We start from the raw sequence: 230,686 nt of genomic DNA on the forward strand, positions 1-230,686 counted from the left end.
GTTGACCAGATGATCCAGAGGTAACTCATCCTTATTCGCTATCTTCCAAATATGTGCGATATCTTCAAAGCACAGGTGTAATCGATAACAAGCCCCGTAAATAAATGGCTCCAGCCATCCACGGCGGCCATTCAAAGGAGTATGCAATGGATCATTTTCCTAGCTGGATGCTTCAACGCGCTCACAATTACCTGAAAGCCGCTGAGGTTCTGAATGCGCAAAACCTACCGCACGTTGTCCAGGTCAATGCGGCGATTGGCATGGAAATCCTGCTCAAGAGCTTTATTTCCGTACCAGCATCAAGGTACATCCGGCGAGACCTACAAACTCGACGCCGTAGCGTTGGCCGAAGCTCACCAGCATCTGCAAAGCGCCGACAAAGCCAGCCGTAAAACTCCTGATAAGCACGATCTGTTGACGTTGTTCCATGCGATGCTCGAAGCGATTCGGAGCAGCTTGGCCCTGGACAGCCAGGAAGGTTCCTTTGAGAGATTCCGCGACGTGTTCACCAACAGCCGGTATCGGTATGAGTCGAGCAGCGGAAATTTTCCGACCCGGTAGTGATCGAGGCCTGGGCGTGCTTCAAATCTGGCCACCAGATGCTCCCACATCCGTATTGGACGTTACGCATAATGTATATTATGTTAAATCGTGTATTGAGGCAGATCCCCGCTTCACGTTCAGAGGTCCACATTTGTCAGCGTCCGAAATTAACCGGAATGCCCTGCTATTTTTTTTGTGACTGATTTTCAAGAAGAAAATCTGCATGGCTTGCTAGGTGTCACCGCAGTGATCGTTAATTCACCGGAATCGGGACTAGAATTTTATGCTGCATACGATGCTGTCGACTCGATTCCGGTGAATTAACTGCTTTTTTCCGGTTAATTACTGGTGTCTTTCCGGTGATTTAGATGTGCGTTTTTTATCGCTGATTTCCTTCGAACCCTTGTATGGCCGGCTTTACGAGCAGTTTCATAGGTGGAATATTCGGTAAAAAATTAGACGATGGTACGCGCATTTTCCGCTTAATTACGGCAATCGAGGACGAGGTTCAATGGACGCCTGCTGCCGATGAAATCCTGGACGACCTCACTTGAAACTTGACGTCACTTGCCCTATCAAGGTTACGGCGCAGCTTCGTGCCTATAACTGAGGGAAGCCGAATGTCTCTTGAAAACTTACTTCCGTCGCAGGTCGTGGATCTGCTCGACAAGGTTCACACCCCTGGTTCGCGCGCGGGTAATACCGTTGAACGAGTGGCCGCTTTGATCGAGGCAGGTGTAACGCCGGCAACGGTAGCAACCCAGATGACCAGCACGAGTTCGAGTGGTCAGATCTACAACGCTCAGTCGGTGGAGGTGCTGGTCAGCTTGTATGAGGACTGTAAAACTCGTGCCCCACTCACCAAAAAGGTTACTGAAGCCTTGATTCAGGATCAGCAGGAGTATGGGGGAAATCCGGCCGGCGCCCCGGCTTGACTTCATGGCTGCGGCAACGTCCATCGGACCTGCCGTAGCCTTCACCCGTTAACTGATCTATGTAATAACCGATAACGCGCAGACCCGGTTGTTGCAGATGGCTAGGGCGTTGCTTAACATCACATCAGCCGTTCCATTCTCTAACCTGGTTATCACATGCCTGCGTCTCCGATTCCTTTGTTTGACACCTACAAGCGTTTTAGAGACCTGAATTTCAGTCGTGTGTCTGATGAGCTACCTGTTGTAACTCAGTACCTTTTCTCCTTTCCGTCAGAACTAAAGGCTCAAGATGGTTACCTCGGGGTTCGCGGATTCCTAAAGTCCTATTCAAATAACGAAGCCACGTTCAATTCATATCGTACCCATGTTGAGCGCCTTCTGCTGTGGTCTCTCCTGATAGCCAAAAAGCCGCTTCTGGAGCTCAAACGCCACGATTGTGAGAGTTTCCTCGAGTTTTGCTTACAGCCCCGACCTGGGTGGATCGGTCCTGTCGTCAAATCAAGATTTATCCGGGTTGGTGGTCGTAAAGCTGCTGAAACTGACACCTACATCATCAACGACAAATGGCGCCCTTTTAACGTCAAGATCGATAAACAGATCCGCAAGGTTGCTGCGGAGAATAGTAAAGATGTAGATGACGTAGCGTACAAAATGTCTGCCGGCTCGATGGGCCAGGTGTTTGCCGTTTGTGGCAGTTTTTTCCAGTACACCATTGACGAAGGGCTGACCACTGAAGCCAATCCAATTCGAGCCGTCAAACAAAAATCCAATTTTAAACAGCGCAACACGGTGATGAACTCTGGAAAAGCACTCACTCCGCTCCAGTGGAATTATGTAATTGAAACCGCAGAAGTCATGGCTCAGGAGGAACCTCAACATGAACGGACGCTATTTATTGTGGCCACCCTCTTTTCTCTCTACCTCCGAGTGTCTGATCTCGTCGGTCGGGACAACTGGAAGCCTACAATGGGTTCGTTCGAGTACGACGGTGAAAACTGGTGGTTCAACGTTGTTGGTAAGGGCAACAAGGCCGCGAAAATTAGTGTGCGGGACGAATACATTGAAGCCTACTTGAAGCGATATCGGACCACCCTCTCCCTTCCACCGCTGCCGTCTCACAAGGAGAGTACTCCACTAGTCACAACGGTCGGAGGTCGAGCTGGCCTGTCAGATCGTTACATTCGTGCCCTTATTCAGATGGTGTTCGATAAATCACTTCAGCGCATGAAGGACGAGGGACAAACTGACTTAGAGATGGACAAGCTTCGATCGGCATCCCTACATTGGCTACGTCACACGGCGGCTACATTTGACGCACCATTTCGCGATATCAAAGATCTCCAGGCTGACCTACGCCACGAAAGTATGTCGACGACTCAGAACACCTATTACAATTCGCTGGATCAGAATCGTGCTAAGTCAGTGAAAGGGCTCGGAATTAAAGACAGAGGTTAGGATTTAGCTAAAAAAGCAAGCCGGGCTCTGCTGTTCATTACGTTCAGGACTAACCGCGGTTCGGGGACGATTTACACCAAACCGCCTCAGCGCGTCCATGCGGTGCGTCTAGGAGCATGAATGAATTGGTCAAGTAATTCTGTTCACCGGCTACGGTTTTCACGCTACCAATTTCTCCAAAACTATCGGCGAGCAGTAGCCGTTGTACCTATGGAACCCGATGTTGTTGCAACGCATCATGTAGCGTTGTACATCTACGCGGGCTTCATGCTCCGAGTTGCAGCCGTCTTCTAGCACCCACTCTTATTTAAGGCTCCCAATGAAATGCTCCATCGGGGCGTTGTCCCGCCACTCACCTTTGCGACTCAGGCTTTGCAAGAGTCCCTGCTTGCGCATCTCATTTCTGAATTTATGGTTGGTGTATTGGCAGTCTTGATCAGAGTGAAACAGTACTTCTTTTGGTCTTCCCCGCAGCTCGACTGCCATTCGTAACGCTTCGCAGGTCAGCTTGGCATTGGAAATCATCGACAGCAACCACCCCACAATCCGGCGAGCGAACAGATCCAGAACCGCCGCGGAATACAGGTATCGCTGAACAACTTTGATGTACGTCACAGCGTACAGTGACCCGAAAATAAGCTCCCTCGCGATTAAAATCACCCTCAGGGTATAAACGAATTATTCATAATTGATCATAAACCAGTAAAGCGGATTGCGATGATCAGGCAAGCTGACTATATGACCAAAGATGCTGCAGAGTGTACGGAAAATGTAGTTCGCAAATCACCGCTGGGATCAAGCATATCCTCCAATGCCACTGGCAAAGGTTGGCTTAATACCTTCACCGCTTTCTTCCATTTTCCATTAGCAATACTTGGCAAACCATCCCGAATCCTAAAGAACAAACTATCAGCGTCAACTGGACGAGGAGAAGACATGTGATGTGTATATGCAAAAAGATTCCGCCACGAATTCAGTTTAACGAAATCATTCATCATGCCATTAAGGGTTAGTCCGCCATTAGCGAACGCGGTGAGTAAAGCGTCAAAACTGATCCTATCTTTGTTCCCCGAAGCCATTCGCGCTCCGCTACGCGAAGTAAAATCCAGCATGTTTTGATCTGCACACTTAGCAGCAAGGAGCCATTCAGTAGCCCTATGTAAACAGAGAAGCGCAAGCACATGGTTTTTATTGGCATGGTGAATATCTGCAGAAATGGTCATGAAAGCGGATGCCTGTCGGAAAACGTCAGATTCTTTCTGCGTGGAAGTAGACTCCAAATGCAAACCGGCGGCTTCTTCTTCAATTGTTCTTATCCAGGTCTTGACCTTCTGCAAGCTGGGGGGAATTCCACCTGTCAGGATGGCGGCGAAGCGTTGGTTGGTCCTTTCAAACGAGCCAGCCAGCGACGAGGGTTCCTTCCACCAATTTCGATGTTTAGGCAACGCATCGTCATGGACGAAGAAGGCTGGCAGAGTCCACTCATGTAATGATGTCCGCCCAAACTCTGTAGCAAACTGTGCCAGCTTGACCAATAGACGCTGCGAGCTCGCAGGTAGAGCATTCGATGCACCGCCGAAAATCTCTAGACGCTCGCCCGAGGTGCATACTGCATTAACATCGAAACGCCTCAATCCGATTAACAATTCGCAGGCAGACTGGACTATATCTCGAACCGACGCTTGTAAAGTCGCGATGGCGGTAACGAAAGCTGGCGTATCGATCTGTTGCCGAACACAGTCATTAATGCTCTGCAAACGCACCAGAGCATCAATAACAGCGACATGTGTGCAACCCGCAGGGAGTACTCGGACCACCTGCTCCACGTCGGGCCAGTTGCCACAACTAATATTGAGTATCGCCTCGTCCATGTCACTATGCTTCACATAAACGATGCGGGTATCTTCTACTGAAGCTCCTTCTGTCCACAACACAACCTTACTCCACAGGCCAGAGGTCAGCCGGCACTTGTTCGAGTTGATTGGCGAAGCGGCTGAGTGCCTCTTCAAATTTCTCCATGGCCATTTTTCCAGTAATCTCTTCAAAGGCAACGGGATCGCTTTTGCGCATATCCCTAAGAGCGCCGGCTTCGGTTTCGCCAAAAAAATCAGCCAGGTTACGCTTAACATCGCGCAATATCTGATCAAGCAACGTTGAGGAGTAACGAAGCGCGGCCTCCGTACCCAAAGCGTACAAACGTCGATCAAAATTCCTGAGCTGATCTTCAGTCATCGCGGTTTTGAGCTGCTCCATTAAGGTTTCGCGGACATCGGTACGGAGTAGCGCAGCGACTTGTACATCGGTCCACGCGTCTCTAGCCCAATTCGCACTGAAGTTGATGGTGTCGTTCTTCCAAAGCACGCGACGCGTATATAATTGATGCTCACTCAAATAGTCGAAGTTGTGAGACGCCACGAACACATTAGACGCGGCTACTGCAGCATGCGCAATATGCATGTTGTCAACTCCCTGATGTATCAACTCGCGAGCTAGTGTCAACCAGAAACGCATGTAACCTTGCTGGAAGGCTTGCCGCATATAGATGATGTCGTTATCGGGGATTTGGGTATCTGCTTTGAATACTCCCCAGGCGCCCTGAGCCAGTTCGTCGAACATTTCGCGTTCGTTATACACAAACCGACCGAGATAAGTAGTCAGGCTTGCACTCGCAGGATTACCACGCTCCGCCTGTTGTTTAACCTTAGCAAATGCCTTGTCTAACCGAGTTTCAAGCTCTTGATAGGGGCGTAACTGACGCAATATAACATCTAGAGCGGGAGTCAGATGTAATTCGATTTGTCTACGAATGATAGGATCTACACGCAAACCTGGCACTTGGTTCCGCATTCCCGAAGGGTCAAATTCGGGATCGATCCCTTCAAGCTCTGCCTCACACTCTCCGAGCTTCAGCATCGCTGCGCCTAAACGCGGAACTCCAAACAAATGATTCTCAAGTATAGAAGCCACAATCGACACAGTGGTAATAGAGAAAGGTCGTAGTCTTGCGTCTGTGCTTTGATTTTCTCGGGTGTTCCACTCCAATAGATGGAGACGGCTCCAATCATTTGGCGCCACATCATATTTCCATTTGTTGGCCAAGGAGCGCACCGCAGAGGCCGCATTACTTGAGTCATCTAGGAGTAAGATAAAATGCCCACTGACCCGTTGTGGTTCTGAGTTGACGGTTACGAATATGTCGCGCAAGTCTTTGACAATCTGCTCATCGCCCTCCGCTGTAGCCAAAGGCATCCAGACAATACAAACAGGCTGTTCAATGTTAGCGACGACCTTTCTGGTTTCCGGCTGGCTATTGAGCAGCCTTAGCGCTTGAAGCCGGTGCTGCCCGTCCAGAGTGACCAGCTTCGTACGCTCTGGATTAACTCCGAGCATGGCCGCGTAGTCATAAAATTCTACCGACTCTCCCAGCCACTCTATGACCCGCCCACCCTGCCCTTGTTCGGCTTGGTATAAATCAAGCTGAAAACCATCGCGATCATAGACCGTACGCAGTGTTCCTTCCGAAATCGGTTGTTGAGTGACTGAGTCGTAATTTGGTTTGAGACCGTTATCACCGTCCATGACCGCCAGACACACCAGCAAAGGCGGGAAGAATACGGCCCTCTGGGCACCCATTTTCAGGTAACCCTCCGCTATCCGGACGACTCGAGAATGATCAATATCCCGTTGGATAAGTTCCTCGAAGGCAACACGGCGAATATTGAAAACATCTGCTGCCACCTGCAGCTTGTCGAGCTGGCCGATGCGAAATGTCGTTGACAGATAATTTAGCGTATGGCTCGAGTCGGTTTGAAACCGGCCAAACGACCCCCGCAATTTCAAGCTAAAAATGTCAACACTTCTAGGGCCCGGCGGCATTGCCATATGCTGTCATCCTTAAGATCAGTTAATGGCGTTATCTTGCCTGATCATCTGACTCTAAGCCAGACGGTAAAACCTGCAGCCTCACATCATGGCAGGCTGCTGCCCGTCTGCGCTCGCCGGCGCCTTGCCCCAAAGAAATCAACTCTGCCATCACTGAAGAAACCGGGATGAAGCCTTCCGCCTAGGGCCTGCCACATCCCAGACGCAGACACCCGCTCGCCTCCAGCTTCGTCCACTTGCTGTCGAATATCTAGCAAGCAGGGCAAGTTAACCAACTCACTTTCCGACGGCATCCGCTAGGTAACTATCACCCCGACCTGCGAGATAAGAAAGCCCCCTGTGTAAATGACCGGCGCACAGTTTTTTAATACTTTCCGAGCTTGCCGCAACACCATCTTGCTTAAGACGCTGCAATAACAAATTGATGTACAGCTCATCAAATCCGCCCGTAAACGTTTTCCAATCTATCTCAACTCCGCCGTTATAGCTAAACTCCTCCTCTGGCGGCATTGATGGCTCAGCCAGTGAAAGGCAAAGCGCATGCCGACAAATAGAATTGTAATGTTCTATACCTGTCTTACGTTTTAATGTAGATAGCTGAATTTTTGCGGCAGCGGTTAGACGAATTCGGTCAATCATTGGACGCTTTCCAAATGGAACTGATGAGCCCTTACTTTAGCAATACTCCGGCGACTGTCATCATCGAAGGTTAGCTCATACTCTCGGTTCATATGTTGCTCTAGAGCAGTATGGACACTACCTTCAACCTCTTCGTCCGTAGAAAGCACCAAAACCTGGTGTGAAACTTTGGCAAAGAAATTGTGGATCAAGGCCTCGCGATGTTTGCGATCCAAACGTGCCAGAGGGGTATCCACCACAACCGGGAAGCGACCTTTACGCTCTCGAATCAATGCACTTAATACTGCGATAGCCAGAAGTTGCCGCTCGCCGGCTGATAAACGCTCCATTGGCAACGTATGGCCGTTGATATCTTCAATGGACACCGAGTAAGTATGCGGCTCGACCAGCACTTGAGCGATAAAATTACGTTTGCGCAATAATTGTTTAAATTCGGAAGTTATCATTTCCGATAACCATTGTGCTTTGGACGCAAGCAGGCGCGCCCGGAAGACGTTAAGTGCATCTTTGGCGCGATCAGCGGCCTCCATAGCAATAAACTGGAAAGCGCCTTCCTTGAGTTCGGCGCGAACACGCGCCATTGCGGCGTTATAACGCAAGTTAAAGTGGACCTGCTTACCTCGTAGCTCTTCCAGTTCGCGACTTAATTCCTGCACTTTCCACTCAGCAGTCGCCACCGCTTGAGTATGGTTCTGCATCGCCTCGAAGACTGTACCGAGTTGCTCATACGCGGGTATCTGATCCACCGCGGACTGGGCTTCCTCCATGGCATGCTGAGTGACCACAACAGTTTCTTGCACGGCCTTCAAACGCTGCTTGGCTTGCTGTAGCCGTGGTTCTAATTCTGCTGGATCACCTCCCGGAAGGAACGTCGGCACATATTGATCGACAGCTTGTAACGCCTGCAGATCAGTCGCCAGTAATTCTGCAACCGTAGATTGAGCCTGTGGCGATTTCTGGTCCAGCAACGCCAAGATTCGCTGGTCACGACTAGCAAACTCCTTGAGCAGCAACTGCGCATGCCTGGCGTGCTGATCGCTCTGCCACTGCAGTTCGTAGCCAGACCAGAGAGGCCCCAGCCATGCAAGCGGTAGCAGCGGATCTTCCAGAGCTTCAACTAAAGCAGCACGTGCTTGTCTGTGCTGCAGCTCGCAAAGCTCGACACGTGCGCGCAACTCTGCAGCCTGCTGGTAGGCCTGCAGACCACTGCGCTGAGCTTCGATAGAGAAGCCCTCCAGCTTTCTTTGAGCATCATCCAACTCTGTTCTTGCCTGCGCCTGGCGCTGCAAGATTATTTCGATACGATATTCCAGCTCTTTGAGCTGCAGTTCGTATTCGTCGACCTGTTGCTGATCACCACCAGCGACTGCCGAGCCTCTTTTACTAGCGCGGCGCTCTAGAGCCTTAAGGTCTGCAGCCAGAGCATCAATTCCCCCAACTCCTAGGAAGACTTCGGTTGCCCGACGTAGCAGATCCGGTAGGCGTTCAGGGTTAGCCAATGCCTCGATCTTTTCACCATCGAATAGAAACAGGTGTACTAGCTCAGCCGGCATGATGCCGTTGATAAAATCATCCCAATCTTCAGCTAGCGCCAAGTCTTCCACATGCCCGGCAAAAACACGAAACTGCTCTCGGCAGCCCTTTTCCTTGGGCAACCATTCGCGACGAATCGTCAGTACTTGAGTGTAATCACCCACTTCAATGCCGAGTTGCATCTCAATTCGCGCAGGCCCGGTAGCATCCTTACGCTGCAGCCCATTGATTAATTGTTCATACTCGGACCGTCGTGCCAGGTTTATTGCTTTGTATCCATACAAACCAATTTGAAGCGCGGTAAGCAATGTTGTTTTCCCGCTTCCGTTTAGAGCCTTGATCAGAATAACGGGGCGTTTGGCTTGAACGGTCAAGTCGAAAGTCTGCTGCTCGCGAAATGGACCGAAATTCTCAATAGAAATGTGGTTGATCGTTAACTTTGCCATGATTAGTTTTCCTCTACCTCAACCGCTGCCAGAGGAATTAATTCCAGCTCATCATTTGCGCTCGGCTCATCCTGAGAGTCGTCACGATTATTCTTTGCAAACACTAAAGCCTCAAGCTCGGTTCGGAATGCGTTGGCTTTCAGTACTTCCTCCAATCGATCCAAATGGCGGGAACGCTTTTGAGTCTGCATCGATTGGAACTGCACAGCCAATAGATTACGCGTGAGCTGATAAAGACATTCACCTGCGTCCGGATCGAGCTCCGCCGCGACCTCATTAAGCAAGGCTAAATCCTCCGCCTCTAATGGAACCGGCTCCATCGCTCGACCAGGGTATTTCTCATGGAAAACGAGTTCGTAGATTTTAGGCAGCAAATCCTCAATCTCGCCTTTTTCTTCAACCCAGATACGCCGGATGACATCTAGCTCGTCGATTGAGATCAGCTCAATCTGGCCGTGTCCAGGAATACTGGCATCACGCACGGCACGCTGGGTACGTAGCAACTCCTCCAACAACTTAGCCCGGTAAGCCTGGAGATAAGGACCATGGATAAGTTCGGCAGTGTCCCCCTTCCCCATCAGCTTGACACGGCCATTCATGCGTTTGAAGTCGCGTACGCCCCAGTCCTGTACGCTAAGGTAATTATTGCGAAAATCTAGAATCGGCTGCATCCAAGATTTCTGATCATCATTCTGAATCATGGCTTGCATGGATTTGTCCTGCGAGACCATGGTGCAGACATAGCAGCCGAAGCGGCTATCACCACAACTTGGAGTGGACTTGTCAACAACTACCGGGCACTCGGCGTCCGGTGTAGCCCCCTTATAGATGTTGAACAGATCCTGATTATCCATGCCCCAAGGGTTCTCATCGGTGAGAACGTACATCCAGACATCATCACTGGTCCACGTTTCTATAGGCAGATAAACCCAGACACGCGAAAGTTTTGGGTCACTATTACGACTCAATCGATCCCGCGTACTGCCGCTGTAATTATCCATCACTTTGTCCCGCGCATGGCTCTCGCCACGGCGCTGGCCAAGCACCAAAATCGCCTCGCTGTTAGCCTCAGAAAGCTCTTGGATAAATTTAGTCGAAGCACTGATCTTTAAACGATCCGTACACCACCGAAAACGGTTGCGCGGAGCGGGATAGCCTTTACCTATTAAGTTGACCCAGAAACGATGCTCAAGACTGGGAGTGAGCCGATGCGGATGAATCGGCAATTGCTGACGCTCCGCTTCAGCCTTCATGTGCCGGAGCGAGGACTCAACCCAGGCGGCAATGACCGGATTCTCCACCAAAGTATCAGTACTGATGACGTGAATATCCTTGGTACGCTGCTCAGAGGGCAATGCTGCAACCGCTTTCCAAATCAATTGCAGGGAAGCCGTTGAGTCCTTACCACCGCTATACCCCACGATCCACGGTAGGGAGTCGGAGCGGTACAGCGATTGGATTTCTTCGATGATCGTTTCGGGAGGCGTCATAATTTTTTCCAGTGTGTAGCTTGTAGCTTTACTGGCGGGCAGCAGCAAAGGCGCTTTCGATAACTTGCTCTTGAGGAGTCAGAGAAAGCCCGAGCGTGTGTTTGATTTGATTGCAAGTTAGCGTGATATTTTGACTGGTTTTGGCCATTCGACCGCCAATCATTGCGCGACCCTCCCATGTAGCGATATTGGTGCGCGACCAGTCAATCTCACGGAGATTTCTGAGGACATGTTTTAGATTGGGTTTCCCTGCATCAGCGTCATAAATGAATTTCCCTACACGCCCTAAAGCATGCAGGACGATGGCGTGCGAGTGAATGAAGTCCTGCCGTACCTCCCCCGCTGTCATACGCCCCTCGCGCACATATATCCACTCGGGAATCTGATCGCCGACCACCTCCCAAAACTCATGGCACTTCTTCGATGCCGCGGAGAAATCTTCCAGCTCCCGATCGCTAAGCATTTCTAGAATGGCGAAGTGAAGAGCGCTGAGGGTAAACAGCTTGCGCGAGCGCTTAGACAGTGAGGAACGTTCTGACTCAATCAGATTTCTGAACACTCGCGAAGTCAGCCCGAGATGCTTAGCCACGCTAGCGGCCGCATTGCGGTGATCATAAAGAACGCTTAATGATGGCGAGGGCTTGACAGCGTGACGGTTGAGATCAGCAAACATTTGCTGACAACGCTCAAGCCCGCGGTCGTGGAAAAAGACTACCGCAATTGTCTCATCACCAAGCTCTGGGCGCTCCTCAATCGCCAGCTCAATTGCCGCGCGCCTATGCTGTCCATCATTGACGATAAACTTGGCATCCATATCGACCGTCAACGTGCCCATGCGAAAATGATTGGTATCGTTATCGCCTACTGGGTCGAAGCTGACTTTACCGTCGATAGACGCGGTGATGGCGGAGAACGTATAGCTATTCGAATTGGAGAGGATGTATCGCGCTAGCTCAGGAATGCGCGACCGATTGATTGACCGTTGCGCCCTCAACTCAGGCATCAGCTCCTCATTGTCAAAAACGAAAAGCTTAGCCAGCAACCGAAGCGGGCACATAGACACGTAATACTCCCGCCCCGCTTGAACACCGCGGATTGCAGGAAATGTATAGGAAAAAGGGCTAGTCATAGGGATAAAGCTTATCATGTTTGTCTCTCCACAGACAAACATGACGCCTATCACAGACATACAGCTGCATATTTCCACGATCTGTCGTACACACAGGAGAGCTTAACGAAAGCGATCAATGAAATCGACCTCACTCTTCCAGCAATTGGAAACTTCGCAGCCCGTACCACTGGTTTCTCGCCCTCGGTCATCACAAAAAATCCAGCCAATTGAGGCGACAGGCGGACAGCCCTCCGAAGCGATGAATTTCGATTAGGTCTCTCGAATGCTTCCGTGAAGCCCAATCGCATATTTTTCATTACGCGTTTTGACGGACGCCCGCTTATGCGACAGTTATGAAATCTAGCGCCCTCCGCCCCTCCATATTCAGGACAGACTGCCGACATAAGCTACACGGGGGTATCGGTGATTAGTTTCTGGAGCAATGCCCTGCCCCGCTGCTGCCGGTACCGATTGCGATCATGCCGCACGCACTCAGTTACGCTGCGGGCCTGGCGGGCATTCATGGGGAGCCGTTTAATCTCGACCAATGCCTGTTCAAGAAACCCTAATTCATCTCCCACCCTTAGAATCAGCTCGGTTTGCCCGGGCGGGCAGCACTTCAGGAAGAAGCTTACGATGCGCATGTTTAAGGATATCCACCCACGCTGGAAGCAACAGGCAAAGCGTTCTACCCAGCCACTGATCATCCTCTCACCCTATATCACCAAGGACGTTGCATTTACCTTGGTTAAGGGCAAGAGGGGCGCGCGGATCTACACGTTGTTTGACACCACAGTCTTTGCTACCGGCGGTTCGGATCTGGAGGACATCGTCGGGTTGATGAAAAACCATGAGGTCTACCAGCTCGATGGGCTTCACGCCAAGCTGGTGACTGACAACGCCACCTTTGTCACGGTAGGCAGCCAGAACCTGACTGAGGGTGGAAAGCACAACCTCGAGCTCAGTGTTCACCTCAAAGAAGAACCGGCTCGCCGGCAGACCATGGACATCGTTGAGCCCTGGCTGGATGATGCCGAGCGCATCACGCCAGAAATGGTCGCGGATATGAGGGTGGACATTGAGCGCTTGAAGGCCTTGTACAAAGAGTTCCAGAAACAATGTGCGGAGCACCAAAAGGATGTCGTTGACAAAGCCCGGCGACGCGCCCGCCGCGATCGCTTCGAAGCGCATGCAAAAAACCGGGCGGCGATCGCCAGCAAGCTCCAAAAAGCCTTGAGAGCGAGCATCATAAAAACCGCCCAGGTGAAGCGCATAGACCAGTCTTCAGTTCTCAAGACCGACGATAAAGCCAATTTACTGGTCTGGGAACGGCCGAACGGGAAGGTTGAGGCTACGTTAGATAAAGGCGACCGCTATTTGTGCTTCCTGGAATCGAATGACTTTGGCTGGGCAAGGGTCGCGGGCCAACAAATCAGCCTGATTGGCCGAGGGATCACTTTCGGTCCAGGGACATTTAACGCTTTCCCGAAGCTGTCTCTCCGGGTGACCTCGGCTGCCAGGAGCCTAATCGGCCATCCAGACGGCACTAACCTCGTTGTGAGTTTGTGGTGGGGGAAATCGCACGTATGCACAGTGCCTGGCTCTTTCCAGCTTGACGACATCACTTTGTTTGAAGCCAAACGACCGAAGCCAGCAAGGCCAAAAATCAAAGGGCGACCCGAACCAGTTCAACCCGCACCTGCCACGCTTACAAGGGAAGTGATGACGTGGATCGCGGAGAACTCTCGCAGTTTTGAACTGCTCGTTCGCCGGTGCGTGACCGAGAGTTTCAACTACACGGAGGGGCACAAGCTGACGGGTGTAAGGGCCGCGATGTTCTTTGGCAAGCCTGGTAGTCGAGTCAAGATCCGACTGGCCAAGGTCCGGAACAACCCGGTCCTGCATGTGAGTCCGTTACGCGGCTAAACTCTGATCGGAGAGCTGCATGCACCGCGGTTTAGCGTGAAATGTCATTCAAACCTTTACTGTTATCCCTTGCCTACTGTCCTTTATCACAACTCACCCCCCTTCCAAAGAAATCGCACTTCAGGTCATAGAGGTGGCGCGCCTGTTTGTATCTGAGCTGAACACAGAGGCGGTGCCGCCGAGTAATCCACACAACGAGGCGTACAACCTTGCTCTGCCATACGAGGTCGGTATGTACCTATAACGAATTGGTCAGAACCCAGACGCCCCCGTCGAGGCCATTCTGGCTCTTAACGATTCAACGCCAGATGAGGTGGCAGGGTTTCTGGTCTATCTGCCGATCCCGACGAATCCAAGAGGTGATACGACGACCGTACCCTTATGTTTGAGGCTTCAATTGACACGAACCATACAGCGACTTACTCCTTCGCGCTTCTTGTGATTGCAGTTCAAAGAACACTGATGTGATGAGAGCGTTTCGCTGCTACCAAGACCGAGAAACCTACTGCCTAGATGCTTTATTATCTGACTGGTCTACGCTTCTTATCCAATGCTAGGACTTGTCACGTGCCGCCGGCGCGTGATCGGCAAACGCAGCGGAAACGTCGATCGATATCAATAGGTGCTGGACGTATCTGCCAATTTGATGTGTGCTCAGTCTCGCTTTCGCGGAAAGCTCAACTCCAGTCCAGCCGTGACCCGATCACTGGCTAGCTAGACTCGACCTTCCCGGTTACAACTGTATGTAGATTAGCTTCCTAAACACAGTTCGTTCAGCCCCACACATGGGAGCGCGATAACGAGTCCGCACAATAGCTTCGTGCCATTATGCACTTTTTCGGTAATACTCTAGGGATGCTCAGGAAGCGTTTGGTATGGTTCGGCGAAGAGGGTCACCACTTCCTCGAATTTTCTAGAGACGCCGACGTAAAGCAGCAGTATTGCCTTACGCGCCCCTTTGCAAAGACTTTGAACGTAAAATTTGGAATGGTAAAATGAGCAAAACGATTTCATACGCTGCAATAAAAATACAACAGAGTGAAAATTCCAAACCGCTCGTTTTATTTGCCGCACCTGCTACAGATATAAATGACTGGGCTGGAGTGCCTCAAAAAGCAAGAATCTCAAAGGATGAATCTTTGGATGCAGAGCTATTAGGATTTCAGCGAGATGACGATGAGGAAAGGATAGTAAAAATATCTAAATTCTATTCCGATCCGCGAAACGTAATTCAAAACCCTCTTTTGTGTGCTATTCGAAATAAACTAGGCGTTAATATAACTTTCACCCCAGGCACGACAGGAGATGACAAGCCTGTAGTCGACGGAACAGTCACCATCACCTGTCCAGACCTCTCCAAACTCTCCTTGCTTGAGCTTTTCAATGGAGCAAAAGAACATCTAGAACAAAGAGTTCCTGATTTAACAGCGCAAGATCCACCTAAGCAATTAGCCGCGAAGCTAAGTAAACTTATAGGCCATAATTTCTTTCGTGATGACGAAGAACTAGATAACGACGAAGACGAACACGTCAACACGGACGATGAAGAACCTCTAGAAGAGGCTGTCTTAACGCAATCCCATGTTGTCGACTTCTGGAAGGAGCTATCAGCAAGAGTACTAATTCTGGAGAAGCTAGGAACTGAGTATGACGACGATGAGTTTCTGGGCTTTTCAAGAGAGGCCATGGAGGTATATCTAAAGCCTGTAATCTTAGTGGATGGTCAGCACCGCCTCAAAGGCGCAATCAAAGCCGCTGAAATAGCCTTGGAGTCAGATGAGGGTAGATGGGAAAAAATAAAAAATATGACCGGCGACGGTTTACCCGCTGATGACGTTAGTAATCTTTTACTGTCAGAGAAATCTCGCAATCTTCCTATTTCATTACTTTTAGACGAAAAAGCAGACGAACATGTATTTCAATTCGTTGTTGTAAATCAGAAAGCAACCCCTGTGAGGGCAGCTCTTCTTGGAACAATTATTTCCACTAGCTTAGCGGACAATGAACTTCAAAGAATTGCAGATCGTTTAGAGAGTGCAGGAATCCCACTGCAAAGCTCAGTAGCGGCCACCTATCTTGCAAAAAATCCAGAAAGTCCTTTTGCCGGTCTAGTAGCAAGGGGGCTTAGCGGTGACGGAGCAGATCTACTTCCATGGTCCGTGTTGAGTCAACTTGTATCAATTTTCCGAAATCTTCGTGGAGCTAGGTACTTTCATGACTCAAAGATTGATTACGCTGATCTATGGAAGAGAAAGTATCTGGAGCAATCTGTCATATGCGACAACTGGAACGCAGCAGACTTTAAAAGTAGAGAAGAATATTGGTCAAGTCCCGAGGGGCCATGGCGTGAGATATTTATTGAATTTTGGAAGGCAGTAAAAGAAAGACTTGCTAAAGTCGACTACTCTAAAGCCCCTAATTACTGGGGGAATCCGAGAACATCAAATATATTTAACAAGCCAACGCTATTTACCCTTTCCACAGACTTTTTTGCTTATTTGGTTGAGTCCAGACAGACTATTGACTCCTCATCTCAAATTAAAACAATAGTTGACGAGTGGCTGCAAGATATAAAAGTAGAATATTTCTCTCGTGATTGGAAACTCGATGGTGTAAAGAAAGACTCCACTGGAACTCGCAAGCAGTGGTCAAGTCTTTGGTTCGGCTATCGCAGAGACCCCAAAGCACTTCCTAACATCAAAAATTACTCAGTGCTATACAAAGGAAATTAATATGGCGCTTGAGAATATCAATCAATTTATAAGAGAAACCACAGAACTGTCGCTCAAGAATATGTGGAGCAGTGACACAGCCAAGGAATTATGCGGAAAGAAAGTTCCAGACGGAATTTTTCATGAAAACCAAAGCATCTTGCAAGCTGACGCAACCACCCTCTGGCTAAGGTGGTTTGTCGAAAGTGTATGCTCGCCAACTCACTATATCGAAGACACGTCAAAGAGCGAAGCCCACATATACCAAGATGCGCTAATAAATATCAATAGCGCGTTCCCATCCAGCCCTAAGGCCTACAGGGAGGAACTGGCCGCACTGATATCAAAAAAAATCTACAGCGATGTTAAAGTTGAAAGAGACATCGGGAGAACATTTGCAACAAACGAGCAGAAACTCAAACTCATCGCTTCCACCAGCGAACCGCGCTGCTGGATCTGCGGATATAAATTCACTGAAGAAGCCTTAGATCAATTCACTAAGAAAAAAGGCAGGAACCCTATAGAGTTGCCGAAGTTAGTTGATATTTTTAGGCCTAGAGGCATCCACACTAATGACGTCAGAATCGACATTGAACACGTAATACCAGTGAGTCAGGGGGGACAGGGGGATGAAAATCTAGCCTTGGGCTGCGGATGGTGCAACCGTTATAAAAGCTCAAGAACATCCATTTATGATGTCACATCAAAACCCTACCGAGTTAAATTTAAGCTGGGAGAAAACACTCGCTACGAACTTCCAAATCCTTTCTGGATTGTTCGGATGTCTGCTACGCACCAAAAATGCCAGCATATCGACGGCTGTGATAAAACCGTAAAAAATTCCGAACTTTTTATATCTCCAGCCAATAATAGCGGGTCACCAAACCCAACTAACTTGAAAGTTTTTTGCTCAGATCATGACCCGTTGGCTTTTGAACGTTCTGTGTCACGGGAATCAGCGAAAGAAATTTGGGCAAATAGACGCAGAAAAATAATATTTGATTTCAACGAGGAGGGCTAAATGCCATATTTTGGAAGAGCTTGTATACTCTGACGTAGTCGCATTAGCCTTAGGATTAAAGAGTTTTTTCTCAATCAGATTGGTCGCCCCCCCCCAAAAAAAAAATCTGCCGCTAAAAAAGCTCCACCTTGCTCGGTAGTAGGGTGCTGCCGCTGCAAGCACCCAACGACACCGGTCAAAGGAAGCGAGGGCTGCGCACCATATGCCTGACAAGCCAGCACTTTGGCGGAAAATCGCTGAGCGCCACAATTTTGTCCCGCCTGATCTGGCCAAGCTGGTCGGCTGGGGAGCGGGGATGCCATCTTTCACGTTGAGACGGACATCATTTCGGATCTGAACAAGATCCACCGATACAGTTTCATCGAAAGGGTCGACTCAAAAGCTTCGCTGTTCGAGGCAGTGGACAGCTTGAAGAGACAGCGCGTGCAGTCGCCTGGATTGCCGCTGGAGGACTGATTTCACCAGCGACCTTCTCGAAGGCACGCTTCAGAAGATTGGCGGTTCCCAACCTTCAAAATGTTTCAGCGCATTCAACTCACCAATCAAGTCTTTCGCCTGGGACAATCGCCCCAAGACAGCGTTTCGTTCCACATCACTGAGACTCTGTGCAGATTGCTCGATGTCGTCAAAGAACGCGCGAATACTGTTCACTTTCGCCCAAGTCTGAATCACAGACTCAAGCCGATCACGGCTATCCTGAATCACCTTGAGTCGGCGCTTTTCCTCGTCTTGTCTGCGCCTCTCCTCACACGCTAATAGAAACTGCTGATGCTCGCGCTCGCTCCGCTCACGCTCGATTTCGACTTTATTGGCCAGCACCGGGGCCTCGGTAATCAGCAGCTTAATGATGCCGGCAATTTTACTGAGCAAGTCGCCAGGCTTATCCTCGCTCCAACGCCGTATCCATTCTGCGCGATAGTAGGGAGAGTAAGCTTGTAGGCAAAGGCGTCCGGTGGGCATGTCATCGCTCATTACCCAGCCATCATGAAACTGAGATCGTCGTTGACTGGCAGGAAGTGAGTTGAGTCGAACGTATTGCTTGCCAACACTCTTCACCGGCACATACTCACTGATCTCGTAGACTGTTAATCCGAGTTTGACGCTTCCCATGTAAACCACGGTGGGGCGCTGCGGATGCCAGAGTGCAGGATGAAAGTACCTCTTGGACTCCTTTTCACGGTGATCCACAGGCGCACGACTCATGTGCGTGGTGGAATCAGCGAGCGTTACGGAAAAGCCTTTTTTCATCAGTGCCAAGTACAACTGATTGGCAAAATCCACGGCGTGGGCGAGTCCGGTGCGGCTCACGATGAGATCTGCCATGGCGCGTTTTGTCGGTCGCATATAACCGTTTTCGCCTTCCCGAGCTTTTCCAAAATGCTCTTCGATACCTAGCAACAATGGGTGTCTTCGAGGCAATGTTGCATTGGTGTTTGCTGGTTGGCGACCCAATTTCTGTGGCGCCTTAGGCAATGTCTGTGAAACCTTGATAGGGGCACCATTACGACTCCAGGCGATCAGGGCGTCTGGTAGCGCTACTGGCAGAGCCGGGCGAACTTTTGCTTTTCCCGCCGCAACTTGAGCCCAGTACCCCACTGGCGGTCGAGGGATATTCAAGCTTGTATAGACCCGAGCCAAATAACTGGAGGAGACACCATAGCGTTCTCCGATTTTGGTCATTGGCGTCGACCAAGCTTGTTCGTACAGTGACTCTCTTGTCACGACGTCTTCGGACGAGTCGTCGGCTGAATTGGGAGCGTCCGGCGTGTCTGCCATGAATAATCGCTTCGATGAAAGTGATCGTTGAAATCAGCTACAGCTACATCATCCTAGCCTAAGCGTCATGAGGATCCGAGGCGATTGCAGACTAAGTCGTCATCGCAGCGGCCCTACCCCTTGATTCAAGCAAAAAAGTTACCATTGCGCTCAGAATTAATTGACCACCACCTACAGCACCGAACATGTTCACCCCAAAACCTACAAAAACCTCTGCCACGCAGGTATAACCGTATGATTCAATACTTCTAGCGCCCACTCACCTCTTTCGCCTTCCAGATCAATTAGGGCTGACAACGCAATCATGGTTCTCATAAGCAAATGCACAGAGGCTTCGTTTTTTAACTCGTCGATCCAAAGTTGGGCAAGACCAGGCTTAGTTTTTAATATCCGGAATATTGCATAGGTGATAGGTTCAACCATTCCAGCCTCAAGCGCTGCAACAAAGCTTCCATCTGGCAATTGGAATGTGAATAGCTCCTTTGAGGACTCTGTACTTCCCGGCCTGCGCAGCACGACATTTGATTGACCAACAATCGTCAAAATTAGCTTATGTAGGAAGAACCCCGTTTCTTTACGGATGATATTTTTACCCGCCAGTAGATGCGAAAGAATAAGCCATGCACTAAAATTATCACTAAAATACACTCCTTCAGTGTACTTAATGTCTAACTCCAATGATAGCCGACCCCCAAAAGTTATATTGGCGTTGTTAGCAGTTGACGGTAAAATATCTTCCGTACGGATGGCAAATTTTGTTTTGGGTGCATCCAGTCCATTTATAGGTTTCTCAGCTATCAGCTCAGCCAATAACGAGGTGAAATCCTCGTTATCCACCATCCAGGTCGATATCGCGTGAGCGACAATTACTTCTCCGAGCGGTAGGTTTTCGGCCACAGTTAAAAGCCACAGGACTGCATCCTTCACGCCAACCATCATCAGCCGCTGAAGTTGATCAGAAACAACATATGCCAACTCACTGACCAGAAGCTCTGGAAGTCTCACGTACATAATAGGATCTTTGTCGGCATGCATTCCTGGTCTCAAATATCCATTCCTCTTCAAAGAGCCCATTGTGGCTGCCGCCAACCCGACGAATAGAGCCTCTTTGCGTACGATAAAGTTCGTTGCTGCATCAACTTCGAGCTCATCACTTCGATCTTTACTTAGATAATCACTCAGCAGTGCATGAGCCAGCTCACGAAATGCATGCCGAAGCTCTTCAGCACAAAAACGGTTACGCACTTGATTGATGAAGTCGAGCCCTAACATCGAAGGCACCAGAAACACCATACCAGAATCTGGTGAAATATTGTCCACTGCAATACGTGTAAGCGCCCGTAGAATCCATGGATGGCGATACTCAGATGAGCATTGTGCCCCTTTGATCATCACCGCACCATGGGTACTCATCAACGCCATTGCATCGAAAAATTCAGTGTCATTCAAAACGTCGACTTTTATGCGCTTTGCGCCTCGTCCCAACCTTGAAGGATAGCGCGAGTTATTCGATCTGGTCAGACGCTCAGCTATGGCATCATCCATTGCAATTACAATAGATATTCCGCCTCTTTGAGCTAATTCAACCAAGTCTTCAAGCTCTCGCCTACTCTCATCGTCCTCACCATTAAATTGATCAATCAATACAACAAGTTTCATATTTTTCGTTGTTGAAACTTTATCCATCCATGTCCGGGCTTCTTGTTTGGAAATACTCCACCCAAGCGCTCGAGATAAAGCATCTGCGACGCACTGAAAACAGCCGCCAGCTCCACTTTCGACTAAGAGGACTGCGATGTCTTGGCTCTCTGCAGTGCGCTGGACCATTTCGCGAAATATGTTACTTTTACCGGAAAACGGCTCACCATCCAGTATAATGTACTGGTGCCCTTCGCCTAGTTGACTTAACACCTCCATTGTCACGCTTCGGGGTATTAGAAAATCATTTGAGAACGGGAAATCGCTATCACCTAAAGAACCGGTCAACCCCTCGATATACTCTGTAGATATTTGTCGAACAACAGTCGCCCAAACAGCTGAGGAGGTACCCATCAAGGTGTCCACCGCATTACGCATGTCTTCACCGGCAAGCTTTGCCGCATTGTTCAACAACGTTTTCAAACTTGCTTCCACATCACCATCGACGCACCACTCCTCTCCTGAGTAGGTAACATAGAAGTTAGTTTCGTCTCCGTTTGTGACTATGACTAAGGGAGCTAAAGGGTCAAGCATGCGAGCGTAAGAAATCCCCTGACGCATATCAGCAGGTTGAAGTGGTATCCCCTTTCGCTTTAACTCCAGAACTGCAAAAGGACGATCATCTTTTCGCAGTATAATATCAGCACGCCCTTCCGCCACCCAGTCACTGGCACCGTCAAAAGAGACCTTCGCCCTACCGACGTGAAATTTGAACTGGGTTTGGTGTTCTATAGCAAGACCGCCAACAAAAGGAAACGTCCTATTTAGTACAGCATGAATAGCGGCTTCGAGATCTGCCTCAGTGGGTGCTCGCTTCACTTCATTTTCCAAAACCACGGTTGAGCTCCATTAATCGATTAATACAACGGGCGGCCCCGCCTTGCTTACACCACATGCCCTTGGCAAATTTACCCTCTTAAATTAAGTTTAAGCCACCATCCATCGATTTTCCAAAGCTGGTATTTCTGAAGGTAAGCCGAATCGCATTCTGCCTGGCAGTACCTAGCGAGAGCTGCGTACCAGTCGAAAAGAGGGGGTTATAGGCATGTGTGTAACTCAAATCGTCCCCTTCGGTGGGTCAAGTCTGCCAGAGTGAGCTATGGATCGCTCCGACGGACAACCCTGAGCACCTGCATTAGCAGTACACCAGTTGCTAGCCGCTTACCCTGCGCGATTTCGGTCAGCAGGGTGACAATTGTGAGCAGCAGATTGAATGGGCTGAAGCCTTGCAATAGGGCTCTCGCGACATGCGCCGCACTCCTCCCGGAGTGCCCCAACCAGTAGCGGACCAGCACCGATCATTGCTACGCATACCACTTTCGAATATTGCATGGAGGTGATCACCCGTGCATCGGCACCGAACTCATCGGATATCGAGACCATCGCAGAGGCTGTTCCGGGGCTGTATCAGAGGAGGCACTGGCCAGGAGCTAAGGCGGACCAGCACATGTTGTGTAATCGTAAAAGACGAGCACAGCCCTCCTCTCATGATTTAGCCCAACACGGCTATGGCTTTTGTTGAGCCGACGATGCACAACAACGACTTCGCTCTTGTCGTTCCGACGTAAAGGAACTCCCGCTGCTCCTCGGCTTCGATTTCGTCTCCGAGCCACATGATAACGATCGGCGCTTCAAGGCCTTTGAAACGACCGACTGTGTCCGCGAAAATAGCTTTGTTTTTGCCAGGGCTCTCAACTGCCCATTCCACACCTCCCGATAGGCGCTGAGCCTCGAGAAGTGCATAGAGGCGGCTTTTCGGACGCTTAGCTAGTAGGACGATAATGTCCTTTGGACTGACACCTTCCGCAAGAAACCCCTTGATCACACCAGCAATGGCTACAGCTTGTGCTTCGTCACCCTCAACTGCAAAGCGTCGGATCTCCTCTCCAGGTAGATCCGGCTCATCTATGGGTTCTCCTTTATAAAACGCGTATCCCAATTGGTGGATCGGAATTGTGTTTCTGCAGTTCGCAGTCAAGTGGTAAGGCTCGCCGTCCACCGGTAAGCAAGTATGTTTACGATACAGGGCCTGGTTCTCGTCGATAAAGATGTAGAAGGCGCCTTGTTTGGTGTCTCGAAGTAACTCTTCAACAGCGAACCAGTAGTCATCACTGAAGTCTTGTGCCTCGTCAACGACCAAGGCGTCGTACTTTGCTTCGAGCACTTCGTTCGACCGCGCGAGCGCGTACGGCATCTGCACTTCGAATACATGCTTAGAGTGACTGCCCGGATAAGCTGCCTGAGCTTCGGCAAGGAGATCCACCCTTGCGATCTGCAGGGCTTCACTAATTCGTCTGTCGCACAGCTGGTGGAAACTCATAACAGTAATGCGAGCCTGGTCAGCAACGCTTGCTGCCAAAGCGTTAGCCAGCGGGCGGTTGTAACACAAAAGCAGTACCAACTGATTACTCTCGGCCAACTGACGCGCTTTCTCGACAGCAATTAAAGTCTTGCCAGTACCAGCGCCACCCGCGATCACGGCTCGCTTGCGGCTGCCAATTATTCGAAGAATTTTAGCTTGGTTTGTGGTCAACCGAGTTCGGACCTGCTCGGCCACATCCAAAACTGAATTGAGTGCCGGCCGAATCTCAACGGAGCTGCACAAGATTTCCTCTACCAGTTGGACACCTTGGGCGCCAAGTACGTCGTCGTTCTCTCGAGTCCAAAAGGTTTGAAGTTTTACCAGCCATGCTGATAGCGCCGCCATATCCGTGTCGACACCAATGAAGTCGCGCTGTCGTTCTGGTGAGAGAAGCGGTTTTACGTCGTGAATGTCAGGTAGCATCACCGCGTGTCCAAGCGTCAAATACTTACCTCTCCAATAACACCATTTCGGATGGCCAAATAGTTGATCCTTGATAGCGTGTCGCTCATTGCTGGCTTGCCGGAAAGGATCCTTGATCTCGTGAGTGGCACCCTTACGGTCAATGGACTGCCATTTCCCGCTCGCAGCGTCGAAGGAAACACCTCCCCCTTTGACTTCAACCGTGAAGACTCCACTTTTTGGCACCACGATGGTGAAGTCGGCTTCACCTTCAAGCAATCGATCGCGGCCATCACGGTAAATCCAGTTAGCGGAATAAATGACCACAATGTCGTCCGGCAGTTGTCGGCGGCATTCGGCATAGAAGCGCGCTTCGGCCTGAGATTTCAAAGTAAGAAGCTGATCATTGGACAATTCAGGAAGCATGCGTGCCATGGCTATTTGTAACTCAACGTCATTGTTGTCGGATTGAAGACCTTACTGAACACTTGCTTACCGTGTTCAAATTCGATATGAAGCTTGGTGAATAGACCAGTGCCCTTCACCTTCACTATATGTCCTTTGCCCTCTCCGTTGACAGTGATGAACATACCCTGCTCAGGCTTCTGCGGCTGAGTGACAATGGCACTGGCGACCGCCTTCCAGCCTTTATCGAATCGAAATTGGGAGGTTAGTCCGAAGGGGTCATTTACCAAAAATAATTGATGTCGATTCTCATCTTGCGCATATTCAACGACGCATAGCCAATAACGGTGCCGAGCACTATGGGCCTTAATCAGCTCGGTAGGTGTGAGCGCAATACCTTCCTCCGTCCATGCGCCACCCTGCCCCTTGATTTCAATAAACTCCTCCTGTCCATCGAGGGATACAGCTTTGATATCAAATCCAGGATTATTCGGCGGCATTACTAGTACGTCCCGCCATAGACCAGCGGCGACCTTCAAGAAATGTTTGATCGCTGCCTGCTCTACCGCAGCCCGATGTTTGGCCAGTTCGGAGCTTTCCTCGGGTGAGACGACTGGGGCATTGGAGCCAGAAGGCTCCGCATAGCTCAAGAGCCTCCCTTTTGAGGATCGCGCAGTTTTGTGCTTTCCGAGCCGCCGAACATTGCGTCCAATGTGTGTGCCAGTCCCCATACCTATACGGAACGGTGCGAGCGTACCGTGCGTTTTATTTTCCAAAGTGCGGTGTGTTTCGTCGTTCTCGAACGGCACATTGCTAGCCAATAAATCCACCAATGACGCTGTTGGAGAGTCTTGGGACGTTCTCGGATTAGAGACCCCATCTCCGTTCGTCAGAGCAGCGCCGGGATTCGCGGGGTGGTGCGATGCGGCATCAGCACTCGACAATCCGCTAAACATGGGCGTAGCACTGGCAAGGGGCTCTGTTGGTGTTGGCAGCGACGTGCTTGGCGTGGCAAATTCCGACAGCGAAGTACTCGGTGCAGTCCCAGTGGATATACTTTTAGGATTCCACCCCAAAGGTTTTACCCAAGGATTGTCCCCAGCAGTAGCTGGCTGATCAGAATGGGGTCTTGGTGCTGTCTCGGCCTTCGCTGCGACATCTAACGTCGCCTCACGCGATTCGGTTTCAGGCAATGTTGGCGTCAGCACTTTTGCGAGTGCAGCAGCTTCCTCAGGCGGCAGCTGGCTGAAATTGCGAAGCAGCAGATATGCCTCTGCGTCCTGGATGGTGGGGGAAATCAATATGCGACTGATGATGTCCGACAGTATCGTCGGAAGCCGTAAAAGTTTTCGCACTTCCAGCGCAACGTAATCAAGATGGGATGGGGCGTTAGCGCAAAGCAATAGTTGATGGTTTCTTAGTGCAACTGGCCCAGTTGTTTGACGAACCGATCCACCAAGCGAGACATTTAGAGCCAGGCGGGGCACTGTGAGAACCTCTAAGTCACGTAGCGCGCCGAAGAGATTCTCTTTGAGGGCAACCTCGAAGCGATCATGGCTTTGACCATAAACTACACGTGCGATGCAAAGAACCATGTCCTTTATTTTTCGGGTGAGCACTTCATTGCGCTCACCTTCGACACCCGTCGCAACCACTACCTTCATGGCGGCCGAAAGCAGAGGTACACCCGTATTTTGAATGAGATTCACGACAGCCGGAAGTTGCTCCTGGGGAACAGCCAGAAACGAGATGCCGGGAACGCCGTCGAACAACTGAGCGTACTCTGGGGCGTCGTTAAAAAAGACAGCAGGCGAGCTCGTAACCGATAGCCCGTCACGCACGAGAAAAAGGGATTCTGTCTTGAATCTGGATAGCCAAGGGGCGACTGGCACGGTGCCCTTGCTGGCGGCAAGTGAGCCAAGCTCACGACTGAGTCGTCTGTAGATAGCAAGGGCTACGCTCTCTCGCTCGCTTGCCGGTTCGACCAATGAAAGTTCAGATAGACCGTCGATCCATCGGTCGAGCGCTAATTCGAAAGGAATATGCAACAGCTTCGTGAAGAAAGTTGAATGGTCGACATACTGGGTGCTCAGCGCTGGGTAACGCGCATCTAAATAGCGAACGCCAGTCGCACGCCAACACGCGTTTTGTGTCGTCACCCACGTTATTGTCTCACCCCGACCTAATGCTATGAGAGGCTCACCTCTAAATGCCGCCTCGATAGTCTGGTGTTCTGCGCTCCAAAGCGCTTCGAGATGACGATAGATTTTTCGAATTTGATCTTTGGTGCTCCCGCCAGCGGAACGGATCTGACGCAGTCGTTTAAGACACGCCGCCGCGTCGACTTTATAGGTAATACCACAGGCCTTTAAAAACCGTTCGTCACCTATCGCGGCGTTCACAAGCACAATATTTCCACCGAGGAGCTCTCTTACCTCCGCGCGGTCATGGTAGGCATGCTCTAACGGTGCCGAGATGCGCCTTTTGGAGGGGGCTACTGTTGCTCGGAGGCGCTCTATAAACCGAGTTGGCTGTAATTTGTTGCTGTACCGACTAACTTTCACCAAATACGTCGTCAAGTCGGCATATGACGACCAATGCCGATCTAGACATTCGAGCGTTGAACGCCTTATCGATTGGTCCTCTGCTCCCAACAGTGCCACTAGCTCCTCACTGCAATCCACATTCCCAGAACCAAGAAGCATGACCTTGGGCGCTTCGTGAACTCCAATCTTTACGAAAAATTCTCGCCATAGCATAAGTTCGATCGCCGCAAGGGGCTTGTCGACATGGGCAAATGTCTGGACGATGTACTTCTCAGATAGCAGCTTCCCTTGAGGAATTTTTTCGCCAAGTAATCCTTCGATACTGAATTCAGGTTGGTATTCCTTGCTGAGATAGAGGGTTTCAGGCCGTTCAAAATACCAGGGGCCATCGCCTTCACGTTTAGACCCTAGGTAGAGGCCATCACGGAGCATCTTCAACGCAGACTCTTCTGTTTGAGTCTCCCTGGCCTTCTGCAGGTACGAGTCAAGATTGTCACGGACGTAGCGGACATGACCAATCAGCGCAAGGTTCTTGGCTGCGGCAATCCCTTCCGGCGTATGCCGCTTCAGTATGTGAGACTGTATGAGTTCGAAAGGGTCGTCTCGCCGAACCCCCAATTCATCGAAAAGGTCTTTGATTTCAGGCGCTAGATCGATAGCACACCCGTAAAGCTCATCATCTAATATGGTGAGCTCGTCCTCAAAACCATACTTCTGCTTGGCGCTAAGCGGAAAAAACACAACTTGCTCTTCGGGAACCAGCATTTTCCCGCAGGTCGTTGGTAGACAAGGAAGCGCTACCATCGTCTTGATGTAGTTGGAACGGCTGGGAGACTTGGCAATGTATTCGAAAAATCTGGACCTCCATTCAATGTCCTTCAACTCAAACCATGCCCGATGCTTCCCGAAAACCTCCAGTACATCGGAGACCTGGAGGATGCGGCAGGAAAGACGTTTCAACGTACCATCGGTGCCTAAGAGCCCAGGTGCCGGGTAATCCGCTCCAAACAGGGCAATAGCGTCTATAGAAGGAAAAAGCTCGCGGATTGCAGTCGGGGCCAGGAGCACATCGGAAGGCTTGCGCCAACTACCCCCTTCTACAGGGATGCACTCAGAGTGCTTCAGTGCCTCGATGATTTGGTTGACCACGGGCTTGAAAAACGGATCCACGATTTCATGATCTGAGGGCAGAAATTTCAAGAAACTCTTACCTAAGGCCGGCTCCGTTTTGAACCGCTCGACTGCAGCGACAAAAGCCGGGGCTATCGCATCCCGCAGCCTCAAATTCCAAGCAAGGTCTTCATGGATGCCTTCGCGGCTTGAGATGAGAACAAAGTCGGCTTGAATGCAGAAGCTGAAACCGAACTCGCGAATAGGAAGAAAAGCGTAGGTCGGAGAGGTGAGGTTGGGGTCGGCAGCACCTTCGGTCGTGAGTGGAAACGCTACGACGATACTTCTCGTGAGAACCCCTTCCCGCTTGGGCTCCTCTATCATCGACATGTCGACAACAAACTCGGTACGAAGGTACGTGCGACTGGTCCTCGACTGCGCTTCGTTAATCGATGTTTGGATCGTTATCAGCTCAGTTTTAGAGCCCATGTCGTCACGTAAGTATTGGACTTGGGTGCCATCGGCCATGATCTCGATTCGACGCAGCTGAGCGAGAAACAGCAGCAAGGTAGCATCTAGATCGCAGAGCAATGCGCTCTGGAACTCTTGCCCGGGTTTCGATGGAAGTACAACCGTGGTGGCGTCGATGGTCGTTGGGGCGCACGGTTCGATCCAATTGGGTACGACATACCCAAGTAAGTCATTCGGATCGCTCCGATTAAACTGAAAGTGGTATCCATTGGAGTGAATTTCAGGGGCATCTGTGACTTTGAACACCGACTTGAAGCCAATCCCCTTCTCGCCAATATATCCTGACTTATTCTTCTTAGAGCTCTCGCCTGCGCTGCACAGGGCTTTCACATTTTCGGCGGTAAATCCGACCTCGTTGTTGGTCACGATCAGTTGAGCGGGTTCCAAACAAAAGGAAAGGCTGGGGGCAACGCCAATTGAATAGCGGTTGTCGTCAGCGTTCTGTACGAGTTCGAGTATGAAATGAGACGCCTTCGAGTTCAGATCTTCTGCCACTGTGGCCAACAGGTTTCGATATTTACGAACCATATTTTCCACGACAACACGTCCGTCGCCCTCAAGTAAGGCTCCAATGCCAAACTCGTAGCGCCGAATGTGTTCTATGACTGCTCTGGGAAGAAGGGGGGGCTGCAATTCCGTCTGTGCCATGATCTACGCTCCGCCACCTAATGGACGATCTGACTTACCTGCGTTGAACAGCCCAAGCTGTTCGTCTTTTATAGCGAAGCTCTGATCCTTCGTATTCATCGATCCGACCCGAGAAATTCCAGGCGGTTGCCTCTGGCCAAGCGCGCCAGTGAATCAAGACAGAAGGCTTGATCCTGATGCCGCTCAACCGCACTTACCCTTGAAGCATTCCCGCCAGCGTAGAAAGATGAATGCGTCTGGCGTCGTCATCGAGTTCTTCTGCTGCGCTCCAGATGTCTTCAATCTTGGGCTTCAACACCATCGCCACCCTCTGGCAGTCTGCAGCTATCAGGCGCCGCCCAAGCAATGTGGATGCAGGTTTCGCGAGATCAACCCAGCCGTTAATGCTGTTCTTCTTATAGACAAAATGGAGCTTGGTGTCCGTCATGCGACACGCACCATCGACTCTCACACTTCCGCGTTCAGTCCAGATAATGCACAGGTACTCATTTTTTTCAGTGGTATCGAGTGAATCTGGCCAAGTCTCGAACGCCCATCGCGCCACCCCCTCGCTCTTGACAGATTCGCCCGCATGGAGTCGCCGCTCTTGCTCTTCATGTTGCTGAGTGACGGCATCTGCTTCCGGTCCAGGCCTTGTCCTGTACAGAAGAGCATAGGCGTGACGCCCCTCAAGATCGGCCACTGAATAATTTTCAAAAGAGAATGGCCCTTTTCTGCTGTAATCAGGACGCCCTTCACGATTCTTTTCGTAGGCCGCGACGGCATCAGCCAGATCCTCAGTGCTTATTGCCCGAGTGTCAGTCGAAGACCAAAGATGATCGAACCATTGCTGAGCCGACTTGAGCTCCTGTTCGTCGACGGTGTGAATTGCCGCTTCCAGCCAGTGCGCCACCTCGCTGCCCTCAAGGCCCAACCCGTTCGCGGAAACATTTGCCGAGCCAATAATTGCCTGACTAGGGCCGATAACCAATTTCGCGTGTAACCGGTCGCACTGTCTTATTTCAACGTGAGCCAACCTACCTGCCCGGGCGACCAGTCTTTTGATGACCGCCGGATTGGACCCTCCACTTCTGAGGTTGCAGATGACTCGCAACGGTTTTCCATCTTCAGGATGAATAAACGCCTCAGCCCCTTCCCCCCAGAACGCGACAGCCACGTCCAGCGCCTCCTCCTTTGCTACCATCGCACGTAGACATTTCTGGTACTGCTCGGGACCAATAAACATTGCGTAGGCATCCTTGTCTGCTCGAAAGCACATTCACTTCATAGGTGAGGGAGGCAGCGGTATCGACGCCCTGCGGTTCAGCTTCTAATCCGACGGCATTTGTCGGTGGGAGACAGCATGTTATTACACGATTACTGCTTCTCGGTCCGCAGGTCCTGCGGAATGCCCAAGCAATGTACTACGGGCAAAGAGCGCCGTGTGAAGTGTGAAGTGTGAAGTGTGAAGTGTGAAGAACATGAGGCAGTATCTCCCCCCTCGACACGCCTTAGAAATTCCCGGCAACTTTTCTTTGGCCCTCTACGTATCGAACCCCTCCCTGCTCATTTTGGGCCTCAACTTCTTTGTACTTGATGCGATTCGCCCAATACGCTTCAGTGGCCCCGAACAATCGTTCGAAGAAATCATCTGGTTCAGACGCTCATGCGCATATTTCAGGTCAAGAGTACTTGCATCAGAACCGCTGCACACCGCGTTAAATTTGTTCAATCTAACTCTCCCTTGGTCTTATTTTGCGATGCTTTCGTTGTCAGTTTCAGGATGATTCGTGGTGTGTCGAAGCTGAGTGAGCTCCACAGAATATTGCTCCGACAACCTCGTGGCTTCCGCCAGTTGCGAGCTCGCCTGCGCCAAAACCTCCTCTAGCCGCTTGGATTCGGCACGCGACATGCCTAGCTGCTCCTGAAGCGCTTCTTTCGCCCCGTCTGCCTTGGCAACTGCTGTCTTCATGGCGGCAATCTCACCGCTCAAACGAAGCGCCGCGTCTTCATGCGTCGCCGCCGCCTTGGCCTGCTGTCGCGCCTCACTTAATAAGCGCTCGTTATCTCTGTTGAGTCGAGTCAATTCATCTTGCTTGAGCATCAACGTTTGCTGCAGCTGTCGCAGCTCAACCTGAACTTGTTGCACCTGCCCTTCATGTCGCTGTTGCTCCTGCTCCCGTTGTTCCTTGACCGCGTTACGGTAATGTTCCAGCGCATCGCGTGAATGCAGGTGCTTTTCCTCCAGGGAGCGGATCTGCTCGTCCTTTTCTTGAACACGGAGTTCCAAGTCACTGCAGTTTTGGCTAAGGCGTGCATTGCGGGTGAGTTCGGCCTGCAGGCTTGCCTGACAAATCTGTAACTCATCCGCTTGAAGCCCCAACGCCCCTTTCTGACTATCAAATTCCCGCTGCAAAGAGGTGAGTTCGGCACTCAAGCCGTCGAGCTTTTGCTCCAGCTCGATGCGCTGCTCGTCGAAACGCGCCTGGGCATGCGCGAGAGCTTCGCCGCCCTCCTCCGTCATTCGCTCTAAGAGGCCGGCCACAAGCTCGGTCAGTTCATCGCTCAATCGCTCTCTAGAAGCCCGCGGCCTCGGGTCAAAATCTTCGATTTCCTTCAAATATCGGTGAATAGTCGTCTTCGAGCCAGTATTGCCAAGCTCGATGCGCACGGCGTCGATGCTTGGGTTCTCGCCGCGGGCGAGCAGTGCTCTCCTAGCCTCCAGAACTATCGCCTTGTTGATTCCGCCGCGCGCCATTTTCCTCTCCTACGATTCCGTACTGTTTTACATACTATGTATATACATAGCACTACTGCGATCAAAAAAGAATAATTTACGCAGCTTTCTTTGATAAAATAATAGAGCGTTATCGCATCATAGGCATGATTTCCGCCTTTTCCACCACTCGGAAAGGTACGTTTCGCGAAGAAGGGTCGAGATGAACAAGGTTGATCGTTATCTGCAGGCCGGTACCCGGGAAAACACTCGGCGCAGCTACCGTGCTGCGGTGGAGCACTTCGAGGTGACCTGGGGTGGTTTTTTGCCGGCGACAGGGGATGGCATCGTGCGCTACCTCGCCGAGTACGCCGACAAACACACCATCAACACACTGAAGCAACGCCTGGCCGCGCTGGCGCAGTGGCACGTCACGCAGGGATTTCCGGATCCGACGAAGACGCCCACCATTAAGCAAATGATCAAGGGCATTCGGACATTGCATCCGACCCAAGAAAAACAGGCTGCCCCGCTCCTTCTACTTCACCTGGAGCAAGCAGTAGGCTGGCTTGAGGGACAGGCGGCTCTCGCGGCCGCGCGAGGAGAATCTGGAAATGTGATCAGACATAGACGAGACATCGCGTTGGTGCTGATTGGATTCTGGCGTGGCTTTCGGGGGGATGAACTGGCTCGTCTGCAGGTCGAGCACACCCAGGCGGAGTCCGGGATCGGCATCACCTTCTATCTGCCCCACACAAAGGGCGATCGACAGCACCTGGGAACGACATTCCACACCCCTTCCCTTAGGAAGCTGTGTCCCGTCCAGGCCTACATCAACTGGATCACTGTCGCCGGCATTACGCGCGGGCCGGTGTTCAGGAAAGTGGATCGCTGGGGCAATCTCGCTGATGGCGGAATTAACCCGAATAGCCTGATCCCGCTGCTCCGCCGCATTTTTAAGCAAGCTGGTGTCCCGGCGGAGATGTACAGCAGTCACTCAATGCGTCGTGGGTTTGCGACCTGGGCATCTGCTAATGGCTGGGATATCAAATCACTGATGAGTTACGTCGGCTGGAAGGACATCAAGTCAGCCCTGCGGTACGTAGATGCGAGCTCTTCGTTTGGAGGGTTTGCGATTCGAGCGCCAGCACCAAAAATGGATCTTCTTTAGGATGCTCCATCAACGGCCTGAAAACACTTCAGGACGTCTTTCGGTTGGTGGCTGATCCCAGCGATACGAATGCTGCCATCAAGGCATTAAAGCAGGACTTAAAGCTTATTCACTTCATTGAGAGGTATGAGCACGCTGGTCCTGCTGTCCGGCCCCCCTGGAGGGTCAGACTTTCACCTGAGCCAACCAAAACCCCACAAGCCAATCGAACATATCTCGCTATGTTTCTTTGATAGCAGTGACCTCCACCGCAGTCGTGTGCTTTTCAAATCACCTGTTTACCTAGGCAGAATGCTCGATATCTGTGCGATCTACCAAGAGCAGCGGGATGTCACGCCCCCCTTCCTCGACGCAAAGTTGCCAAGAGATGCGCGTGGCAGCCTCCGGCAGAACTTTACCGCCTAATTGAGATGCCCCGGATTCTGTAGGCACAAATGGCTGACAGCTAAGGATTGTCTGCTGCCTTTCGCGACTGGCAGCAACAGGCCGATTCTGTTGAAAAGGTCGGATGTCCAACTGGCCTGAACTCAGACATGGCTACCACCGGAGAACCTATGCTCCACATTGAGTGGTTTGTCGGGTCTTCGTTGACCTTTGCTGCTCTGTTATTGGGTTGGTTTGAGGTGTTTTGCTTCGTGCAGGCGCACCTATCCCATAGCAGTTGGCCTTGAGAGGTAAGTTTAGCCAGTCGACGCAGGTTCTGTACCGCAGCCGCCAACGTGGACTCGTCGGTCGCAGCACTCAGGCCCCGTAGTCACAGGCGATCAAGTTTCAGGATGCGATTGAGGTGGGCGAACAACATTTCGACCTTCTTACCACATCACGCGCGGCTTCATGGATGCTGCGAGCAATCTTGCGGAACGTAGTGTTCGGGCAACATTGGGCTTTCATTGGACACGCTACGCAGTCGGTCTGCCGGGACCGGAAGATGATGGTGTTGGCTTTGGTGACGTGCGAACGCTCGCTCTTGAAGGCTCGCCATTCGCTGCGTAATGCATTGCCGGCCGGACAGAGGTATTCCTCAGTCTCTTGATTCCAGTGGAAATCGTTACTCGAAAAACTGTCGTTCTTGCGCTCAGTTTTGCGCCCACACCGGTACGTGTGGTTCGATGTCTTTTTCCGGCGCGGTTCCGTAAGCGGTGTCGCCAATAAGGCGTTCCGGCTTGATGTCGAACTGCGCCTCGACCCGGTCGATCATGATCTTCGTGCTCTCTACCTCGGCCGTGCGATAAGCCGGCGTGGGTTCCACATCCACGATGACACCGTGCTCGGTATCGATCAGATAATTCGTGGAGTAAGCGTAGAACGCTGGGCCACCTGGAGCTGCCGTCCAGCGGGCTTGAGGATCAGTCGGCGACAAGCGCTTCGGCAGCGTTTCAGCCAGAGCCTCATCATCAAGTGCCTCAAAGTACTCGCGCACGGCGCGGGTGCTCAGGGACAGATCGCTCCATTTGACCTACTCATCACCCGCTACGCCGCGCTGCCGACTCGCATCCGCTTTGATTTTGCTGGCGTCCACGGCAGAGCCTTCACCTTTGACCAAGCCTGCGTCCATGCAACGACGCAGCGCTTCATTGAACAGCCAGCGAAACAGATCGCTGTCCCGAAAACGCCGTGACGATTTTTGGAAAAGGTCGAGAGGTTCGGACGTCATCTTCAAGGCTCAACCGGTAGAACCAGCGATACGCCGGGTTCAAATGGGCCTTTCGCACAACCGACGCTCTGAGCGAATGCCGTAGCAATAGCCCACGATCAGCATGCGAATCATCAGTTCAGGATCAATCGACGGACGCCCAATCGGGCTATAAAATTCGGCGAGGTAATGGCGCAGGTCGCTCAGATCGAGACACTGATCAATGCTGCGCAGAAGGTGATTGGCTGGGATGTGATCTTCAGGGCTGAACGAGTAAAACAGCCATTCCTACCCACTCGATAACTGTCCCATCATGTTGCGTGCTTCCCTGCTGGCCAATACAGATATTTTGCCGCAAGCCAGACAGGGGAGCTACTTTTTCAACAGAATCGGCCAGAAACTGCCGTTGACGAAATGTCCCCTTCTGGCCGACTTCTGCCTGTCACGGCCACCCAGTTTGCCGGTCAAATTCAGTGCAAACGACTGGTCAATTCGAATGCAAATAGAGTGGGCAAGTGCATTGCAAGAGGGGGGCAAGTGGAGTGCAATTACCCAGCTAGCGCCTAGTCGGTTCAATGCTTCCCCTTGCCTTGGTGCTACCTCTAAAAAACCAAACACATTCCGATACCGTTGGCCTTACTGCCGATCCATACGCCAGTAGGAGAAACCCAGTCGAGGCGGACTCCTACTTGGGGCAAGAACTAAACGTCAAGCGCAGCATTCAGCCGTGGTCGATTGCCAGCTCGCTTCGTACCTCAGAGATGAAACCCTCGTATTCTCTAGACCGACATACAATCTTTGGTGCCGATTTTGTTTGCGACTTTCACGATGCGGTGAGGCTGTTTAAGCAAATCTCCCGCTGAAACTGCGTCTTCCTCCGAAGCATGAACGCTAAAAGGTTCGCTCTCATTTTCTAGAAAAACCCCCCAACACAACTGCCAACCCGGCGAATCCAAGCTCGGCGCAAATGGTTGGATGTCGTATGCCCGACCCAGGTCCACCGCATAACCTCTGCCGGGAAGATCCCCTTCGGCTCGAATCGAACGGCTAACGATACCAACAACGTCTCCTGCCCGATTAAACACTGGACCTCCGCTCATGCCCGGTGGCCAGTCAGTCTCCACCTCAATAACCGGACTAGGGTTGGCCGTGCCAACCCCATTCAGGTGTACATCGACAATGCGTCCATATGCGCCGTACATCCCTTCCGACAAAAGCATTTTTTGAGATTCGGCCGAGAGCTTAGAAAGGTCCAATTCTGGGTACCCGATGGCAAGCAAGATATCCCCGACTTGAGGCCGCCATCCGTTAATACACACGCTCACCGTCTGGGGAGGGCGCACTCGTGGACCAAGTGGAGAGGCCTGCATAACTTTACGCTCCTGCCTCCCTCGCAAAGCCCCCATGGGGTCATCAGAATCCATCATGGCTATTTGATACCCGTTTACAGGTACGAAACAGTCACTGGGAATGGTGACTAAGCCAAACACTATCGCATGTATGCTCAGAAACAGGACCGGTCGGCTCGTTCCGCTTTCTCCAGAGAAGTCGATGACGTGATGGGCTGTAAGGAAGGTGCCAAACTGATTAATGTTGAATGCAGTACCAAACCCAAAAAGCTGTCCCTCTGTGTCTTGCCGGAATACGGGTACTACGGCATTCCTCAGCCCGAAGGGATCCTGAATTCTGAACGGATGAAAAGGTTTTTCGGGGGCGGGGTCAAGGGGGTAGGCCCTTTGTGACGACTCAGTCATTTCGCAGGTGGCAATCTCAAACGGTACGAAGTGTTCCATGGCCGCTCCTAAATATGATCCTGCCCGTACCTCCGCTGCTCTACGCAAGGTTCTCGGTCAGCTGAATGAAGCGTAAGCGGCGGCGCAGATGTGAAGCAAGTGGCTAGTTGTGGCCGATTTCTGTCGCTTCTAACCTGCAGCTACGTCGATTTCAGTCAATCGCGACAGGCAGCAATCGGCCAAGGGCAGGCTTTATTAGGGGAGCGACCTATACGGGGCCCCACTTCAGGAGGAAAGTCGAGGTTAGTCGGTGAACATCGGCAATGGTCTTTGGAAGACCTGAAAACGCTGGTTGACAACACGAAACCAACAGGCCTTTACGTCCGCGATACCCGAAAAATCAGACCAGGGTCAGCTTTGAGCACAGACAATGTCCAGCCATGGGCCAAGGCTATCTCTTGGCAAATGGGCAGGCCCAGCCCTGCACCATGATCTCGCCTGTGGGCGGCGCGCCAGAATCGCTCGAACAACAAAGGCAGTTGCGTACTATCGATGCCTGGTCCCCTGTCCCGTACGACCACTGTGTCGTTTTGAATGTCCATGCTTACAACTGTCTTGGCGGGAGCATGCTGGATAGCGTTCTCCAGCAGATTCTTCAGCAAGGTGAATAAGGCTCCGCGGTCGGCTCTCCACGTCACATCGTCTGCAGCGGATACTCTCAAGTACACGTCAGCGGCTTCAGCCATGCGCTGCAAGTAGCAGATGACTTCCTCGGCAATCTCTTGCACCCGAACGACGGTGAAAATGTAGTTGTGCGCCTCGCTTGCTTCCGCCAGGAGCAGGAGCTGCTGCACCTGGCGGGACATGTATGCGACGTCGCTCAACAGAGCGTCACGATGGTTCCCGACATCCTCCCTCAATTCGATCTGCGCACGGATCAGTGCCAGGGGCGTCTTCAATTCGTGCGCGGCGTTGCCGAGAAACTCCTGCTGCACGCGATAGCCTCGTTCGAGACGATCCAGCACTTGATTGAAACTGTCGACCAGTGGCGCGATCTCCGACGGTACGGCTTCGGTGTTCAGACGGGAATTCAGGGAGCGCGGAGAGATGGCTGTCGCGGACTTCGACACGTCTTGCAGGGGTTTGAGGGTGTAACGCAAAGTGATGTAGGTGCACACACCGAAAGCAACGAGCAGCACAAGGCTGAACACGATGATGCCAGCGCCTACCAGCGGCAAGGCAACGCGATGGAGCAGCCCCATGAACCTTGTGCTGACGGCGACCTGGAGATACCACGTCCTGCCATCATGCACAGCGGGTTCGGTGGCGCCGTACAGCGTCGCCCCCTTGTGCTCGAAGTCGAAGCGACCACGCTCCAGGCGAAGCAGGTCTCCGTCAGTTGGCCAGAATTGCTCTCCGGCACTCGATAGCAACGCCACGCGTCCAGCTTCGTCCAGAATTCGATAAGCGACTTCACGCTGCAGGCTGACGTAGACCCACCCCAGCTCATCAGCGTCCTCGTAGAATCCAACGGGCCTGCCATCGCCGTCGAAGCGGATATCCTCCGCCATTTCCTCCGCGAGGTTGGCGAAGTCCATTCGTGCCAGAACACTGCTCTGCAGCGCTACAGTAGCAGCGATCACCAGCAACGTGATGCTGAATAACATGCCGGCCACATAGGCCAGCAGGATTTTCAGTCTCAGGCTATTGGGCTGAATCATCTTCACGAAGCGCATAACCAAGACCTCTTACATTGGCTATTCGCTGGCGTGAACCAATGGCGAGCAGCTTGCGACGAATACGATGAAGGGCCACATCCAGAGCGTTCGGTGTGACCGCGTCACTTAGCCCCCATGCGGCAGCCTCCAGTGTGCTGCGACGCACGACCTCCTGATGCTTGCGCAAAAGCACCAGCATGATGTGCATTTCCGCCGGTGCGAGTGTGATGCTCTGCCCTGCGCAACACAGAGCACCGGTCTCGGGACGCAGGGTCAAATCACCGTGACTGAGATCGAGTGCGCGGAACACCACGGGGCGGCGCAGCAATGCCTTGACGCGCGCCACCAGCTCGTCCATGGCGAATGGCTTTGGAAGGTAATCGTCTGCCCCGGCGTCGAGGCCCTCTACGCGGTCATGCAGCGCATCGCGCGCGGTCAATACCAGGCAAGGAATACCTAGCCCGGCTTTGCGCAACTTCGGCAGCAAGACGAGACCGTCACCGTCCGGCAACCCCCGATCGAGGATCACCGCCTGATAGGGCATCTGCTGGACAGCAGCCCATGCGGCATCGATACGGCCGACCACATCGACAGCTATTCCAGCAGCCGCCAGCCCCTTGCACATCAAGTGGGCGAGTCGGTCATGATCCTCAACCAGCAATATCCGGCTCATCAAAAACGGTACGCATAACCGAAGGTGAGATTGTTTTGGGTGGATCGATCTACCAGCGGGCTGTCCTTGATTTCGGATGACAATTGGGTGACCTCAGCATCGACAAACACGGAATTATGATTATCGAACTTATAGATTCCTCGCAGGCCCACTTCGGTGTTTACCCCGGACTTGCCCTCATAGAAATCACGATTGGCGAGCACTTCGCTTTCGCGGACTCCGAAATAGTAGTCAACATACTTGCTGTCCTGCCATGTCGCGCCAACACGTGGTGTGAGCATGACGTGCTCGTTGATGTGCCATGTCCTTTCCAGGCCGAGGCTGACACTTTGCCCCTTGCTATGACCCGAGATGTCATGCACCCATTCCAGGCTAACGTCTGCCAGATCGTTCTGCCATTCGGCCTTCGCGCCAGCCCAAAAGCTGCTCTCGCGGTCGCTCATCCCTTCCAGGATGTCTGCATCGTCGTCTTCATAACCGCTTGAATCATATTTTCCGATGAGGCTGAAGTCGATTTTATTGGCCTCGTTTACCTCGAAACCGGGCAGTTTCAACGCCACGTTGGGGCCAAACAACCGAATGTATTGATTCTCGAACTGGATCAACGGCAGCGCCTCATTTTCACGATCGATTCCGGTGTAAGCCTTCTGGCTGCTCTTGGCGCCGATGCCCACGCCCCAGGACGACGAAGATTTTTCCGGATCTTCTTCAGCCTTCACTGTCGCAGGTAAAACCAGCGTTACGGCAAACATCGCGGCGAACGCTTTGCAAATGTACGGAACCTTGATAATCGAGACCGGCGACAAGAGCATACGCATAACCGTTTCCTGTAATTGCGTTGGGGAATCGCATCATCAAGGTGCTCTTCTTACGCATTACTTACAGGAGCCGTTTTTTTCGATTTGTCTGCCGGTAAGTATCTGGAAAGTCGCATTGCCGGAAAGTCTCTCCTGTCGCTGACACAGATGAGAGCACCGCATGCCATCGCTTACAACATCTATCATGGATTCACCCGGATCGCGTGTCGGGTTCGCGGTTATCGGACACGCATTGCCCGCCGCTACCCTGGCAAGTGTGGCGATAGTGCTGCTTTTGGGTTGCTCGTCTGGTATGTCCAAGCCGATTCCGGGTGGGATCAATCCTGTCGCGACACAATGGCACGCGCCTCTGCCCCATGAAGGGCAGCTTGAAGCGCTGGGCCAATGGTGGGCGCAGTTCGATGACAGCCTGCTGCTTCGCCTGCTGGAGGATGGTCAGCGCGCCAGCCCGACACTCGCCCAGGCAACCAGCAACATCGCCGATGCACGTGCAGCGCATATTGCCGGCAGAGCTGCCCTCCTGCCTTCCATTGAGACGAGCGCCAGCACAAGTCGAGGCCGAACCGAACTCGGCACCTCAACGGGCAATGCGTACGCGGCGGGCCTGCAGGCCAGTTGGGAGTTGGACATTTTCGGGGCGAATCGCGCCGCCACCGACGCCGCCTCTGCCAGGCTGGAGTCCCGCCAGGCTGGATGGCACGATGCGAGGGTTTCGCTGGCCGCCGAGATTGCGACGACTTATGTCGACTATCGAGCGTGCGAGGCACAGACCCGGGAGGCGGAGATCGATGCCCGGTCTCGGGCGCAGACCTCCCGCCTGACCAGACTGGCGGTCAATGCAGGCTTTCAGCCGCCGTCTGCAGCCGACCTGACCGACGCCAGCGCAGCCCAGGGTCGGGTTAACGTGGTGCAGCAAAAGGCGCAATGCGACCTGCTCGTCAAGACACTGGTTGCCCTCACTGCACAAGACGAAATGGCGCTGAGACGCGATCTTGTCAACGCTGGCGCACGCCTGCCGCGACCGGCTGAACTCAGCATCGCCAGCCTACCGGCTTCGGTGGTTTCACAACGCCCCGACGTCCACGCCGCCGCGCTGGATTTAATGGCCGCGAGCGCCGATTCGGATCAGGCACAGGCCCGGCGTTGGCCGCGCATTACCCTGAGCGGCAACATCACGCCAACCCGCCTTCACCGCGCTGGCGTCAGCACGGATGGCACTGTCTGGGGCGTCGGTCCTATCACGATCACCATGCCGCTGTTCGATGGTGGAGTGCGCAAAGCCGACGTGCAGGCAGCCCTCATCCGCTACGAAGCGGCAGCGACGATCTTCACCGCCCGCGTACGTGAAGCGGTACGGGAAGTCGAAAACGCGCTCGTCACCTTGCAAAGCACGGCGGCACGCAGCGCGGATACCGGTATCTCCGTTGAAGGATTTGAACGCTCATACCAGGCCACGGAATCTGCCTACCGGTCCGGGGTGTCCAGCGTGTTCGAACTGGAGGACGCCCGCCGTAGCCTGGTGGCTGCGCGCAGTGCGGCTATCGGACTGGATCGCGAGCGCGTCAACGCCTGGATCGCCCTCTACCGCGCTACAGGTGGCGGCTGGGCCGCCACGGACTTGCACAAGGCCGGCCTTCCTGCGACGTCAAACAGCCAAAAGTCACCCTAAAAGTCCCCACACGTGTTGGCGACTGCGCTGTATCGGGGCGGGCCGCCCTCAGGAAAGAGATGATGAACAGCAAATATTTTTACGTAGTGGTTATCGCGGGCATCGCTTTGCCTGTCACCAGCATGGTGATCACCGCCACCCTCCAGCCGGAGGACAGTGAACCCGTCGCCGTCAGACCCGCGCTCACCGTTACCCTGACCAAACCACAGTTCGACCTGATGCCCGTCAAGGTCTCGGCGAATGGCAACATCATGGCCTGGCAGGAAGCCAGCATCGGAACCGAGGCGAGTGGGCTCAGGCTGGCCGAGGTGAAGGTCAATGTGGGTGACGTGGTTCGGCGCGGCCAGGTCCTCGCCATCTTCGCCGCACAAATGGTAAACGCCGAACTGGCACAGAGTCGTGCGGCTACCGCCGAGGCCTCGGCTGCACTGAGCGAGGCGACCGCCAACGCCGGTCGTGCGCGTGAGCTACGGGAAACCGGGGCGATGTCCGGTCAGCAGATCCAACAATACTTCACCCAGGAACGTGCCGCCCAGGCGCGTCTGGAGGGTGTGCGCGCGGTCGAGAAGACACAGCAACTGCGCCTCGTCCAGACCCAGGTGCTGGCGCCAGACGATGGCGTGATTTCCGCGCGCAGTGCCACGGTCGGTGCCGTCCTCCCCTCCGGACAGGAACTGTTTCGAATGATCCGCGGTAATCGCCTGGAATGGCGCGCCGAAGTGGCGGCTGCGGACTTGGCGAAGCTGAAAGCCGGGCAAACGGTTCAGATCAAACCGGAGGGCGGTGGGCCGATTACCGGCACGTTACGCATGATTGCCCCGCTCATAGACATTCAGACCCGCAATGCAATGGTCTACGTAGACTTGCCGCAGCCTGGAGCTGCGCGTGCCGGAATGTTCGCCCGCGGGGAGTTCGAGATCGGAGCGGAGCGGCTGCTGACCCTGCCGCAGACCTCAGTGGTGCTGCGCGACGGATTCAGCCATGTGTTTCGCCTCGGCGCGCAGTCGAGAGTCGTACAAACCAAAGTCACGACGGGCCGACGCACAGCAGATCGCGTGGAGATCGTCAGCGGTCTCGACCTGTCCGCCCAGGTGGTTGCTGCGGGCGGAAGTTTTCTGGGTGACGCAGACCTGGTGCGCGTCGTTGCCGAAGGTCCCTTTTCTGAAGACCACAGGGCAGCCAACCCTGGCGTTGCTCCCCTCTTCTTGAAATGACGTCTTGCAACGAATAGGTGCCTACGATGAGCCTGAATATTTCCTCTTGGTCGATCCGCAATCCGACACCGTCGGTGCTGCTCTTCATCTTGCTCACGGTTGTGGGTCTGATGGGATTCGTGGCGATGAAGATACAGAACTTTCCCGATATCGACCTGCCGACAGTCAGCATAACCGCGACCCTGCCAGGTGCGTCCCCCGTGCAACTGGAAAATGACGTAGCACGCAAGATCGAGGACTCGCTCGCGACGATCCAGGGCCTGAAACATATCCAGAGCACGCTGACTGACGGCGAGGTCAACATCACGGTCGAGTTCAAACTTGAGAAACCTACGCAAGAGGCAGTCGACGACGTCCGCGACGCTGTTTCCCGAGTACGCGCCGACCTGCCTGGAGACCTGCGTGATCCGGTGATCCGCAAGGTTGAACTCGCCGGTTCGCCGATCCTGACCTATACGGTGGCTTCCACGGGCCTGGATGACGAGGCACTGTCCTGGTTTGTCGATAACGAACTCAGCAAAGCGCTACTCGCAGTTCCCGGCGTAGGCCAAGTGACCCGTGTCGGTGGCGTCACCCGGGAAATACGTGTGGATCTCGACCCGGCGCGGTTGCTTGCGCTTAACGCGAGTGCGGCAGACATCTCCCGCCAGTTGGGTCTGGTTCAGCAGGAAGCGTCCGGGGGGCGTGTCGATTTTGGCGCCACCGAGCAGTCGGTGCGCACCATCGCAACGGTAGACTCGGCGCAGGAGATGGCCACACTGGAGATCGCACTGAGCGACGGCCGACACGTCCGGCTCGGCCAGGTGGCGAATATTTACGATACGACGGCTGAATCACGCTCCGCTGCATTTTGGAACGGTGAGCCAGTGGTGGGTTTTGAAGTCGTCCGCGCAAGAGGCGCGGGCGAGATCGAGGTCGCTGAGGGCGTGCGTGCGGCAGTCGAAAAACTGAAGAGCAAGCGCGAGGATATCTCGATCGTCGAAGCATTCAACTTCGTCGATCCGGTGGTTGAGACTTACGATGGCTCGATGCAACTGATCTACGAGGGTGCGGTCCTCGCGGTGCTGGTGGTGTTCCTGTTCTTGCGGGACTGGCGAGCGACTTTGATTGCTGCAGTGGCGTTGCCGCTGTCGGTCATTCCGACCTTCGCGATGATGCATCTGATGGGCTTCACCCTCAATATCGTGACCCTGCTTTCGCTATCGCTCGTGATTGGCATCCTGGTTGACGATGCGATCGTCGAGATCGAGAACATCGAGCGACATCTGCGAATGGGCAAGGCGCCTTATCAGGCAGCCATGGAGGCCGCCGACGAGATCGGACTGGCCGTCGTCGCGACGACCTTCACCCTGATTGCCGTGTTTCTGCCGACGGCCTTCATGAGCGGCACGGTCGGCAAGTTTTTCGTCCAGTTTGGCTGGACGGCAGCTACTGCAGTCTTCGTCTCGCTGGTCGTTGCTCGCATGCTGACGCCAATGATGTGCGCCTACCTGATGCGTGCCCCCGAAAAACTGACCAAGCCAGAGCCCTGGTGGATGGGTGACTATCTGTCATGGGCACGCTGGTGCCTGCGCCACCGAGTTCTGACCATTACGGGCGCATCGGCATTCTTCTTCGGCGGCCTGATGCTCACATTGGCACTCCCTGGCACCTTTATCCCTCCGGATGACGACTCACAGACCCAGGTGACGTTAACCCTGCCGCCCGGTAGCAAGTTAAGCGACAGCATTGCCTTGGCGGAGCGAGCGCGACGGATCGTCAAGCAGAACGCCCATGTAAGGACGGTCTACACCGCGATTGGCGCTGGTACCGCGGGTGCCGATCCCTCGGAACCGGCAAGCGTCTCGGCCGCAAGCGTTCGCAAAGTGGTGTTGACGCTCAACATGACACACCGCAGCGAGCGTTCAGGATTGCGCAAGCAAGCACTTGAGCAACAACTGCGCGATGCGCTGGCGGTCCTGCCTGCGGTACGGGTCGCAGTCGGGATGGGAGGCTCCAGCGAGAACTATGTACTGGTGCTCGCAGGCGAGAACAGCCGTGAGCTTGAACAGCATGCGCAACACGTCGAGCGTGAGTTGCGCACCATTCCTGGCCTCGGTGCGATCACCTCGACGGCGAGTTTGGTGCGTCCGGAACTGATCGTCAGGCCCGACTTCGCTCGTGCTGCCGATCTGGGTGTCACTTCGGCGGCGATCGCCGAAACGCTGCGTGTCGCGACTCTGGGTGACTATGATCATGCATTGGCGAAACTTAACCTCAGTGAGCGTCAAGTGCCTGTACTCGTACGGCTCAACGATGCGGCCCGCAGGGACTACGAACTGCTGAAGCGATTGCCAGTGCCCGGCGCACGCGGCCCTGTGCCGTTGGACAATGTGGCGACGCTGATGATGGGCGGCGGGCCCACCGATATAACGCGCTACGACCGATTGCGTAACGTCAACTTTGAGATCGAGTTGAACGGTCGCCCTCTTGGCGAGGTGGAACGCGCCGTGCTTGCACTGCCCAGCGTGAAAACGCTGCCGTCCGGCATCACGCAAACTGCGAAGGGGGATGCTGAAGAAATGGGCGACCTGGCCACTGGCTTCGCTGTCGCCATGCTGACTGGCATCCTGTGCATTTACATGGTTTTGGTCATGCTGCTCAAGAATTTCGTACAACCCATGACCATTCTGGCTGCGCTCGTATTGGCAATACCCGGCGCGGTTCTCGCGCTCTACCTTACCGGTTCTGCACTGTCGATGCCTTCGATGATCGGGCTAATCATGCTGATGGGGATTGCGACGAAAAACTCCATTCTGCTGGTCGACTACATCATCATCGCACGGCATGAAGACGGCCTGGAGCGCGGTGATGCGATCCTCGACGCCTGCCACAAGCGGGCTCGTCCCATTGTGATGACAACAATCGCCATGGGCGCAGGCATGCTGCCGATCGCGCTCGGTTGGGGCGGCGATCCGAGTTTTCGTGCGCCAATGGCGATCGTTGTGATCGGCGGATTGATCTCTTCGACCTTTCTGAGCCTGCTGGTGATTCCAGTGATTTACAGCTTTGTCGATGATGCAGCGCAGGGGATAAGGCGCCGCCTTTGGGTGTCTCCACGCACAAGCGAATTCAATTAACCCGCAAAACTGTCGCGGTCAAGTTGATGGTGCCAGAGTGAGCCATTTACAGAATGGGACAGAGACGCTGCTCGACAGCGCCGATGATGGATTGGGCTACTAACGGCCCCTCCCTGTGGCCATTGGTTCTCAGTCCCATTCAATTCCCTTGTATCACTTTCGTACTATGACCGATCCAGACGCCCGTTCCATGATGACGCGTGGCACGGGAATCGTCGGCTAAAACGTGCAGAAAGCGGTCGATACTCAGCACCATTTGATCGTTACGCACGAGGTGACTAACGTCGGTTCAGACCGCGATCGAATCAGCTCGATGGCCAAGCAGGTCCGCGAGGCGATGGCGTCAGATACGTTGTCGGTGGTGGCGGACCGAGGTTATTTCAAAAGCGAACAAATCCTAGCTTGTCACGATGCCGGTATCTCCGCCTATGTGCACAAGTCGATGGCCTCTGGAGCCAAGGCTGACGGGCGTTTCAATAACGATGCCTTCGTCTATGATGCGGTAAAAAACGAATACATTTGCCCGGCTGGAGAGGCGCTGATCTGGCACTATTCCGATGTTGAAAAAGGCCTTAAATTGTATCGTTACTGGAGTTCTAGATGCCAGGCTAGGCGTTGAAATTGCGGTGCACACCGAGCACGGAACGACGAGACCGACGCGGGGAGCATGAAGACGTATTGGAGGAGATGCAGCTTCGGCTGAGCAAAGCTCCAGAGATGATGCGAGTCCGAAAACGGACGGTTGAGCATCCCTTCGGGACGCTCAAACAATGGATTGGTGCGACGCAGTTCCTGACGCGAAGCTGGCCAGGGTGAGTGCGGAGATGAGCTTGGATGTGCTCGCCTACAACTTGAAACGGGTCATGAAAATCATCGGTACCCATCACTTAATGAAGGCGCTAGCGGCCTATCGGCGGGAATGCCAGATACATCGGGTGCCAGTCTTCAAACAGCGGCGGCAACTCGCAGCTGACCAGGTGCGGTTTGGCCATGTACTGCGGTAGCCAGAGCATGCCCAGACCAGCCAAGCCGACGGGGAGGTACGCATTGCCATCGTCGACCGTCCGTTGCGGGCGGCCCTGGGCCTCGATGCGCTCCTCACCCCGCGGCATCGCGTAGGGCAAGGTTTTGCCTGTACGAAACCAGAGGAAGCCGACGGTATTGTGCCTAACCTCCTCCAGCTCACGGGGAGGCGCCGGCGTACCGAAGCGTTGCAGATAGCCGGGCGCGGCATAGAAGCCGAGTTCCAAGGCTAAAGCAGAGATCTGCGCGGACCGTACCGGGAGCCGCCTGTCTCCCGTTTCGACGGTATGGGATTGAGCCATGGCGACGAAGGTCCCGAGCTATATTGATTCTTGGTCAGCGAACAATTGTTCACTACGGGGAATGATGCGTTGCTGGATGAGCTACACACACGCTGGCATTGGGTTTTGATCCTGAGTCAGCCTGACAGACCACGGGACGACTTTGCGATAGACATCGCCACTGGACTGGTGGACCAGAGTCGTACGGGCAAATGACGCTGGCAAACTCGGACGCTCAATCTTTAGTGCGAAGACACGAAGACGGAGGGCGTGTTCGATTCAGGCAATGCGTAGGTCGCCTTCATCCATGCAATCTCGGCGTGGGGCGTGCGTCCGAAGAAGCGCTTGAACTCCCGGCTGAATTGCGACGGACTTTCATAGCCTACATCGAACGCAGCCGCGGCGGCCGACATATCGTTGCGCAACATTAGCAAACGCGCTTGGTGCAGCCGCGTCGACTTGAGATACTGCATGGGCGAGGAGTCGGTGACATTTCTGAAGTGCAGATGAAAATTGGGCACACTCATGCTGGCCTCCTGCGCCAAGGCCTCGACGTTCAATTGCTCCTGATAGCAACTGTGGATCTTGCGGATGGCGCGGGTGACCTTACCGAAGTGTCCCAGCCGGCTCAATGCCGCGCGCATGGAACCACCCTGCTCGCCAGCAATGATGCGATAGTAGATTTCACGCACCAGCGACGGGCCGAGAATCTTTGCTTCGATCGGATGGCTCATGGCTTCCAGAAAACGCAGGGTCGATTCGCGCAACCCTTCGTCTATCGGTGAGGAATACATACCTCTAGGCTGCGCATAAGTCGGACCGAACGTCTCGTCGATCTCCAGCATCAGTTCACCCGCCAGCTTGAAATCCAGCCGCATGTACATCGCGAACATCGGTTCCTCTTCGCTGGCGTCGGTTTCCATCGTGAACGGCAACGGCACCGGCACTACAAGACAGTGCTGAGCGTCGTATATGTAAACGTCGTCCCCCAGATAACCCCGTTTGCTTCCCTGGCACAAGATCACGATGCCAGGTTCATAAAGCACTGGCGTGCGGGTCAACGGCCGATTCGAACGCAGAAAACGTATGTCGTCAAGCGGGCTCAGATTGTAGCCCTCGAGCGGGGCCAGTTGGTCCATCAGCCGTACCATGCGTTGAGTGAGCGCTGCACAGTAAATCATAATCAATCCCCTTCTTCGCTACGCTCACAATCCGTCGAGCGGGTCAGCGTTTCCCATTGTTCGATATCTTTCAGAGACTGCTCGAGTTTGCCACGCACCAGACTCAAGGCGTCACTGCCAAGCAACAGATGGGCTGGGGGGCCGCTGCTGGCGATCAGTGTCAGCATGGCCTGCGCGGCTTTGAGCGGATCTCCCAGTTGCTTGCCGTTCTTCTCTTCGCGCGCTTGTCGCACCGGATCAAAGCTGGCGTCGTAATCAGCGATGCTGCGTGGTGTGCGCTGCATTGAGCGACCTGCCCAATCGGTACGGAACGAGCCAGGCGCCACCGCCGTGACGAAGATGTTGAAGGGTTTGAGCTCCTTGCTAAGCGTGTCCGAGATACCTTCCAGCGCGAACTTGCTGCCGCAGTAGTAGGCGATACCCGGCATGGTGATTGTGCCGCCCATAGACGTGATGTTGATGATATGACCACGGCGGCGCCGACGAAAATACGGGACGAAAGCTTTGGTGACCGCGACAGCACCGAATACGTTCACGTCGAACTGCCGGCGCATTTCTTCCAGCGGTGACTCTTCAAAAATACCTTCGTGACCGTATCCCGCGTTATTCACCAGAACATCCACCGGGCCATGGCGGTTTTCAACATCGGCTATGACGCTATCGATACGCTCAAAGTCAGTGACATCCAGAATGACCCCGTGTGCACGGTCAGCCGACAGCGATTCGAACACCTGTAAGGCTTCCTGATTGCGTACCGTGCCAATCACGCGATGTCCTGCCTTCAGCGCCTCGGTGGCGAGTGCCTTGCCAAAGCCGCTGCTGATGCCGGTGATAAACAGGGTGTTAGAGTCGCTCATGACTGAATCCTATTGATGGGTTGACGTCCATGATAGTGAGACAACGGCAGCCGACCTATGCCGGGTCATCTGCAAGCCTTGCCTATTTCTATCAGGACCGATAGAAATCCGTCGTTCGCTAGCGTGCTTTGGCGAAGGCTGCACTGCACAGTCCCCCTGCAATTGCCAACAGCGCCCCCGCCACTGCCATGCCTGGCCAGCCGTAATGCTGCGCAGCCGCCGCCCCGAACGATGAGCCCAAAGCGCCACCAACGAAATACACCATCATGAACACGGTGTTCAGACGACTGACGGCATCCGGCTGCAACGCGAGCACGCGGGTCTGATGGGCAAGCTGATTGGCACGATTACCCACATCGATGAATGTAGCGGCCAGAAGTACCAGCGGCATCAACGCCACCTGCCCGGAAAACCCCAGCGCGACGAATGCAGCCAACGCCAACCCAGCCCCAAGACAGGACAGCGACAGGCTGTATCGCCTCGTCAAGCGCCCAAGCGTTGAGGCGCAGGCGATACCGACCATTGCCGAAAGCCCGATCAAACCCGATTGCAATGTGCTGAACCCGTAAGGCGGTTGCGCCAGCAGGCCTGCCATCGAACCCCAGAACACATTCAGCGCGCCGAACAGCAGGCCGCCACAGAGCGACGAGCTCCATAGGGGCGGATACCGGCGGATCAGTTGCCACAACGAACGCAGCAGCGCCCCGTAGTGCAACGTGCTGGACACCTCGCTGCGAGGCATGCGCGTAGCAATGGCCAGCAACACCAATACATCCAGGGCTGCAGCGACGGTGAACATGCCGCGCCAGCCCAACCAGTGCCCAATCGCGCCACTGATCGTGCGGGCCAACAGGCCACCGGCGGACAGTCCGCTGACCATCTGACCCAACACCCGCCCACGATGCTCGGCATCGACCCATTTCATGGTGCCGGGAATGATGATCTGCGCGCTGATCGCCGATACCCCTATCGCCACGCTGCTGAACAGCACGGCACCGAAGCTGCAAGTGCTGGCACACCACAGCAGGCTGGCGATGTTACCGGCCAGCAATGCCATGATCACGTGCCGTCGCTGAACGCGATCACCCAAAGGCACGAACAGCAACAAGCCCAGCGCATATCCTAGTTGCGTTGCAGTGGCCACTTGGCCGGTGTGTGCACTGGAGACCGCAAAGCTTTCGCCTATCAGCGGCAGCATGGCTTGGTTGTAATACGCCGTGGCCACCGACAGGCCGCAGCAGATGGATAAAACGACACAATCAAGCGCGGTCAGCGCCTTCCTGGCTGGTGTCATGGCGTACTCCCCGATGAGATACCCGCCACGTTAGGCAAGGAACCGGCGGATTCCTACGCCTAAAAGCATCAGGCTCTTGCTCAATGCTATCGCGGCCCCATGAACGTCCAGCCATCGTGGATAAGCCTTCAATCGGTGCGCTGGTCAAGCCACTGTCGAAATGTAGCCAGCGCCGTCGATTCCGGTTTGTTCAGGGGCCATGCGAAGTAATAGGAAAAACTGTGCCGATCCACCACCCGTTCGAACGGCATGCGCAGCAACCCGGCCTCCAGATCCTTGCTCACCAGTGATTTCTGCGCGACAGCAACACCATGGCCTTCAATCGCTGCCTGATAGGACAGCAATGACGTTTCGTAGCGCATGCCACGATAGGGATTGACCTGAGTCACTCCGGCTTCGCGCAGCCACAGTGCCCAATCGTCCAGCCGTGCCAAAGAATGCAGCAGCACCTGATCCGCCAACTGCTCCGGCGAACGCAAGTCAGCGCTGAAGGCAGCCCCCACGACCGGCACCAACTCGTTGCGCGTTAGCATCTGGGTACCGATACCGGGCCAGTCGCCGCCGCCCAACTGAATACCGCCGTCGAGGTCTTCATGCTCGAAATCCAGAGCAGCCGGTGAGGTGGTCAACTGCACGTCGATGGCCGGGTGTGCGATGTGAAACCCTGCCAGCCGCGGAATCAGCCAACGCACGGCGAAGGTCGCGGGCGCCCGGATCTTCAGGAGTTGGCGCCGCGACGAGCCGCCCACGATGGCGTTGGTCGATTCGCGCAGGGCGTTGAACAACGGCACGATGTCGGTCAGGTACCGCTGGCCCGCTGGCGTTAGTTCCAGGCCGGTGGGCATGCGCCTGAACAGCTGCACAGACAGATAATCCTCCAACGCCTTGATCTGCCGACTCACCGCAGCCGGGGTGACCGAAAGCTCGTCCGCCGCGCGCGTCACGCTGAGGGATCGCCCGGTGGCCTCAAACGCCTTGAGCGGATTGAGCGGCGGCAAAGGCCGAGAATTCGCACCGTTGTTGCTCACGGAAAACCTCCATGCCGAAGCCGTGAATGGCTGGGCCTATTGAGTCTCGGAACTGCGCTTACGGTCAAGCCGTATACCCCAGACTGCCGCCACCAGAATACAGGGCAGCAGGGAGGCCACCGAATACACTATGCCCGCCAGCGGATCGCCACTCCAGTTGACCAGCGCCAAGCTGATCATCGGCAAGAACCCACCGAACAGGATATTGCCGATCTGCTGCGATAACCCGAACCCGGTAGTTCGGCTTTGTGGCGGAAAGCTGTCAGCAATGAACGCTGGCAGGGGCGCCATCACCATCGCCGTCAACGCCGCGAGCAACGTGACACAGGCGATCACCGTGGGCCATGACTGGACTTTCGCCGAATCGACGATCTGCGAAAAGCACGGATAGGCCACGACCGCCCAGAGCACCATGCCAATCAGCATGACCCAGGCGCGGCCATAGCGATCACTGACTGCACCGAACAGCGGATACAGCGGCGCGGCGATGAGGATGGCGACGCCAACGCACAGGTTGGCCTCGAACACCGGCACAGCCAGCACGTTCTGCAGGAAATACAGCATGTAGATGATCGAGGTGTACAGGGTCACCGAGGTACCGCCCTGTGCACCGAACACCGCCACCAGCAGATTTTTCCACGAAGCACGGCTAGTCAACGTGTCGGCCAGCGGTGAGCGCGACACCCTGCCCTCCTCCTTGAGTGCCTGGAAAACGGGTGTTTCTTCCATCCCGAGGCGGATGTACGTGGCGACGAGGACGATCGGTGCCGAGATAAGAAATGGCACCCGCCAGCCCCAAGCTGAGAAGTCGGCGGGTGTGAGGGAAACATTGAGCAGGGACACCACCAGCAGTGCCAGTAGCAGGCCGAGGCTGGCTGTACTCTGCAGGAAGCTGGTGAACAGGCCGCGCCGCTCACGCGGCGCGTGTTCCATGACGTAGACCGCCGCAGAGCCATACTCACCGCCCAGCGCAATGCCCTGGACAATGCGCAGAAGGACCAGGCACACCGGAGCGAACAACCCCGCCGACGCATAAGTGGGCAGGCACCCCATCAGCACGGTCGATGCCCCCATTAGCACGAGGGTGATAACGAACGCCCGTTTGCGCCCAATGCGATCTGACATCGGACTGAAAATCAGCGTGCCCAGTGGACGCGCGAGGTAAGCCACGCCGAAAGTGCCCGCCGTGAGAATCGACGAAACGAAGGGGTCGAATTCAGGCAGAAACAGAGCCTTCAGGGTGCTGCCCAAAGCGACGTACACGAGAAAGTCGTAGTACTCGAGCATGGTGCCAAAGCTGGCGGTGCCCACCACGCGCGACATGCTGGGCCGGTAAGATGAAGCGATTGCGGCGATGTTCATTGATTGAATCCTCTTATTGTTATGGGTCTACAGCGAACGGTCAGTGCGCGCAGGCGCTACTAGACGATGCTAGAAACGCGGATACGGCGGCTTTGTGTTCAGCGCCGCATAGCAGGATTGCCTGCATGCCGCCTGCAGTTTCCAAAGCCTGAGGCAGGTCACTGCTGGCCGCCTGACGGACCAGGCGTTTGGCCAGACGCAAGGCCTTGGGAGGAGCGTCGGCAATGGTTCGGGCCAATTCGTCAACTGTGCTGTCGAGCTCCTCCACTTCTACTGCGTGATTGATTAGCCCCATCTGCATGGCCTCTTCGGCGCTGTGGAACTGACTAGTCAGCGTCATCTCCATCGCCTTTGCCAATCCAACAGCACGGGTCAGAAACCAGGCACCGCCGATGCCCGAGATCAACCCCAGACGCAGGAAACTCTCGGCCAGACGGGCATTTTTGACCGCTACGCGCAGGTCACACATCATTGCCAGATCCAGCCCTGCGCCGACGGCTGAGCCATTGATCGCAGCGATGACAGGGACCTCGACGGCCTGCATGGCTAGGGTGATGCGATGCAGGTAACGGCGGAGGCTTTCGAGCACATCTTCGGTGGCGCCTTGCATCAGGTCTTCGCCTTTCTGCATGTCCTTGACGTTGCCGCCGGTACAGAAGTGCCGACCACTGCCCCGCAGGATTACGCAATGGATATCGGTACGATCGTTGATACTTTCCAGTGCTTCGGCCAGTGCAACGCACATGGGCGTTGACAGGGCATTACCGGTCTCTCTGCTGTTGAGGGTCAGGTGCAGCACTGCACCACGTTGTTCGATCAAGACTAAATCAGGCTTTACTGAGTTCATGGAACACACTCTCTCGTTGAACGTTGTTGTTATCGATGGCTGAAGAACGGCGCGCGGCGCTCCAGAAATGCCTCGCAGCCTTCGCGCTGATCCTCAAGCGCGAAGCTGCCGTGGAACGCGCTGCGTTCGTAGGTCAGCCCTTCTTCCAGAGACGTTTCATAAGCTCGCGCTGTGGCAGCCTTGATTGCCAGCAACACGGGCAGCGAATGTCGTGCAATGGACTGAGCGACCGATAGCGCCACATCCACCACCTCTGCGTCCGCCACGACTCTCGATACCAGCCCCGAGGCGAGCGCCTGGACTGCCGTGATGGGCTCTCCGGTCAGGTTCATTTCCATCGCCAGGGACTTTCCTACCGCACGGGGCAGACGCTGGGTTCCCCCCGCTCCAGGGACCAGCCCGAGTTTGATTTCCGGCTGTCCGAACAGCGCACTTTCACCGGCCACGACGACGTCGCAAATCATCGCCAGTTCGCAGCCTCCACCAAACGCATAGCCACGCACGGCAGCGACAACTGGTTTACGCAGCGCGCTGACGGCCTGCCATTCGGCCGCCAAATAATTTTCGAGCACTGCACGGGCGTAGGTCATTTCGGCCATGGCCTGAATATCTGCGCCAGCGGCGAAGGCACGTGATGACCCAGTCAGTACGATCGCGCGGGTTTCGGTATCGGCGTCCAGGGCTTGCAGCAACCTGCCCAATTCCGTCATCAGTTCACTGGTCAACGGATTGAGGGTGTTGTGACTGGTCAGCGTGACTAGTGCAACGGCCCCCTGCCGTTGCACCGTAACGATCGAGTCGCTCATGCCATTGACTCCTGAGGCAAACGAAGACCTATGGCGCCCGCAGCCTCGAACGCCTCTATCTGTTGTGCGCTGTAGCCGAGCGCGATGAGAATTTCGGTGGTGTGTTCACCCACTGCCGGAGGTGGCTTAAGGGGGGCGTCGGAATGACTGTTGATGGCGAAACCCGGCATGCGCAACACCCCAGCTTCGTCATGCAACAGCTCGACTTCCACACCGCTCTGAAGGTACTGGTCTGTGTCGATCAATTCGTCATAACGGGCGACTGGAGCGCACAGAATGTCCTGAGCCTCCAACCGCTGCAGCCAGCCTGCGGAATCTCGGCTGCTGAATCGTTGTTCGAGCAACGCATGCAACTGCGCCCGGTTTTTGACCCGTGACGGGTTATCGATAAAACGCTGGTCCTGCACAAGCTCGGGCACTTCCAGCAACGTGCACAGTGCGACCCAACGAGCCGGGTGATAGGCAGCCACCATGATCCAGCCGTCAGCGGTCTTGAACGCTTCGTTCGGAGCTGCATACGGCGCCGCGCTGCCTGTCTTTTCAGGCGTCTGCCCCGTCGCCAGGAAGCTGCTTATCGACAGGTGCTGCAACATCAACGTGCAGTTGTACAAACTCACGTCCAAATGCTCGCCTTGCCCCTGATGCTTAAGGCCATTCAATGAAGCAAGAATCGAGATCGCCGCCAAGTAAGCAGTCACCATGTCGGCGATTGGAATCGGCACTTTGGAGGGGTTGGATTGAGGATCGCCCAGCATGCTCATCAGCCCGGTTACAGCCTGGATAATGCCGTCAACGCCGGGACGATTGTGCCAGGGGCCTGTTTGCCCATAGGCCGACACCGAGCAATACACCACGTCAGGGTTAAGAGACTTGACCGTGTCGTAACCCAGACTCAGCTTAGCCATGACACCAGGCCGAAAGCTTTCGATCACGACATCTGCGCCACTCATCAACTCCAGCGCGATCATGCGGCCCTGTTCAGTTTTCAGGTCCAGGGCAATGCCGCGCTTGTTGCGGTTTACGCTGAGCGAAGTAACACTCTGGCGCTCTTGCCAAGGCGGCCCGATGGCGCGCCCCAGTTCACCGCCCAGCGGCTCCACCTTGATCACGTCCGCGCCCATATCGCCGAGTAACATGCCGCAGACCGGCCCCGCCACAATGTGCGAGAAATCCACGACCCTTATGTTTTTCAAGCTGTCGGTCAACATCGTCAACACCCTATGTGCACTCGTACGTGCCGTTTTTGTAATGGGTCGAGCATAGGGACGGGGGGGGCGAGGCGGCTATCGATTTTATAGTTGGGACCAGTTGAGTTTTTGTTAAGTGCGATGTCTCAATAAGCTTGCTCTCGAAGATGATTAGAATCTCCACCTAAACTAAGGTCGTAAGTTTTGGAAAGGCCTACTTGCTACAACTTACCCAACACGGTTTTGTACCGGCGACCGTGTTTCAAAAGCGTCAATGCCTCCACAATAGAAGGAGACCCCGTCATTCGGTCTTCGCGAGATAAGTCCTCAACGACCGGGAGGCACTTAACAAAACAGGACATCGCCGACGCTGTCAGAAAAGCGCCAGCGTATAGGTCAGGATCAAGCGGTTCTCGTCGACGTCGCGGGAAAAATCATTGCGTGCAATCCCGTTGCGCCAACGCACACTAAAATTTTTCAACGGCCCGCTTTGCACCACATACTGCACTTCGATGTCGCGCTCCCACTCATTGCCCTCCTCTCCATTCTTCAGACCGATGTTGTCACCGCTGACATACAACGTACGAAACGTTAGTCCGGGAATGTCAAGGCTGGCGAAGTCGAAGTCATAACGCAGTTGCCATGATCGCTCTTGGGGCTCGTCGAAGTCATTGATCAACACGAAGTTGGGCAGATAGATATCGGTGCCATTGACGTAGGGTACGGCGGTATCGCCACCGTTGTGCACGTATCCGAACGTGATCGCGTGGCTCAAGAGGCTGTAGGTGAACGCGCCGCTTAAAGAACGACTGTCCACCTTCCCGCCCTTACCCGATCCTGCTTCGTCACTGACGAAATAGCGGATATCACTCTTGAACTTGCTCTCACCAAATTGTGACGTATGCACCAGCCCGAAGTATTGCTGGCGGTAGATGCCTTCAAGTTCAGCGCTTTGGTAGGTCAGTGCGAGATTGGGCGCCACTTTGTAGGTGCCGCCACCCATGGTGAAGTGGTCAGATCCAACGGTGCCGCGAAAGCGTCCGTTTTTGTTGAATAGCGCCAAGTCCTCGGAGGCAACCTTTGCGCGGTCGGTTTCACGATCAAAACGCACACCGGTTAATGCTAAAGACCTGATATCGCCAGAGTCGAACGTGATTCCCTGGAAGACCTGAGGCAGCATCCGACCGTTATTGCCGATCAGAGTAGGCTGCACGGGCTGGAATCCGTTGCCCAACTTGACTTCCGTATTCGATATCTTGACCTTGCCTATCACTCCGCCCTTGGAAAATTCGCTGGGCGCGCGGCCGTTGCCATGTACCGGAAGCAGACCCGAGTTGGTGCGGTCCGGACTGGAATCCAGTTTCAGGCCCAACATGCCTACCGCATCAATGCCGAAACCGACCACCCCCCGAGTGTAGCCCGAGCGGTAATCGATCAAAAAACTTTGTCCCCACTCATCCCGCTTGCTCTGCCCAGAGCCATCGCGGAAATCGCGATTGAAGTAAAAGTTTTTGGTAATAAACGTCGATCTACTGTCCTCAATAAACCCTTCAGCCGACACAATCGTGGTTAATATCGACAAAGCCAAAACACCACCAGCAGTCCGGAAAATTTTGTTCTTGTTGTTCATGACGTCTCCAATGCGGTTTGCAGGCACGACGATAGCCGTCGCCGCCAAGCCAGCTGCTTTTTATAATTATGGAAAAGAGTTTTATTGCCTTAGAGAGATGGGCGATCGCGGCCTTGCTTTAAGGCAGTGAAATCGCAACTCGGCAACGAGCATCGGTGACCTCGAGAACAGGACCAATGCGCGATCAGCATGGAAGAAAGGAATTAGCGTCGCTATCGACTTTCTTTAATGTGGGGGTTGAGTTTTTATCAACGCGACAGGGCGATATTCGTGAATATTGGATTAGGCAAGGAACGAAGATGAAACGGCATTCGCAGCTATACGGGTTAACCCTAACGTGGGCACTCAGCTTTCGCGCTGAATTAATATTCAACGATTGGAGATCAGCCCATGTTAGTCGTTTACAACCCTGCCGATGGCAGCGAAGTTGGCCGTGTTCCGAAGAGCGATGCAGCCTCCGTCAGCGCAGCCATCGATCGCACCTGTGCAGCCTTTCCCGAATGGTCCGGGAAACTGGCGAAGGAACGCAGCGATATCCTTCGCCGCTGGTTTGAAAGCGTCAGGGCAGACAAGGAAGCTTTCGCCGAATTGATGTCGAAAGAAAACGGCAAGTGTCTGTCGGATGCCCGTGGCGAGATCGATTATGGCCTGGGGTTTATCGAATGGTACGCCGAAGAAGCCAAGCGCGTTTATGGCGATACCATTCCAACTCATGACAAGAACGCTTCGGTCGTAGTGACCAAAGAGCCGGTCGGGACCGGTCGCCGCTATCACGCCGTGGAACTTCCCGTTCATGATGATCACCCGCAAGGTCGCCACCGCCTTGGCAGCGGGATGCACGATGATCATCAAGCCCGCCGAAGACACACCGCTGACCGCTTTCAAACTGCTGGAACACGCCCGCAAAGCCGGCATCCCGGAAGGCGTTCTGGAGATGGTGGTCGGTGATCCGAAGCAGATTGGCGAACTCATCACGTCCGATCCGCGTATCCACAAAGTGTCGTTCACGGGCTCCACCAACGTGGGTAAGTTGCTGGCGGCGCAGTGCGCACAAACCATCAAAAAAATGACCATGGAGCTGGGCGGCAACGCGCCGTTCATCGTCTTTGACGACGCCAACATCGAAGAGGCTGTCAAGGGGCTGGTGGGCGCCAAGCTGCGTAACTCCGGTCAGGTGTGCATCTCTCCGAACCGGATTTTCGTTCAGGACACCATCGTCGATGCGTTTCTGGAGAAGGTGAAGGCAGCGGTCATCGCGATCGATGTTGACCAAGGCCTGCGCGAAGATTTTGTCGTTGGCCCGATGATCAATCAGACAGGCTTCGAAAAAGTCGCCTCGCTGGTCGAACAGGCCAAAGCTGCGGGCGCGAACGTAGTGCTGGGCGGTAAACCTCACACCAAAGGCGGACTGTTCTACGAGCCAACGATTCTGACGGGGCTCACCGACGTTTCCCCGCTTGCGAAAAATGAGATCTTCGGGCCGGTGTTCGCCGTCTACCCATTCTCCACCGAGGAGGAAGTCATCAAACGCGCCAACCAGACCGAGTTCGGTCTGGTTGCCTATGCCTACACCAGCGCGCTAGGCCGTTCGCTGCGCTTGTCCCGTCAGCTTGAGGCCGGCATGGTCATACTCAACTCGGGCTCTGTAGGTACCGTTTCGATTCCGTTCGGCGGGATCAAGCAGTCGGGCTATGGCCGCGAAGGGAGCTATTACGGCATTGAGGAATACGTGCACATCAAGTACGTATTGATGGCGGGCGCCCAATTGTAATATTCGCTCGAAACGCGGGGAGGCCACGCCCTCCCCGTTTTTCATTTTCCGTTTCCATATTACAAAGGCTCCGCGCCCGATCTTCCTCATGCTCGTCTTCATGCTCCAGAAGGTTTGCATCCAAGACATGAGCACCCAACGTTGCACTCTTCAGCGCATGACCTATACGATCGTCGCCACTCTGCGATATGAAATCGACTGGCGGTTGAGCATCCCTCAGGGACGCTCAAACAATGGATGGGGGGACGCGGAAGCTGGCCCGGGTGAGTACGAAGATGAGTTTTAATGTGCTCGCCTACAACACGAAACGGGTCATGAAAATCATCGTTGCTCACGGTATGATGAAGGTGCTGTTGGCATAAAAAGGCTAGTTTTGGCCCATCCCTGAGGCTGTAAAAACAGCGTTGACGTGTTCTAGGTCGCGACCTTTCTGATCCGCGGCATTGACCGCGCGATCGCTCAGCCAACGAATGTCGATAATCCAAAAAAATGCGCCCGTGAGCGTTTTACACACTCTGGCTAAAAGAGGTCACTCCAACTAATTGCCTATGTCTGGTGGCATAACACTGCCACTACCGGAAGGGCGAGCACAGAGGGCTGAGAACCAGGTCTCCCGCGCTTGGCCATCACAAAGCATATGCCAAATGACGCGATAGACGGATAGCCATCCTAACCGATTAATTTAAGTCAGGTTTTCTCGCAAGTTTCATGCAAAGCGTCATAGTTGTGATCTAGATATTGACATATCTCAATATCTAAAATAGCCTTTAGCTGCACCACCAATCCTATTATTTGGGAGAATCAAAATGCATAACCTTCGAGAAATCCCTCCAAGCTACCTTCCGGATCAGAGCTACGGCCTGTTCATCGACAACCAGTGGGTTGACGGTGAAAGTGGAGAAACTATCGATAGCCACAATCCGGCCAACGGCAAGTTTCTCACCCGTATTCCGAACGCGAATGCCGCAGATGTCGACCGAGCTGTACAAGCCGCCAATCGTGCTTTTCTGAGCTGGCGTACCACGACCGCTATAGAACGATCCAACGCCCTGCTGAAAATTGCCGACCTGCTGGAAATTGAATTTGAACGCTTTGCCATCTTGGAGTCGCTTGATGTTGGCAAGCCTATTCGCGAAAGTCGATCAATTGACGTGCCTTTGGCCATCGACCACTTTCGATATTTCGCCGGTGTGATTCGTGCCCATTCTGATGAAGCCGTGATGCTCGACGAGCAGACTCTCAGTATCACACTGAGTGAGCCTCTTGGTGTCGTTGGCCAGGTAATCCCGTGGAATTTCCCGTTGCTCATGGCAGCCTGGAAAATCGCCCCTGCCATTGCTATGGGGAACACCGTTGTCATTAAACCTTCAGAGATGACCCCAGTCACCATCCTGGAACTCGCAAAAATCTTCGCAAAAGTACTCCCGGCTGGCGTTGTAAATATCGTTACGGGTACAGGTGTTACCACCGGCCAACCCTTGCTGGATCACCCGCTAATTCGCAAATTGGCGTTCACCGGATCTACCGGTATTGGCGGGGTCGTAGCTGCCGCTGCAGCCAAGAAAATCATTCCAGCAACACTGGAGTTAGGCGGTAAATCAGCAAATATAGTTTTCCCCGATGCCAATTGGGAGAAGGCGGTTGAAGGAGCGGCCCTAGCCATTCTTTGGAATCAAGGCCAAGTTTGTGAATCCGGTGCACGCTTGTTCGTTCATGAGTCAATCTACGAGCGCTTCCTCGGCGAGCTGAAGAAAAAATTCGAAGACGTGCGGGTTGGAGATCCGCTGTCACCGGAAACCATGATGGGGGCCCAAGTTAGCGAAACACAGATGAATCGAATTCTGGGCTATATCGATATTGCTCAGACAGAGGGCGCAAACGTCCTAGTTGGTGGAGGTCGCCTGACGGGTGGTGAATACGACGCAGGATTTTTTATCGAACCAACAATTTTGGTCGACGTACGCAATGACATGCGTGTGGCGTACGAAGAAATCTTTGGTCCGGTTCTTTGTGTGATCCCGTTTACAGATGAAGCGGAAGTTATCGCCTTCGCAAACGATTCGGAATATGGGTTGGCGGGTGCCGTTTGGACCCAAGACATTAACCGAGCTCTGCGGGTAGCACGCGCCGTTGAGACCGGACGGATGTGGGTGAACACCTACCATGAAATCCCTGCCCACGCACCGTTTGGCGGGTATAAAAAATCCGGTATTGGGAGGGAGACGCATAAATCGATGCTAGAGGCGTACAGCCAGAAAAAGAACATCTATGTGAGTCTTAATGAGGCGCCGCTGGGGCTGTTTTGAGGCGAATTTACTCTTGGACATTTACTCAGTTAAATCGAATTATTTAGATATTTAGGTGAACGAAATGAAAAGCTCCGTATTGTTCAAAAAAGCTCATCTGGGTCCGTACACTCTGAAGAATCGAATTGTTCTCCCACCGTTGACACGCTCCCGCAGCTCCCAGCCGGGTAACATTCCTAACGATCTAATGGCTACTTATTACGGTCAACGTACTGGTGCTGGGTTCATGGTGACAGAGGGTACTCAAATCGAACCTCGAGGACAGGGATATGCCTGGACGCCAGGTATTTATAGCGCGGAGCAGGTATTGGGTTGGCGTAAAGTCACGGACGCCGTTCATGCAGAAGGGGGGGTGATCTTCGCACAGCTGTGGCACGTGGGTCGCGTTTCGCATAACTCTCTTCAGCCTGGTGGTGATGCGCCAGTGGCGCCCTCGGCGATCGTGGCTGATAACGTAAAGGTCTTTATCGAAACCGGGCCTGGCGAAGGTGCGCTAGCCCTGCCGTCGACACCGCGCGCACTATCTACTGCAGAAGTAAAGGAGTTGGTTCAGCTGTATGCCGAAGCCGCTCGCAATGCTCTTGACGCTGGTTTCGACGGGGTCGAAATTCACTGCGCCAATGGCTATTTGGTTAACCAATTTATATCGGCCCATACCAACCGGCGTGACGATGAATACGGTGGTTCACTGCAGAACCGGCTGCGCTTTTTGAAAGAAATCACGCAGGCGGTGGCGGAGGTCGTTGGCAATGACCGCCTGGGCATACGCTTTGCTCCTCTGTTTGCAACCACTGATGAAGATCGTGTCTACCTTGGTTTGGTTGAGGAGAATCCGCACGAGACCTATATAGAGGCGATCAAGGTACTCGAGAATATTGGTATCGCCTATTTGTCACTAGCCGAAGCTGATTGGGAGAACGCCCCCGAGTTGCCGGAGACTTTCCGAACGGCTGTACGGAAAAATTTCAGTGGCGCAATTCTCTATGCAGGCAAGTACACCGCCGAGCGTGGCATCCGCGTAATCGAAGAGGGCTGGGCCGACCTGATTGCCTTCGGACGCCCTTTTATAGCGAATCCAGATCTGCCCGAACGCATCGCTAACAACTGGCCGCTAAACCAAGTGGATCCGACCAGCATGTATGGCGGTACTCACAAAGGCTACACCGACTATTCCACTTATCAGGAATAGTCGCTGTGAGCCGCGCCCCCCAAGGCGCGGCTCAAGCTTCGAACTGGAGATGCGGATGGATGGCAATGGCCAAACGCATCAGTCGAAATCGATAAAAGGCTGGTCCACGGTTTTACAGACTGACCTTGCCAATATTAGAGACATGATTATGTATCAACCAAGTGCAGTGCCCTATGAACAGCATCGAGGTTTTCAACGTACGTTCAAAGCCGGACGCCTCAGTCTGGGCATTTTTTTCCCCCTTGAAGCCTTTGAGGGTGATACCCCAACCATGCTAAACCAGGTTGCATTGGCGAAGCGTGCAGAGAAACTCGGGTTCTCGGCACTCTGGTTTCGAGATGTGCCGCTCAGGGATCCAAGTTTCGGTGACGTAGGACAGGTTTTTGATCCATGGGTCTACATGGGGTTTATTGCCGCGCACACATCAGAAATTTCACTCGGCACGGCGTCCATTGCGCTACCTCTGCGCAATCCTTTGCATACCGCTAAGGCAGCCACAAGCGTTGATCAGCTAAGCGATGGTCGTCTTTTGCTGGGAGTTGCTTCAGGGGATCGTCCAGTTGAATTCCCAGCATTCGGCATTGATCCGGACAGTCGTGACAAGATTTTTCGAGAACACCTGACTGTGATAAGGCAAACACAACGCAGCAGTTTCGAGCCCCTTCAGTGGAGCGGTGGCGCTCTGGTTGGCGCAGATTTGGTCCCAAAGCCGACAACAACTGAAATCCCATTTTTTGTGACAGGACACAGCCGTCAGTCCCTGGACTGGATTGCCCGTAACAGCTGCGGATGGATTAGCTACCCCCGGCCTCCTACCGCACAGAAATTGACCGTCGAAAAATGGCGAGAAGAAGTCGAAAAGCAATGCGGAAGCGTTTACAAACCTTTTTTACAGTCGCTTTACATTGATTTGGACGCTTCCCCCCAATGGCCTCCCTCCCCTATCCACTTGGGCTATAGACTGGGTAGAGACCATTTGGTGACGCTTTTGCAGCTACTCCAAGATGCAGGTGTTGATCACGTCATTCTGAATATCAAGTATGGCCGTCGGCCTGCAGCTGAGGTAATCGAAGAAATTGGCACTTACGTAATGCCTCACTTCGGCTCAAATTGACCGGGCGCGCAGGATGGCAGTGTGAGATTGCTTAGAATTAGCCATTCGTCATGAAGGAACCGTATGAGCTCGTTCGATCTGATGGAACTGATGTGCGAATAGAAGCAAATTGTCGTAATATCGAGAAAAAGAGATACCGAGAAATTTATGAGCATCGATATTAGTGAAGCACTCAAGGCGCTCGATAACCCGACCCGTCTAGCGATCCTCGGTTGGTTAAAAGAGCCCCGAAAGAGTTTTCCCGAACAGGAAGTCGATCCAGACAAAGTTGGCGTGTGCGTAAGCATCATCCAGGAGCGCACGGGACTGTCTCAATCGACCGTGTCGCTTTATTTGGCGTCGCTGCAACGTGCGCAATTGATCACGTCCCAACGAATTGGTCCGTGGACGTACTACAAGCGGCACGAGGGGAATATTTCTGCTTTCTTTGAAAAGCTGCAAGCCCTGATCTAAAGCAGCGATAAAAGCCCTCCCTCTCTCTGCAGCGTCTGGCTTGATGGCTAGTTTCGCCGCTGCTCTACAAGCAATCAGCCATCAATGTTCAGCCGCCCCATGCGGATTCGCTCCAATTCCTCATCCATATACCAAGCTCCAGCGGTGCGTAATCAGCGCGTCGCATCGGCGATTGCCCGAGCCGGCATCGGCGCTACGAAACAATCTTGGTCGACCGGCAAGAACGCGTGGGTTTGCCCGCGATACCTTCACTCCAGTCGGCGGCGACTATGCCACTGAGCCAAGCTACCCCGTTATGAACTACGGCTCGATTCAGTTTCGATACTTTCAATACGGATGATGGTGTTCATCATTACCTCACTAATACTTGATGCCGTGCGGCAATTCAAAGGTGACCGCCAGCCAGCGAGTGGGCTGTCTGGCTGCTAGCTGGAAGCGCTCTCGTTGAACCGGCGGACAAACTGATCGAACCTGTCGCTGACGCCGCCCGCGAACAGTTTTTGCGGTTCACCCTGCGCACCTATCCGGCCTTCTTCAAGGAAAAGAATTCGGTTAGACACATCACGGGCGAAGGCCATTTCGTGGGTCACAATCAGCATCGTTCTGCCTTCGGCGGCGAGAATGCGCATGACCTTGAGTACTTCGCCGACCAATTCGGGATCGAGGGCTGAAGTCGGCTCGTCGAACAGCAGTACACGAGGCTTCATCACCAGGGCGCGGGCGATGGCTGCGCGCTGTTGTTGACCACCCGACAACTGCGCCGGATAGGCGTTGACGCGATGAGTCAGCCCTACACGCTCGAGTACTGACAGTGCCTCTTCGCGGACTTGCGCGCGATTGCGTCCTTGAACGTGTACAGGTGCCTCCATCAGGTTCTCCAGAACTGTCATGTGGCTCCACAAACAGAAGTTCTGGAAGACCATGGCCACTTCGGTTCGCAAGCGATCCCCCTGCTTGCGGTCGGCAATACGAGGCTCGGACGTTCCCAACTTCAGCTTGACTTGCTCGCCAAAGATATCCAGCGAGCCAGCTGACGGAAGTTCCAACAGGTTGAGGCAACGGAGGAACGTGGACTTTCCTGACCCCGAGGCACCGAGGATCGAGACAACCTCACCTTCACGTGCAGTGAAATCGATGCCTTTCAATACCTCGATTTCACCGTAGCTTTTACGCAGACCCAGCGTCGCAATCGCAGATGCGCGGGTGTTCAACTCATGGACGACAACAGACATGACATGCTCCTTGGCAGTGCATTGGCAGGATTAGGTACGGCGATGAGCGAGATGCCGCTGCAGCCGTCGCTCAATGAGTGAAAACGCCAGACTGATAAGGAACGTCAAAGTCAGATAAAGCGCCCCGGTGACTGCAAAAACTTCCATGACCCGGTACGTGGAAGAAATCAGTCTGTAGGCGATTCCCGTCACCTCGGTCAGCGTGATGATGCTCGCCAGAGACGTGGCCTTCAGCATGAGGATGACTTCACTGCCATACACTGGCAGGCCCTGACGAATCGCGATGGGCCACGTCACCCTCCGGCGCAGCAACAAGCCGGACATCCCGCAAGCTCGGCCAGCTTCGATTTCACTGGCCGGTACGGCCTGGATCGCACCTCTTATGATTTCCGCCGTGTACGCCGAAGTATTCAAGGCGAGTGCAAGGATCGCGCACCAATAGGGCTCGCGCAGATATGGCCATAGAAACGACTCTCGCAATCCCGGAATCTGCCCCAGCCCGTAGTAGATTAGAAATACCTGTACGAGAAGCGGTGTTCCGCGAAAAATCTCTACATGCGCGTTGGCTATCCAGCGAAGCAACCGATAACGGCTGCTGACAGCGGACGTAATCACGACAGCGAGAATAAAACCCGCAACAAGTGCCGTCAGCGCAAGTTGGAGAGTGAGCGGTATGCCCCCCAGCAATTGCAGGAAGACATCAGTCAAAAAATCCCAATCCATCATCAACGACTCCACGGTCCGGCAAGGCGCTTTTCCGTGCGGCACAACAGAGATCCAGTTAAACGACCGATAATGAAGAACACCGCCGCTGCCACGCCGTAGAACAACAACGGCTCTCGTGTCGATCCGGCTGCCGTGATGGATTGACGAAGGAGCTCAGTCAGACCGATGACAGACAGCAATGCGGTTTCCTTCAATACCGATTGCCAGATGTTGCCCAAGGCGGGCAATGCGAAACGCAACGTCTGAGGCGCAATGATGCGCCGGAGTAGAAGAAAATCGGACATACCGCATGACAGCCCGGCTTCGATCTGTCCGCGATCCAGCCGCAGAAAACCCGCGCGGTAGGCTTCGGTCTGATACGCCCCGGAAACAATACCAATCGCCAATACACCGATGAAAAATGCTGGGAGCGAGAAGAACCCTGGGAGTCCACTCAGGTTCATGATCTTGGTGAATGCGACGCTTCCACCAAAGTAAAACAGGTAGATGATTAGAATCTCGGGGATACCACGGAATACCGTGGTATAGAACATGCCTGCGGCTCGTAGCATGGGTTGCCGAGACAACTTCAGTGCAGCGCCGCCCACTCCGAGAACGCTTCCAAGTAGAAAGCCACTGATTGCAGCGGCGACGGTAATACCGGCGGCATGTATCAAGGGCATGCCCCATCCCTGAGGGCCGAAGCCGACGAGTTCGTAGATACCCAGCGTCATTGTTTTTAACCTTATAGTTGGGCTGAATGGAGACGGGAAAATCTTGTTGTATTGAATGGCTCGATCAATGGATGAACCGAGCCACTCACCAATGAATGAGCTACGGCTTCTCCCACTGCAGGCGCTAGCTGGAAGCCATGCCCGCAGAAGCCGAACACATGCCACAGACCTTTATGTTTTGCGCTCGGCCCGATGTAAGGCACGCCATCCGGTGTCGCCCCTTCGAGCCCTGTCCAGGTACGCAGCACGGGCACCCCGGCCAGGAAGGGAAACGCTTCAAGCGTCGCGGCAGCACTGGCCGCCATCCGATCCATGATGGTGAACGAAGTCCCCTCCTCCAGGCACGGCTTGCCGGAGATGCCACCGCCGATCACCAGAGAACCGACGGCGCTCTGTTTGAACGACAGCGGCCTGTCGATACCGATCACAACCGGTTCGATAAACGGCTTGACCTTGGCGGTCACCATCATGCTCAACGCCAACACCCTGATCGGCAGGTCTTCGCCAAGTTGCGCCGCTACTTGCGAGCCCCAGGCTCCCGCGCAGTTGACCACCCAATTGGCCTCGATCGCACCAACATCGGTGTCGGCTGACCAGCGCCCATTGGCGTCTTGATCCAGGCCGTTGAGTGCACATCGTTCATGAATGACTGCACCTGCCGCCTCCGCCGCCTGCCGGAACGCCAACGCCACATTCGCCGGATTCGCATGGCCATCGCCCCGGGAAATGAGCCCGCCCAGAGCCGAATCAGCAAGGCCTGGAAGCATCAGCCGCAACTCGTGGGAGTCGATGAACTCCTCGCAGTGGTAGCCTCGGCGCAGCATTTCCTGATGACGTGCACGAACCCACGCCATTTCGGCTTCATCCAGGGCGACGGCAATTTGCGACGCCCCCAAACGAACCTCGCAAGACTGCACAGCGGACGGTTCAACAAATCTCTCCAGGTTGTGCCACATTTCCATCGCGCGGATCGACAACGGATACTCGCGTACATCGCGCATGAGCAGTCGCAAGCCACCTGCGTTGACACCGGAAGCGTGTCGTCCCGGCACACCTTTATCGACGAGGGTCACTTTCCAGCCGGATCGAGCGAGGAACAGGCCGATCGCACAGCCCTGTAAACCGGCACCGATGATCAGTACATCGTCTGCAAACTTATTCATGGGGCTGCTCCATGGCTTCGGCTGCCGGTTTATCGCCCAGTGAAACGACCTGTGACAACTCCGGATCCAGCCCACTCAGGTTCGCCAGTGCAATGAGCGGCAAGGGGCGCAGCGGAGGCCGCGCGCGGAACGGTGCCGGTGTGTTTGCACCTGACGATTCCGCCAGCAAGCGAGCCACCGTCACCGCACAACTGCGCCCCTGACACGGCCCCATTCCACAACGCAGGATGCCTCGCAGGTGATTCATCTCGGTGGCGCCATTGCCGATGGCAGCACGGATGTCTCCCGCCGTGAGTTCCTCGCAGCGGCAAACAATCGTGTCGTCCTCCAGCACTTGCGTTGCGAGGCCGAGAGGAAAAGCCTTGTCTATAAACGGTCGGCCCGCGAGCGTGCGCACGACGTCATCGCCACCCACGATCACCTCGCCCGATAAGGCGGTCTGGTGCAGGTCAGCCACGATGCAAGCCGCGACGTACCGCCCGTGGGCAATGGCAGCATCGGCACCACCAATTCGTCTCGCATCGCCGGATACCCGGATCTTGCACGGGCCACCGGTCAAACCCGGGCCGGGTGCCAATTCTGCACGACCGTCTTCGGTTGTCCTGGGTTTCCAGCTCGATTCATCGCTCTGCCATTCCATTGCCAGGCCGGCGCAGTGCGTAATGTCGATCGCCGGCACGATCCCGTCGTGCACCACAAGCAGATCGCAACCGAGTTCGACGTTACGGCCGTCAATCGACAGACTCACGGACTCGACCTTGTCGTGCCCAAGCGCCCGTAAATCCGAAACGCCCGTGCGCATCGTGATACCGGCCAATTTCAGCTTGGTGAGCCATCCCAGCCCTTTGGCAAGGGGCGCCAATGCAGCGATCTTCAGTGATCCCAAGGCTGCAATCTTGTCGTTGAGCGTGTCAGTCCGCCCAATCAGACTCGGACGAATACCCAGACGACGCAACTGATCAGCCAAGAGCAGGATTAACGGGCCAGTACCCACCAATACCACGCGCCCGTCAGGCTGCAGTCGGCCGGCCTTCAGCAGCGTTTGCACCGCGCCTGCGGTCATGACGCCGGGCAATGTCCATCCCGGGAAGGGAACCGGTCGTTCCATAGCGCCGCTCGCAACGACCACCTGACGTGCCCGCAGATAGCCGGCGGCATTACCCTGCAGCCAGCCCACCGTGGCATCCGCGCGCAAATCCCAGACGGTGGTTTCTGGCCGGTAGTCGATGCCGGGGGTAGAGCGAAATTGTTCGATCAATGCCTGCCCGGCAAGATAAGTGGGCCCGAGCGCATCCAGCAGTTTGTTGGTTGCCGGGCGCGCTTGGAGATTGGACTCGAGCGAGCGAAAAATCTGGCCGCCTGGCGTGGGCTGCAGGTCGAGCACGATGACCTTGAATCCTGCCCGGGTGATCCCGATTGCCGCAGACATACCGGCCGGCCCTGCGCCGATCACGATGACATCGGCATCAAACTTGATGTCGCTGTTGTATCCCAGTGTCGGCAAACCGGTCATTGGTGCTCTCCAATGACGGTAGCGGCACCCGCCTGAGTGCAGACTTTCATACCTTCGCTAACGATCAGAAGGCAGGCCTGCCGGTTGCCGATTCCGTTGATTTCCACCAGGCATTCGAAACAATGGCCAATCATGCAATACGGCAATCGAGGAGCACCTGTAACAGGCGTCGTGCGAAAGGCTGGTGTATGTGCGCGCAATAGACAGGCTGCGACTGTCTCGCCGGAACGGGCCGGTATCGGCCGACCATTGAAATAAATAGTGATTGTTGCCTCGACGGCCCCCACTGGGATGAACATACCCTTACCTGCCAGAAATAAAGTTGCGGAGATGGCTGCTGTGTTCAACGACTGGAGAGCCTCTCCCAGTAGCCGGAAGAGGACTTCGTCCATTGATCAATCTCGTGTCGAGATATCCAGGCCGAACCACTTTTCCGTCAGCGCCTTGTTGGTGCCGTCGTTGTTCACCGATGTGATCGCAGCATCAAATGCCTGGCGCAAAGTATCGTCACCCTGCCGAAGCGCAATGTTGGTGGTCCCCTGTCCCAGTACGCCCCCTGCAAAGGTAGGCCCAGTGGACACCAGCACACCTTTGTTCGCTTCGATCACAGGCTTGAAGGTGGTGACGTTCGCCACGCCGATGTCCAGTCGACCGTTCGCCAGATCCAGTGCGAGCTGCTCAAAGGTTGGGTAATCACGAATCTCCATCCCTTTGAAGTACTCTCGAACGAAGTTCGATGCAGTCGATCCGGTCTGCACGCCGATAACCTTGCCTTTAAATTTCAACTTCAATTCGTCAATCGCAGCCTGTGCATCCGCTGGCGAATCAGTCAAATCAAATGCATGTCCGGCGTCAGCGAGACCCTTGAGATCATTGTCTGAAGTCGTGAGAAATCCGTTGGGGGCTTTGGCATACGACTTGGAAAAGGCTATGACTTTTTTGCGCTCCGGGGTGACGCCCATGGAGGCAATGATCGCGTCATACTTCCCGACGGTCAGGCCTGGAATAATGCCGTTCCACTCCTGACTGACGATGGTGCACTTGACCTTCATACGCTCACACAGCGCATGGGTCAGATCAATCTCGTACCCCGTCAGTGAACCATCGGCATTCGTGTAGTTCCACGGAGGATAAGCACCCTCGGTGGCTATCTTGATTTCTCCCGGCAATGTCTGGGCGCTGGCAATACCTGCAAACAAAGGCATAAAAGCCATAGCAAGCAACACACGTTTTTTTAACATCTCCATCTCCCAGCTTGTTCAAATTATTAAGGGCAGATAGCAAAAGCTTAAAAGCGGCTAGCGATCGTTGTGGGGTCACTATAACGACGGGCTGAGAAGTGGCACAGACACTATCTAGTTGACCTCAGCACAAGCTCTACTTATGCTGAATTCATGAGCAGATCACTAATTCCATCTCTGAATTGGCTTCGTGTCTTTGAGGCAGCGGCCCGCCACAAAAGCTTCTCAAAAGCCGGCCAAGAGCTTCACATGACTGGCGCGGCCGTCAGTCAACAAGTCCAGTCGCTAGAAGCCAGTCTCGGGCGTCCCTTATTCGAGCGGTTGGCGAATCGCATTCAGTTGACGCCGGAGGGCAGCGACTTCCTTCCGGCTGTACAGCTTTCCATTGGCGCTATAGAGAGCAAGGCCGCCGCACTTTTTTCGCCTCAGCGGATACAGCGCGTGTCGCTGCAGGCCAGCCATCTAATGTCCATGAGCTGGCTACCCATGGTTCTGGCGGACTTTGAGCGCGACAACCCTTCCATTCGGGTCGAGCTCTGGATGGAGGGCGCTCAGCAGCGAAGTATCGAACCTGATCTGGCAATACGTTTCGGCGAAGATCCGGATCTGGTACGCCACCCTGGCCGCCTCATGGGACTTTCCTACGTAATCATGTGCCGCAAGGTTGACCTGCCCAAGCTGACGTCAGTGGACGAACTGCTAAAACACCGTCTTCTGGAGATGATTCCGCATTCGATGGGCTGGATGGGGTTGCTAAGTCACAATTTTGGGCCCACCCGAAGTCGTAATCTGAAGTTGGAGCCTGTCGACACCACGCCGTTGGCGTTCATGATGGTCAGCCAGGGATTGGGGCTCGCGATCGGGCCTGTTCCAGCGTGCTTGCCGCTGGCAGACTCGCTGGGGCTGGTCGTCTGCCCACTTGTCCCACATACCCCGGGTCCTGGAAATTACTACCTTGAACATCCGGTGAACCGCCCGCAAAGCGCTGCGGTACTGAAGCTGGAGCAAGCGCTTCATATTGCAGCGCAAAGCTCAATGAAAGCTTCCGCAACGCATGTTCAGAGAGAGACTCGAAGTTAGTACATCATCACGATCCAGCTGTCGACTCCAATTGGAAAGGCTCTTGATATCTGAGGCGACACTAGAGTGTCTAAGGGCAGCGGGTGGGTGAGTGCTGAAGAGCTCCACTACCTCTCTTCTCTCTACGGCGGTGCGTTTAGCGGATGCCGGGAAAGACAGTGAAACTATGCTTGTAATCGACCTCGCGGAACGCATCCAAAACGCAGAAGAAAAGAAACGGAGGCACACGTAAGGCGCAGCACTGCGGAAACCTGTTGTTAAGTTCAGGTGCACACATCGTTCATCGGCCTGCCGGCAAAGCCTTAAATGGGCGCTGCGTTTTTATGCGCCTACCCTGGTATACAGGGGGAGATCCGACACGAGGACTACATCGACTCCTGGCTCGGCCTGCTCAAGGAAGACAAACGCTCGATCTTCCGCGCCGGTGGTCACGCCCGGAGCGCCTAGGAATATGTAATCAACCTGGAGCTGCAACTGAAGCAGACGGTAATGGCTGACTCGCGATGCATGAACGATGGCGCTTAATCGTTACCTCTCCTGTAAACGCGTCACAGGGCCCAACGCGAGTTGAGCCCTTTTTTCTGCGCCCAGAAAAATCCCCAAGCCGCGGGGGCTCTGACGCAAAGAATCAGAGATGGGTACACACCCGCAGCATGTCATTCCGCATCCAGGTTCTGCGCCAGAAAATCCACCAGCTCGAGCGGACTTCGGCTGTCGATCACGTTGTAGATCAGATCGCGTTTACTACGCGGCAACTTCTTGACCACGCTCTTCGCCGAGGTCCGGACCGCTTCGTCGGTCCCGTGGATACGTGCCGCAAGCAGCAGCACGAGCGTGGCGTCAGTGAGGTTCATGGCAAGACCCAAAAAATAGCACTGCAAAAAGGCCGGATCGCATTGGTGCGATATCTGCTAGACCGGACTGCGCCCATTGACAGGTGAGGCTGACCCGCCGTTTTTCAGAATGGAAAGCAGCCAGGAGTCGATGATGCATTTATCAGATCCGCTCTTCAAGGACAGCCTAAGTATTATCCTCACGCGGCGACCGGCCGAAAAAAGCTTTATAGGCACGACTAAATGCAGCTTCGGACTCATAGCCGATCGCGAAACCAACCTCTCCAATGCGACTGCTACCCTTCGAGAGCATGGCTTTCGCTAGCGTCAACCGCCATTCATTCTGGTAGCGCAGAGGGGGACGTCCCACTAGTGTATTGAACCGCTCGCAGAAATTTGATCGTGACATTCCAGCAATCGTCGCCAATGCATTAATGCTCCACTGTTTACCGGGCGCTTCGTGGATTGCTTTCAAAGTACGAGCGACACGCGCGTCAGACAATGCTCTCAGCCATCCTGACGCGGCATCCTGTTGAACCCATGTTCTCAGTATGCGAATGACCACGAGATCGATAAGGCGCGACACCATTAATGCTCCCCCTGGTTGTGTATCCCGGGCTTCGAGCAACATGAAATGCAGGATGCCTTCCGACCAGGCTGCGGCATCGGTTTGTCTGATATGAATCAACTTGGGCAGAGCGAATACCATCGCTTCGAAACTGCTGGCGTCGAACCAGAGTCGGCAGATGACAACCTCAACTGGTCCACCGCAAGCCGTGATCTTCAGCCCCGATGGATTGTGCGCAAGCAGAATGATGTCGCCTTGGCTTATTGTCACTACCGGCTGATCACCGGCCTCAATGTGTAGCTCCCCTTTGCGCAGCATACAGACGTGGGAGCTTTTTTCATCCAGCTTAAGCACGTCGGCATTCCCAAGAGCGGAGGAGTAGACCCCCCCGCCCCTCAGACAAATTTTCGCCAACACCTGGGACAACAGGTCGGCTGCAGCAAACCCTTCCAGCTGCATTTCCGGAAGAATGATCAAATTTTCAGGGGAATCCATCATGTTTGATTGACCTATCCTTCGCTAACCTCAGTCCGTCAGCATAACGCGCCGCACTACTTGAAACACAAGCTTCTGGCAGGTTTGCTGCGCCGGCGCTTATGCATATCATCCAATCAGACGGAAAAATTGTATGTTCGGAATATCTCCTCTTGGCTGGATACACACCCTCGGCAGTCTGCCAGCGATTCCGCTGGCAGCTTATATGTTCGTGCGCTACGGGCGAATCGTTCCTCGCTCAATGCCTGGTCTGTTCTACCTGATCACGATGTTGATCGGTGCGTGCACCGTGTTCCTGGTGGCGCACCAGCCGGCCAGCAAAATCATTGGTGCTCTGACTATTGCCATCCTGCTTGCCGGCTACGGGATAGGATTTTTGCGTTGGGCGGGACGAGTCGGCGTTTATCTGGAAACCATTCTCTTGAGCCTCACGGCATTCCTGCTGATGGTGCCCACAGTTTCCGAGACACTGCGTCGAGTACCGGATGGCCACCCTATTGTCACGGACCTGCAATCGCCATTGCTGCTTGGTGCGCAGGGCGCCATCTTCGTAGCACTCATCATTGGCGTCACCGCGCAAATCCTCTACTTACGGAAAAAAGGCACCCAGGTATTCCAGGCGAGGTCTGGCCACCTGACGCGGCATTCGGCACCGGCAAAATTCTAGACAAACCATCGAATAATCCCCCTGCTAAATGCACCAGTCCTACAAGGAGCCATGATGTTACGTAGTCTGATGTTTTCCATGTTTTTTCTGGCGCTGTCTGCTAACGCGAACGCCGGCCAACGATGGGAGGCACTTCCCGCGACACCAGCCGTCATTACGGGGGCCAACACGGGATACGCAACAGTTAATGGCGTCAAGATTTACTATGCGATAACCGGGCAGGGCTCACCGGTGGTGTTATTACACGGGGGGTTGTCGAATTCGGATTACTGGGGAAATCAGGTCAAGACGTTATCCGCTAAACACACGGTCATCACCCTGGACAGTCGAGGGCATGGTCGAAGTTCCAGAGATGCGAAGCCATTCGGTTACGACCTCATGGCTGACGATGTGGTTGCGGTCATCAATACGCTGAAGATTCAACGCTGCGATATCGTCGGCTGGAGCGATGGCGCGATCATCGGTTTGGACCTCGCGATGCGCTATCCCCAACGTATTGACAAAGTCTTCGCTTTTGCCCCGAATACGATGACCTCGGGAGTAAAGGATCACGTCGACAAGAATCCGACATTTGCCGCGTTCATCGAGCGAGCCGGCAAGGAATATGCGCATCTTTCACCGACACCCAAAGACTTTGATGGGTTCGTTGAGCAGATCAGCCACATGTGGGCAAGTCAGCCCAACTGGACAGATGGTGACCTCAAGAAAATCAAGTCGCCAGTCCTGATCGTGGACGGCGATCATGATGAGGCCATCAAGCGCGAGCACCTTGAATACATCGCAGCGACTATTCCTAATGCAGGTCTGCTGATTCTGCCCAATACCAGCCATTTCGCCTTCATCCAAGATCCAGCCTTTTTCAGTGCGGCGGTGTTGCATTTTCTGGGTGATCAATGATTTTTCCACTTGTTACGATGCCGGGCCGAACACTTTCAGTGGCGAACGAGTCGAGCTGACTCAAGCGTACCTGTGGCGCCAACCCCGTCAACGATCAGGGATGAATTTTCTTTTGCTTTCATGAATGATCGAAACCCTGGCAACTCCATCGCAGGCCCTTTCACAGACAAATAGATTGCCTACCAGGAGATCCGCAGATGAGTCTTTCCCGATATCGCACACTTGGCCAATCGGGGCTGATTGTCAGCCCCCTCGCCCTTGGCACCATGACGTTCGGGACTGGTCGATGGGGAACGGGTGAAAAGGACTCGCGTGCGATATTCAATGCCTATATCCAGGCAGGTGGCAACTTTGTGGACACCGCGGATATTTACTCCGGGGGGGAAAGCGAGGCGATGCTGGGTCGTTTTCTGGCTGAAGACGGCAACCGAGAGCGAGTCGTGATTTCAACCAAATCCGGTTTTCCGCGTCGTCAGGATACGCCGCTGGCGGGAGGCAATTCCGCCCGAAACATCCGGGACGGTATTCAAGGATCGCTAAAGCGTTTGCAGACCGATTACATCGATCTCTACTGGACACATGTCTGGGATCGAATCACCCCACCCGACGAAGTACTCCGTGCTCTGACTGATGCGGTCCATCGCGGCGACATCCTGTATTACGGATTCTCCAATGCGCCCGCCTGGTATACGGCGCAGATTGCTACGCTCGCTCGCGCTCAGGGCTTGCCACCTCCTGTGGGCCTGCAGTACTCCTATTCGCTGATAGACCGTGGCGTGGAACTGGATATAGTGCCTGCCGGTTTGGCGCTGGGGATGGGCCTGGTCGCGTGGAGTCCGCTTGGCGCAGGTTTTCTGACCGGCAAATATGGTCGGGAGAAGATTTCAGACAACCAGGCTCCCGGCCATTTGCCCAATAACGCAGGCGAGTCGCACACGGGCGCAAGCGATGGGCGTCTTAATGGCGACAACCCCATGGGCAGTTTGCTGTTTACCGAATCCAACTTTCGTATCGCTGACGAACTGCGCAGCGTCTCTAACGAACTGGGACGACCGATGGCCCAGGTTGCATTGGCCTGGGTCGCAAATAGGCCCGGTGTTTCGTCAGTGCTGATGGGCGCCAGCCGAGTGGATCAAATCATGCAAAATATCGCCTCGCTCGATATCGAACTTTCCTCGGAACAACAAACCAGGTTGGACACGGTGGGAAGATTGCCAATGCTGAATCCCTACTTTATCTTGAACTTGCCCAATGAGCGTATCTTCGGCGGTCATGCAATCCAGGCATGGCCTGCGCGCGGTCATTCTTGATATTCAGAACGATCGCAAAGCTTGTTTTGCATAAGGCTATCGTAAATCGTCTGACCATCGCGATACGAGCGAGATCATGAAGGGCGCTGGCAGTCTGCGTTGCCCCGTTGGCTGTCTGGATCGACATATCTCTACTGGAACTCAGGCTCTCGCTCACCTGCTGGGCAGCGTGGGATTGCTCCTCGGTTGAGCGCGAAGGTGCCTGACAAATCAAAGCGTCGCTGGAACCGGATGCGTGCCGGCGACCTTGATCGACTCGATCCTGATGATTGAGTGGAGACCAAGTGGTATGTACATCTGTCAGCACGACATCATCACGTTGCCCTGCCCTGCAAAACGCACCTCGATCTGCGAACCTTGTGCAGCCCAATAGAGGCCGGTTCAGCTCCCCGTTACGATCAGATCTCCGGATTTCAAAAGGCTGCCCTGAGCGGCGGCGTACCGAGAGAGCCATGGCATTGAACTCAGTGGCCGGAAAAGGGATGACTTGTAATATCAGACAGCTGAAGCTGGCCATTGGCTCATACTTTAACACGGTCATTGATCCAATCCGGTTTCGCCCCGACAGGCCCCCCAGTACCAGCGCGCGATTGAGTTTCCCACTCTATGGGTATCTCACACTCTCAGCCTTCATAACGTACTTAGTAGGCGCTTCATCCAGCCTCTTTCCAAAACACCTTGACCATGGCGCCCGTATCTACGGGTCATTCGCCGCATCTATGTTTCTCTACTATCGCTCGCTCCAACAGAGGAGTAGACAAATGGCCTGCATTGAAAACAATTCTACCTTCTAGTAGGTTCTTAAAACGTAAATGTTACCGCCATGGTGGCACACCTGTCTGGCACAGGTTTTTCTAGCGGACGGAGGCGAGATGATCGATAGCGGTTTACATCATCAACCAATAGCACCAAGCCATCATGATGCCACTTGAAAAGAGGAAGCCTTATGCAAACGCCAGACATCGCGACTCAACTTTCAACATTTCGACAGACCATCGACAATATCGACGCCGCGCTCAACCATATGCTCGCTGAACGCTTTCGCTGTACGGATCAGGTGGGCATGCTGAAAGCGGAACACCACTTGCCGGCAGTCGATAAAGACAGGGAGCAGCATCAATATGGCAAGCTGACGAGACTTGCCGAAGATGCCAACCTCGACCCTGCTTTCGTCGAGAAGCTTATGCAATTTGTAATCAGTGAGGTCGTCCAGCGCCACAAGCATATAGCGTCTGAGCACGAGGCCGCCATGGCGACGCAGGTACTCATTTGAACCGTGAGGGATGCATTGACGCTGCTCAGCGACTGTTAGCACCGCTGGCCATATCGGGCTTGGCCAGCGGTGTCCTCCTTCACCATTGCCGTCTGACTAAGACGGATTCATCGCGGCAAAGATGGCCTCATAATGACCATCACGCTCTGCCCAGCGACGCGAGCGATCCTGCTCAAGCAGTATTTCTCCGTTCGTGAATCCCCCCCCTTCCAGTAGCCTCATGACTACGGCTACGTAAGAGGCCACGGGCATTGCGCGCGGATCAACTGCCTGGTGAGTGCCGGTAAGCTCGGTCTGGACGTATGGAGGTGAGAGTTCAAGGACCTCAACGGGCACCTTGCAAAGCTGGTGGCGCAGCGATGTAAGCCACGAATGCAGAAACGCCTTGCTGGCGCAGTAGGTGGGGAAGTCCGCCCTCGGCACGAAGGCCAAGGCGGAACTGGTTGCCATAATGGTGGCGTTTTCCTGCGATTTCAGAACCGGTAGGACCGCCGCCGTTGCGCGTATCACCCCCATGATGTTTGTTTCCACGATCGCTTCGGCGTCCGATGCATCCCAATGATCGGCGCTGATGTCTTCGGATTGGGAGATGCCGGCATTGGCGATGAGCATGTTCAGGCAAGGGAAGCGGCTTCGAATTTCCGTCGCAAACTGCTCCGTCGAAACCCGATCATTGAGATCTACACAGACGCCGAGCATTCCCGGTCGATCCTCGCAAATCCGATTGATCAGCGCCTTTCGCCGTCCCGCTACGATGACCTGGTTACCCAGGTCATGAAAGGCTTCGGCGAGCGCGCGGCCAATGCCGCTGCTGCCCCCCGTTACAAGAATCGTATTGCCGGTCATTTTCATGGTCAATTCCTGGTTTTTTGTAGTAGGTCTGGATGAAGCCCGACCCACAATGATGGGGACAGCGCCCATTACTGCTATCTGAGGCGTTGCCCGAGCGCCTTAATCGGAGCCGACACGATGCAAAGAAGGAATTCAGAAGGATCCTCCAATAGTCTGCTGACGGTCAGAAATCCGAGAAAAGCCACAACGACTGGGTGTATAAGTCCCGTCACTGCGAAGGGTTCATTTGAACGAAAGGGAACAGCGGAGATATGGGAAGTCATTTCGAACACGCGCCTTTTGTTGGACCGAGACATACCCTGCTGGGATCCGCTCGACAAAGGACGCGTTGGATGACGGTTACGCCTACGGCAGCGCGGTGAGCACCGACTGCGACTTGAAATTTAGTGAAGGTCGCAGAAACGGTCAACCTGATCGTCAACGACAAAGCGACAGCAGCCCCTGTATTGAATGTCCCGCTTTTCGGCCGATCAAAACCATCGGTAATCGCGCAGCGGCGATTGTTCCCCGTTGCACTGGTTAGCTCTTATTCAGGCTCTAGCCCCCCCCTTTATGATGATCTGTCAGGTTTTTTAAACCTGCTGCAGTGCGTCCGTCGCGGAGGTTTCCAGTGTTTTTGTCATGACCTCGAAATGCAATCCAAGTCGGGTAGGTGTGCCAAAACGGTTGTCTTCATAAGGGAAAAGTTCAGTTTCACCGGTTTTGCAGTAGCCCCGTCGCTCATACCAAGCGATCAAGGTGGCGCGTGCTTCAAGTACTGTCATACGGATAAACTCAGCGCCTCGTTCTTGGCACCAATGCTCCGCTGCGCTGAGTAAACGACGTCCGAACTGAGCATTCTGGGTCTGTGGATCAATTGCCAATGACCCCAGATACCAGGTACCAGCATTCACTGGCTCGACCCATACGCAGCCGATGATTTTGTCACGCTGTTTCCATACCAATAACGTTGCGTGCGGTTTTTGAGCAATCTCAGCCCTGAGCACCGTTTGCGAGATACGGTCTCCGCGGATAAGGCCAGCTTCTGTTGTCCACCCCGCATTTTCACCCTCGCCACGATAAGCCCGATTCAATAACGACACGACTCCGGCGACATCCGAATCACTGGCAGGTAGCAACGTGACGGGATTAAGTCGATTAACTCTCTCTGCGAGGGATTCCTCGGCCAGGCGGTCTTCCAGAGAATCTATTTGTTCAAGAAAGGACCCCGACGTCCCGGTTAGCAAGTCACGAACCACCGCATCAATAAGTGGCCATACTATTTTACGGCCCTGATCGACCGCGATCCGCCCGGCTTCCGTTAATACGACGAAAGATTGTCGCTTGTCCGTATCGCCCTTGCGCGAGATGACCAACCCCTCTTCCGTCAGCTTGTTTACGCTCTTTGTCATAGCAGGCTGGCTCACCCTGATATTCCGAGCCAGGTCTCCAACGGTGCATCCATTTACGTTTGCGAGTAATGCAAGGACTGGAAAAAGGCCAGGCGGAACCGCTGTACCAACGCCGCAGGCCAAGAGGCTTGCATCTGATTGCATTTGCTCTGCAAGGCGCTTCAAGCGGCTGCCGAGGAAGACATGAGGCATCTCACGCAAAATATCCATTTGTACCTCCATAATTTGTATAACCAGTTATACAAATACGCACAAGCTTGTCAACCTCTTGCTTGGCGGATTTACTTTCGCGTTACCCCCCCGGCACAGTCCATCCTCGGCAAACTCAAGGTCAATTCACCTTTCGGGTTCGGAAGGCACTATGTCGCGCCGCCGGTTGCTGCCTTTCAGCGTCTGCATCCCGAAGTCGAGATTGCCCTCACGCTGTCAGACCAACCGATGCTTGAGGCAACCGACCGTTGCGATGTGGTGATCCACATTACCGAACTGCGTGCCTCCAATGTGATCTGCCACGCTATCGAGCCGAATCGGCGCTTCATCTGCGCCCAACCCGCATTTGTCGAGCAGCACGGCCTGCCCGAGAGTGCTGAGCAACTGGCCGACATGGCGTGTATCGCCCTGCGTGAAAAAAATAAAGATATGACGCGATGGCATTTCACCGCTGGGCGAAAAACCCAGAGCGTACGCATCAGCCCCACCTTGAGCTGCAAGGACAGCAGTGTCATTCGGCAATGGGGTTGTGAGGATCAGGGCATCATTTCGCGCTCCGATTGGGATGTCGCCAACGCACTAGCCGATGGCACCCTCGTGCGGCTGTTAACTGCCTGGTAACTTCCGGATGCCAGTATCGTAGCCCTGACCCACCAACGAGAGGGGCTCCCCGCGCGAACACTGAACTACATGCGGTTCCTACAGGATTTGTTCCGCCCGGCTCCGCCTTGGCGAGTATGAGTCCCTGCGCATCATCCGCACCGCTCCAGGCATGCAAGTGCTGTCGGCCACCTTTCCATTCAACCCGTCTGGGCATCGAAACGGCGGCGCGCATACTTGATCCGCTCCAGGTTGTCGCGAACCCAAGCTCCCAGGGCTTTGACCGGCACGACCATCTCTTTACCCAGTTCAGTCAGCGCATAAACAACGCCTGGAGGCTTCGTCGCGAGCACAGTGCGCGTAATGAAGCCGTCTCGTTCCAGATTGCGCAGCGTCAATGCGAGCATTTTTTGCGACACCCCAGTAGTGCCGCGACGTAACTCGCTGAAGCGCATTGGATGCGCATCGAGCTGGAGGACGATCAGGACTGACCATTTCTCGCCAATTCGCCCCAAAGCGCCGGGGACACGCAGACAGTCATTGGTTTCATTGATGTTACTTACTTCCATGAAAGTGCCTTCTTGGCAGAGCTGAGGGTGTCAAATATAAAGGGGGTAATCAAAAAAGATCACCCATCCTGAAGTGTTTGGAGCCAAGACATTATGAAACAGGTTGTCCTCATCACTGGAGGCACTTCGGGTATTGGTCTTGCCTTGGCCGATGCGTTTATTGCCCGAGGTGATACGGTCGTGGTCTGCGGTCGATCAGAGGAAAGTTGTGCGCGTTTCTCCCTGACTCATCCAGACGCGTTGGCTATCAAGGCCGACGTGACCAGCGTTGCGGATAGAGCCGCCATGCTTGAGACAATTGCCACAAGGTTCGGCCGCCTGGATATCCTCGTTCATAGCGCAGGGACTTTCATTGAAAGGGATTTTGTCGCAGACACTAACTCTACGCAGAACCTTGAACAGGAGGTGGCCCTGAACCTGACCGCCCCCATTCAACTGACGGCAGAGGTGCTGAAACGCTGGCGCGCAATGGCGGCCATCATATTCGTCACTGCCGGTTATGCACTGGTTTCCCCCACACGCGCGCCAACCTACGGCGCGGTCAAGGCAGGCCTGCACGGTTTTGCCGAGGGTTTGCGCGGACAACTTGCGGCGACGGGGACCCACGTTCTCGAACTGCTCCCACCACTCGTCGACACCCCCATGAACACTGCCGTGCAAGGGAAGAAGATGTCGCCTTCGGTCGTGGCGGCCATTACTCTAAGGGCCCTCGAGCGGCGCCAGCCAATGGCGCTGCCGGGCGCCACAAGGCTGCTCCCAATGCTGTTACGCATTGCCCCGAGCGCGATCAGGCGCATGGTTGCCGCTACCTGAGTCTCATCCCGCCGCCGTGCGCAGCTCGGTAACACTACTAAAATATCGGCTAATAGATTAATTAAAGTCATCAAGTAAAGTATGTGATGCAGCACTATAAATACTACGCAACCGCATACACCTTCCTCAAAGCCAGGCGGGCAGAAAGAAACGGCACCAACACGAAGGCGCAAACCGCCGACAGACAAAGAGCAAGTACCATGAAAGTGAAGCCGCTTGCGAATGTTCCCGATGTACTGACCAAATAACCGACTACAATCGGAGCGATAGCACCACCAATCAATCCCACGGTGTTGGAGGTCGCTGAATAGGTGGCACGACTATTTTCGGGTGCGAGATCGAGCAAGATTGCACCAAAATTACTAAGACTCCCGTATAGAAAAAACGCAGCGAAGGAAAGCCCGACCAAAGACGAGGTCAACGTCACTGAAGTGTAAGCGAAATAAAGCGACAACCCAGCCAGCAGATAAAAGCCTCCAAGCGTCTCAGCTCGATATCGGTACAGTATGGAACTACCGAGCCATCCCGAGAGAATTAATCCCAAAAAGCCAAAAACATACGGCACGCCTCCAAGCAAGCCGATTGACTTAATATCGATGCCATGCGCGAAGGATAAATAGGTCGGCATCCATCCCAGATAGGCCCAATACGCGATGCTGAAGCCGAAATAGGCGACGGAAATCAACCAAAGGCACGGATCACGAAGGGTTTGACGAAAAAAACTTTTGGTCACGCTGGTTCCCGTGGCGGAAGCAGCGGCATTGTCCGGTGATTTTTTTACATTTCCTGGAATAGCGAAGTAGTTCACCAGAGCCACGACCAACCCAGGAACAGCAAGCATCATAAAGACGGATTGCCAGTCGAACGATACAAGCAGGAATCCGATGACAGGCCCTGTTAATGCAGGAGCAACGGCAAAGGCTGTAACCCATATACTTATAGCCCGTGATCTTTCTGGCGAAGAAAAGTTATCACCGATTACCTTGTAGCACGCTGCATTCGACATCCCTTCAGCCAGACCAAAGAATAATCGGACCACAACAAAACCTGCGACGCCCGCGACAAGCCCGGTGGCGCCAGTGAACAGCGCCCAGAAAATTGGCCCGATCACGAGTAACAGTTTAGCGCCCCATCGGTCTGCCATCAGTCCGCCTGGAATCTGCGCGATGAAGTAACCTACCGAAAAGGAGGACAGCACAATACCAAACGATTTTGGCTCTATTGAAAGGGCCTTCATGATCACCGGTGCGGCAAAACCGATCGCCACCCGATCAACGTAGTTGACGCATTGAAAAAACCACAAGGCAGCTAACACTTGATACTTACTCATGACTCATTTCCTTTTTTAGGATAATCACGTTAAGGATTTCGCGACTTATTATTTCTGCTGCGTGACGCGCTTTGGCGCGAGCTTCAAAGTTGATAATCCCCACGCCCATTTTCAATACCGCCGATCTATCGTCTGCCCACGGCGGGGTTATGGGCATTATCCCGCTTCCGCGCAGCAGGATTGCAAACCAATGACTCTGGTGCCTGAGTGCGTTCCATACCAACGAGTGTGGATGTCCGTTAAGGGCAAACCTATTAGATCAATACGATTAATGATTAAGCCGCAGACTGAGATGCACGTATCTCCAGATGGCTTAAAAGTTAATCCCGTAGGTAAGCATCAAGCGATTCTCATCGGCGCCGTCAGCGTAATTGGAACGGTTGGTGCCGTTGCGCCAGCGAATGCCGAAATCTTTCAAGAGACCGCTCTGAACGACGTAGCTAATATCTGTGGTGCGCTCCCACTCATGCCCCTCCTCCCCCGCTGCTCGAAGCAAGCGGCCCTTGCGGGTAGCTAGGTGCTCTGGATCTACCTCATCGCCCTTCACGTAGCGCACATTGAACTTCAGGCCGGGAATACCCAGCGCGGCAAAATCATAGTCATATCGGGCGTGCCACACGCGCTCGTTCTGCGCAGAGAAGGTACTGGTCGTTTGTTCGCTGAACAAATACGTGCCGGTCCCGCCCACGTAGGCGTACGCCGTGTCGCCAGCGATTTTCTGGTAGCCACCGCTGAACGTATGCCCACCTAACTGGTAGCCGAAGTTAGTACTGATCACACGGTTGTCGACCTCGCCGATTTTTTCCTGCCCAGTCTGCTTGGTCCGGAAGTAACGAAGCTCGGTGAAGGCTTTGCCCGGCCCCACAGGTATGGCGTAGCTCAACCCTAGGTATTGGCGAGTGTAAAAGTCCTGCAGGTCACTGGCGTGTGCACTCAGCAGCAAGTTAGGCGATACCTTGTAGTCAACCCCTCCGTAATTGTAACCATCGCTGGTCTCCGTGGCCGAGTACGCACCTAACTGATCGGTGGTGGTAAGCGAGTCAAAACTGGCGGAATCCCGAAGTTTCGTACGATCTACTCTGCCAAAATGAAAGGTAAAGTTATCCACATCCTTGGATGTAATCTGCACACCGTTGAAATACTGGTCAAACAAACGCGTGTTGTTGGAGAGGAGCAGCGGTAATGCTGGGCTCAATCCACCCACGCGAAGTTCGGTCTCCCTGAATTTGGCTTTTGCCGTTACCAACAACTTGGAATAATTATCACCGGCCCCATTCTCTCCGCGAGTCAATAGCCCGGTGCCTGCGTGCGCGGGGCTTGAGTCGAGCTTGATACCGAGCATGCCTACGGCATCCACACCGAAGCCTACGGGACCTTCGGTGTATCCCGACCTCAAGCTGAGTTGAAACCCCTGCGCCCACTCCGCGCGCCTGGACTGCGACGGGTACCCATCGCGAAAATCCCGGCTGTAGTAAAAGTTTTTCAGTTGCAATTGACCTTTGCCATCGCTGAGAAAATCAGCGCAGGCCATTGGAGTGATAACAACGGCCGCCAGGAATACGGACGTTTCAATAAGAAGACCAGGCTTTTTTATCATTGGAATAACCCTTCTTGTTGTAGATCTTATTGTTGTAAATGCTTCAGGTGTATCTCCCGCCAGATAGGCAGACGCGTGCTCCCTCTTCGTCCATGGACGTCAAGACGTCTGAACATTCCCGTGGTGTTCGGTGAGTGAGTGCATACAGACGCCGTTATGCAGCCTCTTCCACCCACACCCCATAGTGCTGCGTCTACCTCGACTAGCGCCGGTCATGTGCACCGCGACGATGTCGTCATGCCGAGATGATCAGGCCGGGTTCGGCAAGCTGCTCGCAAAGGGGGGGCTGATCGCGTCGCCTCCTCTACGATGATTGCGAAACACTGACGTTATGTTGTTATAAACATATTACAACAAAAGCGCAAGTCAGCCTGTCGGGAGGCGCGTACCGGGGGCGCGTTGGAAGGCTTGATCAGGAGAAAATTGAACGGACAGCTCCCGATGTCTGCCGCGAACGCCTAATGATCAGCGCAGACTGCGGATCGGTATTATCGGGATGAAGTCAACCTGCTATGCTGGGCGCATGAACATACCGATCACTACCCCGCCGCTCACCAGCGCCCGGGGAACCGCACTGCATCGCCAGATATTCTTGGTATTGCGCGAAGAGATTGCGCGCGATATGTATCCCACTGGGGCTCTGCCTAACGAAGAAGCGCTGTGCGAGCGTTTTAGCGTGTCGCGCATCACCGTACGCCGTGCGCTGTCCGACCTTGCAGCCCAGGGCGTGGTTGAGCGGCGCCACGGACGCGGCACGTTTGTCATGGGAGGACCCTCCCACACACGCATGCCACCGAACCTCAACCTGATCGATAGCCTGCGCAAGGCTGCGATCGAGACGGTGGTGCAGGTGCTCGATGTGGAGCAGGCGGTGCCGCCGCCCGACGTGGCACGGCTGCTGCAGCTATCGCCCGCTACGAAAGCGGTACACGCGTTGCGGCTGCGCATAAACCACAAGGGTGAGCCGGCCATGCTCACCGACGCCTGGGTGTTGGCTTCGGTGGGCCAGCGGGTCACCCGGCGGGAACTCAAGAAAAAGGCCCTTTACGAAATCCTGATGGCGCAAGGCGTTGAGTTCGGCCGTGTTGTACAGGAGATCAGCGCGACCGTCGGCGACCCGCATCGCGCGCGCCTGCTGCAGACGGAAGTGGGGAGCCCGTTGTTGAGACTGATGCGATTGATGCATGACATGGACGAACGTCCGGTGATGCACATCACGATCCACTTGGCCGCCGACCGTGCCAGCATCTTGATGGAGATCGCGGGTACCGATGTGAATACGTTGGCCGCCGGCCAGGTAATGCTCGATGCCCCCCCGCCGGATACTCCTTCCTGACGTCATCGGCGTCCGATCCAGACAGAACAGTTGTCCATGCATCCAACTTTATTGGGGCACCGTGCCGAAATGTGGGGAAGTCGATCGCGTACTGCCGCGTGTAAGATTTCGCGCAGCAGCACGGGATCGATTTGTTCAAGTTACGTACGCAGTTTTCGCCCAAGACCTCAGGCAAAAGCGTAGGATTTATGCCAGGCCGACTCCGAGCATATTCTTCAGTGAAAATCTGTGTAAAGAATAGCGCGGCTTCTTATGACGTGGTTACTCCACGCCCCTGAGCGCGAACTCATTGAGATGACCCGATGGCAAGGCGCTCATGCCCGGATCAGCTGGAAGCTCTACGTCAAAGTACCTGCGCAGAACATCTGAGATCAGTTCATAGCAAGCGCCGATACGGATGACCTCCATAGTACCGAAGTTGATTACCGTTCCCGCCCGCTTGTAGACATGCCCTCGACGTAGACCATGATTGATCTCAATGTCCGCGACTTTTCGGAGTTCGTCGGGAATATCTTCAATAAGGAATGGAGATCCTGCTCCCGTATAGTTCGCTGATGAGCCGAGCAAAGGCACCACTTCCTCCTGGCTTATCCGACAGAGTTCAGAGTGGAAAGTACCTCCGTTCAATAGCACTGCAATCGTTCCGGCTGCTGAACTGGCCTTAAGCAGCTCCGGACCGAGCTTCTGGATCATTGGATGATCTTGGCGGAAAGGACCAACAACGGCGATCGGCAAGTTGTGATCAAGGATCAATGCGTCGACCATTTGTTGAGCACGCTTGTCGAGCGTGTGCAACTCTCGCTGCGTGTCAAGAGTGGCAGCCATCGCGTTGCGCTTGTGACTGCCACGCATCTTCGTCTCGAAAATTTTACGCATCGGCTCAAGCGTCGACCCGACAAAGGCATAGCCGGTGTCATTGGGTACAAGCCCGATACCTCCATCCTTAACGATGTCAATAACGCGTCGAGCGTCGCCTTTTATGTCATTGATTTTCATTGTTGTATGACTCCTGTTGAGTTGCAGTTGCACTGGATCACATTCACCAGCAAGTTGAAGATCATTCAATTTTGGGAGGGTTGGTTTAACTCTTCCAAAGAACGGCCACGCGTTCTCGGTCCAAACAGAACGACAGCCAACATCGAGACGGCCATCGCGCCACAAATGACTGTCAGCGCTCCAGACACTCCCGCATATCTGAGTGCGGCGGCGATTAGAAACCCACTCATCGCCCCTCCCAGACGCCCAACCGCTACCACGAAACCAGTGGCAAACGCGCGATTGCGAGTGGGGTACAGTTCATTTTGATAGGTGTGAACCACCATCGGCACGATAGCGACGGCCAATGTGACAGCCGAACCAGCCAGGATCAGTGGCAACGTGCTGCGCAAGTCAATAAAAAACAGGCCGCCAACAATCAGCAGACTACCGGCAAAGAGCAACTGCCATTTGCGCTCAAACCGATCTGCGAAAAAGATCGCCAACAATGGACCCAATGGGTACACGCAGGAAATGATTAGGCTGTATTCCAGGCTCTTGGTGATCCCGATGCCGTGTTCAACGAGGAATGTAGGCATCCAGTATGTGAACCCATATATCGCGATACCCATCCCAACCTGGCACACTAGTAACATCGCGGTGCGGGTGCGGTAAGGTCGGCTCCAGATCCCGGCAAAATGGACCGGCTCCCCGGCGTCGACTACAGCCACTGGCCTAGGCTTGGGCAGCTGTCGCCCATGATCCTTTTGTACTTTTGCCTCTAACTCACACAGTACCGCGTCTGCCTCCTCAAAGCGGTCACGGCTGGCCAACCAGCGAGGGCTCTCCGACAAATTGCGGCGCAAGAACCAAACGAACAATGCGCCACACGCCCCTATCCAGAACACCCAGCGCCACCCATCAAAGCCCAGCAGCTTGGTGGGCACCAACAGAAAAGCGATCAATGCAACAACGGGCGCGGCAACCCAACTGCACGTTCTCAAAATGGCAAAGGCGCGCCCCCTGATCCTGGCAGGGACAATCTCGCTCAAGTAGGTGTCGATGGTGATGAGTTCCACGCCAATGAACACTCCCGCCACCAGTCGCCATAAGCTGAGCGCATAGGCGTCAGTCTGGAAACCCATGATGGCTGAAGCGGCCGAGTATCCGAGTAGCGCGAATGTGAAAACAGCGCGACGACCCAATCGATCGGTGACTGGGCCAAGGAACAGTACACCCAGGAAGATTCCGACGAGCGTCGCCGCGATGTAACTCGCCGCGCCGGTCAAGCCAAACATACTTTCCGTCGTGGTGCTGAAGATTCCACTCTGAATTAACCCTGGCATGACATAAGCCGTAGACACCAGTTCGTAGAACTCAAAGAACGAACCTACCGATAGCAGCAGCACCATCGACCAGATCGAGCGCGTCGCCGGAAGGCGGTCAAGCCGAGCGGCTATGTCACCGGCCGACGTCTTGTGAGGCAAAGACCTCTCGACAGCGGCGGCTGACGCATCAAGGACATGTTCTCGCATAAAAATACTCCTGCTTTATTGTTGTCATTGTTTGGCTTGACCGTAGGTCTCGCTGCAGCAAGAAGCGCCAACAAGCGGCGCATCAGGAGCCTGCCGAGTAACTCAACCTGCTCCAGATTCACGACTACTTCGGTGACTCGGTGTGATGGGACATTCGAAGGGCCTGTACATCCGGCTCAGCCGGTGACGGCCAGGCCCAGGGTCTGCGCGTGCGGTCGGCCTTCTGCCACTCGACAATCAACGCCTCGTCTCGAAACGTCAGGCCGATATCGTCCAGCCCCTGAAGCAATGCCTCGCGGCGTAACGCATCGACCGTGAAGGTAGTGGTGACCCCTTCGGGGGGCTGGATGGTAAGCGTCTTCAGGTCGACCGTGAGCGGTTCCCCGCCAGCGCACGCCTTGGCCAATGCATCGACCTGAGGTGCTGGCAGCCGGATAGGCAGCACGCCGTTCTGAAAACAGTTGCCGAAGAAAATATCGCCGAAACTCGGAGCGATGACGCAGCGTACCCCCATGCTCCGCAGCGCAGCGACCGCAGGTTCCCGTGACGAACCACAGCCGAAGTTATCACCCGCCAGCAGGAAAGGCGCATTGCGAAACGCCGGCTGGTTAAACACGCAACCCGGATCTTCGCTGCCATCTTCGCGGTAACGCAGGGCTTCGAATGCGTAGGGCCCGAGTTGGTCTTTGGTGAGGGTGGTCAGCCGTTCGATACGGATAATCACATCGGTGTCGATATTGGCGCGCGGCAGATACGCTGCGGCGCCGCTGACTACAGTGAAGGGTTGCAGGCTCATGGGGTCACCTCATCGACATCCGTAATTACCCCGGCGATCGCCGCGGCGGCGGCCATCGCCGGACTTGCCAGATGCGTACGCGCCCCTGGCCCTTGTCGCCCGACGAAGTTGCGGTTCGAGGTCGACACCGATCGTTGTTGTGGCGGCACCTGTTCGCCGTTCGCCGCCACGCACATGCTGCAACCGGGCTCACGCCAGGCGAAGCCAGCGGCTTTGAACACCTCATGCAGCCCTTCGGCTTCGGCTGCGCGCTTAACGATCTCTGACCCCGGCACCACCCACGCCGTGACGCGGTCTGCCACGTACTTGCCCCGCACCACATCGGCAGCCGCGCGCAAATCGGACAACCGCGAGTTGGCGCATGAACCGATAAACACCCAGTCGATCGGGGTCCCTGCGATGGCCTGGCCTGCGGTCAAGCCCATGTAATCGAGCGCCGCGAGCAGCGTATCGCGTTGCGCCGCATCCGCCGTGTTACCTGGATCGGGCACGCACCCGTCGATGGGAATCGCATGTTCCGGGCTTGTCCCCCAGGTAATGGTCCGGCGCACCAAAGACGCGTCGATGATTTCTTCGCGGTCGAAGTTGGCATCGGCGTCACTGAACAGTTGGCGCCAATCGCCGACGGCGGCATCGAACGCCGCACCCTGCGGCGCGAACGGCTTGCCACGCAGAAAGTCGAAGGTGCGCTGGTCTGGAGCGACCATCCCGAAGCGCGCGCCTAACTCCACCGATAGATTGCACAGTGTGAGCCGCCCCTCCACTTCCATCGCCTCGATTGTCGGGCCCGCGAACTCGATGGCCGACCCCACCCCAGCAGCCGCCCCCAATTTGCCGATGACGTGCAGCGCCAAGTCTTTGGGCGTGACGCCGAATCGCAGCGTGCCTTCGCAGCGGACGCGCAGCTGTTTCGGCTTTTGCTGGCGCAAGGTCTGGGTGGCGAGCGCATGGGCGCTCTCCGAAGATCCGACGCCAAAAGCCATCGCGCCGAGACCACCGTTGGTGCAGGTGTGGCTGTCGCCGCAGATCACCGTCAACCCTGGCAATACGATTCCCAGTTCCGGGTCCATCACATGCACTATGCCCTGCCCCGGCTGACCGAGGTCGAACATGCGCACGCCCATGCGCTCACTGCTACCCTTGAGTGCCGCATGCAATTTGCCGCCGATCGGATACGTGGTTGGGTTACGCCCCGGCTGGCTGGAAACCGCATGATCAGGGGTGGAGAACACCAGTTCGGGATTGTGCAACGGCAGGCCACGTGCGGCGACGTCGGCCAGCGCAGGCGGCCCGGAGAGGTCGTGCAGCAAATGACGGTCAATGTGCAGCAGCGCCCATCCATCCCCGAGGTCACGAATAACGTGGGCGTCCCACAACTTGTCGAACAGGGTACGTGCCATGGTTAACACCCCATCGTCGAGCCGGCATTGAAACGCGTGCGCAACTCGTCCCATTCATCGGCACCGAAGCGGCGAAATACTTGGGCAACGGATTCAGTGGAACTGGGCGCAACGAGGGTGGCCTTGAGTTCGGCGAGCACGGCGTCCCCAGCTTCGATCGTCGCCTTCAAGATCAACCCAGGCAGGATGACCATCTTGTAGCCCATTTCCTCCGCTTGCCGTAGATCGAACACAGGCGTACGACCGCCTGGCACGATGTTCAACAAGCAGGGACCGTGAACACGCTTGGGCACGGCCGCCACTTCTTCGACGGACTGCATGGCCTCGACGAAGACCATGTCGGCACCGACTTCAAGGGCGGCATTGGCGCGCCAGATCGCTTCGTCCAAATCGTGCATGGCCCGTGCGTCCGTGCGGGCGATGATGATGAAATCCTTGCTGCGGCGCGCTTGCACCGCGCTGCGGATCTTCGACACGAACTCTTCGCGGGAGATCACCTGTTTACCGTCGAGATGCCCACAGCGCTTAGGCGATACCTGATCTTCGATGTGGATGGCCGCCACGCCTCGCGCCTCGAACTCGCGCACTGTGCGCGTCACATTCAGTTCATTGCCGTAGCCAGTGTCAGCATCGGCGATTAGGGGCACGCCGATAGCGCGGGCCATCGTCGCTGCGTTGTTGACCATCTCGCTCATCGTGAGCAGGCCGAAATCGGGATAGCCGAGTGCTGCGGAGGTGCCGGCGCCGGTCATGTACACCGCCCCGAAGCCGGCTTGTTCGATGAGTCGTGCACCTATGCCGTCATAGGCGCCTGGCGCGATGATCATGCCGGGTACAGCAAGCTGGTCCCTGAGGGTCAATGTGCTCATGTTGCTTCCTTAACCTTGACTGCGGAACGCTGAAGTTATGTTGTTATAAACATAATACAACCAATACGCAAGTCAACCCGCCGAGAGGCAGGTGAAAGGTCGCTGGTCGGCTAGACCAGCCGCGACAGGACCGAGGCGAGTTTTCTCCAGCGCAGCACTGTCCCAGTAGCCGATTTTTGCTAACTTGAGCCGCAACGCCGTGAGCATTTCAGATTTGGATTTTTGTCTGGCCGTAGTGGGGGCAGTGGTACGTCGGTAGCTCGATAAATTGATGCCTCATGCCAATGGATGAGCTGCATGAAGCTTGGGCTGATATCAGGAAGCTGAAGGGTGACGCTCGTACGCTAATAGCGGAGCGCTATACTTATGATTGCGCTAAAAAAGCCGCGTCGCCTCGTAAAGATTGAGCCAGCTAAGGTATTCGCTCAATCAGGCGACCTCGTTTCAGGGGCAATGAGAGGGAGAGCCAGAAGCGGCCAGAAGCGGCATCGGGTGGTGCACGAATAACTATTGGTTACCTAACACATAGCACGCTCGGTTTTTGCCCCCCCTTTTTTCAACATACTGGCCAACCTGGTGTGGTCCGCCAACATTCAATCAGGATGCTGTTGCCCCACCTGTGTCGAACCCAAACTGGCCGTATACAGACGTCACCCTCTCCACAGCTTTGGCGAAGCGGCTTGAAATTGACAGCGTCGGTCGTCGAGCGCCCCGGCTGATTACCCCCACAGATTGTTCCGTGACGTTGGAGTGCATGAAGGCCTTGATGAGTCTGAACGCAGCATTCGTTCCGGACTCAATTTAAGGACGGTCATTTTGCATTCATTAACTAACGGGAAATGGCCGTCATGCCACGCCAGGAAGTTATCGGTATTGAAAATCCCCCTGGCTAGCGCTTCGATTAGTAAGTCATACCAACCCAAGTGCTATCGATCCGGCTTGCCGGCGGAACCACTTGGTGTCTTTAAGCTACATATCGTGCCTCGGGCTAGTATTTTTCATTATCATCAATGAAGTTCATGATGCGATCGTCGGCGCCAAGAATATCGTCAGCAATTGCCTTGCGTGCTTTGGCTGGTTTCCTTTCGCGCAACGCTTTGATAAGGGTTAAATGCGCGCTGGCGCCGACGTATGTGTTGTGACCTTTGCTGTAAAACAAATTCAGCAAAACGATTTGAATACTCGCAGCTATTCAAGCCGCTTACGAAGGTATCGGACCCTACGATCAATCTCCCGGAGCAGCTTCTTGTTGTACTGGGAATCCGCATTCTCACTCCGGTCACCCAGTGAGGCCGCCGCGCCTCGGTCAGCAGCCTCCCTTACGCACCAAGAACATCTGTCAGTTATTCAAGAATTTGACCACCAGAGGGTTCAATTGAGCGGGGCACTCTTCCGGCAACCAGTGCCCGCAATTGGGCAGGACCTGTCCCTCTACGTTGGTCGCGTACTGTTTCATCTGATCCACTTGAAACTGCCCCATTCCGCCATGCCCTCCACCGCCGATTGCCAGAACGGACATATTCAAGGCGGTCTTCGATAGCTCGGCGTTTTCTGTGATCGATTTGTTAAGCGCTCGGTAGTATTCGAACGACGCTTTCAACGTGTGCGCCTTGGCATATGACTTGGCATAAAGATTGAGCAATGCAGGTGTAAAGGCTTCCTTGTTGGTCGCATGCTCCTTGATGAAATGCGTGAGGAAGTACTTTTCATGCCCGGTGATCAAAGTTTCGGCCAACTGGTTGCCCGCGGAAAAGAAGCTGAAGTGCCAGACTAGTGACTCACCCTGCGGTGAGAATGCTGGAAAGTCGTACATGCGCTTATCGGGAATAGGCGCCTCCATGTACACCAGCTTTCTTATCTGGCGTTGATGCGTCACTGCCATAGGATAGGTATTCCATATACCGATATCGTGAGCGACCAAATCAAATGGCTGATTGCCGCTGAACTGTGTAGCGAGGTCGTAAAGATATTTCGAGATGTTGGCACCGGTGTAGCTGGTCTTTGGCGGTTCAGACTCGCCCAAACCCGGTAAATCCACAGCGACTACGGTGTGACTCTTCGCGAGTTCAGGCATCAAGCTGTGCCACTCATACCAGGCTTGGCCAAATCCGTGGACTAGGTAGACCAACGGCCCGGAACCGCCTTTCACATAGTGAAGCTTGACGCCATCTATCGTTTTGAATTCACTCTTGAATCCCGCTGGAACAGGAAACTCTCCCGCTTGAGCGAAGCATGGTAAAGCCATGATGATGGCTGCGGCGGCAAGAGCCAATTTAAAGTGCTTTTTCATTCCATTTCATCCGTCGAGTTATGACTGAAAGATACGGCCATGCGCAGGTGTGCTGCCCACAGATCAATGACTAACCACCGTCTGAGCGGTATGCCTGTGACCTTGCGGAAAACCATGCCCCCGTGCCCGAGACGCAATAGCCAGGCTGATCAAAAGCAACACCAACAAAACGCATGGAAATGCACTCACTCCCCACTGACCGAGTAGCACCCCGCCCAGCAGTCCACCGCCAGCAATAGCACTGTTCCAGACCACTACGTTCATGGAGAGAGCAACGTCGGCGCCCTCACCTGCGGCGTCGGCGAGTGCGGTTTGCAGAAGTGTTGCCGCCCCACCAAAGGTCAGACCCCAGATGAAAACACCTGCATAAATCGCCACCGCAGAGCCTGAAAATAGTCCGAGAAAAATCGAAACCGCAGCGAATGTTGCAAGGCTGGCCAGCACTGCTGTTCGCAGATGCCGATCAACCAGCCGACCCGTGAACCAGATTCCCGCCAGCGCCGCGACACCAAATGCGAGCAGTACCAAATCAACTTGGTTGGCCAGCCCAGCCTTGGAAACAAAGGGCGCGACATAGGTGTAAAGCATGTTGTGGGCCAGCATCCAGGTGAAGACGACGCCCAAGACCGAACGCACGCCTGGTGTGATAAATACCTGACGTAACGCCATACGCTGTGAGGATGATTGGCCAGGGTAATCCGGCACTTTGATCAGCACCCAAGCGATCAATGCCAGGGTCAATCCAGACATCAATCCAAAGGCCATGCGCCAGCCCATGAATCCGCCAAGCCAGGTGCCCAACGGCACGCCCAGCGACAACGCGATGGGCGTGCCCACCATCGCTACTGCCAATGCGCGCCCCTGCAACCGGGAAGCAACCATGCGCCGCGCGTAGCCCGCGATAAGGCTCCAGGCTAGCCCCGCTGAGACCCCGGCGAAAAACCGCGCAATCAGCGTCAACCAATAATGGGAAGACAGCGCCGTGATGGAATTGAACACCAGGAAGCCAACGACTGTAAGCAGCAATACCGTCCTACGGCGCCAGCTTTGCGTGGCAATGGTCAAGGGTATTGCTGCCAGCAATGACCCCAACGCATAAACAGTAACCATTTGCCCCGCCAGGGACGCCGAGATACCCAGTCCGTTGGCAATTTCGGGCAGCAAACCTGCAGGCAACGTCTCGGTCACTATGCAAATGAAGCCGGTCATTGCTAGCGCAAGTAATGCCTCAAGCGGAAGCTTTCCGCCCTGTCGCTCATCTGTAGCCATTTGATCAACCCCACTAATATACCGATCGATATAAATATAGGGAGGAGCAAGCGAGTAGTCAACGACTTATGTATCGACTAGTATTTATGTAGCTAGGGAGGAGGTTCATATGGCACAGATGGGACGTCCACGCACCTTTGATCGTGACGTGGCAATCACTCAGGCTCTGCATTTGTTTTGGGAGCATGGCTTTGACGCCACATCGCTCAGTCAGCTCAAAGCCAATATCGGTGGCGGTATCACCGCGCCCAGCTTTTACGCAGCGTTCGGCTCAAAGCAGGCGCTGTTCAAGGAGGTCATGCAACGGTACCTGACCACTCATGGCCGGGTGACCGATAGCCTGTTCGATACATCCCTCCCCCCCAGGGAGGCAATCGAACTGACCCTGCGGCAATCAGCGAAAATGCAATGTGAGCCCGACCATCCCAAAGGGTGCCTGGTGGCGCTTGGTCTTCTAAGCGCCTGCTCGGAGGAGAGTAAGGTCATATCTCAGCCGCTGACTCAGGCGAGATCCTTGAACCGTGCTGGCATGGTAGCGTGTGTCGAACGCGCTATTGCATCCGGAGAGCTGGCAATAACGGTTGTGCCGGATGCGTTGGCCACGGTGTTTGACAGCTTTCTCTTGGGGATTTCGGTATTAGCCCGAGACGGTGTGCCCTTCAAAAAGATAGACGAAGCGGTGACGAATATTATGACTGTATGGGATGCGTCGTGTATCGGTCGCCCGGCTCCGGCAGACGTTCAGCACAATGCTTGAATAGCCGTGCATTTCAGTAAGTCGGAGCCCATCATATTCGCTGCGAGATCGGCGAATGCCGCTTGGGCGAAGATATCATGGAGATGACTATGCGAGCAGCTTTCAGCGACTGTCCGCTATCGGCCCAGAATGTGTAAAAACGCTTTCCCGAACACTTGCTATGAATTCTGAGGATTTCATCGCAAGGCTCGCCCATGAAGCGCTTTATCCAAGGTGAACATCGAGGCCAAGGCACCTTACTTCCCGAGAGCCTCGACGACTACGTCAGCGATACCAATCCGGTGCGCGTAGTCGACGTCTTTGTTGACGAACTCGACCTGGTGAATCTGGGTTTTGAAGGTGCCATTCAAGCCGATACTGGCCGGCCTGCTTACCACCCCGCGATCCTGCTGAAGATCTACATCCACGGCTATCTCAACCGCATTCAGTCGAGCCGGCGGCTGGAACGAGAAGCTCAACGCAACGTCGAGCTGATGTGGTTGACCGGGCGTTTGATGCCGGACTTCAAGACCATCGCCAACTTCCGAAAAGACAACAGCAAGGCCATCCGAGGCGTCTGTCGTCAGTTTGTTGTGCTGTGTCAGCAGTTGGGACTGTTTGGAGAAAATCTGGTCGCCATCGATGGCAGTAAATTCAAAGCAGTCAACAACCGCGACCGCAATTTCACCAGCGCCAAACTGAAGCGGCGAATGGAAGAAATTGAATCGAGCATCAGCCGTTACCTGGCGGTACTTGATGCTGCCGATCGGCAAGAACCCACAGCTTCCGAGCCCAGCGTAGTGCGGTTGGAAGAGAAAATCGCCAAGCTTAAAACTCAAATGGAGGAGCTTGAAGCGACCGAAACCCAGCTCAATGAATCGCCGGATAAACAGGTCTCACCGGCCAATCCAGACGCCCGTTCGATGATGACACGCGGCACGGTAATCGTCTGTTGCAACGTGCAGACCGCGGTCGATGCTCAGCACCATTTGATCGTTGCACTTGAGGTGACTAACGTCGGTTCCGAGCGTGATCAACTCAGCTCAATGGCCAAGCAGGTCCGCGAGGCGATAGCGTCGGAAACGTTGTCGATAGTGGCGGACCAGGGTTTCTTCAAGCGCGAACAAATCCTGGTTTGCTACGATGCAGGCATCACTTCCTACGTGCCCAAACCGATGACCTCTGGAGCCAAGGCTGACGGGCGTTTCAACATCGATGCCTTCGTCTATGACGCGGCAAAAAACGAATACTTTTGCCCAGCTGGAGAGGCGCTGATCTGGCACTACTCCTACGTTGAAAAAGGCCTGAAGTTGCATCGTTACTGGAGTTCGAAATACCAGGGCTGCGCGTTGAAATTGCAGTGCACACCGAGCATGCAACGGCGGGTTCGACGCCGGGAGCATGAAGCCGTATTGGAGGAGATGCAGCTTCGGTTGAGCAAAGCACCAGAGATGGTGCGAATCCGAAAACAGACGGTTGAGCATCCCTTCGGGACGCTCAAACAATGGATGGGTGCGACGCACTTCCTGACGTGAAAGCTGGCCGGGGTGAGTGCGGAGATGAGTTTGAATGTGCTCGCCTACAATCTGAAACGGGTCATGAAAATCATGGGTGGTAACGGTTTGATGAAGGCGATGTCGGCATAAAAAGTTGATTCTGGCCGATCCCAAGGGCTGTAAAAACAGCATTAATGTGTTAAAGGTCGCTACCGATGCGGCCCGCAGAGTTGACCGTGCGATCGCTCAGCAACCGAACATCGATAATCCATGACGATGAGGCCTGCACACGCTCGGCCGATTGCGGCCCTTCGTGGTAGGTAGCAACTGGCCGTTCTCTGTCCGTCATCGCTGCGGCGCCTGTTGATCAAGCCGAATGCAATTGGTTGGTCAGTGGTAATGCGATTGGTGGTCAGTGACCCTCTCTCCAAAGAATCCCATTTTCCCCGAATTACATCGGAACTCGCTCATGGAGTAGCGGCTGCGAGCGTCAGATGATGCCTATAATTGCCGTAGTCGCATGATGGCGTCTGTAATTCTTTGAGCATTCGTATCAAGTGTTTCCATAGCCGCAGTTACGTTTGCGGCGACACTCCCCATTCCCTTCCCTGAGAGCCACTTGGTCACTTCTTCTATGGCCGCAGCTAGGGCGTGCTGGTTGTGCAGGAGCAGTGTGAGAACGTCCGCGGTCGCTATATTGGCTTGAAAGTTATCTGGCATGCTTTTCGTCCTTGAGTAAATGGTACGGGGAAGGCTAGCTGAACTAGCCGATGGTTGGAGTCACTTCTCACAAACTTAAGGTCTGCAAACTTGTGCCCGGTGGATCAGTGATTCTGACCGCCACCATATGAGTCCGGGGCTAGACGCCTTTGTCGATTACCTGTGCTGGTTCTGGCGCTGGAAAAATTCGCACTGGTGGCAGACCCGTTACTCACTTAGCTGTCGGACGCTGAACAAGCCCGGCGTTCAATCCAACTTCGCGATAACGCACTTGCCAGTCTTTACACTGCGAATCTACTCACCATACGCTGCAGTTGAACGCCCAGCCGGGCGAGCTCGACACTCGACGATGCGGTTTCTTCACTGGCGAAAGCGTTCTGTTCGGAAATATCCCGAACACTCAGAATGCTTCGATTTATTCCTTCTGCAACCGCACTTTGCTGCTCCGCGGCTGCCGCAATTTGGACATTCATCGACTCAATGGTCGAGATTGAGTGGCTGATACTCATGATGGACGCCCCGGCATCGCGTGTCAGCTCCACGCTGTTGTCACTCAACGCTCGGCTGTTATCCAGGATCGCCGCAACCTGTTCCGTGCGGCGATGCAAACCGCTGATCAGTAACGCGATTTCCTCTGTCGATATCTGGGTGCGTTGGGCGAGGCTTCTCACCTCGTCCGCCACCACCGCGAATCCTCGTCCGGCTTCACCAGCCCGCGCAGCCTCGATGGCGGCATTGAGGGCCAATAAGTTGGTTTGCTCTGCCACCGCCTTGATCACATCCAGCACCCCACCGATCTTGTTGCTCTGGGTTTTGAGATCGTCCATGGCGGTTTTGGAGTGACCGACCTCGATCGCCAGCCTTTCGATTCGCAGGATCGCTTTTGAAACAACGTCGCCACCCTCCCGAGCCTCCAGTGAAGCGCTGATCGCCGCCCGGGAAGCTTGCTCTGCGTTCCTTGCAACCTCCTGCACAGTGGCAGACATCTCGTGCATGGCCGTGGCGACCTGGTCTGTTTCGCTCTTCTGGCTGTTGACGCCATGGTTAGTCTGCTCAGTCACCGTCTGAAGTTGTTCGGCAGCGCTGGATATCTGAATCACACCGTCACGCAGACCGCCAATCAACACGCGCAAGTTAGCCGTCATCTTATGCATGCTGGTCTGCAATCGCCCCAGTTCATCCTGACGAGTCGTGGTCTGTATGTCTGTCAGGTCACCATTCGCTACCTGCTCCGCGAGCCTTAAAGCATCGAGTAGCGGTGTAACGATCAAGCGGGTAATGATCCAGGCGATCAAGACGCTCATGACGAGAATGACGATCAACCATAGGACTAGGTATTTTTCCGCCTGCCGGATATCACTGACCAGCAAGGCTTCCTGGTTCTCAGTCAGTCGTGCAGTGGACGAGAGCAGGCTGGCAATATTCTGTTCGATACCGGTCTGGGCATCCTCGACAGCCACCTGCGCATCGCCAAACCGGGAAATTGCATCCTGATACGCATTTAACGACGTCTGGAGAGTGTTCACTGTGTTCGCTTGTAAGTCGAACCCCTCCAGATTGTTGATATACCCGATAGTCGTGGCGACGGAAGAACCCGCCACTTTTTTGGTCTCGGCATTCAGAGAGTAGGTATAACCGCGCACATCGAAACGCATTTTTTGAAACAGGCTGAGCGCCTGCGCCGTTGCAGCACGCTGAGCAATATTCCCTTCCGAGGAATTTGCGAAATCGTCCAGGTCATTTAGCGCATTGGTCGCTATTTCAGCCTGACGCCCCGCCGCTGCGAGATTAGCGACCATTGCGGCGATGCCACGAATGATGTCGTTGTAGTAATCACGCGATTGTTTCAAGGCGGAGGCTGCTGCCTCCAGATGTGGCGCATCGGACTCGGAAACAAGCACCGAGCGCACATAAACCAAATGGCTTTCCAGATTTTCCAGGTTGACCCGCCAACTGGCGGCATGATCAGCATCGTAGTTGATCGCATAGGATAAGCGGCCAATTAACATGTCCCGCGTCAACGTGCCGAGCTTTCCAATGTCTGCAATTTTTTCGCTTCTCTGGCTTAACGTTTGAATACCGCTCCAACCGGTAAATGCGATCAGAACGGTCAGGACGATAACCAGGGTAAAGCCGAGTATGAGTTTCGACCTTACAGCGATATTCAGAAGCGCATTAGTCAACATAACGCTTCCTTGCAGGGCGAACCCACATTAACCCGGCTGAGTAGGCCCTGAACGGTTTCAGTTGAAAGCCCCAGCGCCTCAATCAGGTCATTGGCCTTGAGCAACGCTTCGCCGACAATCAGCCCGGCTGTCGCAACGATGGCTTCTGTAGCGGGCATTGCAACGTTCGCAATACGCCCAAGCGCCAGCGTAAATAACAGGCCGTAGGGCACGTCCTCCCAGATATAACGCGTCTCTATATGGGTGGGGCCGGCGGGGCCGCCTCGTTTTCGGTGAAGTTCCCTGGCCACGTCGGCTAATTCGACCGATTCAATATTAAAGGACTGGCGCAGCTTCTGACTAAAGCTTGGGAGACTCCAACCAAAGACACTGGCGAGCGAACGGCGCTCGGCATCCAGCGCGTTGATCACATCTGCTGTGCTGGACGTCATGTAGTAGTACTGCGGCCAATCTTCACCGCGTTCGATTCGTGTCCAATTGAACAAGGCTAGCGGCACATGGCCCACGGCGCTGGTGTTGGAAAGCATCGAACTCAGTGGATTTTCTTCAGCTTTAAAGTCACTCCCGAACAGTGATTTACAAACATCCAACGCAAGCCCCTGTTGCGAAACGGGTAAACAGGAAACTCCTAAACTCGGACGCTTCGTCATGATGTGGACATGTACAGGCCCCTTGCGTCGAGCCGTTAATGCACTTGTACCAAAGCTCGCAACAGTGATCTCAATGCCACGTTTGAGAGCACGCTCATACAAATAAAGTGAGGAGAGAGAAGCCATGGAACTGACAATCACAATCTGCCCCGTTCGTAGATGCGATAACAGAGCGTCCATGACTGCGCGATGCCCATTAAGTGGCAAGGCAATGACAATCACGTCAACGCCAGTGGCGAGTTCTTCGGCACTTTTTGCGTAACTGACTTGAAACGCTTCTTCGAGCAATCCCGTTGCTCGCAGCGGCTCACTTCGCAGCAGTTCTGCACTGCCTGTCTGAGGCGACCAGACGGCAACATCATGTTGGCCATGTGAAATCCAGGCCGCATAGGCGAGACCTATCGCACCAGAGCCAGCTATTCCAGTTTTCAGGCGAAGCATTTATAAACCCCACAGTTCTGTGTCTACGATGCGTAGTACCGCGCTCGCACGGCACTACTTGCATCGCATCGTTTAAGATATGAATCGTTACTTCAGCTCAACTTGTCCTTGCGACCAGGTTTCATCCACCGAACATCAACTCACTTCCACTCGTCTCCCGGCTCCATGTAAAAGTGGTTGGGCCCCGCCTGATGGTAGGTCCTGACCGCAGGTTTGAAGTCGTGTGACTTGTAGGGGGTATGCAGTTCGCGGGGGGCCAGATGCCGAGTCTGACGGCGCGCCGGATCGGGGACCGGGACCGCTTCGAGCAGACGACGGGTGTAAGGGTGTCGCGGATGGCTGAAGACCTCGGCGCGGGGTCCTATTTCAACGATCTCACCCATGTACATGACGGCCACGCGATGGCTGATGCGTTCCACCACGGCCATATCATGGCTGATGAAAACGAACCCCAGTCCCATCTCTTGCTGCAATTCCAACAGCAGATTGACGATCTGCACCTTCACCGATACATCGAGTGCTGAAACCGCTTCATCCGCTACGATCGTTCCAGGCCGCAACGCCAGCGCGCGGGCAATGCAAACGCGCTGGCGCTGCCCGCCTGAAAATTCATGGGGCAGGCGCAACACTGCATCGGCCGGCAATCCCACTCTGGCCAACAACTCCACTGCCACCTGTTCGCAGTCGCGCGAACTGACCAGGCCATGCACCCGCAACGGTTCGATGAGTGCCTGCGCAACACTCTGACGTGGGTTGAGGCTTGAGTACGGATCCTGGAAAACCATCTGGATTTTCCTGGCGCGCTCCATCGGGGCGATGCTCCCAATGTCCTGACCCTCGACCTTGATCTGGCCACCCGTTGCGGATAACAGGCCTGTAATCAGTCGCCCCGTCGTCGACTTACCGCAACCGGACTCGCCGACTATAGCCAGCGTCTCACCGCGTCGGAGATTGAAGTTAACGTTCTCTACCGCATGAACACGCCCGGTCACTCGCTTGAAGAAAGACGAACGAACGTCGAAACGCGCGACCAGGTTTGATACTTCCAGCAAGTACGGAGCGTCATGTTGAACGCTGTCGCTGACCCGTGGAACCGGAGCGGTCGCGCCGGTTTTGATGTCATAGATCGGAAATGGCTGGGGAAGATTGTGCGCATTCATGGAGCCCAACTCTGGAACCGCCGCTATCAGTGCCTTGGTGTACGCCTTCTGCGGGCGCGCAAAGATGTCAGCGGTGACTCCGGTCTCGATCATGTCACCGCGGTACATCACCAAAGTGCGATCCGCGATCTCCGCTACGACTCCCATGTCGTGAGTGATGAACACCACCGCCATCTGCTCTTGCGTTTGCAGTTCTTTGATCAGTTCCAGTATCTGCGCCTGGATGGTCACATCGAGCGCCGTGGTCGGTTCATCAGCGATGAGCACCGATGGATTGCACGCCAACGCCATCGCGATCATTACGCGCTGACGCATGCCGCCAGAAAACTGATGAGGGTAATCGCTGAAACGCTGGTGACTTGCCGGAATTCGGACTCGGTCCATAAGGCGCAAAACTTCGGCGCGTGCTTCGGCGTGATTCAGCCGACGATGAAGGCGCAGGGGTTCCGCAATCTGCTCCCCAATGCTCATGACCGGGTTGAGCGAGGTCATCGGCTCCTGAAAAATCATGGCGATCCGATTACCGCGCAGGGTCGCCATTTCAGGTTCTGAAAGGGTCAGCAACTCCGTCCCATCCAGGCATATGCTGCCCTGGACGCGGCTGCTTTTTGGCGCCAGCAGTCCCATGACCGCCATCGCTGAAACGCTCTTGCCGGAACCTGACTCGCCGACGATTGCCAGGGTCTCGCCCCGCTCAACGCTGAAATCCAGGCCATTGACGACTGAGGCCCATGCGTCGCCCCGGCGAAACGCTACGTTGAGCCCGCTGACTTGCAGAACCGCTTGCTGGGTCCCGGCTGAAGCCGCGGCGCTGATGAGAGTGTCATTCATAGGGGTCTGAATGCTCCGAGAGCTGGAGGTGATGACGCTGTGCGTATTCATGAGCGCTCCGATCGTGTTTTGGGATCTATGGCGTCACGTAACGCATCGCCCAGCAGACTGAGCGCCAGGACCGTCAGTAGAATCGCGATGCTCGGGCAGACAGTCAGCCACCACGCATCCAGAATATTTTCAAAGCCTTCACGGATCATGCTGCCCCATGTCGGTGTGGGTGGCGGTGCACCCAGACCGATGAAGCTCAGCGACGCTTCGGTGCGAATCGCGGTCGCCATCCACAGGGCGCCCAGCACGACGACTTCTGAAATCATGTTCGGCAGTATGTGGATACCCATCAGGCGCATCGGCCCGTATCCCAATGAGCGGCCCGCTTCAACGAAATCCCGTTGTTTCAACACAATGGTCGGTGCGCGGGCGACGCGCACGAATGGGGCAATTTCGGTGATGGCGATCGCGATGATCAGATTCTCCAGACTCGCGCCCAGCATGGCAGCCACCATCAGTCCCAGGAGCAAGGTCGGGAAGGAAAGCAACACGTCAACCAGCCCCATAATGAACCGGTCCAGCACCCCGCCTACATAGCCTGCGAGAACACCCAGTGCAGAGCCGATAGTCATGGCAATCATGACCGCCACGAAACCGACAAGCAGTGACACGCGTGCGCCATAGATCAGTCGTGACAGGACATCCCGTCCGTAACTGTCTGTGCCCAGCCAGAACTCTGCGGACGGAGGCTCAAGTCGATAAGCAATGTTTTGCTGCAAAGGATCATAGGGCGCCAACAGCGGCGCAAACACGGCAGTCAATATGATCAGTAACAGCAATCCGATACCGATCCACGCCATTCGATTAGTAGCCAAGGCCTGCCAAAGCCCATTCGGCCTGGCGGCTAATGGTGCGGCTAAAGAGGTCATTTGAATTTCACTCGAGGATCAACCAACCCATAGACAAGGTCGGTCAAGATGTTGACGACAATGACACAGCAGGCGAACACCACCATCAAACCCTGGAGCAAGCTGTAATCACGAGTATTTAATGCGCCAAGAATCAACTTACCCAGCCCTGGTCGGTTAAACACAATCTCAGTCAGTACAGAGTTGCCAATCAACGTACCGAAATATAATCCGACCACTGTCACGATGGGGATCAGTGCATTGCGCAAGCCGTGCCGCAAGACCAGGCGCATCGCGGGGACACCTTTGGCTTTGGCCGTTCGTATGTAGTCTTCACCCATGACACCCAACATGGATGAACGGGTAACGCGCATCACGTAGGCCGTCATGATCAGGCCAAGGTTGAACGCCGGCAGCGCCAGCGCATGCAGCTGCGCCAGCCATCCTCCATCCACGGCACTGCCTATCACCGGGAACCACCGAAGATGAATGGCAAACACCAGCAACATCAGAATCGCCGACACAAACGCTGGAAATGACAATCCCACAAGCGACAGCACTCGGCCCAGGTAATCCGGCCAAGCGTTACGCCGCAGTGCCGCCCAGACGCCCAAAGGCAAGCCCAGGATCAGACCAATCACAATCGACGCCAACGTCAGTTGCAGTGTCCAGGGAAGCACCAGGGCCACTTCTTGCGCCACCGTCCGGCCGCTGGACATGGACACACCGAAGTTGCCCGACAACATATCGCCAAGAAACTGCAGGTATTGAACGTAAACCGGTTGATCCAGGCCGAGCTGAGTGCGCATGGCACTCAGTGACTCGGCGCTGGCCTGATCGCCGAGCATCACCGCTGCCGGATCGCCCGGGACCAGGCGCACCAATACAAACACCGCCGTCAACATGGCAATCAACGTAGGTATGGCCAGCAGGAGTCGTTTGATCGCAAATTGCATCATGACTTATCCTCATCGATATTAAGCGACGCCAATTCACCGAGCGTCAGCGGCTTCAACGGTGGGCGAATACGGAAATACCCCACGGTCGCAACAGACTGTTTTTGTTCCGCTGCAATGATGTTCGCGACCGTGTATCCGCACTGGCGGCCCTGACAGGGCCCCATGCCCGCCCGGCTAAACGCCTTGAGTTGATTGGGGCCAGGCAAAGCGATCGCAGCGACCTTGCGAATATCGCCTGCGGTCAGCTCCTCACAGCGACACACAATGGTGTCGTTGGATGGCGCGAGAATGCTTGCCCGAGGTGGATACAACGCATCAAGCATTGGCCGTAAACGCAGTAATGAATCCAGCTTCTCTCGAAGTTTTTTCTTCCTGGCGCTCGCTGCGTCTGCAGTGATACGTCCGGCACGCATGCCAATGCCCAGCGCAACAATTTCACCCCGTACACACGCCGCTTTCGCACCGCCGATTCCCGCGCCATCACCGGCCACGTAGATACCGGACTCGGTGGTTTGCCCCCACTCGTCAAGGTCAGGCGAGAGGCACGATTGCTGCTTGCTCCAACTGTGTTTACAGCCCGATGCCTGCGTAATGTGGATGGAAGGCACGATGCCCTCGTGTGAAAGCAACACACTCGCTTCGACACGAACCGACTTACCGTCGGACTGGACGTATTCCAATGCCTCAAGGCGTCCTTCACCCAGCGCTCGCAGGGCAGTCGCTCTGCGCACTCGGCGAACGCCGGCGCTTCTGATTTCATACAACCATTTAAGGCCCTTGCCGATTTCCTTCAGGTCGGCCAGCGCTGCGCCCGCCCAGGGTAATGCGCGGCGCCATCCACCCGGCGGCGAAGTATCAATCCACCCGGCGATACGTCCTCCCGCACGCAACAGCTGCGCCATATACAAGAGTGGCAGCGGACCGCAGCCGACCACCCACACAGGTTGTGAAGGCACCTGGCTTGAGGTCTTCAACAGGATCTGGGCTGCGCCGACGGTCAATACGCCCGGCAACGTCCAACCAGGAAACGGCGCCGGTCGCTCTTGAGCGCCAGTGGCCAATACAACCTGGTCGGCACGCACCGCCTCGACCTGCCCGTCACGCTTGAGGAACACCCTCCATGTTGGCTCGATCTTCCAGACCTGGGTCTGTGGTTCATAAACCGCGCCACACCCTCTAAATCGTGCAACGAGCTCGGCACCCGCGCGGTACTCATTTCCAAGAATCGCACCTGTCGGGGTGGGCGCCACGGCTTCGACTGCGCGCCAGATTTGTCCTCCCGGCGCAGGTTGCTCGTCGACCACCAGAACACCAAGGCCAAGCTCGCGTATGCCGATCGCCGCGCTCATGCCGGCGGGACCGGCACCGATCACGACCACATCAAATTTACGTGTCATGCCGTCACGCTCCGCCGACCATATTGGCGTTCCACCTGCATGCCCTCTTGCACTGTCACCAGACAGGATTGCGTGGAGGCGACACCATCGATGACCGCGAGGCAATCGAAGCAAACGCCCATCATGCAATAGGGCGCCCGCGGGGTGCCCAGCACCGGAGTCGTGCGGCTGGCCAGCGCTTCCTGCCGCAACAGCACAGCGGCGACCGACTCGCCTTCAGCCGCTGCAACGGATTTGCCGTCAATAAACAGCGTCAACGTAGCGGCTGGCGACTCAGGCAGTCTTTTGAACATTGAAACGCCCATGATGAAAGATCTCCAAAGAGGCAGGCAGTACCCCTTCAATCAGCGCCTTGGCGTAGGCGCCCGCATGAAAGGAAGCCAAGGTCACGCCGGAATGGCATAGCGCGATATCCGCGCCTGGATGGCTGATGGATTTCGCATAGACGGGATTGCCGTCCGGTGTCATGACCCGCAGGCAGGACCATTGGCGGATCAACTTCGCTTTCGCCAGATCCGGAACAATCCTCAGGGCTTTGCGCACCATGCGCGCGGCACCCTCAGCGGTCGTGGCCAGGTCGAACCCAACATCCTCCTGGGTGACACCGATCATGACCGTCCCTTCGCCTGTTTGACGCAGGCCGCTTGCCGGCACGGGCAGCAACGGGGCGAGTCGCTCGGTCACCAGGATTTGCCCCCGCTGGGGACGCAATGGCACATCGAGCCCCACCATCGGCCCAAGCGCTGATGATCCCAGACCCGCCGCAATCACTACCCGCTCAGCGCGCGCTCGGAACGTCCCGGCCAGCACTTCGAAGCCGCCACCCGACAGCTTGTGAATGGCCTTCACGGCATGATTGCTGCGTAGTGTCCCTCCCCTTTGCAGGAATGCCTTGTGCATCGCCGCCAGCACACGAAGGGGGTTTGCATGTCCATCCAGTTCACCAAAACTTGCGCCTGCCACCTCCTTGCCCAAACGCAATGAGGGGAAACGTCGATTGAGCTCGGCCCGATCCAGCATTTGAGTTGAGGGGGCAAACTCCGGGGTCTGGGCGTGCCACCTGGCTATGTGATGCGTGCGGGCGTTGAACTCATCTTCGCTCAGGCAGAAGTTCAATCCTCCGTTGCGCTCATACGCCAACTCCATGCCACTTTCCGCCTCCAGCTGCATGGCGAACTCAGGCCAGTCTTTTACCGCCTGAAGTGACATGCGCTGGTAAGCAGGGTGCCCGAAGCCTTTCCCATGGGCCCAAATCAAACCGAAGTTGGCCTTGGCTGCACGAAAATCCGTATCCGCGCCATCCAGCATCAGCACCCGGCGATTCATTCCGGCCAACCCATACCCGATGGCGGCACCGACCATTCCGCCACCCGCGACGATCACGTCATATTCGAAGGACATTCAGCGCCCACTCCCGGTAGCAGTTGTGAGTTCGGTAATCGGCGGTTGCAGGTTCAGCGCACCCTTGAAGTCGTAGCCGTAGTTCACGCGATCACTGTGTGCCCAGACTTGTTTCAGGCCAAACAGGGGGATGGCGCAGACGTCGTCATGAATCTGCAACTGTGCCTGCTTCCACAGGACGAGCTGCTCCTGCGAATTGGTTTCAACGCGTGCTTTGCGGATGGCCTCGTCAGCCACCGAACAATGGCCGAAGTTGGACATGGCCCCAGGAGCGCCAATCGATGCCGTGGAGTCATAGAATTCGGTCAGCCAGTAATCGGCATTAGGGAACCGCGCAGCTCCGTAAAAGACAATCGCACTCTGATCCTGGCGGCTCTTGGCTTGATAGGTCGCATGGTCGACGACCTCCATGTCCAGCTTGATTCCGACCTTGGCCAATTGCGCCTGGACGATTTCCATGATGGGTTGCTGGGCAGGCGCGTTGGATACCACAGCTTTGAGAACAATGCCGTTCGCAAATCCCGCCTCCGCCAGCAGCTTTTTGGCGCGATCCATATCGTATTTATAGCCACCCGCAGTGCAATCCACGCCGAGGTAGCCATTGGGTATGACCGAGCAGCCCTTGTCCGCCACATCCTTGCCCACATAGCGCACGATCTCGTCCAGATTGACGGCGGCGGCGATCGCCTGACGCACTTTCAGGTTGTCCAACGGCTTGATCGTTCGATTGAGAAACAGCGTTCGAAATTCGGCGGGTTCAAATACATCGACCTTCACGCCACGACTTCTTGTGCGTTCAACCCAGCGTTGCTCACGCTTGCCCGCAGTTAGATCCAGCTCGTTCGAAGTGAACGCGAGATCCCGTGCGCTATCTGAAGGAATCAACCGATAAGTGATCCCGCCGAGTTTTGGTTTACCCAGGAAATAGGCGTCGTTGGCGACCAGTTTTACGTATTGCTGCGTGACATGCTCACCGAATACGAACGGTCCGGTACCAATGGGCGATTGGCCAAACTTGTCGCCCAGTTTTTCCGCAGCGGCTTTGCTGATGATATTGCCGCCGTGATAGTTGGATACGCGACCGAGGAAGGTTGCATCCGGGTACTTCAACGTGATCTGCACCGTGTAGTCGTCTAACGATTCAACCTTGTCGATGATTGCGAAGTTAGCCGCGAAACTCGAACGGTTGGGATCCCCTGCACGCTGGATCGAATACACGACATCGGCCGCTTTCAGTTCACCGTAACCACCGTGAAACTGAACGCCTTTGCGCAGGTGAAAAGTCCAGATCCGGTTATCCGCTGACGCTTCCCATTTCTCAGCCAGGTCGCCCTGTAATTCCTTGGGGTCGGCGCTTCCTGGCGGGAAACGAACCAGCCCATTGAACAGTTCGGACACGACCCCCTTATCCCCAACCAATGTCGCACGGTGTGGATCAAGCGTAGTGATGTCAGAAGCGCCCGAGCTGACTGTGATAAGAGGACGGGCATCGTCCTGGGCGAACACCGAAGGACTTGAGCCATACAACGCCAGAAGTACTGCTAATGCACTCGAACGAATCGTCAGACCATGAGACTTCATCGAAGGGCTCCTTGATTATTGATAAGACCACAGCAGGGCTTTCCGATGACTACATGGATAGCCTAGATCGCAAGCGACTATTCCACGTCCCGCACCATCGTTAGCCTTACACCATGTTATTTAGCAATGCCAAGGCCTTCTTTATTTAAACTATTGATTAATAAAGATTTTTATTTTTCGATTGCTGATATCTAAAGCCTAATGATATGGGCCAATGCTTAAATGCTATGCACTTGCGATCCTATGGCTGAAAGCATGCCCAAGGCTGATGCACCTGCTACCCAATGTAGTGCTCAGGTTCTGCTACCGAGCATGCTTCGCTACTTGAGGTAACACTCTGGTGCACGTTGCGATCGATCAGATTTCGGCCCACAGATACAGGTGACCGCATGCCGCAAAATCCGGTTTTGCAGTAGTCGAACAGCGAATTTAAATGGTGTGAAAACACAACAGCCCCGGACGATGACGCACAGTGATGCGCCAACGTTCGAGGCTGTAGCCCTGCATTGCGAGGTTAGATAAATTAAAAAATCAGCGTTGAACTAGATGGTTATCTTTTGCGCCTACCAAAGTGCGTAGGTGTAATTTATATAGAACCGAGTTTGATCCTGATCCTTCACGATGGTCTCTGGAAGGTCAGTCCTGAAGTTTGCGCGACGCAGCGAGAAGTTCAAGTTCTTGAACGGCCCACTCTGCAGGGTATAGTCCAACCGGACACCCCGCTCCCACTCATCATAACGTCCAGTGGTTGCGTTACCCGTGCCACGCACGTCTCGACCACTCGCGTAGTAAATGGACGGCTTTAAACCGGGCACTCCAAGCCCGGCAAAGTCATAACTGTACATGCCGAACGTAGTGTTTTCGCCCGCCCTGGCAAAGCTGTTGATTGTCAGGTCGGTGTACAAATAAATGCTGGCGCCCCCCTCACCTTCGTTACGCCCGCGGCCATCCACAACGTTGGCATTATTAACGTACGCCATACCACCACTGTCGCTGACTCGCTGATGCCCCAACGTGAAAACGTTCCCGCCGAGGGTATAAATGAAAGCGGCGGACCACGTGTCATTGTCCACCTTGCCTAAGCCGCCGGCGTTATAGCCGTTCTTGTATTGGTAGTCCACGTCACTGCCGTTTTTCCCATCTGACTTGCTCTTGAAGTACCGCAAGTCCGTCTTGAATGTTTGATTGGGTGCTATCTGGAAAACATGAAGCAAGCTAAAGAAATTCTGGCGATAGTAGTCTTCAAGCTGTGAATGGTAGTACTGCAGCGTGAGATCCTTCGTTACCTTCCAGTCGGCGCCCACGAACCGGAAACTGTCAGAGCCCTTGCGACCACCCGCAGCGATGTCAGACCAGTTAGAGGACGCCCGCCCGATGACATGATTCAGCTCACCGGCTGTCAGCGTCACGTTATCAATCTCATTCGAAGTCAGAATGGCGCCCTGAAAGGCGGTCGGTACCAAACGTCCATCGTTGGCCACCAGAATGGGCAAGTTAGGCGACAGCGCGTTACCTGCAGTCAGCAGAGTCTTGGAGTACTTGATCTTGGCGTTAGCGCCCACACGCCCCCACGTTCCAACCGGTGTGCCATCCGTATCGAGGGGAGAAACGGTGTTGGTCGTCGCAGGCCCGTGCGGAGAAGTGCCGCCGCCCAGGGTAAAGCCCTGGACACCTTGCAGATCCAGACCGAAACCTACTGTTCCTTGAGTGAAGCCGGACAGAAAGTCAAACTTGAGACCGGTGACCGTTTGGCGCTGGTCAATACCGCTGGCGTCGCGCTGATCACTTTCAAAATACAGAGTGCGGGAACTGATGGAGGCTTTACTGTCTTCAATGAAGCCGGCGGCACTGACGTGTTGGGTCAGAATGCCCGTGGCAACCGCTAATGCCAGGGTGCTTTTTTTCAATTGTTATCGCTCCTGTGAACGTTATTTTTTAACGTGCTCCAGAGCAAGTACCCGATATGTCGCCACGCCCACATATCGAATCCTTGAACCGTAACACCCGTATTGCTATGGCATTCACGCTCCAATCAGCGTTAAATTTAGCGAGGTGAATTCCATACATGTTTTTTAGCAATAGAGGTGCCACCGGTATATAATATATTGATTTATATGAATTTATTAATATCAGATGGCGATTTTAATGTCGCTATACTATTGGCCCATGTTGTAATGCTATTTAGCCGGGAGAGACGTGTGGAGAATAGAATCACACTGCGTCACCTTGAGGCGTTTCGCGCCATCATGGTGCGCAAAACCGTTACGGGCGCAGCAGAGATGCTGGAAGTCACGCAACCCGTTGTGACGCGCCTTATCGCCGACCTGGAAGAGCGAATTTCCATTTCGCTCTTTACCCGAATCAAAGGGCGTTTGCTGCCTACGCCAGAGGCGGCGCTTCTGTTCAAGGATGTCGAGCAATCCTTGATTGGCATTGAGCGAATTGCGAATGCCGCGTCCAACATCAAAACGTTGAAACTTGGTCGTATTGAGATTGCGGCGGCACCGAGCATGGCGCTGTCGTTTTTACCCAAGGCCATCGCAAGTTTCACGCTCGAGCATTCCGATGCTGTTGTCTCAATGCACATGCACAGCTCTGCAACCGTACTGGATATGGTTCAGCAGGACCGATGTGATCTGGGGTTCGCAATGTTTCCCATGAGGGCTACGCGACTCGGGAACAGTGAGACACTGGTGACGGCGAAAATGGTAGGAGTTATTCCCGTCAATCACCGGCTGGCGCGCAAACGTGTATTGCGTCCGGAGGATTTCGAAGGCGAAAGCTATATATCGCTATTGCCGCTGATGGAGGTTCGGATGAAGATCGACTCTTTGATGGTCTCCTATGGTGTCAAACGCCGGATCAGCGCCGAAACGCAGACCACCATCGCCATACTCAAATTAGCCGAAGCCGGATTAGGCATTTCGATTGTCGACCCGTTGACGGCCAGTGGCTACTCGGGAAATTTGCTGAAATTCATCCCGTTCGAGCCTGTGATTATCAACGATTATTCGATAGTAATATCCCAGCGAAATTCATCGACGCTTATCTTGAAGCCCTTCATAGATCATGCGCGCCGAGAAATACGAAATATGGTTCCTGCTAATTTGATTGTTCGAGGCTGATTAACCAAGTGGCGCTATGCATTGTATGTCACTACAGAACGGTAAGGTGCTGAAGGTCATCAGCATCATTACCAAACAAACCGATTGCTGTCCACCTACGCCGACATCGAAGCCGCCCATGCTGGCAAGCGACTCCGTGATCGCCAACGAAGTGCGCAGCTTAGGGTAGCGCATGCTCATTCCACCAAGGAAATCAGGGCAATCTTAAGGCATTGCAGTATGGCGATTGCCCGGCTGTTGAAGCCATTAATGCGAGCCATGAAGGTGTGGCACGTTGTGTCGAAGACAGTCAATTAACGGCGACGCATTTTACTTCCGAACGATAACAACATCTCACATATCGATGAACTGATTAAGCGGATACTCACGACGACGAGGGAATAGTATATGGCAAGTTTAGAAATTGTTGGGCGGTTGCGGTCGGTGTAGATGATTGTGCAGAACATGGCGGATGATGCGGAAACATTAGCATTAAGCAGTCATCGGCTGCCGTCGATTGCAATTACGCTAGATGCGTTGGGGCGGACGTTTCATCGATGATGCAGAGCGACTGACTTTCTCCCGCGGTTGCTGCACCTTTGACAGGCAACAATCCTCCAATAGAGGTTCAAGGCAATGATCAGAAGCGGGGTCATCACGACGTCGATTTTGTTTTCGAGAAAAACACAGCATCGCCCCGAATGATGCAAGGCCAGCGACACTGCCATTTCACGCATCAGATCGAAGTCCACCGCAGAATGCTGCGAGGACGCTTCGTTCAAGCTAGTTCCCGCGCGAGAATCGTTGCGCGCAACCGTCATGAACTGTCCGCCCTCACCTGCTTTCTCAAGCCGCTGCCCCCCGTCCGCTGTTTTTACTCACCTCAAACTGCCCCACCAGTTTTTGCAGTTTGTTGGCATTGAGCCTCACTGTCTCTGCACTGCCTTGCAACACCACCACCGTCTGACGCATTTCTGCTGAAGACAGGTCGACCTGCTTGATTGTCTGGCCGTAGTCGAGGCTACGCTTGTTGAGCTGCTGAATGATCGCAAACATACTTTCCACCGCTTGATGCAACTGCACGTTTTCCGAGGAAGCATCCTCGGCCAGGCGCAGGCTGTTATCGACATCTTTTACGCCCCCCTTCATGAAACTGACGGCGTTTTGCGTTTCGCTCTGCAAGCCCTCGACCATCTGCCGAATGTCGTCGGCGGCCCGAGAGGTGCGTGAGGCGAGACTGCGTACCTCATCGGCGACCACCGCAAAGCCTCGCCCATGTTCGCCTGCACGCGCGGCCTCAATGGCGGCATTGAGTGCCAGCAGGTTTGTCTGGTTGGTGATGTCACTGATCAGGCCGGTGATATTGCCGATTTGTGTCATGCGGCTGTCGAGCAACTGCACGCTTGAAGAAGAGCGCTCGACCACATCCCGAATCGACTGGGTGCCTGTCTGCACGGCAAGGAACTGCTCGCGAGCACGGGTAACGACTTCGTCCATCGCCTGCTTCATTTGTTCGGCGCTGGCAGAGGCTTGCTGGATCTCACCCAATTGGTCTTCTACGATGATCAACATTCGTTGCACCGCTTCAGCCACCTCGGCCGACGTGACGCCGGCTTCCTGGCTGCGCCCCAACATCATCTGATTGGTGGCGCCGACGGTGCGACTGGCCTTCACCACTTGCCCAACAACCGAGTCCAGATTATCGATAAAGCTGTTGATCCAGCGTCCCATATCACCGGTCTCGTCGTTGGCCATGCGCGTGGTGTCCAGACGCTGACGAAGGTTTCCCTCGCCTTCGGCGATGGTCCTGATTACCCCAGTCATCTCTCTTAACCTTTGCGCAAGCCGTTTAGGTCCCAACACGCTGAACAGCGCAGTGGCGCAGATCATGCCCACAACCTCCACGGTATCGATTAGTACTTGTGCCAAGCCGCTGTAATGCTGGACCGTAAAGTTGCAAGCAAAGAGCCCTGTCATGGTTGCGAGATAAGGCTTCATCAAGCTGTAGCTGAGTGAGCGACGGCGGTAGACCTCCTCTAGGTCGGCCTCACACATCATTCCCCAGCGATCAGGTGACCCTGGCAGCTGGAACGTAACGCCCTTGCCGACCACCGGAATGTGCCGATAGTCCGAGTAACCGGGATAAGTCACAAACAGGTTGGAGCCCATGCGGATGGTTTCGCGCACACCTGGGTGCAACTCCTGGGTCGCCGGGTCGGTGAAGCGCAGTTCCAACTCAGTGTGTCGTTGAATCTGCACGGTCTTATAGGGTGTGTGTACGCCACTTTTCAGATTTTCGCCGCGGGTGAACGTACCGTCCTCGAAACGTGAACGCGACAACGCGGTTCCCGGCGCGATCGCGGGATCGAAGCGTGATTTCGCCATGAACACATAATTGTCGCCCGACTCGGCATAGATGTGCCCGGCCTCGCGCTGTATAAGATCGCCCAACACATCGTTTGGCACACGACCGCAGAGGCAGCCCAAGACTTTTCCCTCGACCTTCAAAGGTTGATAGAACATCAACGTGACTTCATCGTGAAAGCGTGAAGTCGATGGACCGATTTGCAAGGTCAATGGATCGCTGTAAGGTCCGTGAAGAAACGGTGCCTTCAACCCTTCGGCCAGCGCACGGGTTCTCTCAAGCTGATTTCTACCGCGTCCGCTCCAACTGGAAGCGATGACCGCACCGTCTACACCCGCAACAAACAGTTCGGAAAAATCTTCGGCTTGGCTGAGCTTATCCATCAGCGAACTACTGTCGATATGGGCAAAATCCCGACCTAGATTTTCCGCCAGTTCAGCCAGGTGCTCCCATTGCTCGCGCGTCCAATTTTGCAGTAACTGCATGCGCGTCTGCGCAATGGATTCAAATGTTTGTTCGATCACCGGGTAAGTCGACTGATTGAGTTGGCATGACCTCCTCATCGCAAATTTTCCAGTTTTGCCGAACCAGGGCAACCAATGCTTCTCGCCAGAGGATAACTGCATAAAATTACTTGAAAGCGACATCTGTCTCTCCAACCGCGACATTCGGATGGCGACTTAAGAGCAAATACCAAGCCAAGTCATAAGCAGGCTAAACATTAGCGCTTATCGAATGATATCCTGCAATCGACAGCCATCTGTTTGCCTAGCCCGCAAGGTCGCATGCTTCAACTCGGTGCGCCATGTACCATATGCTCTGAAAAAGCACTGATTTCAGACAGCGACAGCTCACCAAGGACTACGTGTTTAGTGAGCCTGGCAACCGCGGTATTACCGGGAAACAAACTACCGATTCAGAAGCCGCGGCAATGTCCGCCAATCGTTTCCGCATGGGCCAATTCTGGTCGATGCGAGGAACGTAACAGCGTTGGCGTGCAAGCTTTGCCATTGACCATGTGATCGTTCGGTCAGCAAATCAATGTTCTATGAATGATGCCCCCGAGCGCGTTTTACACACGCTAAATCAATTGCAGCCCTTCACGACAGACAGCAGTCGGCCAGAAGCAATGGGATGCCCCCCTCACCTCGGCATCTTGAGTGCCAAACTGAAGGTGCGAACCAGTGTAAATAGTGAGAAGGAGTCCTCACATGTAGCTTATGCGCATTGGGGCCGACTTGGCCAAGAACGTGTTTCAGATTCACGGCGTGGATCGTCATGAGCAGCCAGTCTGGCGGCAGCGTTTACCTTGCGATCGCTGGCTTCAAACGGTGCTGGAGACGATCGAGTCCGGCTGTGAAATTGGCATGGAAAGTTGTGGCAGTGCACACCATTGGGCACGGCAGCTACAAGCACGCGGATTTCGGGTGAGACTGATCGCGCCGCCGTTCGTCAAACCGCACTTTAAGAGCAACAAGAACGACGCCAACGATGCCAACGCAATCCGTGAGGCGATGAGCCGCCCCAACATGCGCTTCGTCGCCGTCGAGACCATCGAACAACAGGATATTCAGGCAACGCATCGCATCCGGGCCGACTTAATCGAACAGCGGACGGCCAAAGCCAATCAGATTCGTGGGCTGATCGCCGAGTACTGCCTCATTGCGTCGAAGGAATTACTGGTGCTGCGTCGCGCAATACTGTGCTGGCTAGAAGATGCGGATAACGGTTTGACGGTACGCTTTCGTCATCTGCTGCATGGTTTGTGGGATGACCTGCGTGCACTTGATGAGCGCGCGAGCGAACTCGATGTTGAGATATCTGCGATCGCAGCAAGTAAGCCATCGGCTGTCCGTTTGCAACATCTGCGTGGCGTCGGCCCGATGATTGCCACTGCGCTAGTTGCTGGTATCGGTGCCGGCGCGATGTCGGCCACCAGAAATTAGGGCGATCCGCGTGCCTTCAAATCGCTTGTCTAGGTTGCGATCCGGGGCCCGAGACTGAACACCAAACAACTCGCCGCCGAACCATAGATTACCTGGTGTCCATCCGCATGAAAGGCTATTAACTAATACGTTACTTTGATCGAAGGAGGTAAGAAACCCAATGCCAATACCGTGAATGCGCGCTCCATCGTATCTCGCTTTTCATTGTCATTGCCGACGGATATGCGATGGCCTTGGGCTCCCTACAACCCATGAGCCGATTAGTATAGTTGCTCCTTACTGAAAGGCTGACCAGTGTATCCATTTTGAGCTTTCCAGTGACTCCTCTGCTGGGATCGTTCCAATGCGGGCAAAGATTCAGTCGGCACCTGCTTGCGCCATACCACATCGGCCGCCATTGAATAAACCTACTAGTTGGTAGATAGTGAGCACTTAAACAACGGACTTCGTACCCTACAGACGTACCCTCGCACCGGAGAGACCGATGGAGCTGCCCAAACTACCCAAGTTGCTCACTCTCGACCTAACCAGCGCTCCGCTGATAATTATCTCCCTGCCATTAGCATATGCAGCTATCAGGAAGACCGGGGTTATGAATGGTACGTCAGCCTCTAATAATGAGGCTCTCTTATGACCAGCATTCCTGCTCTGCTGCCAGTTCCTTCTGTCTTGCCGAATGCTGCAGGGGCCGAAAACAATCCGCGAGCGATGATCACTGGCCCAGATTTTCAGTTCCAATTGAAGGCTCAGTCTAGGTCCCGTCTTTTGCCGCCCGATCCGGCAAGCGCGCAGGTACTGTCGGAGTCGGCCGCAAATGTGTCGCGCCGGCCGGACGTGGAAGCAATGCTTCAATTGCTGGCATGGCGGAAGATCACATTCAATGCCCCGAGCAGGATTGGTCGATCGGTACCTGGGGTTTTAGCGAGTGGCTTGGCTGTCCCGGACTACAGTTTCGCCGATCATGCTTTTCTGGTAAGCGCTGAGATGATCAACCTTGCTCGCGCCGACGAGCACAGTACCGTTCTGTGTCCAGAGCCTATCGAAGATCCGACCGCGTTGCGCGCCGATTCCTGTGGGAGCGATTTCATCGTCGGCGTTCCTTGCGAGGGCGGACTAAATGCTTCAGCAATTGCCGTGGCGCTGTCCGGAAGCACCCTCATCTGGATTCCATTCGAAACCGTTCGAGCGCCCACTGCAATCGCCCCGCGTTCGGCCTTGGCGCCGGCGCAAGCCTCCTTCAACCGAGGGCCATCCCCCTGATCAGTCGGATGCGAATTTCGACAATAATCATTGATGACTTGAAGCGGCGCTCGCTTAGTAGAGCGAAAGCCGCGCCCCCCCCCCCCCCGCGATGCGCTACTCGGCCGTATCGCCCGTACAGTGAAGCCTGAGCACCTGATTGCGCGCGCGTGACCGTTGGCATTTGCCATTCACTGTTCGTCGTGGCTTAGAAGTGCCATAGTCGTTTGTCTTATCACGCTAGGCTGAGTCCGGGTGTGAATTCGAAAACGCCATGGCTCATCGGCACTTGGCAGATGTGATGTTTTGAGTTTAATGCGTTATATAAATGCGAATGAAGCCTTGGTTTTAACTACGCTCAGGTCGAGAGCAGTGATAAGTGTCCTTAATCTTGTGCGATGACAAGCCTATCCAAGAGCGGTTGAGTGATCGAACCAAACATTTTTGCATCGCCATATGCACGAGCGGAAAGCATTGCGCCGTGTACGGTTGCCATAAACATCTCCGCCTCGGAACGAGCATCACAAGATAAAGCAAATTGCCCCTGCTTTGATCCGCGATCCAGAACGGAGGTAATCCAAGCAGAGAGGGCACGAAAATGAGCTCTCACCTCCAACACCACATCTTGAGGCAACACCGGAATCTGGGTTGCGAGCAAGGCACACACACAGTAGCCCTTTGTCACGTCGCCGATGCAGGCCAGCCAATAGCTGTTATAGGCACGAAGTTGGTCTACGGGATCAGGACAATGGCGTTCCAGCTCCGCAATCCCAGCCTCAGCTTCTCCGCGATAACGCTCGACCAGCGTGCGGACGAGATCTATCTTTGTAGGAAAGTGATAGTGAATACTTGCCTTGCGAATACCCACGAATTCAGAGATGTCAGCGTAACTGAATCCATTGTACCCACCTGCTACGATGAGTGAGCGTGCGCAATTAAGTATGTCATTGAAGGTGCTGGAAGGATTTTTCATGTCAAAAATCTATCTTGCAGTAGGTTGGGAGTCAAGCTTGGCGTCACTTAAAGCCTATCGTATCGGTGCAAATTAAAGCTGGCGCCGAGAGGGGGAATTGGCGGCCTCAGACGCTTAGTTTAAATCACGAAGTGTGAAAGTCAGGGACTAGAAAAACAATCGCCGCATCCGTCAAATTTAGTCGCCTGCCCTCCTAGATCAGATGCTTACTCTTTATGTGTTCGCTTCATCAGATCCCGCTAAACCAGTTGTAGCCCTGATCCTCCCAATACCCACCCGGATTATCATTACTGACAAAGATCTCGACGATATGCTTGGGGTTTTTGAAGCCCAACTTAGTCGGTACTCGAATCCGTAGTGGGTAGCCATACTCCGGGGGCAAAGCGACTTCACCGTAATCCAGAGCCAGCAGCGTTTGCGGATGCAACGCGGTCGGCATGTCGAGGCTAGAGTAGTAGCGATCAGCGCATTTGAAACCAACAAATTTCGCCGTTGTGTCAGCACCTATATGTTCCAGGAAGATCTTCAATGGCACGCCTCCCCATTGTCCGATGGCGCTCCAGCCTTCAACACAGATCAGGCGCGTAATGTCGCTGCGCTGCGGCAGTTTGCGCAAGCCTTCGAGCGTCCACGGTGCCTTGTCCTGCACTAGGCCGGAGACGGCGAGCGAGTACTGCGCCAGGTCGACTTCGGGGATATCGTCCTCACCGTAGAACGCATTGAATGGAAATGGCGTGGTCATTTGCGCCTTGGTGAAGGTCGGCGCCAGTTTCTGCCCGCTGAACAGCCAGGCCTGGACCCGGTCGTTCCAGCGCGACATGGCCCATAGCACCTTGTCCACCTGGTCGCCGTCCTGCAGGTTACAACCGCTCAGCATCGCCATCGCTCCAACGGTCAAGCCACCCCGAAGAAAATTCCGGCGCTGGAGATTTTCCAGCTGAAGTTGCTGTGCGGGCTCAAGTTTGATGCGCTGAATCGCGCGTTTTTTGGGCTCAATCATGGTCGGGGTTTTCCGCTTTCAATTGGCCGTACGCCGCCAGTGATCATGGGCAACAAGGTTTTCGGCACCAGCAGCACCAACGCCAGATGCACCACGACGAACGCGCCAATGACCGCCATCGCCGCGAAATGCACGTACCGGGCAATGTCATAGCCGCCCAGGAGCGCTACCAGCTCTTGAAGTTGAATGGGCTTCCAGATGGCCAGCCCCGAGATCACGACCAGTACACCTGCCGCCAGCACCACCCAATACATCAGGCGCTGCACCGCGTTATAAACGCCCTTCTCGTGCACCAGTCGAAAACGCAGTGCATCCGCCAAATCATGCTTCACCGCCTGAACACTGATCGGCAAAAAATCACGTTTGAAATGGCGGCTGATCAAGCCGTACAGCACATAGATGAGGCCGTTGATGAACAGCAGCCACATAAATGCGAAGTGCCAGGCCAGCGAGCCGCCCAGCCAACCGCCTACCGTCAACGCCACCGGAAACCGGAAGGCGAACAGTGGCGAGGCGTTGTAAATCGCCCAACCGCTCATGAACATGCAGATCATGCAGACAGCGTTGAGCCAATGGGTGAGGCGAACGGGCCAGGGATGGATTGATCTTCTACTCATGCTTTTGCCCCTCAGAAACCATCCGTACGCTGGAGCAATGCCGGACGGCGTCGCTCCAGCCTTTTCAGGTGATTACATCGGTGGCTGGAAGCCATCTTTACCGACAGCAATACCGCGTGCGGTTGTGCCATCCTGGGCCGCGAACACGACAATTTTGGCGCCTTTGACCAACTCATCGGCTTTGCCTGGCTCGACGTAGGCGATGGGCACGTCATCCGGCACGACGAGTTGCTTCTCGCCACCCTTGTAGTTGACGGTCAGCGTGCGACCGTTGGCCTTGGACAATTTGCCCACCGTACCGTTGGTCATGGTGCCCGTGCTGCCGTCCGCGTTCTGCCAACCGTAATGACCTTCTCCGCTGCCTTTGAGGCTGGATTCGAACACGGTGACTTCCAGTGCCTTGAGCGAACCGTCGGCCTGTGGAATGGCTGCCGAACCGACGAAGCTGTCGGCTTTGATCGACTCGATATTTGTCTTTGATACCCGCTTGATATCGGTCTTGTCAGTCAGACCGATGGTTTGCTGTGCGCCAGAGCGAGTGGTGAACGTCAGCGTGTTGTTGCTGACACTTTCGACGGTGCCGCGCAGCGGCTTGATCACTGGCATATCGGCCGCGGTGGCCATAACGGCAGCACTGAACATCAACAAACCGAACGTGGTAGACAGAGCAGTCTTCAACTTCATTGCGGCGATTCCTCACTGGTTTAAGTGCCGCCATCCTCGCCCCCCGTCCGGGACCTCACCATGACCGCCGGATGACATTTTTGTCATTCGCAACGACGTTTGTACGAATGACAGAAATGTAACCGACCCAGCCTTCTCAGCTCGTTACACTGCAATCCTGAGATACCCATGCCACGGGTTGAATCCCGCCATACAGAGACCCGAGCGCCCCCTGACGATGCATATTCTGCTGATCGAAGACGACACCAAAACCGGCGAGTACCTGAAAAAGGGCCTTGGCGAGTCCGGCTACAACGTCGACTGGACCCAACACGGCGCCGATGGCCTGCACATGGCACTGCAAACGGCGTACGACCTCATCGTGCTCGATGTGATGTTGCCCGGCATTGATGGCTTTCAAATCATCGAGCTATTACGTGCAAAACAAGACGTGCCCGTGCTGTTCCTCACGGCGCGCGATCAGCTGCATGACCGTATTCGCGGCCTGGAACTGGGGGCCGATGACTACCTGGTGAAACCGTTTTCCTTCACCGAGTTGCTGTTGCGCATTCGCACCATCCTGCGTCGTGGCGTGGTCCGCGAAGCCGATCATTTTCGTATCGCAGACTTGGAGCTGGACTTGGTGCGTCGTCGCGTTACGCGTCAGCAGCAAGTAATCGTGCTGACCAACAAGGAGTTCGCCCTGCTGCATCTGTTTTTGCGCCGTGAGGGCGATGTATTGTCCCGGGCGCAGATTGCTTCGGAAGTCTGGGACATGAATTTCGACAGTGATACCAACGTGGTAGACGTGGCCGTCAAACGCCTGCGCAACAAGGTCGACCTGCCCTACCCGGTCAAGCTGATCCATACCATTCGCGGTATCGGATATGTGTGCGAGGTGAGGTCATGTGGACCCGACGCCAACCATCCCTGACGCTGCGCTCGACCATGGCGTTCTCGCTGGTGGCAATGCTCGCTGTGGCTGGCGCAGGACTTTATTTATATCAGTCGATGAAAACCTCGGTATTGATTTACAGCGACCATGCGGTACTGGGTCGTCTGGATCATTTTCGCAAGCTGCTGCATTACGAGTTGGCCATTGAGAAACTGCGCGACAGTCCGCAGATTTTCAAGAACATGCTCGACAGCGAAGACGACATCTTCATCATTCGTGAGCCGGGCCAGCAGCCGGTGATCATGGTCAATCCGCTGAATGCGACGTTGCCAGACTTGCCAGTAATCAACCAGGATATGAAGCTGAGTGTCAATGACCTGCGCAGCGGCATGACCGACTCGGGCGCACCGTTGCGCGCTGCTTCCGTGCAAACGACCTCCGGCGGCCGCGAAGTACGCCTCACTGCCGCGCACGTCATGGGCAAAGAAATGGCCATGCTTGAGGCGTTTCGCGAACGTATTTACCTGGCTGTGACTCTGGCGTTTCTGCTCACGGCGTTGCTTGGTTACGTGCTGCTACATCGGGGCCTGCGCCCGCTGCGCAAAATGGCCGCGCATGCCGCAAACATAACGCCCCAGCGGCTCGACAGCAGAATGGACAGCAGGGCAACGCCGGTTGAACTTCAACAACTGAGCGACGCCTACAACGCCATGCTCGATCGCCTCGCCAACGGTTATCAGCGCCTGACGCAGTTTTCTGCTGACTTGGCTCATGAAATACGCACGCCCGTGGGGTCGCTAATGGGGCACTGTCAGGTCGCCTTGCGCCAATCGCGCAGCGAGGACGAATATCAGGCCCTTATAGCCTCGAACCTTGAAGAACTGGAGCGCATTTCACGGATAGTCGAAAGCATTTTGTTCCTCGCTCGCGCAGACGAAACGCAATCGGTAGTCGAGCGTCAGCCGCTGGCCCTGCATGACGAATTGCAGCGCATCGCCGGTTATTTCGAAGGCTTGGCTGAAGAGCGCCAAATGACTTTGCATGCCTTCGGCGATGGCATCTTGGAAGCTGACCCTTTACTGCTGCGTCGGGCATTGAGCAATTTAGTCGCGAACGCTATTCGCTACGCCGACGAAGGCAGTGAGATTCTGATGCGTGTCGTGGCAACCGACCGCGGATGGCGGATTGATGTAGAGAATCAGGGGCCGGTATTGAGTGAAGATACATTGCGCAAGCTGTTCGACCGCTTTTACCGCGGCGATGCTTCCCGTAACCAAAGCTCCGACTCATACGGCCTTGGCCTCGCCATCGTGGTGGCGATTATGCAACTGCATGGCGGTGAAGTGAGTGTGAAACAGCCCAAGTCTGGGACGATTCGTTTTTCGTTGGTTTTCCCCCAAGCATGAACGACGGTCTCCGCTGACGAAGCAAAAAATCGTTCGTGAATCCAAGGCCGAAGTGTTCGAAATTGGCGACCTTCTCACCCGAACGATTCCCGATATCCACCCCCCTCTCAACCAACCCCTCAGTTGACACGGCACGTACGCAGCAAGCAATTGCCCAGGCAAGTAGTGTTGAGTCCGTGAGCTAAGCCAGGGGGGCTCGCGCCTACTAAGATTTAGCGGACACGTGCATAACCTGGAAATGGCACTAGGCGGATGTCAACGACATCAAGGCGCGAGTTGTAGAAGCATACAAGCCACCAGGTGTTTCGATAGCCGCTACGGCGCTGGTCAATGCATCAACGCCAACTTGCTTTGCCGCAAGGTTATTCCTGCGCCCTCATATGACGACTACATCTCAGTGAACCATGCCCGCCACGCTTGAACCCCGCCCCAGATTCGCGTTGATGTGCAACGCGCTCGACCACGATTACCGTGCCGTGCCGTGGCCGAGCCGCGCTGCCGACGCGTACGAGAGTTGCTGCGTTGATTCGCACAGACACGGTTTGGCACACTTTCGAGCCGCTGAATATGCGCGCGGAGACCAAGACGGAGTTGGCCCGCGTCATGAGATATTCAAAATCTGATCGATATTTTCTGCCAACTGTGGTCGTCCAAGGAAATATCCCTGAAGATAATCACATCCCATTGTTTCAACAAAATCTGCTTCGTCCTCGTGCTCGACGCCTTCCGCAGTAACAGTGAGATCCAGACTTTTCGCTAGTAAAATTGTTGCCTGGAATATTTTCTGCGCCGAGAGGCTGCCAGCCAAACCCGTAACCATCGTCCTGTCGATTTTAAGTTTGCTAAACCTATATTTTCTTAAGTATCCAAGGCTAGAATAACCGGTACCAAAATCATCAAGAGCCACAGAGATGCCTTCTGCATTAAGGCGATCAATTACTGACTTTGATTGCTCTTGATGCTCGATAAGATATGTCTCTGTAACTTCCAACTCCAACTGACTTCTAGAAAGCCCGTTAGCGTTAATGATGGACAGGACCATCGATACGAATCCCGGGTTCTTGAATTGTGCAGGGGAAATATTTACTGATACCTTTAGGTTAGGCCATCGCGCAGCCTCCCGGCAAGCGAGCTCTAGCACCTGTCTGCCCAACTGGTCGATCAAGCCAAACTCTTCGGCTATCGGCACAAACTCTTGAGGCGAGACAGCGCCGTTTATTTCATGCGTCCATCGAGCAAGCGCCTCGACACCAATAATGCTGCGACTTGTACTCTCAAAAATGGGCTGATAGACAACCTTAATATCTCCCCGAGAAAGCGCGAGTCCCAATTCCGCGGCAAGCTTAGTCTTGCGATTTCGAGCGGCGTCCAGCTTAAAATCGTAGACACATACCTGATTGCAGCCTCTGCGCTTCGCTTCATACATAGCCACATCGGCGTGTCGAAGAAGCTCTGACTCGCGCCTATCTAAACCAAGATATGTAGATAGACCAATACTGGCACCAACGGATACCTTGCGACCATCTAAATCAAATACGACATCCAACTGCCTAATCAGCAAGTTGGCAAGTCGCTCAGCCGATCCTTTGGCATTATTGTCGGTTGTTACGATGATGGCAAACTCATCCCCTCCCAGACGTGCCAGAACCTCACCGCCCCCCAACACGCGACTAAAAGTCAAAGCTATTTTTTTAAGAAGGTTGTCACCAACCTCATGCCCGTATGAATCGTTTACCTCTTTAAAACCGTCCAGATCAATTAGAAGCAGTGCAGTATCCTTATCTGTAAAATTTTGTTGCTCTCGTAGTTTTTCATAAAGCATTAACCTATTTGGCAATCCGGTAAGCGTGTCTTTGCGGGCGGAAATCCTGGCAGCGTCCGCGCTAAACAATATATCTTTATAAGTTCCAATAGCGACTTTTAGCAACCATAGCGTATAAACAAAAAAGAACGCCAGTACGAAAAGCGTTGGTGGTTGAATATTGTTGCGCGCAACATCTCCCGGGCGAATATCATGCCAGCTTGCAAAAGCTACGATATCTCCAGAAAGATTTTTAAGAGGAGTGCTAAATCGTTCTTTCTCCTCAAAAAAAAACTTTTGAGAGAGACAAGTTCGAGACAAAAATTTTATCAGCGATATTAGCTAGAGTTGGAATATTTAGAACTTTTGCAAAAACTAGGAATCTTATTTTAGTAATAGACGGCAAATTGGAGTTTGAATCCGATATGATAGGTGCGGCCCCCATGACAAGCAGTGATCCGTTGTACCAAAATATATAAACCACGGGACTAGGCGACCCTCGGTGAGAGATGTCTCGGAAAAAACTGTCCATTCGCCCGCCAGCGTAGTCACTGAATTCGCTAACAGAAACTTGTTGTCCATTAGCGTGAGTCCACAGAGTCTGCCATTTATCATTTACCAGAAAAACAACATCATAATTCCCCTGGTTTGTAGAATTCCCCAAGTCGAATCCAGCCAGCTACGATCTTCCGCTCCGTAACAATGTTGAACGGCCTCGCTCCATTGTGAGTTATCCAATAGCACACTGGCTAATTTTGCCTGTTCAGTTTTAATCGCAGAGTCTATCCCCCTAGAAGATCGTAAGAATGCCTGTTGATTGGCAACCTCTGGCAATGTTTTCAACAGTCCAAAAACAATCATTGCGACGGCTACCAACGATAGTATTGACCCTAAAAAAATTAACCTGATTGATTTTTGCGCACCCATGAGTGGAAAGACCTTTAAACGGAGCAGTTAGCGGGTATGAAAGTCCCCGACCTATTAGAGGCAAAACTAGAACGAAGGTTGCCATCAGGCCGAAAACTATAAAAAGCTAGTGCTTAACATTGATTTTTTTGCCGTATCCAATAACTATTGATGTGCCGGTATCTAATTCCATCTACACGAAACCTGTGGTAAACACCTACGAATATTGTTGGCGCTAATTATTAGAGTTCTATAGGCAATAACAATATTGGCAATCAACTGTATCCAAAGGCTCGGCGGTTGACGTTGTATAGGCTGGCACGGATAGTAATCGTAGTGTGAACCGATGCCACTGGTTATCGTTGAACCTGGTTGCGCCCGTTATGCTTGGCTTTATAGAGAGCTTCATCAGCACGAGCAAGAAGAGTTTCCATGGTATCCCCATCGTTGAAAAGTGCGATTCCTAGTGAAGCCGTTATCGTGTCAAGTATCTTATCGGTACTACGAACCCTTATACGTAGAGACTGGATCTTCATCCGCAATCTTTCAGCAAAATTGTGGACATTTTCAAGATCGCTGCAGGCCTCTAAAATAACGCAAAACTCTTCACCCCCATAGCGTGCTGCAATAGCATGCGGCGGCAATGAAGTCCGCAGCACTTGGCCTACATGCTGGATTACTCGATCACCTAAAGGATGACCGTACAGATCATTAAATTGCTTAAAGTGATCAATATCCAACATTATCAGTGCAACCCCATCAGGGGCAGTGGTGAGTGCTTGGTCCAGCATTTGATTGAATGCATCACGATTGAAAATCTGAGTGAGGCCATCCAGCGAGGCGGCGATACTTGTTCGCTCTAGTTTATCGCGCAGAGCTTTAATCTCGTTTTGAGCAGCGTGCAGTCGAGACAGGAATACGGCTTGTTGTTCCTGCATTAACTGTGCGCTTTTTTGCAACTCATTGAGAATGTCAGGCTGAGTGTTGTCGATCGACGCATCAAGTTGTTCTAGGCAGTAGTCTAGTTTTGTTTGAAAGTTAAGGTTGCCTTGCACGCTATGTGAAACGTCGCGCTCCATGCCATCAACTAGATTTATTGTTTTCTGCTGCCAGACGCGAGCCGTCTCCAACTCATCGTGAATAATGTAATCGCGAAAAAGTTGTGCGGCGGATTCTGGAGGAAAGCAGTCGCAGTTTTTAACAATATTGTCCAAATGGCGATTTAGTTCCGGGTCTTTTCCTTTGCTGTAGGTGTACCAGAGAGCGTACTGCACCGGGTTAGGAGGAATATTGTTCCGTACCATCAACGGAACAGTTTTCTTCAGCAGGGCCACAGCTGCGCGGATTTCTTCGGTGTACAGCGCTAGGGCTGACGTACGCTTCTCTGATTGGTTCATAACATCGCTACATAGTTTGCTGATTTATGCCGGTGAATTTACAAAAAAGGGGTAGAACCTTCTGACTCCTATCTATTCGAAGTCATGCTATTGTAAATTTGTTTACCATCATCGACATAGTTGTCGCTATCCGGGCGAGTTCGTGGCTAGCGGTGGCGGTCTGCGTAGCCCCAGTAGCTGTCTGAATGGATGTGTCTCGAATAGAGCTCAAACTATCGCTCACCTGTTGAGCAACCTGGGACTGCTCCTCGGTTGCACTCGCGATAATCTGGTTCTGACTGTTTATTTGAGAGACTGCCATTGCGATCTGCTCCAATGCAGTTCCGGCAGCCCTTGCCACATCCAAAGTTTCATCGGACAGTTTGGCACTTTCCTGAAGCGAGTTCACTGTACTACTGCTTCCTTTTTGAATGGACTCGATCATCGATTCTATTTCAAGAATTGATGATTGGGTCGTGTGCGCCAAAGAACGAACTTCATCCGCTACCACCGCAAATCCCCGCCCTGCTTCCCCGGCCCTAGCGGCTTCAATTGCTGCGTTCAATGCGAGAAGATTGGTTTGTTCTGCGATTGCTCGGATTACATCAAGTACCTTGCTTATCGCCTTCGTCTGATGAAAAAAACCTTGAGCGTCTGATGAGCTCTTACGGACTTGTCGCTCCAGACTCTGAAGCCTTGATGTAGTTTCTTCTACCTGCCCTTTACCATTCTTGGATTCAAATTCAGAAACTTTCGAAAGTTCAGATGTCGAAACCGCATTCTTAGCCACCCCGCCTACAGCCAAACTCAACTCCAGAACCGACGAAAAAGCCCTATCAATGTCCGCGTTCTGCTGTACCAGTCCATCACTCATTTCAGAAACTACCGAACTTACTTCTTCTGCAGCAGCGGCAAGCTGAGACGCAGTTGCTCCAATTGTAGAAATCGTTGACCTAAGTTTCTCCTGCATGCCCTCCATTGCCACGAGCAACAAAGCAGGCTCATCAGTTCCGCTAGTGTCGATTGGCAACGTTAGGTTCCCATCCGCGATCGTCCTAGCAACAGTAAGGGCTTGTTGAATTGGCAATAAGATGCTTCTAGTAAGGCACCAAGCTAATAATATCGTGATGACGATTGCCAAACACAGCGTAACACCAATAAAAACCCTCGCCTTTTCATACAAAACTGCTGAGTTCGCTGCTGCCTCATTAGCCCCCTCTTGGTTACGAGCAGTAAGATCCTTCAACTGCTGCGTCAATTGCTGACCTAGCCTCCCCAAATTCATGGATATCTGCTGCGAAACTTCATCATTTATCTGATCTTGGTTAGTCAGGCTTATTAGCCGACCAAGCTCTTGAACATAAAGATCATAAACATCCATAATTTTGGAAAGTGCTTTTTTGTCCTTGTCATGGGTTTCTTGACTTATCAGAGTTGCCAGCGTCTTTCGAACCTCTTGATCGGCGCTCCCTATAAGTCCGGCGCTGGTTTGCCTCCCAGCTGCGTCTTTGGCAGCTCTGTACCGTTGCCCCTCAAGCCTTATACCGGATATTCCAGCATCTAATTGCTGAATTCGATCTAGACTCGGTAGCCAGATGCGGTTGAAATAATTAGTGGCATCCTGGATACGCTCCATTTGCTGCAAGCTAAATAGCCCGACGGCTATCAGGATAAGAGTAACGATCGAAAATCCCGCCATCGAACGCGTACCGATATTTAAGCGCCTCATAAATGTAAACATTATTGCATCCAATGATTGACCGAAAATAATTTTCTAAGGAAACCTTAGATATGAGCGTTCGAGTTCTGTAGTTTGAATAGCAGTTAAGGCATTCAGGCGCAGAACAGTAACTTTATTCTTAGTGCCGACTTGGTACTGGCCTTTTTCAGACATTGTGCAGACCTAAGAGGTACAATCGAAGGCGAGCCTAAAATTTACAGAGCGCGATAGTGCTATAGCTCTAAGTCAAAAAAATTTTGCTTCCCTGCGTTGCGAACGAATCGATAAAAACTGCAGCAAGGATCCCAGTAAAAAGATAACTAGCCACACTACTAACGCCCCTTGCACGAGCGGAGATTCTGGACCATTCGCAAGTGGATGAGCGACGGGCAGGCGCGTTAGCGTCTCATTAATACCTGGAACTAACAGTAGAAAGAAGCTGAACGTAAATCCGAACTGGGATAGGTATGGCCTCGCCCGCCCCAGAACGCGTAGCCATGTAACGGACAGTGCACAAAATATAGCGAGTAACGCCAAAATACCCAAAGCATGACCGACATTGAAGCCGCCGGTACTGGACAGACCGAAGGACGTCAACACTGATACCACCAAGCCAGTTAGATAGAACTTGGCGGAGTCTGTGGTGATATCGATTTTTCGGTAGCGGACGTAGCTATAAAGTCCGGCCGCGAACGTAGCCACACTAATGGCAGTATGAAAATCCCCCAATGTGGAGATAGGATTAGGCATGAGACGTTAACTCCTTTTGATATATGGACTCGCCCGCGGTGTAGCCCCCGACATCAGCGGCATAGGCATGAAACGCATCACCACAATCCAATTGCTTACACAAGACTACCAACTAGTTAGTAGTATTGTGATCATATAAAAATCTGCTTAGGAAAGAAGTAGTGTCTTTCCATATCGTTTATGTCGGACAGCACCGATTAGCGCACGTCTTTTTAGTTAAAGATGGTGATGGGAGTGCAACCGATGCACAAATTTATACCTGTTAATAGATCTTCCGGGAAATGTTTCTCTGAAATCAACATGGAACAAGATACTGATGATCATGGCACCGGTGGGCAATCTGCACTTTATCCACCGTAGTGGCCTTCGCTAGGCCTGGACTCGAGAACGGGGATGTCTAGCACTTTCACAAGCCCTCTCCTGTGGATTGGCCGTCGAGCCGACGAAACTGTTCACCGGAGCGAGTGATGAATGTCAGCGAGTTACTCTTGACACTTTCAGCGATGCCGCACAGCGGCTAGATCGCCGGCATGTCGGCCACTAAGAACACGACAGCGGTTGGTATCTGCAAACCTAACGAAGTGGCCATGGCAGTCTTCAGCTTCAATCGCGACGATTCCTCAGTTTTTATGCGCGACTATTTTCTGTCTCGGAGTGGGACATCACGATGACCGCCAGATTACATTTTTGTCATTTACGACAGCGCCCATGAATGACCGAAATGTAACTGACACGGCACTCAGCGGACTCTGTCACGTCGTCTGCCCCACCTATCAATTACTGGCAGATGAGTTGGACGGGCAACGGCGTCGGATCTGTCTCTTCAAGCAGGTCCTTGAAGGCCTTGAGGCCATCGTTAATCCCCCTGCCCACCTCGACCGTTGCCTGAACTGCCGCAACTACGAAACTGCCTGCTTGGCCAGCATCCTGAGAAAGTAGATAATTTTCACTAAACAATCTAACGCGGACTATCAGTCTGCTTAACCCTCTAAGAGACCTGCTCAGTCAAGGCTATCGTTTAAACCTCGCGATTCGTTCACCGGCAAAGCTACCGACCCAGAGTTCACGATTAACCATCAATGCGCCGGTCGCAGCACCAAGCCCTTCACGCCACGCTTCTAGATGCGATTTGCGGACGATCTCTCGCACGGCTAGCGTCTCTGGATCGAGAACTGCTACCACATAGCCGAGCGGGCACTCTTGGCCCGGCTGGGAGCACGTGAAAATACTTTCAGCGTTTGCAAGTTGCCCCGCTACTAGAACATGACGGCTGTCGATCCAACGAAGGTTGTCGGGCAAGAAATCAACGGTGACACTATCCTCGACACGGCCATCTAACGTCAGCTTCAAAATACGCCGAGCGGCCCATTCATTTACCAGAAAGTGTTCTCCGTCGGGAGTTATCTCCAGTCCGTTGGCACCTGACATCGGAGGTCCGAATTTCTCCCAGCCGGTCGACTGTGACCAGCGCCATAGGCTACCTGTAGGCTCAGCGGTGGCGAGTTCGGCTGGTGTCTGCTTGTCGAGTGGATTAAAAAAACCAGTCACCACGAAGCCGGCATCTGGCAGGAACGCAACCGCATTCCCTGAAACCCCTTGGGGTAACGGGAGGCGAGTGCCCTCGACGATCTGCGGGGCGGAACCCGAGACATCGAGCACCAAGCGATCGATAGCCTCCCGTTTTCCACCGTGGTCGACAACCAACAGCTCAAATCGGCCTCCGGGCAGGCGTTTGGCAACAATCCCATGCGCATCAAACTGCATCTTGTTTAGCCGCCCGCTTTCGGCGCCTGGTAACCATTTGATCTCAAGCGCGTGATCAGGGGTGCGGGTGTCGATAGCGAACAAAGCACCGCGTTCGTGCTGCAAACCCATACCACTCGCGATGACCCACGAAGTGCCGTCGAGATGGATCATATCTTCAGGGCTCCAGACCCCGTCTACAAATGCGGCGGGTGGACCACTTATCGGAACGATAGACTGCATTTTGCCAGTCATCGTTGCACTTAGATTATCCGCAAGTGCCACTGGCGCATGCGCGGAAATCGCGATTAGTGACGCTGTCATAGTGCATGACAGTAATTTTTTAATAATGCCAATGTCCATCATTTTCTCCATGAGCCTAGGTGACAGGTAATAAGTCGAAAATTCAAAAATTCGGAAACGCGTGATCAAGATGTAAATATTAATGGGTATACTGGCTTTCCCCAGTATTTGATCTAATCGGGCAAATCAATACAGACAACTTCTACCAGTTTACGAATGGTCAAATTGGGGCAATTAATGCACCGTCGAGTGCTCAGACTTTCTTTATTTATCTAGGATGAGTTCGGCAATGCCCATATGGTATGTGCTGTTCGTGGATCTCCGTAAATCCGGAAATAGATGCCATAACAAATCACTAGCACCCGCCACGCTTAAACAACCAACGTACCCAATGACGCTATGAATTCATTGCTGTGCGATAATCAGTAAGGGGAAATTTACACTAGGGATTTATCGATCGACTGGACTGCACTTGGCCCGGCGGCTTGATGGGCCACCGGGAAACATTTGTGCCTAAAGCCCCATTTCTTTAAAAACCTCCTTGGCAGTCCTGAAGCTGTCGATGGCAGCTGGTACACCACAATAAATAGCGGACTGTAGGAAGACTTCTGCGATTTCATCTTTCGTCAGGCCGTTGTTGATGGCCCCCCGCACATGAAGTTTGATTTCATGCGGGCGGTTAAGCGCCGTCAACATTGCAAGATTCAGGAAACTCCGAGTACGCCGATCCAAGCCAGGACGGTTCCAAACATCACCCCAGCAGTACTGGGTGACATGCTCCTGCATGCGGCGGTTAAAGTCGTCTGCGCTATTGATCGATGCATCGACGTATTCAGATCCTAAAACCTCACGGCGGGTTTGCAGACCCAGTTCGAATAGTTCTTGGTTCATTTGACTCTCCAGTGGTGGCGTTATTGAAGTAGTATCAGGTGCGCTCTCATGAGCATTTCAGTTGGGCAGAACGCAGGACTGCCGGGAGCGTCAGCGCGATGCCCGATGCAATCAGGAACGCTCCAGCCATTACGATGAGTCCGGTTTCATTTGCCCCAGTTACTGCCTTAGTCCAACCCAGCAGGACTGGCCCTATGAAACCGCCAAGACTCCCGATGGAATTCACCATTGCAAGCGCAACAGCGGCTTGTGAGCCAGCAAAATGTCGAGATGGAAAACTGAACAACAGTGGTACGGCTGCTTGGATGCACGCCGCCATGCACAAACCGACAAACGCGATCCATGAAGAAGTGGCGATGCTGGAAATGCTGAAGCCGATTGCGCAAAACAGAAGCACCAACACCAGCGAACGGCTAATCGACGCACCCCGCTCAACTTGCTTGGAAACGACTAGCAGCGATGCCCCAGATATGATCCACGGCACCGCGGAGAGCAACCCCGCCTGAACTGCATCGACCTTCATTCGGTCCTGCAAGATCTGCGGGAGCCAATAGGTGACGGTCCAGAATCCGATCATCATGAACAGGTAGCAGGCTGAGTAAGCCCAGGCGGCTCGACTTGCGAAGATGTCCTTGAGCACACGGCCATGGCTAACTTCGTTTTCTGGATCGCCAGCCGAGTCTTTCTTTAGAATTTCAGATAGCTGCTGTTTCTCTAGATCGCTAAGCCATTTGGCTTCGCTAGGCTTATTAGCCATAACTTTGAGCGTTAGCAGGCCCATGGCGACTGCCGCCCCCCCCTCGATCAGGAAAACCCACTGCCATCCCAGCAAGCCACCAATGCCATCAAGGCGCAGCAACTGGGCCGTAACCACGGATCCCAGAGCGAGCGATATTGGAATCCCAAGTTGAAACAACGAGTACGCCCGGGTCAGCGATCTCGCCGGTAGCCAGAAACTCATCCAGAACAAGATACCAGGGTAGAAACCCGCCTCTGCAATACCCAGAAGGAATCTGGCCACATACAGGGACTCGGCGGTGTTGACGAACATGGTGACGACCGTGATCAGCCCCCAACTGATCATGATTCGTGCAATCCACCGTCTTGCGCCGAAACGCCGGATTGCCATGTTGCTAGGTACTTCAGTCAAGATGTAGCCCAGATAGAACAGTCCAGCCGCCAGCCCAAAAGCAGCGGGGCTTAACTTGAGGCTGTCACTCATCGAGTGACCGGCCACACTTAGATTGGTGCGGTCAATAAACGCAATAAACAACCCTAGAATCGCAATTGGAATAATATGACGCTTTACTTTAGCGAACAAAGCCAGATGTTCGGAACTCACATCGTTCGCCGGCTCCACTTTGCTTGTCGCGCCGGCTTTGGTGACAGCCCGACCTATCAAAGGTTTATCAATCATGATGGATACCTTTTTATCATTATTTAGGTATAACATAGCCGTCCCCGTGCCAGGGCACGGACACCGACTCATCCAAAAACTAGCATTGGCAGCTATAACTTAAATGCCGGATATTCGCCGAGTTTGCACTTCAGCTAACAATTTCTTCCAAGATAGGAACTAGATACTTTTTGAACAGTGAGTAATTTTCACTTACAGGAAAGTGCCCAATACCAACCATCGTTCCACCTTTAGCGCCTGAAATGGCTTTAAGGGTAAGCTCAGTATCTGTGACAGTACAGGCGTGGTCATATTCCCCAGTCAGTAGGTATACCGGGCAGACTGTCGTATCAATCTCGGATTCTCGTCCACGTAAGTCCAGATCTTGGCTATAAAAAAAAGTATCGCCCCGATAAACCCCTGGGCCACCTTGACTATAGATCCACCAGACCTCCCTTTTTGCCTCTTCAGGACTCATAGGGGCCATCAAGCTCGACGTCCATGATGCGACACTTTGCTGCGCATTGATGTCAGGTGCCAGTGACCAGTCCTGAAATCTACCCGCTACCTTCGACGCACCGGACAGTCCAATCGCGCACCGCCAAGCTTGAGCGTTCCTGCGAACCAATTCCAGTACGAGGGAGCCGGCCATTGAGCACCCAATTACCACTGGACGATCCAATTCGAGCGCGCTCGCAAACGTTTCAACCGTCTGCGCGTAGACATCAGCAGTCAACAAATACTCATGTTCCCACCAGTTCTGCGGTGGAAGAGATTTTCCATGCCACGGCAAGTCAAACGCAATGACACGGAAAGACTTTGTGATCTCAGGGTCATTTAATAACCTGCGATATTGCCGTGAATCTGCACCAGCCGTATGCAGGCACAGTAGAGGAATACCCTGTCCTGCCTCTTCAAAATAGATGCGCTGATCCACGTCGGCAATTGTCAGATGAATGTATCGTCCAACGACATTTTCGATTTGAGCCATGATCATTCCTGCCTTGGTGCGATACTGAATAGTTTCAGGATCAACCGGAGATGCCGTAGGAGATAGACTCGATCCGAGACGATTGAAAAGTCCGGGTGATTCTTATCCATTGCCAGGAGATCATTGAGCAGAGGGTCAGGCATGGGCTTCAACAATTGCTCCCATGCCTTTACGCTGCCATTAATGTCTACTATGTCAACGTCATCTCCAGGAAGGCACTTTTCTTCTTTGAATGCACCACGATCAAAAAAAACAATCGCCGTACGCTCGCCAGCTGTTAGCTTCAACACTAACCGGGAGAGCTTACCTATGTGGGATAGTTCCTTATCCGAGGAAACGGCCGCCAACCAGCCAGCCATCCACGGATCAGTTAAAACTTCGGACATGATTGCTTGCCCTTCATTATTGTCCGAGTTCGTTTATGACTCAGCGAACTCACTCAGGATATGAAAATTTCCACGAGCGGCCTCGTATGCGGCTTGTACATGCTGTTCGCAGGCTTCCCTGGCAGCTACCGGATCACGAAGAACAGCAGTGGCTTGCGTAATGACCATGATTTCCTTGACGCTTTGGTGTGCTCGGCCTGGAACATTCAACGTGTAAGCCCGCAACAATTCTGTACGGGTATGGATGCCGCGCAATGCACGCTCCACAGCCTCATTGTCCGCCCCCTCAAGCAGCGCGTGATAATAGGCATCCTTCAGACGGGTTCGATCGGCGACAGGCATCGTTTCCAACGAGCTACTGATCTCAGATGTCAGAGCAATGAGCCTCTCGCGCTGTCGATCATTCGCACGAATAGCGAACAACTGGCCTATGAGACCTTCAAGGACACCACGAAGCTCATAGAGGTCGCGAATGTCCTTCTCACTGAGAATCGCTACCCTAGGGCCACGCCTTGGGATCATCTCCACGATTCCTTCAGTTTCCAGTTGGCGAAGCACCTCGCGGATAACCGTCCGACTCACACTAAACCGCTCACACATACGAGTCTCGATAAGACGCTCGCCCGGCTTGAATTCCATTGAAAGAATTGCAACGCGGAGCTGGTCCGCAGTCTGCTGACGCAAAGGCGCTGCAATTTGTAGGAACGGGTTTTGAGTCATATCGAGATCCTTAGCAAAGTATTTATCAGGAGGCCGTCAACGGTACTCCCAGGAAGGTCTCGTCATCCAGCGCCAACACCAGTCCGGTCAATGCCGCGACATAGCTGTACTGTCGCAGCCCCATCGCAACACCTGTCGCTGAACGGCTGAATTTCGATTCCCAAGGCCCACCTGGCAAGCCACGAGGCGCAGTCGGCGGGCAAACGATATTAGCAAAGTGAACCTCGACAACGGGCTTTTGAGTTTCTTCAAGAGCATGGCGCACAGCCTCGCCCCCCGTCGTTAAGCCAGCGGGATTGATGATGTACGCATCCACGCGACCGGCAGATTCATGAATGAACTCGAGGATCGCCCCTTCGTAATTGGACGCAAATGTCTCAACTTCGACACCGAGGTTGGCACCCGTTTGGACGACATAGGCCTGCAGATCGGCCAACGAATTGATTTGGCCATAAACCCGCTTGTTACGAGCCCCGAGGTTGGACATGTTTGGACCATCGATAACGGCAACCCGATGAGTGCGAGAGCCAGTGCGCAGTACGTGTTGGGACATTGCGGGTACCTCTTGGAATTATTTTTCGGATAGATGTGTTGTCGAGAAACGGTATTACGGTATTACGGACGTGCTGATAGTGTCAAGTGGTCAGGAATCATTCTTCCAGGTCGCCCTTTTCAGCAGGTGTCGAATTAAGTGGTCTAGGAGGCTACCCCGCCGGTCGCGCTGAGCCAGCATCAGGGTATTGCTCGCCATTGTGTCGACTCGAGGGAATTACGACCGCACCTTGTAGGCTCTCCAGGAAGCTCTTTCATGATGGCCGCCTCCCAACGAGGCTGGATGGTCCGCGAGAATGGAGCACGGGTATTGCAACTTAGTCCCCAGGGATACAAGGTTCCGGAAAAGGAGATGCCCATCAGATGGGGCGAATTAAGTTCGGAGTTGATTGCTCCTCATCTATGCGAGCATTAAAGGCCGCGTAAATCGATCACAGCCCTTTAAGGGAGTCGCTTTCGCGAAATCCATTAAGGCATATTCGATTTTGGCTAATCAGGTCATTCCCATAACCAAATAATGGATAATCGCGGCTAGTAATTTGTTGCCATCGCCTGGTTACGCCACGCCTCTAAATCTTCGCGGAACGACGTCAGTTTGCGCTCGACGATCCCGTAGGCGATGGGCCCTAGCGGAAGATGCAACGGCGGATGATCACTATCAACCGCTAGCAGAATAACTTCGGCAGCCTTTGCTGGGTCTCCTGCCTGTTGACCATTATTGGACCCGCTGTACTGGCGTAGCTTCCCGGATGTCTGTACGTATGCCGGAATTTCTTGTTCTGCCAAGACAATTGAGCGCCCTAGAAAAGACGTGCGAAAAGGCCCCGGCTCGGCAATTATCACTCGCATCCCCAGCGGTGCGACTTCTTGGGCAAGAGCCTCAGACAGTCCTTCGACCGCGAACTTGCTTGCATTGTAATAACCGTAGCCCGCTGCTCCGGCGACTCCTGCTCCGGAGGAGATGTTGACGATGCGCCCGGCATGTCGACGGCGCATCGCGGGTAACGCAGCGCGGGTGACTTCAATCAGACCAAAAACATTGGTTTCAAACAGAGGCCGGTACTCCTCAGATACTGCTTCTTCGACTGCTCCTATGAGTCCGTAACCAGCGTTGTTTACCAGTACATCCAGGCCGCCGAATTCCTGCTCTGCTATAGCAACTGCATCAATCGCTGCCTTAGGTTGAGTCACATCCAAGCAGGCAAGTCGTACCTGTCCGGGAAAGCGATCTTCAAAGTCTCGCAATGTTTCTATATTGCGGGCCGTGGCGACCAATTGATCACCCCGCGCCAGAACCGCTTCGGCAATATTTCGGCCGAGACCGCTGGAGCACCCCGTAATCAGCCAAGTCTTCTTCATAAATGTTCCCTCTTCGTCGGAATGTAATGCATGCAGCGCTTTTCTCGAACGGCGTTAAATCCTTCCGTACCGGCTATCGGCGCCCAATAGTTAGGCGGGGCTAATCATGACGCTTGGCTGGCGCGCGAGTCGACGCGGCGAGCCACTGCGATACCACCTTGAAGGCATCATCGGAGTTGCACTCGTAGATCAAGCCATGTCCATTGCCATGGATGCCCAGTGCTGGCAGATCCAGATGGTCGACGGATGCCCCGGCAGTCCGCAGGAACTGCAAAATGCTGGTAGTGAAGGAAACGAATACAGACGTTTCTCCGGTTAACAAGGCGACAGGTACGCCTTTGAGTGCAGGTATTTTCAGCGTCGAAGGATCTGCTGCGCGCACCTCCTCGGCATTTGCGTGCGGAGGATCAAAGGTGATCGGTGCTGCTGTCAGCCCCCAATCCAGAGAACCAATACCAGGCGTTTTACCAAACACCGGGCCCATTGGCTCTACCGCGACGATGGCCGCAATCAGCCCGGGCCTGCGATCCGCTAGCAACCAGCCATCGGGTCCCGATGCCGAGTGAGTAACGATGATCGCTTTGCCGATCCGGTCTAGTAATTGAGAGAGGCGATCCACATCCAACGTCTGTGAAGCCTCCAGATCTGCGGGCATGGGACCATAGGGCGCGATGAAGGCATCGAAAGCAGCGTCATCATCGATATCGAACGGCCATTGAGTTTCGCCGCCACCCTCTGGGAAGTAGACCTCACGAGCACGCTCGTAGGAAAACGCCGGCCCCATCGGCCCCATAATCTGAGCGTGATAAGGCGATCGCCCATGACCCGGCCGATCGACGCAAAAGACTACATAGCCGGCCTCAATGAAGCGCTGAGCCCATCCCGGACGACCATCTGGGGTATCGAGCCACTCAGTACCTTGCAGGGTACCGCCGTGTACTAGTACAACCGGATACGGCTGGGTAATCTGCTCAGGGGACTCCCAAGCCACAAACATGGGGCCCTTCTGGAAATTTTTGCCATCTTGCACAACGCGCGCCCCAGTCACCCAGAAATGGCCTCGACGCGAAGTAGTTGCCGGGGTGGTGTGCCACGGCGCAGCCTGAACCGAGTCATTTATTACAGGCTCCGTAGAGACGGTAACAAATGCCGACCAGTCATGGTTGCCCAGGCCTTGAGCCACCGCCGCTGACATCCTTGATCGCACGATGTCCGCAACAGGCAGGTGCAAGCCCTTGTTGCCGCTGGCGTCGATCGCCAGAGTGATGTCTTTAAGCCCTAGCGACAGCTTGAAACCCGGCTCAAAGCGACCGTTCACAATGTTTTGCCCATACCGTTGATAGCTGGGACAAGCAAACAGCGTTTGGGTGACGAGCTCAATAAAGGGCCTAGCACTCAGCCCATAGCGCTGGGTGAGCGCGGTCGCTTCGGCGAGGGACTCTATGGCCTGGGTAATCATCATGTTACCGGCGACTTTCGCAATACAGGCCTGTACGGGCTGATCTCCTAGCCGCCAGGTCTTCTTACCAAGTACATCGAACAGCGGCTGCACTTGTGCAATTGCCGCATCCGACCCCGCCGCCAAGATGTTCATTTCCCCTTTGGCTGCCACCGCTGGCACGCCGAACACCGGCGCGGCTACCAAGGCGATGCCTAGTTCTTCATGCCGCGTCTGCAGTTGTTCCATCAACCTAGGCGAAAGTGTCGACATCACGATATGCGTACAATATTTAGCTGCGGCTTCCAATACCCCGGGAACCAGCAGCACCTGATGCACTGCAAGATCATCGGCAAGCATGCTGATGACGACATCCTGCTTGAAAGCAGCTGCCGGAGAATCGAGTTCAATTACACCAGCCAGGTTCGCCAGTGACTGGGGAGTACGGTTCCAGGCACTTACGCGATGGCCCGAACTAATCAGCAGCGGGATAATTGCCCGGCCCATGCTCCCCACGCCAATAAATCCGATGTTCATCGATACTTCCCACCCGTAGCTACCTTACTGAAGAGGTCTATTCTGTGAGTCAGGGGCTTGCTACGGGACTGCCATTGCTGCATCTTCGGCGTTCATTTTTGTACGAGCAGCGCCATGGACTGGAATGATTTGCGCATCTTTTTGTCTATTGCCCGCTGCGGCTCACTGGGGGCGGCTGCAAAGCAATTGGGCGTAAGCCATCCCACCGTCGGACGGCGCCTGCATGTGCTCGAACAGGTCAACGGACAGGCCTTTTTTCGACGTACCAGTCAAGGACTGGTACTAACGGCCGCCGGAGAGAGCATTCTGTACCTGGCTGAAGAAATGGAGCGCAGCGCCTTGGCTATTGAGCGGCGTATTGCGGGTATCAGTAATCAGCCGGAAGGCTTGTTGCGAATCTCGTCCGCAGACTGGTTCGCCGGCTATGTACTCGCCCCCGTATTGGACGAACTGCTGCGGCGCTACCCCCTGATAGTCCCCGAAGTAATCGCAGGGCAACGGTTGTTTGATCTGGCACGCCGGGACGCCGATATTGCGTTCCGGATTGTTCCCTTCACCGAACCCGACATTGTTCAGCGTCGACTGATGACGATGAGCTACGGGCTGTACCGGGCCAATCATTTATCTTCTTTCCCAGATCCAGACGGTGAAGGGCTAGGTTTGATCACGATGAATACGGCGCAAGCTCACTACCCCGATGTTCTTTGGCTGCAGAAACAATTTCCCCGCGCGAAAACAGTATTCACCAGCAGCAGCCGTACCGTGCAGGCCCGAATGTGCGCGTTAGGACTCGGTGTGGCGGTGTTGCCTCGCGCGCTGGGAGATCAATCGCCCTCACTCAGGCTGTTGGACGTCGAAGAAGCGCCGCCTAGTCGCGATATATGGATGGGTTATCACCAAGATATGCGCCAGCTGGATCGGCTACGGGCACTAGCCGATATGGCCGCGGAGATGATTGGCACAGGTTGATTAGAGGCCATGGGTACCTGCCATGCGTCGGGAGATGGCTGAGACCCAGTTAAGAGCAAACAAATGGCCGTGCCAAGGATCCTAAGTGCGAATATCGGATCCCCTGCACTGCCCTTTCTGATATGCCACCGGTCAACCGGATTGCTTCTTAACCCTGAACCATCACAGATAAGAGTTTACGACTGCAGTATCGCCCCTCGAGCCAACAAGAGGCAGAGAGGCAAAATTACCAAGTGCCTGCCTAATGGCCTCACCGAACTTCTGTTGTTGTATGTAGCGTGCGAGTACTCTCGCTCCGCTGGCTCCTATATGCGGCAATCCCTTTATTTTTTGTTGGGTGCAGTGGCAGGCTGCCGAGCAAGCGTGATACTCAACCCTGCGCCAGCGGCGAGACAGAAAGCGATGCACAGGATCGAGACGATAAACGCCTGACTAATGGCTGCCGCGTCGGTGCTCCCACCAAGAACGGTGTAGAAAATTCCGCCGATCACCGCGACACTGAGCGAAGTGCTGATTTGCAGGGTCGAACTGGCGATGCCTGCGATCATGCCTGAAAACGCAGGAGCGACGCGGCCCGTGACCATCCGCATCAAAGTCGGCAGCGCAAGCCCTTGCCCGAAACCAATGACGAACAGGATAGCGGCAAGCGATATGGGTGACGGGGACACGCCTGTCGGTGTATCCACGATGAGGCAGGCCAAAGCGAGGAAACCAACGACCTCCAATCCCATGCCTATCGAATTGACATAAGCGCCGAGCATGCGTCTACCGAAAGGCGTCGAAAGGGGCCCCAGCAAAAACCCCGCACCGAACGGCAGGAACACAAGACCGGCGCTCAGCGCGGTTGCGTGCAGCGCATCTTGCAGATAAATCGAGAACAACAAGAAAAAGACGCCGATCGCATAGAACGATAGTGCGACCAGTAACGCGCGACCCAGCCCCGGCACCTCCAACAAGGCCGGATCAAGCAAGGGCGTGCCACCCACACGAGCAAGTCGAGCTTCATAGCGCCAGAAAAGCCACACCAGTACCGGCACAGCGCTGAGCGACAACCATGACCACCAAGGCCAACCAGCCTCACGCCCCTCGATCAGCGGCACGATCAGCGCGCCCAGCGTCACCATCGACAACACCATGCCGCCAAGGTCCAGCTTGTTTGCGTATGGCGCGCGCGTTTCTTTCAATACGGGAATGCCCAATAGTAGAACTAGGATCGCCACCGGCAGGTTGACGAGGAAGATCGCCCGCCACCCCATTCCCATGAGATCGAGCGAAATCAGGATTCCACCCAGCGCCTGGCCGACCACGGAGGCTAGACCGAACACCGCACCATAAAGACTGAGCGCGAAGGGCTTTTCAGATTCCGAGAATATCGCCTGTACCGAAGCTAGCGCTTGAGGTGCCATTACTGCAGCCGTAACGCCTTGCAGTCCACGCCCAATGATCAGTGCAGAGGGAGACCAAGCGAATCCGCACAGCGTCGAAGCGGCCGTAAAGCCAATTAGCCCTAAAAAAAACATCCGACCGCGACCATAAAGATCGCCAAGCCGACCGCCAGTAATAAGTGTTACGGCATAGAGCGCCGCGTAGGAGGAAATAACAAATTGCTCAGCAGAGGACGAGGCGCCCAAATCTCCTTGGATTGAGGGCAGTGCGACATTGACGATGAAGAAATCCAAAGGTGGTAGAAATGCACCGACCAGTAGAATTGCAAACATCGCCCAGCGGCGCCTGTCGGGTGAAACAATACCAATCTGAGTCATAAATCACCTTACTAAGGAACCATTCGATTCCTAATTAGACAAAATTTTGAAATTTAGTCGACGATACGCATCGCGCAATCAACCAATGCGATCATGTCTACTTCGAGTGCGCCAGCTTTCCCCAGGACACGCATTCCCTCGATCTGGCAGACCAGAAAACGCGCTAATACTTGTTCGTCACACTCGGAAATTTCACCGTTCGCCTGCCCGCTCACGATGGCTCCAGCATAGAGCTGTTGCATGCGCCGGAACATGCGATCGGTCCGCTGTGCGATCTCTGCGTCGTGACCAGCCATTTCAGTCGCCATCGCCACAACGAGGCATCCGCGGCGTCCTGCTTCGCCTGAGGAGAGCCGAGCGTGTCTCAGCAACGATTCCCGAATGGCATCCTTCACCGCCCCGGGCTGCGAAAGGATGCTCGCAGTCATCTTCAGACCTTCGGAGGTATAGATTTCGAGCGCCGCTAGTAGCAGGCCCTTTTTGTCGCCAAACGCCTTGTAGAGGCTGCCTCGTGACAACCCAGTGCCTTCAATCAGTCGAGGAAGGGACGCGCCCTCATATCCCCGATCCCAGAAGACGTTCATTGCATCGCGGGCGGCTTCACCCAGTTCGAATTCGCGTGGACGACCAATGTTATTCGGATGTGCCATTGATAAACCTCATGAAAAAACCAGGCATGCAGTAAACCGATCAGTTCCTATATTAACCGCAAATTCACGGTAGACCTCGTACAAAAATGAAAAACCAAGATGCAGTAATGACAGTCTCGTGGTAGCTCAACGTGTCGCAGAATCACAAATCCACTTGGCCGATCTGGCCGGATGAATATACCTATATAGGACCTTGTCATGAATCTCGAAAACCTGACGCGTCGCCTCGATGTTCTGGAAAGCCGCGCGGCGATAGAGTCACTCATTTCTGCCTATGCGAATGCATTTGATCGTATGGACACCGGTCTTCTACGCAGTATCTGGCATTTGGATGCGACCCTGGACCTGCCAGGCTTCGGGAAAGGGGGAAGTCGTGAAGAAATAGTGGCGATGGCCCAGAGAAACTGGCGGAAGATGCCACACATGCACCACTGGATGGCCAACCCCCTGATACACATCACAGGCGATACGGCCACGGCTACCGTCGCGGCAGATTGCCTATTTCATGACATCGAACAAGGGCCAGTGCAGGTCAGTGGCCTCTATCACGACCAGTTCGAGCGCCGCGACGGACAGTGGCGCTTCACAACACGACGCTTCGAACTGCATTTTCTCACACCGCTCGCGGGCTGGAAGCCTATCGCTGGCTCTGAAAGCTTCGATCAAAAATGAGTGAAAAGCGGATAACACGCAGAATCTGATTCGAGCTCGGCGCGGTGTCGCTTGAGGTCAACCGGCCGGGCATAGCTTCTATTCATAATCCAGATTCCATCGCTTTCAGCTTGGTCAATGATGCGATTTGTACCTGTCCATACTTCAAAATCACCGCCCCCTCTGCGGCCATGACCTTGAGCTCCAGTGCGAGGGTTTGCCGAGTGATGCCCAGCATCATGGCCAAAGAGTCCTGGGTTATATTGAGTACGTGGTACTCATTTAGCCACAGGGAGGTATCTCCGTGGGCCAAGTGTGTAAGGCGCCGAGCAATGCGTACACGGGTCGAGCGCAGCATACTGTCTTCAAGCATCTTGTGAACAAGGCGAGAGTGCATGGCCTGCAGCTTTGCGATTGATCGCGCGAAGTCATTGTTGCGCATCAGTCGGTCGAAATCAGCCGAATCGATACAGCGGACTTCCACCACAGTCACAGCGCTCATGTCGTGCATTCTCGGCAGTCCATCGAGCAATGAGGTCTCGCCAAACCAGTTACCGACTTCAAACACCGTCAAAATGGCTTCTTTACCGTCTTCACCCAAGGTTGACACCTTGAGCGCACCTTGGACCAGCCCGTAAAAGCAGCCGGGCGCATCCCCTTGGCGCAAAAGAAATTCACCGGGATTCAGTCGTTGGCTCCGGCTGGTGGCCAGCATCTCCTGTTGTACGTCGCGTTCGAGGCTGGCGAACCACTGATTTTCGGTCATCTTTTTCAGGAGTTGATCATCGGCTGGCATGGGCCCCCCTCTTTTCAGTCAATCCGCATAGTGCAGCCGCATCACAGCACTAACAACCCTCATCACTGAAGGTTAAAAAAGGCAATTGCAAGATCCCTTACAGTTTCCTGCCGCTCAACCCCCTACCCTCTCTCCTTGCGGCCCTTGCACTGGGTATCGACCAAAGGAGAGATCATGAGCAACCAAACCGCGTTCAAAAGCTTTCAGGAGAGCACCGGCGATGACTGGAAGCTGATTGGTTCAGAATTCATAGCGTACGCCCAAGGTTTGCCTGATCGAGTCATCGAACATTTGAAACAGCTTGAGGGTGACTGTGGCGGTTTTCCGATCGATCGCTATACGCACTCATTGCAGACCGCGACGCGGGCGTTGCGTGATGGACGCGACGAGGAATATGTGGTCTGCGCCCTGCTACATGACATTGGCGATACTCTTGGCGCCTACAATCATCCCGACATCGCCGCCGCCATCCTCAAGCCCTTCATCAGCGAAGCCAATCACTGGATGATCGCCCATCACGGAATTTTCCAGGGGCACTATTTTTTTCATCACATCGGCCTAGATAGAGATCTGCGCGATCAATTTGCCGACCACCCGCACTATGCACGTACCGCGCAATTCTGTGAGCTGTATGACAGCCCCGCCTTCGATCGTGACTACGACACCCTTCCCTTGGACGCATTCGAACCCATGCTGCGCAATGTCATGCGTCGACCGTTACGCAGCCTCTACGCCTCAACGATGACTGTCGGGGTTGCGCAATAGCACTTCGATCCGATAGCAACGCCCCCTATAAAAACAAGGAATTTCCATGCACATACCTTCGATTAAAAATACAGTCAGCCCTGAAGAATGGAAACTGCGCTGTGACCTGGCCGCTTGCTACCGATTGGTGGCCCATTTCGGCTGGACGGATTTGGTCTTCACTCACATCAGCGCCCGCCTTCCCGGTGACGAGCATCGTTTCCTGATCAATCCCTATGGCTTGCTGTTTGATGAAATTACCGCGTCTTCATTGATCATCGTCGACCAGCTGGGTAACAAGCTCAACGACTCGGCGTTTTCGGTCAACCGCGCCGGCTTCGTGATTCACAGCGCCATTCATGCGCTTCGCGATGACGTCCAATGCGTCTTGCATACCCACACTCGAGCCGGTATCGCGGTGAGCGCACAAAAATGCGGCGTATTGCCGATTTCCCAGCAGTCGACCTTCGTCCTGAGCTCATTGGGCTATCACGACTACGAAGGGGTGGCCGTTCGCGACGAGGAACGTCCGAGGCTACAAGCTGACCTTGGCGACTCGAGCTTCCTGATGCTGCGCAATCACGGCCTGCTCACGGTCGGCAAATCAATCCCGGATGCCTTCTTGGCGATGTATCTGTTCGAGACCACGTGCCAGATCCAGTTGGCGGCGCAGGTCGGCGGGGAGTTGATAACAGTGGATGAAGCCATCATCGAAGGTGTAGAGCAGGTTACAAAAGTGCAAACCGAGGACCAGGGTGGTGGTTTCGTCTGGCCAGCTTTACTGCGCAAACTGGAGCGAATGGACAGCGACTATCGTACATGACACCTGTTAGAACACGCCCTGATCGCCACTCTAAAAATAATGAGGCTCAGTTTATGAATGCGCAGCACTACCAACTGTCGTTCGCCTTATGAAAACGACCGCGCTTGATGTTTCCAGTCTTACTGCCATCGCGGCTACTGACCACTTGGACGCGACTTATCGCAAAGTCACCAGTCGGCTGATACCGCTTCTTTTCCTGTGCTATGTCCTCAACTACCTGGACCGTATCAACATCGGCTACGCCCAGTTGCAGATGCGTGCTGATCTCAGTTTCAGCGATGCCATCTATGGGTTCGGCGCAGGGATGTTTTACGTCGGGTACTTCATTTTTGAAGTGCCGAGCAATTTGCTCCTGCAAAAGATCGGTGCGCGCAAAACCCTGCTGCGCATTATGTTCTGCTGGGGACTGGTATCTGCCGCGACGCTGTTCGTGCAAACGCCGATCCAATTCTACGCCGTACGGTTCTTGCTAGGCGTATTCGAAGCGGGTTTCTTCCCCGGCATCGTGCTGTACTTGACCTACTGGTACCCGGTTGAACGACGCGGCCGGATCATTGCGCTGTTCATGACAGCCGCGGTAGCTGCGGGGATCATCGCGGGTCCGGTTTCGGGCTGGATCCTGCAAAACCTTGATGGCACATACGGCCTACGAGGCTGGCAATGGTTGTATGTCTTGGAAGGACTTCCCAGTTCAGTGATCGGCGTCGTCGTCTATTTCTGTCTGGTCGACCGGCCAGGCGATGCCAAGTGGCTCGATCCGGCGGAGCGCCTGCTCATTCAAGCCGCGTTGCAGGAAACACCGAGCGACGCTGCTGCCGATCATAGTCTCGTCGCAGAGGCGTTCAAAGATCCGAAGGTCTACCTGTTCGCCGTTCTCTATTTCGCTATCAATTTTGGTAGTTATGCCTTGAGCTTCTGGCTGCCCTCCATGATCCAGGAATTGGGAATTCAAGACGCCCAGCAGATTGGTCTCTACTCGCTGATTCCCTACACCTTCGGCGCCGTTGCGATGGTCTGGTATGGGCGACGCTCCGATAGACGCCAGGAGCGTCATTGGCATTTTGCAGTCGCCACCTTTTGCGCTGCCATCGGATTGATTATAACGACGTTGACCACCGGCCATTTGTGGACTTCGCTGATACTTCTGGCAATCACCACCGCAGGTATCGTTGCGGCCTACCCGGTGTTCTGGGCTGCGGCAACCGCGCAACTTTCAAAAAGAACCGCCGCAGCCGGAATCGCGATGATCACCAGTCTGGGCAGTCTCGCCGGTATTGTCAGCCCATCTGCAATCGGCTTGATCAAAACATCGACCGGCAGTTTCACCGTGGGCCTATACACAGTTGCCGCTGTCATGACGTTGGGCGGTGTGGTCATGCTGCGCAGTCGAACCTTGGCGGCATCCTAACTTCACTGTCGCTGGACACCACTATGGATGTCTATCGTCGGCTAATTGAGGTCTATCACACTGTAGAGTTCCCCAATCAATATTGGGCACACCGTGACTTTCTTTTTGACGGTGCCCATTTAGGGAGCTATTCGTGTCGATCGCTGAGTGAACCTCTGCATCAGACTTGGAAGCTCACATTAGCGGTGAGCGCATTCCCTACGCGGCCCGAGGCTGGTCACATGCCGATACGACCTTGCTCGGATACGTCGTGACTTACATCTTGGTACTTCCGCACGGATCAGGTCTTCCAGACAGGATCGGCGCATCCAGGGTCTCCATCGGATCCTTGATCTTCGAAACCTTTGAGCAAGTTACTCCTCTGGTAGCCCTCCTCACTGCCATCGTCATCCGCGATGGCAAGCTCGTAAATGCTTGATATACGAACACATTCCCTCTTCCTAAAATCGATCGCGATAAGCATTCGGTCGATGCTTGTCGTTTGCCGTCATATCTGATGGCAGCGCGATTTCTCAGGCCTCGGTTTTCCTACTTCATCGCAACCTAATGGTGTTCCTGTTGCAGGAAACTAAAGACATTCAACTCACCAGCGGCAACTGACCGTCACTGTCCAAGGAAAATATATGAGAAGCTTTCGAATCGGCCAAATCGTACCCAGCTCGAACACAACAATGGAAACCGAGATCCCGGCGATGCTGACTTCGCGTTACTCGCTGTTTCCCGAAGAGCGCTTCACCTTCCACTCTTCGCGCATGCGCATGATGCATGTCAGCCCCGAAGAGCTGAAAAAAATGGATATCGATAGCGACCGTTGTGCATTGGAACTGAGCGATGCCCGAGTTGATGTTATGGCCTACGCGTGCCTGGTGGCGATCATGTGCCAGGGTCCTGGATATCACAAAGTCTCGCAGGAGCGGTTGAGCAACACAGTCGCATCCAACCAATCACTCGCTCCGGTGCTCAGTTCCGCCGGTGCGTTGATCGATAGCCTGAAAATGCTCGACTACAAGAAAATCTCGATCATTACACCGTATATGAAGCCGCTGACCCAACAGGTCATCGACTACATCGAGGCTGCCGGAATCGAAGTGGTCGACTCCATCAGCCTGGAAGTTTCCGACAACCTCCAAGTCGGGCGTCTGGACCCGATGAATCTGGTGAACCACGTCGACCGACTAAACATCGGACAGGCTGATGGTGTGGTGCTGTCGTGCTGTGTGCAGATGCCTTCACTGCCGGCGATTCAAGTGGTACAGGATCGTCTCGACAAACCGGTACTGTCTGCCTCAGTCGCCACTGTTTATCAAATGTTGAAAACACTAGGCCTCAAAGCACAGGTGCCAAACGCCGGCCATCTCCTGTCCGGCGTGTTCTGAGGCGATGCCTGAAAGGGGTACTATGAAGGTCATTTCGGCCAGCAAAAATGGTACTGCCAATGAAACTTGATCCGGTCTCATTGCGACTCTTCATCAGTGTCGTCGAAGAAGGCACTATCGCTGCCGCAGCGAAGCGCGAGCACATCGCTGCGGCAGCAGTCAGCAAACGGCTCAGCGAATTGGAAGAACTGCTCGATTCGAAGCTGCTCAGTCGCACCAACAAAGGTATTACACCAACCGATGCCGGTCTGGCTCTTTTGTTCATGGCCCGCAGTGCGCTGAATAACCTAAACGAAATTGTCGTGCAGATGCGGGACTACTCTCATGGGCGCCGTGGTTCGGTGCACGTTTTAGCTAACATTTCTGCCATCACTCAATTCCTGCCCGGCCTGATCAAGTCATTCATGGAGCTGTACCCATTTATTAACGTCAACCTCGAAGAAAAGCCGAGCCTGGTCATCACCAAAACCGTGGCCGAAAACCAAGCCGACATCGGCATTTTCACGCGTTTGCCCCATGGGGCCGACATCGAGGTCTTTCCTTTTCGCACTGATCGGCTGGTGTTGCTTGTGCCCAATTGCGATCCACTTGCCGAGCTTCAATCCGTCAAGTTCAGCGAAACTCTGGAGCACGAATACATCGCCTTGCGCAGTGGCACCCATCTTAATTTTCAGTTAATCAAGGCGGCCAACGACTTAGGGCGCTCCCTGAAAATCCGCATGGAAGTCTCCAACTACGACGCGTTGTGCTTGATGGTTCAGGCTGGACTAGGCATAGGTATCATGCCTATTGGGAATGCGCAGGTTTTCCGATTGAACGGTGTGAAAGTAGTCCCGCTGGACGAGACCTGGGCCTCTCGTGAACTCAGCGTGTGCGTGAGGTCGCGAGAGGCATTGTCGGTCGCTGCAAAACTATTTCTGGAGCACTTGCTCGAAGGGTGATGACTCCCCGCAGTTAGGGCCCATGGACTGGTGGGCACTCCTGACTAGGGGCAATGGCAAGTGCTATACCCGGGCTACACCTCAGAACTTGTACCCCACCCCCACAGCGAGCATGTGCAGCTCCCCACCGGCCTCAGTTCCCTCGCTCGCTCCAGTGCCTTTGGTAATATGGCGGAAGTCGTACATGTAGGCGCCGCTCACCTCCAGGCTATCGGAAACCTTGTAGGTTAACCCCAGGTGGGCACTCTTGGGTTGGTTGGTGGGAGCTACGGCGATCAAGGTCGCCTCATGATCCGCGATCGGGTGATTGGCCAGAGACAAACCGGTGCGTACCTGCAGACGATCATTTACCTTGTAGTTGACCCCGAACCGGAAAACATTCTGATTACGCCATCCGAACCCCGGTCCGTTGCTGGCACCTGGGGCGCCGCCTTCAGTCAAGGAATTACTGAGGGACTTCACGCTGGCCCAGTTAATCCAGACGTAGTCAAAAGCGAACGTCCAGTCCCTGAAGTCGTAGGCAAGGCCGGCGCCCGCCTGTTGGGGAGCGTTCAATCGCCCTTCAGGAATGATGTCCTCGTGGGCATCAAGTTTCTGGAACCAGACCGGTGATGAGTACGTAAGCCCAACCCTGAATCCGGGTGCGATAGTGCCCATATAGCCGACACCAAAACCGATGCCTAACGCATGATCTGTATCGTTGGTCGCGCCAAAATTTTCCAGACCGTGCAGCATCAAGCTTTCATACCCCAACTTCACGGACAGCCCGAAATAATGGTCCGGTGCGAATTCATAGGTGGCCGTCGGGGAGATGATCACCTGAGCCAATTCTGATTTCACTTTCGATGTGCCAAAAGCCGGAATAGGCTTTCCGTAATCGACGCCGGCACCATAGCCTGCGACGGCAACGCCCAGCGTGACATCTGGACGATATTGATAGTTGGCCCCGAAGCCTGGGAGAAATATCAGCAAGTTATCGCTGTTTTTTGATCCATGGACATTGGAGCGTAACTGCCCTCCCGTTGCCATGATGTTCCCGTCTACCCGCGTTCCAACCGCTCCCATACCTGCCGGGTTATTAACCGCTGCTGTCGAATCGGTGGGGTTGGCAATGGAGGCCCCGCCCATCCCCATGGCCTGAATGCCATACCCCGCATACTGAGATCCATTTGAAGCCTCAACCCTGGCCGATAGAGCGACTGCACCCGCAAGGACGACTCCAAGCAAATTTTTCATGACCCTGATTCCTTATATTTATTTTAAACAGGTCAATGTCCACGGATTTGCGTCGGACAAGCCGAGCCCGCAACGCCTACTTAAGAGCAGACGCCGTTGGACACGATTTAACGCTTAAGAACGGGGCAGCTCGCAAAGCCGCCCTTTAGCAAACACAGAGATTTAGGGGCGTCCTTCGCCACGGCCCACTGCAACGCGGGTGGTAAAGATCGTGGTTTCGACATCCAAAGCGACCATCGCTTCGAAAATGTTCTTGTGATTACCTTTGAGCTTGGTGGCAGACATGAACAAGGTTTTACCGTCTTCACCGCCCAAGGTGCATGCCACCACTTCGTGGCCCGGAATATGAACACGGTCGGTGACATTGCCATCGCTATCGATGCGCACGTACTGTCCGGAACGCAGAACGCTCAGCCAGATACCACCTTCGGCGTCAATGGTTATGCCGTCCACGCAACCACGTTTTTGAGCGCGGTCCTCTTCGCTAGCAAAGACCTTGGTCATGTCCAGGAAGACCCGACGGTTCACCAGCTTCCCGTCGATGATGTCAACCGTTGAAAGCTGCTCGATAAAGGTCTCGGAGAACACTATTCGCTTCTTGTCCGGTGTGATCACGATGCCGTTCGGGAAGTGGCAATCCTCGAGCCCTACCGAGAACGTGCGATCAGGCTCTACGATCACGATGCGGCCGGGTTTCAGCCCCTCGCCTTCAAAGACGCGTGCACCGACATCGTCGACGTAGATGCGTCCGTTGTCATCGATCACCATGTCACCGATGTAACCGGTGAACAGGCTGGAAAGATCTGCGTACAGCTCGAGGTTATTGCCAACAGCCGCGTCAGGGAGGTAGCGGTAAAGTTTGTTCTCGTGCATCGAACTGAGAATGAGGTCGCCATTGGGCAGGAAACCCATGCCATTGGGCTTGTGTGGCTGTTCCGCGATAACTGTCTTGTTGCCCGCAGCGTCGATGGTGTAAACCTTCTTGCCTAGCATGTCGGAGACGTACAACTTACCTGCTCTCCAGCGAGTGCCTTCACCGAAGAACAGACCGCTGGCCAGCTTTTCCACTTTGTATTCTTTTTGTTGTGAGGACATGTCGCATACCACCTTTGTTGTTAGAGATTGTTTTCAGGTTCACCGTGCAGGTCCACGGCGTTTTTCATGCACGCAAAAATCCGCTTTAAGAAACTCGGCGACCTGGCGGGTCAGGCGATTTCGAACAATCCCGCAGCTCCCATCCCGCCACCGACACACATCGACACGACGACGTAGCGCGCGTTTCGTCGTTTACCTTCGATCAGTACATGACCGACCTGGCGCGCCCCAGTCATACCATAGGGGTGCCCGATGGAAATGGCGCCGCCGTTGACGTTGCACAGTTCAGGATCGATACCTAGTTGTTGCTGGCAGTAGAGAGCCTGACAGGCGAATGCCTCGTTCAGCTCCCAGAGGTCAATATCCTGAACCCGTAAACCGTGTTGTTTGAGTAGCTTGGGGATGGCGAACAGCGGGCCGATGCCCATTTCTTCTGGCGCCACCCCGGCCACAGCCATCCCTCGATAGATGCCCAGTGGCGCAACGCCTTGCTCTACGGCAAGGCGCCTGTCCATGAGCACGCAGGCGCTGGCGCCGTCGGACAGTTGGCTGGCATTGCCCGCTGTAACACTGCCGCCGACAATCACCGGCGCAAGACGCGCAAGGCTGTCGAGCGTGGTGTCCGGCCTGTTACCTTCATCGCGCTCCAGCAAGACCGATTGCAGGCTGATCGCCCCCGACTCCTTGTCGACGACACGTTGCAAGGCGTTGACCGGCACAATTTCCCCGCGCAAGCGGCCTTGCGCCTGCGCGTTGGCAGTACGCAGTTGCGAGGTGAGCGCGTATTGGTCCTGCGCCTCCCTGGATATGCCGTACTTGAGCGCCACGTTTTCAGCCGTTTGCAGCATGGGCATGTAGGCATCAGGCACTGCTTGCAAGACCGCAGGATCCAGTTCGTCAGCAACCCACCGGAAGTACTGCGCCTGCACTGCGGAGATGTTCTCCTGCCCTCCCGCCGCAACGACCTGCATGCCGTCGTGGACGATTTGCCTGGCTGCTGTTGCGATCGCCATGAGCCCCGATGAGCACTGACGGTCGAGCGTCATCCCGCTTACTGAGAGCGGCAGACCAGCAGCGAATACAGCATTACGGGCCAGGTTCGACCCGGCCGTGCCAGCGCCCAGAACAGTACCAATCACCACGTCTTCGATCAGCGCCGGATCGATACCAGCCCGGTCCACCGCGTAACGCAGGGCGTGCCCCATCAATGTCGGCGACTTGATGTTGTTGAGCGAACCTCTTATCGCCTTGCCAATGGGCGTCCGTGCGGTGGAAACAATCACGGCTTCACGCATGATCGCCTCCTGCCACGTCCCTTTGGTGCTCCCGCAAGACGTCGCGCAATGCCTGGGGTAGCGGCAAGCTGCGCATCTCCTGAGGCGCTACGCAGATGGGCGAGAAGACGCCCTCGAACGCCATCCGACCATCGGGTAAAAATGCATTCGCATGCAGGTCGAAGGTTCTTTCGCGGATTTCCCCGACTTGAATACGAATGTCCACTATGGAACCCGGAGGGAGACTCTTGTGAAACGTCAGAGACATATGCTTGCAAGCCAGCCCCCCATTGCCACCGCTTTTGGCTTCCGGTCCCCAGCCTATGTGTGCATAGAAATGCATGACAGCGCCAATCAAGTAATCGGTGAAGCGGCCGGTGTATGCGACCCCGGCCGGATCACAGTCAACCCAGCGCACTGTGCGCCGCACCGTGAACGGTTGTTGGGCGATGACGAACTCGATGCTTTCGTTCATTCCGCCCGCCCCAGGCGAACCATGAGTTCGGGATATTGTTCGCGCAGGCGCTCGTCATTCACCCGCCCAGTGCGAGTCATGAACTGATAGACGAATTCCTCTGGCGAGTAATTGTCCATCCACTGCCCCATACGCTCGTACCAGAGGTAGGAACGCTCGGAGGCGCTGATAAGCTTCTGCTTGCTGGGCCGGTGTGTACTTTCATAGGCGGAAAGCCCTGCCAGAGCGTCACCATTGCTCGCCAGAAGAGCGTTGGCCAGAGCGATGGAGTCGTTCATCGCGATGCGAGTGCCAGATCCAATGGAGAAATGCGCGCTCGCCAATGCATCACCCACCAGCACATAGCGTCCTTGGGTCCAGTGGGCATTGCGAATCACCGGGAACTGACGCCAAACCACACGAGCGTTACCGCTGATCAGCGGCGCGCCCTCAAGCTCAGGCGCGAAAATTTTCTCCATGAGCGTCTGGCGCTGTTCTTCGCTCAGGCTACCCAGGTTTAGACGCTCCCAGGTCGCATCGTCGCACTCGGCTACGAAGGTGCTCATCTCATCACTGTAGGCGTAGTAATGCGCGACGAAATGACCGCCCTCGTACTTGCGAAAGACCAGTGCCGAAGCTTCGAAGACTTTCGGCGTACCGTACCAGGCAAAGTGATTACCCAGCGTATTGGTCGTGGTTCCGAAGCCCTGCTCGAACTCCCGGCGAATCACAGAGTTGATCCCGTCGGCGCCCACCACCACATCAGCGTCCTGCAAGCCGAAGCGGGCCAGATCTTCGGTTCTGTCGATGCGCTCGCGGTAATGAATGACCACTCCGGCCTGTTCCGCATGCTGCTCAAGTATCTGCAGCAGCGTGAGCCGGGGAATCGCCCCACCTTTGACTGGCAGGCGGAAACCGATTGGCGTTTCCGCCTGCACGATAATCTGATGCTGGTGCTGACGAGTGGCCTCGGACAACGCATCGTAAGAGCCGGCATCAGCCTCGCGCAGTTGCTGCAACCCGGTATCTGCCAGCACGACACCGAAGCCGAATGTGGCATCCGCAGCATTCTGCTCGATAACTTCGACGACCCACTGCGGCTCACTGCGCTTGAGCAACAATGCCAGATAAAGACCAGACGGACCGCCGCCCACAATCGCCACTTTCATCAGTGCGCTCCCGGGCTGATCTGCAGCCGATAGCGATCGAACTCAGTGACTTCCCCCACAAAGCCACCAGTCAACGCGGCATTCCACAGCGCGGGGACAAAGCCCAGTTTCTTGCGCTCGAATACCAACGCGTCTTGGGCGCTGATTTTCCAGTAGCCATTACCCAGACGCTCGAGACCGTATTCCGGGTTCTGCCGGGCGGCGTCCACCAGCGGCTCGAACTCGGGAGCATCGAGCACGTACAACGCGACTTGATCGGTATTGTCTGGAGCGATCCCGCTTGCCTTGTCCAGCCAGACCTGATCGATGCTGTTGAAAGGCACTTCTCCGAACAGGTGCGAGTCTTCCCGAGCCATCGCCGCCTCTAACGTACGGGTCGCATCTTCAGCGTCGAGAGCGTTCATCGGACGTTCCTGGATGGTGATTTCCAGGTAATACCCGTTCGGGTCGTTGAAATAGATCGACTCGATCAGCTCATGGCGGATCTGAAAGATCAGCGGGATGCCCTGGCGTTCGAGGCGATCCCGCCACTCAAGCAGTTCCTCGCGAGTGTCCACACGCCACGCGGTATGGGTTGCCTCGTAGCGGTAGTCGTCCACCGGCTGCGTGAAATCGGGTTGTTCGGTATTGATATAGTAGAAAAACGCGATGGTGCTGTGGTTGCCGCTGTCGAAAAAGAAGTGCAGGAAGTCCGGATGATTGGCTGGCCCCCAGGCACGCGCCGAGATGGCATGTACCAGAGGCAGGCCCAGCTTGTCCCGATAGAATTCCACAGTTTCACGCAGCTTCCAGGTTGGCCTGGCGCTATGGTGAACGCCTTTGAGAACAGGCTGTTTTACAGTCATGTGAACTACTCCTCTGAACAGCGTTTCAATTTGCTTGTTGAGCCCGCTCGCGCTCGACGTTTTCTTTAACGATCTCGCGAAGCTTCTCTTTGCTGAGCTTTCCGGAAGCACTCAGAGGGAACGCAGCAAGCACCTCGATACGTTCCGGCCACTTGAACTTGGCCAATCCGTAGTCCAGGAGAAACTCGCCTAACTGAGCGACCGTGGGTGCCGTGAAGCCGTCGCGCAAGACAATCGCTACGCATAGGCGCTCGTCGAATACCGGGTCCGGGTAACCCACGGCAGCGATGGCGGCGACTGCTGGATGACCAGACACAGCCATTTCAACTTCTTCGCAATTGATCTTTTCGCCACCGCGACTGACCAGATCCTTGAGGCGACCGCAGAAGACGTAGTAAGTCTTGCCGTCGATAAGCTTGGTGAACATGAGGTCGCCGGAGCGGTAGTAGCCATCGCTGGTGAAGGTTTCGCGATTGCGCTCTTCGGCGTTGTAGTAACCGTGAATGGTGTATGGGCCCTTGAACACCGGCTCTCCAATTTCGCCCGGCTTGGCGTCTTGCTCGGTACCTGGAACCAGAATGCGAATTTCGTCGAACTCCGATACCGGACGACCATTGGTGGTGTCGTGCGCCTCGGCGGCGTCATCCTTGTGGGTGAGAGTGATCACTCCCTCGGTGATGCCGAAGATGTTGTGCGTGCGCACACCCAGCAGTTTCTGTAACTTGGCAGCACTGTTGGCCACGATCACGCCACGCGCATTGGACAGGTTGACGCGCCCTTCGTGGATAGCGGATTCGAGACGCGCGATGATCGGTCCGCCCAGCATCAGCCAGGTCGGCTTAGTGGTGGCAATCAGCGAGATGAGCGTCTCCGGCAAAAGATCGGGAGTGACGGTCACCGTGCCACCGGTCATCAGGAACGGACCGAAGCAGCATCCCATGTTGAGGTTATGAACCATGGGTTGCGGCATGAACAAAGTGTCGTCCGGCTTGAAGTCCAGCCAGTTGGCCACGGAACGCATGTTGTAGAGGTATTCGTTGTGGAAGCGCGGAATGATCTTTGGCACGCCGGTGGTGCCACCAGACAACTGGAAGACGGCGACCTGGAAAGGATCCAACTGCACGTATTGCAAAAGGGACTCGGCTTCGACCAAATCAATGTCGGCGATCAGCGAATCCTGCTGCAGTACACCATCTTGCGGCTCGCCGCGAACCTGCATGATCAGATTCAGCGATGGGGTCAGCTCTTGCATCTTGCGGGCGAAAGCGACGCTGTCGAACTTCGGGTCGTCACCTTGAACGATGTGCAGTTTGGCCTCGCCCAATTCGGCCAGGTAGCCGATTTCGCGCTCACGGTGAGCAGCCATCGTACAGATCGGAATCAGCCCTGCCTTAAGGCAGGCAAAAAACGCGATTACCAGTTGCTCGCTATCTCGCAACTGGAAAATAACTCGATCCAGAGGCTTCAGACCTTGCTTGAGGAAGGCTGCAGCCAGGCGAGTAGAGAGCCCATCGAGTTCACGATAAGAAATGTGAAGGTCCGGTCCCAGCAAAGCGACGTTGTCCGGGTACTGACGTACAACTGAACGGAATCCGTCCACGAGGGTTTCGAATCCCAAGGCTCCCTGCGCGACGTAACGATCCAGTTCACTTTGCTTCGGATAAACGACACCAGTGATCGGCGCCGCGACTCGATTCAGCCTTTCGTTCCTGACAGAGCTCAAAGTACTAGCGGTTTCATTTTTTGTAATTGTCATGATTGCACGCTCTTTTGTTTTAAAAATTGTCCTGAAGCCAACGTTGCAGGTGTTTGCCGGCGAGGATTTGGCCGGATGTCTCACCCTCTTCCAATGCCTGACCATGGTGGTTGCCGCGCACGCGATACCGCTCTTTTCGGGAAGCGGGTATGAGCCCATAGATGGTGTCCGCATCCTCCGGGAACACGCAGTTGTCACCGGTGTATTCGATAAGCAACGTCGGTTGCTCGATGGCAGTGGCACACTTGCCCAACGAAGCGTTCGATGAGAGACCTGACCACGTCGACAACCATGACTCTGGCGTGACAACTCGTCCGAAGCCGACACTGCCCAAGTTGGAAACAAAGGGATCGCTGCCCCACAGAGAACCAACGAAGCGGTCAGATGGATCGAGTGAGGTGTCCCAACAGCGAAGGTCCGCGTCAGTACGCCACACCTGGAAAATCGGGCTATGCCCTGCTAGAGCCCGGTCTTCTTTGGCGCCTTTCGACTTCAATCGAATTCGAGCGACCTGGCGCCGCTCTACCAACTCCCTGGCGTGCGCATCGATGCGTGCCACACGCTGACGCTGCGCTACCCGGTAGCGGTCGATGAAGTCCGCGCTGTAGCTGGCCGAATCCGGGGGCAGCCGGAAACCGTTCGCTTCACTGAATGGGTCCAGCTCTGGGGCGACTGAGAACGGATCCAGCTCGTCGACCACCGATGGATCCAGTGCATTCATCAGCAAAACGCCCTGCCCCGGATGAGGTGATACTAGGGCGATACCGTCAGCCACCGGAAAATCTGCCGTTTCAAACTTAGTCGCACGCCCGGCAGGTGTTTTGCCGAGACGTTTTTCTGGTGTGCTCACCGATTGCTGGTTGTAAAAGGCGAACAGACCAGCGCCACCTGAGTTGCCCAGCAGCACGATAGTCTCGAACCCCAGCGCTCGTAGGTGGCGCATTCCGGCAGCTACGTCATAAAGCGCGAACTCATGCTCGAGCCGCAGATCGTTGCCAATGGATCGAGCACCTTGAACCCAGCATGCCCAGCCCGCATCCAGCGCATCCGGAACCAGGTAGTGGGTCACTACCAGCTCCCGGGGATGCATGATGAAAACGACTTTGCGCTCCCGACCTCTGGAAAACAGCACACCCAAAGCGCCTTGTCCGTCCTGCGTCGTCAGCGGTGTGGGTATCGAACTGAAAGGAGTGCTCATCCGCGCGCCCTGCCAGGATGCACCACGTAAACCTGCGGTAACCGCAACTTTCTTGTTATTGGGACTCGCCCCCATATGCCCTCCTACATGATCCTGAGGATCGTTGAAGTCGTTTTTTGAGATAGCCTCAATTAACCGTAAAGCAAAGATAAGCCACAATCTGAGAGGGTGTCAATTATCCCCTATATAAATTCTTCGGACAGCCGAAATGGGTCGTCTACTGACCATCTAATGGGGGGGGGCGACAAGACGCTGAGCTGAGTCGTAGACCGCCGCCGCAATGCGGTCCGATGCTCAAAGTCATCTGATAGCAGCGTTTTAGGTTTAGAAAAGCGGTCAGCTGGTGATAATCTGAGGCGGTGTCAATTAAACTCAGGGAAAGTCGGGATGTCAGATGAAACCAAATCCGCTGCTGCTGCCATGACGACGTCGACAAAAAGAGTCGGTCGTCGCCCCAAAAGCAGTCAGGATGTGTCGCGTGCGGCTATGGTGGAGTGCGCGATCAATATTGCCCGTACCGAATCCCTCGCCGAAGTCAGCATGGTCAGAATCGGTAAGGAACTGGGGGTGGCGGCAGGAATGGTCCACTACCATCTGGGAAGCCGCGACGAGTTGATCAGCGCCGTGATCAATGCGGCTTTCAAAGAACGGCTTGAACGGCTGCCCGCGCTAACGGGTCGGTGGAGAACAGACCTTGAGCAATTCGCGCGGTCTTCGCTCGACACAATGGGACGCTGGCCGGACCTAGCAACTTATATCCTCACCGAAAACAAGTTCCGGCTATTCCAACGAGTTCAGCCTGGCGAAGTCGATTATGGCTTGGCGTATTTTGACCATATGGGCAAGATCCTCAAGGCCATGGGCCTTTCAGGTCCGATGGGCGCCATGGTTTATCACCTCTTGCTGCTGTTTGTTTCTGTCATTGCTGCCGAAAAGGAGAACCGGCAATCACCGCAGACTCACGGCGAATTCATCAGTGGTTACCTTAAGAAGTTCGACCAAGACACCTACCCAGGGGCCGCTTATCTGGCGGCACCGTTTTCTGCACTCGACAGCCCAGCAGCTTACGACGCAGGCATCGCGATCCTGCTGGATGGGTTTGAAAAGTGGATTGGGCCACCCGCTGATGCATGACAACTCCTTCCTTGGCCCGTCGGCGCGTAGATAATTATTCGGCATCTGCATCCGGGAAATCTTGCTGGCTGCCACGCCGCAGCCACCCATACTGCGATCAATCGGTGCGCCTCGGCGTCTCTTAGGCCTACTGTGAAAAATGCTGGTCCAGCCATCGCTCACACACCGCCCATAGCTGGGGCGAACCTCTTTTGATTACAGGGCCATATCGGGCGACCACTTGTTCAAGCAAGACGCCTCTCTCTGCCCAGGTCCCGCCGCCGGTGAATACATTGATAAGCAGAGGCTGAAACCGATCGAGCGCTTTTGCGAATTTCGCATCCTCTGTTTGCGCATGCTCAAACTCGCGCCACAGAGTGAGAAATTCATCGTGTTGCGGCTGTGGCAACAGGCCAAACAATCGTTCCGCCGCTTTAAATTCCTGTTCAGCCTGCAGTTCACTTGACGACCCGCCATGAATCGGAAAATCACCGACGTCAATCTCGACGATGTCATGCAGCAAAAGCATCTGTATGACCCGATTTTTATCCACGTGTTCAGCGGCATATTCATTCAAGATCAAAGCATACATAGCTAAATGCCATGAGTGCTCAGCTGAGTTTTCCTTCCTGCTTTTATCCAGCAGCGGCGATTGTCGCCTGACGGTCTTCAGGCGATCGATTTCCTTGAGAAAATTCAACTGCTTTTCCAATGCCGTCAATTGCCTGATCTCCTGCCTTACTTGTCGCTCATGAGGTGGGAAAGCGATTTGAATATAGGATGCCACAAACCCATTCAATCCAGCGATAACGCTCCACGCTCTACTGATATACGCTCCCCTGCCTACACGTTTATCCTTATTTATCTTGAGGGGCTTTCGCTTGAGCATCGATTCGAAAAAAACTGAAAGCGGATGCGCAGAACACTTGACAGGGTACAACGATCGTTTTACTTTTCTGCTCATGAACATTAAAACTCAAATTATTTCAAGCGCCGAACGCGTCTTCGACCATCACGGTTTTGCAGCCACCGGGATGGACCTAGTGATTCAAGCAGCGGAAGTCTCCAGCAGAACGCTCTATAAACACGTTGGTAACAAGACAGCGCTGATCGTGGCCGTTTTGAACGAGCGATCTCGACGTTTTTTTAGCCAATGCCAGGTTAACAGTGTTGATGGTCTTTTCGATGCCCTGGAGAAGTGGACGCAGACGGAGGGGGCTCGCGGGTGTCTGTTTTTAAGGGCTCTGGGGGAAACGGGGGGAAATATTCCTGATATCGCCAATGCCGTTTCTGCTTATAGAAACGAACTGCGCGAACTCATTGAAAAGCTCGTGACCAGCCAGATCGGATGTTCAAGGGATGATGATCTCGTGGAGCAAATTCTTGTGCTTTTCGAAGGTGCGATTTCAACTTCCACTTACTGCGGCACCAAAGCCATATCCACGGCAAGGACTGTCGCGACTTTTTTAATGTTCCAGACAGATCAAATTCGATAACAAGCGCGGCAGTCCCACGCGGCTGGTTATCTGTTGAAAGCCAATTGAACGTCTGCTGTTTTTTGAGAGTACTGCCGCCTATTCGCCACTAGATGGAGAAAGATCCCATGAATCTGTTGACCGTTTTCTCGCATCCTTTTACCGACAAGTATCCAGCTGCGGTTATGAACGCCTTTCACGAACCATTTCTAGAGGCGGGTCACCATATAGACATACTGGATTTGCACCGTGAGGGTTTCGACCCCCGCTTCACGGAAGAAGATCACGCACATTTCTGGGGCGGTGCGATTCCGGCAGAAATTGCGTCGATGCACCGCAGGGTCGAAAACGCCGACCGCCTTGCCTTCGTTTTCCCTGTGTACTGGTGGAGCATGCCAGCATTGATGAAAGGATGGATTGAACGGGTTTTCACGGGGGGCTGGGCATATCAATTCGGTAAAGGAGTTGAAGATCGCGGGATAGAGCCTCCTACTTCGCTTCTCGGGAACGTCCCGACAACGCTGATTGGCATTGCCGGTTCCACTCAACGCACTTATGAAAAATACGACTATGCGCAGGCCATGCGTACCCAACTCGACGTGGGTATCTTTGCATATTGCGGCATTACTGATGTTGAAAGTCACTTGATCTACGACGTGGAAGGAGATCACAACGCGCCAATACGTGAGAAGGGTTTACAAAAAGCCAACGAAATCGCAAGAGCGTTCTTATCGGAACAGCGCGTCGTACGCAACGCGAAAGAAGATCATCTTCGAGATCGACTCTGAGTCGCCTGTCTTATGGCTTTATCTTGATGCAGCAAACGGCTGACCTGCAGTGCCGTTTATAACTTGAGGCGCACTTGGAGGATTGATAATGCAAAAGGCGATACCTGACACCATGCATGCCGTTTTGCTTACCGGGCTCGGCGGCCTAGAGAAACTGAAATATTGTACTGATGTACCAGTACCTCATCCGAGAGAGGATGAGGTACTCATTCAGGTTCGGGCGTCGGCTGTCAATAACACTGATATCAATACGCGAATTGGCTGGTATTCAAAATCGATTAGCCAGGACACCGCCGCGGGGGCCGCTGCGGGGTTTGATACCGTAAACGACTCAGATGCGTCGTGGTCAGGTGCCTCTCTAGATTTCCCGCGAATCCAGGGCGCGGACTGCTGTGGATACATAGTTGCCGTGGGAGGTAACGTATCGCCGTCCCGCATTGGAGAGCGCGTGCTGGTGAGGAATATGCTGAGGTCTTATGTCGATTACCGTCCTTTTGAATGCTGGACGTTCGGCAGTGAATGTGACGGCGGCTTTGCGCAATTTGCAGTAGCTCCCTCCAGAGAAACACTCAAGGTGACATGCGATTGGTCCGACGCCGAACTCGCCTCAATTCCCTGCGCCTACTCCACCGCCGAGAATATGCTTCATCGGGTAAGACTCGGAGCGGAAACGGTCTTTATCACCGGGGCTTCTGGCGGAGTCGGATCAGCGGCCATTCAACTTGCTAAACGACGAGGCGCGACTGTCATTGCGCAAAGCTCGACAGGAAAAGCCTCTGCGCTTTACGCAATGGGCGTTGATCGAATCATTGATCGCGATACGAATTTTGTACATGTACTGGGCGAAAATTCCGTTGATGTTGTCATTGATATCGTCGGTGGCGAGCATTGGCCGGATATGCTCAAGATCCTGCGTTTGGGCGGTCGCTATGCGATTGCGGGAGCAATTGCAGGTCCGATTTCCAAGATTGATCTCAGGACCCTCTATCTTAAGGACTTATCTCTCATGGGCTGCACGTTTCAGGAGGAAGAAATTTTTGCGAACTTGGTCTCTTACATCGAAAAAAATGAAATCAAGCCTCTAGTGGCCAAGGTGTTTCCATTGCGACAGATTCGCGACGCCCAGAACGAGTTTTTGAAGAAAGGACACGTTGGAAAAATTGTTCTGGCGATTCCCGAGCCGAGTGAAAAGTAATCAACAGTTTTTCATCCGACTGTAAAGACTATATGAGCTAGCAAAGAGCGCCTGTGCTGATGTATTCAGCACATCGAATGATGTGGCAAGAACGGTAGCCTTGGCCCAGCTTGTAGGCAAAGACGTGCAAGCGATACTGGCACCGTTCACACCGAACACAATGGCCGCAAGCATCGGTCCCCAGACACTGCTTTCAGGCACCTCCGGTCTTTGTCAGTGCAACCGCTCGATTACTTAGGCAATAGTCAAACCAACATCGGAGCTTGTTCTGCGTATTCAGCCAGATAGCGCGCGACACTTTAGCCTGAGGCGGGCAACAAGCCTTCCCAAGCCCCCTCAAAATGCTCGAGCGCTTGCTGATAACGCCGCTGCGTGCTTTCACACCGCGCCGCCTTCAGGTAACGATCAACTTGCGCGGTCATGCCGCCCCCTCCTCGCATACTGCAGATACGTCAAATTTTCCAAAAAAAACCTTTCACGCGTGAGAGTTTTGCATTCTCACACCTCATCGCTGTTTGTGGGCTGAAGCCTAATGCGTGCTACGCCTAGGCCAAAGAGAGGCGATTTGCAGTACCTCACAGCCAGCGCTCTTGAGCGTACCCGATGAGCCTCGTAATGCAGGTCAGTCATGTCGCCGTGGTCTGGGGACTTAGCAGTGGCGATGAGTAGGCGGTATACCTCTCCTGTACTGTCTACAATTCATGACGTACAGTACGAATATGCCAGTTAATGTCTAGGAAAGCAGACACTATGCGACTTCGCGTGCAATCGGATCAAGTGCTCGCCGCCACAGTAGGGGCACACCTTCAAACGCTGCGGTTAAAGAGGAACATCAGCCTCGAGGCGGTGTCGGAGAACGCGGCGATCAGCCGTCAAACCCTGCACCTGTTGCTCAATCAGGGTAAAGGTACCTTGATCAATCTGATCGCCGTTTTACGCGCCCTCGGCGAACTGGAGCGCCTGAGTTCGTTGTTGGAGGAGGTGCGGCCCAGTCCGCTACAAGTCATACACATGGAAGGTAAAAAGCGACGGCGCGCCTCCGGCTCTCGTATTACCTCCGACGAAGCCAAGGCGGAGGTTGTTCACTCCAGCAAGCACAAAAATCACGATTGGTGATTACATAGCCTGCAGTCCAGCTTCGAGTTTTGTTGAAGGTGGGTAAGTCGTTAGCCCATCTGGAGTCTGGCGAGTCGACTTTTCCTTTATAGTGGACTCCCTTGACAAGGGTTTGCGACCAGCTCATCTCTTCTCGAGTGAAGTCACTGGATGCTGAGTGAACCGTGGCAAGTCAAAAGGCGAGCTATGTTGGCTGAATTACCGCCCCGACACGCTTACCGTCAGTACCGGCTCCGTCATCGCCGCCGACGCTTCAGAGCAGGAGCCCCACGAGCTTATTGCGGCGGGACTCTCAGCCGAGCGAGTCAAATTGTTTCGTGAGTTTGGCGTTTACAACGCGGCAGCCCTCCATCAGATTATTCTGCTTGGCACCCTTAACACCCGATTGACTCGCTGTCAGCGCTAGACCTTGAGGGACAGTGATTGCTTGTTCCATCTTGCACATGTGACAGCAATGGCCGAGTCGCTGTTTGGGAATGACCAAAAAGCCCAGCACTGGCTTAGCAAGCCTGAACAGCGCTTTGCGCGGGAACCCCCCATCGCTCTGCTGTCCACTACCCAGGGCGCTCGTATGGTCAAGGAGCTTCTGATTCAGATCGCCGAGGGGTTGGCCTTATAAGGGGAGGCATCAAGATGTCGGTGGGAGCGCCGACCCATAACGAAGTGTTGTGAAGTCACGCTACATCGACTTTACAGAAACCACTTCCACAAACCTGAATTTCTTCCTGGCCGCCTTGGTCGCTTCTTGCTCTGCTAGTAGAGTACTCAGCGTATCCGCTTCATGGAGCATTTCGTGCGTTTTGCCCTCAAATTCATTGCCGACCCGCAGCGTGACTCTCAACCTGGGCGTGAACGCTTTCACGACCTTCTTTTTCTCCGTTGCCGTTGCCGGCTGTATAATCGCGATATCCGAGAGGGTGTCTTGCAAAGGTAAGGCACTAGCCGGCGCAAGGGCCTCGGCACCGCCGAACAGTGCTCGACGCATCTCTTCTTCACTTAGTTCTTCGTTCATGCAATTTCTCAGAAGGGTGTTATGTGCAAACGGTCTGATTCTATCAGCATGATTGGTCTCTATCGCTGAGAGTTTATGGGGCAACGCCTGAATCAGCCCTGAACCGATGGCGATAGGAATGGCCAATTTGTTCGCTTGTTCGCCCATGCCGCCGGCTGAAGTCGAACCTAAGCTGACGTTACTGATGGACAGTAGTCGACCCAAAACTCCCATCGCAAGAGGAAGAAAACGGACAAGAGCGGACAGCCGCTCTAAGTTGCAATATTCAGACTGTAGGAATCGTGCCGCCATCTATCACGTATTCGACACCGGTTATAGCGCTCGCTTTAGAGGACGCTAAAAAACTTATGAGATCAGCGACTTCCTGTGGTTGATTGGGTCGTCCGAGGGGAATCCCGCCCAGGGAGTCCATGACCGATTGCTTCGCAGCCTCTTCGCCAATGTCACCTGAATCCGCAATTCGCTTAACCAGACCGATTGCCGCCTCTGTTTCTACCCACCCAGGAGATACCCGCAAAACCCTCACCCCTTGCGGACTAAGCTCTTTGGATAAAGCCTTGCTGTAATTTGAAAGCGCCGCCTTCGCGGCCGCATACGCTGTAGTGGCCTCGGAAAGCGGCAATTGGCTCTGGATCGAAATTACATGGATGATTACCCCAGACCGTCGCGCAAGCATCAGCGGCGCCAACTTGCGATCGATTCGAACCGAGGGATAGAAGTTTAAGTCGAAAGCTGCGCTCCAGTGCTCCTCTGTCAGGGCCTGGAATCCACCACCTGGGGCAGAGGACCCTCCCAGAACATGTACGACAACATCGATATTCCCCCATCGTTGTCGCACCTCGCCCACGACTGCCTCGCAGCCGTGCTGCGTGGTCAGATCTGCTGCAAAGAAATGCTCATCTGAAAGCCAGTCAGGACGATGTCTGGAAGTCGCAAGAACATCTACGCCCAGCCCTTGCAACGTTCGAACGACGGCTTTGCCTATTCCCTGCGTGCCACCGGTCACGAGAGCGCGGCAACCTTCTAGACCGTTACCAGTGTTCATTAACGGATCTCCAGGGAATCTATCTTCCCATCGTGCACACTGAAGGTGTAAGTCACTACCGCAGGGCTACCGGGAAAGTTGCCGGAGAGTCGCACCTTGATCACCGCCCGCCATTCACTTTCTTGACTGTCCAGAGGTTCGGCAGTGTATTGGTACTTCGCTTTCGCGGCCTGTCTCCACGAAGTGATCGCATCGATACCAACGATAGTTTTTCCCTCATCTAAAACGGTCGCGTCATGCGTGAATACTGTATCGAGGGCGACGATATCTGTGTCGGCCTCGCTTGCGAAATATGCTTCAATGGCTGGGTGTTGAGTGATACTCATCGATTTTCTCCTGGTGGATAAACAGGCACTCATGATCAGCGGTACAGCCGAACTCGACAAGAACGCACGAAAAAGTAAGTGATAACAATGAGCCATAGCAAACTCTACACTCCTGATTCCGCCGCGGAAGATGTCAATGCCGTACTTACACTACTTCGTGGAAGATGGAAATTGGTAATTTTGTTTCACCTGTTCGATGGCAAAATTCAACGTTTCTCAGATCTTGAACGTGTTGTCAGCGGCATATCTCAGAAGATGCTGGCGCAACAGCTGCGTGCCCTGGAGCGGGACGGACTTGTGATACGTACGGTCTACGATGAGAAACCGCCTCGGGTGGACTATCGTCTGACATATTGGGGGCAAAGACTTTGTCCAGTGCTTGATGGGATGCTGAAGTGGGCGGGGTCACCCACTTGAATGACCAGGTTTGCGTCTCACCCGACGTCAAACTTTACCGGATGACATATAGCGTCCTTGATGTAAGCTTTGGTTTGTGGATTTCGGTCAGTCGTGACACGCAGCAATCGGCCAGAGTGTGTAAAAGCGTTAGATCCTGTTTCGATCTTCAAGGCTGAGCGGCTGTCTGGCTTCGTAGTATGATCAAGGCACGATGTCCCTTCCTGATGAGCTAAACCGCCCCAGCAACGCGCCAGATCATCGGGACACGTAAAAACAGGCCGTTTTTTAGGCCGTTAGCGCCTTCATCAAGTGATGGGTACCGACGATTTCCATTACCCGTTTCAAGTTGTAGGCGAGCACATTCAAGCTCATCTCCGCACTCACCCCGACCAGTTTCGCGTCAGGAAGTGCGTCGCACCCATCCATTGTTTGAGCGTCCCGAAGGGATGCTCAACCGTCCGTTTTCGAACCAGCATCATCTCTGGTGCTTTGCTCCGCTGAAGCTGCATATCCTCCAATACGTCTTCATGCTCCCAGCGTCGAACTCGTCGTTCCGTGCTCGGTGTGCATGCAATTTCGACGCGCAGTCCTGGCATTTCGAACTCCAGTAACGATGCAACTTCAGGCCTTTTTCAACGTAGGAATAGTGCCAGATCGGCGCCTCTGCCAAGGAGTCTTTACTTTTGATGCGCTAAAAGCCCTCACCTGATGACGGGCCGGGATGTTATTCGGAGACGACAAAAAGGCCAAGCGTCTAATAATCAACAAAAAGGGCCCTGAAAGGGCCCTTTGTTTACATACGAACAAAGATCAATTTGTCAGCCAGGACTCTACAACGTCTGAGCCATGATCAGTTTTCCACTGCTTGAGTGTCTTGTGGTTCCCACCCTTGGTTTCGACGACTTCACCTGTCTTAGGGTTCTTATAGATTTTCACTTGGCGCGGCTTGCGTGCGCCGGACTTGAATGCAACTGCAGGAACGCGACGACCGGCCTGAGGATCTAGCAAATTGACAATGTCTTTCAGGCTATAGCCATACTTAGCAAGCAAAGCGCGCAGCTTGGTTTCGAATTCGATTTCCTGCTTAAGACCCGCGTCACCCTTCAAGGCTTCTAGTGCTTGCAGTTGCTCGGAAAGGTGCTTTTCTAGCTGTCGAAATTCTGCGAGTTTAGACATAAAAATCTCCGTTTATTAGCTAGCTAACATTACATCATATATAGCGACAAAAAATACACGAGGCCACGTTTTATCGAAATGCCCGTCCGCGTTCGGCACAGATGTCATCGGCTGGGGGCATAGGCGGTGATGCCTGCCTCGTGACAACCTAGGACCACTTCGTTCCTAAAATAACCTCGCTCAGCCACTACCGACAACGTTTTCGATACCACCGCCTCACGGGCCCGCGTCGCCATAAACTGAGTTGATCGCGGCCGAAGCCGACATTGCGTATCTCATGCGCTACGATCAAATGGTACTAGGTAGCGCTGTGTAGACTTGCTTAATGAAGAATTTCGCATCATCACATGCACCTATGCGCTCACAAAACAATTTGCCACGATCGGCTCAACGCTTTTCTGCGAGGAGAAAGCGACATTACTTTTTCGTACTCATCTAGTTCTGGCGGTGGACGTCATAAAAGCGTCTTGATATCGTGGGTTTATACGAGTTAAATGGTGGTATGTCAAAATTTTACGAACCGATAATAGCCTTTCTACAGGGAGTGGTTTTATGAGCAATTCAAGCCAATATATTCAGATTTTTCTCAAAGATGGATTCCGATCGGGGACAGTCCACGGTGATGATGTTGATACTGTACTAAAGGCAATTGAAGGGCATACAAAGCCATCGTCGGTTGGATTCGACCAAGGTGGCAAGCCCCTAGGGGGAGATTATATGGAAATTACATCGAATCTCAGAGTCCCATTAGATGCGCATCGTGCACAGTATTTTCATGAGGGTCAAATTCTGGTAGTTGTCGGAGCTTACAATAAAGCTAACCTGCACTGATCGGAATTCTACGATTGTGACTTACGTTGATAATTTTCTCTAAAAGCGAGTAAAAAAGTGCCTTCAATTTGGACAATAGCTGCAACAGTGGTGGCTGCAATTCTTGTGGCGTTAATGGCTCGCCAGCTTAAAATATCGGAGTTTAGGCAAGCATGGATTGATGGTATAAGGGAAGACATTTCCGAATTCATCAGTAAGGCTCATGAATGGATTGATCTATACTTAGTCTCTAATAGTGAAACCGATCAAGATATAAAGGCTGAACTTTCGGTCGAGCTCAATCGCATAAAATATGATTCTTTCCACGTATTCCGAAGAATAGAGTTAAGGTTCAAACCGGATGATTCAAAAGCTAATGATTTGTTAGCTTCACTGATAAATCTTCTTGACCCAGCAAAGCTTGCACCAAGTCGTCAATATAGCAGCTGGCGTGATTTGGCCAACATCGCGGTCATGAAGTCTAGGCATCTTCTTAAAGAGGAATGGGAGAAGACAAAAAATCCTTTTCAGAGTCTCCAAACGAATATTTATAATTCTGTCCGCAAACGCATTTCCAATTAGAATAACGACCACATAAAGGGAAATACAAGCGTGCGACAAGGATGCTTAGAGCGCTAATTAAACAACCTAATATTTGTTTAATTAACTTCGCCTACCGTATACCGTTGCATCATGTTCATTGTGTTCATTGTGTTCCACAATTGAGGGTGCGCTTTTATGGAAAATACCGATACGCTTGAATATTCAAGACATGGGCGTTGGGCACATCCTCAATCTGCCGCTGTACACGGAGCAACTCCGACGGCATCAAGACTCATGATGCACAAGGGCAATGGGAATTGTTCTAATCCATTCAGGTCGCCGCATGCTGCAAGCACTAAACGACGCATGACGATATTTCCGAATATGCAGGTAAACAAAAATATTCAGATTTATGCAGCCTCCGTGCTCGATCCGGCGAGCAACCGGACAATGCATTGAAACTAACCAGTTCGAAACGGAGCTCACCAGTCGCTGCCCTACTCTTTCTTGAGTGCTTGCACTTAAGGCTCAAGCCCAGGAAGCGCGGCGATTTCTAAGTATAAAAGAAGAGAGTCATTGGCAAGGACGCTTTCGTAAAAAATGTTCCCCCAGGAGTTGATCGATTTTCTACGTGATTTATTCCGAAACAAAGTCAGTTGCTGCCGCATGTTGAGTTCCTCCTCACGAATGTCAGCGGCAGATCCAAGAAGATGGGTGTATTGCTCACGGAAGAAATGATAGTAGCGCGTGCTGATGCCAAGGTTCTCGATATGCCGTGTAATCAAAGCCTGCAGCGCCGGGCTCAAGGTTTCGCTTGGCTTCAATTCCATTGAGGCAGGAGCGTGGTACGGCTCGCCAATGGTCAGCTGCAATACTTGCTGGTCAAGAAACTCGTCGAAATAGGGATGAAGAAACAGGCGCTCACCATCCTGGCTGAGTACCTTCTCGAGCTTCCAGCCTTGGCAGGTATCGCACATCGGGAAAAGATTGACTGCCGTCACTGCAAAATCTGGAAACTCGGTTTTGGGCAAGTAATGATCCAGAGTATTGGGTGTACCGTCCTCACCACAGGCTGGGCACATTTGTAGCGTGCGTTCTCGCAGTTTTTCGAGCACAGGCTTCTGCGCTGAGTTGGCTTGCGGACTGCTGTACAGCGATAAGAAGCGAGTCTTGAATTGAACTGCCCGAGCCCAAGGCGTTACAACTTCAGGATTTCCACGGGCATCAATGTAGTGTTGAACCCGCTGCTTCCAAGGTGCTCGGATCCGCTCGAAATACCCTCGATTGAGTCCCCGCTGCCGCTGATCGACGACTAGATTCACCAAGTTGATGTCATCGACGGCAGGACGCTGAAGGCGGGTTACCATTTCCCTGCCCCCATAGCGCTGATCTGAATGATCATCTCTTCGTTGATATCGTCGCCCAAAGCCTCGATGAGCGCTTCGGCTGTACCGAACTTTTTGAGTTGTTGCCGGATCCACGCTTCAAACGGTTTCGACACCGATTTATCGCCAAACACATAAGAAGAAATGCGCTGCATATCCCCCCCGAAAGTTTCGAAGGGTGGATGGTTGATGAAAAGCTCGTCATTTTCCATCTCAAAAACATGTACACAGCTTCGGGGCAACTCTCTAACCGTCACCAACGAATGCGTGGCCAACAAGGCTTTGGATCTATAGCTGGTCAGAAGATCTTTGAGCATTGAGATAAATGCGATCTCCAGTGTCGGGTGCAGAAACAATTCCGGCTCGTCGATCAGTATCAGGCTGTTACGGCGAATCGCACCCAGCACATTAATAACGATAAAGGAGAACAACCGCTGCCCTGAGCTCAGCTCGACGATTTCCCCATTTTTTAGAAAGACAACGCCTTTGCCCTCAAGGAGTGCCGAAGCGAGCGCTTCTGAATTAAGCGCGTCAATGCGATCGCTGGCGATCGGAATCAGGATGCGCTCGGGACTATCCGAGTCTTTTTCATCCGGACGAAGTCTCACCACCACATCGTTATCGTGGATTTCTTTGTCAAGTAAGAACAACGAATCGCGCAGGAACAACGTGCTCAAATCGGTTGCGGGATCCACGGCCACCGCTGCACAGTCGAAGTCAATGGCCGTGCGGAGGACCCGGTGCATCGTGGTTACCTTGGCCGACCAGTCTTTGATCGCTCCGTAGGTTTGATCATCTGTCAGACAAGCTAGTAGGGAACGTGCCGCATTTATCTTCGGCCGGCTGTGCGACAGGCGAATCTTTTTCTGACGATTCCCTGCCTTATCGAAGACAGATTGCCAGCCACGCAGCCCAAAATAACGGTACACCCCGAGATCCTGGCGCCCGCCCGACTGCTTCACGCTGTTTTCAGCATCAATTGGAAAGCGTTCAAACGGACTGTATGAAACGACGACCAGCTGGCTGATATTTGGCGGATGGCTGAATCCCACACCCACATCGTTTTCAGTACTTAAATCCAGCCAGTGCTCTACCATCTGCATCAGCGTTTGAGATTTGCCAATTCCGTTGGGTCCAATGAGCACATGGATGTCACGTGGCAAGAGCCGATCGGTAGCGTCGAAGCCCAGATCCAATGTCTGATATTCCCCCTGCGGGTCGACAAAACGAAACTGTAGGTCCCCCACATTCAGGCTGCCAGCAGTGAGCAACTTCCAGACACTATGGTAAGCCGCCTGGGCTCCGCGTTCTCGCAGTAAGGAGTGTCTAAACCCTTCAGACTCAATCAAATCAATGCTCTCGAGATCTTCGTCAATCCAGCGCTTTAGGCTTGCATCATTGAGAAAGCGTGCAACTTGAAGTGTGCCAGCGTGATTAAGATGACCGTCAATTTGCTCATAAAAAGTCGTGGCAGCTGGTACCGAGACGTAGCTGGCGCCAGGCACTGGAAACTCACCATCCCATCCTTGATCCACCAATTCATCCAAGTAGACGGAGGATACTTTTACCCCGCGAAAGAGGATCTTGAGATCGCCTGTTAGTACGGCTTCGCCCGCGATGCGGCACTGCACGGGAAAGGATGTCTTGTAGTCGTAGTCATCCCAGCGATCGTAGCCGAGAAGCAACAGATCCGCGTCCTGGTTCAATAACGCCTGGCGCTTTCGTGAATTCAGACCAACATAAAACACTCGCACGTGACTGCTCCTTCCCTGAATTCCGTGCGCCTCAGTCAGGCTGCGGCGCTAATTGTGGATCGTATTCTAAGGACTACGCGACTAATGCAAAACTCTGTAATGTCCCAGTGCCTCCCAAGGCAAAGAGTACGACCTTCGGCCCCTCCCCTTTTCTTGCCTCAGCGTTGTGACGAACGAAAGAATCAGTTGTTCCCTGGGCAGCACGGCTGGGCTACCAGACAGTGCCTTCAGGCAGATCCTCTGGGTTGGCCACCATGAGCAGGTGTTCAGGAGCCAATTCCCGCTCCGGCTCCACGGCGGCGCGAAACGATTGAATCAAGTATTTGGCCATGGATGCTCGAACCGTGAAGACTCTCGCTGCGGTTCCACCCATGTATTCCTCTCTGACCATCATGGCTTGAGCAGCAGAAAGCCCACGGTGTGGAATCAGACGGACAGAGACCATTTTATGCCAGGCAACATCATGGTCGCCGCTCAGCAAATCTGCTCGCTCCGAAGCACTCGCCGCCGAAATGCGCCCCAGGTTGAAATCCCTGAACGCTTGCGCCTTCGCACAGTAAGCCCGTACATGCCACCGCGGGCCTGCCTGGATCAACGCATGGGGTCTGATCACCCTTTCATGACCCTCTGGATGGGTCATCGAGCGATACCGTACCCCAAGACATCGTCCAAGCGAAATGGCCCGATGGATCTGCGAGAACAGTTGGTACCGGATCGCTGTCGCGTCAATCTGGGAGTGCTCGAAAGGGACGGATGCCGCTGTCGCGCTCAGTCCCCGTGAGGCGCCAATAAGACGTTGGTAGTCCTCGAAAACACCGCGGGTGAGCTCTGGTCGAAGCCCCCACGACGCGAGGTAACTCTTGCTGGCAGTTTCGGGATCACAGGCTTCGGGGTACTGCAGGCGATAGCTGCGGATGTCCCTGCTGGCCAGCGTTTCATGGACGTCGAACAAATCCAGCAGACGCGAGCGAGAAACACGCCCTTCCCATAGCAGCAGAATTTCTATGGCTTCAAACCGCTCCTTCGGAGCAGAGGTACGGCGGGGCATGAGCAGTAAACCTAAAAAGATGCGAATTACCATAGCATAGGGGTATTAATAGACCTATGCTACGAATCCAACCTAGCAGTCTCGAGTGTCAGGCATGGAAAACAGCGTCCCTCCACTATTTGACCGCATTCCAGAAAATCTTTTCAGTCCTCTGGCCGCGAATAATAATCGACGGTACTGGGACCTGCTCAGTAGGCTGATGGCCGAGATATGGGGGGAAGGTGGGCGTTCACCGGGAGAGGACGCTCCCAAACCTGTGGTGATCCGTGCCATCGAATCCTTGCTGGTAGCAGACGACCCGTGGGGAGATGAGCGCGCCAGTAATCTGAACACCCGGGCACATAATGCCTACACCACCTTTTCCGGAAGCGGATGGCTTAGTGAGCGACGCCGAGGAGTAATTGAGCATGTGACGGTGCGGCCGATCATTGCCCGCTTCTTCACCGTACTTTCGGACTTTGCCTATCATCAGCCTGAGTTCATTAGCGGCGAAGTACACTCCATTTGCGTCAGCCTGCGTGAGGTCGCCAAAGGGGCATCCCCTCAGCTTTACACCGTGGCCGCAAAGCATGCAAAACAGTGCCTGGCCCATATCGCGAATACCGGTTGCCGTATCCAAGATGTGATGGATGAACTGGTCACGAAAACCGCAGCGCGAGAATTTACGCAGGGTTTTTTTGAGCATTATGTCGATAAGGTGTTCATCGCTGACTACAGCGACATGCGCACCAACAATCATCCTCTGCAGCACCGGTCGGAGGTTATCAAGCTCACACTGCAGTTGCAGCATGACCTAGAGTCCCGAGATGCTCTGATTGGTTGGTACGCACAAAAGCTGACCGCCAATGATTTTCTCAGGGCCGAATCATTGTATGAACGCGACACCCGCCAGCTCCTTCGCCTACGTGAGGTCGAAGAGCATCTACATCGGCTCGACGAAGAAATCCGCACTGCCTACCAGACAGCACTGGCGCTGTACGAGTACAAACTGCGTTCGCCGGGCAACTTTGATCAGTTGATCCATCAGGCGATCCGCGCAGCACGAGACCTACCGGAAGGACACGTCGCTCTACCCAACATTACCGGTTTTTATCATGCCTCTGGAGTCGGTCTTGCGAAACCTCGGGCTGCGTCCCGTGAACAGCGCTCAACCCTAGTGGAACAGGAGCAGCCGACCATCCAGGAACTTGCGATGGAAGCGCTCAGGCAAAAAATGAATGCCGATCGCACTGTCACCCCAGTCAAGCTTGCGCATTATGTAGCTCGCCATCTGCGGAACAAGCTTGTCGTCCTTTCGGATGACCTGGAGATCGGGTCAATCCTCGACCTGTGCTGCTACCAGAAATTGCTCCTGATCGCTTCCCGCGATAGCTGCCCAGCCGATAAGCGAACTGACGATCCCCATCTGCAGATGGTCCAAGGCATGCACGTAAGTTATGTGCCAGATGCTGTCACTCGTAATGAATACATGGAACATCAACAATTCGTGATTCGCGCAAGGAGTGCCTAATGGTCAGTTGGGAACGATTGGCAGAAGATTCGACAGAAAATTACGTGGCCGAGGACTTTGAAAAAGCGGCCTACCGTCTCATGGTCTCCCAGGCCATTTACGCGGGAGATCACGGAAGCCGACTTTCGTATCATTTGATCGTGAAGTACCTCGCCGCCTTCAAGGACGTTCTGTCTAGACTTGGGATGACTCTAATCCACAATCCCCATCATTCTTACCTGGTGGCCATACCAAACCATCACGTCGCAGAGAAAATGCGGCTCAACGAAACCCGCATGGCGTTGGTTCTGCGCCGATTTTACGATGACCGGATGCACACTGCCGAAGTCACCGAAGGCGAAGCCTACATCTCCCTAGAAGAACTCGAACGCGCCTACAGGGAATGGCTCGGTCGCGATCTACCTGACCGCGCAGACCTCAAAGAACTCGTCGTTGCGTTAAAACGCTACGGGATGGTGCGCCTGCAAGATTCGGGTGACGCTCAGCCATTCAAGATTGTCATTCGCCCGGGAATTACCGATATCTTGGGCGAGGCCGCTCTGCACCAGCTTGCAGCCTACGCATTCAACGATTCTGACGCGGATGCCGATGATGAAACTGCTTGAGCACATCGTTCTGGTCCAATTCTTCCTGTACGGCAGTGAGGATCTAGAGATTGGCCTCAACACTGCTTTACTCGGCCCCAACGGAACGGGCAAGTCGGCGATTCTCGATGCCATACAAGTTGTGATGCTGGCAGCGGACAGCAACCGTACGCATTTCAATGCCGCGGGTGAAAGCAAAAAACGCTCGCGGACTTTGCGGGACTACTGCCTCGGTGCGTCAGTCCCGGGTATGGCCGAGTACGCCAGACACACAGCAAATACATACATTGATCTGGTCTTCAGGGATACAGAAACCGGTATTCCTTTCACTGCCGGCGTCTCGCTCAGCGCCCGAGTGGAAGACACTCATGCTGAAGTGCAGGGCCTTTACATCCTGCCGGGGGTAGCATTAACACCCAAACACCACCTGCAGACCGAAGGTCAGCGGGAAACGGTTATGCCTTGGCGAGAGTTCCGACACGTCGCAGCCGACCTTTGTCGGCTGGAGGGGCATGGCATTCCTGTCATCACACGGGATAAAGAGGCATTTATTCGTCAACTGCTAATCGACCACCTTGCAGGACCGGGGGACAAACCTAATTCAAGATCCCTTCGTGCCGCATTTGCTCGCTCGCTGAAACTCGGCGAGGTAATAGACGATCTGAGCGATACCCTGCGTCAACACTTGATCGAACCGATGCCTTCCCATGTCAAAATTTTCCGAGATCGGCTGGATGATGTGCGCAAGCTGCGCGACTTGATCAGCACGCTCAAAGAACGCATCAGACATGCGAGCGAAGCGATCGACAGATATGCCTCGGTCAAACACGAGCGGACTACCGAAGCCAACCTGATAGTGCTCAAGCACACTTATGAGATCGAACAGCAGGGAGCAGTTCTAGATGCAGCGGAAGCGGAAATAGAACAGATAGCCGAAAATATCGAACTGGGCTCGCTGGAAAAGGGCCGCTCGGATACCGAATTGCTTAATGCCAAGGCCGAGCGTGACCAGGCTATCGCGGAGCTGCATGGCAATCCCGAATATGTAAATCAGTTAGCGCTCGCCCAGAACCTGAAGCAACTGGAAGACTCGCAACAAGGAAAACATCAGGAACTTCACCGGCAATTCGCCACAATGCTCGCGGCGCTCGCCTCCTGTGCACCTCAACTTCAAGGCGAAGTGCATGCCGAATTACTCGGGCACGCCAGGCATCAGGTGACGACGCTTTTGCAGATGCAAGAACAGAGTCAGTCGCCTCCCGTCATCTTGGTTCAGACAGCATTAAAAGCACTGAGCGATGTCCATGACGTGGTCCATCATGAACTGACAAAAGCCGAGCAGGAACAACGTCAAGCGATCGCCAGACACCAAGACGCATTGACCTCTTCTATACGCGCTGATCAGGGGCTTGCCGAGCTCAACGACAACACCATCCGACTGATTGGAGTGCTGAAAAACGCGGGCATCGATGTCACGCCTGTGTGCGACCTTGTTACGATCTCCGATCCGGAGTGGCAACCGGCAATTGAGTCATGGCTGGGGCGCCATGTGGAAGCGCTGTTGGTGCCTGCCGACAAGGAGCTGGCGGCGATACAGGTTTATCGCAGTGATGCCGCGAGCGGCATTTATGGGGTAAAACTCGCCCTACCCTCTCGAGTGCGGCAGTGGACTGCATCCGGCTCCGAACGCTATGCAGCACAACTTATTCAAGGTGAAACCGTCTCGGCTGTCCGGTACCTGCAGGGTGAACTCGGCCGGACCGCATTGGTAGAAACCAATGAACAACTACGTGTCGGCGACAAAGTGATTTCCAAAGAGGGTATGGCCAGTTCCGGCGGCGGCATCGAGCGCCGACGGCTACCAGGGATTCGTCAGATACGCATTGGTCGAAACGATGCTCATGCCGCGCGTCAGCGCTCAGCGGAATACGTGCGAAGCACAACCGAGGAATTGCAAATGGCCAATGAGGCTGTCAGTCGACTGGACACTTGCCGAAAAAAAATCTCCCACTTTTCCGATGCGACGACCTTACAACACGTTATTGAACACCAGCTCAACGAACTCGCCAAAACAACCAACCAGACGAGGGTTCAACAAACCGCTTTCGAGAGCTCCCTGACCGATTCGTTGGCTGCCTTGACAGAGAAAAAGGCCGCCGCAGATAACCGTCAGGTGAATGCTGAGAACGCTGTGAATGCGTGGACCGCTGAACTCGCCAAGTTGACCGAGCAGCTAAGTAACAGGCGAACCCGCATACACTCACTCAAGGAATTGCTGGAGCACAGGTCATTGGCCGAACGTCAGTCCCGACAAAATATTTTCTATGGAGCGAATGAGGTCGAGCGACTGCGAAGCAAGTTGGATGTAAAGCATGGGGAGAATTGGCAGAACAAACTTGATGACCTGGGCGAATCTTTAAGGCGGGCTGGTGATGCGGCTGCCAGGGCGCATCGCGATGCATGGGTGTCGTTTTCCGGATATGCCGCCACTTACAGCCTGCAGAACCACGACATCACCAACGAAAACTGGATCGGCGCATTTGAATTCATCTTCAAAGAACGCCAACGCCTGGAAGATCTCGAGTTGGTCGAGCAGGAGCAAAAGGCTAAAGAGGCGTATGAAGCTGCTGTGAAGGTTTTCCGGACCGACGTTGCGCAGGCGATGCTCTCAGGCTTCGACCAGCTCGAGGAACAGATCAAAACCCTCACCGCGGTATTGAAGGCCGCACCGCCATTCACTAACAACGAACGCTACGAATTCCAGTACAAGGTGATCGACGAGCACCGTAGCCTGTACGACTTTCTCAATCGCATCCGTGCCCATGGCAGTTCAGAGGACGATCTGTTCGGGGGCGCCGGCGAAACACCTGAAGCGTTTCGAACGCTTGTAGATGGGGACATCAGTTCCACCCTGCTGGACTAGACAAGCCCCCTGAACGATCACCGTAGGTTCTTCAGCTATGACGTTGAAGTGTTTCAGCACAATGTCTCGGTGGGGATGCTGAGCAAGCGCTTTGGTACCGCGTCAGGTGGTGAACATCGCACTCCGCTTTATCTGATTTTTGGAGCGGCCTTGGCTGCCGCATACGGAAAATCAAAAGGTAGTACATCCGGTGGCGGCATCATGCTGCTAGATGAAGCCTTCGACAAAATGGACCCGCAGAACATTCGCGCCGCAGTTCAGTACCTCAACGCGCTCGGCCTGCAACTGATCATGGCAGGACCAGAAACTGATCAAGGTAAACTCTCGTCGTTCCTGAACATCTACTACGACATGTCGCGCTATGGGAGCAAAAAGATTCAGCTCAAGAAAAACGTGGTGTTGGACAAGACGCGTGAACTGCTTCGCAGCGATAACTTCTATGCGCACCCCGATCTGCTGCAGCAGGAAATAGACCGGATGACGGAAGCTGAAAATGAACCTCACTGAACATGCGCTCTCACGTCTTTTGGAACGCGGTGAACGCGCACGACTCAGTGGCAATAGTCGTATCATTCGGGAGTCGTTTGCTTCGCATACGTCGCCTTATTGGAAGCAAAATCTTGAAGCAAGAGACGCTATGCACCTCCGCATGCGCAAGGCAGCAGCAGCGGGGGCGGTGAGGCTGGAATGGTCGGGGCAAGGAGGTGACGATCGACCTTTGGATGCGGTCGTACTGGTTGATGTGGATTTGCTGGCAGCTCATCTAGGGCGATCAACCAATGGCGCGTCTGTCGCGCAGGCACGCGATCAGCTGAAAGCATGGCACTCGAATATTCGGGTTGAAGAACTTTTGGGACGTTGGGCGAATCTCAAACAGGTACGCTCGCTTGGCCCTGAATCTGTTCATGACTTTGTCGACGCACTGCGCGTGTTGGATGCTATGGCGACATCTCTTGATGACCAAGTCGTTCGTCAATTGAGCGTTCATCTGTTTCGTAATTCAAAGCGCATCGAGGGCCTTCTCAAACACTTGGATGTGCTGACTGGTGAGGCGCTGAACTCGCCGGCTCGGCATTGGAGTGAGGTGTTCGGCGCAATAGACCTCACCAAAGACCCACAACCGTTTCTGATTTCCGGCGCAGGCGTCCTCAAATTGTCCGATGGCGTTGACTGCCCAATAGTGCGCCCTTTTATCGGCGTGGCAAACTCGGTCATTGACGGCTATTCCGGTACCCCCGAATGGCTGCTTACCATCGAAAACCTCACCACCTTTCATCAGGCAGCCAAAGCACTTGCGCCGACACGACAGGGACTTGTGGTCTACACCGCCGGCATGCCCTCCCCAAGTTGGGGCAAGGCCTATAGCAACATTCTTGTATCGCTACCGGAGAGCACCCGGATTCTTCACTGGGGGGACCATGACGAAGGAGGCTTTCGAGTTGCTGCGCGCATCGCCCACTTTGCTGGCGGTGTCGACCGACGCCTCGACCCCTGGTGCATGGATGCCGTGCAGTGGACTGACAAAGGTACGGAGGCCAACGCAGGACAACATCGTTCGATGATTAGAAGCGCTGGCCGGGCAGGCTGGTCAGATCTGGCATTGAAATTGAGCGCGATCATCCTTGAGCAGGAAGGCTTGCCAATAACATTGCCGTAGCGGAAGCGAGGACAGCAGATCTGTGGCAAAAGCCTGCCCACAGGACTCAAACGTTTTACTGGGTACAGCCAGCGGACTGTTTCCCCTAACGCAAGATCCCGCAGCCTACCCTTCGGATGCGCAGAATAGCTTCGATTTCCATATCCACTTCTGTTTTGTCGCCTTCACCACACAGCCCTCCTACCCTCTCCCATTCGGCAACCAGTAATTCACCGGCATGCGTCACTGCATCTACGGTATGAGCGAGGAGATCTGCAAGGTTCGAATTGAGCATGGGACGCGGGGACCTGGGAGCGGTGTTAATGATTAATGGTTGCCTAAATTGCCTAAATTGCCTAAGGTGCCGTTCGGCATGCCCATCCGGCAAGTCTTCCACAAGGTTCGCTTTCCATTACAAACGGCGAGACAGAGTCCAAGAATCTATTGGAGCCTTTTTTCGATCGCTTTGCGCATGTACGACGGGCTTCGACTTGAAATTGAATCAATAAAAGCCATTTGGCGTTTTTGATCTTACGTTTTCCTTTCATTTTAGGACCCGTATAGATATTTGGTACGACCAACACAGCACTGTGGACGGAGCAAATGCCAGGACGCGCCAAGAAGACCACGGTGTAGATTACTCAAAAACGCCTGGGTCCTCTGGAGTATTAACAGCATTCACCAACCGGCAGATGACAACGGACAGCCAAGTCTGGTGGGCAAGCAGCTCTGCACCCTCCGGGCCATCAGGTGTACACACTTCATAAAGTGAACGCCACTCTAGGATGTCCACTGGATCTACCTTCTCGTTGTCTCCGAAAACGTCCTTGGAGGCGAGGCGATACACAAAGGTATCCTCGCAAGGATCGTCGGAAGTTCGAAGTTTTACTTGAGCGAAATCGACCACAGTCTCCGCAACCCACTGGGGTGAACCATTTAGCAGCGGGGGAACCGCTAGCACGATACCAACGACGCCTTTTTCAGAATCTGGATGATCCAGTTCTAGAAAGAGCTCGACCAGATTTTGACCCGACAGGCGTTTGACTATTTCGACCCCTCGCTCCGGATGAATGACATTAGCAACAGCTACCAAAACCATGGTTAAGGAGCTATCCGCATTGCTCGTTGCAGCTACCTGCCTGGAGCCAATTTGCAGTGAGGTCATACGACTCTCCAAGAAAATGAACACTATAGATTGTAGCCCTATAGATCTCAAAAAGGCCTCATCGTTCCTTTTGTGGATCGAACACAATGGAACTCAAAGAGGCATTTGCCATCGCATTACGCACCACACGACTTCGTCGCGGTTTAACACAAGAAGACTTCGGAATAATCAGTAGCAGGACCTACCTCAGCACGCTCGAACGGGGGCTTAAGAATGTCACGTTAGAGAAGGCGTCTGAGCTTGCTCAAAGGATGAACGTGCATCCTCTCACCCTCCTTGTTGAGAGCTTCTTACTCCTCGACCCAGAAACTGATTTCGATTCGCTGATAGAACGTATTCGGCGCGAGATTGAAGACGGCCGGCGCGGGTGACTGCATCGTTCTCTCCTCTAAACAAACACGCTTCGGCCTCATCGACGCACGCCTTTAAGTGCTCCCCTGTGATACCGCATTCAGGGGCGCCGTGGCGCTCTAGTCCGATCGCGTATTTGTTTTTGCGCTACCAATAAGCACCGCGGTGTCGCAGATCAAAATGTGAAACCTTCTGCTGCCTGGAACAATACTTCCTCAACCAGTTGAGAGCCTTGTAAGGTGCAAAACATCGCGAACGGACTCTTGCCCGAAAAGCGAGATTTGGAAGTGGAAAGCCAGCGTTTTGCTTTCTGCTGGTCGCCGAACAGTTCCTCGGCTATGGCAATGACGCGTACAACACGAAACAATCGATCACTTTCGAGGGCTGTGAGCCGGCTGCCATGCGCCAACCTGCGCTTGAGCGTCTTGTACGGAATAATTTGATCGCGCACCATAGCGCTGATTACGCCACGCTCAAAAAGAATACAGACAGTCTCTCTCGAGAAACCAGCGTCGATCAGTGAGTGAATGTCTTGATCGGAAGCATCAATAGGAATAAGAAGCAACGTTTTCAAGCGAACTCGATAAACAGAGCGATTGATAGTTCTCATCGTGCTTCCAGCATAAGGAGCGAACTCTGGGTATGCATCTACCTGCTAGCATCCTGCATTATTGGTCAAGAATGAAGGCGATCTGCCAATTTTAAGCAGTATGTCCCAGTTTGCTATCAAGTAAATCGGCCAAGCACGGTAGAAGCCTGATGAACATCGAAGATGCTTTCATTAAAGTACTAAATGGTGGGTCAGAAGATACCGGCAGTACACTAGAGCGTACGATGGCAGTCGTGTGGCCACTGATTCTTTTACTGGAAATTGCAGTACGCAACGTTAAGCTGGGTAAAAGCGTGAGCAGCGTTGTACCGCAATAGTATGGTACTAATGTGATGCGACATATAATTTATCCGATGTAACTACGACTCAATATAGCATAGGCCCAACATAGACCCGCTGTTGCTCACATCCATGTGCGCTTATGGTAAGATAATCGCTGGACTGGCGGTGGATGAAATCATGCGACCCATTATTAGTGAAGAGATGGTTGAACAAGCGTTATTCAGACTAGAAGAGAATGGCGCCAAGCCAACTTTGGACGCTATCCGTGCGGAGCTGGGTAATCACGGGTCGAAAACCACTATAGTAAAACATCTGCGAGCTTTGAAAGCTAAAAATACAGACAGCTTTTCAGAGCAATCGCGAATGACTACCAGGCTCAATATTCCTGACGTTCGTTTCAAAAACCCCTCAGATTCGTGGAGTCGGAGCAATGACTTCGTTCGCTTGCTAGATACCATTAACAAGCTTCGCGCTGTCACTTCCAACCCCCAGGTGATAGAGGAAATCACCACGATATTTGTCGAGCTAAAGGAAGAAAATCTAAAATACCAAAACCTTTTAAGCACATTACAATTTTTTCAGCAGCAGCTTATAGAGTCACTAAATAAGCCCGCCAAACCTTAACTATACATCAATAAATCAATTGAGAGCCTGTGCGCACTCCGAATAAGTTTGTATCGACGATTTCGCACTTTCTTATAGATTTTTATTCGTTCCGTCTTTTTCTCATCGGAATCGCAAGGCGAACAGTCACTTATAAATTCTAGATATGTTTTTCTCTCTAACCAATCTAAACGAGATACCGAACTGCACCATACCGCCCAGGCGGCAGGGCTCAAATCCCTCTGGCTCTTCTTGTAATCATCAAAAATAGCGTTCCAAAATTTATGGTTCGTTTCATTGTTGGATGAAATGAACCTGGCGGAAGAAAACCAAGGAACGCTTTCAAACCTTATTAGCATTAAGCTTGACAACGCCTTACTCAAATAAAACCATTCAGCCTCCAGGCTAAGCTGAGCGTAGCCGTCAGCTAACCAATTAGTCACTGTAGGGGCAATGTATTTATGATCTTGAGCCGACAACATCATTAAAACGAATAGCGCAATACGATCCAGCGCTGACATCATGCTAATATCATCTTCAAGTGAAGACAAGTAATAAGATTTTGTAGGATATATTCTATTTTTTAATAAAGAAAAAATGTCTACTAATTCAGATTGTTCTTTCATGATACTCCACAAAGGATGATTCAATAAGTTTATTAGCGACGGTTCCAAATCAAGCAATATCGCCAACCTAGCTTTTTGGGGCATTAAACCTTCAAGAAACCTTCCCCAAGTACTATTAGATTCAGACTCATGGGGCAATCCCAGTCTCCTCTCATACCACCTCGCGAGTTGATACCCGTTAGGCTTAACACCCGCAAGCACCGCAAGTAGGTGAGCTAAAGCGGATGCTTTCAGCTCCTGTAGTAGTGTCTTTCTCTTACGCCCCATCGCCTACCACCGTATCGAATATTCAAAAATATAATTCCGTACAAAATGGTACTGAATCAAGGATTTTTTTTCGTCGCCGATGCGTAAACATTTGAACACCATTTCACCCCGTGTTTACTGGGTTTCACGGTAAAAAAATATTTATATTTCGCCCCTAGACCGCTTCCGAATTCCTTCGCTAGTATTTTAATGGCGGCAACGGTATCAGCAGACACGCTAGCGACAACGTACTGTATGAAAATGCGTCGAAACCCATACTGCTGATATTAATATCTTCTAGGAGTTTATATTGAGGATCGCAATTAAACGAGGCCACCTCGTGGTGGCTAATGGAGTGTTGTCGATCGTTAGGGATATAGGAAAAAAAGGCGACGTCACAGTCAGTGGCTTTGGTTGCGGAACCATATCAGTTGTCGACGTCGCAAATATCCAACCTATTCCCCAATCTCGTGACAGCCTCGAAAACCATAAAGAAACAGAGGGTTTTCTTACCGAGCATAACGCCTCAAAAATGATACTGGCTGGCGAACGATCAGTCGTTATTGAGCTTTATTTAAGCGGCTCGTTATCTGCAAATCAAGCTGCCGACATGCTTGGCTTAAAAAAAACCGCGTTTTACGATTTGAAAAAAAAATACAGTCCCGATCTAGGCCCGGTCACATTAATAAAGAACAGCCCTGGGCCTCACAAAGGGAGCATGAGAGTTACTGATGAAATTAAATCCATCATTACGGATTGCTACAACGAGCACTATCACGGCCGGTCCGCCTCATATTCAAATGTGTGGAAACATGTACAAAGCGAATGCTTTGCACAAGGATTGACTTCTCCTAGCAGGGCATCGGTAAAAAAAATAATCGAGGGATTTGATGAAAAAACCACTTTTAGAAAAAAACACGGTGTTGATTCTTCAAATCAAATTTTCCAGCCTCGACCCGGTATTGCTCATACCGATTATCCCTTACAAGTAGCTCAAATGGATCATACGCGCGTGGACCTTCTCCTTCGTGCCGAACATGACCGCACAATAATAATTGGAAGGCCCTGGCTGTCGGTAATAATGGATTTACACACGCGTGTCATATTGGGTTATTACTTAACCATGTTCGCGCCCTCAATTATATCGGTGCAACAGACAATGGGCATGGCGATGCTTCCTAAGAATACCGGTTATTTTCAGTTGGCCAGCGAGTCATGTCACTACCCGTATTTTGGATTTCCCGAACGTTTATTGATGGACAATGCTGCGGAGTTTCGCTCTCCGATTGTTGAAGCTGCAATGCGTAAATACAAAATAATCCCTGAGTGGCGAAAGATAGGTAAGAAGCACATGGGAGGCCATATCGAGCGTCTAATAGGCACATTTATGACTTCGGCTGTTCACTTCTTACCTGGCACCACGTTCTCAAACACTGAACAGCGTGGTGACTACGATAGCGAAAAACAATCTGCACTAACCTTCAAGGAGTTTTGTACTTGGTTTGCCGGGCAAGTCCTTATATATCACGGCACAGTCCATGCCGAGTTGGGGACCTCTCCTAAGGATGCTTGGGAGAAGGCGTTCGATAGCACCGAAATTAAACTTCCTGAAGTAGCGATAAATCCGCGAGCGCTTTACTTGGACTTTTTACCAGAAACAATAAAGCCCGTGAGAAATAACGGTATAACATTGAATAAAAGGCGCTACTACTCAAATCAGCTAAATCGCATACAGGGACGAGGTAGAGTCATCGTAAAATTTGACCCGTTTGATATGTCCATAGTATGGGTGAGCGTTGATGGAGAATACGTTCGAGTTCCACAAGTTTCCTCAGAGCAAGACTATATCAGCTACGAAGAGTACCGATGCGACCGCCAGCACAATAAAAAACTACCACCAGGCACAATCACAGACGAGGATGCACTCAGGCAAATGCGCTCCAACAACGCACTGGTCAAAAATAGCCAGCGGAGCACTCGTAACGCCAAAATAACAAATATACATTCGGAAGCAATCGCCCATCACTCAGAGCAGAATAAAAATGGCATCCCTAAATCTATCTTGGATGCATATACGATGCCCACCAACGAATTCGCCGTTGACGAAACTGAAGTCAACTTCTCATTAACCCCTAGACTATTTGACCAAAATGACTGATACCCCTATCGATGTAAGCCATGTGCGTCAATCAAGGCAATATTTATTGAACCTCCCTACGGAGGAGCGACTTATGATTTGTCTGCAAGATGTATTTATCGAGTATCCTAACTCCCATGCGATCTTGAGCGCAATGCACTACATGTTACGTACTGAAAACAAGGTTCAGGCACCCTGTATGTTGGTTTGGGGCAGCGGCGGTTACGGAAAAACAAGCATCATCAATAAAATTAAAGAAATTAATAAGAATGAAGAACATAAACTGGTGTTTATGAGTTTTAGGCAGAACCCAAACAATTACAACTTCAGAGAACTGTTGCTCGAAGCATTTAGTATGGAGGTAACAAGAAAATTTAGCGGATACAATGCGTCAAGAGAATTTGCACGTACTGTAGAACGAAACAATATCAAAGGTATTGTCATTGACGAGATCCACGACGCCGTAACCCTATCGACAATGCAACAAAAAATCAACCTCTCACTACTTAAAAATCTGTCCGGTGATCAGTACAATCTTTCTGTTTTCGCCTTTGGTGTAGATAAGGCAAGCGAGGCACTTCGCCTAGACCCGCAATTGGAACGCCGGTATTTGCAGTGGCCTTTGGAGAAATGGAAGATGAACGAAGACTTTAGGGGATTTATTGCAGCTTATGAGCGCACATTACCCTTAAAACAACCATCGCACTTGCACAGTAAAGAATTAGCAACCGCCATATTAAAGCAAGCGAATGGTGTGATGGATAACGTGGTAAAAATTATTCAAGTATGCGCCGCGGAAGCTGTTTCGTCTGGCATAGAAAAGATCACAAAAGAACTTATCACTAATGCGCCTTTTTTAGCAGCAAAATACGGAGTGTCTTTAATTCGGCACGTCAAGCGACAACAACCAAATGATCCAACATAACCTCGACTCCAAAATCAAACGAATTCATAATAAGTTTAAGGTATTAACCCCCCAAGTAATAAGCGCCGTCAACACTATCGTGTCAACTCTTTGGAGCACAAACAAAGCAGGCTCACTGCAGATTATTTTAGGCAAGACTGGCTCCGGGGGTTCAACTGCAATTCAAATGTGCCACAAACGCTTGCGGCATAAATTTAATAATATAGTTGTGCTGCGCTCTTCCCCACTCAATGAAGAGTTCAATCCATGGAAGCTTTTATTGCAGTATTATGGTCTTTATTTCGATGAATCTGATCTTAAGGTAAAAACGACTGATATACCCCGCGTAGTGATTGATTTAATTGAGCGCGCGGCAATTGATTGTATTATTTGTGAAGATTTCTCAGAGGGCCTTGATAAACCGACGGACAAGCAACAAGCAATTCAAGCTTGGCTTGGTGTTGCCCGTCATTCCGCTTGCGTGAATGTAATCATATCAACTCATGATTCCACGTACGCTACAAGATTTGCGAATGAGGGGTCAGTTACAATCCATCAGATAGACGAGTGGGATAATGACTGTAAATTCTCATTATATATTAGCGATCTTCAAGAGATTCTTCAGACCAAATTTAAGATCATGGTAAATTTGAGCATCTCTACAACCCAGCTTTATAAACATTGCAATGGAAACACCGGAAATTTATTAAATTTGGTTCGGGAATACGCTGTGGCAGAATTACTGCCCTCAAATGCGAACACAGACTTAACAGAGCATTTACCCCTAAAAACCAAGGTCAGACAAAATGCAATTTCATTCGCTTTTAAACCCAGTCGATGATGAGTCTTTTACATCCTGGATAGTGAGATGTGAGCTTAAATTATCGCCACGCTGCTTTTCAGCCGCAAAAATAAATACAATGTTTTCCTCCTGTATGGATTTTTTTCCAATCCTTGATCATGATTTTTCTCCGGAAATACTAGCATCAACCACGGTTGGTGACTCGCTTAGGATCGATCCGCAAATATTACTCAATTTTTTCCGTCCTAAATCTACATGGGTAATCCCTTATTCAGGTTGGCAAAATGCTTGTACACTCTGCCTAATGGACTCTTTAAAGAAAAAGCGCTGCTATGTATTCTTAAAACGCTGGAGATATGTTGCGCACCCTATCTGCCCTGTACACCAGACTCTATTAAGACCATTGCCATATAATCAGCGTTACAGCATAATGGCATTTCCTGGCAGGCTAATTTCAACTAACAAGTGTAGCCTTGACAAACTAAGTTTTAAAACGCTCGTATTTCTTGCCCTGAAAATACAGCGGCATATTTGTCATTTGGAAAACTCACAAAATAGTAGCGCGCTGCAAATGACAACCGCTTACCGCTTTGTCATGGAGTTATTCTTGAGTGCAGGAGAATATAGGGGGCTTGCCTGCTTTCTGTATTCGAAGCCCACTCCACAGCGGGGAGCGCTACGATATTCAGGCGCGCGGGCGCTAATGCTCATAGGGGCATTTACCGCTTCGTCTTTTGAACGCATGTGTGCATTGATATTAACAGGCTATGTCATTGGCGCATTTTCACAGTTAGAGGCTCGTGTGTATGAATCAATATCAAACGAACACAGCGCAATCTATTCGTGCTCGGCCCATGCTATAGGCAGGTTTAGCAATGTTTTTCTTCCCTATGAGTCTCCTGCAATACTACGTCGCCTTGAAAGATTGTGCGACGTGTTTTCCAGCCAAAAATATTTGGAGTTTTTGAAAGGCTTTAAAAATGCATGATTTATATAGGAAAGTTGATTTTTTTTATATCGATCTCGGCTTAGTGGTCACTGACATTTACGGCGTTTCGTGCTCTAGGCTATGCATGACCTATGCAGCCGTAGACAACCAAATAATCGGGTATATTTTGCTAAATCAAAAACCTTCATCCTCCTCGTTTACTTTGCTCAAACTACAAATATCAGAAAACGTAAAGGATATGAAAAGGTGGATGCAGAATCCGATCAGCTACAACCCATTATTTAAAACGTCTCCCTATTTCTCAAGCGTACAAGACTTATATTTTAGCATTGAAATATCAAACCAACCTTCAAATATGATATTGAAGGCTGGTTCGGATAAATTTTTAGACGCGATTCTTGATATGCCGTCAGAGTATCTAAGTCCATTGTTAGAAATTTGGATTCTCCCACCACGACTAGCGTTGCAATTAGTTCGCGATCAAATAAAGCGAAATTGCTGCCTAGTAGTTGCAGATATCTAGAGATAGCTGAAGACCATGAAAGATCCCGGCTGATTAGATCGATTTTTGATGTGGTGGTGAAACAAGATAAACCAATCGAACCAAACTCTCAGTTGCTAAAGTACAGTAAGAGCGCTCAGAGATATAGCCGTACGAAGTTAATGTAAATGCCTTCAGCTCCTCAGCAGTCTCCTTAATAGGTCGTTGCCATCTGCTGCGATGAAGCTATCTTCAAGAGAGTACCGGATCATTAGCGGCTAAAGTGTTAACGTTCCCGCACCAGCTATCCGCACCACTCTCGCTACTCGAACCAGCTCCGACAACAGAACCATCTTCCATCACACGACTTTCAAGAGATCACGCAAAACGCCTGGATCAACCACTATCTGTGTAAAGTTTTCATCGAAGCGTTAGCTGCGAACACGGTTATTAAAGTGGTTTGTCTATTGTGCTCAAGCGCTCCCATCGTCATATCGTGGCATGGAGCCAATCTTACGTCGGCAATCTATGAATGAATTGGATTGAACTTCGTTTGTACATCGGCCCCTTTGAAGGGGCGAGCGGTATATGGCTTGTGCGGTGAAGGTCTGTTCATAGTTTTCTGAACAACGTCGCCATATGTTTAGCATTTGCCGAGAAAGCTTAGGCAAACTTATCGGTGATACAAATACATCTGAGTCATCTTCAATAAAAGCGACAAGGAGCGCTGTGCCGCACTGTATTGGGAACTGATAGACCACAGAGTACAAGGGGAACGATGCCAACATTGAATTACGGCGATGTCTAAGTCATGGAGCATGAAGTCCACCTTGATCTGTAATTAACCGGAAAGCATTAACTATCAATAAGTTACCGACCTCCGGTTAATTACAGACGCTGACCGTATTCATGAGAAGCGAAGCTCATGAACACAATGTCAGTGAACGTGCTTCGAATATGACGTGTTATCGGTGAGAGGAGCGCTGCATTTTCTCTCGCGTTCTTGCTGGCGCCCTCTAAAGATCAGGCTACGCTGGCTATTAGCTACGTACTGCCCGCTTCCCGATTTGCCTCCTCCCTTCAATTCAAAGCCTTGGTGCGATTCGGCTTGGGCTAGAAGGACTTAGATAACTCATTCGGACAACTATTCAAGGAGCATTGCCGATATGCCTTTAGTGTTCATACATGGCGTCAACAACCGCGACGGTGAGGCCTACCATGAGAGCGAGGTGGGCCGGAATGGATTCATCCGTGAAGTGGTCGCGCCGGCCTTAGGCGTCGACCGAGATAGCCTCAGTATCCTTAGCCCCTACTGGGGGCAGCACGGGGTTCAATTCGCCTGGAACATGGCCGTGTTACCCAACCCGGACGACAAGTTTGAAGCATTTGGTGCTGATGCCGACGGTGAGGCATTTGGTCGAGTCGCTGGTCTGGTCGCGGAATCCCCAATTTCCGGAGACATTGTCGCCGAAGCTCATAAGGATTTTCCGGCCACTGTAGATTTACTGTTCGCCTCTGCTATAGCAGGCGCAAAATCGGAAGGAGAAGCTCGAGATCTTTCGCGCGCTTACCAAATAAGTGCGAGTTACGCGGAAAAACACCCTCACCCGAGCTGGCTTTCTACTGCCACCAACGACAATTTCCTGGATCAGTTGAATTACGAGGCCGATGCAAGCAGTGAAGAGAGTTTCGGTGGCGGTGGCATACTCGAATCTCTCAAAGAAGGTCTTTCACGGTTAAAAGGCGCGACCGCCGATCAAGTCACCGCTGTCGCCGGCAAACTTCTGCGCAAGAAACTCAATGCAACGGTTACCCGCTTCGCTGGTGATGCCTTCGTCTATTTGTCGCGACGGGGCACCAAGGAAGCTCCAGGCCCAATCGTCGCCACCGTGCTGCAGGCGTTGCGAGATGCTGATCAAAAACGTATCGATAAAGACGACAAGCTCATAGTCATCGCCCACAGTTTTGGCGGCGAAATCATGTACGACATTCTCACCTATTTCGCACCCGACATTCAGGTTGACTGCTTGATCACAGTCGGGTCCCAGGTTGGGCTTTTCGAAGAGATGAAGTTGTATGTAAACAGCAGTCCCGATGTACCGCCCAATCCACCAACTGGAAAAGTCAGCCGGCCCGCTAGCGTCAAGAGATGGCTCAATGTCTTTGATACCAATGATATTTTGAGTTATCGACTTGAGCCTGTTATCAGCGATGTAACGGATTTTTTCTATGATACGGGTTATAGCTCAACCGGTGCCCACGGAGGTTACTTCCTGCGGCCCAGCTTCTATCGACGCCTAGCCGCCCGGTTATCGCAAGCATGACCTTGATCTACCAGGTGGACCCCGCGGCCGTCACTCCAGGCACCCATGTTTTAGCCATTGCGGTCGGCCGCTATCCACATCTTCTTGGGGGAGATCCTGGTGCGCTGGCGAATAAACCTCTGGGTCTGAAACAGCTGAAGTCCCCACCTGTATCCTTAAGACATCTGCTGGACTGGTGTTTCGCACCTGAACTCCATCCTGACCCGCCGGCATCACCTGGGTTGGTGAATAACCAGGCCCCTCTCGCTAGCGTGGAAGTACTCGTTTCCGCAGACGAACCCTTCGTTGCACAAACGCCGGACGGACAATGCGATGTCGAGAGCGCAACCCGTAACAATATCCAGCTGGCTTTCGAAAACTGGTTAGCCCGGATGCGTACCCACCCGGGCAATATTGGTGTGTTCTATTTTTGCGGTCACGGCATCATGGTCTCTGATCATTATTTGCTAGCCGATGACTTTGGAGCGAGTCCTGCTCAACCTTGGGCGAACGCCTTTGATATTTCCAACACGATGAGGGCTGCAGAACGCGAGGTTCAAGGAGGCATGTACTTCTTCATCGATGCATGTCGCGAAATATCGCGGGATGTGGCCATGACTCTCGCCGCTAACCCCTCCCCCCTCTGGGCACCAGATCTGTCCAAGCGACTGATTAGTAGTTCGCTGACAGCTATTTATGCGACAGGAGAAGGCGAACTGGCTTACGCCCCGCTGGGCGGTGAAGTATCGAGATTTACTTCTGCACTGGTATGCGCGCTTTCGGGATATTGCGGAATCAAGGCACCAGGTACCCAAACTTGGAATGTTACGGGCGAAACGTTGGCTGCGGCGGTAAGGAATATCCTCAATGTTGAACACGAATATACGCAAGGTAAACCAAACCAAAAGCAGGTGAGCGAACAGCAAATTCGCGGCGAGCCAGTCCCCATTTTGACCCTGTCGCGCCCTCCTCTCGTCAAGGTGGTTTTAGATTTGGATCCAGTGCAGCGACGCGCTATGTACGATCTGTACCTTCAGTCAGTATTAGGCGGGCGTTATTCTCAAAGCTGCTTGAACCAAGCATTCCGAATCGATCTGCCAAGGGGGTTTTACGAGGTAGGAGCACTTGACCCAGCAGGTGGATTGCCTCATGTGCATCACCAGGAGGAAGAGCTCATTCCCCCGTTTTATACGCTCACTATGCGGTCACAGCCATGAAACGTATCCGAGTGAATCTGAACTATCGCGCGAACACTAACAGCTCTAAACAGCTCAACACTTCGGGTCCTGCCTTTCCAGTGCGAGCGTTGGACTCGGAAGGAACTGTCCTGGCCGAAGGCGTGGCCAGTAACTCGATTGCCGCTGATTTACAGATACCGGCAGATTCAACGCAGGTCTTCATTCGCTTGACTTGGCCTTCGGGTCGGGCCGAGATCCAGCGTGCCTCCTTTGACGTGGGCCAAGACGATCAGGCTGTTGAAGTCAGCTTTTTTGATGAGGGCCCCGTCTCCGATGAGCGCACCGGTTGGGCCATTCCCAAACTGAACGCTCGCACACCTTTAACAAGGTCGGAAAACGACCTGAGTCTTGATCTAGGTAAGTTTGATCGTGTCTGGCTTCGCCTGTGGCGATTTGCTAACGGAATCTGGCAGCAAGAGCGCTTGAAGCCGGAGGAAACGTACCGTAGCGGCGCTGCCTGGCAGTTCGACCTGCGGCTCGATGCGTCCGCTTGGTTGCTGCAAATTGGCGGATCTCAAATTATCTGGCGATTTGTGGCTATTCCGTCTGGTGGACCTGCAAGGGTCTTGATCACCCCCAGTGCCTCAAAGGACCTGCACGCCGACCTTTTAAAGGTCGTTGTCACCGGGTTTCGCGAGGAGGCCGAGAGCCTCCTGGAATTTTTAGCACGTGATTCTGTGCAGGCTGCCGGAGCAATGGCCGAATTCCAGCGGCGTGCGACGCACCTGTTCACTGAGAAGTATGAAGACCCCGTCGCGGCAGTAGCCGCCGCTTATTATCTGCTACGGGTTAATCGTTGGTACAATATTCCGGAGCGTTGGTTTGATAACTTGGCAAACTCGTTCACATGGATTGCCGATCCGGCGATCATTTTCTGCGTACGTCATTTAAGGGATGGCTTTGAGAGCCAAAATTCTGAACAGCGTGCTCGGAGTATGTTGGTTGACAGCCTAAATCGAGGCTGGCCTATTTTCGCCGAAGGGGTTTCTTTACTCGAAGAAGCCGCGGCCTTATTACGAGACGGGGCTTCGCCCTTGGAGAAAAAGCTCTTCAAGCAAGTGGAGGCACTGGGCGCGGCTAAGGCTTGGGCGGGAGCTGCGACTAGTTTTTACGGTCGCTATCCAAATGAGCCAAGCGCGTTGAAGTGGGTAGGTATGCCTTCTGCTCCCCGCCGCTATAGTCTGAAAAAAGAGTTGAGGAACTCCAACCCAAAAAATGTTCCGCTCACACCAGACACCCCGCTTGTTCCGCAATCGCAATCACAACCCCTGTCAGGGCGCGGATTAAGCTCACGATCTTATAAGTCTGGCGTCTCCAGCGTTAGCGTGGGGACCAGTAATCGAAATGAAAACGATGAGTTTTTCTTGGGTAACATTCCTAGAGGACTCGACATTGGGCCGTGAAATTATAATAAACCATCGGCCGTGCTTGCCTAATCCCAACGCTTGCTGACGCAGTAACGTGTGAGATCAGCCAACTGCTACCGCACAGTGGGTCGCGCTGTAGCTATGAATGCCACAGATCGCCGTCTACATCTCTCAATTCAGGTAGCGTATTCACATCGTTAATGGTGATGCGAGGGTCTACTGACAGGACGTTGGGGAATTACTTTCCAGTTATGCTAGTAGCTCTTGGGGGACGTAGGGGAATGTTGCCGGTTTTCACGCCTTAATAATCCTAATTAAGTTGGCCCCGCGTGGTCGCAGGGCCCGGTAGAAAATTAGGAATCGCCTTGGGCGGAAGGATTACCCCATCTTGTCGGTTTCGTATCCTGCACTGGCTTTGGGGACTGCTTGGGGGGAGCGACCGTACGGTTCTGAATCAATTTCACAGCGTCCATCAAAGGCACCCCATCCAAAAAAGCGGCCTTCGCAAAGGCCTTTTCGGCAGGAGACAAGGGTCGACCGAGAATGTCTTCCAACAAAAGCGAGTAAGCACGCTCCAGCAACGAAAATGCAATATCTGCTGCATCGGCACCTGCTGGGGCTAGCTCAACTAAGAACGCTTCATATTTGGTAAGCGGTCTTCCGATGCTGCGTTCGACTTCGGCAACTGTAGTAGGGGTCATAATGCTCGGCTCGAGGCAAAAAGCCATTATAAGCAAAACTAGAAAGCCCCGGACGTTTCGGTCATTATAATTTTCGAAGCAATGATCCAATACGTGACGAACTAGCAGCCCAAAGCAAGTAGGCTTGAGAGCCGTTTTCTGGCGGAACACGAATGCGCGTGGCGAATGTAAAAAGCGTTTATGCCCGTTAGCTCCGAAAACCATTTTACCAGCGTCCACAACGGCACCGCCGACTGCTCGAAATCGATCCACCCTCTCAACCGCCCCAGGTGTGGTCATAATGCATGCTTTCGAGGTAGTACAGACTGGGTGCGCAAGTATCTGCGTTGAGCTCTGGCGCGATGCAGCAAGCGCCTACCCTTCTCATCCGGCTCGATCCTCATGCCTCGAAGGCAGCGGTCATCACCGAAACGCAATATCAAACACTTGCGAGAACCTCCGGATCATACCGGGCGCATCCTTGTTGGTGGCGCCAAACATCATTAGGAAAAACTCGCGCAAATCGCTGGCATCGCCCAGGGGCTCATTCTTACCGGGCCTGCCATTCAGGAGCACCTCAGCGATTACGCCGGCGTTGCAGCAACTGATGTCCCGATCGGCGCCTCCCAACAGCCGAAGATCCCCGGCGTTCATCCACAGCCCGTCCTCCGGCAGGAATACGGTCACGGCCCGGCCACCATCGCGCACAAACCTGCCGACGATCAGGAGATACCGGTACTGTAGAAGGACGTCACCGGTCGCGCCAATAAACGGCGCGCTGGCCACTTCCGCAGCGTCGAATGAGAATGTTCCTTGCCCGAGTCTAACGATCTTAAGTGAATCGCTCCGTGGGTTCAGCTCATCGCTGTCAGGTAAAGTGTAGAGGGGCAAGGCATCGCTAACCGCGCTACTAAGCGGCGCGATGGTGCTGTCGCGCAGCAGCGCTCCGGACGGAATATCGAGCAGCCGGCTGAACTCCACAAAAAGGTTGTAATGTGGTGGTGTCCCGGCTGGGGGGTAGACTACGAATCCTGTTGCATTCGCCATCGCCTGGCTACTACCCCGGTCCAGGGAAAAGCCGAACGGTCCGAAACAGTCGAGATCATCGGCCAGTAGCCGGTCGAGTTCCGCGCTTTTGAGCGGTAGTACGTTGTGGTCCGGCAGCGGACCGTAGCGTAACTCTGTAGGTTCGGAATTATCCCCTATCTCTGTCTTCACATGCGCCACTCGCGCTCGCAATCGCTCACCTATTCCGTACTCTCTGAACCATGGTTCATCGAGAACGACCAGGAACGCAGAGCCGGCGCCTTTATCGGCCGTGCGCGGACTGGCGTTCATCGCGCGAATTAGCGGCAATACGGCCAGCAGTTTGGGCGGTTTGATCCGCAAAGGATTGCCGCGGAACGGCACTGCTATTCGGCGCGGTCCATGGCATCTCCATCCTTTCGCTGCAAAACGCCTCGATAGCGCGAACGCAGGACCAGATGGTATCGAAGGTAGTCGGCGGCCGTGATGCCGTCGCGCCGATCGACGTAAAGGGCAATTTTGTCGCTGTAGTCCCGTGGAAACCTCAAGATGACCTCTTCGCGTCGCACAAAACCTTGGTCAAGCCCGACCAGTTCGTCAAAGTAGCTGACGAGCTCAGAATCGGGCGCATCCCGGTGCGCCGAATCCATGATTTCCGGTGGCGGGCCGCTAGCTAGCCGCCGACGCCACTCGGCAGGCGACGTATTTCCATCAAAAGTGGCTCTTGCAGGCACTGGCAAGTTACGCCAAACCCAGCGCTCACAGGAGATTCTCATCTGATGGACATGTTGCAGACGACGCTGCTCCTTGGCCTCTAGGCGCGAGAACTCGTACCGGAGTTCGACATTTCCCGCTCCGTCCGCCGTGAGCAGCAGATTGTCTGCATGCAAGTCCGGAAGTTCACCGCTAGCGCTTTCTGCAAATACGACACTCTCAGCGAAGGCCCGGTACGGTGTTCCGTCACCCGCGAGCCAAGGCTCGCGTTCGAGAAGCCTGCTCAATGCCTCCTCGTCCATGCGTTCGAAATCATCTGGCGCGATCAATGGGACGAAGCCGAGCCTCACATGGCTGCCGGGCGCAATGAGAAAACGAAGCTTGTGCGTGCGCGCGTCGGCCTCGAATTGGTCGGCATCGCCACAGGCCAACGTGATGCTGGCCACCTGAGCGAGGTTGATGTACTTCGTTTCAGCTTGGCTGTCGAAGCGGTACCGTATACCCAGCGCCGTCACCGCTGGGTCGCACGGAAGTCCGCCAGATTCGGCACTGCCCCCGTCGGCGAGCAAGAAATCACGGGTTTGGTATATCGAGGTCAATGCCTCCTTCAGTGCGTCCACTGCGGCTTTTTGCGCCACCGGCGCCAGGGTCGTTGGCGGTATGCTCCAGCGCAGCAGCGTGTGTTCGTCCACGCGTGGCGCCTCCACGCGGAAGGTTACCGAGGACGGCCATCCGGCGGCGTTGTCGACAATTTTTTTTTCGCGGAACACTTTGCGGTCAGACGGCACAAGCAAAACCGAGGTGGGCCGCGCGACATTCTCGGCGGGAGGGGGTGCCTCTTCCAGGCAGCGTAGCCATACCTCGTCGGGCGTTTGCGGCCAACCGTCTATGGGCGGTAGGATGTTGCAATGCCCGACGGCTACCCGACGCAGGAAGCGCACACGATCCCGCTGTGGCGGTGAGAGACGGGAGATGCTGGTAGGGTCGAACGCCCAAGGTTGATCGGCCAAGCACAGCTCGGTCGCTTGGCCTCCGGCCCGGTCGATCACGCTCGCCGCGAACTCGTAGTGGTCTCCGTATCGCAGCGGCAACGCCCGCAGCGCCCAAGTCGGGCTGGCGAGCCTTTTCAACTGCGCGAGCATCATGCCGACCTCGTCACCGTCAGCCTCCCTCAGATTTTCGCGATGCACGCGCTCCATTGGGTTATGACACACGAGGTTGGCGCCGCTGTACGTCAGTTCCCGGCACAGCACTTGATCGACGTAGCCCGCTGTCACGCCGAGCACCCGATCAGACGAGGTAATCAAGGTGCTTCCCCCGTCGACGGTCGTTATTGCGTATCGCCCTCCACTCAATGCGTGCCAACCGGCAGTCGACGTGTCATCCGGGACATCGAGCGCCGCAACCTCTGAACTGCGGCGCCCGAAAAACTGGATTGCTGCAACGTCGTCCACTGCCGGGGCCAACTGCTGGTCCTCGTGCCGCAATCGCATGAGCTCGTCGCCCACGATCAACTCGATGCCCTCGTCCGGTCGGCACGGACCGGGATCGCGTGGAGTGAACGCGGGCAGGAGTCGATCACGCAGCAGGATCAGCAGGCGCGGTTTTGCTTCGCTACGGATTTCCGTGTGAATGCCCTTCTGCGAAATGTCCATCAGACTGCCCAAGGTGCTGGAGGCCTGTTCGAGATAGCCTTGGCGAATGGCCTGCACGGTGTCGTCCTTGCTGAGCAGCGCGTCGCGAATGATGCTCCGACGCTTGTCTGCAACCCACTTACTTACAGTGTCGACCCCTTCTTTCCACCGCTCCAGAGCCGCCTTCGTCTCGACGACGGTCGCGGGGCGGGGAGGTAGGGCCACGCCGCTGGATTCACAGGCATTCGTCCATTCTTCGATGCTGAGAGCGCTCAGCATCGCGCCGGGCCCCAATGCCGTTTCGACGCGCGTGGCCAAATCCAGCAACGAGTCGTCGCGACTGTCGCGGATGCTCAGCCAGTAGTTGTCCAGTTCGTCTAGACCGTGGGCCAACGCGCCCTCCAGTACCAGTAATTGGCAGTACGCCCGGACATCCGCGGTGCTGTATGAATGGACATGCACCGTGGGATCAACTCCGGCCTGGGTACCGGTGTAGTTAGACCCTAGCACGCTCACCGGGGAGGCAGAGATTGCCATGCCGGGATTTAGCTGCCAGTTCCCGTCGGCATCCAAAGACGCCAGTCGATCCCTATCAACGTTGAAGAACCAAGTGCTCTTTAGGGTCGACGGGGTGGGTTGGGCAAGGGTGTTCAAGGTATTCATCAGGCCTGGCCATGAGATGGGGACCATTTCGTCTGCGTCTTGGAGTTCCTGAGACGTTCCATCGTAGGTAAATGTCAGGCGGCCATCCTGTGCCAGACGTTCACCACGAGCGAGCACAGTGGCTCGAAGGGACTCTATAAATGGCACGTTGTCTGGCAGCGGGGCTATCGGGGTGCACCGCGTTATTTCGATGCCGTTCTGGTCGACAATGACGACCTCCGGGAGCGCATCGCTCCAAACCATCCAAGGCAACGTGGGCAGGATCAAGTCTGCGCCCGCCTGCGGCGAATCTGGCTCGGCAGTCATTCCGATGGCAATACGCAGCGCCATCGGCCAGGTTGGATTGTCCAGAAGATCCTGTCGGGGACCGACAAGTGATAGCGTCAAGCCCAAGCTGAGAGAAGTCACGGTTCGCTCCTGTAAACGGCCAGGGTGTCAAAGAAGTCCTTCACGGCGGCAGCCACATCGGTGGGAGGCCGCGAGCCGTAGTCCGGTGGATCCGCCAACTCCGCTGTTCCATTGCGCGCCGCCGTGGCGTCCGAAAATGCCGTCGGCAACCCTTCGGACAATGTCGTGATCTTAGGGCGACTGGCGTTCACTCGAGCGCCAGAGCCGTTGCTGTTGCTTGCGCCCGAGAAGACCTTCTGCGCCGTACGCGAGACACGCAGCGTGTAGCACCAGCAAATACGGATGCTCACGCTGAACGTTCCCGTGCCCACCATGCCGCCGTTGTCGGTGTATGTGATGCGCAGCACCAGGCGAATCGACGCCGAGGCGATACCCATCACAGAAAACTCGCCCCAGATGAGGATGCCGACCGAAATGGCGGTGCTTCCAACGCCGCTTTGCCAATCGCGGTAGAAATCGACCCCGCTCGTGAAGAGAATGCCCGCGCTCCCTTGGGCAAACCCGAAATTAAGGGCGACAAAGGCGCCGGCCGACACGCCCACCGACACTCGCGTGACAAAGTGAGACGGCGGCTTATACGTAGCGTCGATGCCAAACCAGCCTCCCCCGCCAAGGAACAACACCGCCAGAGCGAAAGGTCGGTCGGGCTTGCTCAGCCAAAGACCGGTGCTGATCTCGAATCCGTCGCTGATGAGCAGATCCAGGTGTGTATTGAGCGTGACGCCGGTCAATGTGAAAGCACCGGTGCCAATGTCGGGGAGAGGCAAACTCAAGGCGGCGCTGATGCCGGAGGGCAGCATCGGCGTTATGGTCGCCCCCTCCACCTGAGGCATCAGGGCCTTAAGTGCATCGGTAACGAACTGGAGTTCCGGTGACAACTCCAGTTTCTCGCTGTCGAAGTCGAACTTGAGTTCGCCCCGCTCGTCGAAGTTGAGGCTGGCCTCGCGCAATGTGACCATGGGCTTGTCGTTCAACGACAGCTCGAAATCAGCGTTTAGTGCTGCAGCGGTACGCTGCCAACGTGTCCCGTCCTGCGCCACGCTGACGTCGCTGTCAGCGATGAAGTGCGGATCGATCAACCTCAACTTGACCGGGCCCAGGTCGAACAACGTCGCGGGCTCATCAAACTGTTTGTTGATTGCGACCTTCGCCCAGGCGCGCAGCCTGTCCTTGTCGAAACCATGCTGCAGCTTTATCCACTCGTACTCGTGAGATCCGTCTAACGGAACGTCTAGGTCAGGCAGGAAATAGGTGAGCTTGATCCCGCAAAAGTCGGGAAACAGGTCGCGAAACGCTAAACCATCTAGCTTTGGCAAGAGGCGATCCCGGATCTGATCAAACGGCATGCTCGCACTCAGCGAGTTAAGCATGTCCTGCCCAAGGTGGTTGAAGTATGCACTTGAGCGTGTGAGGCTCAGGGCCTGCTCCGCCTGGTTGTAATAATAACCGGCCAATTCGCGGCTCGACTCCAGTGCATCTGTGACCGGCCCCTCGGCTAGCATTCGAAGGGTCTCGAGGCCGGCGCCTAGATTTTGCTTTGCGATTTCGACCGTGGGACCGAGTGACGTCCGGGCCCAATCTTCCAGCTGTCGCCCGCCTGCCTGGGCATAGTTTTCCGCAATTGCCGCTTGTTCGCGGACCGCTCGTTCTAGGTCACCCAAGGTACCCGACAGTTGGTTTTTTATCTCTTCCAGCGCGTCGTTGGTCTTTGTTTGGAAATCGTTCAAGGCGTCCATGGAACCTTGAAGATCACCGAACGACAGCATGGCAAGCTCATCTGCTAGGGAATCTTTCACCTCCTCGGCCGCCCTGCCAAGCTCATAGACCACTCCCTTTGCCCCGTCGAGCAACGCGTCTCGCAAACGCTCTACCGATGCCGCGTCCTGTAACTGCTCCATCAAGTCCTTTGCCCATCGATCGATCCGGGCGACGGCAGCGTTCATCAGGCTCGTGATGTCCGCCATTTCGTCCCACATCTCTTGGAACAACTTGGAGGCCTGAGCTAGCAACGCCTCGGCCAACGGCCTGCCCACGTTCTGAGCCAATGCCATGCGCATACCCTCAAAGTCGGGGGGCGCGGCGTCAAAAGGCGGTAGGCTGTCGTTCCAACGTTCGAGCCAGTCGACCACCGGCCCGAGCTGGCCCTCGACGCTTTCCCGCAGGCGCTCGTAAACGGTGGCAGTCTTATTCTGCGACAAGCGTGAGAACCAGTCCGCCAAGGCGCCGTCGGCTATCTGATCGAGCATGTCGAGAAGATGGCGCAGTTGGATAGGAAGGCCAGCAAACCCCACGCGCCACTGAACTTCCAGGTCTGCGGCACTATCCACATCGTGCTGGTAGGCCTGTTCGATGCGGTTGATCTCGATAACTAGGTCCCCAGACAACTGCAGGAGCTTGGATTCAAAACCGTCGGCCAGCGACTCCAGCAGGCGACGTACCGCCGCTAGGGCCTGCTGTGGCACAAAGCCGACTTCACCAACACGCTGCTTCGCCTGTTGCTGGATCGCATCGACTATGGCGCTAGCCTGATTACGCGCCAACTCGATGCTCGCTGGGGCACCCTTCCCAGAAAAGTGGACTGCAAGATCCTGCATCTGCTGGCCGAGACGTGCCGCATCACCCATGCCGCCATCGACACCCTTGATGGCGTTCAAGTACTGGTCGCTGCGTTCCTTCTGTTGATCCTGCCAACTTCGCGCCGGGGCATCCTGCGGGACCGGGACCTTACCCACGACCTTCTGAAGTCGATCAACGAGCTTCCTGACGTCCTCCCGGATTTGAGGCTGCGTGTCCAACGGCGCGTTGTCTCCAGCAGCAACCCGTTCGCGCAAAGTCGCTCGCAGCTCGGCGAGACCGTCGACGAGTTGCGCTTGTGCATTGCCAAACTTGTCGGCAACGTACTCGACCTCGAATGTCTGCTTTCGCTCCTCCGTCGGCAGGCCGCGAGCCAAGTTGATGTTCGTGACCTTGGCTTCGAGTCCGGGCACGTTACGCCCGTGCATCAGGTTTACCGCTTCTTCGGCAGGGTCCAGTGTGAATGTGAACTTGCCCATGCCAAGTTCACTCGCTGCGGCATCAGGCTGACGTGCGCGGCCCCGGAAGCTACTCGTAAACGGCAGTTCTGGGGGGGCAGGACGTTTCAGAAGAGGAAAATCCACGTCTGGCCAGGCGGGCCAGGTATCGGTGTCTCCGCCATCCTGGTCCCGCGTGCTGCTAAAGAACACGAGGCGTTCCGTGCTCTTGATGCGATGTGCAATCGAGCCCTCGCCCTTACCTGACGCGCGCGCTAGATCCAGAAACACGCGGGGGTCCGGGAATTCCAGTTCGTGGCCATCCGGGATCGGGCCGCGCAGCGCAATAATAAAGCCGTCGCGTATGTCCTGCCCCCAATCGGAACGCACCGGGACTTCAATGCTGCCAAAAACGCTTTGGGTCAGGGGTCCGCAAATGGGCGTGGTCGCATCGTGGTCGGGATATCGGCGTCGCGGTTCGGTGATTTCAACGAATTCGCGAACCTTGCGTAATGCGGCGATACCGGCGAATTCCGGCTGCGCTTCGAAAGTATCTTGCTCGCCGGTAGGTTCGACCTCACTGTACCGTTTCGAACGTCGCGTCGTTCGTTCGTAGACGATCACATGCCGCGCTTTGTTCCACAGCATCGTGATACGGCCAATGCGTATCAGCGTAAGCGAGTCGAGCCGGCCCTGACGCGTGTTCGTGATGATCAGCGTCTTGCCATTGTTGAAAGCCGCCGTCTGTGTCCCTTCGCCACCCAAGCTGCCGAACACTAGCCCCTCAATGGAACCGGCGCTCGACGTCGGTTTGCCGATCAGTTCTTCGTAGACGTTGCGGGACTGGAATGGCCAGTCCACACCGCCACGCAAAGGCTCGCGGTCGGTGGCTGATCCGTCGTGGCGACTGCCGATGTCGAATGGGTGCGCCGTGTCACGCGTCGGCCGTAGGCTATATTCGAGCCCTTGATCGATTAGCAGGCGCCCCCGTTGCGCGATGTCCCGGTAGACACGCCACCACGAAGGCCGCGCCCAAAGACCGGTCAGCCACTGCGAGGCTTTTCCTGCATATGCCTGCTTGATGCCTGCTGTGTCGCGGTCGCGCAGAAGGGCCTGTAATTCGTCCGAGAACGGCACCCGCCCGATGAAACCGTCGAGCTCGGCAATGCGGAGCCCCTCGGTTTCCAGATGCGCTGCCAGACCATACAGCAACTCGAAATCCGCCGACTCCAGCTTGACACCGACCGCACCCAAGCGCCGCGCCAGTAGACGGCGCAGCGACCAGGGCGCTTCCGAGCGCGCCATGTCTACATCAGTTCGGTCCAGCCGCAGCAGCGCTGTTGGGGTGAGGCGAAAGTCAAATAGCTCGCCATTAACGGGCACACACGTTCTGACCTTAGTGCCTGGCTTGGTGGGGTTGTCTCGATCCAGGTGCAGGTAGCCCTTGACCATTTCCTCGCCGATGCCTTGAGGCGGCAGGATCACGCTCATACCACCTTTGTTCGAGAAGAACCGCCACTCTGGTGCCTGATCGGCGTCGTCCAAATATTCGGCGAGGATCTCCTCGCCTTTTTGCTCCTCAGACGTCTGGACGCGTACGACCGTCAGCGGGCTAGGATCGACCAGGATTACATCGGTCTTGTGCTCACCAGGCTTATGGAGCTGGAGTGCAAGGCGCAGCAGACGGCTTTGATGCTGGTTTGCAAATTCATGGATCGTGAGCTTACAGGATTGGGCCGCAAGGAGGTCGAAGGTCCAGGGTCGTTCGCGCCGAACCACATCGGAGAGCGTCTCAAACCCCAGCTCTGGGTCCATGCTCAGCGCCGAATACGTAGCGTTGTCGAAGCCGAGTTTGAGTTCGCTCTCCAGCGGAGCGCGACGGTACGGAGAACCCGCGTCAGCAACACTTAGTTTCAAGTGCCCCTGGTTAAATGAATCCATTGACAGTAAGACGGCGCCGATACCCAGCTTATGCGACGCCTGAGCGAGGCCTTTGCCGTCAAGTTTCCAGGAAACCATCGCCCTAGGCGCCGGTTGGTCGTCCTCGGCCCACCCACGCAACACCAAGGGCCGGCCGTCCAGGTCGAGTGCTCCGCCACAGTGGAGCGCGATCTTCCTCCGATTCCGCAGGTCGATCGACTCCAACCGCGTATCGATTAGCTTCTGGTCTGCGTCCGCCAGCAGCCGAAAGACTAGCGTGACGGGCTCGTCCGGAACATCGGTGGTGATCCAGGTCGGGACTAGGCTCAGTCGATTGCGCGAGCGGGTCGTTGCCAAGCCGAGCGCGTGGCCTTCCAGCAATGCTTGTGTTATCGATTCCAGCGTAAGCGTATCCGCCGATCGGGCACCGCGGCCGCCGGGGATATTCAACCATTCAAGTCGCCAGCCTTTACGGCCCGCCTGTTGCAAACACCGCAGTTGTAGACCATTCGCCACCAGCGGCGCGCGCGCCCGCTCTGCAAAGTCCAGTCGTAAGGCATAACCGCTGACGGGTGCCACTGGGACGAAGGCGGACGCGATCACGAATTCTGTGCAAACGTCGTAGGCTCCGTCCCCTGCAACAAGCACGAACGCCAGCGAATAATCAGACGAATCTTCCGCATCGAGGTTGGCATCGATGTGCACGAGATTCCTACACCCCGGTTGACCTGCGATGGACGCACACAGCAACGCATTGCCGCGGCTCGGCTGGCGTTTCTTGTCGACGACCCAGCGATCGCTGATCTGGGACAACCACTTGGGTGTGCTGCGGTCCAAGTCGGGTCCATCAGCGACATGAGTTCCGCTGCCCTCCATCGGCATGTCCACGAATTGGAGGTTATCGTCTTTGACTTTCAACCAAAGGCGAACCCAGATCCCCTTCTCCTGCGGACTGAGCGGCGAACTGACGTGGAATTCGAGTTTTAGGTGCCCATTCTTTGGCAGCTTGAGCGTGTTATCGGGAAACGAGCCGGATGCGGTGGACACACGTTCGAACTGGGGCACATCGCCGGCGCCAGCCGGCGTACGCTGATCCAAACGCCAGCGGATGCGGGTCTTGCCAATAACGAGAAGTATCTCGTCGAACAACGTCGCCTTGAAGTCCCCGCCAGCCAGGGTGGAGGAGATCTCCTTCCCCAACAGTTCGATATATTGATCCGCCTTTCGCGTTTGAATAATCATACGACCACCACCTTCATTGCCGTCTCTCCGACGGCCCCGAACATTGAGTTGGCGTGCCAGATCCTGCCGTCCTGTCCGATCGCCGCAGCACCACTGAGACTCAAACTCAGCGCCGGGATGGGTTGGTCCAGCCAGAGATACTTCTGAGTGCCGACGTGGAACGCGCGATGGCAAGCCTCGCCCCATTGCTGGACGATGGCGTCGGGGTGGTTGTTGCAGAGCGTCTGGAGGTCGGCCCCGGGCTGGAGCGCCGCAACGTGGGCGAGGAAATCGCTGGCGATAACCTGCTGCGCTGCATCGCGCGGCAAACGGACGTTGCCGAACCAGCCGAGCACAATCGGTGACGCCTTGAACGGAGCCAGCCATTCGCGCCACTGCACGCCACTGCCCGGAAGGATATCAGTGGGAATGCCGTATCCAGTGTAGAGCATCAATATCCGGCATTCGGCCAACTGCGGCCGGATCTCGGTGATGTCGAGTAATGACTCTTCCAGCGCCCTTCCTCGCAATCGCTGTCGTACTAGGTGCAACTGGCCCGTTTTTCGAAGGGTCACACCGATGTAGTGCCGATCGCCGCGCGCCACGACCAGATGATTGCCCGACATGGCCGCGGGCAACGGCGTCGACTGCCCCATAACGGCAAGTATCCCAACGGGCTCGCGAAACATGAGGTTAATGCCGTGCAGCAATGCGTCACCCTTGGGCCCGATCAATGTCGTCCCGCTGGCTCCAAGTAGACCTCTGAGGCTGAGCGACTTCACATCTCCGGCTGCCACTGGTTCAATCCCGTTTCCGGCCGGCCATGTGCCGGCGGCCAAAAGGCCGACGCCCGGCTCGGTCAGACCCAACTTCCCTGCGCCGATAGCGAGGTCGATCTGCTCGGCCTGCTGTGTGGGCTCGATACTGAGCATGCCCAGGAACATTTTGATTGGTTCGAGGGGCGGCGCTGGTATGGGAGGCGGCACTGGTGGCACAACGGGTGCAGCGTCGAGCTCAATCCCCCATCCGTCCAGCCGGAAATCCTTACCGTGCACGCGACCGAATCCATTGGAGATTGTGCCCTTGCGTTCGATGATGTCCTTGGCGAATCTGGGTCGCGATTTCGCGAGCGCCCCCGTGATCGCGTTCAGCTTTTCCGTCAATGTCGCCTTTGGTTTCTCTATCAGCAAGTCCTTCAACGCAGCCTTGACGCTCAGCTTTTCCTGCTTGCGCCCCAGCCCACCGTTGTTCACCTGGATGTCGAAGAACAACTGGTCCGTACGCTCGGATACCATGTCGAACTCTTTGCCGAACTCCTTGGCCTCCAGGATGGCAGGGTCGTAGTACAGCCGCTTTGCGTACGAACGCTGCAGCTCTCGAATCGCGGGAACTTTGCCCAGTTGCGCAAACGCTTTCTGCCATTCGGGTTGGAGTACAAAATTCTTCTTGCCGTCCGAGATCTGGACGGCAAACTTGTAAAGATTCTCGGGAGTGGCATCGAGTATCGACTTCAACATCTTTGCCTGGACGTCCCCGAACGCTGCGATCATCGCAGGCTCATACTTGCCAAATACCTCTTTTAACAAGGCGCGCAGTGGCCCGTATTGCAGGACTGTCTTCTTCTTGATTTTGCTGCGTGTGATCAAGATGAATCCGATAACACCCCAGGTAATGCCGGCTTTATCCCAGTTACCGGCCGCCTTGGTGTACCCGTGCCCTTCGAAGGCCGCCACCAGGCTGAGGTTTCGCTCGAAGCTGTCGGGCCAATCTGTCTCGGTGAGCTTCCTCCAGAGCGCCGCGTCGACGACCCCGGTGATGGGTAGAACCAGTTGGGACTGGACTCTCTGGACCGCAAGCTGTGTCGTTCGACCGAAGTCACTATCAATAACAGCAAGCGCTGGCTCTAGTCCCCCGTCTTCCGCAGGAACCTGAATGTTGATCAGTGCCGCTTGCAACTGCTCGACCAGATCACCGCGCATACCACGTGCTAGAACCGCTGTCACATTGATCTCTCCTTAGACGCTATGAACTCGGTGCAGCATGTGGCCGAACGAGTGGCATCATGCGAAAGCCTCTGAAGGTATAGCACTCACTTTGGCAATTGATCGGTGATCTGCAGCGAATAGTGATCATAGGACCAAAGCACGCCATTTAAGCCAGGCTGATCAGGTCGGGCGTTTTGATGGTGTTTGCCCTTCAACCCGATCCGAACAATCGACGGTTACAGTGTGCCGTGCAAGCGATCCGAGCCAACAGCTGCAAGTAGTGTTGCGGTATAGGCGGTCAGAACCATCGGCTACAACTGCACTGCAGCTGGCATCTGATCAACAAAAGATCTATTCGGTTGATTCAGAAAATCGGCCCTGAACTGTAATTAACCGGAAAAATGGAGAAATATTCGGTATTTTTTCCGGTTAATTACAAAAATTAAACGGAAATTTCTAATTATCAATAGGTTAGCGACCTCCGGTTAATTACGGATGCTGACAACATTCTCAAAAAATTGTGGCTTTCGATAAAAAAGGAATGCCCTTTCCCGAAGCGTTACAAAACATCAGCCGGCAACCCTAAGGCGACAAGACCGGCGCAGCGAACTTCGCCTACGGGGCATCGAAGGACTCTATAGATCTCAGAAACCACCTGCATCGTTGCGTCTTCGATCGTTCCTTCATTACGGCATAAAACCCAGCCGTGATCTGCAATCGCTCGCTCGAACGCCTTGGTACAAGCGACATGTTCTTCCAGCTTATGGATCACGGTACTACTCAGCCCACGCCGTCGTGCCGCGGCCCTGGCCCATGAAATTTCAGGCGTGGTGACAACCCCGACATGCAGGTCTGGCACTCGCACGTTTCGATCGATGTTCAGCTGTAGAATCTCTGCAAACGGGACTATCCGGCGAAACGCGGCATCAGACGGGTACCAGCGATCGATCAAGATGATGCTGTCTGGTGGCTGTTTAGCCAGCACGTGCCGGGAAATCCAGGTACGGCTATCGGCAAAGCGCTCACAAACCTCCAACTCCAAATCCCGGGTGGGATTTCTCACGAGTTTGTTCACGAGGGCCATTGTTTCACCCCTATAGGGATCGCTTTTTTGCTCGCAAAGTCGGATCACCTTTTTGTTGTCTGCCCTCAGTACTTTCGTAACGGCCTCCAACAGTGTGGTTTTGCCGGCGCCTTTGGGCCCATCTAGAGAAACAAACAGCGGACGATTCATTCTTCACATAACGATTGATATACGGTTTTTTTTCCATCTGGTCGGCCGTGACAACTGGCGGCCAACAATGGGAGATTTGCAGCGGATCAGCGTGAGAGACGAGTACGTCGAGCACTATCTCATGAGCTATCGCCACATCCAACAGCTCTCTCCCCTGCCCTCACCAGTCAGTTTTTTATACTCGGAACGAACATTCCGAGACGCTAGGGTTTGTGCAGCGGCACCCTACTGGTTCGTCCGTCTGCGCGCGAAGTACCTGGCGTCTCAACGTTCTGTCCCTTGAACGCCAGCGAAAAACAGAAAAAAATCGCTAAGGCAAAACCTGCCGGAAACAACCAGATGCTTTTCCAGTCATGGCTGTCCGCCAACGCGTAGTGATCGGTCACTTGCCCGGCGACCCAGAAGCCGATCAGCATGCCCAGACCATAGGTCGCCAGGGTAATCAGGCCTTGGGCAGAGCTTCTGAAGTGTTCCGAAGCTTTGGCATCGGTGTAGATCTGGCCCGAAACGAAGAAGAAGTCGTAGCAGATGCCGTGCAGGGCGATGCCGGTGAACAGCATAAAGGCCAAGTCGCCATTGTTTCCGTAGGCGAACAACAGGTAGCGCAAGGCCCACGCCAGCATCCCCACCAGAAGCGCGATTTTGATGCCGAAGCGCTGAATGAACAGCGGCAGGAGCAGCATGAACAGCACTTCCGAGACCTGACCGATGGCCATTTTCGCCGTGGGGTTGGTCATGCCGATGTCCGCCAGAAACGGATTGGCATTCTGGTAATAGAACGCCAGCGGAATGCAGATCAAAATGGAGGCGATGAAGAACACCAGGTAGCTGCGGTCTTTGAGCAAGCCCAAGGCGTCCAGCCCGAGCATTTGCTTGAAGCCACCGCTGCCTGACGCTGGCTTCAGGGGTGCGGTGCGCGGCAAGGTGAAGCTGTAAAGGCCCAGAACCAGAGAAGCAACCGCCGACATCAGAAAGGTATTGCGTAATCCGCCTGATGAAATTGCGACTTGAGAGTCCCACGCAAACACAAAGCTTATGACCACACCGGCCACAATCCAACCGAGGGTGCCCCACACGCGAATACGGGAAAATTCCAGGGCCGGGTCGCTCATCTGCCGGAACGCGACCGAATTGACCAATGCCAGGGTCGGCATGTAGGTCATCATGTAGGCCAGTACGAACGGATAGAACGTGCTGAAATCTGGCGCCCGATAAAGCTGATATAGCAACACGGCGCCCACCAGGTGCAGCACGGCGAGGATGCGCTCGGCATTGAAGATACGGTCGGCGATCAAACCGATCACAAACGGCGCGATGATCGCGCCCCAGGATTGTGTCGAGAATGCCATGCCGATCTGCCCGCCGCTGGCGCCCAGATTACTGGCGAGGAATGTACCGAGGGTGACGAACCATCCGCCCCAGATAAAGAATTGCAGGAACATCATGGCGCTTAATCGCGCGGTCATCATGGTCATAACAATCACCGTCTTATTGTTTTTCTTTTTGGAGAGAGGAACGAGCAACGTTTTATTCAGGCATCGGGTAAACCCAGCAGTCGACGATTGAAACCTTCGTCGGACGTCACGCTGGCGAAGTCGTCGAACGCCTTTTGTGTCTTGGTGATCATGTGCTGCTCAATGAACGCCGCTCCTTGCGCGGCACCCTGTGCCGAATCCTTCAAACAACACTCCCACTCCAGCACGGCCCAACCGGTAAAGTCGTATTGGGTCAGTTTGCTGAAGATCGATTTGAAGTCGATCTGGCCATCGCCCAGAGAACGGAAGCGGCCCGGTCGATCGACCCATGCCTGATACCCGCCGTAGACACCCGAGCGGGCATCGGGCCGGAACTCGGCGTCCTTGACGTGGAACATGCGGATGCGGTCGTGGTAGCGATCGATGAACCCCAGGTAGTCCATTTGCTGGAGCAGCAGATGACTCGGGTCATACAGAATGGCGGCGCGTGGATGATGGTCGACAGCCGCTAGAAAACGCTCGAACGAGGCACCGTCGTGCAGGTCTTCGCCGGGGTGGATCTCGTAGCACAGGTCGACGCCGGCCTCTTCGAAACACTCGAGGATCGGCAACCAGCGCTTGGCCAATTCTGCAAAACCCTGTTCGACCAAACCGCTCGGCCGCTGCGGCCAAGGGTAGAGATACGGCCAGAGCAGCGCGCCGGAAAAGGTCGCATGGGCCTTCAACCCCAACCGCTGACTGGCGCGGGCCGCCAGCTTCAATTGGTCGATGGCCCATTCGGTCCGCGCCTGCGGCTGACCGCGTAAGTGCACCGGCGCAAAGTCATCGAACAAGGCATCGAACGCCGGATGCACCGCTACCAGTTGGCCTTGCAAGTGCGTCGACAGCTCACTGATTTCGACGCCCGCTTGAGCACAGATGGCTTTCAATTCGTCGCAATAGTCCTGACTGTCGGCGGCGCGCGCCAGGTCGATGTATTGCGTGCCCGACGTGGGCAACTGAATGGCCTTGTACCCTTGGGACGCCGCCCAACGAGCAATATTGGCCAGTGTATCGAATGGCGCTTGAGCGGACATGAACTGCGCCAGGAAAATACCTGGCCCGCGCAAGCCTGTCGGGGGTTGGGGCATAGGGTTCACGGGGGGATTCTCCGGGTTCATGGATGGCAGACCAGTTCGGTCCACTTGGTGTCGCCACGATGGTTGGCGATCACGGCTTCGATGAAGGCCATGCCGCGCAGTCCGACTTCGATGCCTGGTACGCCGGGGGCATCGTTGCCTTCGACATTGCTGCGGATCGCGCTGGCGAAATCGCCGTAGAGGTTGGCCATGGCCTCCAGATAGCCTTCGGGATGTCCGGCGGGCAGACGCATGCGTCGGGTCGCGGCTTCGCACAACCAGGGTTGACCGACACCCGAACGCAGGATGCGCAAGGGTTGATCAATAGAGCGATGAATCAGGCTCGACGGGTCTTCCTGACGCCATTCCAGCCCGCCCTTGTCGCCGTAGATGCGGATCTTCAACGGGTTCTCTTCGCCAGCGCAGACCTGGCTGGCGATCAATACACCGCTCGCGCCGTCGGCCATCTTGAACAGCATCGCGGCGTCGTCGTCCAGTTGCCGGCTTGCAAGGTGCGTATTCAACATCGCACACAGTTGCTTGATGGGTTGGTCTGCCACGAATTCGGCCAATGAAAAGGCATGGGTACCGATATCGCCAATGCAGCCTCCCAACCCCGACTGTTCGGGTTGATCGCGCCAGCCCGCCTGCTTGTTGCCCTGCCCGGCCACATCCTGACTCAACCAGCCCTGGGGATACTCGACGATGACCTTGCGCACCGTGCCGATCACACCGTCGCGAACCATTTCCCGAGCCTGCCAGACCATCGGATAACCGAGGTAGGTGTGGGCCAATCCATAGAGGCGGTCGCTGCTCTCCAGCAGCTTTTTGAGGGGTAACAGCTCAGACAGATTCAGCGCCGCGGGTTTCTCGCTGAACACATGAAACCCTGCACGCAGCGCCTGGCTGGCAATCGGCGCATGCAAGTGATTGGGGGTGACAATGACCAGCAGTTCCATGCGTTGATCAGCGGGTAGCGCGCGCTCGGCATTGAGCATCAGTTGCCAGTCGCTGTAGCAGCGGGAAGCGGGCAATCCCAGCGCCGCGCCCGTGTCCTGGTTGTTGCGGACGTCTCGGCTAAACGCACCGCACACCAGTTCAAAGCGACTGTCGAGCGCGGCGGCCTGACGATGGGCTTTGCCAATGAAGGCGCCCTCGCCGCCACCGACAAACCCCATTCTTATTTTTGGCACTGGAACATTCATCGCGACTTTTCTCTGTTTGAGGCGGTGTCAGGCTTATCTTTCGCCATGATGTAACCGGTTACATCGTGGCGAGAATTTAGGCGCAGTTGTGCGAGGTGTCAAATACCCGGATTAAAATCCACGAACATTTCAGGGCTCGGCCGACCTGCGCTAAGCTCGCCAACCGCACAGTTCGATAATGAGGTGGTCTTGTCCAATATCCGTGAAGTAGCCCGGCTTGCCGGCGTCTCGGTGGCCACAGTATCCAGAACACTGAAGTCGCCTGAGCGCGTGCTCCCCGACACTCGGGACAAGGTCAACGCCGCCGTGGAAAAGGCCGGTTATCGACCGAACCTGATGGCGGTGCAGTTTCGCTCGCGCAGAACCGGCAATCTGGTGATTCTGGTGCCGACCATCGCCAATACCTTTTTCGCCCGGGTGATCAGCGGTGCCCAACAGGCTGCCCAGGCCGCCGGGTACCGACTGCTGCTGTGCGACACCCAGGGCCGCGAGGAAGTAGAACGGGAATTCGCCGAGCTGGTGTACGCCCATCAGGCCGACGGCGTGATTCAGTTGCGCGCCTACGACCCTTTTGAAGCCCCCTTCCCCAGCGCTGAGCTACCACCTATCGTCAACGCCTGTGAGGTGATTCAAGGCGGCCGCCATCCGACGATCAGCCTCGATAACCGCGCGGCCGCCAAGACCATGACCGAGCATCTGATCGAACTGGGCCACCGGCGGATCGGTCTGATCAAAGGCCCGAAAAGCAGCCCGCTGACCCGCGACCGTGTGGCCGGCTATCAGGATGCATTGCGCCAAGCCGGCATCGCGTCCGATCCCGCCCTGATCTGCCACGGTGATTTCAGTTTGAAGGCGGGACATGACGGTGCTGCAGCGATGCTGGAGCTGTCTGATCGTCCCACCGCGCTGTTTTGCGAAAACGATGAAATGGCCATCGGTGCGTTGAAGCGAATCAAGCAACAGGGCATGCGGGTACCGGAGGATATTTCATTGGTGGGTTTCGACGACATCCCCTTCGCGGCGTACTGCGATCCGCCTCTGACGACCATCGCGCAACCCGCCGAAGTCTTCGGCCAGAAAGCCGTCGATATGCTGATCTCTCTGATTGAGAAGAAACCGATTGCACAGCGTCATGTGGTATTGCCGTTTGAGTTGACGTTGCGCAATAGCACAGCTGTGGTCAACGAGCGCTGACCACATCCATTTCAGGAGATTTTCTGATCAGGCAAACGCAATCCAGCAGAACCGACAGATCGTCAGGCGTTGCCGGGCGGACGATCATCGCACTTGTTCCTGGACTGAAGAGATCAGGCCTCTAGCGTTTCCGTCATTGCAATGCCTTTGCGACCCAATTGCTTGACGCCATACATGGACTGATCCGCCGCCTTGAGCAACGTGTCGAGACTCTGGCCGTGAACAGGAAATAGCGAAACCCCGATACTGCACGAGAGCGATCGTTCTCCAGCGGTTGTCATGACTGGCTGCGCGATGGCTTCAAACAACCTCCCCGCCTTTTTTTCAGCACTCTCAGCGCTGGTAATGTCCGTAAGCAGAATGACAAATTCATCCCCGCCATAGCGTGCGACGGTGTCACGCGAGCGAGTTGCCTGAAGCATGCGACTTGCGACTGTTTGAAGCACTTGATCGCCGACTTCATGGCCGCATTCGTCGTTGATTTCCTTGAAGTGATCCAGGTCGATCAACAACACGGCAAACTGTGTCCCATCCATTTTCCAGCTGTCGATGGCCTGCTCAAAACGATCGGCAAAGAGGTAGCGGTTGGGCAATTGCGTGAGTACGTCATGGGTTGCCAGGTACGTTGCTCGTTCGTGCTCGACTTCAGCCCTTTCTATCGCCTTGAAATGCCGAATCAACACAAGCGGCATGAGGACAAGCGCCCCGGCCAACACGGCAAGGATCACCAACGTTTCGGCAGTCAGAACATCCCCAAACCGCAGCTGACGCTCAAACAGCAACGTCATGGGTTGTGAAGCGTTTTTAATGTCGACCCGATCGGTCAGGCGCGGCAGGAAAAGTTGATCCAGGAAACCAGCCTGTTCTGTGTCCGTAGAAAACACGTTGTTTTCTGAACCGGCACCGGTTTTCAGAACAGCGCTGATATGGACGAAAGGATCAACGTTCGCATCGTTCACGGCTTCCAATAACGAGTCCGTTCTGATCAACAGTAAGGACAACATCGTGCTGCCGAAAAAATTGGGGCGCGTGCTCTCTCTTGCGTCCTCGGTTCGACGGACAGACTGCATAAGAATGTAGGCATTACCACCTTCGAACATCGAGAAAACGGGTGATACGACGGGTTTCTGGTGACTACGGGCTCGAGCCAGTGCAGATGAAAGATGCCCAACGGTTTCCAGCCTGACACCATAGATTGAACTGGACTCCGGGAGTGGCGGGTACATGAACAGCACGGGCCAGGTCTCATTGAGATGGACCTGGTGCTGGGCGGGTTGCCGAGCGAGGCTCGGGAAATCCTTGAGTGCAAAGTCCGGGCGCCAGGTGCGTCTCAACAGCTCTTCAAATGCAGTCTGCTCGGCAATGGGTACCGCCCTCGCCGCCTCGAGCATGTAAATATGAGGGTACGCGGATAAAACCGCTGCAGCATAACGAACGGCTGCTTCCGTATCGCTCTGGTCGACGGCCTGGAGAAATGCTGAAAAACCCGCCAATACCGCTTCATTGGTATCCAGCTGGTTGCGCACGATGCCAGAGATGTTCTGTACGTATTCTGAAAAACGCGTTTCCCGGCGTTCCGTCTCGGATGTAAGCAGTAGCAGGGTCGAAAAACCAACCAGTCCGACCGCCAAAAGAATGAACCCCACCAGCGAACTGCGTCGCTTGGTAAACATCATTCGGGCTTCTCAATGCGCAGTGCGTGCAGGGTGCCGATGGGAATAAGTAAAGCGAAGGCAAAGGCTATGGTTTTCAAACGAGGTGCAATCCATGCAGAAAAAGGGAAGTCCGAAGTCTTACGCTGCCATTATCTCACTAAACCTCGCGGTAGACGTAGAGCCCACTTGAATCGCACCGATTCTCCATTTTCGTCTAACGTCATTGGATGCAATTGCATGATCCACTTCCTCTGAAAATGGAGTTCGACGATGAAAACAATCGCTTCCTGGCTGACGATTACGCTTTTTGGTCTGGTGCTTGGCGGCTGTGCCGCGGTGGGTGCCGGGAGCGGGGGCGCTGGCGAGATGGAAATTCGCTCGGGGAAAATCGAGCAGATTACGCAGACCCAGATGCAAACCAATCACGATAGCGGCGTCGGTGCCATAATGGGCGGTATTGGCGGTCTGGCCCTGGGTAGCCTGATCGGCGGGGGCACCGGCCGGGATGTGGCGATGGTCGCCGGTGCCCTCGCGGGTGCGGCAGGCGGCAACTACGTCGAAAAGAAAAAATATGATCAACCCGTGGACGCACAGCAGATCATCGTTCGCACCCAGAGCGGCGTACTGGTTCAGGTGACCCAGCCGATCAATCCGGCGCTGAGAAAAGGCATGAACGTGTATGTCGAGGGTGCCGGAAACGAAGCGCGGGTGGTGCCACAAGGCTAGGGGGCGGCTACAGGATGTTGCGCAGCGGACAAGTGGCCGTAGTCACTTGCTGCGCAACATCATCATGTCGAGCAAGTTCGGTTGACACTCAATCAGTCATGCACGAACTCATGCCAGTTGCTGGCAACCCTTGGATCTATGTGTCCTGTGGACCTAAACTTTGTGGTCCCTGCCCTCCTCGCCGATTATTGAACGGGTTTCATGACTGAGCATGCCAAGTACCATCACGTGTCCGAAGTACCAGGCCTGGTGCTGGGGTCCGCACGTTTTGCGAATGTCGGCTTCGATCGCCATTACCACCTCGACTTCCACATCGGTTTTGTCACCGAAGGCATCCAGCGTCATCGTTCGAAGGGCGAGTCGTTTCTTTTGGGTCCGGGAAATGTTGCCCTGATGCCTCCGGGTGAAATCCACGATGGCGTGTCCGAGGGCGGCGGCGCTTATACGCTCAAGACATTCCGTCTGTCCCAGGCGCTGGTCGCGAGCCTGACCGAGGAGATCAGCGGTCAACCGAAAGAGCTTGAATTGGCCGGTGTGCTGCTCGAAGACACCGGGCTTGTTGGTAACCTGCGGGGGTTTCACGAAGCGATGCAGCAGGTCGTCGGCCCCGGCACCCTTGCGGTGCAGACGCAATGGTTCACCCTGCTTGAACACCTGTTGAACCAGTCACGGGCGATCAGGCCCGAAACGGTTACAGGGACGCTATCGCCGCTGCAATGGTCTCGCGTCAGGGACTATTGTTTCAGCCACATCGATCAGCGAATCACCCTCGATGATCTCGCTGGCCTGTGCGGGCTGGGCCGCTTCCCCTTCCTCAAGCAGTTCAAGCGGACCATCGGCATGACGCCACACGCCTGGCTGCTTCGATTGCGTCTCGAACGGGCCTGTGGCCTGCTGTCTGGCAGCGAGCAACCGATCATCGATGTCGCCCACGCCGTCGGCTTCTACGATCAAAGCCATTTCAACCGTGCCTTTCGGCAGGCATTCGGCGTCGCGCCATCGCGTTACAGGACTTAGTCCGTCGGCCGTCAATTTTTTACAAGCGCAACAACCTTCCCTCTCCATAGGATGCGCCAATCCGGGCGAAACACCTTCGCCTGCGCAGCCGAGAACTGGAAGATGAACGGTGAAGCAAACAGACCGCCCGCGCTGGGTTTTTCAAGTGACAACATCGCCGGCGCATCACCGGAGGTGGTACAAGCCCTCGTCAAACACAGCACGGGCCAGGCGAGCCCCTATGGCACCGACGAGTTGACGGCACAGGTCCGGCGCATGTTCTGCGAGATTTTCGAACGCGACGTGGAGGTCTTTCTCGTGCCCACCGGCACCGCCGCCAACGCCCTGTGCCTGAGCGCGATGACGCCACCCTGGGGCAACATCTACTGCCATCCGGCCAGCCATATCAACAACGATGAATGCGGCGCGCCGGAGTTCTTTTCCAACGGTGCCAAGCTGATGACCGTCGACGGCCCGGCGGCCAAACTGGATATCGTTCGACTGCGCGAGCGCACTCGCGACAAAGTCGGCGACGTGCACACGACTCAACCCGCCTGCGTCAGCATCACCCAGGCCACCGAAGTCGGCAGCATCTACACCCTGGATGAAATCGCAGCCATTGGTGACGTCTGCAAGTCCTCTTCCCTGGGATTGCATATGGATGGGTCGCGTTTTGCCAACGCCCTGGTGTCGCTTGGCTGCTCCCCGGCGGAGATGACATGGAAGGCCGGCGTGGATGCCCTGTCGTTCGGTGCCACCAAGAACGGCGTGCTGGCGGCGGAAGCCATCGTCCTGTTCAACACCTCCCTGGCCGCCGAGATGAGTTATCGGCGCAAGCGCGCAGGCCATCTGTCTTCCAAGATGCGATTTCTGTCGGCGCAGATCGATGCGTACCTGACCGACGATCTCTGGCTACGCAACGCATGCAAGGCCAACGCTGCCGCCCAGCGCCTGGCGCAAGGGCTTGCTGGCCTGAGCGGCGTTGAGGTGCTCGGCGGTACCGAGGCGAACATCCTGTTCTGTCGGCTGGACTCGGCAATGATCGATGCGCTGCTAAAGGCCGGCTTCGGGTTCTATCACGATCGTTGGGGGCCGAACGTCGTTCGCTTTGTCACCTCGTTCGCCACCACCGCCGAGGATGTCGATCACCTGTTGAACCAGGTGAGGCAAACTATAGATCGGGAACGCGAGTAACACTCGCCACCCAGCACTGGGATTGGTGGGCGTCTCCAGTATCGACGCCCAACTCCAGGAACTACCACTGGCAACCACTTACTTCGCGGTATCGAGAACAAGCCTGCCACGTAAGTGACGACCCATGCTTTTCTCGATCGCGACTTTCGCCTCGCTCAAGGGGTAAGTCTCTACATTGACCGTGAGGTGTCCCTTATCGAACAGTTCGGCGATGAGCGAAAGCTGCCGGCCATCCGAGCGGGTGGCGAAGTTCACGGGGGTTACGCCGTAGTCATTGGCCAGCGACATGTTTGGGGCGCTCACCGGCGATACCAGTACACCGTGCTTTTTCAGTACCGCAAACGAACGGGTTTGTGTTTCGCCACCCACCAGATCCAGTACCACATCGAGGCCGGATGCCAGTTCCTCGAAAGCCTGGGTGGTGTAGTCGATGGTGTAGTCCGCTCCGATTTTCTTCAGGTAGGCATGATGATGTGCCGAGGCCGTTGCGTAGACTTCAGCGCCCAGGTACTTGGCAATCTGCACGGCCATGCTGCCCACGCCACCGGCCGCGGCATGGATCAACACTTTCTGGCGACGTTGCACGCCAGCGTGTTCGGTCAGCGCCTGCCAGGCCGTCAGGGCCGTTGCCGGGACAGCGCCAGCCTGCAAGGCACTGAGTGATTTTGGTTTGAGCGCCAGTTTGGAAACCTGGGCAACGGCTTTGGTCGCGTAACCGCCGACGATGTTGATGAAGCCGAACACTTCATCACCGATGTTGAATTCAGTGACGCCCTCCCCCAGCGCGACGACAGTGCCGGCCACTTCAACGCCCGGGGTAAAAGGCAGCGGCAACGGGATGAACGCTTTCATGGCGCCGGACAGGATCTTCCAGTCAATCGGGTTGACCCCGGCGGCGGCGACATCGATCAGCACTTCACCGACACCGACGACAGGCTCTGCAATCTCTTCCAGGTGTAAAACTTCAGGACTGCCGTATTCGTACACGCGTAGGGCTTTCATGGAGGCCTCGATAATCGAAAAGAAGGGAGAAAACATTGGCGCTGCGAGGGCGCGTGCCGTGCGCAGCGCGGGGGGATCAACCACGGCGGGCGTCGAGGCTGAAGCGACCGGCACCGAAGGCCACGACCTGCAACAGGCCACCGGCCATGGCGATGTTCTTGAAGAAGTGGATGAACTGGTTCTGATCGCCCAGTGCGTTATGGAACGCCAGCGCAGTGAACACGCTGAACACGGCCAGTACGGCGGCGACCGTGCGGGTGCGGTATCCGGCAATCAGTGCCAGGCCACCGCCGACCTCTACAATGATCGCCACCGCCAGTGCCAGTTGAGGAAACGGAAGCCCGACCGAACCGATGTAGCCGACCATCATTGCCGGAGCGGCGAGTTTCGAAAAACCGGAAAGGATGAAGATTGCGCTGAGCAGTACGCGGCCGATCAACGAGGCCGAGGCTTGGGTGACGTCGGAGCGGCTCTGTTCAGACGTGGTTGTTTGAGCGATGTTTGCAGAAGTCGTCATGGGGTATTTCCTTCAGTTGGGTGCGATTCAACAGGAACCGCCTTAGTGAGGAAATGTTGCGCTGCATCAGCTAATCTGAATAGCTGACTAATTTAGATCATTAAGTTCGATTTATTAGAAAAGAACACCCGCTCAACCGGTAAGGAGAGATCAATCGTGCAATTTTCCGAGCGACGTCTGGATCAAGGAAACAGGCATGATCTCTGATCCGGGAACACCGACACTGGACCAACTGCGAGTGTTCCTGACGGTCGTGGAAGTCGGCAGTTTCGCGGCGGCCGCCCGAAAACTGCACCGCGCCACTTCGGTTGTCAGCTACTCGATCGCCAACCTGGAAATGCAGCTCGGTGTGTCGCTGTTCGACCGCCAGACAACCCGTAAACCCCAGCTCACCGATGCCGGTCGCACCGTACTGGCCGAAGCCCGGACCATCGCCAACGGGGTTCATGGACTACGTGCCAAAGTGAAGGGCCTGCTTCAGGGGCTCGAAGCCGAAGTGCACGTGGTGCTCGATGTCATGCTGCCCCCCGAGCGTGTGGTCGACGCACTCAAATCCTTTCGCGAAGAGTTTCCGACCGTTGCCCTGCACTTGCACATGGAAGCCCTCGGCGCCGTCACTGAGCGTGTGGTCAACCGTGGTGCGATCATCGGTGTCAGCGGCCCCATGAACGAGGGCATCGACGGTATCGAGAGAATGGGGGTCGGCAGTGTCGAGTTGATTCCCGTGGCGGCCCCGAATCATCCGCTGGCTTCAAACGACGCGAATGTTCCGGGTGCCGGGCGAGAGCACACGCAACTGGTGCTGTCCGATCGCTCGCTTTTGACCAAGGACAAGGATTTCGCCGTGCTCAGCAACCGCACCTGGCGCCTGGCGGACCTGGGCGCCAAGCACATGCTGCTGCGTGAAGGCATCGGTTGGGGGAACATGCCAGCCCCGATGGTCCGGGAAGACCTGGAGAGCGGCCGACTCGTTCAGTTGAACATACCGGAATACAAAAGCGGAATTTACCCCTTCGACGTGATCTACCGCACGGATTTGCCGCCGGGGCCGGCTGCGAGGTGGTTGATTGAGCGCTTCGGTCAACAAAGCTCCGCGCAGGAGACATCCCTTTGAACCTGGAAACAGAATGCCGCTCGAGCCGCCCGCGATGAAAATCGGCGTCATTTCCGACACTCACGGCTTGCTCCGCCCCGAGGCCATTGCCGCCCTGCAAGGCTGTGATCGCATCCTTCACGCGGGCGACATCGGCAGCGCGATGATCCTCGAACAATTGGCCGCAATCGCGCCGGTGGATGCGGTGCGTGGCAACAATGACCTGGACGCCACCTGGGCCCGGGAGTTACCCGATTGTCTGCGCCTGGAGCTCAATGGCTGGGCGGTTCTGCTGGTGCATGACATCGCCGACGTGGCGCTCAATCTTGATGACGGGATCAAGCTGGTGATCACCGGTCACTCGCACAAACCCTGCATCGACTGGCGCGGTGAACGGCTGTTCCTGAATCCAGGCAGCGCCGGGCGCCGACGTTTCAAATTGCCTGTCACTCTGGCGGTGCTGGAAGTGGTTGCCCAGTCAATCGAACCGCGGCTGGTGTCGCTGCTCGACTGATTCGCCTTCAACCGTTCGATTCACGACTCGTCGGCAACCACCCTCACTCTGTGGCAGTCGGACGGTCCAAGTTTTTGGCCGCTCGCGGAGCGAACTTCCATCGGCATCAGGGACTGGCCGTACGCATTGTCCAGCAACACCGAACGCGTCTCTTCCCGCGTGAACTGAAACCGTTCTCCCCACTGCCTCATACTGACCACCACAGGAAAGATCTCCCGTCCTTTCTCTGTAAGGACGTATTCCTTGTAGGCACTTCCATCCGACGCAGGTTGAACGTCGAACACACCGACCTCAACCAGCGTCTTCAGGCGTGATGCCAGAATGTTCTTGGCCACCCCCAGGCTTTTCTGAAATTCGCTGAATCGGCGAATGCCGTCGAATGCGTCGCGAATGATCATGAGCGACCAACGATCCCCAATGGCTTCCAGTGTTCGTGCCACCGGGCATTCGCTGTTTTGCGAGGAAGGGTCTACGACCATCGTGTTTACCTTTCGGATAAGGACTGCCAGGTCTGTCACCTGGCCTTGAGCAACGTGGTTGCAATATGAAACCTGATTCGATAACAATGAATCAAGTTGCTAATTGAAACCAGTTTAGCGCCACGGAGGCTCACGTGAAAGCAGATACCGATTCAGCCACCCATCCTTTCGTCGCGCAGGCTTCGGGGCTTTCTGCGCAGCTCACGTTTCTGTTTTCGGTCACCTGCGCGCTCGCCGTCGCCAACGTCTACTTCGCCCAACCCTTGCTCGACTCAATGGCCCGGAGCCTGGATGTTGCCCCATCCATGATCGGGTTTGTGGTGACGGCGACTCAAGCCGGTTACGCGCTGGGTTTGCTGTTCATCGTCCCTCTGGGCGACTTGTTGAACCGTAAAGGGCTGATTCTGACGCAAATGCTGCTGTCTGCGATTGCGCTGGCGGGAGTCGGTGCCGCGCAGCAATGGCTGACCCTGTTGGGCGCCATGATTGCTGTGGGTTTGCTGGCCGTGATGGTTCAAGTGCTGGTGGCCTGCACCGCCGCGCTGGCAACGCCGTCACAACGTGGCCAGGCCGTGGGGACCGTCACCAGCGGCATTGTCCTGGGCATTCTTCTGGCGCGGTTCACCTCCGGGCTGATCGCCGATCTGGCGGGCTGGCGCGCCGTGTATTTCGTTTCTTCGGGATTGATGCTGACCCTCGCGGCGGTGTTCTGGAAAGTCTTGCCTCCCGCAGTGACGCCATGCAGTCGATACACCTACCCTGCACTCATCCGCTCGGTCTTCACGTTGTTCATGACCGAGCCGGTGTTGCGAACCAGAGGGCTGCTGGCCTTGCTGATCTTTGCCGCTTTTTCCGTGCTGTGGACATCCATGGTGCTGCCGTTGAGCGCCCCACCGCTGTCGCTTTCACACACGGTCATCGGCCTGTTCGGCCTGGCTGGCATCGCCGGCGCGCTTGCTGCCAGAAGATCCGGACGCTGGGCCGACCAGGGGCTGGGGCAACGGGTCACCGGCATTTCGCTGGCGATCCTGACGCTGTCCTGGCTGCCTATCGCCTTTGCACCGTCGTCACTGATCGCGCTGGTTGGCGGAGTGGTCTTGCTCGACTTCGCGGTGCAAGCCGTACACGTCACCAACCAGAGCCTGATTTTTGCGGCGCGACCCGACGCCCAAAGTCGCATGGTCGGCGCCTACATGTGCTTTTACTCGGCGGGCAGCGCACTGGGTGCCGCCGCCGCGACCCAGGTGTATGCGTTATGGGGCTGGGTTGCCGTCAGCCTGTTGGGTGCCTTGATCAGTGCAGCGGCCTTCGTGCTGTGGTTTTGTCAGCAACCCCGGGGACCGAGCAGTGAACTGGCCAACAGTGCCTTCAAGGCCATCGGCTTGGCAAAATGATAACCTTGGGCCTGCCCTGCCCCTATTTCACGCAGCAACTCCAGCGTCGCTTGATCCTCGACGCCTTCGGCCACCACACTCAGGTCCAGCGATTCGGCCATCCGTACTATGGCCCGGACGATCGCGCGACTGCGGGGGCTGGTAGTCAGTTCGAAGATGAATGACTTGTCGATTTTCAAGCCGCTGAAACGGTACTGATGCACATAGCTCAAGGATGAAAACCCTGCGCCGAAGTCATCGAGCACCACCGTCATGCCGTTATCGGCCAGTTGCTGCATGGTCTGGCGGGCAATCGCCGGTTCGGCTACCAGTGCCCCTTCGGTCAGCTCCAGGCAGATTCGCGATGGCGAGACCCGGTGCTGCGCCAACAGTGCCAGCACCTCGGCGGCAAAATCCGGACGCGTCATGCTGTAGCTCGAGCAATTGACGTGCACCGGCGGCCAGTCGGCGTGTTCGGGCTGTGCGAGGATCGTGGCAATGCTGGTGAGCATGTACAGGTCCAGTCGACCGATCAGGCGCAAACCCTCGACATCCGGCAGGAACTCGCCCGGTGCGATCACCCGGCCGCCCGGCTGGTGCCAGCGGATCAGCGCTTCAAGGGCCAACAGTTCGCCGGTTTCGACGCTGACGATCGGCTGGAAATACGGCAGCAGTTCGTCGGTGCGTTTGAGTGCATTGCGCAAGGCCCCTTCTCGCTCGACCTGGTCCGAGACTTCACGGCGCACTTCCTGGTTGAACACCGCGTAGCTGTCGCGTCCGGCACTCTTGACCCGGTACATCGCCGCATCGGCATCGCGCAGCAAGTCGGCGGGTTCGTGATGAAACTGACTGTCGGCGCTGACGATACCGATACTGCAGGACGAAAAAACTTCATGGCCATTGATGAAGAACGGCAGATCGAATGCCACCAGGATCCGTTCGGCGATTTCTATCACCACCTCCAGCGACGCCTCGGGAGCCAGCACCGAAAACTCGTCGCCTCCCAGGCGCGCCAGCATGTCGGTGCCGCGCAGGCAACCGCGCAAACGGTGGGCGGCCTGCATCAACAGCAGATCGCCAAAATGGTGGCCGAGGCTGTCGTTGACCATCTTGAAACGGTCGAGGTCGATGAACATCACCGCCAGGTGCCCGCCTTCTCTGCCGAACCGTGACCAGGCCAGGTTGAGGCGCTGCTGCAGATAGGTGCGATTGGGCAGCCCGGTCAGCGCATCGTGGGAGTTTTCGTGCTGCAACTTGGCATTGGCATGATCGAGTTCGCGGGTGCGGCTCTGCACCCGGGCTTCGAGCTTGAGGTTGGCGACATGGATCGCTTCGGCGGCCGTGCGTCGCGATAACGCGGTGTCTATGTGCCGTGACACGAATGTCAGCAGTTCCTGGTCACGCAGGGTATAGCGCACCTGCGAGGTATAGCTCTGCACCGCCAGCACACCACGTACCGCGTCGTCTTCGAACAAGGGTATGCCCAGCCAGGAGAAGGAACGCACGGACTCCTGGGCAATTTCGATTTCACCCTGCGCGGACAATCGCTCAGCTTCGCCGACGTCAATCAGGCAAGGGCGGCGCTGACGGATGACGTACTCGGTCAAGCCCCGGCGCCCTCGGCGTGCCGCCGGGCAGGTCGTCTGCCGTTCATCCACGTAATAGGGAAACGTCACTTCGCCGGTCGAGACGTCAAAGAGCGCAATGTAGAAGTTCTGCGCGAACAGCAGATCACCGACGATGCCATGCAGGGTCTGGAACAACTCGGTCATGTCACCCGGCTGGCTCGACAGTTCGGCAATCTGGAACAGCGCGCTTTGCAGATGTTCGGCGCGCTCCCGGTCTGCGACCTCCTGGCGCAATGCGTCGTTGACTGCCGAAAGCTCCAGGGTGCGACGCAACACCGTTTCTTCCAGGTCCTCCCGGTGCAGAATCCGGTCCAGCGCCATGGCCACGTGGCGGGCGACCACCAGGAACAGCGCGCGGTCTTCAGCGCTGTAGATGCGAGACACGTCGTAGACCTGCATCGCCAGCATGCCAAACACCTCGTCCGAGGCATTTTTCAACGGCGCGCCCATCCAGTACTCGGGACGATCACCCACGCAGTGGAAACGGTCCTCGGCCTGGGCCGCGAGAATACCGGCGGCATCGATCAGCAACGGCTGGCCGGAGGTCAACACCTGGCCCGTCAGCGACAGGCGCGAAGGATCAAGGTATTCGTAGTTTTCGGATTCCAGGGCATCAACGTCGATGATGTCGACGTAATACGGGTAGTCGATCTTGCCAGTGTGCGGGTTATACAACGCGAGATAGAAGTTCTCGGCGTCGATCAGACTGGCCAGCAGCCGGTGAGCCCCCACCAGAAACTCTGACCGGTCACGGGTCGAGCTGGCCAGATAGGTGATTTCATACAGCACACGCTGAGTGATCTGCGCACGGGCCAGGGTATTGGTCTGTAGCTCAATGCCCAGGCGCTGGGCAAGTTCAGCAAGCGCCGGTTCCGCAGCATCGGCGGCTGGCGCGAGCAGCCAACCCAGCTCACTTTCGCCCCTGCCGGTGGGCCAGCGGTGCAGGTTCGAAGCCAGGCAAAAGGCTTCAAACTCATCATTCGCAACGCTTGAAGGCCAATGTACCCGTGGGTCTCCCTGGCCAACCCGATGCAACTGTTCACCGGCGCGGTAAAACGCCCAAGCGGTGGTATGGGCCCAGTTGCGCGCCGAGTCCAGCAGTTGTCCGATCCTGTCGTCGTTGCCGGCGCAAACCCTGCCGACAGTATCCGGCTTCCCTGGGGAGTGAAATGCGGCAACTGCGTCATTGCTCGATTGCCGCGGGGAGCCGGTTAGTGTACGAAAACTCATCAGCGCTCCCTGAGCCAAAACTGCTGAAACTCACTGGCTGATTGCTTGCAATGTGCCATTTGGCTTTCCGTTTAAAGCTTATGGCGGTTTTTTTCAATAATTTTGTTCACTTTAGTGCCAGGTATGAGACGGGCTGCAAATTATTCGCTGTGTTGTCCAGACCTGGCGTCTATCACTCGAAGCTAACGTATCAGTCGTCGTTGTCATCGCGATCACGGTAGCGACGGTGGTCGCGATCATAGTCACTACGATCATAGCCACGACGATCATAGTCACGGTCATAACCTCGGTCATCGTCCCCTCTCTGATCGTAACCACGTCGATGGTCATGATCGTGATATCGGCCGTACCGTTCTCCGTCATCCCAATGCGGGCCGCAGCCTCCCAACAAGACGGCGCTGGAAATGGCCACGATCAAGATTGCTGCGCGATTCATAAGAACGTCCTAAACGTCGGAAGTATGGAAGGGTCATGGCTATGACCATTCAGTAACCCGATGATTCCTTTGAGAAATACAAACAAGTGATGGTCGCTCTCCCCATCGGGTGCGCGCCGAGGCAACTCAGGTCTGTCATCAATAGCCAAGGGGCTGTCGTCAAATGAAAAGCGCCCCTGATACGGGGGCTATCTAATGGCAGAACTGAAAAGGTCTCTGGCGATGAGTCGACGTAAGCGACGCTGTGCCTGAGTCACGAGTTGCCTGGTACGCCAGGCAGGAGAATAACAATATGAAATTCGTGAAAAGTCTTCTGGCTGCTGTCCCCCTCATGGCGCTGGCCATCGATGCCCAAGCCTATGTATCGAACCAGGAAGCCACCCGGCTGGGCACCAGCCTGACGTGGGTGGGAGCCGAAAAGGCCGGTAATGCCGATGGTTCCATTCCGCCCTACAACGGCGGCCTGACCACGGCCCCCTCCAGCTTCAAGACCGGCGACAGCATGCGGCCGGACCCCTTTGCGGGCGAAAAACCGTTGCTGGTGATCAACGGCAGGAACGTCGACGCGTACAAAAGCATGCTGACCGCCACCACGGTGGCATTAGCCAAGCGCTACCCCGACTTTCGCATCGACGTCTACCCGACCCACCGCACGGCATCGCTGCCACAGGCGATACTGGACAACAGCCGCAAAAATGCCACCAATGCCAGGTCCCTCAACGGCGGGATCGCGATCGACAATGTGATGCCCGGGGTGCCTTTCCCGATCCCGCAGTCCGGCGCCGAAGCGATGTGGAATTTCCTGCTGCGCTACCAGGGCGTGAACATCCATTCCAAGTACGACTCCTGGAGCGTCGACACGGCGGGCGTACCGAGCCTGGCGGTCACCGGCGAAGCATTCATCTCCTTCCCGATCTACGAGAACCTGTCGAAGCCGTTCAACAGCTCCGACATCTACTATCAGTTAAAACTGTCCTATACCGGACCTGCGCGCCGAGCCGGCGAGTCGATCATGCTCAAGAACGCCACCAACCCGACGCAGTTCCCTGGCCGCGCCTGGCAGTACATGCCTGCCCAGCGCCGCGTCAAACAGATCTCGATCCTGGCCTACGACACCCCCAACCCCGGTACTGCCCGTGCGCTGGAACTGTATGACTGGACACTGGTGGGCAAGCAGGAAATGATCGTGCCCTACAACACGTACAAACTCACCTACGCCCGCGCCGCCAAGTCGCTGACCACGCCCAACTTCGTTGCCCCGGACTTCGTACGCTGGGAAAAGCACCGGGTCTACGTCGTGGAGGGCAACCTCAAGCCCGGGGCGAAGCACATCTACCAGAAGCGGCGCTTTTACCTGGATGAAGACACTTGGGCCGCGGTGGCCTCCGATCAGTACGACACCCGTGGCCAGCTGTACCGTGGCTCCTTCGCGTTCTTCAGCCAGAGCTACGACCAGCAGGTCCCGGACGCCACCCCTTTCATGACTTACGACCTGTCCAAAGGCACCTACAACATCAACGGCGTGGTGGGCCCGCATGGCGGCATCCGCTACATCGAGCCGCTATCGACGGCGCAGTGGGTGCCGGAGTCCATGGCGGGTGCCGGTATCCGCTAGGTCTGCCGTGATGCAACGCATCGATGATGCATGACCGATACAAGACAAAGCCCCGGGTTCTAAAGAACCAGGGGCTTGAGTTTTCGAGTGGTGCGCGAGCTACAAAGATCAGCTCTCAGCGCAAATGACTGGGTCATGACTGGATTCAGTCGCCAGCTTCAATCGGTCGGCTTTACAAATGTATTTAGGTTTGCTTTTCGGTGCCAGTTTGGCACTGGCCTTTTTGGCCTTAGCCTTGAACAGCTGCTTCAGTTTCTTTTGACGGTTCATGTTGTTCTACTCAGCCAGTAATTTTTGAATGATACCAGCTAAATTTACTGGCCCGATTCAACGTTGGTGTTCCACGATCCTGAGCCAGGGCCAACGAGCCTGATAACTTTTCGCCTTCTGATCGAACAGCTCCGGCTTCGGATTCCTTGGGTTGATTCGAAGTAGCCCGTGCTCTGTGTCGGCCAGGCCGTTGGGTGCATAGACCTCGCCAGTTTCGATATCCAGGCCTATGCAGGTACCGGCAATCAGGTAGCGGTCAATCCCGTCTTTTGCCGACTGTAGCCTTGGATAATCCCCGCCAAAGCGCTGGCCGTACCATAGGTGGACGCGAGCCTGATTCTTGAACTCAATGTTCACGTCGAGGTCGCGGAACAGACGCTGACCTGATTGGATGACCTCAT

The 230,686-nt window shown here is 54.4% G+C and carries 186 protein-coding genes and 17 pseudogenes (1 of these 203 only partly in view); 76 read left to right on the top strand and 127 right to left on the bottom strand.

What is annotated here, in order from left to right; translation table 11 throughout:
• Positions 1-213 precede the first annotated feature (213 nt).
• From AC3ITA_RS13870 to AC3ITA_RS13880, 3 genes are all read left to right on the top strand, one after another.
• Positions 214-561 carry a hypothetical protein gene (locus tag AC3ITA_RS13870; RefSeq protein ID WP_224789994.1) on the top strand — a complete coding sequence of 116 codons (348 nt, stop codon included), beginning with the start codon at positions 214-216 and terminating at the stop codon, positions 559-561.
• Positions 562-1,163: 602 nt separating this feature from the next.
• Positions 1,164-1,478 carry a hypothetical protein gene (locus tag AC3ITA_RS13875; protein ID WP_489280662.1) on the top strand — a complete coding sequence of 105 codons (315 nt, stop codon included), beginning with the start codon at positions 1,164-1,166 and terminating at the stop codon, positions 1,476-1,478.
• Positions 1,479-1,634: 156 nt separating this feature from the next.
• Positions 1,635-2,933: a tyrosine-type recombinase/integrase gene (locus AC3ITA_RS13880; RefSeq protein ID WP_489280664.1), complete on the top strand. Its 1,299-nt coding sequence runs from the start codon at positions 1,635-1,637 to the stop codon at positions 2,931-2,933.
• A gap of 303 nt (positions 2,934-3,236) precedes the next feature.
• Here AC3ITA_RS13880 and AC3ITA_RS13885 read toward each other — a convergent pair whose 3' ends face one another.
• From AC3ITA_RS13885 to dndB, 7 genes are all read right to left on the bottom strand, one after another.
• Positions 3,237-3,548, bottom strand: a complete 312-nt coding sequence (locus AC3ITA_RS13885) for a DDE-type integrase/transposase/recombinase (protein WP_489280666.1) — start codon at positions 3,546-3,548, stop codon at positions 3,237-3,239.
• 119 nt (positions 3,549-3,667) lie between these two features.
• Positions 3,668-4,867 carry a hypothetical protein gene (locus tag AC3ITA_RS13890; RefSeq protein WP_489280668.1) on the bottom strand — a complete coding sequence of 400 codons (1,200 nt, stop codon included), beginning with the start codon at positions 4,865-4,867 and terminating at the stop codon, positions 3,668-3,670.
• Positions 4,868-4,871: 4 nt separating this feature from the next.
• Positions 4,872-6,815, bottom strand: coding sequence for a ParB N-terminal domain-containing protein (locus tag AC3ITA_RS13895; protein ID WP_489280670.1), 1,944 nt, complete (start codon positions 6,813-6,815; stop codon positions 4,872-4,874).
• 276 nt (positions 6,816-7,091) lie between these two features.
• Positions 7,092-7,454, bottom strand: a complete 363-nt coding sequence (gene dndE / locus AC3ITA_RS13900; protein ID WP_489280672.1) for a DNA sulfur modification protein DndE — start codon at positions 7,452-7,454, stop codon at positions 7,092-7,094.
• Positions 7,451-9,433, bottom strand: a complete 1,983-nt coding sequence (dndD, locus tag AC3ITA_RS13905) for a DNA sulfur modification protein DndD (RefSeq protein ID WP_489280674.1) — start codon at positions 9,431-9,433, stop codon at positions 7,451-7,453. Before dndD ends, dndE begins: the two co-directional genes overlap by 4 nt.
• A 2-nt stretch (positions 9,434-9,435) precedes the next feature.
• Positions 9,436-10,971 carry a DNA phosphorothioation system sulfurtransferase DndC gene (dndC, locus tag AC3ITA_RS13910; RefSeq protein ID WP_489280676.1) on the bottom strand — a complete coding sequence of 512 codons (1,536 nt, stop codon included), beginning with the start codon at positions 10,969-10,971 and terminating at the stop codon, positions 9,436-9,438.
• Positions 10,952-12,070: a DNA sulfur modification protein DndB gene (gene dndB, locus AC3ITA_RS13915; RefSeq protein WP_489280678.1), complete on the bottom strand. Its 1,119-nt coding sequence runs from the start codon at positions 12,068-12,070 to the stop codon at positions 10,952-10,954. Before dndB ends, dndC begins: the two co-directional genes overlap by 20 nt.
• Before the next feature lie 600 nt (positions 12,071-12,670).
• Between dndB and AC3ITA_RS13920 the strand changes: the two genes are divergently transcribed.
• The 3 genes from AC3ITA_RS13920 to AC3ITA_RS13930 all read left to right on the top strand — a co-directional run bounded on the left by AC3ITA_RS13920 (position 12,671) and on the right by AC3ITA_RS13930 (position 17,692).
• Entirely contained in the window at positions 12,671-13,960 is a 1,290-nt protein-coding gene (locus tag AC3ITA_RS13920) for a phospholipase D-like domain-containing protein (protein WP_489280679.1), read from the top strand.
• 995 nt (positions 13,961-14,955) lie between these two features.
• Positions 14,956-16,692, top strand: a complete 1,737-nt coding sequence (locus tag AC3ITA_RS13925; RefSeq protein ID WP_489280681.1) for a ParB N-terminal domain-containing protein — start codon at positions 14,956-14,958, stop codon at positions 16,690-16,692.
• Between the two features lies 1 nt (position 16,693).
• Positions 16,694-17,692, top strand: coding sequence for an HNH endonuclease (locus AC3ITA_RS13930; protein ID WP_489280683.1), 999 nt, complete (start codon positions 16,694-16,696; stop codon positions 17,690-17,692).
• Between the two features lie 486 nt (positions 17,693-18,178).
• Here the strand turns inward: AC3ITA_RS13930 and AC3ITA_RS13935 are convergent, their stop codons facing one another.
• The 6 genes and pseudogenes from AC3ITA_RS13935 to AC3ITA_RS13960 all read right to left on the bottom strand — a co-directional run bounded on the left by AC3ITA_RS13935 (position 18,179) and on the right by AC3ITA_RS13960 (position 30,395).
• The gene (locus tag AC3ITA_RS13935; RefSeq protein WP_489280685.1) at positions 18,179-19,468 is read right to left on the bottom strand and encodes a hypothetical protein; all 1,290 of its coding nucleotides are present in this window, start codon (positions 19,466-19,468) and stop codon (positions 18,179-18,181) included.
• Between the two features lie 201 nt (positions 19,469-19,669).
• Positions 19,670-22,003 carry a type I restriction enzyme HsdR N-terminal domain-containing protein gene (locus AC3ITA_RS13940; RefSeq protein WP_489280687.1) on the bottom strand — a complete coding sequence of 778 codons (2,334 nt, stop codon included), beginning with the start codon at positions 22,001-22,003 and terminating at the stop codon, positions 19,670-19,672.
• Between the two features lie 324 nt (positions 22,004-22,327).
• Positions 22,328-22,558 (bottom strand): annotated as a pseudogene (locus AC3ITA_RS13945) (hypothetical protein); the annotation flags it as partial.
• Between the two features lie 100 nt (positions 22,559-22,658).
• A complete protein-coding gene (locus AC3ITA_RS13950) occupies positions 22,659-24,365 on the bottom strand; it encodes a nuclease-related domain-containing DEAD/DEAH box helicase (protein ID WP_489280689.1) in 1,707 nt (568 codons plus the stop codon).
• 2 nt (positions 24,366-24,367) lie between these two features.
• Positions 24,368-29,170, bottom strand: a complete 4,803-nt coding sequence (locus AC3ITA_RS13955) for a protein NO VEIN domain-containing protein (RefSeq protein WP_489280691.1) — start codon at positions 29,168-29,170, stop codon at positions 24,368-24,370.
• A gap of 193 nt (positions 29,171-29,363) precedes the next feature.
• Positions 29,364-30,395 carry a phospholipase D family protein gene (locus tag AC3ITA_RS13960; protein WP_489280693.1) on the bottom strand — a complete coding sequence of 344 codons (1,032 nt, stop codon included), beginning with the start codon at positions 30,393-30,395 and terminating at the stop codon, positions 29,364-29,366.
• Between the two features lie 60 nt (positions 30,396-30,455).
• Here AC3ITA_RS13960 and AC3ITA_RS13965 point away from each other — a divergent pair.
• Positions 30,456-30,599 (top strand): annotated as a pseudogene (locus tag AC3ITA_RS13965) (IS5/IS1182 family transposase); the annotation flags it as partial.
• Positions 30,600-30,899: 300 nt separating this feature from the next.
• Here AC3ITA_RS13965 and AC3ITA_RS13970 read toward each other — a convergent pair.
• Positions 30,900-31,907 (bottom strand): DNA-binding protein, encoded by a 1,008-nt coding sequence (locus tag AC3ITA_RS13970; protein ID WP_489280695.1) that lies wholly within the window; start codon positions 31,905-31,907, stop codon positions 30,900-30,902.
• A 181-nt stretch (positions 31,908-32,088) separates the two neighbouring features.
• Here AC3ITA_RS13970 and AC3ITA_RS13975 point away from each other — a divergent pair, with 181 nt between their 5' ends.
• On the top strand, positions 32,089-33,036 hold the full coding sequence (locus AC3ITA_RS13975; protein ID WP_489280697.1) for a site-specific integrase: 948 nt from the start codon (positions 32,089-32,091) through the stop codon (positions 33,034-33,036).
• 664 nt (positions 33,037-33,700) lie between these two features.
• On the opposite strand, the pseudogene AC3ITA_RS13980 reads toward AC3ITA_RS13975, so the two are convergent.
• The 5 genes and pseudogenes from AC3ITA_RS13980 to AC3ITA_RS14000 form a co-directional block, all read right to left on the bottom strand.
• Positions 33,701-34,951, bottom strand: a pseudogene (locus AC3ITA_RS13980) (transposase); the annotation flags it as partial.
• Between the two features lie 497 nt (positions 34,952-35,448).
• Positions 35,449-36,462, bottom strand: coding sequence for a S1 family peptidase (locus tag AC3ITA_RS13985; protein WP_489280700.1), 1,014 nt, complete (start codon positions 36,460-36,462; stop codon positions 35,449-35,451).
• Positions 36,463-36,779: 317 nt separating this feature from the next.
• Positions 36,780-38,138 carry a sensor histidine kinase gene (locus tag AC3ITA_RS13990; protein ID WP_489280702.1) on the bottom strand — a complete coding sequence of 453 codons (1,359 nt, stop codon included), beginning with the start codon at positions 38,136-38,138 and terminating at the stop codon, positions 36,780-36,782.
• Positions 38,107-38,781 (bottom strand): response regulator transcription factor, encoded by a 675-nt coding sequence (locus AC3ITA_RS13995; protein ID WP_489280704.1) that lies wholly within the window; start codon positions 38,779-38,781, stop codon positions 38,107-38,109. The genes AC3ITA_RS13990 and AC3ITA_RS13995 overlap by 32 nt, the downstream gene beginning before the upstream one ends.
• A gap of 11 nt (positions 38,782-38,792) precedes the next feature.
• Positions 38,793-39,611 carry a MipA/OmpV family protein gene (locus AC3ITA_RS14000; protein ID WP_489280706.1) on the bottom strand — a complete coding sequence of 273 codons (819 nt, stop codon included), beginning with the start codon at positions 39,609-39,611 and terminating at the stop codon, positions 38,793-38,795.
• 184 nt (positions 39,612-39,795) lie between these two features.
• Here AC3ITA_RS14000 and AC3ITA_RS14005 point away from each other — a divergent pair, with 184 nt between their 5' ends.
• From AC3ITA_RS14005 to AC3ITA_RS14020, 4 genes and pseudogenes are all read left to right on the top strand, one after another.
• Positions 39,796-41,280: an efflux transporter outer membrane subunit gene (locus AC3ITA_RS14005; protein WP_489280778.1), complete on the top strand. Its 1,485-nt coding sequence runs from the start codon at positions 39,796-39,798 to the stop codon at positions 41,278-41,280.
• A gap of 62 nt (positions 41,281-41,342) precedes the next feature.
• On the top strand, positions 41,343-42,494 hold the full coding sequence (locus AC3ITA_RS14010; RefSeq protein WP_489280708.1) for an efflux RND transporter periplasmic adaptor subunit: 1,152 nt from the start codon (positions 41,343-41,345) through the stop codon (positions 42,492-42,494).
• Positions 42,495-42,520: 26 nt separating this feature from the next.
• The gene (locus AC3ITA_RS14015) at positions 42,521-45,613 is read left to right on the top strand and encodes an efflux RND transporter permease subunit (RefSeq protein ID WP_489280709.1); all 3,093 of its coding nucleotides are present in this window, start codon (positions 42,521-42,523) and stop codon (positions 45,611-45,613) included.
• Positions 45,614-45,776: 163 nt separating this feature from the next.
• A pseudogene (locus tag AC3ITA_RS14020) lies at positions 45,777-46,521 on the top strand (transposase); the annotation flags it as partial.
• A 3-nt stretch (positions 46,522-46,524) separates the two neighbouring features.
• Here AC3ITA_RS14020 and AC3ITA_RS14025 read toward each other — a convergent pair.
• The 10 genes and pseudogenes from AC3ITA_RS14025 to AC3ITA_RS14070 form a co-directional block, all read right to left on the bottom strand.
• Positions 46,525-46,863 (bottom strand): annotated as a pseudogene (locus tag AC3ITA_RS14025) (type 2 periplasmic-binding domain-containing protein); the annotation flags it as partial.
• Positions 46,864-47,159: 296 nt separating this feature from the next.
• Entirely contained in the window at positions 47,160-48,098 is a 939-nt protein-coding gene (locus AC3ITA_RS14030) for an AraC family transcriptional regulator (protein WP_489280710.1), read from the bottom strand.
• 2 nt (positions 48,099-48,100) lie between these two features.
• Entirely contained in the window at positions 48,101-48,955 is an 855-nt protein-coding gene (locus AC3ITA_RS14035; RefSeq protein ID WP_489280711.1) for an oxidoreductase, read from the bottom strand.
• A 118-nt stretch (positions 48,956-49,073) separates the two neighbouring features.
• A complete protein-coding gene (locus AC3ITA_RS14040; RefSeq protein ID WP_489280712.1) occupies positions 49,074-50,249 on the bottom strand; it encodes an MFS transporter in 1,176 nt (391 codons plus the stop codon).
• A gap of 128 nt (positions 50,250-50,377) precedes the next feature.
• On the bottom strand, positions 50,378-51,277 hold the full coding sequence (locus AC3ITA_RS14045; protein ID WP_489280713.1) for a LysR substrate-binding domain-containing protein: 900 nt from the start codon (positions 51,275-51,277) through the stop codon (positions 50,378-50,380).
• A 36-nt stretch (positions 51,278-51,313) separates the two neighbouring features.
• Complete coding sequence (locus tag AC3ITA_RS14050) at positions 51,314-52,639, bottom strand: MFS transporter (protein WP_489280714.1); 1,326 nt, start codon at positions 52,637-52,639, stop codon at positions 51,314-51,316.
• A gap of 40 nt (positions 52,640-52,679) precedes the next feature.
• The gene (locus AC3ITA_RS14055) at positions 52,680-53,486 is read right to left on the bottom strand and encodes an enoyl-CoA hydratase/isomerase family protein (RefSeq protein ID WP_489280716.1); all 807 of its coding nucleotides are present in this window, start codon (positions 53,484-53,486) and stop codon (positions 52,680-52,682) included.
• 29 nt (positions 53,487-53,515) lie between these two features.
• A complete protein-coding gene (locus tag AC3ITA_RS14060) occupies positions 53,516-54,292 on the bottom strand; it encodes an enoyl-CoA hydratase-related protein (protein WP_489280717.1) in 777 nt (258 codons plus the stop codon).
• Positions 54,289-55,500 carry a CaiB/BaiF CoA transferase family protein gene (locus tag AC3ITA_RS14065; protein ID WP_489280718.1) on the bottom strand — a complete coding sequence of 404 codons (1,212 nt, stop codon included), beginning with the start codon at positions 55,498-55,500 and terminating at the stop codon, positions 54,289-54,291. Before AC3ITA_RS14065 ends, AC3ITA_RS14060 begins: the two co-directional genes overlap by 4 nt.
• Positions 55,501-55,852: 352 nt before the next feature.
• Positions 55,853-57,109, bottom strand: a complete 1,257-nt coding sequence (locus AC3ITA_RS14070; RefSeq protein ID WP_489280719.1) for an OprD family porin — start codon at positions 57,107-57,109, stop codon at positions 55,853-55,855.
• Positions 57,110-57,499: 390 nt separating this feature from the next.
• Here AC3ITA_RS14070 and AC3ITA_RS14075 point away from each other — a divergent pair.
• From AC3ITA_RS14075 to AC3ITA_RS14105, 7 genes and pseudogenes are all read left to right on the top strand, one after another.
• Positions 57,500-57,802: pseudogene (locus AC3ITA_RS14075) on the top strand (aldehyde dehydrogenase family protein); the annotation flags it as partial.
• A gap of 103 nt (positions 57,803-57,905) precedes the next feature.
• Positions 57,906-58,880, top strand: coding sequence for an aldehyde dehydrogenase family protein (locus AC3ITA_RS14080; RefSeq protein WP_489280780.1), 975 nt, complete (start codon positions 57,906-57,908; stop codon positions 58,878-58,880).
• A gap of 204 nt (positions 58,881-59,084) precedes the next feature.
• Positions 59,085-59,242, top strand: a pseudogene (locus AC3ITA_RS14085) (IS5/IS1182 family transposase); the annotation flags it as partial.
• Positions 59,243-59,686: 444 nt separating this feature from the next.
• Entirely contained in the window at positions 59,687-61,186 is a 1,500-nt protein-coding gene (locus AC3ITA_RS14090; protein ID WP_489280721.1) for an aldehyde dehydrogenase family protein, read from the top strand.
• A gap of 64 nt (positions 61,187-61,250) precedes the next feature.
• A complete protein-coding gene (locus tag AC3ITA_RS14095; protein WP_489280722.1) occupies positions 61,251-62,375 on the top strand; it encodes an alkene reductase in 1,125 nt (374 codons plus the stop codon).
• A 148-nt stretch (positions 62,376-62,523) separates the two neighbouring features.
• Positions 62,524-63,489 (top strand): LLM class oxidoreductase, encoded by a 966-nt coding sequence (locus tag AC3ITA_RS14100; RefSeq protein WP_489280782.1) that lies wholly within the window; start codon positions 62,524-62,526, stop codon positions 63,487-63,489.
• 147 nt (positions 63,490-63,636) lie between these two features.
• A complete protein-coding gene (locus AC3ITA_RS14105; protein WP_489280724.1) occupies positions 63,637-63,942 on the top strand; it encodes an ArsR/SmtB family transcription factor in 306 nt (101 codons plus the stop codon).
• Between the two features lie 425 nt (positions 63,943-64,367).
• Here AC3ITA_RS14105 and AC3ITA_RS14110 read toward each other — a convergent pair whose 3' ends face one another.
• From AC3ITA_RS14110 to AC3ITA_RS14140, 7 genes are read right to left on the bottom strand one after another with little or no spacing between them, the layout of a single operon-like run.
• Positions 64,368-65,174 carry an ATP-binding cassette domain-containing protein gene (locus tag AC3ITA_RS14110; protein WP_489280725.1) on the bottom strand — a complete coding sequence of 269 codons (807 nt, stop codon included), beginning with the start codon at positions 65,172-65,174 and terminating at the stop codon, positions 64,368-64,370.
• A gap of 30 nt (positions 65,175-65,204) precedes the next feature.
• On the bottom strand, positions 65,205-65,900 hold the full coding sequence (locus AC3ITA_RS14115; protein WP_489280726.1) for an ABC transporter permease: 696 nt from the start codon (positions 65,898-65,900) through the stop codon (positions 65,205-65,207).
• The gene (locus tag AC3ITA_RS14120) at positions 65,900-66,613 is read right to left on the bottom strand and encodes an ABC transporter permease (protein WP_489280727.1); all 714 of its coding nucleotides are present in this window, start codon (positions 66,611-66,613) and stop codon (positions 65,900-65,902) included. The genes AC3ITA_RS14115 and AC3ITA_RS14120 overlap by 1 nt, the downstream gene beginning before the upstream one ends.
• Positions 66,614-66,624: 11 nt before the next feature.
• Complete coding sequence (locus AC3ITA_RS14125) at positions 66,625-67,776, bottom strand: NAD(P)/FAD-dependent oxidoreductase (protein ID WP_489280729.1); 1,152 nt, start codon at positions 67,774-67,776, stop codon at positions 66,625-66,627.
• A complete protein-coding gene (locus AC3ITA_RS14130; RefSeq protein ID WP_489280731.1) occupies positions 67,769-69,289 on the bottom strand; it encodes an FAD-dependent oxidoreductase in 1,521 nt (506 codons plus the stop codon). The genes AC3ITA_RS14125 and AC3ITA_RS14130 overlap by 8 nt, the downstream gene beginning before the upstream one ends.
• Entirely contained in the window at positions 69,286-69,681 is a 396-nt protein-coding gene (locus tag AC3ITA_RS14135) for a (2Fe-2S)-binding protein (protein ID WP_489280733.1), read from the bottom strand. Before AC3ITA_RS14135 ends, AC3ITA_RS14130 begins: the two co-directional genes overlap by 4 nt.
• Before the next feature lie 3 nt (positions 69,682-69,684).
• The gene (locus AC3ITA_RS14140) at positions 69,685-70,530 is read right to left on the bottom strand and encodes a transporter substrate-binding domain-containing protein (protein ID WP_489280735.1); all 846 of its coding nucleotides are present in this window, start codon (positions 70,528-70,530) and stop codon (positions 69,685-69,687) included.
• Positions 70,531-70,683: 153 nt separating this feature from the next.
• On the opposite strand from AC3ITA_RS14140, the gene AC3ITA_RS14145 reads away from it, so the two are divergent.
• Complete coding sequence (locus AC3ITA_RS14145) at positions 70,684-71,610, top strand: LysR family transcriptional regulator (RefSeq protein ID WP_489280736.1); 927 nt, start codon at positions 70,684-70,686, stop codon at positions 71,608-71,610.
• A 306-nt stretch (positions 71,611-71,916) separates the two neighbouring features.
• Positions 71,917-72,135, top strand: a pseudogene (locus AC3ITA_RS14150) (zincin-like metallopeptidase domain-containing protein); the annotation flags it as partial.
• Positions 72,136-72,266: 131 nt separating this feature from the next.
• Here the strand turns inward: AC3ITA_RS14150 and AC3ITA_RS14155 are convergent.
• A complete protein-coding gene (locus AC3ITA_RS14155; protein WP_489277407.1) occupies positions 72,267-72,464 on the bottom strand; it encodes a DUF7740 domain-containing protein in 198 nt (65 codons plus the stop codon).
• A gap of 166 nt (positions 72,465-72,630) precedes the next feature.
• Complete coding sequence (locus AC3ITA_RS14160; RefSeq protein WP_489277409.1) at positions 72,631-73,509, bottom strand: cupin domain-containing protein; 879 nt, start codon at positions 73,507-73,509, stop codon at positions 72,631-72,633.
• Between the two features lie 130 nt (positions 73,510-73,639).
• On the opposite strand from AC3ITA_RS14160, the gene AC3ITA_RS14165 reads away from it, so the two are divergent.
• The 4 genes from AC3ITA_RS14165 (at position 73,640) to AC3ITA_RS14180 (ending at position 77,653) form a co-directional block, all read left to right on the top strand.
• Positions 73,640-74,173: a hypothetical protein gene (locus AC3ITA_RS14165; RefSeq protein WP_489277410.1), complete on the top strand. Its 534-nt coding sequence runs from the start codon at positions 73,640-73,642 to the stop codon at positions 74,171-74,173.
• Positions 74,174-74,227: 54 nt separating this feature from the next.
• Complete coding sequence (locus AC3ITA_RS14170; protein ID WP_489277412.1) at positions 74,228-75,070, top strand: alpha/beta fold hydrolase; 843 nt, start codon at positions 74,228-74,230, stop codon at positions 75,068-75,070.
• 197 nt (positions 75,071-75,267) lie between these two features.
• Positions 75,268-76,380, top strand: coding sequence for an aldo/keto reductase (locus tag AC3ITA_RS14175; RefSeq protein ID WP_489277414.1), 1,113 nt, complete (start codon positions 75,268-75,270; stop codon positions 76,378-76,380).
• Positions 76,381-77,326: 946 nt separating this feature from the next.
• Positions 77,327-77,653: a chorismate mutase gene (locus tag AC3ITA_RS14180; protein ID WP_489277415.1), complete on the top strand. Its 327-nt coding sequence runs from the start codon at positions 77,327-77,329 to the stop codon at positions 77,651-77,653.
• Between the two features lie 96 nt (positions 77,654-77,749).
• Here AC3ITA_RS14180 and AC3ITA_RS14185 read toward each other — a convergent pair whose 3' ends face one another.
• Together AC3ITA_RS14185 and AC3ITA_RS14190 are read right to left on the bottom strand one after the other, a co-directional pair.
• Positions 77,750-78,505, bottom strand: coding sequence for an SDR family oxidoreductase (locus AC3ITA_RS14185; protein ID WP_489277417.1), 756 nt, complete (start codon positions 78,503-78,505; stop codon positions 77,750-77,752).
• 572 nt (positions 78,506-79,077) lie between these two features.
• Positions 79,078-80,106 (bottom strand): GNAT family N-acetyltransferase, encoded by a 1,029-nt coding sequence (locus AC3ITA_RS14190; RefSeq protein WP_489277419.1) that lies wholly within the window; start codon positions 80,104-80,106, stop codon positions 79,078-79,080.
• Here AC3ITA_RS14190 and AC3ITA_RS14195 point away from each other — a divergent pair.
• The gene (locus tag AC3ITA_RS14195; RefSeq protein ID WP_489277420.1) at positions 80,080-80,727 is read left to right on the top strand and encodes a LysR substrate-binding domain-containing protein; all 648 of its coding nucleotides are present in this window, start codon (positions 80,080-80,082) and stop codon (positions 80,725-80,727) included. The genes AC3ITA_RS14190 and AC3ITA_RS14195 overlap by 27 nt on opposite strands.
• A gap of 179 nt (positions 80,728-80,906) precedes the next feature.
• On the opposite strand, the gene AC3ITA_RS14200 is transcribed toward AC3ITA_RS14195, so the two are convergent.
• Positions 80,907-81,275: a winged helix-turn-helix transcriptional regulator gene (locus tag AC3ITA_RS14200; protein WP_489277422.1), complete on the bottom strand. Its 369-nt coding sequence runs from the start codon at positions 81,273-81,275 to the stop codon at positions 80,907-80,909.
• A gap of 93 nt (positions 81,276-81,368) precedes the next feature.
• Between AC3ITA_RS14200 and AC3ITA_RS14205 the strand changes: the two genes are divergently transcribed.
• The gene (locus tag AC3ITA_RS14205; protein WP_489277424.1) at positions 81,369-82,088 is read left to right on the top strand and encodes an SDR family NAD(P)-dependent oxidoreductase; all 720 of its coding nucleotides are present in this window, start codon (positions 81,369-81,371) and stop codon (positions 82,086-82,088) included.
• A 103-nt stretch (positions 82,089-82,191) separates the two neighbouring features.
• On the opposite strand, the gene AC3ITA_RS14210 is transcribed toward AC3ITA_RS14205, so the two are convergent.
• Together AC3ITA_RS14210 and AC3ITA_RS14215 are read right to left on the bottom strand one after the other, a co-directional pair.
• The gene (locus AC3ITA_RS14210; RefSeq protein WP_489277426.1) at positions 82,192-83,418 is read right to left on the bottom strand and encodes an MFS transporter; all 1,227 of its coding nucleotides are present in this window, start codon (positions 83,416-83,418) and stop codon (positions 82,192-82,194) included.
• A gap of 313 nt (positions 83,419-83,731) precedes the next feature.
• Positions 83,732-85,015 (bottom strand): OprD family porin, encoded by a 1,284-nt coding sequence (locus AC3ITA_RS14215; RefSeq protein ID WP_489277428.1) that lies wholly within the window; start codon positions 85,013-85,015, stop codon positions 83,732-83,734.
• A gap of 523 nt (positions 85,016-85,538) precedes the next feature.
• Between AC3ITA_RS14215 and AC3ITA_RS14220 the strand changes: the two genes are divergently transcribed.
• Entirely contained in the window at positions 85,539-86,351 is an 813-nt protein-coding gene (locus AC3ITA_RS14220; RefSeq protein WP_489277429.1) for a GntR family transcriptional regulator, read from the top strand.
• Positions 86,352-86,612: 261 nt separating this feature from the next.
• On the opposite strand, the gene AC3ITA_RS14225 is transcribed toward AC3ITA_RS14220, so the two are convergent.
• The 8 genes and pseudogenes from AC3ITA_RS14225 to AC3ITA_RS14260 all read right to left on the bottom strand — a co-directional run bounded on the left by AC3ITA_RS14225 (position 86,613) and on the right by AC3ITA_RS14260 (position 95,485).
• Positions 86,613-87,347 carry a Sua5/YciO/YrdC/YwlC family protein gene (locus tag AC3ITA_RS14225; protein ID WP_489277431.1) on the bottom strand — a complete coding sequence of 245 codons (735 nt, stop codon included), beginning with the start codon at positions 87,345-87,347 and terminating at the stop codon, positions 86,613-86,615.
• A gap of 65 nt (positions 87,348-87,412) precedes the next feature.
• Entirely contained in the window at positions 87,413-88,861 is a 1,449-nt protein-coding gene (locus tag AC3ITA_RS14230) for an MFS transporter (RefSeq protein ID WP_489277433.1), read from the bottom strand.
• Positions 88,862-88,985: 124 nt separating this feature from the next.
• Entirely contained in the window at positions 88,986-89,657 is a 672-nt protein-coding gene (gene leuD / locus AC3ITA_RS14235; protein WP_489277435.1) for a 3-isopropylmalate dehydratase small subunit, read from the bottom strand.
• Positions 89,654-91,057 (bottom strand): 3-isopropylmalate dehydratase large subunit, encoded by a 1,404-nt coding sequence (gene leuC, locus AC3ITA_RS14240; RefSeq protein WP_489277437.1) that lies wholly within the window; start codon positions 91,055-91,057, stop codon positions 89,654-89,656. The genes leuD and leuC overlap by 4 nt, the downstream gene beginning before the upstream one ends.
• A gap of 2 nt (positions 91,058-91,059) precedes the next feature.
• Entirely contained in the window at positions 91,060-91,926 is an 867-nt protein-coding gene (locus tag AC3ITA_RS14245; RefSeq protein ID WP_489277439.1) for an isocitrate lyase/PEP mutase family protein, read from the bottom strand.
• Between the two features lie 1,191 nt (positions 91,927-93,117).
• Positions 93,118-93,222 (bottom strand): annotated as a pseudogene (greB, locus tag AC3ITA_RS14250) (transcription elongation factor GreB); the annotation flags it as partial.
• Between the two features lie 43 nt (positions 93,223-93,265).
• A complete protein-coding gene (locus tag AC3ITA_RS14255; protein WP_489277440.1) occupies positions 93,266-94,216 on the bottom strand; it encodes an alpha/beta fold hydrolase in 951 nt (316 codons plus the stop codon).
• A gap of 63 nt (positions 94,217-94,279) precedes the next feature.
• Positions 94,280-95,485, bottom strand: coding sequence for an MFS transporter (locus AC3ITA_RS14260; protein WP_489277442.1), 1,206 nt, complete (start codon positions 95,483-95,485; stop codon positions 94,280-94,282).
• Between the two features lie 109 nt (positions 95,486-95,594).
• Here AC3ITA_RS14260 and AC3ITA_RS14265 point away from each other — a divergent pair, with 109 nt between their 5' ends.
• Entirely contained in the window at positions 95,595-96,242 is a 648-nt protein-coding gene (locus AC3ITA_RS14265; RefSeq protein ID WP_489277444.1) for a TetR/AcrR family transcriptional regulator, read from the top strand.
• Between the two features lie 194 nt (positions 96,243-96,436).
• A pseudogene (locus AC3ITA_RS14270) lies at positions 96,437-97,867 on the top strand (IS1182 family transposase).
• A gap of 351 nt (positions 97,868-98,218) precedes the next feature.
• Here the strand turns inward: AC3ITA_RS14270 and AC3ITA_RS14275 are convergent.
• The 12 genes and pseudogenes from AC3ITA_RS14275 to AC3ITA_RS14330 all read right to left on the bottom strand — a co-directional run bounded on the left by AC3ITA_RS14275 (position 98,219) and on the right by AC3ITA_RS14330 (position 111,849).
• Positions 98,219-98,437, bottom strand: a complete 219-nt coding sequence (locus tag AC3ITA_RS14275; RefSeq protein ID WP_489277446.1) for a hypothetical protein — start codon at positions 98,435-98,437, stop codon at positions 98,219-98,221.
• Between the two features lie 281 nt (positions 98,438-98,718).
• Positions 98,719-99,249: pseudogene (locus AC3ITA_RS14280) on the bottom strand (methyl-accepting chemotaxis protein); the annotation flags it as partial.
• 327 nt (positions 99,250-99,576) lie between these two features.
• Positions 99,577-100,623: pseudogene (locus AC3ITA_RS14285) on the bottom strand (methyl-accepting chemotaxis protein); the annotation flags it as partial.
• Positions 100,617-101,714: an NAD/NADP octopine/nopaline dehydrogenase family protein gene (locus AC3ITA_RS14290; protein WP_489277448.1), complete on the bottom strand. Its 1,098-nt coding sequence runs from the start codon at positions 101,712-101,714 to the stop codon at positions 100,617-100,619. The gene AC3ITA_RS14290 and the pseudogene AC3ITA_RS14285, both read right to left, overlap by 7 nt.
• 140 nt (positions 101,715-101,854) lie before the next feature.
• The gene (locus AC3ITA_RS14295) at positions 101,855-103,756 is read right to left on the bottom strand and encodes an ABC transporter ATP-binding protein (protein WP_489277450.1); all 1,902 of its coding nucleotides are present in this window, start codon (positions 103,754-103,756) and stop codon (positions 101,855-101,857) included.
• Complete coding sequence (locus tag AC3ITA_RS14300; RefSeq protein ID WP_489277452.1) at positions 103,753-104,625, bottom strand: ABC transporter permease; 873 nt, start codon at positions 104,623-104,625, stop codon at positions 103,753-103,755. The genes AC3ITA_RS14295 and AC3ITA_RS14300 overlap by 4 nt, the downstream gene beginning before the upstream one ends.
• Positions 104,622-105,563, bottom strand: a complete 942-nt coding sequence (locus AC3ITA_RS14305) for an ABC transporter permease (RefSeq protein WP_403018374.1) — start codon at positions 105,561-105,563, stop codon at positions 104,622-104,624. Before AC3ITA_RS14305 ends, AC3ITA_RS14300 begins: the two co-directional genes overlap by 4 nt.
• Positions 105,560-106,960, bottom strand: coding sequence for an FAD-dependent oxidoreductase (locus AC3ITA_RS14310; protein WP_489277455.1), 1,401 nt, complete (start codon positions 106,958-106,960; stop codon positions 105,560-105,562). The genes AC3ITA_RS14305 and AC3ITA_RS14310 overlap by 4 nt, the downstream gene beginning before the upstream one ends.
• Complete coding sequence (locus AC3ITA_RS14315) at positions 106,957-107,253, bottom strand: (2Fe-2S)-binding protein (RefSeq protein ID WP_489277457.1); 297 nt, start codon at positions 107,251-107,253, stop codon at positions 106,957-106,959. Before AC3ITA_RS14315 ends, AC3ITA_RS14310 begins: the two co-directional genes overlap by 4 nt.
• On the bottom strand, positions 107,234-108,361 hold the full coding sequence (locus AC3ITA_RS14320) for an NAD(P)/FAD-dependent oxidoreductase (RefSeq protein WP_489277459.1): 1,128 nt from the start codon (positions 108,359-108,361) through the stop codon (positions 107,234-107,236). Before AC3ITA_RS14320 ends, AC3ITA_RS14315 begins: the two co-directional genes overlap by 20 nt.
• Complete coding sequence (locus AC3ITA_RS14325; protein WP_489277461.1) at positions 108,362-109,942, bottom strand: ABC transporter substrate-binding protein; 1,581 nt, start codon at positions 109,940-109,942, stop codon at positions 108,362-108,364.
• Positions 109,943-110,505: 563 nt separating this feature from the next.
• A complete protein-coding gene (locus AC3ITA_RS14330) occupies positions 110,506-111,849 on the bottom strand; it encodes an OprD family outer membrane porin (protein ID WP_489277463.1) in 1,344 nt (447 codons plus the stop codon).
• Between the two features lie 291 nt (positions 111,850-112,140).
• Here AC3ITA_RS14330 and AC3ITA_RS14335 point away from each other — a divergent pair, with 291 nt between their 5' ends.
• Complete coding sequence (locus AC3ITA_RS14335; protein ID WP_489277465.1) at positions 112,141-113,067, top strand: LysR substrate-binding domain-containing protein; 927 nt, start codon at positions 112,141-112,143, stop codon at positions 113,065-113,067.
• 825 nt (positions 113,068-113,892) lie between these two features.
• Here the strand turns inward: AC3ITA_RS14335 and AC3ITA_RS14340 are convergent.
• Complete coding sequence (locus AC3ITA_RS14340; RefSeq protein ID WP_489277467.1) at positions 113,893-116,079, bottom strand: methyl-accepting chemotaxis protein; 2,187 nt, start codon at positions 116,077-116,079, stop codon at positions 113,893-113,895.
• Positions 116,080-116,631: 552 nt separating this feature from the next.
• Between AC3ITA_RS14340 and AC3ITA_RS14345 the strand changes: the two are divergent.
• Positions 116,632-117,327: pseudogene (locus tag AC3ITA_RS14345) on the top strand (IS110 family RNA-guided transposase); the annotation flags it as partial.
• A 660-nt stretch (positions 117,328-117,987) separates the two neighbouring features.
• Entirely contained in the window at positions 117,988-118,617 is a 630-nt protein-coding gene (locus AC3ITA_RS14350; RefSeq protein WP_489277469.1) for a hypothetical protein, read from the top strand.
• A gap of 364 nt (positions 118,618-118,981) precedes the next feature.
• Here the strand turns inward: AC3ITA_RS14350 and AC3ITA_RS14355 are convergent, their stop codons facing one another.
• The 4 genes from AC3ITA_RS14355 to AC3ITA_RS14370 all read right to left on the bottom strand — a co-directional run bounded on the left by AC3ITA_RS14355 (position 118,982) and on the right by AC3ITA_RS14370 (position 121,864).
• Entirely contained in the window at positions 118,982-119,569 is a 588-nt protein-coding gene (locus AC3ITA_RS14355; RefSeq protein ID WP_489277471.1) for a TetR/AcrR family transcriptional regulator, read from the bottom strand.
• Positions 119,570-119,798: 229 nt separating this feature from the next.
• A complete protein-coding gene (locus AC3ITA_RS14360) occupies positions 119,799-120,569 on the bottom strand; it encodes a molybdopterin-dependent oxidoreductase (RefSeq protein WP_489277473.1) in 771 nt (256 codons plus the stop codon).
• On the bottom strand, positions 120,566-121,186 hold the full coding sequence (locus tag AC3ITA_RS14365; RefSeq protein ID WP_489277475.1) for a cytochrome b/b6 domain-containing protein: 621 nt from the start codon (positions 121,184-121,186) through the stop codon (positions 120,566-120,568). The genes AC3ITA_RS14360 and AC3ITA_RS14365 overlap by 4 nt, the downstream gene beginning before the upstream one ends.
• 72 nt (positions 121,187-121,258) lie before the next feature.
• Complete coding sequence (locus AC3ITA_RS14370; protein ID WP_489280784.1) at positions 121,259-121,864, bottom strand: hypothetical protein; 606 nt, start codon at positions 121,862-121,864, stop codon at positions 121,259-121,261.
• A 223-nt stretch (positions 121,865-122,087) separates the two neighbouring features.
• Here AC3ITA_RS14370 and AC3ITA_RS14375 point away from each other — a divergent pair, with 223 nt between their 5' ends.
• Positions 122,088-122,783: a heavy metal response regulator transcription factor gene (locus AC3ITA_RS14375; RefSeq protein WP_489277477.1), complete on the top strand. Its 696-nt coding sequence runs from the start codon at positions 122,088-122,090 to the stop codon at positions 122,781-122,783.
• Positions 122,756-124,150 carry a heavy metal sensor histidine kinase gene (locus tag AC3ITA_RS14380; protein WP_489277479.1) on the top strand — a complete coding sequence of 465 codons (1,395 nt, stop codon included), beginning with the start codon at positions 122,756-122,758 and terminating at the stop codon, positions 124,148-124,150. Before AC3ITA_RS14375 ends, AC3ITA_RS14380 begins: the two co-directional genes overlap by 28 nt.
• Positions 124,151-124,751: 601 nt before the next feature.
• Here the strand turns inward: AC3ITA_RS14380 and AC3ITA_RS14385 are convergent.
• The 7 genes and pseudogenes from AC3ITA_RS14385 to AC3ITA_RS14415 form a co-directional block, all read right to left on the bottom strand.
• Positions 124,752-126,272, bottom strand: coding sequence for a putative bifunctional diguanylate cyclase/phosphodiesterase (locus tag AC3ITA_RS14385; protein ID WP_489277481.1), 1,521 nt, complete (start codon positions 126,270-126,272; stop codon positions 124,752-124,754).
• Complete coding sequence (locus AC3ITA_RS14390; protein ID WP_489277483.1) at positions 126,235-126,615, bottom strand: CHASE4 domain-containing protein; 381 nt, start codon at positions 126,613-126,615, stop codon at positions 126,235-126,237. The genes AC3ITA_RS14385 and AC3ITA_RS14390 overlap by 38 nt, the downstream gene beginning before the upstream one ends.
• Positions 126,567-126,878: a hypothetical protein gene (locus AC3ITA_RS14395; protein ID WP_489280831.1), complete on the bottom strand. Its 312-nt coding sequence runs from the start codon at positions 126,876-126,878 to the stop codon at positions 126,567-126,569. Before AC3ITA_RS14395 ends, AC3ITA_RS14390 begins: the two co-directional genes overlap by 49 nt.
• A 335-nt stretch (positions 126,879-127,213) precedes the next feature.
• Positions 127,214-128,254, bottom strand: coding sequence for a GGDEF domain-containing protein (locus AC3ITA_RS14400; RefSeq protein ID WP_489277485.1), 1,041 nt, complete (start codon positions 128,252-128,254; stop codon positions 127,214-127,216).
• Positions 128,255-128,336: 82 nt separating this feature from the next.
• Positions 128,337-129,212 carry a methyl-accepting chemotaxis protein gene (locus AC3ITA_RS14405; RefSeq protein WP_489280786.1) on the bottom strand — a complete coding sequence of 292 codons (876 nt, stop codon included), beginning with the start codon at positions 129,210-129,212 and terminating at the stop codon, positions 128,337-128,339.
• Positions 129,198-129,974: pseudogene (locus AC3ITA_RS14410) on the bottom strand (MCP four helix bundle domain-containing protein); the annotation flags it as partial. The pseudogene AC3ITA_RS14410 and the gene AC3ITA_RS14405, both read right to left, overlap by 15 nt.
• Positions 129,975-130,199: 225 nt before the next feature.
• Positions 130,200-130,703 (bottom strand): hypothetical protein, encoded by a 504-nt coding sequence (locus tag AC3ITA_RS14415; RefSeq protein ID WP_489277487.1) that lies wholly within the window; start codon positions 130,701-130,703, stop codon positions 130,200-130,202.
• Positions 130,704-131,447: 744 nt separating this feature from the next.
• Here AC3ITA_RS14415 and glcF point away from each other — a divergent pair.
• Positions 131,448-131,630, top strand: a pseudogene (glcF, locus tag AC3ITA_RS14420) (glycolate oxidase subunit GlcF); the annotation flags it as partial.
• Between the two features lie 84 nt (positions 131,631-131,714).
• Here glcF and AC3ITA_RS14425 read toward each other — a convergent pair.
• The 9 genes from AC3ITA_RS14425 to AC3ITA_RS14465 form a co-directional block, all read right to left on the bottom strand.
• On the bottom strand, positions 131,715-132,809 hold the full coding sequence (locus tag AC3ITA_RS14425; RefSeq protein WP_489277489.1) for an SMP-30/gluconolactonase/LRE family protein: 1,095 nt from the start codon (positions 132,807-132,809) through the stop codon (positions 131,715-131,717).
• Positions 132,810-133,262: 453 nt separating this feature from the next.
• Positions 133,263-133,640 carry a carboxymuconolactone decarboxylase family protein gene (locus AC3ITA_RS14430; protein ID WP_489277491.1) on the bottom strand — a complete coding sequence of 126 codons (378 nt, stop codon included), beginning with the start codon at positions 133,638-133,640 and terminating at the stop codon, positions 133,263-133,265.
• 46 nt (positions 133,641-133,686) lie between these two features.
• Positions 133,687-135,057 carry an MFS transporter gene (locus AC3ITA_RS14435; RefSeq protein ID WP_489277493.1) on the bottom strand — a complete coding sequence of 457 codons (1,371 nt, stop codon included), beginning with the start codon at positions 135,055-135,057 and terminating at the stop codon, positions 133,687-133,689.
• A 130-nt stretch (positions 135,058-135,187) separates the two neighbouring features.
• Positions 135,188-136,027, bottom strand: a complete 840-nt coding sequence (locus tag AC3ITA_RS14440) for an alpha/beta fold hydrolase (protein WP_489277495.1) — start codon at positions 136,025-136,027, stop codon at positions 135,188-135,190.
• A 2-nt stretch (positions 136,028-136,029) separates the two neighbouring features.
• The gene (locus AC3ITA_RS14445; RefSeq protein ID WP_489277497.1) at positions 136,030-136,413 is read right to left on the bottom strand and encodes a hypothetical protein; all 384 of its coding nucleotides are present in this window, start codon (positions 136,411-136,413) and stop codon (positions 136,030-136,032) included.
• Positions 136,414-136,446: 33 nt separating this feature from the next.
• Complete coding sequence (locus AC3ITA_RS14450) at positions 136,447-137,133, bottom strand: GntR family transcriptional regulator (protein WP_489277499.1); 687 nt, start codon at positions 137,131-137,133, stop codon at positions 136,447-136,449.
• A gap of 25 nt (positions 137,134-137,158) precedes the next feature.
• Entirely contained in the window at positions 137,159-137,686 is a 528-nt protein-coding gene (locus AC3ITA_RS14455) for a type II 3-dehydroquinate dehydratase (protein WP_489277501.1), read from the bottom strand.
• Between the two features lie 530 nt (positions 137,687-138,216).
• A complete protein-coding gene (locus AC3ITA_RS14460; protein ID WP_489277503.1) occupies positions 138,217-139,044 on the bottom strand; it encodes an oxidoreductase in 828 nt (275 codons plus the stop codon).
• Positions 139,045-139,144: 100 nt separating this feature from the next.
• Complete coding sequence (locus AC3ITA_RS14465) at positions 139,145-141,019, bottom strand: NAD(P)-binding domain-containing protein (protein ID WP_489277505.1); 1,875 nt, start codon at positions 141,017-141,019, stop codon at positions 139,145-139,147.
• A 114-nt stretch (positions 141,020-141,133) separates the two neighbouring features.
• Between AC3ITA_RS14465 and AC3ITA_RS14470 the strand changes: the two genes are divergently transcribed.
• Complete coding sequence (locus AC3ITA_RS14470; protein ID WP_489277507.1) at positions 141,134-141,988, top strand: LysR family transcriptional regulator; 855 nt, start codon at positions 141,134-141,136, stop codon at positions 141,986-141,988.
• A 323-nt stretch (positions 141,989-142,311) separates the two neighbouring features.
• Here the strand turns inward: AC3ITA_RS14470 and AC3ITA_RS14475 are convergent, their stop codons facing one another.
• Positions 142,312-143,751 carry an MFS transporter gene (locus tag AC3ITA_RS14475; RefSeq protein WP_489277509.1) on the bottom strand — a complete coding sequence of 480 codons (1,440 nt, stop codon included), beginning with the start codon at positions 143,749-143,751 and terminating at the stop codon, positions 142,312-142,314.
• A 53-nt stretch (positions 143,752-143,804) separates the two neighbouring features.
• Positions 143,805-144,401: a TetR/AcrR family transcriptional regulator gene (locus AC3ITA_RS14480; RefSeq protein ID WP_489277511.1), complete on the bottom strand. Its 597-nt coding sequence runs from the start codon at positions 144,399-144,401 to the stop codon at positions 143,805-143,807.
• A 198-nt stretch (positions 144,402-144,599) separates the two neighbouring features.
• Between AC3ITA_RS14480 and AC3ITA_RS14485 the strand changes: the two genes are divergently transcribed.
• Positions 144,600-145,073 (top strand): nuclear transport factor 2 family protein, encoded by a 474-nt coding sequence (locus tag AC3ITA_RS14485; RefSeq protein WP_489277513.1) that lies wholly within the window; start codon positions 144,600-144,602, stop codon positions 145,071-145,073.
• A gap of 82 nt (positions 145,074-145,155) precedes the next feature.
• Here the strand turns inward: AC3ITA_RS14485 and AC3ITA_RS14490 are convergent, their stop codons facing one another.
• Positions 145,156-145,848, bottom strand: a complete 693-nt coding sequence (locus AC3ITA_RS14490; protein WP_489277514.1) for a Crp/Fnr family transcriptional regulator — start codon at positions 145,846-145,848, stop codon at positions 145,156-145,158.
• A 174-nt stretch (positions 145,849-146,022) separates the two neighbouring features.
• Between AC3ITA_RS14490 and AC3ITA_RS14495 the strand changes: the two genes are divergently transcribed.
• The 5 genes from AC3ITA_RS14495 to AC3ITA_RS14515 all read left to right on the top strand — a co-directional run bounded on the left by AC3ITA_RS14495 (position 146,023) and on the right by AC3ITA_RS14515 (position 151,140).
• Positions 146,023-146,613: an HD domain-containing protein gene (locus tag AC3ITA_RS14495; protein ID WP_489277515.1), complete on the top strand. Its 591-nt coding sequence runs from the start codon at positions 146,023-146,025 to the stop codon at positions 146,611-146,613.
• Between the two features lie 46 nt (positions 146,614-146,659).
• Positions 146,660-147,415, top strand: coding sequence for a class II aldolase/adducin family protein (locus AC3ITA_RS14500; protein WP_489277517.1), 756 nt, complete (start codon positions 146,660-146,662; stop codon positions 147,413-147,415).
• 88 nt (positions 147,416-147,503) lie between these two features.
• Positions 147,504-148,823 carry an MFS transporter gene (locus AC3ITA_RS14505; protein ID WP_489277518.1) on the top strand — a complete coding sequence of 440 codons (1,320 nt, stop codon included), beginning with the start codon at positions 147,504-147,506 and terminating at the stop codon, positions 148,821-148,823.
• 623 nt (positions 148,824-149,446) lie between these two features.
• Complete coding sequence (locus tag AC3ITA_RS14510; protein WP_489277520.1) at positions 149,447-150,199, top strand: maleate cis-trans isomerase family protein; 753 nt, start codon at positions 149,447-149,449, stop codon at positions 150,197-150,199.
• Positions 150,200-150,258: 59 nt separating this feature from the next.
• Entirely contained in the window at positions 150,259-151,140 is an 882-nt protein-coding gene (locus tag AC3ITA_RS14515) for a LysR family transcriptional regulator (RefSeq protein WP_489277522.1), read from the top strand.
• Between the two features lie 81 nt (positions 151,141-151,221).
• Here the strand turns inward: AC3ITA_RS14515 and AC3ITA_RS14520 are convergent, their stop codons facing one another.
• The 8 genes from AC3ITA_RS14520 to AC3ITA_RS14555 form a co-directional block, all read right to left on the bottom strand.
• On the bottom strand, positions 151,222-152,376 hold the full coding sequence (locus AC3ITA_RS14520; RefSeq protein ID WP_489277524.1) for an OmpP1/FadL family transporter: 1,155 nt from the start codon (positions 152,374-152,376) through the stop codon (positions 151,222-151,224).
• Positions 152,377-152,538: 162 nt separating this feature from the next.
• Positions 152,539-153,471, bottom strand: a complete 933-nt coding sequence (locus AC3ITA_RS14525; protein ID WP_489277525.1) for an SMP-30/gluconolactonase/LRE family protein — start codon at positions 153,469-153,471, stop codon at positions 152,539-152,541.
• 110 nt (positions 153,472-153,581) lie between these two features.
• Entirely contained in the window at positions 153,582-154,766 is a 1,185-nt protein-coding gene (locus tag AC3ITA_RS14530) for an acetyl-CoA C-acyltransferase (protein WP_489277527.1), read from the bottom strand.
• Positions 154,759-155,220 (bottom strand): acyl-CoA thioesterase, encoded by a 462-nt coding sequence (locus AC3ITA_RS14535; protein ID WP_489277529.1) that lies wholly within the window; start codon positions 155,218-155,220, stop codon positions 154,759-154,761. Before AC3ITA_RS14535 ends, AC3ITA_RS14530 begins: the two co-directional genes overlap by 8 nt.
• Entirely contained in the window at positions 155,217-156,368 is a 1,152-nt protein-coding gene (locus tag AC3ITA_RS14540) for an FAD-dependent monooxygenase (protein ID WP_489277531.1), read from the bottom strand. The genes AC3ITA_RS14535 and AC3ITA_RS14540 overlap by 4 nt, the downstream gene beginning before the upstream one ends.
• The gene (locus AC3ITA_RS14545) at positions 156,368-157,213 is read right to left on the bottom strand and encodes a VOC family protein (protein ID WP_489277533.1); all 846 of its coding nucleotides are present in this window, start codon (positions 157,211-157,213) and stop codon (positions 156,368-156,370) included. Before AC3ITA_RS14545 ends, AC3ITA_RS14540 begins: the two co-directional genes overlap by 1 nt.
• 25 nt (positions 157,214-157,238) lie before the next feature.
• Positions 157,239-159,053, bottom strand: coding sequence for an AMP-binding protein (locus tag AC3ITA_RS14550; protein WP_489277535.1), 1,815 nt, complete (start codon positions 159,051-159,053; stop codon positions 157,239-157,241).
• The gene (locus AC3ITA_RS14555) at positions 158,989-160,167 is read right to left on the bottom strand and encodes an alpha/beta hydrolase (RefSeq protein WP_489277537.1); all 1,179 of its coding nucleotides are present in this window, start codon (positions 160,165-160,167) and stop codon (positions 158,989-158,991) included. Before AC3ITA_RS14555 ends, AC3ITA_RS14550 begins: the two co-directional genes overlap by 65 nt.
• 387 nt (positions 160,168-160,554) lie before the next feature.
• Between AC3ITA_RS14555 and AC3ITA_RS14560 the strand changes: the two genes are divergently transcribed.
• Positions 160,555-161,301 carry a TetR/AcrR family transcriptional regulator gene (locus AC3ITA_RS14560; protein WP_489277538.1) on the top strand — a complete coding sequence of 249 codons (747 nt, stop codon included), beginning with the start codon at positions 160,555-160,557 and terminating at the stop codon, positions 161,299-161,301.
• Positions 161,302-161,428: 127 nt separating this feature from the next.
• Here AC3ITA_RS14560 and AC3ITA_RS14565 read toward each other — a convergent pair whose 3' ends face one another.
• On the bottom strand, positions 161,429-162,001 hold the full coding sequence (locus AC3ITA_RS14565) for an HD domain-containing protein (RefSeq protein WP_489277540.1): 573 nt from the start codon (positions 161,999-162,001) through the stop codon (positions 161,429-161,431).
• 160 nt (positions 162,002-162,161) lie between these two features.
• Here AC3ITA_RS14565 and AC3ITA_RS14570 point away from each other — a divergent pair, with 160 nt between their 5' ends.
• The 3 genes from AC3ITA_RS14570 (at position 162,162) to AC3ITA_RS14580 (ending at position 164,738) form a co-directional block, all read left to right on the top strand.
• Positions 162,162-162,776, top strand: coding sequence for a TetR/AcrR family transcriptional regulator (locus AC3ITA_RS14570; protein WP_489277542.1), 615 nt, complete (start codon positions 162,162-162,164; stop codon positions 162,774-162,776).
• A 107-nt stretch (positions 162,777-162,883) separates the two neighbouring features.
• Positions 162,884-163,543, top strand: coding sequence for an NAD(P)H-dependent oxidoreductase (locus AC3ITA_RS14575; RefSeq protein ID WP_489277544.1), 660 nt, complete (start codon positions 162,884-162,886; stop codon positions 163,541-163,543).
• Positions 163,544-163,631: 88 nt separating this feature from the next.
• The gene (locus AC3ITA_RS14580) at positions 163,632-164,738 is read left to right on the top strand and encodes an alcohol dehydrogenase family protein (protein ID WP_489277546.1); all 1,107 of its coding nucleotides are present in this window, start codon (positions 163,632-163,634) and stop codon (positions 164,736-164,738) included.
• Positions 164,739-165,037: 299 nt separating this feature from the next.
• Here the strand turns inward: AC3ITA_RS14580 and AC3ITA_RS14585 are convergent, their stop codons facing one another.
• Entirely contained in the window at positions 165,038-165,160 is a 123-nt protein-coding gene (locus tag AC3ITA_RS14585; RefSeq protein WP_489277548.1) for a hypothetical protein, read from the bottom strand.
• Positions 165,161-165,488: 328 nt separating this feature from the next.
• On the opposite strand from AC3ITA_RS14585, the gene AC3ITA_RS14590 reads away from it, so the two are divergent.
• Positions 165,489-165,854: an XRE family transcriptional regulator gene (locus AC3ITA_RS14590; protein WP_489277549.1), complete on the top strand. Its 366-nt coding sequence runs from the start codon at positions 165,489-165,491 to the stop codon at positions 165,852-165,854.
• 454 nt (positions 165,855-166,308) lie between these two features.
• Positions 166,309-166,473: an antitoxin Xre/MbcA/ParS toxin-binding domain-containing protein gene (locus AC3ITA_RS14595; RefSeq protein ID WP_489277551.1), complete on the top strand. Its 165-nt coding sequence runs from the start codon at positions 166,309-166,311 to the stop codon at positions 166,471-166,473.
• Between the two features lie 60 nt (positions 166,474-166,533).
• On the opposite strand, the gene AC3ITA_RS14600 is transcribed toward AC3ITA_RS14595, so the two are convergent.
• From AC3ITA_RS14600 to AC3ITA_RS14610, 3 genes are all read right to left on the bottom strand, one after another.
• Entirely contained in the window at positions 166,534-166,866 is a 333-nt protein-coding gene (locus tag AC3ITA_RS14600) for a hypothetical protein (protein WP_489280787.1), read from the bottom strand.
• Positions 166,867-167,131: 265 nt separating this feature from the next.
• On the bottom strand, positions 167,132-167,911 hold the full coding sequence (locus tag AC3ITA_RS14605; protein WP_489277553.1) for an SDR family oxidoreductase: 780 nt from the start codon (positions 167,909-167,911) through the stop codon (positions 167,132-167,134).
• A complete protein-coding gene (locus AC3ITA_RS14610) occupies positions 167,911-168,237 on the bottom strand; it encodes a nuclear transport factor 2 family protein (protein ID WP_489277554.1) in 327 nt (108 codons plus the stop codon). The genes AC3ITA_RS14605 and AC3ITA_RS14610 overlap by 1 nt, the downstream gene beginning before the upstream one ends.
• An 87-nt stretch (positions 168,238-168,324) precedes the next feature.
• Here AC3ITA_RS14610 and AC3ITA_RS14615 point away from each other — a divergent pair, with 87 nt between their 5' ends.
• The gene (locus tag AC3ITA_RS14615) at positions 168,325-168,654 is read left to right on the top strand and encodes a winged helix-turn-helix transcriptional regulator (protein ID WP_489277556.1); all 330 of its coding nucleotides are present in this window, start codon (positions 168,325-168,327) and stop codon (positions 168,652-168,654) included.
• Positions 168,655-168,921: 267 nt separating this feature from the next.
• Here the strand turns inward: AC3ITA_RS14615 and AC3ITA_RS14620 are convergent.
• The 3 genes and pseudogenes from AC3ITA_RS14620 to AC3ITA_RS14630 form a co-directional block, all read right to left on the bottom strand.
• Positions 168,922-169,291: pseudogene (locus AC3ITA_RS14620) on the bottom strand (transposase); the annotation flags it as partial.
• Positions 169,292-169,446: 155 nt separating this feature from the next.
• Complete coding sequence (locus AC3ITA_RS14625; RefSeq protein ID WP_489277557.1) at positions 169,447-169,812, bottom strand: histone-like nucleoid-structuring protein, MvaT/MvaU family; 366 nt, start codon at positions 169,810-169,812, stop codon at positions 169,447-169,449.
• Positions 169,813-169,881: 69 nt separating this feature from the next.
• Positions 169,882-170,110, bottom strand: a pseudogene (locus AC3ITA_RS14630) (IS5/IS1182 family transposase); the annotation flags it as partial.
• Positions 170,111-170,364: 254 nt separating this feature from the next.
• On the opposite strand from AC3ITA_RS14630, the gene AC3ITA_RS14635 reads away from it, so the two are divergent.
• From AC3ITA_RS14635 to AC3ITA_RS14645, 3 genes are all read left to right on the top strand, one after another.
• A complete protein-coding gene (locus AC3ITA_RS14635; RefSeq protein ID WP_489277559.1) occupies positions 170,365-170,643 on the top strand; it encodes a hypothetical protein in 279 nt (92 codons plus the stop codon).
• 57 nt (positions 170,644-170,700) lie between these two features.
• Positions 170,701-171,204, top strand: a complete 504-nt coding sequence (locus AC3ITA_RS14640) for a hypothetical protein (RefSeq protein ID WP_489277561.1) — start codon at positions 170,701-170,703, stop codon at positions 171,202-171,204.
• Between the two features lie 156 nt (positions 171,205-171,360).
• A complete protein-coding gene (locus tag AC3ITA_RS14645; RefSeq protein ID WP_489277562.1) occupies positions 171,361-171,624 on the top strand; it encodes a hypothetical protein in 264 nt (87 codons plus the stop codon).
• 62 nt (positions 171,625-171,686) lie between these two features.
• On the opposite strand, the gene AC3ITA_RS14650 is transcribed toward AC3ITA_RS14645, so the two are convergent.
• The 3 genes from AC3ITA_RS14650 to AC3ITA_RS14660 all read right to left on the bottom strand — a co-directional run bounded on the left by AC3ITA_RS14650 (position 171,687) and on the right by AC3ITA_RS14660 (position 175,352).
• Complete coding sequence (locus AC3ITA_RS14650; protein ID WP_489277564.1) at positions 171,687-172,532, bottom strand: hypothetical protein; 846 nt, start codon at positions 172,530-172,532, stop codon at positions 171,687-171,689.
• Positions 172,526-174,304: an AAA family ATPase gene (locus tag AC3ITA_RS14655; RefSeq protein WP_489277566.1), complete on the bottom strand. Its 1,779-nt coding sequence runs from the start codon at positions 174,302-174,304 to the stop codon at positions 172,526-172,528. The genes AC3ITA_RS14650 and AC3ITA_RS14655 overlap by 7 nt, the downstream gene beginning before the upstream one ends.
• A gap of 211 nt (positions 174,305-174,515) precedes the next feature.
• Complete coding sequence (locus AC3ITA_RS14660; protein WP_489277568.1) at positions 174,516-175,352, bottom strand: WYL domain-containing protein; 837 nt, start codon at positions 175,350-175,352, stop codon at positions 174,516-174,518.
• A gap of 94 nt (positions 175,353-175,446) precedes the next feature.
• On the opposite strand from AC3ITA_RS14660, the gene AC3ITA_RS14665 reads away from it, so the two are divergent.
• Genes AC3ITA_RS14665 through AC3ITA_RS14685 form a run of 5 tightly spaced genes read left to right on the top strand, consistent with a single transcriptional unit; the run spans position 175,447 to position 182,026 of the window.
• On the top strand, positions 175,447-176,862 hold the full coding sequence (locus tag AC3ITA_RS14665; RefSeq protein WP_489277570.1) for a Wadjet anti-phage system protein JetA family protein: 1,416 nt from the start codon (positions 175,447-175,449) through the stop codon (positions 176,860-176,862).
• Positions 176,862-177,467, top strand: coding sequence for a DUF4194 domain-containing protein (locus AC3ITA_RS14670; RefSeq protein WP_489277573.1), 606 nt, complete (start codon positions 176,862-176,864; stop codon positions 177,465-177,467). Before AC3ITA_RS14665 ends, AC3ITA_RS14670 begins: the two co-directional genes overlap by 1 nt.
• Positions 177,445-180,369: an ATP-binding protein gene (locus AC3ITA_RS14675; protein ID WP_489277575.1), complete on the top strand. Its 2,925-nt coding sequence runs from the start codon at positions 177,445-177,447 to the stop codon at positions 180,367-180,369. Before AC3ITA_RS14670 ends, AC3ITA_RS14675 begins: the two co-directional genes overlap by 23 nt.
• A gap of 9 nt (positions 180,370-180,378) precedes the next feature.
• The gene (locus AC3ITA_RS14680; protein WP_489280788.1) at positions 180,379-180,876 is read left to right on the top strand and encodes an SbcC/MukB-like Walker B domain-containing protein; all 498 of its coding nucleotides are present in this window, start codon (positions 180,379-180,381) and stop codon (positions 180,874-180,876) included.
• Positions 180,863-182,026 carry a Wadjet anti-phage system protein JetD domain-containing protein gene (locus AC3ITA_RS14685; protein WP_489277577.1) on the top strand — a complete coding sequence of 388 codons (1,164 nt, stop codon included), beginning with the start codon at positions 180,863-180,865 and terminating at the stop codon, positions 182,024-182,026. Before AC3ITA_RS14680 ends, AC3ITA_RS14685 begins: the two co-directional genes overlap by 14 nt.
• An 85-nt stretch (positions 182,027-182,111) precedes the next feature.
• Here the strand turns inward: AC3ITA_RS14685 and AC3ITA_RS14690 are convergent, their stop codons facing one another.
• Both AC3ITA_RS14690 and AC3ITA_RS14695 read right to left on the bottom strand, forming a co-directional pair.
• Positions 182,112-182,300 carry a hypothetical protein gene (locus AC3ITA_RS14690; RefSeq protein ID WP_489277579.1) on the bottom strand — a complete coding sequence of 63 codons (189 nt, stop codon included), beginning with the start codon at positions 182,298-182,300 and terminating at the stop codon, positions 182,112-182,114.
• Between the two features lie 342 nt (positions 182,301-182,642).
• Positions 182,643-183,170 (bottom strand): hypothetical protein, encoded by a 528-nt coding sequence (locus AC3ITA_RS14695; RefSeq protein ID WP_489277581.1) that lies wholly within the window; start codon positions 183,168-183,170, stop codon positions 182,643-182,645.
• A gap of 86 nt (positions 183,171-183,256) precedes the next feature.
• Here AC3ITA_RS14695 and AC3ITA_RS14700 point away from each other — a divergent pair, with 86 nt between their 5' ends.
• Positions 183,257-183,541, top strand: coding sequence for a helix-turn-helix domain-containing protein (locus AC3ITA_RS14700; protein WP_489277583.1), 285 nt, complete (start codon positions 183,257-183,259; stop codon positions 183,539-183,541).
• Positions 183,542-183,696: 155 nt separating this feature from the next.
• Here the strand turns inward: AC3ITA_RS14700 and AC3ITA_RS14705 are convergent, their stop codons facing one another.
• A complete protein-coding gene (locus tag AC3ITA_RS14705; RefSeq protein WP_489277584.1) occupies positions 183,697-184,131 on the bottom strand; it encodes an antitoxin Xre/MbcA/ParS toxin-binding domain-containing protein in 435 nt (144 codons plus the stop codon).
• A gap of 149 nt (positions 184,132-184,280) precedes the next feature.
• Between AC3ITA_RS14705 and AC3ITA_RS14710 the strand changes: the two genes are divergently transcribed.
• The gene (locus AC3ITA_RS14710; RefSeq protein WP_489277586.1) at positions 184,281-184,448 is read left to right on the top strand and encodes a hypothetical protein; all 168 of its coding nucleotides are present in this window, start codon (positions 184,281-184,283) and stop codon (positions 184,446-184,448) included.
• Positions 184,449-184,590: 142 nt separating this feature from the next.
• A complete protein-coding gene (locus tag AC3ITA_RS14715; RefSeq protein WP_489277588.1) occupies positions 184,591-185,037 on the top strand; it encodes a DNA-binding protein in 447 nt (148 codons plus the stop codon).
• Here the strand turns inward: AC3ITA_RS14715 and AC3ITA_RS14720 are convergent.
• On the bottom strand, positions 185,034-185,642 hold the full coding sequence (locus AC3ITA_RS14720; RefSeq protein ID WP_489277590.1) for a hypothetical protein: 609 nt from the start codon (positions 185,640-185,642) through the stop codon (positions 185,034-185,036). The two genes, AC3ITA_RS14715 and AC3ITA_RS14720, sit on opposite strands and share 4 nt — an antisense overlap.
• A 556-nt stretch (positions 185,643-186,198) precedes the next feature.
• On the opposite strand from AC3ITA_RS14720, the gene AC3ITA_RS14725 reads away from it, so the two are divergent.
• The 7 genes from AC3ITA_RS14725 to AC3ITA_RS14755 all read left to right on the top strand — a co-directional run bounded on the left by AC3ITA_RS14725 (position 186,199) and on the right by AC3ITA_RS14755 (position 196,105).
• Entirely contained in the window at positions 186,199-188,046 is a 1,848-nt protein-coding gene (locus AC3ITA_RS14725) for a transposase (protein ID WP_489277592.1), read from the top strand.
• A 73-nt stretch (positions 188,047-188,119) separates the two neighbouring features.
• Positions 188,120-188,950: a TniB family NTP-binding protein gene (locus AC3ITA_RS14730; RefSeq protein WP_489277594.1), complete on the top strand. Its 831-nt coding sequence runs from the start codon at positions 188,120-188,122 to the stop codon at positions 188,948-188,950.
• Positions 188,937-189,770: a hypothetical protein gene (locus AC3ITA_RS14735; RefSeq protein ID WP_489277596.1), complete on the top strand. Its 834-nt coding sequence runs from the start codon at positions 188,937-188,939 to the stop codon at positions 189,768-189,770. The genes AC3ITA_RS14730 and AC3ITA_RS14735 overlap by 14 nt, the downstream gene beginning before the upstream one ends.
• Positions 189,736-190,719, top strand: a complete 984-nt coding sequence (locus tag AC3ITA_RS14740) for a hypothetical protein (protein ID WP_489277598.1) — start codon at positions 189,736-189,738, stop codon at positions 190,717-190,719. Before AC3ITA_RS14735 ends, AC3ITA_RS14740 begins: the two co-directional genes overlap by 35 nt.
• A 1,608-nt stretch (positions 190,720-192,327) precedes the next feature.
• On the top strand, positions 192,328-193,485 hold the full coding sequence (locus AC3ITA_RS14745) for a hypothetical protein (protein WP_489277600.1): 1,158 nt from the start codon (positions 192,328-192,330) through the stop codon (positions 193,483-193,485).
• Positions 193,482-194,681 carry a caspase family protein gene (locus AC3ITA_RS14750; RefSeq protein ID WP_489277602.1) on the top strand — a complete coding sequence of 400 codons (1,200 nt, stop codon included), beginning with the start codon at positions 193,482-193,484 and terminating at the stop codon, positions 194,679-194,681. Before AC3ITA_RS14745 ends, AC3ITA_RS14750 begins: the two co-directional genes overlap by 4 nt.
• Positions 194,678-196,105, top strand: a complete 1,428-nt coding sequence (locus AC3ITA_RS14755) for a hypothetical protein (RefSeq protein ID WP_489277604.1) — start codon at positions 194,678-194,680, stop codon at positions 196,103-196,105. The genes AC3ITA_RS14750 and AC3ITA_RS14755 overlap by 4 nt, the downstream gene beginning before the upstream one ends.
• A gap of 317 nt (positions 196,106-196,422) precedes the next feature.
• Here AC3ITA_RS14755 and AC3ITA_RS14760 read toward each other — a convergent pair whose 3' ends face one another.
• The 9 genes from AC3ITA_RS14760 to AC3ITA_RS14800 form a co-directional block, all read right to left on the bottom strand.
• On the bottom strand, positions 196,423-196,770 hold the full coding sequence (locus tag AC3ITA_RS14760; RefSeq protein WP_489277606.1) for a hypothetical protein: 348 nt from the start codon (positions 196,768-196,770) through the stop codon (positions 196,423-196,425).
• Positions 196,771-197,172: 402 nt separating this feature from the next.
• Positions 197,173-198,159 (bottom strand): hypothetical protein, encoded by a 987-nt coding sequence (locus AC3ITA_RS14765; RefSeq protein ID WP_489277608.1) that lies wholly within the window; start codon positions 198,157-198,159, stop codon positions 197,173-197,175.
• A 2-nt stretch (positions 198,160-198,161) separates the two neighbouring features.
• On the bottom strand, positions 198,162-201,194 hold the full coding sequence (locus tag AC3ITA_RS14770; protein WP_489277610.1) for a hypothetical protein: 3,033 nt from the start codon (positions 201,192-201,194) through the stop codon (positions 198,162-198,164).
• Positions 201,191-207,367, bottom strand: coding sequence for a hypothetical protein (locus AC3ITA_RS14775; RefSeq protein WP_489277612.1), 6,177 nt, complete (start codon positions 207,365-207,367; stop codon positions 201,191-201,193). Before AC3ITA_RS14775 ends, AC3ITA_RS14770 begins: the two co-directional genes overlap by 4 nt.
• Entirely contained in the window at positions 207,364-209,325 is a 1,962-nt protein-coding gene (locus tag AC3ITA_RS14780) for a peptidoglycan-binding domain-containing protein (protein ID WP_489277614.1), read from the bottom strand. The genes AC3ITA_RS14775 and AC3ITA_RS14780 overlap by 4 nt, the downstream gene beginning before the upstream one ends.
• Positions 209,326-209,890: 565 nt before the next feature.
• Entirely contained in the window at positions 209,891-210,565 is a 675-nt protein-coding gene (locus tag AC3ITA_RS14785; RefSeq protein WP_414927617.1) for a dTMP kinase, read from the bottom strand.
• Between the two features lie 203 nt (positions 210,566-210,768).
• Positions 210,769-212,040, bottom strand: a complete 1,272-nt coding sequence (locus tag AC3ITA_RS14790) for a nucleoside permease (protein WP_489277616.1) — start codon at positions 212,038-212,040, stop codon at positions 210,769-210,771.
• Between the two features lie 56 nt (positions 212,041-212,096).
• The gene (locus AC3ITA_RS14795; RefSeq protein WP_489277618.1) at positions 212,097-213,200 is read right to left on the bottom strand and encodes a sugar phosphate isomerase/epimerase family protein; all 1,104 of its coding nucleotides are present in this window, start codon (positions 213,198-213,200) and stop codon (positions 212,097-212,099) included.
• A complete protein-coding gene (locus AC3ITA_RS14800; RefSeq protein WP_414927620.1) occupies positions 213,197-214,363 on the bottom strand; it encodes a Gfo/Idh/MocA family protein in 1,167 nt (388 codons plus the stop codon). Before AC3ITA_RS14800 ends, AC3ITA_RS14795 begins: the two co-directional genes overlap by 4 nt.
• Before the next feature lie 189 nt (positions 214,364-214,552).
• Here AC3ITA_RS14800 and AC3ITA_RS14805 point away from each other — a divergent pair, with 189 nt between their 5' ends.
• Positions 214,553-215,557 carry a LacI family DNA-binding transcriptional regulator gene (locus AC3ITA_RS14805; RefSeq protein ID WP_489277620.1) on the top strand — a complete coding sequence of 335 codons (1,005 nt, stop codon included), beginning with the start codon at positions 214,553-214,555 and terminating at the stop codon, positions 215,555-215,557.
• A gap of 113 nt (positions 215,558-215,670) precedes the next feature.
• Here AC3ITA_RS14805 and AC3ITA_RS14810 read toward each other — a convergent pair whose 3' ends face one another.
• Positions 215,671-217,230, bottom strand: coding sequence for a sensor domain-containing diguanylate cyclase (locus tag AC3ITA_RS14810; RefSeq protein ID WP_191628381.1), 1,560 nt, complete (start codon positions 217,228-217,230; stop codon positions 215,671-215,673).
• 252 nt (positions 217,231-217,482) lie between these two features.
• Here AC3ITA_RS14810 and AC3ITA_RS14815 point away from each other — a divergent pair, with 252 nt between their 5' ends.
• From AC3ITA_RS14815 to AC3ITA_RS14825, 3 genes are all read left to right on the top strand, one after another.
• A complete protein-coding gene (locus tag AC3ITA_RS14815) occupies positions 217,483-217,938 on the top strand; it encodes a glycine zipper 2TM domain-containing protein (RefSeq protein WP_095942137.1) in 456 nt (151 codons plus the stop codon).
• 201 nt (positions 217,939-218,139) lie between these two features.
• On the top strand, positions 218,140-218,955 hold the full coding sequence (locus AC3ITA_RS14820; protein WP_489277622.1) for an AraC family transcriptional regulator: 816 nt from the start codon (positions 218,140-218,142) through the stop codon (positions 218,953-218,955).
• 102 nt (positions 218,956-219,057) lie between these two features.
• Positions 219,058-220,128: a threonine aldolase family protein gene (locus AC3ITA_RS14825; protein ID WP_489277624.1), complete on the top strand. Its 1,071-nt coding sequence runs from the start codon at positions 219,058-219,060 to the stop codon at positions 220,126-220,128.
• 78 nt (positions 220,129-220,206) lie between these two features.
• On the opposite strand, the gene AC3ITA_RS14830 is transcribed toward AC3ITA_RS14825, so the two are convergent.
• Together AC3ITA_RS14830 and AC3ITA_RS14835 are read right to left on the bottom strand one after the other, a co-directional pair.
• Positions 220,207-221,130 (bottom strand): NADP-dependent oxidoreductase, encoded by a 924-nt coding sequence (locus AC3ITA_RS14830; RefSeq protein ID WP_414927625.1) that lies wholly within the window; start codon positions 221,128-221,130, stop codon positions 220,207-220,209.
• 76 nt (positions 221,131-221,206) lie between these two features.
• Positions 221,207-221,647: a DoxX family protein gene (locus AC3ITA_RS14835; protein ID WP_414927626.1), complete on the bottom strand. Its 441-nt coding sequence runs from the start codon at positions 221,645-221,647 to the stop codon at positions 221,207-221,209.
• A 196-nt stretch (positions 221,648-221,843) separates the two neighbouring features.
• Here AC3ITA_RS14835 and AC3ITA_RS14840 point away from each other — a divergent pair, with 196 nt between their 5' ends.
• A complete protein-coding gene (locus tag AC3ITA_RS14840; RefSeq protein WP_095942133.1) occupies positions 221,844-222,761 on the top strand; it encodes a LysR family transcriptional regulator in 918 nt (305 codons plus the stop codon).
• Between the two features lie 34 nt (positions 222,762-222,795).
• A complete protein-coding gene (locus tag AC3ITA_RS14845) occupies positions 222,796-223,254 on the top strand; it encodes a metallophosphoesterase family protein (protein ID WP_095942230.1) in 459 nt (152 codons plus the stop codon).
• Between the two features lie 20 nt (positions 223,255-223,274).
• Here the strand turns inward: AC3ITA_RS14845 and AC3ITA_RS14850 are convergent, their stop codons facing one another.
• Positions 223,275-223,733, bottom strand: coding sequence for a winged helix-turn-helix transcriptional regulator (locus tag AC3ITA_RS14850; protein WP_150672510.1), 459 nt, complete (start codon positions 223,731-223,733; stop codon positions 223,275-223,277).
• A gap of 134 nt (positions 223,734-223,867) precedes the next feature.
• On the opposite strand from AC3ITA_RS14850, the gene AC3ITA_RS14855 reads away from it, so the two are divergent.
• On the top strand, positions 223,868-225,127 hold the full coding sequence (locus AC3ITA_RS14855) for an MFS transporter (protein ID WP_095942131.1): 1,260 nt from the start codon (positions 223,868-223,870) through the stop codon (positions 225,125-225,127).
• Here the strand turns inward: AC3ITA_RS14855 and AC3ITA_RS14860 are convergent.
• Positions 225,058-227,964, bottom strand: a complete 2,907-nt coding sequence (locus AC3ITA_RS14860; protein WP_150672512.1) for an EAL domain-containing protein — start codon at positions 227,962-227,964, stop codon at positions 225,058-225,060. The two genes, AC3ITA_RS14855 and AC3ITA_RS14860, sit on opposite strands and share 70 nt — an antisense overlap.
• A 190-nt stretch (positions 227,965-228,154) precedes the next feature.
• Positions 228,155-228,400, bottom strand: coding sequence for a hypothetical protein (locus AC3ITA_RS14865; protein WP_489277628.1), 246 nt, complete (start codon positions 228,398-228,400; stop codon positions 228,155-228,157).
• A 292-nt stretch (positions 228,401-228,692) separates the two neighbouring features.
• On the opposite strand from AC3ITA_RS14865, the gene AC3ITA_RS14870 reads away from it, so the two are divergent.
• Positions 228,693-230,015, top strand: coding sequence for a DUF1329 domain-containing protein (locus AC3ITA_RS14870; protein WP_095942128.1), 1,323 nt, complete (start codon positions 228,693-228,695; stop codon positions 230,013-230,015).
• A 108-nt stretch (positions 230,016-230,123) separates the two neighbouring features.
• Here the strand turns inward: AC3ITA_RS14870 and AC3ITA_RS14875 are convergent, their stop codons facing one another.
• Positions 230,124-230,285 carry a DUF2986 domain-containing protein gene (locus AC3ITA_RS14875; RefSeq protein ID WP_150672514.1) on the bottom strand — a complete coding sequence of 54 codons (162 nt, stop codon included), beginning with the start codon at positions 230,283-230,285 and terminating at the stop codon, positions 230,124-230,126.
• Positions 230,286-230,342: 57 nt separating this feature from the next.
• Positions 230,343-230,686, bottom strand: partial view of a nucleotidyltransferase family protein gene (locus AC3ITA_RS14880; protein WP_489277630.1) — the 3' portion only. 223 nt of this gene lie beyond the right edge of the window; the window shows 344 of its 567 coding nt (coding positions 224-567); its start codon lies off the right edge, out of view; it ends in the stop codon at positions 230,343-230,345.

The organism is Pseudomonas sp. GL_090 (assembly GCF_057837765.1).

Coding starts and splice junctions, on each gene's coding strand:
- AC3ITA_RS13875 (WP_489280662.1), top strand. CDS start 1,164: ATGTCTCTTGAAAACTTACTTCCGTCGCAGGTCGTGGATCTGCTCGAC.
- AC3ITA_RS14160 (WP_489277409.1), bottom strand. CDS start 73,509: ATGATGGATTCCCCTGAAAATTTGATCATTCTTCCGGAAATGCAGCTG.
- AC3ITA_RS14260 (WP_489277442.1), bottom strand. CDS start 95,485: ATGGCTACAGATGAGCGACAGGGCGGAAAGCTTCCGCTTGAGGCATTA.
- AC3ITA_RS14255 (WP_489277440.1), bottom strand. CDS start 94,216: ATGAAAAAGCACTTTAAATTGGCTCTTGCCGCCGCAGCCATCATCATG.
- AC3ITA_RS14340 (WP_489277467.1), bottom strand. CDS start 116,079: ATGTCGCGGTTGGAGAGACAGATGTCGCTTTCAAGTAATTTTATGCAG.
- AC3ITA_RS14310 (WP_489277455.1), bottom strand. CDS start 106,960: ATGACACGTAAATTTGATGTGGTCGTGATCGGTGCCGGTCCCGCCGGC.
- AC3ITA_RS14670 (WP_489277573.1), top strand. CDS start 176,862: ATGGTCAGTTGGGAACGATTGGCAGAAGATTCGACAGAAAATTACGTG.
- AC3ITA_RS14730 (WP_489277594.1), top strand. CDS start 188,120: ATGATTTGTCTGCAAGATGTATTTATCGAGTATCCTAACTCCCATGCG.
- AC3ITA_RS14520 (WP_489277524.1), bottom strand. CDS start 152,376: ATGAAAAATTTGCTTGGAGTCGTCCTTGCGGGTGCAGTCGCTCTATCG.
- AC3ITA_RS14545 (WP_489277533.1), bottom strand. CDS start 157,213: ATGACTGTAAAACAGCCTGTTCTCAAAGGCGTTCACCATAGCGCCAGG.
- AC3ITA_RS14265 (WP_489277444.1), top strand. CDS start 95,595: ATGGCACAGATGGGACGTCCACGCACCTTTGATCGTGACGTGGCAATC.
- AC3ITA_RS14810 (WP_191628381.1), bottom strand. CDS start 217,230: ATGTTTACCAAGCGACGCAGTTCGCTGGTGGGGTTCATTCTTTTGGCG.
- AC3ITA_RS14180 (WP_489277415.1), top strand. CDS start 77,327: ATGCAAACGCCAGACATCGCGACTCAACTTTCAACATTTCGACAGACC.
- AC3ITA_RS14100 (WP_489280782.1), top strand. CDS start 62,524: ATGTATCAACCAAGTGCAGTGCCCTATGAACAGCATCGAGGTTTTCAA.
- AC3ITA_RS14505 (WP_489277518.1), top strand. CDS start 147,504: ATGAAAACGACCGCGCTTGATGTTTCCAGTCTTACTGCCATCGCGGCT.
- AC3ITA_RS14775 (WP_489277612.1), bottom strand. CDS start 207,367: ATGATTATTCAAACGCGAAAGGCGGATCAATATATCGAACTGTTGGGG.
- AC3ITA_RS14525 (WP_489277525.1), bottom strand. CDS start 153,471: ATGTCCTCACAACAAAAAGAATACAAAGTGGAAAAGCTGGCCAGCGGT.
- AC3ITA_RS14445 (WP_489277497.1), bottom strand. CDS start 136,413: ATGTCCGAAGTTTTAACTGATCCGTGGATGGCTGGCTGGTTGGCGGCC.
- AC3ITA_RS13895 (WP_489280670.1), bottom strand. CDS start 6,815: ATGGCAATGCCGCCGGGCCCTAGAAGTGTTGACATTTTTAGCTTGAAA.
- AC3ITA_RS14065 (WP_489280718.1), bottom strand. CDS start 55,500: ATGTTGACCGACAGCTTGAAAAACATAAGGGTCGTGGATTTCTCGCAC.
- AC3ITA_RS14745 (WP_489277600.1), top strand. CDS start 192,328: ATGCCTTTAGTGTTCATACATGGCGTCAACAACCGCGACGGTGAGGCC.
- AC3ITA_RS14715 (WP_489277588.1), top strand. CDS start 184,591: ATGCGACCCATTATTAGTGAAGAGATGGTTGAACAAGCGTTATTCAGA.
- AC3ITA_RS14735 (WP_489277596.1), top strand. CDS start 188,937: ATGATCCAACATAACCTCGACTCCAAAATCAAACGAATTCATAATAAG.
- AC3ITA_RS14470 (WP_489277507.1), top strand. CDS start 141,134: ATGGACTGGAATGATTTGCGCATCTTTTTGTCTATTGCCCGCTGCGGC.
- leuC (WP_489277437.1), bottom strand. CDS start 91,057: ATGGCACGTACCCTGTTCGACAAGTTGTGGGACGCCCACGTTATTCGT.
- AC3ITA_RS14560 (WP_489277538.1), top strand. CDS start 160,555: ATGTCAGATGAAACCAAATCCGCTGCTGCTGCCATGACGACGTCGACA.
- AC3ITA_RS14200 (WP_489277422.1), bottom strand. CDS start 81,275: ATGGAAGTAAGTAACATCAATGAAACCAATGACTGTCTGCGTGTCCCC.
- AC3ITA_RS14325 (WP_489277461.1), bottom strand. CDS start 109,942: ATGAAGTCTCATGGTCTGACGATTCGTTCGAGTGCATTAGCAGTACTT.
- AC3ITA_RS14780 (WP_489277614.1), bottom strand. CDS start 209,325: ATGCGCGGTGATCTGGTCGAGCAGTTGCAAGCGGCACTGATCAACATT.
- AC3ITA_RS14290 (WP_489277448.1), bottom strand. CDS start 101,714: ATGCTTCGCCTGAAAACTGGAATAGCTGGCTCTGGTGCGATAGGTCTC.
- AC3ITA_RS14865 (WP_489277628.1), bottom strand. CDS start 228,400: ATGAATCGCGCAGCAATCTTGATCGTGGCCATTTCCAGCGCCGTCTTG.
- AC3ITA_RS14415 (WP_489277487.1), bottom strand. CDS start 130,703: ATGCCTAATCCTATCTCCACATTGGGGGATTTTCATACTGCCATTAGT.
- AC3ITA_RS14275 (WP_489277446.1), bottom strand. CDS start 98,437: ATGCCAGATAACTTTCAAGCCAATATAGCGACCGCGGACGTTCTCACA.
- AC3ITA_RS14700 (WP_489277583.1), top strand. CDS start 183,257: ATGGAACTCAAAGAGGCATTTGCCATCGCATTACGCACCACACGACTT.
- AC3ITA_RS14060 (WP_489280717.1), bottom strand. CDS start 54,292: ATGAGCGACTCGATCGTTACGGTGCAACGGCAGGGGGCCGTTGCACTA.
- AC3ITA_RS14175 (WP_489277414.1), top strand. CDS start 75,268: ATGAGTCTTTCCCGATATCGCACACTTGGCCAATCGGGGCTGATTGTC.
- AC3ITA_RS14850 (WP_150672510.1), bottom strand. CDS start 223,733: ATGGTCGTAGACCCTTCCTCGCAAAACAGCGAATGCCCGGTGGCACGA.
- AC3ITA_RS14315 (WP_489277457.1), bottom strand. CDS start 107,253: ATGTTCAAAAGACTGCCTGAGTCGCCAGCCGCTACGTTGACGCTGTTT.
- AC3ITA_RS13935 (WP_489280685.1), bottom strand. CDS start 19,468: ATGGCAGACACGCCGGACGCTCCCAATTCAGCCGACGACTCGTCCGAA.
- AC3ITA_RS14795 (WP_489277618.1), bottom strand. CDS start 213,200: ATGAACCCGGAGAATCCCCCCGTGAACCCTATGCCCCAACCCCCGACA.
- AC3ITA_RS14575 (WP_489277544.1), top strand. CDS start 162,884: ATGAATCTGTTGACCGTTTTCTCGCATCCTTTTACCGACAAGTATCCA.
- AC3ITA_RS14710 (WP_489277586.1), top strand. CDS start 184,281: ATGAACATCGAAGATGCTTTCATTAAAGTACTAAATGGTGGGTCAGAA.
- AC3ITA_RS14800 (WP_414927620.1), bottom strand. CDS start 214,363: ATGAATGTTCCAGTGCCAAAAATAAGAATGGGGTTTGTCGGTGGCGGC.
- AC3ITA_RS14375 (WP_489277477.1), top strand. CDS start 122,088: ATGCATATTCTGCTGATCGAAGACGACACCAAAACCGGCGAGTACCTG.
- AC3ITA_RS14605 (WP_489277553.1), bottom strand. CDS start 167,911: ATGAACACTGGTAACGGTCTAGAAGGTTGCCGCGCTCTCGTGACCGGT.
- AC3ITA_RS14000 (WP_489280706.1), bottom strand. CDS start 39,611: ATGCGTATGCTCTTGTCGCCGGTCTCGATTATCAAGGTTCCGTACATT.
- AC3ITA_RS14430 (WP_489277491.1), bottom strand. CDS start 133,640: ATGAACCAAGAACTATTCGAACTGGGTCTGCAAACCCGCCGTGAGGTT.
- AC3ITA_RS13920 (WP_489280679.1), top strand. CDS start 12,671: ATGCGCATGTTTAAGGATATCCACCCACGCTGGAAGCAACAGGCAAAG.
- AC3ITA_RS14005 (WP_489280778.1), top strand. CDS start 39,796: ATGGATTCACCCGGATCGCGTGTCGGGTTCGCGGTTATCGGACACGCA.
- AC3ITA_RS14090 (WP_489280721.1), top strand. CDS start 59,687: ATGCATAACCTTCGAGAAATCCCTCCAAGCTACCTTCCGGATCAGAGC.
- AC3ITA_RS14205 (WP_489277424.1), top strand. CDS start 81,369: ATGAAACAGGTTGTCCTCATCACTGGAGGCACTTCGGGTATTGGTCTT.
- AC3ITA_RS14380 (WP_489277479.1), top strand. CDS start 122,756: ATGTGGACCCGACGCCAACCATCCCTGACGCTGCGCTCGACCATGGCG.
- AC3ITA_RS14130 (WP_489280731.1), bottom strand. CDS start 69,289: ATGACCGGTTTGCCGACACTGGGATACAACAGCGACATCAAGTTTGAT.
- leuD (WP_489277435.1), bottom strand. CDS start 89,657: ATGAGCCTGCAACCCTTCACTGTAGTCAGCGGCGCCGCAGCGTATCTG.
- AC3ITA_RS14535 (WP_489277529.1), bottom strand. CDS start 155,220: ATGAACGAAAGCATCGAGTTCGTCATCGCCCAACAACCGTTCACGGTG.
- AC3ITA_RS14485 (WP_489277513.1), top strand. CDS start 144,600: ATGAATCTCGAAAACCTGACGCGTCGCCTCGATGTTCTGGAAAGCCGC.
- AC3ITA_RS14110 (WP_489280725.1), bottom strand. CDS start 65,174: ATGTCTGTTGTCGTCCATGAGTTGAACACCCGCGCATCTGCGATTGCG.
- AC3ITA_RS14425 (WP_489277489.1), bottom strand. CDS start 132,809: ATGGACATTGGCATTATTAAAAAATTACTGTCATGCACTATGACAGCG.
- AC3ITA_RS14455 (WP_489277501.1), bottom strand. CDS start 137,686: ATGTCCCAACACGTACTGCGCACTGGCTCTCGCACTCATCGGGTTGCC.
- AC3ITA_RS14555 (WP_489277537.1), bottom strand. CDS start 160,167: ATGAGCACTCCTTTCAGTTCGATACCCACACCGCTGACGACGCAGGAC.
- AC3ITA_RS14115 (WP_489280726.1), bottom strand. CDS start 65,900: ATGATGGATTGGGATTTTTTGACTGATGTCTTCCTGCAATTGCTGGGG.
- AC3ITA_RS14540 (WP_489277531.1), bottom strand. CDS start 156,368: ATGAAAGTGGCGATTGTGGGCGGCGGTCCGTCTGGTCTTTATCTGGCA.
- AC3ITA_RS14365 (WP_489277475.1), bottom strand. CDS start 121,186: ATGAGTAGAAGATCAATCCATCCCTGGCCCGTTCGCCTCACCCATTGG.
- AC3ITA_RS14515 (WP_489277522.1), top strand. CDS start 150,259: ATGAAACTTGATCCGGTCTCATTGCGACTCTTCATCAGTGTCGTCGAA.
- AC3ITA_RS14245 (WP_489277439.1), bottom strand. CDS start 91,926: ATGAGCACATTGACCCTCAGGGACCAGCTTGCTGTACCCGGCATGATC.
- AC3ITA_RS14190 (WP_489277419.1), bottom strand. CDS start 80,106: ATGGATATTTTGCGTGAGATGCCTCATGTCTTCCTCGGCAGCCGCTTG.
- AC3ITA_RS14590 (WP_489277549.1), top strand. CDS start 165,489: ATGCGACTTCGCGTGCAATCGGATCAAGTGCTCGCCGCCACAGTAGGG.
- AC3ITA_RS14755 (WP_489277604.1), top strand. CDS start 194,678: ATGAAACGTATCCGAGTGAATCTGAACTATCGCGCGAACACTAACAGC.
- AC3ITA_RS13960 (WP_489280693.1), bottom strand. CDS start 30,395: ATGTTTATTGGTCCCGAGCAGTACCAGAAATGTCTACGTGCGATGGTA.
- AC3ITA_RS14295 (WP_489277450.1), bottom strand. CDS start 103,756: ATGAATACGCACAGCGTCATCACCTCCAGCTCTCGGAGCATTCAGACC.
- AC3ITA_RS14230 (WP_489277433.1), bottom strand. CDS start 88,861: ATGCGAGAACATGTCCTTGATGCGTCAGCCGCCGCTGTCGAGAGGTCT.
- AC3ITA_RS14760 (WP_489277606.1), bottom strand. CDS start 196,770: ATGACCCCTACTACAGTTGCCGAAGTCGAACGCAGCATCGGAAGACCG.
- AC3ITA_RS14665 (WP_489277570.1), top strand. CDS start 175,447: ATGGAAAACAGCGTCCCTCCACTATTTGACCGCATTCCAGAAAATCTT.
- AC3ITA_RS14195 (WP_489277420.1), top strand. CDS start 80,080: ATGAGGCATCTCACGCAAAATATCCATTTGTACCTCCATAATTTGTAT.
- AC3ITA_RS14225 (WP_489277431.1), bottom strand. CDS start 87,347: ATGAAAATCAATGACATAAAAGGCGACGCTCGACGCGTTATTGACATC.
- AC3ITA_RS14450 (WP_489277499.1), bottom strand. CDS start 137,133: ATGACTCAAAACCCGTTCCTACAAATTGCAGCGCCTTTGCGTCAGCAG.
- AC3ITA_RS14125 (WP_489280729.1), bottom strand. CDS start 67,776: ATGAATAAGTTTGCAGACGATGTACTGATCATCGGTGCCGGTTTACAG.
- AC3ITA_RS13955 (WP_489280691.1), bottom strand. CDS start 29,170: ATGGCACAGACGGAATTGCAGCCCCCCCTTCTTCCCAGAGCAGTCATA.
- AC3ITA_RS14645 (WP_489277562.1), top strand. CDS start 171,361: ATGGAAAATACCGATACGCTTGAATATTCAAGACATGGGCGTTGGGCA.
- AC3ITA_RS14635 (WP_489277559.1), top strand. CDS start 170,365: ATGAGCAATTCAAGCCAATATATTCAGATTTTTCTCAAAGATGGATTC.
- AC3ITA_RS14650 (WP_489277564.1), bottom strand. CDS start 172,532: ATGGTAACCCGCCTTCAGCGTCCTGCCGTCGATGACATCAACTTGGTG.
- AC3ITA_RS14750 (WP_489277602.1), top strand. CDS start 193,482: ATGACCTTGATCTACCAGGTGGACCCCGCGGCCGTCACTCCAGGCACC.
- dndD (WP_489280674.1), bottom strand. CDS start 9,433: ATGGCAAAGTTAACGATCAACCACATTTCTATTGAGAATTTCGGTCCA.
- AC3ITA_RS14210 (WP_489277426.1), bottom strand. CDS start 83,418: ATGAGTAAGTATCAAGTGTTAGCTGCCTTGTGGTTTTTTCAATGCGTC.
- AC3ITA_RS14790 (WP_489277616.1), bottom strand. CDS start 212,040: ATGACCATGATGACCGCGCGATTAAGCGCCATGATGTTCCTGCAATTC.
- AC3ITA_RS14405 (WP_489280786.1), bottom strand. CDS start 129,212: ATGGAGGGCATGCAGGAGAAACTTAGGTCAACGATTTCTACAATTGGA.
- AC3ITA_RS14875 (WP_150672514.1), bottom strand. CDS start 230,285: ATGAACCGTCAAAAGAAACTGAAGCAGCTGTTCAAGGCTAAGGCCAAA.
- AC3ITA_RS14615 (WP_489277556.1), top strand. CDS start 168,325: ATGAGCCATAGCAAACTCTACACTCCTGATTCCGCCGCGGAAGATGTC.
- AC3ITA_RS13970 (WP_489280695.1), bottom strand. CDS start 31,907: ATGGCGCGCGGCGGAATCAACAAGGCGATAGTTCTGGAGGCTAGGAGA.
- AC3ITA_RS14120 (WP_489280727.1), bottom strand. CDS start 66,613: ATGACGCTGGGTATCTACGAACTCGTCGGCTTCGGCCCTCAGGGATGG.
- AC3ITA_RS14095 (WP_489280722.1), top strand. CDS start 61,251: ATGAAAAGCTCCGTATTGTTCAAAAAAGCTCATCTGGGTCCGTACACT.
- AC3ITA_RS13930 (WP_489280683.1), top strand. CDS start 16,694: ATGGCGCTTGAGAATATCAATCAATTTATAAGAGAAACCACAGAACTG.
- AC3ITA_RS13985 (WP_489280700.1), bottom strand. CDS start 36,462: ATGGAACACTTCGTACCGTTTGAGATTGCCACCTGCGAAATGACTGAG.
- AC3ITA_RS13880 (WP_489280664.1), top strand. CDS start 1,635: ATGCCTGCGTCTCCGATTCCTTTGTTTGACACCTACAAGCGTTTTAGA.
- AC3ITA_RS13990 (WP_489280702.1), bottom strand. CDS start 38,138: ATGCGCTTCGTGAAGATGATTCAGCCCAATAGCCTGAGACTGAAAATC.
- AC3ITA_RS14300 (WP_489277452.1), bottom strand. CDS start 104,625: ATGACCTCTTTAGCCGCACCATTAGCCGCCAGGCCGAATGGGCTTTGG.
- AC3ITA_RS14705 (WP_489277584.1), bottom strand. CDS start 184,131: ATGAGAACTATCAATCGCTCTGTTTATCGAGTTCGCTTGAAAACGTTG.
- AC3ITA_RS13950 (WP_489280689.1), bottom strand. CDS start 24,365: ATGGCACGCATGCTTCCTGAATTGTCCAATGATCAGCTTCTTACTTTG.
- AC3ITA_RS14460 (WP_489277503.1), bottom strand. CDS start 139,044: ATGAAGAAGACTTGGCTGATTACGGGGTGCTCCAGCGGTCTCGGCCGA.
- AC3ITA_RS14685 (WP_489277577.1), top strand. CDS start 180,863: ATGAACCTCACTGAACATGCGCTCTCACGTCTTTTGGAACGCGGTGAA.
- AC3ITA_RS14595 (WP_489277551.1), top strand. CDS start 166,309: ATGGCCGAGTCGCTGTTTGGGAATGACCAAAAAGCCCAGCACTGGCTT.
- AC3ITA_RS14840 (WP_095942133.1), top strand. CDS start 221,844: ATGATCTCTGATCCGGGAACACCGACACTGGACCAACTGCGAGTGTTC.
- AC3ITA_RS14170 (WP_489277412.1), top strand. CDS start 74,228: ATGTTACGTAGTCTGATGTTTTCCATGTTTTTTCTGGCGCTGTCTGCT.
- AC3ITA_RS14055 (WP_489280716.1), bottom strand. CDS start 53,486: ATGAACTCAGTAAAGCCTGATTTAGTCTTGATCGAACAACGTGGTGCA.
- AC3ITA_RS14010 (WP_489280708.1), top strand. CDS start 41,343: ATGAACAGCAAATATTTTTACGTAGTGGTTATCGCGGGCATCGCTTTG.
- AC3ITA_RS14360 (WP_489277473.1), bottom strand. CDS start 120,569: ATGATTGAGCCCAAAAAACGCGCGATTCAGCGCATCAAACTTGAGCCC.
- AC3ITA_RS14825 (WP_489277624.1), top strand. CDS start 219,058: ATGAACGGTGAAGCAAACAGACCGCCCGCGCTGGGTTTTTCAAGTGAC.
- AC3ITA_RS14215 (WP_489277428.1), bottom strand. CDS start 85,015: ATGATAAAAAAGCCTGGTCTTCTTATTGAAACGTCCGTATTCCTGGCG.
- AC3ITA_RS14720 (WP_489277590.1), bottom strand. CDS start 185,642: ATGAAAGAACAATCTGAATTAGTAGACATTTTTTCTTTATTAAAAAAT.
- AC3ITA_RS14050 (WP_489280714.1), bottom strand. CDS start 52,639: ATGAACATCGCCGCAATCGCTTCATCTTACCGGCCCAGCATGTCGCGC.
- AC3ITA_RS14355 (WP_489277471.1), bottom strand. CDS start 119,569: ATGAAAAATCCTTCCAGCACCTTCAATGACATACTTAATTGCGCACGC.
- AC3ITA_RS14080 (WP_489280780.1), top strand. CDS start 57,906: ATGATCACCCGCAAGGTCGCCACCGCCTTGGCAGCGGGATGCACGATG.
- AC3ITA_RS14015 (WP_489280709.1), top strand. CDS start 42,521: ATGAGCCTGAATATTTCCTCTTGGTCGATCCGCAATCCGACACCGTCG.
- AC3ITA_RS14400 (WP_489277485.1), bottom strand. CDS start 128,254: ATGAACCAATCAGAGAAGCGTACGTCAGCCCTAGCGCTGTACACCGAA.
- AC3ITA_RS14475 (WP_489277509.1), bottom strand. CDS start 143,751: ATGACTCAGATTGGTATTGTTTCACCCGACAGGCGCCGCTGGGCGATG.
- AC3ITA_RS13870 (WP_224789994.1), top strand. CDS start 214: ATGCGCAAAACCTACCGCACGTTGTCCAGGTCAATGCGGCGATTGGCA.
- AC3ITA_RS14145 (WP_489280736.1), top strand. CDS start 70,684: ATGAGCAGATCACTAATTCCATCTCTGAATTGGCTTCGTGTCTTTGAG.
- AC3ITA_RS14480 (WP_489277511.1), bottom strand. CDS start 144,401: ATGGCACATCCGAATAACATTGGTCGTCCACGCGAATTCGAACTGGGT.
- AC3ITA_RS14135 (WP_489280733.1), bottom strand. CDS start 69,681: ATGGACGAAGTCCTCTTCCGGCTACTGGGAGAGGCTCTCCAGTCGTTG.
- AC3ITA_RS14070 (WP_489280719.1), bottom strand. CDS start 57,109: ATGAACAACAAGAACAAAATTTTCCGGACTGCTGGTGGTGTTTTGGCT.
- AC3ITA_RS14510 (WP_489277520.1), top strand. CDS start 149,447: ATGAGAAGCTTTCGAATCGGCCAAATCGTACCCAGCTCGAACACAACA.
- AC3ITA_RS13925 (WP_489280681.1), top strand. CDS start 14,956: ATGAGCAAAACGATTTCATACGCTGCAATAAAAATACAACAGAGTGAA.
- AC3ITA_RS14495 (WP_489277515.1), top strand. CDS start 146,023: ATGAGCAACCAAACCGCGTTCAAAAGCTTTCAGGAGAGCACCGGCGAT.
- AC3ITA_RS14600 (WP_489280787.1), bottom strand. CDS start 166,866: ATGAACGAAGAACTAAGTGAAGAAGAGATGCGTCGAGCACTGTTCGGC.
- AC3ITA_RS14820 (WP_489277622.1), top strand. CDS start 218,140: ATGACTGAGCATGCCAAGTACCATCACGTGTCCGAAGTACCAGGCCTG.
- AC3ITA_RS14740 (WP_489277598.1), top strand. CDS start 189,736: ATGCAATTTCATTCGCTTTTAAACCCAGTCGATGATGAGTCTTTTACA.
- AC3ITA_RS14845 (WP_095942230.1), top strand. CDS start 222,796: ATGAAAATCGGCGTCATTTCCGACACTCACGGCTTGCTCCGCCCCGAG.
- AC3ITA_RS14395 (WP_489280831.1), bottom strand. CDS start 126,878: ATGGGTGCGCAAAAATCAATCAGGTTAATTTTTTTAGGGTCAATACTA.
- AC3ITA_RS14320 (WP_489277459.1), bottom strand. CDS start 108,361: ATGTCCTTCGAATATGACGTGATCGTCGCGGGTGGCGGAATGGTCGGT.
- AC3ITA_RS14815 (WP_095942137.1), top strand. CDS start 217,483: ATGAAAACAATCGCTTCCTGGCTGACGATTACGCTTTTTGGTCTGGTG.
- AC3ITA_RS14835 (WP_414927626.1), bottom strand. CDS start 221,647: ATGACGACTTCTGCAAACATCGCTCAAACAACCACGTCTGAACAGAGC.
- AC3ITA_RS14695 (WP_489277581.1), bottom strand. CDS start 183,170: ATGACCTCACTGCAAATTGGCTCCAGGCAGGTAGCTGCAACGAGCAAT.
- AC3ITA_RS14165 (WP_489277410.1), top strand. CDS start 73,640: ATGTTCGGAATATCTCCTCTTGGCTGGATACACACCCTCGGCAGTCTG.
- AC3ITA_RS14030 (WP_489280710.1), bottom strand. CDS start 48,098: ATGATTTACTGTGCAGCGCTCACTCAACGCATGGTACGGCTGATGGAC.
- AC3ITA_RS14785 (WP_414927617.1), bottom strand. CDS start 210,565: ATGAATCGTCCGCTGTTTGTTTCTCTAGATGGGCCCAAAGGCGCCGGC.
- AC3ITA_RS14305 (WP_403018374.1), bottom strand. CDS start 105,563: ATGATGCAATTTGCGATCAAACGACTCCTGCTGGCCATACCTACGTTG.
- AC3ITA_RS14105 (WP_489280724.1), top strand. CDS start 63,637: ATGAGCATCGATATTAGTGAAGCACTCAAGGCGCTCGATAACCCGACC.
- AC3ITA_RS14465 (WP_489277505.1), bottom strand. CDS start 141,019: ATGAACATCGGATTTATTGGCGTGGGGAGCATGGGCCGGGCAATTATC.
- AC3ITA_RS14350 (WP_489277469.1), top strand. CDS start 117,988: ATGACCAGCATTCCTGCTCTGCTGCCAGTTCCTTCTGTCTTGCCGAAT.
- AC3ITA_RS14040 (WP_489280712.1), bottom strand. CDS start 50,249: ATGACACCAGCCAGGAAGGCGCTGACCGCGCTTGATTGTGTCGTTTTA.
- AC3ITA_RS14830 (WP_414927625.1), bottom strand. CDS start 221,130: ATGAAAGCCCTACGCGTGTACGAATACGGCAGTCCTGAAGTTTTACAC.
- AC3ITA_RS14500 (WP_489277517.1), top strand. CDS start 146,660: ATGCACATACCTTCGATTAAAAATACAGTCAGCCCTGAAGAATGGAAA.
- AC3ITA_RS14660 (WP_489277568.1), bottom strand. CDS start 175,352: ATGCCCCGCCGTACCTCTGCTCCGAAGGAGCGGTTTGAAGCCATAGAA.
- AC3ITA_RS14530 (WP_489277527.1), bottom strand. CDS start 154,766: ATGCGTGAAGCCGTGATTGTTTCCACCGCACGGACGCCCATTGGCAAG.
- AC3ITA_RS14220 (WP_489277429.1), top strand. CDS start 85,539: ATGAACATACCGATCACTACCCCGCCGCTCACCAGCGCCCGGGGAACC.
- AC3ITA_RS14870 (WP_095942128.1), top strand. CDS start 228,693: ATGAAATTCGTGAAAAGTCTTCTGGCTGCTGTCCCCCTCATGGCGCTG.
- AC3ITA_RS14625 (WP_489277557.1), bottom strand. CDS start 169,812: ATGTCTAAACTCGCAGAATTTCGACAGCTAGAAAAGCACCTTTCCGAG.
- AC3ITA_RS14435 (WP_489277493.1), bottom strand. CDS start 135,057: ATGATTGATAAACCTTTGATAGGTCGGGCTGTCACCAAAGCCGGCGCG.
- AC3ITA_RS14585 (WP_489277548.1), bottom strand. CDS start 165,160: ATGACCGCGCAAGTTGATCGTTACCTGAAGGCGGCGCGGTGTGAAAGC.
- AC3ITA_RS14690 (WP_489277579.1), bottom strand. CDS start 182,300: ATGCTCAATTCGAACCTTGCAGATCTCCTCGCTCATACCGTAGATGCA.
- dndB (WP_489280678.1), bottom strand. CDS start 12,070: ATGATAAGCTTTATCCCTATGACTAGCCCTTTTTCCTATACATTTCCT.
- AC3ITA_RS14035 (WP_489280711.1), bottom strand. CDS start 48,955: ATGAGCGACTCTAACACCCTGTTTATCACCGGCATCAGCAGCGGCTTT.
- AC3ITA_RS14580 (WP_489277546.1), top strand. CDS start 163,632: ATGCAAAAGGCGATACCTGACACCATGCATGCCGTTTTGCTTACCGGG.
- AC3ITA_RS14185 (WP_489277417.1), bottom strand. CDS start 78,505: ATGAAAATGACCGGCAATACGATTCTTGTAACGGGGGGCAGCAGCGGC.
- AC3ITA_RS14155 (WP_489277407.1), bottom strand. CDS start 72,464: ATGAACCTCACTGACGCCACGCTCGTGCTGCTGCTTGCGGCACGTATC.
- AC3ITA_RS14440 (WP_489277495.1), bottom strand. CDS start 136,027: ATGGCTCAAATCGAAAATGTCGTTGGACGATACATTCATCTGACAATT.
- dndE (WP_489280672.1), bottom strand. CDS start 7,454: ATGATTGACCGAATTCGTCTAACCGCTGCCGCAAAAATTCAGCTATCT.
- AC3ITA_RS14860 (WP_150672512.1), bottom strand. CDS start 227,964: ATGAGTTTTCGTACACTAACCGGCTCCCCGCGGCAATCGAGCAATGAC.
- AC3ITA_RS14610 (WP_489277554.1), bottom strand. CDS start 168,237: ATGAGTATCACTCAACACCCAGCCATTGAAGCATATTTCGCAAGCGAG.
- AC3ITA_RS13975 (WP_489280697.1), top strand. CDS start 32,089: ATGAACAAGGTTGATCGTTATCTGCAGGCCGGTACCCGGGAAAACACT.
- AC3ITA_RS14675 (WP_489277575.1), top strand. CDS start 177,445: ATGCCGATGATGAAACTGCTTGAGCACATCGTTCTGGTCCAATTCTTC.
- AC3ITA_RS14490 (WP_489277514.1), bottom strand. CDS start 145,848: ATGCCAGCCGATGATCAACTCCTGAAAAAGATGACCGAAAATCAGTGG.
- AC3ITA_RS14140 (WP_489280735.1), bottom strand. CDS start 70,530: ATGTTAAAAAAACGTGTGTTGCTTGCTATGGCTTTTATGCCTTTGTTT.